This window comes from Acinetobacter sp. YH12102, assembly GCF_013419125.1.
GTDB lineage: Bacteria > Pseudomonadota > Gammaproteobacteria > Pseudomonadales > Moraxellaceae > Acinetobacter > Acinetobacter pseudolwoffii.
Map to the genome: position 1 here is coordinate 171,992 of NZ_VPAS01000001.1, position 230,686 is coordinate 402,677.

207 protein-coding genes, 10 tRNA genes and 1 pseudogene (2 of these 218 cut by a window edge) are annotated in these 230,686 nt (G+C 45.0%); 120 read left to right on the forward strand and 98 right to left on the reverse strand.

Annotated features, from left to right (window positions below; translation table 11 throughout):
• The 6 genes from FTU42_RS00810 to hisB form a co-directional block, all read right to left on the reverse strand.
• Window positions 1–781, reverse strand: partial view of a DMT family transporter gene (locus FTU42_RS00810; RefSeq protein ID WP_180082906.1) — the 5' portion only. 131 nt of this gene lie to the left of the window's left edge; 781 of the gene's 912 nt are visible here — the first part of the coding sequence; its start codon is at window positions 779–781; the stop codon falls past the left edge of the window.
• Window positions 782–846: 65 nt separating this feature from the next.
• Complete coding sequence (hisA, locus tag FTU42_RS00815) at window positions 847–1,581, reverse strand: 1-(5-phosphoribosyl)-5-[(5-phosphoribosylamino)methylideneamino]imidazole-4-carboxamide isomerase (protein ID WP_074383906.1); 735 nt, start codon at window positions 1,579–1,581, stop codon at window positions 847–849.
• Window positions 1,582–1,780: 199 nt separating this feature from the next.
• Window positions 1,781–2,551 carry a hypothetical protein gene (locus FTU42_RS00820; RefSeq protein WP_180082907.1) on the reverse strand — a complete coding sequence of 257 codons (771 nt, stop codon included), beginning with the start codon at window positions 2,549–2,551 and terminating at the stop codon, window positions 1,781–1,783.
• 406 nt (window positions 2,552–2,957) lie between these two features.
• Window positions 2,958–3,620: a 3'-5' exonuclease gene (locus FTU42_RS00825; protein WP_180074962.1), complete on the reverse strand. Its 663-nt coding sequence runs from the start codon at window positions 3,618–3,620 to the stop codon at window positions 2,958–2,960.
• A gap of 359 nt (window positions 3,621–3,979) precedes the next feature.
• Complete coding sequence (gene hisH, locus FTU42_RS00830) at window positions 3,980–4,597, reverse strand: imidazole glycerol phosphate synthase subunit HisH (protein WP_074383909.1); 618 nt, start codon at window positions 4,595–4,597, stop codon at window positions 3,980–3,982.
• Complete coding sequence (gene hisB, locus FTU42_RS00835; protein ID WP_005095198.1) at window positions 4,597–5,190, reverse strand: imidazoleglycerol-phosphate dehydratase HisB; 594 nt, start codon at window positions 5,188–5,190, stop codon at window positions 4,597–4,599. Before hisB ends, hisH begins: the two co-directional genes overlap by 1 nt.
• Before the next feature lie 96 nt (window positions 5,191–5,286).
• Between hisB and FTU42_RS00840 the strand changes: the two genes are divergently transcribed.
• The 8 genes from FTU42_RS00840 to tehB all read left to right on the forward strand — a co-directional run bounded on the left by FTU42_RS00840 (window position 5,287) and on the right by tehB (window position 10,078).
• Entirely contained in the window at window positions 5,287–5,664 is a 378-nt protein-coding gene (locus FTU42_RS00840) for a GNAT family N-acetyltransferase (RefSeq protein WP_005095200.1), read from the forward strand.
• A 202-nt stretch (window positions 5,665–5,866) separates the two neighbouring features.
• Window positions 5,867–5,942, forward strand: a tRNA-Phe gene (locus FTU42_RS00845).
• Between the two features lie 136 nt (window positions 5,943–6,078).
• Window positions 6,079–6,154 (forward strand) — tRNA-Phe (locus FTU42_RS00850).
• Window positions 6,155–6,439: 285 nt separating this feature from the next.
• Window positions 6,440–6,952 (forward strand): hypothetical protein, encoded by a 513-nt coding sequence (locus tag FTU42_RS00855; RefSeq protein ID WP_257224394.1) that lies wholly within the window; start codon window positions 6,440–6,442, stop codon window positions 6,950–6,952.
• Between the two features lie 238 nt (window positions 6,953–7,190).
• Complete coding sequence (locus FTU42_RS00860) at window positions 7,191–7,694, forward strand: hypothetical protein (RefSeq protein WP_100354900.1); 504 nt, start codon at window positions 7,191–7,193, stop codon at window positions 7,692–7,694.
• A gap of 172 nt (window positions 7,695–7,866) precedes the next feature.
• Window positions 7,867–8,616, forward strand: a complete 750-nt coding sequence (locus tag FTU42_RS00865) for a hypothetical protein (RefSeq protein WP_180071867.1) — start codon at window positions 7,867–7,869, stop codon at window positions 8,614–8,616.
• Between the two features lie 109 nt (window positions 8,617–8,725).
• Window positions 8,726–8,998 (forward strand): hypothetical protein, encoded by a 273-nt coding sequence (locus FTU42_RS00870; protein ID WP_180071868.1) that lies wholly within the window; start codon window positions 8,726–8,728, stop codon window positions 8,996–8,998.
• Between the two features lie 213 nt (window positions 8,999–9,211).
• Window positions 9,212–10,078, forward strand: a complete 867-nt coding sequence (tehB, locus tag FTU42_RS00875) for an SAM-dependent methyltransferase TehB (RefSeq protein WP_180071869.1) — start codon at window positions 9,212–9,214, stop codon at window positions 10,076–10,078.
• Between the two features lie 95 nt (window positions 10,079–10,173).
• Here tehB and FTU42_RS00880 read toward each other — a convergent pair whose 3' ends face one another.
• From FTU42_RS00880 to fadB, 4 genes and pseudogenes are all read right to left on the reverse strand, one after another.
• A complete protein-coding gene (locus tag FTU42_RS00880) occupies window positions 10,174–10,599 on the reverse strand; it encodes a hypothetical protein (RefSeq protein ID WP_180071870.1) in 426 nt (141 codons plus the stop codon).
• Between the two features lie 150 nt (window positions 10,600–10,749).
• A pseudogene (locus FTU42_RS00885) lies at window positions 10,750–11,349 on the reverse strand (ImmA/IrrE family metallo-endopeptidase); the annotation flags it as partial.
• Window positions 11,350–11,408: 59 nt separating this feature from the next.
• Complete coding sequence (gene fadA / locus FTU42_RS00890) at window positions 11,409–12,581, reverse strand: acetyl-CoA C-acyltransferase FadA (RefSeq protein WP_005095215.1); 1,173 nt, start codon at window positions 12,579–12,581, stop codon at window positions 11,409–11,411.
• 12 nt (window positions 12,582–12,593) lie between these two features.
• Entirely contained in the window at window positions 12,594–14,744 is a 2,151-nt protein-coding gene (gene fadB / locus FTU42_RS00895; protein WP_180071872.1) for a fatty acid oxidation complex subunit alpha FadB, read from the reverse strand.
• A gap of 583 nt (window positions 14,745–15,327) precedes the next feature.
• Between fadB and FTU42_RS00900 the strand changes: the two genes are divergently transcribed.
• Window positions 15,328–15,756, forward strand: a complete 429-nt coding sequence (locus tag FTU42_RS00900; protein WP_035337533.1) for a PH domain-containing protein — start codon at window positions 15,328–15,330, stop codon at window positions 15,754–15,756.
• A 1-nt stretch (window position 15,757) separates the two neighbouring features.
• Here FTU42_RS00900 and FTU42_RS00905 read toward each other — a convergent pair whose 3' ends face one another.
• Window positions 15,758–16,819, reverse strand: coding sequence for an AAA family ATPase (locus FTU42_RS00905; protein WP_005095222.1), 1,062 nt, complete (start codon window positions 16,817–16,819; stop codon window positions 15,758–15,760).
• 224 nt (window positions 16,820–17,043) lie between these two features.
• On the opposite strand from FTU42_RS00905, the gene uvrC reads away from it, so the two are divergent.
• From uvrC to pgsA, 3 genes are all read left to right on the forward strand, one after another.
• The gene (gene uvrC, locus FTU42_RS00910; protein ID WP_180082908.1) at window positions 17,044–18,843 is read left to right on the forward strand and encodes an excinuclease ABC subunit UvrC; all 1,800 of its coding nucleotides are present in this window, start codon (window positions 17,044–17,046) and stop codon (window positions 18,841–18,843) included.
• 115 nt (window positions 18,844–18,958) lie between these two features.
• Window positions 18,959–19,753: a thioesterase family protein gene (locus FTU42_RS00915; RefSeq protein WP_180074964.1), complete on the forward strand. Its 795-nt coding sequence runs from the start codon at window positions 18,959–18,961 to the stop codon at window positions 19,751–19,753.
• Window positions 19,754–19,860: 107 nt separating this feature from the next.
• Window positions 19,861–20,448, forward strand: coding sequence for a CDP-diacylglycerol--glycerol-3-phosphate 3-phosphatidyltransferase (gene pgsA, locus FTU42_RS00920; protein ID WP_005095228.1), 588 nt, complete (start codon window positions 19,861–19,863; stop codon window positions 20,446–20,448).
• Between the two features lie 688 nt (window positions 20,449–21,136).
• Here pgsA and FTU42_RS00925 read toward each other — a convergent pair.
• Both FTU42_RS00925 and argH read right to left on the reverse strand, forming a co-directional pair.
• Entirely contained in the window at window positions 21,137–21,406 is a 270-nt protein-coding gene (locus FTU42_RS00925; protein WP_005095230.1) for an oxidative damage protection protein, read from the reverse strand.
• Window positions 21,407–21,435: 29 nt separating this feature from the next.
• Window positions 21,436–22,866 carry an argininosuccinate lyase gene (gene argH / locus FTU42_RS00930; RefSeq protein WP_171294103.1) on the reverse strand — a complete coding sequence of 477 codons (1,431 nt, stop codon included), beginning with the start codon at window positions 22,864–22,866 and terminating at the stop codon, window positions 21,436–21,438.
• On the opposite strand from argH, the gene FTU42_RS00935 reads away from it, so the two are divergent.
• The 26 genes from FTU42_RS00935 (at window position 22,857) to rplL (ending at window position 42,231) form a co-directional block, all read left to right on the forward strand.
• Window positions 22,857–24,011 (forward strand): sensor histidine kinase, encoded by a 1,155-nt coding sequence (locus FTU42_RS00935; RefSeq protein WP_074383921.1) that lies wholly within the window; start codon window positions 22,857–22,859, stop codon window positions 24,009–24,011. The two genes, argH and FTU42_RS00935, sit on opposite strands and share 10 nt — an antisense overlap.
• Window positions 24,012–24,080: 69 nt before the next feature.
• The gene (locus tag FTU42_RS00940; protein ID WP_005095238.1) at window positions 24,081–24,821 is read left to right on the forward strand and encodes a LytTR family DNA-binding domain-containing protein; all 741 of its coding nucleotides are present in this window, start codon (window positions 24,081–24,083) and stop codon (window positions 24,819–24,821) included.
• 107 nt (window positions 24,822–24,928) lie between these two features.
• Window positions 24,929–25,852, forward strand: a complete 924-nt coding sequence (gene hemC, locus FTU42_RS00945) for a hydroxymethylbilane synthase (protein WP_180074965.1) — start codon at window positions 24,929–24,931, stop codon at window positions 25,850–25,852.
• Window positions 25,852–26,631 (forward strand): uroporphyrinogen-III synthase, encoded by a 780-nt coding sequence (locus FTU42_RS00950; RefSeq protein ID WP_180074966.1) that lies wholly within the window; start codon window positions 25,852–25,854, stop codon window positions 26,629–26,631. Before hemC ends, FTU42_RS00950 begins: the two co-directional genes overlap by 1 nt.
• Window positions 26,628–27,464 carry a hypothetical protein gene (locus FTU42_RS00955; RefSeq protein WP_005173060.1) on the forward strand — a complete coding sequence of 279 codons (837 nt, stop codon included), beginning with the start codon at window positions 26,628–26,630 and terminating at the stop codon, window positions 27,462–27,464. Before FTU42_RS00950 ends, FTU42_RS00955 begins: the two co-directional genes overlap by 4 nt.
• Window positions 27,465–27,470: 6 nt before the next feature.
• Window positions 27,471–28,664: a heme biosynthesis protein HemY gene (locus FTU42_RS00960; protein WP_180074967.1), complete on the forward strand. Its 1,194-nt coding sequence runs from the start codon at window positions 27,471–27,473 to the stop codon at window positions 28,662–28,664.
• Window positions 28,665–28,672: 8 nt separating this feature from the next.
• Entirely contained in the window at window positions 28,673–29,101 is a 429-nt protein-coding gene (locus FTU42_RS00965) for a thioesterase family protein (protein WP_180074968.1), read from the forward strand.
• Between the two features lie 142 nt (window positions 29,102–29,243).
• Entirely contained in the window at window positions 29,244–29,570 is a 327-nt protein-coding gene (locus FTU42_RS00970; RefSeq protein WP_167381258.1) for an H-NS family nucleoid-associated regulatory protein, read from the forward strand.
• 181 nt (window positions 29,571–29,751) lie between these two features.
• On the forward strand, window positions 29,752–30,495 hold the full coding sequence (gene gspN / locus FTU42_RS00975) for a type II secretion system protein N (RefSeq protein ID WP_100354887.1): 744 nt from the start codon (window positions 29,752–29,754) through the stop codon (window positions 30,493–30,495).
• On the forward strand, window positions 30,495–31,358 hold the full coding sequence (locus tag FTU42_RS00980) for a type II secretion system protein N (RefSeq protein WP_180074969.1): 864 nt from the start codon (window positions 30,495–30,497) through the stop codon (window positions 31,356–31,358). Before gspN ends, FTU42_RS00980 begins: the two co-directional genes overlap by 1 nt.
• A gap of 38 nt (window positions 31,359–31,396) precedes the next feature.
• Window positions 31,397–33,649 (forward strand): type II secretion system secretin GspD, encoded by a 2,253-nt coding sequence (gene gspD, locus FTU42_RS00985; protein ID WP_005173053.1) that lies wholly within the window; start codon window positions 31,397–31,399, stop codon window positions 33,647–33,649.
• 62 nt (window positions 33,650–33,711) lie between these two features.
• Window positions 33,712–34,371, forward strand: coding sequence for an FHA domain-containing protein (locus FTU42_RS00990; protein WP_005095259.1), 660 nt, complete (start codon window positions 33,712–33,714; stop codon window positions 34,369–34,371).
• Between the two features lie 78 nt (window positions 34,372–34,449).
• On the forward strand, window positions 34,450–35,118 hold the full coding sequence (gph, locus tag FTU42_RS00995) for a phosphoglycolate phosphatase (protein ID WP_100329455.1): 669 nt from the start codon (window positions 34,450–34,452) through the stop codon (window positions 35,116–35,118).
• 108 nt (window positions 35,119–35,226) lie between these two features.
• Window positions 35,227–36,720 (forward strand): anthranilate synthase component I, encoded by a 1,494-nt coding sequence (trpE, locus tag FTU42_RS01000; RefSeq protein WP_005095263.1) that lies wholly within the window; start codon window positions 35,227–35,229, stop codon window positions 36,718–36,720.
• Between the two features lie 98 nt (window positions 36,721–36,818).
• Window positions 36,819–36,894: transfer RNA gene (locus FTU42_RS01005), tRNA-Thr, on the forward strand.
• Between the two features lie 54 nt (window positions 36,895–36,948).
• Window positions 36,949–37,032 (forward strand) — tRNA-Tyr (locus FTU42_RS01010).
• A gap of 38 nt (window positions 37,033–37,070) precedes the next feature.
• Window positions 37,071–37,146, forward strand: a tRNA-Gly gene (locus FTU42_RS01015).
• 17 nt (window positions 37,147–37,163) lie between these two features.
• A tRNA-Thr gene (locus FTU42_RS01020) sits at window positions 37,164–37,238 on the forward strand.
• A 150-nt stretch (window positions 37,239–37,388) separates the two neighbouring features.
• The gene (gene tuf / locus FTU42_RS01025; RefSeq protein ID WP_005095265.1) at window positions 37,389–38,579 is read left to right on the forward strand and encodes an elongation factor Tu; all 1,191 of its coding nucleotides are present in this window, start codon (window positions 37,389–37,391) and stop codon (window positions 38,577–38,579) included.
• Between the two features lie 52 nt (window positions 38,580–38,631).
• Window positions 38,632–38,707 (forward strand) — tRNA-Trp (locus tag FTU42_RS01030).
• Window positions 38,708–38,781: 74 nt separating this feature from the next.
• Window positions 38,782–39,222: a preprotein translocase subunit SecE gene (gene secE / locus FTU42_RS01035; protein WP_005095267.1), complete on the forward strand. Its 441-nt coding sequence runs from the start codon at window positions 38,782–38,784 to the stop codon at window positions 39,220–39,222.
• A 7-nt stretch (window positions 39,223–39,229) separates the two neighbouring features.
• Window positions 39,230–39,763, forward strand: coding sequence for a transcription termination/antitermination protein NusG (nusG, locus tag FTU42_RS01040; protein WP_004278615.1), 534 nt, complete (start codon window positions 39,230–39,232; stop codon window positions 39,761–39,763).
• Window positions 39,764–39,882: 119 nt separating this feature from the next.
• Window positions 39,883–40,311: a 50S ribosomal protein L11 gene (rplK, locus tag FTU42_RS01045; RefSeq protein WP_004278614.1), complete on the forward strand. Its 429-nt coding sequence runs from the start codon at window positions 39,883–39,885 to the stop codon at window positions 40,309–40,311.
• Window positions 40,312–40,314: 3 nt separating this feature from the next.
• Window positions 40,315–41,010, forward strand: coding sequence for a 50S ribosomal protein L1 (gene rplA / locus FTU42_RS01050; protein WP_005095271.1), 696 nt, complete (start codon window positions 40,315–40,317; stop codon window positions 41,008–41,010).
• Between the two features lie 300 nt (window positions 41,011–41,310).
• Window positions 41,311–41,817 (forward strand): 50S ribosomal protein L10, encoded by a 507-nt coding sequence (rplJ, locus tag FTU42_RS01055; RefSeq protein ID WP_005095272.1) that lies wholly within the window; start codon window positions 41,311–41,313, stop codon window positions 41,815–41,817.
• Window positions 41,818–41,865: 48 nt separating this feature from the next.
• A complete protein-coding gene (rplL, locus tag FTU42_RS01060; RefSeq protein ID WP_005095274.1) occupies window positions 41,866–42,231 on the forward strand; it encodes a 50S ribosomal protein L7/L12 in 366 nt (121 codons plus the stop codon).
• Between the two features lie 63 nt (window positions 42,232–42,294).
• Here the strand turns inward: rplL and FTU42_RS01065 are convergent, their stop codons facing one another.
• The gene (locus tag FTU42_RS01065) at window positions 42,295–42,546 is read right to left on the reverse strand and encodes a hypothetical protein (protein WP_034608820.1); all 252 of its coding nucleotides are present in this window, start codon (window positions 42,544–42,546) and stop codon (window positions 42,295–42,297) included.
• Between FTU42_RS01065 and rpoB the strand changes: the two genes are divergently transcribed.
• The 3 genes from rpoB (at window position 42,540) to FTU42_RS01080 (ending at window position 51,574) form a co-directional block, all read left to right on the forward strand.
• Window positions 42,540–46,628, forward strand: coding sequence for a DNA-directed RNA polymerase subunit beta (rpoB, locus tag FTU42_RS01070; RefSeq protein WP_005095277.1), 4,089 nt, complete (start codon window positions 42,540–42,542; stop codon window positions 46,626–46,628). The genes FTU42_RS01065 and rpoB overlap by 7 nt on opposite strands.
• 177 nt (window positions 46,629–46,805) lie before the next feature.
• Window positions 46,806–50,996 (forward strand): DNA-directed RNA polymerase subunit beta', encoded by a 4,191-nt coding sequence (gene rpoC, locus FTU42_RS01075; RefSeq protein ID WP_005173031.1) that lies wholly within the window; start codon window positions 46,806–46,808, stop codon window positions 50,994–50,996.
• Between the two features lie 212 nt (window positions 50,997–51,208).
• Window positions 51,209–51,574, forward strand: a complete 366-nt coding sequence (locus tag FTU42_RS01080; protein WP_005095281.1) for a hypothetical protein — start codon at window positions 51,209–51,211, stop codon at window positions 51,572–51,574.
• A 57-nt stretch (window positions 51,575–51,631) separates the two neighbouring features.
• On the opposite strand, the gene FTU42_RS01085 is transcribed toward FTU42_RS01080, so the two are convergent.
• Window positions 51,632–52,126, reverse strand: a complete 495-nt coding sequence (locus FTU42_RS01085; protein WP_218208693.1) for a DUF4442 domain-containing protein — start codon at window positions 52,124–52,126, stop codon at window positions 51,632–51,634.
• Window positions 52,127–52,243: 117 nt separating this feature from the next.
• On the opposite strand from FTU42_RS01085, the gene FTU42_RS01090 reads away from it, so the two are divergent.
• From FTU42_RS01090 to htpG, 5 genes are all read left to right on the forward strand, one after another.
• Window positions 52,244–53,125: an alpha/beta fold hydrolase gene (locus FTU42_RS01090; protein ID WP_180071883.1), complete on the forward strand. Its 882-nt coding sequence runs from the start codon at window positions 52,244–52,246 to the stop codon at window positions 53,123–53,125.
• Window positions 53,126–53,225: 100 nt separating this feature from the next.
• Window positions 53,226–54,590 (forward strand): Na+/H+ antiporter family protein, encoded by a 1,365-nt coding sequence (locus FTU42_RS01095; RefSeq protein WP_005173021.1) that lies wholly within the window; start codon window positions 53,226–53,228, stop codon window positions 54,588–54,590.
• Between the two features lie 331 nt (window positions 54,591–54,921).
• Window positions 54,922–55,545 carry an OmpW family protein gene (locus tag FTU42_RS01100; RefSeq protein WP_180071884.1) on the forward strand — a complete coding sequence of 208 codons (624 nt, stop codon included), beginning with the start codon at window positions 54,922–54,924 and terminating at the stop codon, window positions 55,543–55,545.
• A 182-nt stretch (window positions 55,546–55,727) separates the two neighbouring features.
• Window positions 55,728–56,072 (forward strand): lysozyme inhibitor LprI family protein, encoded by a 345-nt coding sequence (locus FTU42_RS01105; protein ID WP_005095291.1) that lies wholly within the window; start codon window positions 55,728–55,730, stop codon window positions 56,070–56,072.
• 158 nt (window positions 56,073–56,230) lie between these two features.
• A complete protein-coding gene (htpG, locus tag FTU42_RS01110; protein ID WP_100329325.1) occupies window positions 56,231–58,150 on the forward strand; it encodes a molecular chaperone HtpG in 1,920 nt (639 codons plus the stop codon).
• A gap of 427 nt (window positions 58,151–58,577) precedes the next feature.
• On the opposite strand, the gene FTU42_RS01115 is transcribed toward htpG, so the two are convergent.
• From FTU42_RS01115 to FTU42_RS01130, 4 genes are all read right to left on the reverse strand, one after another.
• Window positions 58,578–59,699: a hypothetical protein gene (locus FTU42_RS01115; RefSeq protein WP_180082909.1), complete on the reverse strand. Its 1,122-nt coding sequence runs from the start codon at window positions 59,697–59,699 to the stop codon at window positions 58,578–58,580.
• A 92-nt stretch (window positions 59,700–59,791) separates the two neighbouring features.
• Window positions 59,792–61,186: a hypothetical protein gene (locus FTU42_RS01120; RefSeq protein WP_005095298.1), complete on the reverse strand. Its 1,395-nt coding sequence runs from the start codon at window positions 61,184–61,186 to the stop codon at window positions 59,792–59,794.
• Window positions 61,187–61,195: 9 nt separating this feature from the next.
• Window positions 61,196–61,375, reverse strand: a complete 180-nt coding sequence (locus FTU42_RS01125) for a hypothetical protein (protein WP_005095300.1) — start codon at window positions 61,373–61,375, stop codon at window positions 61,196–61,198.
• 267 nt (window positions 61,376–61,642) lie between these two features.
• Window positions 61,643–61,810, reverse strand: coding sequence for a hypothetical protein (locus FTU42_RS01130; RefSeq protein WP_171063334.1), 168 nt, complete (start codon window positions 61,808–61,810; stop codon window positions 61,643–61,645).
• Window positions 61,811–62,210: 400 nt separating this feature from the next.
• On the opposite strand from FTU42_RS01130, the gene FTU42_RS01135 reads away from it, so the two are divergent.
• Window positions 62,211–62,411, forward strand: a complete 201-nt coding sequence (locus FTU42_RS01135; protein ID WP_005095303.1) for a dodecin family protein — start codon at window positions 62,211–62,213, stop codon at window positions 62,409–62,411.
• A gap of 109 nt (window positions 62,412–62,520) precedes the next feature.
• Here the strand turns inward: FTU42_RS01135 and FTU42_RS01140 are convergent, their stop codons facing one another.
• From FTU42_RS01140 to ompR, 4 genes are all read right to left on the reverse strand, one after another.
• Window positions 62,521–63,171: a DsbA family oxidoreductase gene (locus FTU42_RS01140; RefSeq protein ID WP_005095305.1), complete on the reverse strand. Its 651-nt coding sequence runs from the start codon at window positions 63,169–63,171 to the stop codon at window positions 62,521–62,523.
• Window positions 63,172–63,400: 229 nt separating this feature from the next.
• Window positions 63,401–64,918 (reverse strand): acetyl-CoA hydrolase/transferase family protein, encoded by a 1,518-nt coding sequence (locus tag FTU42_RS01145; protein ID WP_005095307.1) that lies wholly within the window; start codon window positions 64,916–64,918, stop codon window positions 63,401–63,403.
• 205 nt (window positions 64,919–65,123) lie between these two features.
• Window positions 65,124–66,584, reverse strand: a complete 1,461-nt coding sequence (locus tag FTU42_RS01150) for an ATP-binding protein (protein WP_180074971.1) — start codon at window positions 66,582–66,584, stop codon at window positions 65,124–65,126.
• Between the two features lie 260 nt (window positions 66,585–66,844).
• Entirely contained in the window at window positions 66,845–67,609 is a 765-nt protein-coding gene (gene ompR / locus FTU42_RS01155) for a two-component system response regulator OmpR (RefSeq protein ID WP_004278590.1), read from the reverse strand.
• Between the two features lie 336 nt (window positions 67,610–67,945).
• Here ompR and FTU42_RS01160 point away from each other — a divergent pair, with 336 nt between their 5' ends.
• Window positions 67,946–70,300, forward strand: coding sequence for a Tex family protein (locus FTU42_RS01160; protein WP_180082910.1), 2,355 nt, complete (start codon window positions 67,946–67,948; stop codon window positions 70,298–70,300).
• Window positions 70,301–70,354: 54 nt separating this feature from the next.
• On the opposite strand, the gene FTU42_RS01165 is transcribed toward FTU42_RS01160, so the two are convergent.
• The 6 genes from FTU42_RS01165 to FTU42_RS01190 all read right to left on the reverse strand — a co-directional run bounded on the left by FTU42_RS01165 (window position 70,355) and on the right by FTU42_RS01190 (window position 76,515).
• On the reverse strand, window positions 70,355–70,672 hold the full coding sequence (locus tag FTU42_RS01165; RefSeq protein WP_180078716.1) for a hypothetical protein: 318 nt from the start codon (window positions 70,670–70,672) through the stop codon (window positions 70,355–70,357).
• A gap of 60 nt (window positions 70,673–70,732) precedes the next feature.
• Window positions 70,733–71,812 (reverse strand): patatin-like phospholipase family protein, encoded by a 1,080-nt coding sequence (locus FTU42_RS01170; RefSeq protein WP_180082911.1) that lies wholly within the window; start codon window positions 71,810–71,812, stop codon window positions 70,733–70,735.
• A gap of 585 nt (window positions 71,813–72,397) precedes the next feature.
• Entirely contained in the window at window positions 72,398–74,017 is a 1,620-nt protein-coding gene (locus FTU42_RS01175; protein ID WP_005095319.1) for an AarF/ABC1/UbiB kinase family protein, read from the reverse strand.
• A 12-nt stretch (window positions 74,018–74,029) separates the two neighbouring features.
• Window positions 74,030–74,707 carry an SCP2 domain-containing protein gene (locus FTU42_RS01180; RefSeq protein ID WP_159138685.1) on the reverse strand — a complete coding sequence of 226 codons (678 nt, stop codon included), beginning with the start codon at window positions 74,705–74,707 and terminating at the stop codon, window positions 74,030–74,032.
• Between the two features lie 12 nt (window positions 74,708–74,719).
• Entirely contained in the window at window positions 74,720–75,664 is a 945-nt protein-coding gene (ubiE, locus tag FTU42_RS01185) for a bifunctional demethylmenaquinone methyltransferase/2-methoxy-6-polyprenyl-1,4-benzoquinol methylase UbiE (RefSeq protein WP_005095322.1), read from the reverse strand.
• A gap of 146 nt (window positions 75,665–75,810) precedes the next feature.
• Window positions 75,811–76,515, reverse strand: a complete 705-nt coding sequence (locus tag FTU42_RS01190; RefSeq protein WP_100329316.1) for a hypothetical protein — start codon at window positions 76,513–76,515, stop codon at window positions 75,811–75,813.
• Between the two features lie 205 nt (window positions 76,516–76,720).
• Between FTU42_RS01190 and FTU42_RS01195 the strand changes: the two genes are divergently transcribed.
• Window positions 76,721–78,139, forward strand: a complete 1,419-nt coding sequence (locus FTU42_RS01195; RefSeq protein WP_159138701.1) for a phosphate--AMP phosphotransferase — start codon at window positions 76,721–76,723, stop codon at window positions 78,137–78,139.
• A gap of 53 nt (window positions 78,140–78,192) precedes the next feature.
• On the opposite strand, the gene FTU42_RS01200 is transcribed toward FTU42_RS01195, so the two are convergent.
• Window positions 78,193–78,693, reverse strand: a complete 501-nt coding sequence (locus FTU42_RS01200; protein ID WP_005095328.1) for a hypothetical protein — start codon at window positions 78,691–78,693, stop codon at window positions 78,193–78,195.
• Window positions 78,694–78,868: 175 nt separating this feature from the next.
• Between FTU42_RS01200 and FTU42_RS01205 the strand changes: the two genes are divergently transcribed.
• The 5 genes from FTU42_RS01205 to pnp all read left to right on the forward strand — a co-directional run bounded on the left by FTU42_RS01205 (window position 78,869) and on the right by pnp (window position 92,067).
• Window positions 78,869–82,573, forward strand: coding sequence for an exodeoxyribonuclease V subunit gamma (locus tag FTU42_RS01205; RefSeq protein ID WP_159138686.1), 3,705 nt, complete (start codon window positions 78,869–78,871; stop codon window positions 82,571–82,573).
• 4 nt (window positions 82,574–82,577) lie between these two features.
• A complete protein-coding gene (locus tag FTU42_RS01210) occupies window positions 82,578–86,699 on the forward strand; it encodes a UvrD-helicase domain-containing protein (RefSeq protein ID WP_180082912.1) in 4,122 nt (1,373 codons plus the stop codon).
• A 71-nt stretch (window positions 86,700–86,770) separates the two neighbouring features.
• The gene (recD, locus tag FTU42_RS01215) at window positions 86,771–88,552 is read left to right on the forward strand and encodes an exodeoxyribonuclease V subunit alpha (protein WP_159138688.1); all 1,782 of its coding nucleotides are present in this window, start codon (window positions 86,771–86,773) and stop codon (window positions 88,550–88,552) included.
• Window positions 88,553–89,450: 898 nt separating this feature from the next.
• Window positions 89,451–89,720, forward strand: coding sequence for a 30S ribosomal protein S15 (rpsO, locus tag FTU42_RS01220; RefSeq protein WP_004637724.1), 270 nt, complete (start codon window positions 89,451–89,453; stop codon window positions 89,718–89,720).
• A 259-nt stretch (window positions 89,721–89,979) separates the two neighbouring features.
• A complete protein-coding gene (pnp, locus tag FTU42_RS01225) occupies window positions 89,980–92,067 on the forward strand; it encodes a polyribonucleotide nucleotidyltransferase (protein WP_171063368.1) in 2,088 nt (695 codons plus the stop codon).
• 197 nt (window positions 92,068–92,264) lie between these two features.
• Here pnp and FTU42_RS01230 read toward each other — a convergent pair whose 3' ends face one another.
• The 6 genes from FTU42_RS01230 to FTU42_RS01255 all read right to left on the reverse strand — a co-directional run bounded on the left by FTU42_RS01230 (window position 92,265) and on the right by FTU42_RS01255 (window position 99,271).
• Window positions 92,265–92,528, reverse strand: coding sequence for a YdcH family protein (locus FTU42_RS01230; RefSeq protein ID WP_005095339.1), 264 nt, complete (start codon window positions 92,526–92,528; stop codon window positions 92,265–92,267).
• 88 nt (window positions 92,529–92,616) lie between these two features.
• Window positions 92,617–92,949, reverse strand: coding sequence for a chaperone modulator CbpM (locus FTU42_RS01235; RefSeq protein WP_005095341.1), 333 nt, complete (start codon window positions 92,947–92,949; stop codon window positions 92,617–92,619).
• A gap of 459 nt (window positions 92,950–93,408) precedes the next feature.
• Window positions 93,409–93,870 (reverse strand): DUF2147 domain-containing protein, encoded by a 462-nt coding sequence (locus tag FTU42_RS01240; protein WP_005095344.1) that lies wholly within the window; start codon window positions 93,868–93,870, stop codon window positions 93,409–93,411.
• 323 nt (window positions 93,871–94,193) lie between these two features.
• Window positions 94,194–95,069: an Hsp33 family molecular chaperone HslO gene (locus FTU42_RS01245; RefSeq protein WP_180082913.1), complete on the reverse strand. Its 876-nt coding sequence runs from the start codon at window positions 95,067–95,069 to the stop codon at window positions 94,194–94,196.
• Window positions 95,070–95,119: 50 nt separating this feature from the next.
• Window positions 95,120–96,973 carry a cation:proton antiporter gene (locus FTU42_RS01250; protein WP_180082914.1) on the reverse strand — a complete coding sequence of 618 codons (1,854 nt, stop codon included), beginning with the start codon at window positions 96,971–96,973 and terminating at the stop codon, window positions 95,120–95,122.
• 75 nt (window positions 96,974–97,048) lie between these two features.
• Window positions 97,049–99,271 (reverse strand): primosomal protein N', encoded by a 2,223-nt coding sequence (locus FTU42_RS01255; protein ID WP_159138690.1) that lies wholly within the window; start codon window positions 99,269–99,271, stop codon window positions 97,049–97,051.
• Window positions 99,272–99,421: 150 nt separating this feature from the next.
• On the opposite strand from FTU42_RS01255, the gene gspF reads away from it, so the two are divergent.
• The 3 genes from gspF to FTU42_RS01270 all read left to right on the forward strand — a co-directional run bounded on the left by gspF (window position 99,422) and on the right by FTU42_RS01270 (window position 101,761).
• Window positions 99,422–100,627, forward strand: coding sequence for a type II secretion system inner membrane protein GspF (gene gspF, locus FTU42_RS01260; protein ID WP_180082915.1), 1,206 nt, complete (start codon window positions 99,422–99,424; stop codon window positions 100,625–100,627).
• 79 nt (window positions 100,628–100,706) lie between these two features.
• Complete coding sequence (gene gspG / locus FTU42_RS01265) at window positions 100,707–101,141, forward strand: type II secretion system major pseudopilin GspG (protein WP_005095357.1); 435 nt, start codon at window positions 100,707–100,709, stop codon at window positions 101,139–101,141.
• Window positions 101,142–101,425: 284 nt separating this feature from the next.
• Window positions 101,426–101,761 carry a hypothetical protein gene (locus FTU42_RS01270; protein WP_005095358.1) on the forward strand — a complete coding sequence of 112 codons (336 nt, stop codon included), beginning with the start codon at window positions 101,426–101,428 and terminating at the stop codon, window positions 101,759–101,761.
• A gap of 153 nt (window positions 101,762–101,914) precedes the next feature.
• Here FTU42_RS01270 and lnt read toward each other — a convergent pair whose 3' ends face one another.
• The gene (gene lnt, locus FTU42_RS01275; RefSeq protein WP_159138691.1) at window positions 101,915–103,474 is read right to left on the reverse strand and encodes an apolipoprotein N-acyltransferase; all 1,560 of its coding nucleotides are present in this window, start codon (window positions 103,472–103,474) and stop codon (window positions 101,915–101,917) included.
• Entirely contained in the window at window positions 103,471–104,310 is an 840-nt protein-coding gene (locus FTU42_RS01280; RefSeq protein WP_218949790.1) for an HlyC/CorC family transporter, read from the reverse strand. Before FTU42_RS01280 ends, lnt begins: the two co-directional genes overlap by 4 nt.
• Before the next feature lie 202 nt (window positions 104,311–104,512).
• On the opposite strand from FTU42_RS01280, the gene tusA reads away from it, so the two are divergent.
• Entirely contained in the window at window positions 104,513–104,773 is a 261-nt protein-coding gene (gene tusA, locus FTU42_RS01285) for a sulfurtransferase TusA (RefSeq protein WP_100329307.1), read from the forward strand.
• 248 nt (window positions 104,774–105,021) lie between these two features.
• Here the strand turns inward: tusA and FTU42_RS01290 are convergent, their stop codons facing one another.
• A complete protein-coding gene (locus tag FTU42_RS01290) occupies window positions 105,022–106,734 on the reverse strand; it encodes an electron transfer flavoprotein-ubiquinone oxidoreductase (protein WP_005095364.1) in 1,713 nt (570 codons plus the stop codon).
• A 186-nt stretch (window positions 106,735–106,920) separates the two neighbouring features.
• On the opposite strand from FTU42_RS01290, the gene FTU42_RS01295 reads away from it, so the two are divergent.
• The 5 genes from FTU42_RS01295 to FTU42_RS01315 all read left to right on the forward strand — a co-directional run bounded on the left by FTU42_RS01295 (window position 106,921) and on the right by FTU42_RS01315 (window position 111,346).
• On the forward strand, window positions 106,921–107,532 hold the full coding sequence (locus FTU42_RS01295; RefSeq protein ID WP_005095365.1) for a DUF1285 domain-containing protein: 612 nt from the start codon (window positions 106,921–106,923) through the stop codon (window positions 107,530–107,532).
• 48 nt (window positions 107,533–107,580) lie between these two features.
• A complete protein-coding gene (murI, locus tag FTU42_RS01300; protein WP_180074974.1) occupies window positions 107,581–108,453 on the forward strand; it encodes a glutamate racemase in 873 nt (290 codons plus the stop codon).
• Between the two features lie 118 nt (window positions 108,454–108,571).
• The gene (locus tag FTU42_RS01305) at window positions 108,572–109,600 is read left to right on the forward strand and encodes a DUF4062 domain-containing protein (RefSeq protein WP_005095369.1); all 1,029 of its coding nucleotides are present in this window, start codon (window positions 108,572–108,574) and stop codon (window positions 109,598–109,600) included.
• Window positions 109,601–109,665: 65 nt separating this feature from the next.
• The gene (hemH, locus tag FTU42_RS01310; protein WP_180074975.1) at window positions 109,666–110,679 is read left to right on the forward strand and encodes a ferrochelatase; all 1,014 of its coding nucleotides are present in this window, start codon (window positions 109,666–109,668) and stop codon (window positions 110,677–110,679) included.
• A gap of 22 nt (window positions 110,680–110,701) precedes the next feature.
• On the forward strand, window positions 110,702–111,346 hold the full coding sequence (locus FTU42_RS01315; protein WP_180001392.1) for an MBL fold metallo-hydrolase: 645 nt from the start codon (window positions 110,702–110,704) through the stop codon (window positions 111,344–111,346).
• Window positions 111,347–111,384: 38 nt separating this feature from the next.
• Here the strand turns inward: FTU42_RS01315 and FTU42_RS01320 are convergent, their stop codons facing one another.
• Entirely contained in the window at window positions 111,385–111,567 is a 183-nt protein-coding gene (locus FTU42_RS01320) for a hypothetical protein (protein ID WP_005095373.1), read from the reverse strand.
• 174 nt (window positions 111,568–111,741) lie between these two features.
• Window positions 111,742–111,915, reverse strand: a complete 174-nt coding sequence (locus FTU42_RS01325; RefSeq protein WP_005095374.1) for a DNA gyrase inhibitor YacG — start codon at window positions 111,913–111,915, stop codon at window positions 111,742–111,744.
• 85 nt (window positions 111,916–112,000) lie between these two features.
• Here FTU42_RS01325 and FTU42_RS01330 point away from each other — a divergent pair, with 85 nt between their 5' ends.
• Both FTU42_RS01330 and FTU42_RS01335 read left to right on the forward strand, forming a co-directional pair.
• Window positions 112,001–112,645, forward strand: a complete 645-nt coding sequence (locus FTU42_RS01330) for an SAM-dependent methyltransferase (protein ID WP_171063366.1) — start codon at window positions 112,001–112,003, stop codon at window positions 112,643–112,645.
• Window positions 112,646–112,649: 4 nt separating this feature from the next.
• Window positions 112,650–113,849, forward strand: a complete 1,200-nt coding sequence (locus FTU42_RS01335) for a TIGR03862 family flavoprotein (RefSeq protein WP_159138694.1) — start codon at window positions 112,650–112,652, stop codon at window positions 113,847–113,849.
• A gap of 157 nt (window positions 113,850–114,006) precedes the next feature.
• On the opposite strand, the gene FTU42_RS01340 is transcribed toward FTU42_RS01335, so the two are convergent.
• Both FTU42_RS01340 and FTU42_RS01345 read right to left on the reverse strand, forming a co-directional pair.
• Complete coding sequence (locus FTU42_RS01340; protein WP_159138695.1) at window positions 114,007–114,588, reverse strand: hypothetical protein; 582 nt, start codon at window positions 114,586–114,588, stop codon at window positions 114,007–114,009.
• Between the two features lie 15 nt (window positions 114,589–114,603).
• Window positions 114,604–115,380, reverse strand: coding sequence for a class I SAM-dependent methyltransferase (locus tag FTU42_RS01345; protein ID WP_074383957.1), 777 nt, complete (start codon window positions 115,378–115,380; stop codon window positions 114,604–114,606).
• Window positions 115,381–115,493: 113 nt separating this feature from the next.
• Here FTU42_RS01345 and FTU42_RS01350 point away from each other — a divergent pair, with 113 nt between their 5' ends.
• The 3 genes from FTU42_RS01350 (at window position 115,494) to FTU42_RS01360 (ending at window position 118,132) form a co-directional block, all read left to right on the forward strand.
• Window positions 115,494–116,765, forward strand: a complete 1,272-nt coding sequence (locus FTU42_RS01350) for a hypothetical protein (RefSeq protein WP_159138696.1) — start codon at window positions 115,494–115,496, stop codon at window positions 116,763–116,765.
• A 126-nt stretch (window positions 116,766–116,891) separates the two neighbouring features.
• Window positions 116,892–117,089 (forward strand): hypothetical protein, encoded by a 198-nt coding sequence (locus tag FTU42_RS01355; RefSeq protein WP_005172920.1) that lies wholly within the window; start codon window positions 116,892–116,894, stop codon window positions 117,087–117,089.
• An 89-nt stretch (window positions 117,090–117,178) separates the two neighbouring features.
• Window positions 117,179–118,132 (forward strand): 2-hydroxyacid dehydrogenase, encoded by a 954-nt coding sequence (locus FTU42_RS01360; protein WP_159138697.1) that lies wholly within the window; start codon window positions 117,179–117,181, stop codon window positions 118,130–118,132.
• A gap of 70 nt (window positions 118,133–118,202) precedes the next feature.
• On the opposite strand, the gene FTU42_RS01365 is transcribed toward FTU42_RS01360, so the two are convergent.
• Together FTU42_RS01365 and FTU42_RS01370 are read right to left on the reverse strand one after the other, a co-directional pair.
• Window positions 118,203–118,697 (reverse strand): hypothetical protein, encoded by a 495-nt coding sequence (locus FTU42_RS01365; RefSeq protein ID WP_159138698.1) that lies wholly within the window; start codon window positions 118,695–118,697, stop codon window positions 118,203–118,205.
• Between the two features lie 226 nt (window positions 118,698–118,923).
• On the reverse strand, window positions 118,924–119,313 hold the full coding sequence (locus FTU42_RS01370; RefSeq protein ID WP_005095392.1) for a hypothetical protein: 390 nt from the start codon (window positions 119,311–119,313) through the stop codon (window positions 118,924–118,926).
• A gap of 240 nt (window positions 119,314–119,553) precedes the next feature.
• On the opposite strand from FTU42_RS01370, the gene FTU42_RS01375 reads away from it, so the two are divergent.
• The gene (locus FTU42_RS01375; RefSeq protein WP_180074976.1) at window positions 119,554–120,387 is read left to right on the forward strand and encodes a hypothetical protein; all 834 of its coding nucleotides are present in this window, start codon (window positions 119,554–119,556) and stop codon (window positions 120,385–120,387) included.
• A gap of 25 nt (window positions 120,388–120,412) precedes the next feature.
• Here FTU42_RS01375 and glyS read toward each other — a convergent pair whose 3' ends face one another.
• Together glyS and glyQ are read right to left on the reverse strand one after the other, a co-directional pair.
• Window positions 120,413–122,482: a glycine--tRNA ligase subunit beta gene (gene glyS / locus FTU42_RS01380; RefSeq protein ID WP_159138793.1), complete on the reverse strand. Its 2,070-nt coding sequence runs from the start codon at window positions 122,480–122,482 to the stop codon at window positions 120,413–120,415.
• On the reverse strand, window positions 122,482–123,465 hold the full coding sequence (glyQ, locus tag FTU42_RS01385; RefSeq protein ID WP_005095400.1) for a glycine--tRNA ligase subunit alpha: 984 nt from the start codon (window positions 123,463–123,465) through the stop codon (window positions 122,482–122,484). Before glyQ ends, glyS begins: the two co-directional genes overlap by 1 nt.
• Window positions 123,466–123,778: 313 nt before the next feature.
• Between glyQ and FTU42_RS01390 the strand changes: the two genes are divergently transcribed.
• Window positions 123,779–124,621, forward strand: coding sequence for a transglutaminase family protein (locus FTU42_RS01390; RefSeq protein WP_005172908.1), 843 nt, complete (start codon window positions 123,779–123,781; stop codon window positions 124,619–124,621).
• A gap of 233 nt (window positions 124,622–124,854) precedes the next feature.
• On the forward strand, window positions 124,855–125,973 hold the full coding sequence (locus FTU42_RS01395; RefSeq protein ID WP_005095404.1) for an HPP family protein: 1,119 nt from the start codon (window positions 124,855–124,857) through the stop codon (window positions 125,971–125,973).
• Window positions 125,974–126,095: 122 nt separating this feature from the next.
• Here FTU42_RS01395 and FTU42_RS01400 read toward each other — a convergent pair whose 3' ends face one another.
• The 3 genes from FTU42_RS01400 to FTU42_RS01410 form a co-directional block, all read right to left on the reverse strand.
• Entirely contained in the window at window positions 126,096–127,508 is a 1,413-nt protein-coding gene (locus FTU42_RS01400; protein ID WP_005172903.1) for a DASS family sodium-coupled anion symporter, read from the reverse strand.
• Between the two features lie 83 nt (window positions 127,509–127,591).
• Window positions 127,592–128,377, reverse strand: coding sequence for a sulfite exporter TauE/SafE family protein (locus FTU42_RS01405; RefSeq protein WP_159138791.1), 786 nt, complete (start codon window positions 128,375–128,377; stop codon window positions 127,592–127,594).
• Window positions 128,378–128,593: 216 nt separating this feature from the next.
• Window positions 128,594–128,869 (reverse strand): PspC domain-containing protein, encoded by a 276-nt coding sequence (locus FTU42_RS01410; protein ID WP_005095409.1) that lies wholly within the window; start codon window positions 128,867–128,869, stop codon window positions 128,594–128,596.
• 243 nt (window positions 128,870–129,112) lie between these two features.
• On the opposite strand from FTU42_RS01410, the gene FTU42_RS01415 reads away from it, so the two are divergent.
• Entirely contained in the window at window positions 129,113–129,805 is a 693-nt protein-coding gene (locus FTU42_RS01415) for a hypothetical protein (RefSeq protein WP_005172899.1), read from the forward strand.
• A gap of 191 nt (window positions 129,806–129,996) precedes the next feature.
• On the opposite strand, the gene FTU42_RS01420 is transcribed toward FTU42_RS01415, so the two are convergent.
• The 5 genes from FTU42_RS01420 to FTU42_RS01440 all read right to left on the reverse strand — a co-directional run bounded on the left by FTU42_RS01420 (window position 129,997) and on the right by FTU42_RS01440 (window position 135,995).
• Window positions 129,997–130,072, reverse strand: a tRNA-Lys gene (locus FTU42_RS01420).
• A gap of 58 nt (window positions 130,073–130,130) precedes the next feature.
• Window positions 130,131–130,206: transfer RNA gene (locus tag FTU42_RS01425), tRNA-Lys, on the reverse strand.
• A 20-nt stretch (window positions 130,207–130,226) separates the two neighbouring features.
• Window positions 130,227–130,302 (reverse strand) — tRNA-Lys (locus tag FTU42_RS01430).
• A 195-nt stretch (window positions 130,303–130,497) separates the two neighbouring features.
• Entirely contained in the window at window positions 130,498–132,339 is a 1,842-nt protein-coding gene (locus tag FTU42_RS01435; protein ID WP_180082916.1) for a long-chain-acyl-CoA synthetase, read from the reverse strand.
• A 173-nt stretch (window positions 132,340–132,512) separates the two neighbouring features.
• Window positions 132,513–135,995 carry an Rne/Rng family ribonuclease gene (locus tag FTU42_RS01440; protein ID WP_180082917.1) on the reverse strand — a complete coding sequence of 1,161 codons (3,483 nt, stop codon included), beginning with the start codon at window positions 135,993–135,995 and terminating at the stop codon, window positions 132,513–132,515.
• 766 nt (window positions 135,996–136,761) lie between these two features.
• On the opposite strand from FTU42_RS01440, the gene FTU42_RS01445 reads away from it, so the two are divergent.
• The 7 genes from FTU42_RS01445 to FTU42_RS01475 all read left to right on the forward strand — a co-directional run bounded on the left by FTU42_RS01445 (window position 136,762) and on the right by FTU42_RS01475 (window position 144,539).
• Window positions 136,762–137,718: an RluA family pseudouridine synthase gene (locus FTU42_RS01445; RefSeq protein WP_180082918.1), complete on the forward strand. Its 957-nt coding sequence runs from the start codon at window positions 136,762–136,764 to the stop codon at window positions 137,716–137,718.
• Between the two features lie 165 nt (window positions 137,719–137,883).
• Complete coding sequence (locus FTU42_RS01450) at window positions 137,884–138,552, forward strand: HAD-IA family hydrolase (protein ID WP_100534661.1); 669 nt, start codon at window positions 137,884–137,886, stop codon at window positions 138,550–138,552.
• A gap of 406 nt (window positions 138,553–138,958) precedes the next feature.
• Window positions 138,959–139,756, forward strand: coding sequence for a 2-keto-4-pentenoate hydratase (locus FTU42_RS01455; RefSeq protein WP_005095421.1), 798 nt, complete (start codon window positions 138,959–138,961; stop codon window positions 139,754–139,756).
• Window positions 139,757–139,780: 24 nt separating this feature from the next.
• Entirely contained in the window at window positions 139,781–140,674 is an 894-nt protein-coding gene (locus tag FTU42_RS01460; RefSeq protein ID WP_004278526.1) for an acetaldehyde dehydrogenase (acetylating), read from the forward strand.
• 11 nt (window positions 140,675–140,685) lie between these two features.
• On the forward strand, window positions 140,686–141,705 hold the full coding sequence (gene dmpG, locus FTU42_RS01465; RefSeq protein ID WP_004278525.1) for a 4-hydroxy-2-oxovalerate aldolase: 1,020 nt from the start codon (window positions 140,686–140,688) through the stop codon (window positions 141,703–141,705).
• Between the two features lie 429 nt (window positions 141,706–142,134).
• Window positions 142,135–143,394: an OprD family outer membrane porin gene (locus tag FTU42_RS01470; protein WP_180082949.1), complete on the forward strand. Its 1,260-nt coding sequence runs from the start codon at window positions 142,135–142,137 to the stop codon at window positions 143,392–143,394.
• A 284-nt stretch (window positions 143,395–143,678) separates the two neighbouring features.
• Window positions 143,679–144,539, forward strand: a complete 861-nt coding sequence (locus FTU42_RS01475; RefSeq protein ID WP_005095425.1) for an alpha/beta fold hydrolase — start codon at window positions 143,679–143,681, stop codon at window positions 144,537–144,539.
• A 379-nt stretch (window positions 144,540–144,918) separates the two neighbouring features.
• Here the strand turns inward: FTU42_RS01475 and hcaR are convergent, their stop codons facing one another.
• Window positions 144,919–145,827 carry a DNA-binding transcriptional regulator HcaR gene (gene hcaR / locus FTU42_RS01480; protein WP_005172878.1) on the reverse strand — a complete coding sequence of 303 codons (909 nt, stop codon included), beginning with the start codon at window positions 145,825–145,827 and terminating at the stop codon, window positions 144,919–144,921.
• A gap of 280 nt (window positions 145,828–146,107) precedes the next feature.
• Here hcaR and hcaE point away from each other — a divergent pair, with 280 nt between their 5' ends.
• The 9 genes from hcaE to FTU42_RS01525 all read left to right on the forward strand — a co-directional run bounded on the left by hcaE (window position 146,108) and on the right by FTU42_RS01525 (window position 155,052).
• Window positions 146,108–147,475 (forward strand): 3-phenylpropionate/cinnamic acid dioxygenase subunit alpha, encoded by a 1,368-nt coding sequence (gene hcaE / locus FTU42_RS01485; protein ID WP_005095430.1) that lies wholly within the window; start codon window positions 146,108–146,110, stop codon window positions 147,473–147,475.
• Window positions 147,472–147,990, forward strand: a complete 519-nt coding sequence (gene hcaF, locus FTU42_RS01490; RefSeq protein WP_005095432.1) for a 3-phenylpropionate/cinnamic acid dioxygenase subunit beta — start codon at window positions 147,472–147,474, stop codon at window positions 147,988–147,990. The genes hcaE and hcaF overlap by 4 nt, the downstream gene beginning before the upstream one ends.
• Window positions 147,990–148,316, forward strand: a complete 327-nt coding sequence (gene hcaC, locus FTU42_RS01495; RefSeq protein ID WP_005095433.1) for a 3-phenylpropionate/cinnamic acid dioxygenase ferredoxin subunit — start codon at window positions 147,990–147,992, stop codon at window positions 148,314–148,316. Before hcaF ends, hcaC begins: the two co-directional genes overlap by 1 nt.
• Window positions 148,317–148,318: 2 nt before the next feature.
• Complete coding sequence (hcaB, locus tag FTU42_RS01500) at window positions 148,319–149,134, forward strand: 3-phenylpropionate-dihydrodiol/cinnamic acid-dihydrodiol dehydrogenase (RefSeq protein ID WP_005172874.1); 816 nt, start codon at window positions 148,319–148,321, stop codon at window positions 149,132–149,134.
• A 113-nt stretch (window positions 149,135–149,247) separates the two neighbouring features.
• Window positions 149,248–150,213: a 3-carboxyethylcatechol 2,3-dioxygenase gene (locus FTU42_RS01505; protein WP_074383973.1), complete on the forward strand. Its 966-nt coding sequence runs from the start codon at window positions 149,248–149,250 to the stop codon at window positions 150,211–150,213.
• Window positions 150,214–150,218: 5 nt separating this feature from the next.
• Complete coding sequence (gene hcaD / locus FTU42_RS01510; RefSeq protein ID WP_159138786.1) at window positions 150,219–151,445, forward strand: 3-phenylpropionate/cinnamic acid dioxygenase ferredoxin--NAD(+) reductase subunit; 1,227 nt, start codon at window positions 150,219–150,221, stop codon at window positions 151,443–151,445.
• A 311-nt stretch (window positions 151,446–151,756) separates the two neighbouring features.
• Window positions 151,757–152,665, forward strand: coding sequence for a DMT family transporter (locus FTU42_RS01515; protein ID WP_100534656.1), 909 nt, complete (start codon window positions 151,757–151,759; stop codon window positions 152,663–152,665).
• Between the two features lie 499 nt (window positions 152,666–153,164).
• On the forward strand, window positions 153,165–154,220 hold the full coding sequence (locus FTU42_RS01520) for an MBL fold metallo-hydrolase (RefSeq protein ID WP_100329288.1): 1,056 nt from the start codon (window positions 153,165–153,167) through the stop codon (window positions 154,218–154,220).
• Between the two features lie 130 nt (window positions 154,221–154,350).
• Window positions 154,351–155,052 carry a DUF542 domain-containing protein gene (locus FTU42_RS01525; protein WP_180001567.1) on the forward strand — a complete coding sequence of 234 codons (702 nt, stop codon included), beginning with the start codon at window positions 154,351–154,353 and terminating at the stop codon, window positions 155,050–155,052.
• An 89-nt stretch (window positions 155,053–155,141) separates the two neighbouring features.
• Here the strand turns inward: FTU42_RS01525 and FTU42_RS01530 are convergent, their stop codons facing one another.
• On the reverse strand, window positions 155,142–156,662 hold the full coding sequence (locus FTU42_RS01530) for a catalase (protein WP_180082919.1): 1,521 nt from the start codon (window positions 156,660–156,662) through the stop codon (window positions 155,142–155,144).
• Window positions 156,663–157,304: 642 nt separating this feature from the next.
• Here FTU42_RS01530 and FTU42_RS01535 point away from each other — a divergent pair.
• A complete protein-coding gene (locus tag FTU42_RS01535; RefSeq protein ID WP_005095450.1) occupies window positions 157,305–157,484 on the forward strand; it encodes a hypothetical protein in 180 nt (59 codons plus the stop codon).
• On the opposite strand, the gene FTU42_RS01540 is transcribed toward FTU42_RS01535, so the two are convergent.
• The 3 genes from FTU42_RS01540 to FTU42_RS01550 form a co-directional block, all read right to left on the reverse strand.
• On the reverse strand, window positions 157,481–157,969 hold the full coding sequence (locus tag FTU42_RS01540) for a hypothetical protein (protein ID WP_005095451.1): 489 nt from the start codon (window positions 157,967–157,969) through the stop codon (window positions 157,481–157,483). The two genes, FTU42_RS01535 and FTU42_RS01540, sit on opposite strands and share 4 nt — an antisense overlap.
• A 41-nt stretch (window positions 157,970–158,010) precedes the next feature.
• The gene (ptsP, locus tag FTU42_RS01545) at window positions 158,011–160,308 is read right to left on the reverse strand and encodes a phosphoenolpyruvate--protein phosphotransferase (RefSeq protein ID WP_005172856.1); all 2,298 of its coding nucleotides are present in this window, start codon (window positions 160,306–160,308) and stop codon (window positions 158,011–158,013) included.
• An 88-nt stretch (window positions 160,309–160,396) separates the two neighbouring features.
• On the reverse strand, window positions 160,397–160,879 hold the full coding sequence (locus tag FTU42_RS01550) for an RNA pyrophosphohydrolase (protein ID WP_005095455.1): 483 nt from the start codon (window positions 160,877–160,879) through the stop codon (window positions 160,397–160,399).
• Window positions 160,880–161,061: 182 nt separating this feature from the next.
• On the opposite strand from FTU42_RS01550, the gene FTU42_RS01555 reads away from it, so the two are divergent.
• Entirely contained in the window at window positions 161,062–161,712 is a 651-nt protein-coding gene (locus tag FTU42_RS01555; RefSeq protein ID WP_100355812.1) for an HAD family phosphatase, read from the forward strand.
• Between the two features lie 169 nt (window positions 161,713–161,881).
• A complete protein-coding gene (locus FTU42_RS01560) occupies window positions 161,882–162,130 on the forward strand; it encodes a DUF2789 family protein (RefSeq protein WP_005095458.1) in 249 nt (82 codons plus the stop codon).
• Between the two features lie 43 nt (window positions 162,131–162,173).
• Here the strand turns inward: FTU42_RS01560 and ovoA are convergent, their stop codons facing one another.
• From ovoA to FTU42_RS01575, 3 genes are all read right to left on the reverse strand, one after another.
• On the reverse strand, window positions 162,174–164,348 hold the full coding sequence (ovoA, locus tag FTU42_RS01565; RefSeq protein ID WP_180082920.1) for a 5-histidylcysteine sulfoxide synthase: 2,175 nt from the start codon (window positions 164,346–164,348) through the stop codon (window positions 162,174–162,176).
• 149 nt (window positions 164,349–164,497) lie between these two features.
• Window positions 164,498–165,373 (reverse strand): LysR family transcriptional regulator, encoded by an 876-nt coding sequence (locus FTU42_RS01570; RefSeq protein ID WP_180082921.1) that lies wholly within the window; start codon window positions 165,371–165,373, stop codon window positions 164,498–164,500.
• 195 nt (window positions 165,374–165,568) lie between these two features.
• The gene (locus FTU42_RS01575) at window positions 165,569–165,805 is read right to left on the reverse strand and encodes a DUF2061 domain-containing protein (RefSeq protein ID WP_005172852.1); all 237 of its coding nucleotides are present in this window, start codon (window positions 165,803–165,805) and stop codon (window positions 165,569–165,571) included.
• A gap of 261 nt (window positions 165,806–166,066) precedes the next feature.
• On the opposite strand from FTU42_RS01575, the gene leuC reads away from it, so the two are divergent.
• The 4 genes from leuC to leuB all read left to right on the forward strand — a co-directional run bounded on the left by leuC (window position 166,067) and on the right by leuB (window position 170,043).
• Complete coding sequence (gene leuC, locus FTU42_RS01580) at window positions 166,067–167,500, forward strand: 3-isopropylmalate dehydratase large subunit (RefSeq protein ID WP_100329282.1); 1,434 nt, start codon at window positions 166,067–166,069, stop codon at window positions 167,498–167,500.
• 119 nt (window positions 167,501–167,619) lie between these two features.
• The gene (gene leuD, locus FTU42_RS01585; RefSeq protein ID WP_100329281.1) at window positions 167,620–168,270 is read left to right on the forward strand and encodes a 3-isopropylmalate dehydratase small subunit; all 651 of its coding nucleotides are present in this window, start codon (window positions 167,620–167,622) and stop codon (window positions 168,268–168,270) included.
• Between the two features lie 87 nt (window positions 168,271–168,357).
• Window positions 168,358–168,921 (forward strand): hypothetical protein, encoded by a 564-nt coding sequence (locus tag FTU42_RS01590; RefSeq protein ID WP_180082922.1) that lies wholly within the window; start codon window positions 168,358–168,360, stop codon window positions 168,919–168,921.
• Window positions 168,922–168,963: 42 nt separating this feature from the next.
• A complete protein-coding gene (leuB, locus tag FTU42_RS01595) occupies window positions 168,964–170,043 on the forward strand; it encodes a 3-isopropylmalate dehydrogenase (RefSeq protein WP_180001571.1) in 1,080 nt (359 codons plus the stop codon).
• An 83-nt stretch (window positions 170,044–170,126) separates the two neighbouring features.
• On the opposite strand, the gene FTU42_RS01600 is transcribed toward leuB, so the two are convergent.
• The 3 genes from FTU42_RS01600 to infA form a co-directional block, all read right to left on the reverse strand.
• Window positions 170,127–170,531 carry a hypothetical protein gene (locus FTU42_RS01600; protein ID WP_180039685.1) on the reverse strand — a complete coding sequence of 135 codons (405 nt, stop codon included), beginning with the start codon at window positions 170,529–170,531 and terminating at the stop codon, window positions 170,127–170,129.
• Between the two features lie 146 nt (window positions 170,532–170,677).
• Entirely contained in the window at window positions 170,678–171,058 is a 381-nt protein-coding gene (locus FTU42_RS01605) for a hypothetical protein (protein ID WP_159138782.1), read from the reverse strand.
• A gap of 133 nt (window positions 171,059–171,191) precedes the next feature.
• A complete protein-coding gene (gene infA, locus FTU42_RS01610; protein ID WP_001284370.1) occupies window positions 171,192–171,413 on the reverse strand; it encodes a translation initiation factor IF-1 in 222 nt (73 codons plus the stop codon).
• A gap of 231 nt (window positions 171,414–171,644) precedes the next feature.
• Here infA and FTU42_RS01615 point away from each other — a divergent pair, with 231 nt between their 5' ends.
• Window positions 171,645–172,652: an AraC family transcriptional regulator gene (locus tag FTU42_RS01615; RefSeq protein WP_005172840.1), complete on the forward strand. Its 1,008-nt coding sequence runs from the start codon at window positions 171,645–171,647 to the stop codon at window positions 172,650–172,652.
• A 113-nt stretch (window positions 172,653–172,765) separates the two neighbouring features.
• Here the strand turns inward: FTU42_RS01615 and truA are convergent, their stop codons facing one another.
• The 5 genes from truA to asd form a co-directional block, all read right to left on the reverse strand.
• The gene (truA, locus tag FTU42_RS01620; RefSeq protein WP_159138781.1) at window positions 172,766–173,563 is read right to left on the reverse strand and encodes a tRNA pseudouridine(38-40) synthase TruA; all 798 of its coding nucleotides are present in this window, start codon (window positions 173,561–173,563) and stop codon (window positions 172,766–172,768) included.
• A 15-nt stretch (window positions 173,564–173,578) separates the two neighbouring features.
• Window positions 173,579–174,547 carry an asparaginase gene (locus FTU42_RS01625; protein ID WP_180082923.1) on the reverse strand — a complete coding sequence of 323 codons (969 nt, stop codon included), beginning with the start codon at window positions 174,545–174,547 and terminating at the stop codon, window positions 173,579–173,581.
• Window positions 174,548–174,594: 47 nt separating this feature from the next.
• The gene (locus FTU42_RS01630; protein ID WP_159138779.1) at window positions 174,595–175,905 is read right to left on the reverse strand and encodes a fimbrial protein FimV; all 1,311 of its coding nucleotides are present in this window, start codon (window positions 175,903–175,905) and stop codon (window positions 174,595–174,597) included.
• 67 nt (window positions 175,906–175,972) lie between these two features.
• The gene (locus FTU42_RS01635; protein WP_180082924.1) at window positions 175,973–177,568 is read right to left on the reverse strand and encodes a hypothetical protein; all 1,596 of its coding nucleotides are present in this window, start codon (window positions 177,566–177,568) and stop codon (window positions 175,973–175,975) included.
• Window positions 177,569–177,691: 123 nt separating this feature from the next.
• Window positions 177,692–178,810 (reverse strand): aspartate-semialdehyde dehydrogenase, encoded by a 1,119-nt coding sequence (asd, locus tag FTU42_RS01640; RefSeq protein ID WP_180082925.1) that lies wholly within the window; start codon window positions 178,808–178,810, stop codon window positions 177,692–177,694.
• A gap of 188 nt (window positions 178,811–178,998) precedes the next feature.
• Between asd and FTU42_RS01645 the strand changes: the two genes are divergently transcribed.
• The gene (locus tag FTU42_RS01645) at window positions 178,999–180,129 is read left to right on the forward strand and encodes an endonuclease/exonuclease/phosphatase family protein (RefSeq protein ID WP_100357555.1); all 1,131 of its coding nucleotides are present in this window, start codon (window positions 178,999–179,001) and stop codon (window positions 180,127–180,129) included.
• Window positions 180,130–180,543: 414 nt separating this feature from the next.
• Window positions 180,544–180,711 carry a hypothetical protein gene (locus FTU42_RS14820; protein ID WP_257225537.1) on the forward strand — a complete coding sequence of 56 codons (168 nt, stop codon included), beginning with the start codon at window positions 180,544–180,546 and terminating at the stop codon, window positions 180,709–180,711.
• A 223-nt stretch (window positions 180,712–180,934) separates the two neighbouring features.
• On the opposite strand, the gene FTU42_RS01655 is transcribed toward FTU42_RS14820, so the two are convergent.
• Complete coding sequence (locus FTU42_RS01655) at window positions 180,935–181,870, reverse strand: lauroyl acyltransferase (protein WP_180082926.1); 936 nt, start codon at window positions 181,868–181,870, stop codon at window positions 180,935–180,937.
• Between the two features lie 108 nt (window positions 181,871–181,978).
• A complete protein-coding gene (locus FTU42_RS01660; RefSeq protein WP_005095500.1) occupies window positions 181,979–183,877 on the reverse strand; it encodes an ATP-binding cassette domain-containing protein in 1,899 nt (632 codons plus the stop codon).
• A gap of 33 nt (window positions 183,878–183,910) precedes the next feature.
• Here FTU42_RS01660 and FTU42_RS01665 point away from each other — a divergent pair, with 33 nt between their 5' ends.
• The 10 genes from FTU42_RS01665 to FTU42_RS01710 all read left to right on the forward strand — a co-directional run bounded on the left by FTU42_RS01665 (window position 183,911) and on the right by FTU42_RS01710 (window position 194,394).
• On the forward strand, window positions 183,911–184,156 hold the full coding sequence (locus tag FTU42_RS01665) for a SlyX family protein (RefSeq protein WP_005095502.1): 246 nt from the start codon (window positions 183,911–183,913) through the stop codon (window positions 184,154–184,156).
• 273 nt (window positions 184,157–184,429) lie between these two features.
• Window positions 184,430–185,428 carry a hypothetical protein gene (locus FTU42_RS01670; protein WP_180082927.1) on the forward strand — a complete coding sequence of 333 codons (999 nt, stop codon included), beginning with the start codon at window positions 184,430–184,432 and terminating at the stop codon, window positions 185,426–185,428.
• A gap of 70 nt (window positions 185,429–185,498) precedes the next feature.
• On the forward strand, window positions 185,499–185,948 hold the full coding sequence (locus tag FTU42_RS01675) for an ammonium transporter (protein WP_180082928.1): 450 nt from the start codon (window positions 185,499–185,501) through the stop codon (window positions 185,946–185,948).
• Window positions 185,949–185,978: 30 nt separating this feature from the next.
• Window positions 185,979–188,621 carry a type I DNA topoisomerase gene (gene topA / locus FTU42_RS01680; RefSeq protein ID WP_180082929.1) on the forward strand — a complete coding sequence of 881 codons (2,643 nt, stop codon included), beginning with the start codon at window positions 185,979–185,981 and terminating at the stop codon, window positions 188,619–188,621.
• Window positions 188,622–188,718: 97 nt separating this feature from the next.
• Window positions 188,719–189,474 carry a hypothetical protein gene (locus tag FTU42_RS01685; protein ID WP_180082930.1) on the forward strand — a complete coding sequence of 252 codons (756 nt, stop codon included), beginning with the start codon at window positions 188,719–188,721 and terminating at the stop codon, window positions 189,472–189,474.
• A 64-nt stretch (window positions 189,475–189,538) separates the two neighbouring features.
• On the forward strand, window positions 189,539–190,684 hold the full coding sequence (locus tag FTU42_RS01690) for a glycerate kinase (protein WP_180082931.1): 1,146 nt from the start codon (window positions 189,539–189,541) through the stop codon (window positions 190,682–190,684).
• A gap of 294 nt (window positions 190,685–190,978) precedes the next feature.
• Window positions 190,979–192,967: an ATP-dependent helicase gene (locus FTU42_RS01695; RefSeq protein WP_180082932.1), complete on the forward strand. Its 1,989-nt coding sequence runs from the start codon at window positions 190,979–190,981 to the stop codon at window positions 192,965–192,967.
• An 83-nt stretch (window positions 192,968–193,050) separates the two neighbouring features.
• Window positions 193,051–193,302: an RNA-binding protein gene (locus FTU42_RS01700; RefSeq protein WP_005095517.1), complete on the forward strand. Its 252-nt coding sequence runs from the start codon at window positions 193,051–193,053 to the stop codon at window positions 193,300–193,302.
• Between the two features lie 204 nt (window positions 193,303–193,506).
• Window positions 193,507–194,010 (forward strand): DUF6586 family protein, encoded by a 504-nt coding sequence (locus FTU42_RS01705; protein ID WP_005172799.1) that lies wholly within the window; start codon window positions 193,507–193,509, stop codon window positions 194,008–194,010.
• A 105-nt stretch (window positions 194,011–194,115) separates the two neighbouring features.
• The gene (locus FTU42_RS01710) at window positions 194,116–194,394 is read left to right on the forward strand and encodes a hypothetical protein (RefSeq protein WP_004278462.1); all 279 of its coding nucleotides are present in this window, start codon (window positions 194,116–194,118) and stop codon (window positions 194,392–194,394) included.
• A gap of 222 nt (window positions 194,395–194,616) precedes the next feature.
• Here FTU42_RS01710 and FTU42_RS01715 read toward each other — a convergent pair whose 3' ends face one another.
• The 4 genes from FTU42_RS01715 to FTU42_RS01730 all read right to left on the reverse strand — a co-directional run bounded on the left by FTU42_RS01715 (window position 194,617) and on the right by FTU42_RS01730 (window position 198,486).
• Window positions 194,617–196,332 (reverse strand): cation:proton antiporter, encoded by a 1,716-nt coding sequence (locus FTU42_RS01715; RefSeq protein ID WP_005172795.1) that lies wholly within the window; start codon window positions 196,330–196,332, stop codon window positions 194,617–194,619.
• Between the two features lie 135 nt (window positions 196,333–196,467).
• Window positions 196,468–196,623, reverse strand: a complete 156-nt coding sequence (rpmG, locus tag FTU42_RS01720) for a 50S ribosomal protein L33 (RefSeq protein WP_001205031.1) — start codon at window positions 196,621–196,623, stop codon at window positions 196,468–196,470.
• Between the two features lie 12 nt (window positions 196,624–196,635).
• Entirely contained in the window at window positions 196,636–196,872 is a 237-nt protein-coding gene (gene rpmB / locus FTU42_RS01725) for a 50S ribosomal protein L28 (RefSeq protein WP_000048256.1), read from the reverse strand.
• A gap of 165 nt (window positions 196,873–197,037) precedes the next feature.
• Window positions 197,038–198,486: a coniferyl aldehyde dehydrogenase gene (locus tag FTU42_RS01730; RefSeq protein WP_180082933.1), complete on the reverse strand. Its 1,449-nt coding sequence runs from the start codon at window positions 198,484–198,486 to the stop codon at window positions 197,038–197,040.
• A gap of 115 nt (window positions 198,487–198,601) precedes the next feature.
• On the opposite strand from FTU42_RS01730, the gene FTU42_RS01735 reads away from it, so the two are divergent.
• From FTU42_RS01735 to FTU42_RS01755, 5 genes are all read left to right on the forward strand, one after another.
• Window positions 198,602–199,333, forward strand: a complete 732-nt coding sequence (locus FTU42_RS01735) for a TetR/AcrR family transcriptional regulator (RefSeq protein WP_180082934.1) — start codon at window positions 198,602–198,604, stop codon at window positions 199,331–199,333.
• A 48-nt stretch (window positions 199,334–199,381) separates the two neighbouring features.
• A complete protein-coding gene (purU, locus tag FTU42_RS01740) occupies window positions 199,382–200,248 on the forward strand; it encodes a formyltetrahydrofolate deformylase (RefSeq protein WP_180082935.1) in 867 nt (288 codons plus the stop codon).
• 193 nt (window positions 200,249–200,441) lie between these two features.
• A complete protein-coding gene (locus FTU42_RS01745; RefSeq protein ID WP_180078112.1) occupies window positions 200,442–201,212 on the forward strand; it encodes a TonB-dependent receptor in 771 nt (256 codons plus the stop codon).
• Window positions 201,213–201,237: 25 nt separating this feature from the next.
• Window positions 201,238–201,861, forward strand: coding sequence for a MotA/TolQ/ExbB proton channel family protein (locus FTU42_RS01750; RefSeq protein WP_100534638.1), 624 nt, complete (start codon window positions 201,238–201,240; stop codon window positions 201,859–201,861).
• Window positions 201,861–202,265 carry a biopolymer transporter ExbD gene (locus tag FTU42_RS01755; RefSeq protein WP_005172785.1) on the forward strand — a complete coding sequence of 135 codons (405 nt, stop codon included), beginning with the start codon at window positions 201,861–201,863 and terminating at the stop codon, window positions 202,263–202,265. The genes FTU42_RS01750 and FTU42_RS01755 overlap by 1 nt, the downstream gene beginning before the upstream one ends.
• 65 nt (window positions 202,266–202,330) lie before the next feature.
• On the opposite strand, the gene msrA is transcribed toward FTU42_RS01755, so the two are convergent.
• The 6 genes from msrA to FTU42_RS01785 form a co-directional block, all read right to left on the reverse strand.
• Window positions 202,331–202,855, reverse strand: coding sequence for a peptide-methionine (S)-S-oxide reductase MsrA (msrA, locus tag FTU42_RS01760; protein WP_005095533.1), 525 nt, complete (start codon window positions 202,853–202,855; stop codon window positions 202,331–202,333).
• Between the two features lie 102 nt (window positions 202,856–202,957).
• Window positions 202,958–203,419 (reverse strand): META domain-containing protein, encoded by a 462-nt coding sequence (locus FTU42_RS01765; protein ID WP_180071914.1) that lies wholly within the window; start codon window positions 203,417–203,419, stop codon window positions 202,958–202,960.
• Window positions 203,420–203,520: 101 nt separating this feature from the next.
• The gene (locus tag FTU42_RS01770) at window positions 203,521–204,567 is read right to left on the reverse strand and encodes a DUF4105 domain-containing protein (protein WP_180082936.1); all 1,047 of its coding nucleotides are present in this window, start codon (window positions 204,565–204,567) and stop codon (window positions 203,521–203,523) included.
• Between the two features lie 26 nt (window positions 204,568–204,593).
• Window positions 204,594–205,106 (reverse strand): dihydrofolate reductase, encoded by a 513-nt coding sequence (locus tag FTU42_RS01775; RefSeq protein ID WP_180082950.1) that lies wholly within the window; start codon window positions 205,104–205,106, stop codon window positions 204,594–204,596.
• 97 nt (window positions 205,107–205,203) lie between these two features.
• Complete coding sequence (gene thyA / locus FTU42_RS01780) at window positions 205,204–206,046, reverse strand: thymidylate synthase (protein ID WP_180071915.1); 843 nt, start codon at window positions 206,044–206,046, stop codon at window positions 205,204–205,206.
• A 181-nt stretch (window positions 206,047–206,227) separates the two neighbouring features.
• Window positions 206,228–206,719, reverse strand: coding sequence for a lipocalin family protein (locus FTU42_RS01785; RefSeq protein WP_100329265.1), 492 nt, complete (start codon window positions 206,717–206,719; stop codon window positions 206,228–206,230).
• Window positions 206,720–207,119: 400 nt separating this feature from the next.
• On the opposite strand from FTU42_RS01785, the gene FTU42_RS01790 reads away from it, so the two are divergent.
• The gene (locus tag FTU42_RS01790) at window positions 207,120–207,635 is read left to right on the forward strand and encodes a hypothetical protein (protein ID WP_005103142.1); all 516 of its coding nucleotides are present in this window, start codon (window positions 207,120–207,122) and stop codon (window positions 207,633–207,635) included.
• A gap of 18 nt (window positions 207,636–207,653) precedes the next feature.
• On the opposite strand, the gene FTU42_RS01795 is transcribed toward FTU42_RS01790, so the two are convergent.
• The 3 genes from FTU42_RS01795 to lgt form a co-directional block, all read right to left on the reverse strand.
• Window positions 207,654–208,040, reverse strand: a complete 387-nt coding sequence (locus tag FTU42_RS01795; protein WP_180082937.1) for a hypothetical protein — start codon at window positions 208,038–208,040, stop codon at window positions 207,654–207,656.
• Window positions 208,033–208,425 carry a hypothetical protein gene (locus tag FTU42_RS01800; protein ID WP_005095547.1) on the reverse strand — a complete coding sequence of 131 codons (393 nt, stop codon included), beginning with the start codon at window positions 208,423–208,425 and terminating at the stop codon, window positions 208,033–208,035. Before FTU42_RS01800 ends, FTU42_RS01795 begins: the two co-directional genes overlap by 8 nt.
• 90 nt (window positions 208,426–208,515) lie before the next feature.
• The gene (lgt, locus tag FTU42_RS01805; protein ID WP_005095548.1) at window positions 208,516–209,325 is read right to left on the reverse strand and encodes a prolipoprotein diacylglyceryl transferase; all 810 of its coding nucleotides are present in this window, start codon (window positions 209,323–209,325) and stop codon (window positions 208,516–208,518) included.
• Window positions 209,326–209,418: 93 nt separating this feature from the next.
• On the opposite strand from lgt, the gene FTU42_RS01810 reads away from it, so the two are divergent.
• Window positions 209,419–210,198: an NRDE family protein gene (locus FTU42_RS01810; RefSeq protein WP_180082938.1), complete on the forward strand. Its 780-nt coding sequence runs from the start codon at window positions 209,419–209,421 to the stop codon at window positions 210,196–210,198.
• Between the two features lie 57 nt (window positions 210,199–210,255).
• Here FTU42_RS01810 and FTU42_RS01815 read toward each other — a convergent pair whose 3' ends face one another.
• The 4 genes from FTU42_RS01815 to FTU42_RS01830 form a co-directional block, all read right to left on the reverse strand.
• Entirely contained in the window at window positions 210,256–212,487 is a 2,232-nt protein-coding gene (locus FTU42_RS01815; RefSeq protein ID WP_180082939.1) for a PhoX family phosphatase, read from the reverse strand.
• 188 nt (window positions 212,488–212,675) lie between these two features.
• Window positions 212,676–213,452 (reverse strand): twin-arginine translocase subunit TatC, encoded by a 777-nt coding sequence (tatC, locus tag FTU42_RS01820; RefSeq protein WP_074383997.1) that lies wholly within the window; start codon window positions 213,450–213,452, stop codon window positions 212,676–212,678.
• Entirely contained in the window at window positions 213,449–213,871 is a 423-nt protein-coding gene (tatB, locus tag FTU42_RS01825; protein ID WP_005095555.1) for a Sec-independent protein translocase protein TatB, read from the reverse strand. The genes tatC and tatB overlap by 4 nt, the downstream gene beginning before the upstream one ends.
• Window positions 213,872–213,880: 9 nt before the next feature.
• Window positions 213,881–214,099: a Sec-independent protein translocase subunit TatA gene (locus FTU42_RS01830; protein WP_005095557.1), complete on the reverse strand. Its 219-nt coding sequence runs from the start codon at window positions 214,097–214,099 to the stop codon at window positions 213,881–213,883.
• A 185-nt stretch (window positions 214,100–214,284) separates the two neighbouring features.
• Between FTU42_RS01830 and FTU42_RS01835 the strand changes: the two genes are divergently transcribed.
• On the forward strand, window positions 214,285–215,166 hold the full coding sequence (locus FTU42_RS01835) for a hypothetical protein (protein WP_005095559.1): 882 nt from the start codon (window positions 214,285–214,287) through the stop codon (window positions 215,164–215,166).
• 141 nt (window positions 215,167–215,307) lie between these two features.
• On the opposite strand, the gene rdgB is transcribed toward FTU42_RS01835, so the two are convergent.
• The 8 genes from rdgB to FTU42_RS01875 form a co-directional block, all read right to left on the reverse strand.
• Window positions 215,308–215,946 carry an RdgB/HAM1 family non-canonical purine NTP pyrophosphatase gene (gene rdgB, locus FTU42_RS01840; RefSeq protein ID WP_180082940.1) on the reverse strand — a complete coding sequence of 213 codons (639 nt, stop codon included), beginning with the start codon at window positions 215,944–215,946 and terminating at the stop codon, window positions 215,308–215,310.
• A 102-nt stretch (window positions 215,947–216,048) separates the two neighbouring features.
• Window positions 216,049–216,639, reverse strand: a complete 591-nt coding sequence (locus FTU42_RS01845; RefSeq protein ID WP_100534625.1) for a tetratricopeptide repeat protein — start codon at window positions 216,637–216,639, stop codon at window positions 216,049–216,051.
• On the reverse strand, window positions 216,636–217,229 hold the full coding sequence (gene metW / locus FTU42_RS01850; RefSeq protein WP_005095565.1) for a methionine biosynthesis protein MetW: 594 nt from the start codon (window positions 217,227–217,229) through the stop codon (window positions 216,636–216,638). The genes FTU42_RS01845 and metW overlap by 4 nt, the downstream gene beginning before the upstream one ends.
• Window positions 217,229–218,389 (reverse strand): homoserine O-acetyltransferase, encoded by a 1,161-nt coding sequence (locus FTU42_RS01855; protein WP_180082941.1) that lies wholly within the window; start codon window positions 218,387–218,389, stop codon window positions 217,229–217,231. The genes metW and FTU42_RS01855 overlap by 1 nt, the downstream gene beginning before the upstream one ends.
• Before the next feature lie 112 nt (window positions 218,390–218,501).
• Window positions 218,502–220,199 carry a 2-isopropylmalate synthase gene (gene leuA, locus FTU42_RS01860; RefSeq protein ID WP_180082942.1) on the reverse strand — a complete coding sequence of 566 codons (1,698 nt, stop codon included), beginning with the start codon at window positions 220,197–220,199 and terminating at the stop codon, window positions 218,502–218,504.
• A gap of 428 nt (window positions 220,200–220,627) precedes the next feature.
• Window positions 220,628–221,311, reverse strand: a complete 684-nt coding sequence (locus tag FTU42_RS01865; protein ID WP_180082943.1) for a Fe2+-dependent dioxygenase — start codon at window positions 221,309–221,311, stop codon at window positions 220,628–220,630.
• Window positions 221,312–221,383: 72 nt separating this feature from the next.
• Window positions 221,384–223,714: a TonB-dependent siderophore receptor gene (locus FTU42_RS01870; RefSeq protein WP_180082944.1), complete on the reverse strand. Its 2,331-nt coding sequence runs from the start codon at window positions 223,712–223,714 to the stop codon at window positions 221,384–221,386.
• Window positions 223,715–224,024: 310 nt separating this feature from the next.
• Complete coding sequence (locus FTU42_RS01875; RefSeq protein WP_180082945.1) at window positions 224,025–226,289, reverse strand: TonB-dependent receptor domain-containing protein; 2,265 nt, start codon at window positions 226,287–226,289, stop codon at window positions 224,025–224,027.
• Between the two features lie 261 nt (window positions 226,290–226,550).
• Here FTU42_RS01875 and tig point away from each other — a divergent pair, with 261 nt between their 5' ends.
• From tig to FTU42_RS01895, 4 genes are all read left to right on the forward strand, one after another.
• Window positions 226,551–227,882 (forward strand): trigger factor, encoded by a 1,332-nt coding sequence (gene tig, locus FTU42_RS01880; protein WP_005095580.1) that lies wholly within the window; start codon window positions 226,551–226,553, stop codon window positions 227,880–227,882.
• 195 nt (window positions 227,883–228,077) lie between these two features.
• Window positions 228,078–228,683, forward strand: coding sequence for an ATP-dependent Clp endopeptidase proteolytic subunit ClpP (gene clpP / locus FTU42_RS01885; protein ID WP_005095582.1), 606 nt, complete (start codon window positions 228,078–228,080; stop codon window positions 228,681–228,683).
• Window positions 228,684–228,712: 29 nt separating this feature from the next.
• On the forward strand, window positions 228,713–230,023 hold the full coding sequence (gene clpX, locus FTU42_RS01890; protein WP_005095585.1) for an ATP-dependent protease ATP-binding subunit ClpX: 1,311 nt from the start codon (window positions 228,713–228,715) through the stop codon (window positions 230,021–230,023).
• A gap of 170 nt (window positions 230,024–230,193) precedes the next feature.
• On the forward strand, window positions 230,194–230,686 hold the 5' portion of the coding sequence (locus tag FTU42_RS01895) for a DUF2846 domain-containing protein (RefSeq protein WP_159138500.1). The gene runs 224 nt beyond the window's last position; only the first 493 of its 717 coding nucleotides appear in the window; it begins with the start codon at window positions 230,194–230,196; its stop codon lies beyond the right edge, outside the window.

Here is a 230,686-nt window from a genome sequence, read left to right on the forward strand (position 1 = left end):
CCCATACCGGTTCACCGGCATAGATAATCGCTGCCTGTGATGCATCTACCCTACGTTGTGCCCAGTTCATGACCAGTTGAATCATCGCACTGGCAATGCCTAAACCGACTAAAATGCCTGCCAGATGCCAGTGAAATTCAGGTAGCTGAGATTCACCTAAAACAGGTGCAATCATAAAGCAGAACAAGGACGCAAAAATCAGTTGCAGCACTGTGACCCGGCGTACATTCACCTGCTCAGCAAAATAACTGATCAAAATAATCTCCAGGGCAATGGCAATGGAGCCAAGTAAAGTCAAAGTTTGTCCAAAACTGAGCTGAATTGCTGCAAAGCCATTACCAGTCAAAAACACTAACCCGATAAAGGCAAACAATGCCCCGATCCAGGTCATCACCTGTGGTTTTTGACCAAACAGCAGCCAGAGCAGGATTGGTACCAGTGGAACATACAAGGCGGTTAAAAAAGCAGACTCGCTGCTGCTAATCGTTTGCAATCCCACGGTTTGGGTGCCGTAACCGATGGCGATCATGAGCCCAATCACCGCGCCGGCAATAATCTCCTTGAGGGTCATACCTTTTAAAGATTTTAATGAGATCAGGGTCACGGCAATGGCGGCTGCAGCAAAACGCAGCCCAACAAACATAATCGGACTGCTAAAATTCAGCCCGTATTGTACAGTAATAAAACTGCCGCCCCAGATCAGGGTAATCAGAATTAAAGCAAGCTGCGGAAGTTTGGCTGCCAGAGCGGGAGAGCGAAAGCTGGAAATGAGGGTCGGCATGTCAGGAGATCGGAAAATAACAAATAAAAAAAGAGGTCCGAAGACCTCTTGTGCAGCAGGCTTAATTATAGCGCTTGTTGTTCATCTAACAATAACTGCGCTTCACGCAGGCTTAATGTACCTTCGTAAATGGCACGACCAGTAATAGCACCTAGAATGCCCGGCTGATCTTTCAGGTTACGGACGTCATCCATATTGGTTACGCCGCCTGAAGCAATCACAGGTAAACCTGAATATTGTGCCAGATTTACGGTTTGCTCAATATTCACACCCTGCATCATGCCATCACGGGCAATGTCAGTATAGACAATGCTGGATACGCCCGCATCGGCAAAACGCTTGGCCAGATCTGTCGCTTTGACATCCGTCACATTGGCCCAGCCATCGGTTGCCACCATGCCATTCATGGCATCAATGCCGACAATGATATGACCCGCGAATTTTTTGCATGCTTCTTCCACAAATTCAGGATCCTGAACTGCTTTGGTACCAATAATCACAAAAGATACGCCTGCTTGCAGATAATGCTCGATGGTTTCCATCGAACGGATACCGCCACCAATCTGGATCGGTAAATCTGGCTGCGCTCTGGCAATGGCTTCAACCACTGGCTTATGGATAGGCGTACCTGCGAAAGCACCGTTTAAATCCACTAAATGCAAGCGGCGAGCGCCTTCATTTACCCAATGCTGTGCTGTTGCGACCGGATCGTCAGAAAATACGGTATCGTCTTCCATACGACCTTGTTTTAAACGGACACATTTGCCATCTTTCAGGTCAATTGCAGGGATGATCAGCATGCTTTCGCTCCTTGCTTAATCTTTAGAATGAATTTGAGTGAGTTCATCTTAGCAAATAAAGTCGAAATTTCTAACTCTTAAACAGTATCAATAAAGAAAACCTGTCCGAAGACAGGTAGCAGTCAGGTAATTTATTTTTATCCTTTTAATGATTCAGCGACTGCGCATACGATCTGCTGTATTTTCACTGTCACACTGATTAGACATAGCTATAAGTTTGAGACAGATGGTCTAGTGAATTGACTTGGCCCAGCTGCGCTCCCAACTCATAAAGTCCCTGATTGACTGTACTGACAGTTTCACCCACTAAACCGACCACCGCACCTGCAACTGGCAGGCTGGTCGCGACGTCCGTGACCGGAACCAGGTCATTGAGCAGGGCATCCAGTGTGCCCGATACATCCTGAATTACGCCGCCGACACTGGCGACCGGATTTTCTAGGGTATTGTTAATCAGCTCGAGTGGAGTGATTGCTGCCACATATTGTCCGGTTTCATCAACCAGACCACTTAGATTGCTGCCAGTCTGCCCAACCGCGGTCACCACATCACCCAGGATCGGTAAGTTAGCCAATGGAGCAGTCAATGGAGCCGTAGCGGCAAGCACACTGTCCAGAATGTCAGATACACCCCCTAGACCCTGACCCAGCAGATCAGTCGTACCATTCAAGGCAGTATTAACACCGCCTGCTAAGTCTCCTGCAATCCACTGGTCCGAGATGGCATGTACACCTGCGCTGACGCCACTGACCAGACCAGTGCTGACATTCAGGATGGTCGATAGCAGATCTCCGACAACGGGCAGTGCACCGAGCTGAGCGCTAAGAGGCGTAGTCAGATCCGATACAGTTGATACCACTTCATCTACCACGGTGATCACCGTTTTAGTCAGCACACCCAGTGCTGTCGTAATCCCTTGCAGTGCCAGACTCAGCACGCCACTGATTTTTTCATTCAATAAACTGAACATGTGTATTAACCCTCTAGAACATGCACATCCTGATCGGATGATGAATAAGATGGCTCATGTTTTAGCAAATTTTTTAATAAAAAACAGAACGGAGAAACTGCAAATAGATCATGAAAAATAAAGAAATTATAAAAAGTTGAATATATTCAAATTGCTAAGTTTGAAAATGGTTATTGTTTTAAAATGTAAATAAAATCAGTAAATTAATTTGAATTTTATGGTGCTTTTTGAGATTTTATGCCTCAAGATTGGGCATGATTCTATCTGAAGTTAAGTTTCAAGTTAAAGAGACGCTGAAAGTTGCTAAATTCACTTGGGATGGGCATTTAAGCAGTCTTAATATTGCCAACTTTTGGGGCAGAATCTGATTTACACAAAGTTACATTGTTGCGGTGTGCTGAAGACATTAAAGCCTTGACGAAGGGCGTAGACGTAATTTCAGTGATGTATTCGGAATTTCTTTAGGGAGTAGATTTCGGCGCAGCAATTCTTCAAATACCAACACTGGCGCATAGGCATCTGCAGCTGCATAGTCAATCTGGGCTGCACTTAAGTTTTTACTGGCCCAATTGGAAGTGCTAATCCGTTTCGATTTAGGGAAATTTAGTCCAAATAACAGGGCGATGGCATTTTTCAGTCCGACCGGATTTTTTAGACCAAAATGACCGAAGCATTTCGACAGCTCAATCACGCTATTCAGTTCTATGCCTCGTTTACGAAACAGATGCGCATCATTTTTCAGGCCAAAACCAACCTTGATCTGATCACGATTGGCAAAAATTGGTGCAAGAAAAGCCCAGATGGCCGGGTTCATTTGAAATAAATAGGCTTTGTCTAGAGTGGCCAGCTGAATTAGATGTGGCCCGGTAGAGATTTCATCGACTTTAAAGGTCGGTTTGGATTCAGAATCAAAGCCAAATAGTGCACAGCTTTTCAGCTCCTGTTCAACAGCCAGACATTGTTCTAGACTATGAATAAGTTGAATCTGCTGCATGGGAAGATTTTGAAATACAGGAAAGGCCTGAATCTGTTCTTTGCTCGGCAGTATTGTCGGCTGGAGCGCTTCCATAATTATCAATAGTTCACTGGGCTTGGGCACTCAGCTTAATTACTTTTCTACGTTTAAGCAAAAATAAAGCCTAGATTGACCAGCGGAATGAGGATCAGGAGCGACAAGGTCATCAGCATGTTCCAGCCAGATAAGACAGGCGGTCAAAACATCCATTTGGGTTTAAGGCTGATTCACGAGTGTGAGAGTATTGATACATTATTTTATTCCCATATGCTTTAATTATTGTTTAAATATAAGGGCTTGACTAAGCAGAATAATAATTCTAGTGACTAAAAAATAGTCATGATTCTGGTGGTAGATTAATCTGAACGAATAAAAAAGCCCGCAATCTGCGAGCTTTTTAAGTGAAAGGAAAATCAGATTTTCCAGTCCACAAAGTTTTTCAGTAATTGCAAACCTGCGGTATGGCTCTTTTCCGGATGGAACTGGGTCGCGAACAGGTTTTCTTGATGAATCGCGGTACAGAACTCGATGCCATAGGTACAGCTGGCAGCCACCAGCTCTGAATCTTGTGGCTCGACATAGTAGCTATGTACAAAGTAGAACCGCGCATCCTGTTCAATATTGTTCCACATCGGATGGTCTGGATTGGCCTGATGTACCTGATTCCAGCCCATATGTGGCACTTTTAGACCGGCCATTTCCGGGAAATGCTTGACCGCACCTTTGAAAATACCCAGCGCATTTGTGCCACCATTCTCTTCAGAATGCTGCATCAAGGCCTGCATACCGACACAGATTGCCAGTACCGGTTTGTTAAACACGGCATTGCGTACCACTTCATCGATACCTGCTTCATGCATACCTTGCATACAGTCACGCATGGCGCCTACACCCGGAAAGACAATTTTGTCTGCTTGCGCAATCAGTTTGGGATCATTGGTCACATCAACCGTGGCACCGACATGTTCGAGTGCTTTTGCTGCAGAGTGCAAATTTCCCATGCCATAATCAAGAAGGGCAATACGGGTCATTACAGCGTTCCTTTGGTTGAAGCGACCGTGTTCGCAGCACGCGGATCCACTTCACAGGCCATACGCAGCGCACGCGCAAAAGCTTTAAATACGCTTTCGATCTGGTGATGGCTGTTTTTGCCTTTCAGGTTATCGATATGCACGGTCATCAATGAATGGTTCACAAAGCCCTGGAAGAATTCAGAGAATAAATCCACATCAAAACGGCCGATCATGGCACGGGTAAATGGAATATCCATAAACAGGCCTGGACGACCAGACAGATCCACCACAACACGGCTTAAAGATTCATCGAGTGGTGCATAAAAGTGACCGTAGCGTTTCAGGCCTTTTTTATCGCCCAGCGCTTGTGCAAAAGCCTGACCCAAGGTAATACCACAGTCTTCTACGGTATGATGGTCATCAATTTCCAGATCACCTTCACAATGAATATCAATATCAAACAAACCATGACGCTTGATTTGATCAATCATATGGTCTAAAAATGGAATACCCGTGTTTAAGGTGCCTTGACCAGTACCGTCGAGATTCAAACGAACTCGAATTTTGGTTTCGTTGGTATTTCTTACCACTTCACTGATACGATCTGTCATAGACACGTTCCTCAAATACGTCAAAATGATTGATGTAGAAAATATTTTCGCCGTGACGACGTCACCGCATATTAGATTGCTCAGGAGGGTTTATCAATGCCTATTACCGTACATGCTTATACTTCTTTAGAAAATGATGAAGTGCGCAGCCAGCTTGAGCGACTGTATGACACTAGCCCTGAATTTAGTGATGGGGCAGATGCCATGGAACAACTAGAGCAAAACCTTACACAGTATACCTCAGTTTATAGTGCAGAATTTAATACCAAGATTATCGGGGCAATCTGGTGCACCGGACAGGGAGAAAGCCGGATTCTGGAAAATATCGTGGTGCATCCGGCCAACCGCGGGCGTGGCGTTGCAGAAAGGCTGGTCAGTGAAGTCTGCCGCATGGAAGAAGAAAAAGGGGTGAAGAATTTTGTGCCGGGGTGTGGTGCCATCCATCGTTGTCTGGCCAATCTGGAAAAAATCTAAAAATAGATCAAGCAGTCGCAGCCTTCGGGCTGCTTTTTTTGTAACTAAGACCGCAGATTTGTTTTATTAGTGAAGTCTTTGGTAAAAACTGTTTAATTTATGACTCAAATTGATGCGATTTGATGGAAAAGTAAACATTTGATGAAAATTATTCTCTGCGCTCTTGACGATTTAAAGCTGAAACTGTTTAATACGCGACATCGGCGTGATAGCTCAGTAGGTAGAGCAACGGATTGAAAATCCGTGTGTCCCCAGTTCGATCCTGGGTCTCGCCACCATATTTTAAAACATTTTAAAGTTTTCAATCCCTGATCCCATCAGGGATTTTTTTTAGACCAAAATTCAGTCATTCAATTATTTTTTTTATAATTTTGATTGACTAATGCAGCCAGATACGGCTTAATACACCGCATCGGCGTGATAGCTCAGTAGGTAGAGCAACGGATTGAAAATCCGTGTGTCCCCAGTTCGATCCTGGGTCTCGCCACCATATTCGAAAAAACCTCAAACATTGTTTGAGGTTTTTTTTCGCCTGTCATTTTGTCTTTCAGCTGAAAACAGTGGTTTTGCCTCACTATTCGGCTTTCAGACGATGAGTCCATGCTTTGCTGACTTTCAGGATAATTCACATGAGTTGCCATTCATCTGAGCAAGCATGAGTTATCCAATTAATCAATGTAATCTAGTAGATAAGAATATTGAAAATAGACTGGATCATCGTCAGTTGCAGTATTTGGGCCATCAATAATAGGGGAAAGGCAAACCAATGAATATCATGAAAATGTCTATATTCGGACTCATGCTCGGTGTTTACAGCATCGGAGCACAAGCCGAGGACAAGCAAGCGGTCGTGACGCTACCGACCCTGACCGTGATGGCCGAACCTGAAATGAGTAATGAAACCGGCTATGTGCCTTTTGTACAGGAAGAAAAGAATCTGCGCGCCTTACAGCATCAGGTGATTCGTGGTACCCGGGATGCAGAGAATTTCATGGTCAATCCTGATGTGGTGGCAAACCTCGAGATCCAGCCCATAGAAGCCCCTGATCTAGATTCACTGTCACCGGCACTACAGCAGTATGTGCTGACCATTGCCAAGGGACTGCAATCCAGTGATCCAACCCAAGGGTTATATACCATTCTGGAAAATTTTGGCATTGATCGAAGTAACAGCCTACAGCCAGATCGCAATATGAAGATCCAGATCAATCTGGACAAGGTGAATATCGACCTGCTTGAAAATCACCTTAATGTACCTGCTGTCATACAATTACCGAAACAGCCCTGAAATACTGTCCAATGCTACCTATCCATCCCCGCCAGTCGGGGATTTTTTATTGCTAAAATTTACGGTAAAAGGAGCATGAATTTCTAATCGCCCGCTTAAAACCAGCATCGAAAGATACGCCAGTAATCATGCTGAAATGACCGTGTATCAATACTCACAGTAATACTGATCATGTTTACACAAGTTTAAGGAACAATAGGGTCTCTCCCCCTGAAATGATGATGCGGAGGTTTTCCTTATGCGTCCCCTTAGCACAACTTTCCTGATGTTACTGAGCCTGTTTACTGCACTGCGCATGGTCGATGCACATGCCGCACCAGATTCAGTCACTTTACCGACACTGACCGTGATGGCAGATCGTGAATTGCGTGAAGAAACAGAGTTCATGCTTCCCCTGCAACAACAATCCAGCCAGAAAAAGGCGTTAAAGATGCGGATGATGAAGATTGAACGCGAATTGCAGGACTACACGGTCAATACTGATTTCGCGGGTGATCTCGACATTCTACCTAGCAGCAATCCGGCACGACTGGATAGCCTGCCACCGGGGCTGCAACAGTATGTGCAGGCGATTGCGGATGGTTTGCGCTCTGCTGACCCACGTGATGGTATTTATCTGATGCTGGTGCCATTTGGCATTAACCGTAATGCAACTTCAGTTCAGACTGCCCGAGAACAGTTCAACCTGAATAATATTGACCGGGCGCTGCTGAATGAATGGTGTTCGGCAAACGCTTGCTAGATAAAGTCAAACGATACAGCGTGAGTTTAAAACAGGATTTCGATCTGATTTCCTTTTGGAACAGTCCGTGCCTTTGCAGAGGTTTTGTATAGAAGAATTGATTTATGCTTAAAAAATAAGCATATTGATAAAAAGGAAATCTATACATAACTTGCAGCAGGGGAGCATGTGCATGCCGCGTGTTTTTATGATTTTAGCCGCTGTGACACTGGCAATTTTTATCGGACTGTTTTATCAAAACTCTGCCCAGAAAAAACATCAGGCTGATTTGCTCGAATATGAAACTGTGCTTGAAGAAAAGACCGAGAGCATTGCGCAGCAAGCGCAGGACTGGTCTAAGCCGATTGAGCTTGAGCTTGAAGATGACCGGTTGGATGGAGACTATGCCATCATGGCTGAATTCATGCTGGGTCAATTGCGTGACAGTGCCGAGGAGCGGAATCAGTACCTGCGTGATTTAAAAGCGGCCAACTGGCAGAATTTTCTGGATATCGACCGCCTGGCCAAGGATCAGGCACAAGACTATAAAGAAACTGAAGCCATGCTCAAGCAGGTTCATCATATCGTCAACAGCTATGAGCAGAAAATTCAGCAGCGAGATGCCGAACTGATCAATAAGGCACAGCAACTGGATATTAAAAACCGTTATCGCCAGCAACTGAGCCAGACCCTGAAAGATAGTCAACAAAATAGTAATGCGCATGTCATTTTTGAAATTGAAAAACAGACTTTGGCCAAGGCCGATGCCTTGTTTGCCGTATTGAAAAAGCATAAATGGCAAAAGAAAAATAAAACCTTCATGTTCTATGAAGATCAAGCAGTGCAAGAATTTAATGCACTGTATAAAGAAATATTAAATCTGAATAAGCAGATGGAACACATTGCGAGTGCCAACCAGAAAGCGGTGGAAAACAAGTTATAACTTGGCAGAGATAACCGGATTGCCATAGGACTGTCATCTGCTGTTCAAACTCGCTTGCTAAGTTGGAGGGGTCGCACAGATCACGACATAACATTCAGGCAGGTGAGTCATGCAAACAATTCAGGTTTTTGCTGATATTCAGCAGATGTACGGTGAGTTTGTCGCAAATAAAACATGTCCAAAATTACAAAGTCTGAATAATGAGGGCAGGAGCCGATTTTTCTTGAATCAATATTTCAAGCTGATAGAAGACTGGCACTATACCGAACAGATTGTCATCCAGTTTAATCAGCAGTATTTCAGTCTGGATCTGGGAGGCGCGCCGGATTTTATGGATCAGGAAAATTATATGCGCTGGCTACAATCAGAACTACTGCATTAATCCAGTCACCCTATTCATTCTCTGGCTAAACTCAAGCTGTCGATCGAGGCAGCTTTTTTATTTTCCAGATTTGGTCTGCATCTTGCTGCTGTATTGGCACAGCGTAAATAAGCGCTGATTCCAATTCCGGCCTGAACCAGCTATGCTGAAATGAATAAAACCGTCGCTATAAGCATGACAGGCGGCGCATGCATGAGATGGAGGGCGATATTGATGCAAGAACTGATTTGTTATAAGCAACTTCCGGTCTGGACAGAAAAGAGTATTCCTCAGGGCTTCAAGAATCAGCACAATACCAAAGCAGGGACTTGGGCCAAACTGACGTTACTTAAAGGTGAGTTGCATTTTGCCATGCTGGAAGCATCCGGTGCGGTGCAATCTGAACATGTGTTTACACCAGCGCAGCAACCGCCATTTATTGAACCTGAGGCTTGGCACAAGATTGTTTCTGCCAGCGAGGATATCGAATGCCAGCTGCGTTTTTATTGCCGGCCTGAAGATTACTTCATCAAAAAATATCAGTTGAATCCTACCCATTCTGAAGTACTGGCTGCCATGCCCTATTTAAAGGGTGGCCGTGCGCTGGATGTCGGTTGCGGTACAGGACGTAATGCGCTGTATTTAAGTCAGAATGGTTTTAATGTCGATGCCTGGGATGTCAATGAAAACAGTTTGCAGACCTTAAGACAGATTGTGCAGACGGAGCACATTGATCACGTGCAGATCCAGCGCCGTGATCTCAACACAGATACCAGCATTACAGGCCAGTATGACTTCATTTGCTGCACCGTGGTGATGATGTTCCTCGAGGCGAAAACCATTGCACCCTTGATTGCGCAGATGCAGCAGGCCACCGTGCCGGGTGGTTATAACCTGATTGTCTGTGCGATGGATACGCCAGAGATTCCGGTACAGCCCGATTTTCCATTTAGCTTTAAGCCGGGCGAGTTACGGGCTTATTATGAGGACTGGAAGATTGTGAAATACAATGAAGATATTGGTGAGCTGCATCGGGTGGATGCGCAGGGCCAACGGATTAAACAGCATTTTGCGACCATGCTGGCGCAAAAGGTCGAATAAGTGCTTTAAGCTGCTGTTAAACTCTTGAATTAAAATGAGAGTGTTCAAAACAAAAAAAGATGTCGTAATGACATCTTTTTTATGCTCAAAAAATCTTAAGCAGCTTTTTTGAACCAAGAGAACCAGCCTTTTTTCTCAGCTTTTACGTCTGCTTGAGCAGCTTCGGCTTTCTCAGTAGTCGCTTCTTTTACTTCAGCAGCAGTTTCAACAGTTGCTTCTTTTGCTTCTGCTACTTCTGTTTTTGCAGCTTCAACTTTTTGTTCTGCGGTTGCTTGTGCAGTTTCTACTTGAGCAGTTGTTTCAGCTTTCACTGTTTCAACTTTCGCTTCAGTTACTTGTTTTGCATCTGTAGCAGTGGCTTGAGCAGCTTCAACTTTTGCTTGCACAGGCGCAACCGCTTCTGTAGCAACAGTTTGAACTGTAGTGGTTGTAGCAGCAGGTGCTACTTGAGCTTCAGTTGCCATTGCAGATGCAGAAGTTGCTACGATTGCAGTCGCAAGCATTGTTTTAAGCATGTTCATATAAACCCCTTAAGGAAGTAGGAAAAAAGAGGCTTGATCATACACAGATAAAATTTAAGCGATTCATAATTAAGATTTTAATGGTGGAAAAATAAACCAATTTTACAAAGGGATAACATTCTAGTTTAAATAAAAAAGCTCCGAAGAGCTTTAACTAATGACATAAAGCTTTGGTCGAGATTTAGATTCTTCATATTTAATTAAAGAATCAAATGTTAGTTCATTAAAGTCTTTTTCAGATATACGAATTTCATCGAGCATTTTCTGCTTACTAAATTTTGGATCTGAAGCTAATGTTAAAATTAATTTAGGAAGCATTACGCTTTCATCACGGTGAGTTTCGTTAGGCTCATTAATGTGATAACCTAAGGTATTAATTTTCATAGAGTTACTTCGATAAAACCAATCTGTTATACGTTGCAATTTATGCGATTTATAATTTATAGCCTTTAAACATGTTCGCCATACTTTCTTATAGTCGATCATATTTTCAATCGTTAAATAAGAAGGAACTGTACTTAAAAAACCTTCAGTAGGCATTAAAAATTCTGAAGCAAACTTATCTGCTTCAGTTTCTAAAATGCGATTGTCTACTTCATTGCGGACATATTTATTATGTGTGTGCATAACGGTGTGGCCTAATTCATGCGCACAATCGAATCTTACCCGTTCGGCAGATTTTGTATCATTCAAAAAAATAAACGGTGAGCCTGATTCATCATCAAAAAAAGAAAGGGCATCAATTTCTTTTTTTTGTATAAAAAAACCCCGCACTAAGCGGGGTTTATTTTTATCTGAGTATTTAAGAATTAAACACGTTCGATAATTGTCGCAATACCTTGACCCAAACCAATACACATGGTCGCAAGACCAATTTGCGTATCTTGCTGTTCCATCACGTTAAGCAAAGACGTGGTAATACGCGCACCAGAACAACCGAGTGGGTGACCCAACGCAATCGCACCACCGTTATGGTTTACGATGTCCTGTTTGTCATAAATGCCTAAGCCTTTAAGAACAGACAGACCTTGTGCAGCAAAGGCTTCGTTCAATTCAAAAGTCTGAATATCAGAAATGGCAAGGCCAGCACGTTTCAAGGCTTTTTGCGTTGCCGGAACCGGGCCATAACCCATGATCGCAGCATCACAACCTGCAACTGCCATAGAGCGGATCACGGCACGTGGCTTAAGACCTAAGGCTTGTGCACGCTCATAAGACATGAGCAACATTGCAGAAGCACCATCAGACAAGGCTGAAGAGGTTGCCGCAGTCACTGTACCGCCTTTCGGATCGAACACTGGACGTAAAGCACGGAATGATTCGATGTTGGCATCCGGACGGATCACTTCATCGATATCACATAGAACTTTATAACCATCAGCGTTGTGACCTTCAATGCCCACAATCTCGTTCTGGAACAGACCATTTTCAGTCGCAGCCCAGGCACGACGATGTGATTCCACACCAAAGGCATCCTGTTCCTCACGGCTAATGCCATTCATGCGACCCAGCATTTCCGCAGTCAAGCCCATCATGTTGGACGCTTTGGCATAATGCTTAGACGCTTCCGGGTTCAGGTCGATACCGTGCATCATGCCAACGTGACCCATGTGCTCGACACCACCAATGATGAAGATATCACCCTGATTGGTGGCAATTTGCGCAGCCGCAGTATGAATCGCCTGCATAGACGAACCACACAAACGGTTCACGGTTTGACCAGCCACAGTTTTCGGCAAGTCTGCCAGTAATGCGATATTACGGGCAATGTTCATCCCTTGTTCCAGAGTCTGGTTGACACAGCCCCAGATCACGTCTTCAACTTCATTCGGGTCGAATTCGTTACGTACCATCAGGGCACGGACAAGTTCAGCAGACAGGCTGTCCGCACGTACATTGCGGAACATACCGTTTTTGGTTTTACCCATTGCTGAACGTACGCCATCGACGATGACAACGTCACGTGGATTTAAAGTAGCCATTCACGTTGCTCCTTAACCGTAGAATTTTTTGTTGTTAGCAGCCATTTCACGCAACATTTCTGGCGCTTCATAAGCTTTACCAAGGTGCGCATACTTATTGCAAAGCGCAACATACTCAGCTACACCGGTTTGATCGATGTAACGGCATGGACCACCACGGAATGGAGGGAAACCGACACCCATGATCATTGCCATATCTGCTTCAGAAGCAGTCGCGACAATGTTGTCTTCCAGGCAACGAACCGTTTCGTTACAGAAAGCCAGCATCATACGGTCAATGATTTCCTGAGCGTCAAATTCACGTTTTTCCACAGTTGCAACAGAGGCCACAAGCTCATATGCAGTTGGATCAACCACTTTGGCTTTTTTGCCTTTACGGTCAAGTTCATACTTGTAGAAACCCACGTCGTTCTTTTGACCCAGACGTTTGTTCTCATACATGGTTTGAATCGAACCTTTGAAGTCCGGTTTCATACGATCCGGGAAGCCTTCAGCCATCACTTCTGCACCATGCACGCCAGTATCAATACCGACAACGTCCATCAGGTAAGCAGGGCCCATCGGCCAGCCGAATTTTTCCATCACTTTATCGATTTGCTGGAAATCAGCACCATCTTTAAGCAATAGGTCAAATGCACCGAAGTAAGGGAACAATACGCGGTTGACCAGGAAGCCCGGGCAGTCATTCACCACGATTGGTGTTTTACCCATTTTCTGAGCAAGTACCACAGTCGTTGCAATGGCTTCGTCAGAGGTCTTCGCGCCACGGATCACTTCAACCAAAGGCATCATATGTACCGGGTTAAAGAAGTGCATCCCCACGAAGTTCTCAGGACGTTGCAGGCTTTCAGCCAGACGCGTGATCGAAATCGTAGACGTATTTGAAGCAATGATGGTGTTCTCACGTACTGATTTTTCAGTATCAGCAAGTACAGCAGCTTTGATTTTAGGGTTTTCAGTTACCGCTTCAATCACGATATCCACTTCTTTAAACTCTTCCAGGCTTAAAGTCGGACGGATACGTGCAAGCGTTTCACCCATTTTCGCTGGTGTCATTTTTTTGCGTTCAACCTGTTTGGTCAACAGTTTGTTCGCTTCAGACATACCCAATGCAAGCTGTGGATTACCAATATCTTTCATGATGATTGGTGTGCCTTTGCTCGCCGCCTGATAAGCAATACCACCACCCATGATCCCAGCGCCAAGTACCGCCGCCTGGTTCACCGGATGCGCACCTTTTTCATAGCGCTTCGAGGTTTTTTTCACGATCTGGTCGTTCAGGAACAAACCGATCAATGCACCTGCTTGTGGCGTAACTGCAGCTTTGGCAAAGCCTTCAGCTTCAACTTTTAACGCGTCATCACGATGCAAGCTTGCACCGGCCTGTAATGAATCAAGCAGTAATTTTGGCGCCGGATATTGAGCCGGATTGGCCTTGGCCAGAACCATGCCTTTCGATGAATTAAACGCCATCATCTGTTCGATCGGGCTGAGTTTAACCGGATCCAGTTTTTCCTGACGCTTGGTTCTCCAGTCTAAACGGCCATGAATCGCCTGTTTGACCAGATCAAGTGCAGCATCTTTAAGTTTTTCAGCAGCAACCACCGCATCTACAGCACCGTCTTTTAGTGCAGCAGCAGGCTTTTTCGGGTTGGCCATGGCCATCCATTCTACAGCATTGTCGATACCGATCAGACGGCTTAAACGTACTGTACCACCGAAGCCCGGGAAGATACCCAGCTTGATTTCAGGCAGGCCTACTTGCGCTTGTTCTGACATGACACGGTAGTCACATACCAGGCACATTTCGAAACCGCCACCCAGTGCCATGCCGTTAATGGCCGCCACTTTAGGAATGTCGAGGTCTTCGAAGCTGTTAAAAATTTCATGTACTGGCATTGCCCAGTCAACAATCGCTTGTTCACCCTGAGCAAAGTTGTCGCCGAATTCAGTGATATCAGCACCTACAATAAATGTAGATTTACCTGAAGTAACGATTAAACCCTGAATGTCTGCTGCGGAAACTGCGTCAATCGCAGCCTTGAAATCTTCAATCGTTGCACGGTTGAATTTGTTAACGGACTCACCTTGTAAGTCAAAGCGGAATTCTGCAATCCCGTCCTCAAGCATTTGGACGGTAATGGCATTGCCAGCGTGGATCATGCCCTGATCTCCTTTATTTTGGAGGACTTCTAAGTTGATGTTGTGAAGCAAGTGCGCATGTCCCGCGCACTTTTTGACTTCGCTAATCTTACGATAACTATATCCAAAAAGAACATAACAAGTTGTATCAAGCCGTGACGCAATGGTCATCAATTTCTGCCGGCTTGATCCGACCGGTTATAATTTTTCCTTTCAGTTTCTTATAGCCCGATGAACCAAAGATTCTGTTTCAATTCATTATTTTTCATTGATCAGCCTGACTGATATGGAGCAGGGTGGACAATATTCAAGGGCAGGCTTTACCGCTATTTGGTCAATTCAGTCAATTATCGGCCTGTGGAACAAGGGAAATCAGGGCTGAATCTCGCTCAGTACAGGGCGTGCAGGCATGTATAGATATTTTCGGATCAGCCGCAATAAAACTGCAGTTGATTGTTTTAGTCGAGGGTTTTCTGAGGATTTCAGCCCCAGCATGCCTATGTTGATGCTAGGCCTGAAATAACAGTGCTTCTGTTGGATATGACCTCTGTCATCTGGCACAGAATTGTTTATGATGATTAGGCACATAGATATGGGGATCTCGATGCAGGTATTTCGTTCCAAAAAAGACTGGTGGCTGGTCGCTTTTCTGATCTGTATGAGTGGCCTGTTACTGCAACTGCTGCTGACCATGCAGGCCAAAGGCACCCTGCAGCAATATCCACTGCACACTGCCATCTACATTCTGACCATTATTATTCTGTGGTGGCCGCTGTGGAGTACGCGCTATGTGCTGGAAAATGGGGTGTTGAGCATTAAAAGCCTGTGGTTGAGCTGGCAGATTCCGTTGAGCGCCATCCAGTCCATTCAGCCGACGGATCATTCCATTATTGCACCGGCCTTGTCCTTAAAGCGTCTGCGGATTGACTATACGGAAGACGGCGTGCAGAAATTTGTATTGGTTTCACCTAAAGATCCGACCACTTTTAGACAAGCGATTCAAGCAAATAAACCGGATATTGAGTCTGCATGATTTAAGCTTTTGCTTGCTCAGGCAGAACCACAAATTGTCCATCGACACAGTCCAGATGCAGACTGAACTGCTCGGGCTGGCTTAAAAAATACAGCGCCAGAACCGGTTCCAGTTCGGTACGCAGCTTGCGGCCCAAATGCCGGGCGCCGTAACGAATATCATAGCCCTGATAGAAATAGGCTTTGGCTGCATCCGATAAATGTACCTGTCGGTTTTGATGTTGCAGGCGTTTATTGAGTTTTTCCAGTTCAATTTCGACCAGACGCGGCAGGGCATCATGCTGTACCGCCTGATAATGCAGGCTGCGGTCAATCCGGTTTAGAAATTCAGGATCGAATTTACGCTGCATGACTTTTTCAATAATGCGCTGGGTGGGTACATGTTTCAGGCACAGTGCCTGCATTTGCTGTGGCAGGTAGCTGAGTTTATCCAGATATTGCTGTGCCGCCTGTGCGCCGACATTGCTGGTCATAAAAATCATGCAGTTACGAAAATCAATAGTTTTGGTTCCGGCTGTCAGGGTCAATCGGCCAGTATCCAGCACATTCATCAAACCGCGAATCACCTCGTTACTGGCTTTTTCCAGCTCATCAAACAGCATGATGCCGGGACGGGTATGACTGCCGGCAATCGCCGTTTCATCAAACAGGCTGTGACCTTCTTTAGAACCGACATAACCTGGCGGCGCACCGGTGAGTGCCGCGGCATAATGTTCCTGTGCCAGGGTATTCATGTCAATCCGGCAGAAAGCATCCGGACGACCATAAATCGCTTCGGCAATCAGACGCACGGTTTCAGTTTTACCCACGCCGGTTGGGCCGAGCATCAAGGTGACCGAGAGTGGACGCTCCGGACTGGAGAAATCGGCCTTGACCACATGCAGCATTTTTTCAATTTCATTCAGTGCGGCATCCTGTCCAATCATCCGTTCACGCAGCAATTGCATCACGTGATTCGGCTCGAAATGAAAACGCGGTTTGCCAATCCGGCGATCACGCTCAGATGGGTGATGGGTGGAGCTGGATGGTTGAACAATATGGATGCCCGATTGCTGCATGGTCATGCGAATCATCTCAAAACTAGACCCTTCGAGCATAGCAAAGTTAAAGGTTGAAATTTAGAGCTTTTAGCAATCAGATCATGCGGAGAAAGCTATAGATTGCAAAGATGGCTGAGCTATAGTTTTAAATTGGGTGTCAAGTTGAGGGGAATTTTGTGTTTTCGCTTGAAAATAACCGAATAATCATCACATATATCTGCAGATTGCATGTAAAAAATAGGCTTTAGGTGAACGAAAACGCACGTCCTCATATCGAGAAAATTCTGGCCAATATGACCAGCCTGCCCGGGGTCTACCGGATGTATGGCAAAGACGGCGAACTGTTGTATGTGGGGAAAGCCAAAAATCTAAAAAACCGGGTCTCCAGCTATTTTGTCAAAACGCTGGATCATCCCAAAACCCAGGCCTTGGTGGCGCGGATTTATGATATTCAGACCTTGGTGGTGCGCTCTGAAACCGAAGCCTTGTTGCTGGAACAGAACCTGATCAAGCTGCATCATCCGCCGTATAACATTATGCTGCGCGATGATAAATCTTATGTCTATATCTTTGTTTCCGCAGATAAACCTTATCCACGACTGGCCAGTGGGCGCGGCAAGGGCAAGCATCAGGTCGGCAAGTTTTTTGGGCCTTATCCGAGTGCCTATACCGCCCGGGATACCTTGGTGGTGCTGCAAAAATTGTTTAATGTGCGTTCCTGTGAAAACAGCTTTTTTGCCAACCAAACCCGTCCTTGTCTGCAATACCAGATCAAGCGCTGTTCTGCGCCCTGTGTCGGATTTATCTCTCCGGAAGACTACAAAGCAGATGTGGATAACTCGATTCGCTTTTTGCAGGGCGATACCAAGGAGCTGAATCAGGAACTGATCGCAAAAATGGAAGCGGCAGCCGAAGCTCTGGAATTTGAAAAAGCCGTGTTCTATCGCGATCGGATGGCACTGTTAAGAGATGTGCAGTCACAGCAGGCGATTTATAAGCTCAAAGGCGAAGCCGATATCCTGTCGATTGCTTATCAGGCCGGGGTGACCTGTGTGCAGATCATGCATGTGCGCAACGGTAAAATGCTCGGCGGAAAAAGCTATTTCCCGGATATGCTCAGTGATGATCTGGGGCAGATGCTTGCCGATTTTATTGCCAATTTCTATTTTCAGGTGGCGGATGAAATTCCGGCCGAGCTGATTGTCAATGTCGAAGTGGCCGATCACAAGGAACTGGAAGCTGCCTTGTCGCAGCATTTTGACAAGAAAATCCAGATCAAGTCCAAGGTACGAGAAACCCGCGCGGAATGGCTGGAACTGGCACAAATGAATGTACAGCATGCGATTCAGGGCAAGCTGGCCAATCATTTTGAGCTGAATGACCGTTTCCATCAGCTGGAACAGGTGGTCGGCCGCCCGGTGGACCGGATCGAATGTTTTGATATTTCGCATACCATGGGTGAAGACACTATCGCGTCTTGTGTGGTATTTGATAGTGGTGGGGTACGTAAACGTGATTATCGTCAGTTTTCCATCCATGACATTCAGGCGGGCGATGACTATGCCGCCATGCGTCAGGCTTTGACCCGTCGTTATAAAAAAGCCATGCTGCCAGATTTACTCCTGATTGATGGCGGCAAGGGGCAACTGCATATGGCGATGGAAGTGATGCAGGAACTGGGGCTGGAGGCCTTTATGGTCGGTGTGTCCAAAGGCGAGGGGCGTAAACCCGGTCTGGAAACCCTGCACTTTACCGATGGTCGCAAGATTCAGTTGCCAGAAGATCATAAGGCACTCCATTTGATTCAGCAGGTGCGGGATGAAGCGCATCGCTTTGCGATTACCAAGCACCGCGCCAAACGCGATAAAAAACGCGGTTCATCGGTACTAGAAGTCATTCCGGGCCTTGGGCCAAAACGCCGTCGTGACCTGTTGACCCATTTTGGCGGGATTCAGGGGGTACTGAAAGCCTCAGAAAGAGATCTGCAACTGGTGCCGGGATTGGGTTCAGTCATGGCACGGATGATCTATAAAGTGCTGCATGAATAATTATCAAGCCCAATGCAAGGGCAAAAGAGCACATTGACGCACGGGTCATTGATCATTCACAGCAGAGCAAGCTTGACTCAATATACTGAGGATCAAGACTCACTGAGGGATCAACATGTCTTTGCAGGCGCTTTATGCACAAATTTCCGAACAGGAATGGGTGGAATTTCCATCAGGGTGGTTACAGGGGCGCACCCTGTATGGTGGTCTGGCTGCAGCAATGATGATGCAAAAAGCGGTTATTCAGATCAATGATCCGGCCAAACATCTGCTCAGTTGCAGCGTCACCTTTGTTGGGCCGATCCAACAGGCGAAAGTGCGACTGAGTGCTGAAATTTTGCGGGAAGGTAAGTCGGTCACCACCATCGAAGTACGTCTATGGCAAGACGAGGTAGTACAAAGTATTCTGATTGCCAGTTTTGGTATCTCGCGTGACTCGGAAATTCAGGTGCAGCAAGAAGAACAGGCACCTGACTATGCTGCACCAGAGCAGCTGTTGCAGATTCCTGCGGGTTATGGCCTGCCAGAATGTTATGACCATTTTGAAATCGCCTGGGCGGACGTCAATCTGCCTTGTAGTGCCAGCTCACGTCCGGACTTTGGCGGCTGGTGCCGTTTTCATCCTGAAAAGCATAGCAATCGTGAATTCCTGATCGCTGACCTGATGGCAATTTTCGACATCTGGCCACCTGGTGTACTACCGATGTTTAAAAGTATGACACCCGCGAGTAGTCTGACCTGGAGCGTGACCTATGTGCATCCGCTTCAGCATCAACTGCATGATTGGTTTAAATATAAAGTATTTACGGATCATGCTGCGGATGGTTATGCAACCGAGCATGCCTATCTCTGGGATGCAGAAAATCGCCTGATTGCGATGGCAAGACAAACAGTGACGGTGTTTGCCTAGTGACACTGACAGCCAATTCGTATAAAGTGAAGCCTATTAATGATGGATCAAACCTCTAAAAAAGTGTGCATTTTCATCGTACATGAGGGGAACAATTGGCGGTGTCTATGACTACAGGTCGTATCCTGAATATTCCAAATATCTTGACCTTGGCGCGTATCGCTCTTATTCCGGTATTTTTATTGGTGGCTTACTGGCCGCCTGCAATGGGCTTTGAAGCCAACCATTCCGACATGACACGGCATATTATTTTGACCACGATTTTTGTAGTGGCTGCAGTGACGGACTGGTTTGATGGCTATCTGGCTCGAACTTTAAACCAGACCTCTGCTTTTGGCCGTTTTCTCGATCCGGTCGCAGATAAATTGATGGTCGCAGCTGCGCTGATTGTATTGGTGCAATGGCAACCTTCAATGTCGATGGCTTTTGCTGCGATTGTGATTATTTCACGTGAAATTACTGTTTCAGCATTACGTGAATGGATGGCAGAACTGGGTGCACGAACCAATGTTGCAGTATCAACCGTGGGTAAATACAAAACGGCTTTTCAGATGATTGCGATTACCGTGTTTTTGCTGAACTGGCCACCACTGGAAATGCTGGCCTATGCGTTATTGTACACAGCAGTCATCCTGACTTTATGGTCGATGTTTATTTATCTGAAAGCGGCTTGGCCCTATTTGAAACAGCCTTAAGCAAAATTAAAAAATAAGCTCCTTGAAAGGGGCTTTTTTTATGCTCCGAAATTATCAAAATTTGATAAATCACAGGCAAAAAAATACCCAGCCTTTGGGGGAAGAACTGGGATGAAATCGGGGTATTTGTTGCTTATTGTTATAGTTATTCAAAGATATCTCATCTTCTTAGAGCTCATTATAGAGAGACCGTTTTGCAAAATCATATGACTTCTTGTAGCAGATTGTTGTGTTTTGTGATCAGTCTGTATGTAGGATTTACAATCTATAATTTTGATACAAATATGAATGTTTTTCAGCAGGATAGTGGCTGACTATTGGCGGGGGATAGGCTAGGTAAAAATGCTTTTTAATCCTTCAGCTTTTGTCTAAAAAGTACAGAATACCGGCCGCCGCCCAATCAAAACCCTGAATCCAACACATCAATGTTTCAGCATACTGCTATTACTCTGTTCTTGAAATTCGAAAGCGCTATTGGAAAGAAAGATTTATAATTTCAGAAATGAAAAAGAGCCTCAAAAAAGAGACTCTTTTAGATTAAAGCCTACGCGCAGTATAGCTGCTTGTCTTGCGTTCGGGTGGAGCAGTATTAGAGATACTAAAAAGGAGCCTTTTCAGACCCCTTTATCACATTTGAAACTACGTGCTTCGCTTGTCTTGCGTAATGTTTAGAGCAGCGCTCTAAACATTACTCAGGCTTTAGCCCTTCAGCTTTTTCCAAAGTTTCGTCATTGCTAAAGAACTTTTCACGTTGTTCTTCTAGAAACTTTTTCGCGTCCGGTTCAAATACGTTTAAACGCTTTTCATTAATCAGCGTAGTCTGGTGTTTGAGCCATTCCTGCCAAGCCTGTTTAGACACATGGTCAAACAGTTCCTGACCCTTGGGGCCTGGGAAGGGTGCAAAGTCCAGGCCTTCCATTTCTTGTTGATACTTACGGCAAAATACTTGTCGAGACATATCAATACTCCGAATTTAAGCTAAAAAAGTTAAGCGTAAAGATTTTCTAAGCGAGTATAAGCACGGGCAATAGCAGCTTCGACTTGCGCAGGTGCAGTTCCACCAATATGGTTACGTGCATTCACAGATGCTTCAAGTGTTAACGCTTTTTCAAATACATCGGCCTGAATCAGGTCAGAGAACTGTTGAAGTTGTTCAAGTGTCAGCTCAGACAAATCTTTCGACTCTGCAACACCCAGTGCTACAGCTTTGCCGACAATTTCGTGCGCATCACGGAATGCAACGCCATTTTTCACCAAGTAATCTGCCAGATCAGTCGCAGTAGAGAAACCACGTAGCGCTGCTTCGCGCATTTCAGCAATGTTTGGAACCAGTGCAGGAATCATGTCGGCAAATGCCATCAATGAACCACGTACCGTATCGATCGCATCAAACAAGGGTTCTTTGTCTTCCTGATTGTCTTTGTTGTACGCCAGCGGCTGGCCTTTCATCAGGGTCAGCAGACTCATCAGGTCGCCATAGACACGGCCGGTTTTACCACGTACCAGTTCAGGCACATCCGGGTTTTTCTTCTGTGGCATGATTGAAGAGCCCGTACAGAAACGATCCGGAATATTCACGAATTTGAACTGCGCTGAAGTCCATAGAATCAGTTCTTCAGACATACGAGACAAGTGCATCATAATTAACGAGGCAGCAGCATTAAATTCAATTGCAAAGTCACGATCCGATACTGCGTCTAAAGAGTTTTCAGCAACGGCTTCAAAACCTAACAGCTCAGCGGTGTAAGCACGCTCGATCGGATAGGTGGTTCCTGCAAGTGCAGCAGAACCCAGTGGCATACGGTTGACACGTTTACGGCAATCAATCAGACGCTCAGAGTCGCGTACCAGCATTTCAAACCAGGCCATTAAGTGGTGACCAAAAGTCACCGGCTGAGCGGTTTGTAAATGGGTGAAGCCCGGCATGATGGTATCGGTGTTTTTAGCCGCCAGGCTTAAAATACCTTTTTGTAATTTTTCGAGTAATTTTAAAATCGCATCAATTTCATCACGTACATAAAGACGAATGTCAGTTGCGACCTGGTCATTACGGCTACGGCCAGTGTGTAATTTCTTGCCTGTGATGCCAATACGCTGAGTCAGGCGCGACTCAATGTTCATGTGCACATCTTCTAGGTCAATGCGCCATTCGAACTTACCTGCTTCAATATCGGCTTGAATGGCAGTCAGACCTTCGATGATGTCATCGCGTTCCTGTGCCGTCAGTACGCCTACTTTGGCCAGCATGGTTGCATGGGCAATCGAGCCTGCAATATCCTGTTTATAAAAACGTTGGTCAAATTGAACAGATGCTGTAAATTCAGCAACAAAAGCATCAGTCGCTTCAGAGAAACGACCACCCCACATACCCGAAGTCTGGGCTTGTGATGGATTAGAGGAATTAGAAGATGTGGTCATGTCGGCTCAATCAGATTAAAAGCAGTAGAACGAAAAAGAGTATAACAAATTCAAAGCCTATTGCCGAAGTCACATCTGCTCAATCTTTCGCATCGATAAATGGGCAAACACAAAGTTCCTATTTTTTTAGCCAGATTGGCAATCTTCGCTATTTGCTGGAACTGTTTGTCGGCGGCAATATTCTGGCCATGATTCTAGCGCTCGCAGAAGCACAGTCGTGGCAAGCTTTAAATGCGATGCATCTGCTGCAATATATGCTGTATATCAACTGGGTACTGTTATGTTTTGCAGCACTGGTGGAATTATTCCATCAGGCCTTTCAGCATATGGGGATTAAGCTGGCGCTCATTTCCGGTTTTTTGCTACTACAGGCCATTGTGGTGCTGACCACCATCAGTCTGAATGTTGTGATACATTTTGGAATGAATTTTAATTTTCAGGGCTTAAACCTGGCAATTGCCCTGGATCAGGTTGGGTTACATCTCAGTTTGGGTGTTTTGCTCGGTATGTTTTGTTTTCGCTACCTGTATTTGCGTGAACAATGGGAACAGCAGCAGCATAGTGAACTGAATGCCCGGATTCAGGCCATGCAAGCGCGGATTCAACCGCATTTTCTGTTCAATAGTATGAACAGTGTGATTAGCCTGATCAGCATCGATCCGGATAAAGCCGAACAGATGCTGCTGAATCTGTCCCGCTTATTTCGTGCCAGTTTTCAGGAGTTGAAACTGGTCAGTCTGCAAGAGGAAATTGATCTGTGCCAGCGCTATCTGGAGATTGAGCAGATCCGTTTGGGTGAACGCCTGCAAATCGAATGGAAGTTAGAAAACAAAGACTTATACTCACAAGTACAAATCCCATTATTAACTTTACAACCCTTGTTAGAAAATAGTATTTTCCATGGAGTTGAAAAAATTCTCACAAAGAGTACGATAAGCATATTGGTTGAAATATTGCAAAATCAAATTAATATCATTATTACTAACCCTTATACGCAGGATAATAAAACTTTAAAAAAGGGGCATGGTATTGCAATAGAAAATGTCAGACAGCGTCTGCAAGCTTATTACGGACCCAGTATGACCTTTCAAACCTTTGCCGGCGAAGGGATGTTTACGACGGTAGTGCGATATCAATATAAATAAAAATAAATCAAAGAAATCGCAGTTAGCTTTATCATGTATTTGATCATGTTAACTGGGTAAGGAGGAGCAATGGACATCCTGATTTGTGATGATGAGCCTTTGGCTGTCGAGCGATTATCACGTTTAGTCTCTCAGCTGGGGCATGATGTGGTGGCGACTGCAAGTCATGGTCGTCAAGCGATTGATCTGGCTCACCAATACGAACCCGATGTCATACTATTAGATATTCAAATGCCTGAAATGAATGGCCTTGCTTGTGCGCAGTATTTGCGTCAGCTGGACCCGATGCCGGCAATTATCTTTTGTACGGCCTATGACCAACATGCGCTGGATGCATTTAAATCAAATGCCGAAGGCTACTTGCTTAAACCCGTGATGCAACAGGAATTGGCACAGGTTTTGGAGCACTTAACTAAACTTACCCAAGCTCAGATGAGCCAACTAAAACAAAAAGAAAATATGGACGAAATCAATATCAGCCGCCAGCAGATTGCGGCAAAGACCTATCGTGGTGTCGAATTGGTGCCAGTTGAAAATATCTATTATTTTCTGGCGGATCAGAAATATGTCACTGTACGTCATAAAAACGGCAGTGTACTGATTGATGAAACCTTAAAGGAGCTAGAGCAGGAGTTTGGGAACCAGTTTATCCGGATTCATCGTAATGCCTTGATCTCTGTGAATTATCTGGATGGTCTGGAAGTGGTCAGTTCAGGTCAGTATCAGGTGCGTTGTCGTGAGCTGGACGACCGTTTAGCGGTCAGTCGGCGACATTTGCCCTTTTTAAGGGATCGGATTCAAAAGCTATAGCAGGAATCAATGAGAGCATTCAGTTGAAACTTGTATAAATTCACTTGCATTTTAAAGTGAGCAGGTTAAGTTTAGACTATTGTTCTCATTTACTGTTATTGAAATTTATGAAGACCCTAAAAATTGCAACTCGACAAAGTCCACTTGCGCTTTGGCAAGCGGAACATATCCGTGCGCGCCTACAAGATTTGCACGCTGGTTTGCAGGTCGAGTTAGTCACTTTTGTTACACAGGGCGATAAAATCCTAGATACGCCGCTGGCCAAAATTGGTGGTAAAGGTCTATTTGTAAAAGAATTAGAAGCTGCTTTACTCGATGGCCGTGCCGATCTGGCCGTACATTCCATGAAAGATGTACCGATGGCCTTGCCGGAAGGTTTAAGTCTTGCGGTGATCTGTGAGCGTGAAGATCCACTGGATGCCTTTGTCTCGAATACCTATGCCAGCTTTGATGAATTGCCACAGGGCGCCAAAGTGGGCACTTCCAGTTTGCGCCGTAAAACCCAGATTTTAAAACAGCGCCCTGATCTCGAAATCATTGATTTGCGCGGGAATGTCGGTACACGTTTGTCCAAGCTGGATGCCGGTCAGTATGATGCGATTATTCTGGCCAGTGCCGGTTTGAAACGTTTAGGTCTGGCAGAACGTATTCGTCATGCTCTGACTCCTGAAATCAGTCTACCGGCCGTAGGTCAAGGTGCACTGGGGCTGGAATGCCGTACCCATGATCAGGCGGTACTGCACTTGATTCAGCCATTATTACACCCAGAAACGGATGCCTGCGTACGTGCTGAGCGTGCCTTTAATGCCTATCTGGAAGGTGGATGTCAGGTGCCGATTGCCGGCTATGCCACGCTCCAGAATGATGTGATTTCAATCGAAGGTCGTGTCGGCAGTGTTGATGGAACGGTTTTGCTGCGTGCACAGCACACTGGAAAAATTGCAGAAGCTGAACAGTTAGGGGTGGAATTGGCCAAAAATTTACTCGATCAAGGTGCAGGCGAGTTGCTGAAAGCACTTTATTCAAACTGATGTTACTGATTAATACCCGTCCGAGTGAGCGTGCTGCGAGTTTGACTCAGCAGTTACAGGCAGCGCAGATTTCTGTACTAGAATTGCCTTTGCTGGAATTGCACGCACAGCCTTATTCCGACGAGCTGTTACGCTTGTATCGCCAGCTGGATCAGGCCAAAATCATTGTGGTGGTCAGTCCGACTGCCGCCCAGATTGGCATGCAATATTTGCAGCAGGCGGAAATTACCTTATCGCGCTTGGCAGATGTGCAATGGGTGGCGGTGGGTAAAGCCACTGAGCAGACGCTAGCTGGTTATGGTATTCAAAGTCATGTGCCTGAACTTGAAACTTCGGAAGGCATGTTGCAATTACCCGTGTTAAGGCAACTGCCTGCTGGCTCAGCTGTGGCCTTCTGGCGCGGAGAAGGTGGTCGTCAATTTATGATGGATCATCTGCGTGCAAATAATATCAAAATTTTGAATTTTATTTTATATCGGCGGCAATGCCCCGCAAGCACAGCAATAATTTTGGCAGAAAACCTGGCATTGCTTGAAGCGCAGCAGCGCTTTGCCGTGCTAATCAGCAGTGAAGCAAGCTGGTTAAACTGGCTGACATTAATGCAGGATAACTCGGATTTAATGCATCAGGCCCGTTATTTGGTTTTGGGGCCGCGTTTGGCCACTCTTCTTGGGGAATATCAACAGCAGCATCAGGCAGGGTTTGAATTTGTGCAAATTGATGATTTAGAGGCGAATACGATCTTGCAAAAAATGAGGCTGATACTAGGGAACGCATGAAGAAACTATTTATTGTATTTTTCATTTTGAGTGTGGTGTGGCTCATCAAACTCAGCTATGACCTTTATGTTCTCAATGCAGCGCAGACTGAACTTCATCAAGGTGTTAAACAGTTGCACCAGCAAAATGCCAATCTCAATGATCAGTTTGTGGCATTAAAACGCCAGTTTACCGCCCAGCAGCAAAATGCAGGCGCTCCCTCAGCTCAGGCAGCAGCTGCAGTGCTAACTGCTGACACGCAGAATGATATTGCTCTCGTACAACAGCAGCTGGATCTGATTGAATTTGCACTACAACAGCAACAATATGCCACCGCCATTGAAAAACTAAACCACCTGCAGAATGAGTTGGATGAGTATGTCTTGGCGCCCGCCTTGGTCAGTAGTCTGCAGCAAGTGATTGCGAAAGATCAGGACATGCTGAAAAAATTCGTCAATAGTCGCTTGGTGCAGCAAAATAAATTAAAAGAAGTATTGATGCAGATGGATGCTGAAATTGAAAAAGAAATTCAGGCTCCGCATCTTCAAAGTTTGGAAACTCAACGCTCTTTCTGGCAGCGCTGGATACAGATCGAAGCTGCAGAGCAGCCGAGTACCGTATTAATGCAACGGCATCTGGTATTGAAAGAAGCTCAGTTGCGCTTGCTCATTGCACAAAATACGTTGCAGCAAGATCAATCTGTCGCCTTTCAGCAAGCGTTGAATGCGGTGATTGATGTCTTGGAGCAATTACCGGATGCACGTAGTCAGTACTGGATTCAGCAGTTGCATCAAATCAAGGCCACACCGGTCACTCCAACGCCTTTATTAAATACACGCACCTTAGTTGGCTAATTGCTTATGAAACAGATTTTGCTGGCCTATTTATTTATCTGCCTACTGGGTATAGCGGGGCTGAGCATCCTGAGTTATGGGCATGGGGCCGGCTATGTCTATTTATATTGGCGTGAGTGGCAGTTACAAACCACATTGTGGTTTTTGGCAGCCTCACTGGTCACGTTCAGTTTTCTGATCCATTGCCTCTGGTACGCGATCAAACAGTATCGCAGCCGTGAACAGCGTAAAAATGAAACCGTATTTAGTTTTGCCCATTTACATCCTTATGAACAACTGGCTGTGATCTGGTTATTAAATGCGGCTCAGGATCAACGGGATTTTATTCAGCAGTCTTTTAGCAAGTCGGGCTTACTCAAACATATTATTGATGCACGATTATCTTGGGGGCAACAGCAATATACAGATGCCTTGACTGCTTTAAATCAGTCTAACCCGATGGCATTTGAGTTGGCAGAATTGCAGCGAATTGAAATTTATTTATCGCAACAGCACGGTGAGCAAGCACTGACCCATTTAGAATTTTTAAATCAGCATGAATTATCACCATGGTTAATACAGGTGAAACCAGCCTATGAACAGCGACTCACCACATTATGGGGCGTATTTGCCATACAGTTTCCCTGGTTATATTTACGCTCGACTAAATATGGACATTTAGAACAAGAAGTAAAAAAAATATGGCTTGAACAATTATTATTGGCCTATGATCAAGCCACACAAGATGATTTAATTTATTTACAACAGCGTTATTTAGATTTAAAAAAGCAAGTATTTGATCGTGACTATACAGTCAAGTTATTATGGTTGAAATTATTATTCAGAATACCTGAAATGAGTGCCGAACATGAAACAATGGCAATTCATTTATTAGAGCAACAATTTAATCAGGACGTATTTTATTTGTGGTTTCAACAGCAATTGTTACGGCAGAACCCGGATTATGATCATATTGCACAGCAGATTTCGCATTGGGAAACCAAGTATCCGGCATTACCGATTTTGAGTTTTGCAAAATGGCATGTGTTACAGGCCACCGGTTATACAGAGGAAGCCCAGCATTTGCTTGACTTATATCCTGATGATATTCGTATGAGTTATTTGAGAATTAAAGCGGCCTTACAAGACCGTGAAGACTTGCTCCAGCAGTTAAATGCAGTATTTGAATCCAATGTAAACTTTATCGAAATTAAAATTTGAGAATCATCATGTCAGAATTACAAAAATATCCAGTGGTTTATGCACAGAGCGTGGCATGGGGAGACATGGATGCATTGGGCCATGTGAATAATGCCATGTATTATCGTTACATAGAAAATGCACGTCTGGCTTATCTGAATGCATTGGATTTACTGAATGAATCGGTCTCTACGGTGGTCTCTTCAAATCAGTGCCGTTATTTAAAACCGGTGGTTTTTCCAGATCATTTAAAAATTGCAGCACGTATTGAAGAGATTCGAAATAGTGCATTCCGCATGCATTATTTATTATGGAGTGAAAAACAGCAAAGTATAGTAGCAACTTCTGAAGCGGTTATTGTTTGTATTGATCAAAAAACCCTGCAGAAAACTCAAATTCCAGAACATATCCGAAAGAAAATCGAAGCACTTGAATTAACAGCCGGACATGAAATCTAAAAAATGAATTGATTATTTAATTTTGTCATTATTTCTAAACTTTATTGTTATTGATTTAAATATTTATATTGAATGTTTTATTTAATATAAATATGATGGGGTATTATTTAACAAAACAAATAATATTATTTAATCGGAGAGCATTATGCCAGATATTACTCATTTATCAGTAGAAGAGTTAAAGCGTTTACAAGCCGAAGCAGAATCACTGATTGCTTCAAAAAAAGACCAAGAGATCGAAGATGCTTATCAGCAAATCTTGGCCGTTGCTGACAAAGTAGGTATGACGGTTGAACAGTTACTTGAATTTGGCGCGTCTAAACGCAAGAAATCATCACGTAAATCGGTAGAGCCACGTTATCGTAGCAAAAGCAACCCAGATGATACCTGGACGGGTCGTGGCAAGCAGCCGCGCTGGTTGGTGGCAGAGCTGGACAAAGGTGCCAAGCTTGAAGATTTCTTGATCTAAGCCTCGATTTGATCTCGTCATTAGGCTGTCATACAGACAGTCTAAGATTGCTGAACCAAGCATGATTGCTTGGTTTTTTTATATCTATGAATTGGCGTTGGGAAAAAAGTGTGCATAATGTGTCTGTATAAGGAAAACATTATAAATGGGGATTTAGACTTGAGATATTGGTCGTGGTGGGATGAGCAATAAACCTAAAACTTTAAAATGGTTCATCCTTGCGCTTGTGGCGTTTTTTGTCTTTGTGATCCTGCAAGTGCCAGCTGCCTGGTTGATTTCAAAATTTTATAAAAATAATCAGGCCTTGCACAATGTAAACGGGAATATCTGGCAGGGCAGTGCTGACTGGAAAAAAGGTAATTTGCGGGGCAGCCTGAACTGGAAAGTACGGCCATTGGACTTGCTGTTGCTGCGAGTTGGGGCAGATGTTGAATTGCATAGCGGCAATACTCAGCTTTCAGGGATCATGGGCTATGGGCTGAATAAAGCCTTGATCGTCAAAAATCTTGAGGGTCAGCTCGCGCCGGAAACCTTAAAAAAAGTGGCAGACTGGCAATGGCCAGCGACTGCTATTCAGTTTAAAGAGCTGGATTTTAAATATAAACAGGAACAAGGCTTCAGTCAGGTGACCGGGCAAATGCAATGGGCGGGTGGTGAGCTGATTTATAGCTTTGCCCAGCGTCAGGAACGTATGAATGTACCGGCCATGACCGGACAACTGGCAGATGAGAGCGGACAGCTCTTACTCGACGTTCGGGATAACCGAGAGCAACGTATGCTGAATATCAAGCTTGATCCCAGTCTGATGCTCGATATCCAGCTCACCCAGCGCTTTTTAATGAATGCACCCTCCTATGAAGGTAAAGCTGGCCTGGATACTTATGTGATTAGTACCCGCCAACCCCTAATGGGAGGCTTGAACTAATGGCCATTTCTCTTGGCGATCTAAAAAATATCGATCTGAAACAGGCCAATCGTGTTGCGCCTGTCGTGTTGCTGTTGTTGATTCTATATTTATGCTGGAAACTGGCGGCCATGTTCTGGTTGCTGATTGCGCCACCTCAAGCTATGCAGCTGGATCGGGTGGAACTGGGTTCACAACAGGCGCAAATCCCCAATATCAGTGCATTTTCGCTGTTTCAGGAAAGTGGACAAACAGCAGCAGGAGCAGAAGCTGCCAATATTCTTTTGCAAGGCGTGGTGGTTGCCAGTCCAAGCTATAACTCTTCTGCGGTGCTGAAAGTCAATGATCAGGTGGATCGTTATCGCGTTGGAGAAATGCTGGGCAATAGTGGTTTTGAGCTGGCCGAGGTCTATTGGGATCGGGTCATTCTGCGCAGAGCAACCGGTGCCACTCAAGAAGTGTTATTTAAGGGTCTGGAAAATGGCTTGAATCAGCCGATCGTGCCGGCAACCCCAGCATCTAATATGATGTCTGCTCCATCTTCGACTATGAATAGCGCAGCTGAAGCACAAAATCTGCCTTCAGCGCAAAATGAAATCGGTCGGGCAATCCAGCAGATGCAGGAAAATAAGGATCAGTATTTACAGCATATGGGGGTCAGTGCGTCGGATGGAGGCTTTGAAATCACTTCCCGGACACCAGCTGCACTGCGTAATCGACTCGGTTTAAGACCGGGAGACCGGATTTTATCTTTAAACGGTCAGACGCTATCGCAGGGGCAAACCGAGGCGCAATTACTGGAACAGGCTCGACGTGAAGGTCAGGTCAAACTCGAAATAAAACGTGGTGATCAGACGATGACCATACAACAAGATTTGAAGTGATGTGTCATCACGCATAGGGTTAGGAAACACAAAAGTTTATGGCTTTATTTAATAATAATCGATCAGCATGGGCATGTTGTGTGGCCGCCCCGCTCGTAGCAATGATCAGTACGGCGGGTTATGCGCAAACCTGGAAAATCAACCTGCGGGATGCTGACCTCACCGCATTCATTAATGAAGTGGCTGACATTACCGGCAAGAACTTCGCAGTCGATCCGCGGGTGCGTGGTAATGTTACCGTTATTTCCAATAAAGCACTGAATAAAAATGAAGTCTATGACCTGTTTTTAGGTGTGCTCAATGTCAATGGTGTGGTGGCGATTCCTTCGGGCAATACCATCAAGCTGGTACCGGACAGCAATGTCAAAAGCTCGGGCATTCCCTATGATGCCAGAAGCCGTGCCAGTGGTGACCAGATCGTGACTCGGGTATTGTGGCTGGAAAATACCAATCCGAATGATCTGATTCCAGCACTGCGCCCTTTGATGCCGCAATTTGCCCATCTGGCAGCAGTGCCGGGCACCAATGCGCTGATCGTATCAGATCGGGCCAATAATATTTATCAGCTGGAAACCATCATTCGTAATCTGGATGGCACCGGTCAAAATGATATGGAAGCGGTCAGTCTACAATCGAGTCAGGCCGAGGAAATGATCGAGCTGATCGAGTCCATGACAGCCACGGGTGCAGCCAAAGATGTTCGTGGTTCGCGGGTACGTGTCATCGCAGATACCCGCACCAACCGGATTATCATTAAAGGTGATCCGACGACGCGTAAGCGGCTGCGTCAAATGATTGAAACCCTGGATGTGCCGGCGGCAGACCGTCTGGGCGGCTTGAAAGTCTTTCGTTTGAAATATGCCAGTGCCAAGAATCTGGCAGAGATCTTGCAGGGACTGGTGACAGGGCAGGCGGTGAACAGTAGTTCAAATTCCACTGGCACGTCTTCGGGTTCATCTTCCCTGAGTTCGAATAACAGTTTAAACAATAACAACAGTAGCAACACCAGCGGAAATAATACTTCCTCCGCTATTCAGTTGAATACCGGCATGAACGCCGAGCAGGGTGGAATTAGCAGCTTTAGCGCAAACGGGGTGAGTATTATTGCCGATGCCACGCAAAACTCTTTGGTGGTTAAGGCCGATCCGCAATTGATGCGGGAAATCGAATCAGCAATTAATCAGCTGGATATTCGCCGTCAACAGGTACTGATTGAAGCTGCCATTATCGAAGTAGAAGGTACAGATGCCGATCAGCTTGGGGTGCAATGGGCCTTGGGAGATATCAGTAGCGGTATTGGGCTGATTAACTTTGATAATTTTGGTACCAGTCTAAAAAATGTGGCAGCCGGTTATCTCACCGGCGGTGGTGCAGGTGCTGCAAGTACCGTGGGAGCTGGGACTTCGTTGGTGCTTGGTGATTATCGTGAAGGCAGTGATGGTTCACGCCGTCTGTATGGTGCGCTGATTCAGGCCTTAAAAGAAAGCACCAAGTCCAATCTGTTGTCTACGCCATCCATTGTGACCATGGACAACGAAGAAGCCTATATTGTGGTCGGTGAAAACGTACCCTTTGTGACAGGCTCGGTTTCAACTGGCGCTGCTGGGGTGGCCAATCCCTATACCACGATTGAACGTAAAGATGTCGGGGTCACTTTAAAAGTGGTGCCGCATATTGGTGAAGATGGTACGGTGCGTCTGGAAGTGGAGCAGGAAGTATCGGCTGTTAATCGGGATCGTGGACAAGCGCAGGATCTGGTGACCAGCAAGCGTGCGATTAAAACTTCGATTCTGGCTGAAAATGGGCAAACCATTGTGCTGGGTGGTCTGATTTCGGATAACACCAGTTATGGCCGTCAGGCAGTTCCGGGTCTGGGCGCAATCCCTGGTCTTGGGCGTTTATTCCGTTCTGAAGGTAAATCTAATCAGAAACGTAATCTGCTGATCTTCATCCATCCAACGATTGTGGGGGATAAAAATGAAGTCAGTAAACTGACCCAGCAACGTTATAGCCAACTGTATAGTCTGCAACTGGCCCTGGATGCTGATGGTAATTTTGCCAAGCTGCCTGAACAGGTCGGTGATGTCTATCAACAGCGTATTCCGGTTTCGAAAACACCTTTACAAAATTCGTCTTATCAAACTGTGCCGACGGCTCCAGTGCCGACTCAGCCAGCTGCTGTGGTAGTCACGCCTGTCGCGATTGAGCCTGTGTTGCAGTCACAACCCGGACAACACGTCGAAAAGCGTAAAAATACCGTGACCACCACAACACTTAGACCGAAAAGCTAAGTGATGTAGCATGAACAAACAGCATGTTATGATAATGTCAAAGAGAAAAGAGAAGTAAATTCATGACTTGGAAAATACACGCGATTACAGGTGACTTGACAGGGCAAGAGATTAGCATTGACCGTGATATGCTGGTGGGACGTCATCAGGCCGCAGACATTGTGTTGCAGGCCGCAGAGATCTCGCGCAAACATGCTGCTTTCTTGCTCAAAGATGATGCGCTCTGGGTACAGGACTTAGGATCATCGAATGGCACTTTCGTCAATGATGTGCAGATTGCACAGGAAACCTTATTAAAACAGGATGATATCGTTCAGTTTGCCAGCCTGAAATTTTCCGTGTTGGCGCCTGTGGCTGCGGTAGAAGTTCCAGCAGAAATAGAAGCCACGGCAGAAAAAGTCGTGGCACAGGTTGAAGTGACTGAACCAACGCCAGCACAACAAATGAATGAGCAGGGTATACCGGAACTGACACAGCGAGATGCCTCAGTCCAGCTGACCCGAGATGGCATGCCAACCCATGTCGGGATTCCAAAACCAGCGCCGATTCCTGAAGGCGTCGATCTTGCTGCAGTGAAACCAGAACCTACGCCAATGCCGGTTGAGCAGCCTGTGTCACGGGTAGAGCAGGAAAAAGAAACCCAGAAAAATGTGTCTGTTGGTTTGATTTCAGTGATTGTATTGATTATTTTGGCAATTATGGCTTGGGTAATGTTCAAATAAGCCGATGATTGGTTACAATCAAGGCATGCACAGCGCATGCCTTTTTTGTGGCTGCGAATAATATAAAAGAGGGTCGGGATGTCTATTGCACAATTAGAACAGCGTGAACTGATCTTGTTTGATCTGGATGGTACTTTGGTTGATTCGGCGCATGACCTGTATCGTGCCATGAATATGAGCCTGAATGTGTTGCAATTGCCTTTGGTCACGGAAGAGCAGGTTCGTACCTGGGTGGGCAAGGGCACCTCGATATTTTGTGAAAGTGTATTGCTACATCTGGTCGGTGAAGTTACACCCGCACAGCATCAGGAGCTGCTGAATACTTTTCTGGATATTTATAATGTCGATCCTTGTGTCGACACCGTTCCATTTCCCGGGATTCTGAAGTTTCTCGACTGGGCCAAAGCGCAGGGCAAAACCCTGATCTGCGTCACCAATAAGCCGGAGCTTCCTGCTTGTGCTATTTTAGAGACATTGGATATGGCACATTATTTTGCCGAGACCATTGGTGGCGACCGTTTTAGCGAACGTAAACCGCATCCGCGTCAATTATTGCACTGTGTCGAACAGTATGGTGTAACGAAAGAACAGGTATTACTGATCGGGGATTCTTCCAATGATGTGGAGGCTGCACGTCGCGCCGGGATTGATTGTATTGTGGTGAGCTACGGCTATAATCACGGTGAAAATATAGCAGACTGTCATCCTCAAGAAATTGTAGATGATCTACGTGAATTGCTTGCTTAATTAGGGTGTTAGGAAAATAAAATGAATAGTGATCAGGTTTTTCGATGGCGTCGCTCAGTTCAAGTCTATTTATACACTGAGTAAACCCAATTTAAAGAGAAAAACCGCATGACCACACAAGCACAATTCCAGCAACTTGCTGCACAAGGCTATAACCTGATTCCAGTGTACCGTCAGCGTCTGGCCGATACGGATACCCCACTTTCTATTTTCGCGCGTCTTAAGCAGCATCAGCAGGCTTATCTGTTTGAATCTGTCGAAGGTGGAGAAAACTGGGCACGCTATTCGATTATTGGGCTGGGCGAATCTACGGTATTTTCCTGTAATGCCGGTGAACTGACGGTACAGCATGCGGACGGCTCGATTGAAAAGCAGCACTGTGCAGATCCTTTTCACTATATTCGTGACTTTCAGGCTCAGTTTAAAGTGCCGACCCAACAGGACTTGCCTGCATTGCCAAGCTTCACTGGCGGTCTGGTGGGCTACTTTGGTTATGATGCCGTGCGTTATATTGAACCAAAACTCAAAAATGTGCCTGAAGCAGATCCGGTTGGCTTGCCTGATATCTGGATGATGTTGTCTAAAACCGTCATTGTCTTTGACAATTTAAAAGATACCTTATTTCTGATTGTGCATGCCGATGCAGCTGACCCGATTGCTTATGAAAAAGCACATGAACAATTGAATGAATTGGAAAATATTCTGGCAACACCGATTAGCCTGAAAGCTGAAAAACATAGTCCGCCACATTTTGAATCTCTAACCGGACATGACAACTTTATTGCCTCGGTTGAAAAGGTCAAAGAATATATTCGTGCCGGCGATGTGATGCAGGTGGTGCCCGGGCATCGTATGGTGTCAGATTTCGATGGTGATCCTTTGCAGGTCTATCGTGCGCTACGTCATCTGAATCCTTCGCCGTATCTGTTTCTGGTACAAGGGCAAACCTTGGAAAACAATACACCGTTCCATATTGTCGGTTCTTCGCCAGAGATTCTGTCACGTCTGGAAAATGGCATTGCCACAGTGCGTCCTTTAGCAGGCACACGACCACGTGGCAAAACCAAGGAAGAAGATCTGGCCCTTGAGCAAGACTTGCTCTCTGATGAAAAAGAAATTGCCGAACATGTCATGCTGATTGACTTGGGTCGCAATGACGTCGGACGCATTGCAAAAATTGGTAAAGTTCAAGTGACTGATCAAATGGTGATCGAACGTTATTCGCATGTCATGCATATTGTCTCGAATGTACAGGGTGAAGTGCGTGACGATGTCGATGCCTTGGATGTTTTTAAGGCAACTTTCCCTGCCGGTACGCTTTCAGGTGCACCAAAAATTCGTGCCATGGAAATTATTGACGAAGTTGAGCCGGTAAAACGCGGAATTTTTGGAGGCGCTGTCGGTTATTTAGGCTGGCACGGCGAAATGGACATGTCGATTGCGATTCGTACCTGTGTGATCCGTGAAAATAAAGTCTATGTTCAGGCCGGAGCAGGACTGGTTGCCGACTCAAATCCCGAATCTGAATGGAATGAAACCCAAATAAAAGCTCGCGCAGTGATCAAAGCGGTTGAATTATCATCAAATGGTTTGATTTTATGAGTTTTTGAGGTTTTTTTTGAAAAAAACACTTGCATGGTTTGTGAGTTTTGCTAAACTGCACACCGTTCCGATACGAAACGTACGAAACACTAAGAAACGCCGGCATAGCTCAGTTGGTAGAGCAACTGACTTGTAATCAGTAGGTCCACAGTTCGAATCCGTGTGCCGGCACCATCTTGGAGAGTTTCAAGGGTTGAGTAAAGAACAGCACTGATGTAAGTGTAAAATGGTGAGGTTCCCGAGCGGTCAAAGGGGGCGGACTGTAACTCCGCTACGAAAGTTTCGAAGGTTCGAATCCTTCCCTCACCACCAATTTTAATACTTCAATAAGTGGTTTGTACCAACATCGTGCGGGAGTAGCTCAGTTGGTAGAGCGGTAGCCTTCCAAGCTGCATGTCGCGAGTTCGACCCTCGTCTCCCGCTCCATTGAAGTGCTAATATTTGCTCTTATAGCTCAGTGGTAGAGCACTCCCTTGGTAAGGGAGAGGTCTCGAGTTCAAATCTCGATAAGAGCTCCAGATTACAGTTTAGCAATTTTTATTGCACAATATTTCAGAAGCAGGCTATTTAGTCTGCTTTTCAAGTATTTGGTATTTGGTTTTTTAAAACGACATGTCGGAACTGGGTTTTACTCAGAATTGTGTTCGACGTAAACGAGGAGTATTAACATGGCTAAGGCTAAGTTTGAACGTAATAAGCCACACGTTAACGTGGGCACAATTGGTCACGTCGACCATGGTAAAACAACTTTAACAGCTGCGATTGCAACTGTATGTGCGAAGAAATTCGGTGGCGAAGCGCGTGATTACGCTGCAATCGACTCTGCACCAGAAGAAAAAGCACGTGGTATTACAATTAATACTTCACACGTAGAATACGATTCTCCAACTCGTCACTACGCTCACGTAGACTGCCCGGGCCACGCCGATTATGTTAAAAACATGATTACTGGTGCTGCTCAGATGGACGGCGCGATCCTTGTATGTGCTGCGACTGATGGTCCTATGCCACAGACTCGTGAACACATCCTGCTTTCTCGTCAGGTAGGTGTACCTTACATCGTTGTATTCTTGAACAAATGCGACCTTGTAGACGACGAAGAGCTTCTTGAACTGGTTGAAATGGAAGTTCGTGAACTTCTTTCTACTTATGACTTCCCGGGCGATGACACTCCAGTAATCCGCGGTTCTGCACTTGCTGCACTTAACGGTGAAGCTGGTCAGTATGGCGAAGACGCTGTTGTTGCACTGGTTGAAGCACTTGACTCTTACATTCCAGAGCCAGAACGTGCAATCGACCTTCCATTCCTTATGCCAATTGAAGACGTATTCTCAATCTCTGGTCGTGGTACAGTAGTAACTGGCCGTGTAGAGACTGGTATTGTTAAAGTAGGCGAATCAGTTGAAATCGTTGGTATCCGTGATACTCAAGTAACTACAGTTACTGGCGTTGAAATGTTCCGTAAATTGCTTGACGAAGGTCGTGCAGGCGAGAACTGTGGTGTTCTTCTACGTGGTACTAAGCGTGAAGACGTACAACGTGGTCAAGTATTGACTAAACCAGGTGCGATCAAGCCACATACTAAATTCGATGCGGAAGTATACGTACTTTCTAAAGAAGAAGGTGGTCGTCACACTCCATTCCTTAACGGTTACCGTCCACAGTTCTACTTCCGTACTACGGACGTAACTGGTGCGATCGCGCTTAAAGAAGGCGTGGAAATGGTTATGCCTGGTGACAACGTTGAGATGTCAGTAGAGCTAATCCACCCAATCGCAATGGACCCAGGTCTACGTTTTGCGATCCGTGAAGGCGGTCGTACAGTGGGTGCTGGTGTAGTTGCTAAAGTAACTGCATAATCATAGAATAAGATAAACGGGTTGGGGTTTCGGCTCCAACTTGTTATTTTGCAGGTCAGTAGTTCAATTGGTAGAGCGTCGGTCTCCAAAACCGAATGTTGGGGGTTCGAGTCCCTCCTGACCTGCCAAGTTTTGAAAAAGACGCTTGATGTCGGCAAAATTGGTCATATAATAAGTCGCGAAACCTACGACGAGTACAAAAATGTCGAATGAAAAATCACGCGACGCATTAGGCGAAGCGGCAATTCCTCAAAGAAATAATCCTGCAGTAGATGTAAGTTCTGGTTCTCCATTAGACATGGTTCTATGGGTTATCGCCTTGATTTTATTGGTTGGTGCAATGATGGTAAACCAATATTTACCAGCATACTGGGCCCCTGCGAATGATATTTGGGTGCGTGTTGGGGTGATTTTGGCTTGTATCGTTGCAGCATTCGGTTTATTATACGCCACCCATCAAGGCAAAGGCTTTATTCGTCTGCTGAAAGATGCACGAATCGAGCTCCGTCGAGTGACCTGGCCTACCAAGCAAGAGACTGTGTCCACATCTTGGCAAGTTCTTGTTGTAGTCGTAATTACCTCCATTGTTTTATGGTGTTTCGATTATATTTTAGGCTGGTTAATCAAGTTTATTATCGGGTAAGAGAGCTATGAAACGTTGGTACATTATTCATGCCTATTCAGGTTATGAAAAACAAGTAATGCGTTCGCTTAATGATCGAATCCAGCGTAGCGCTGTTGCCGATAGCTTTGGTGAAGTCCTGGTTCCTACCGAAGAAGTGGTAGAAATGAAGGATGGCAAGAAACGTAAATCAGAGCGCAAGTTCTTTCCTGGCTATGTTCTAGTCGAAATGGAAATGAATGACGACACTTGGCACATTGTTAAAGAATGTCCGAAAGTTTTAGGCTTTATTGGTGGTACGGCGGAAAAACCGGCGCCAATTACGCAAAAAGAAGCCGATGCGATTCTTGCGCGTGTACGCAATACTGGTGAAGCACCTCGTCCTAAGACGATGTTTGAACCAGGCGAAGAATTACTCGTAGTTGACGGTCCATTCACAGACTTTAAAGGTGTGGTGGAAGAAGTTCAGTACGAAAAGTCACGTTTAACGCTGACCATTAATGTATTTAACCGTCCAACTCAAGTTGAACTGGAATTTCGTCAAGTCGAAAAATCAGTTTAATTGGTTTGGGTTGAAAACGCCTGATTTGCGTGCAAATCAGGCATTGTTGTTGTAACGGTATCGTTACTTGAAATCATTGGGGAGCCTTCACCGGCGTTTGCACCCAGAGGTAATTTGAAATGGCTAAGAAGATTGACGGCTATATCAAGCTGCAAGTTCCAGCTGGTAAAGCGAATCCATCTCCACCGATTGGTCCTGCACTAGGTCAACGTGGTGTGAACATCATGGCATTCTGTAAAGAATTCAATGCTGCGACACAAAAAGTTGAAGCTGGTCTACCAATTCCAGTCGTGATCACTGTGTACAACGACAAGTCGTTCACATTCATCATGAAAACTCCACCTGCTGCTGTTCTTCTTAAGAAAGCTGCTGGTATCCAGAAGGGTTCAGCTGTACCTAACAAAACTAAAGTTGGTAAGTTGACTCGTGCTCAAATCGAAGAAATCGCGACTACTAAAGAACCAGATTTGACTGGTGCTGATTTAGACGCACGTGTACGTACCATTGCTGGTTCTGCGCGTTCTATGGGCTTGGAAGTGGAGCTTTAAGACATGGCTAAATTAACTAAACGTCAAAAAGCGATCGTAGCTGCTGTAGAAGCGCACAAAGTTTACACGCTAGAAGAAGCTGTTGCAGTTTTAGAGAGCCTTCCAGCTCCTAAATTCAAAGAATCTTTGGATATCGCGGTAAACCTAGGTGTTGATCCTCGTAAATCTGACCAAGTTGTTCGTGGCGCGACTACACTTCCTGCAGGTACGGGTAAAACTGTACGTGTAGCTGTATTCGCTCAAGGCGCTGCTGCTGAAGCTGCTAAAGCTGAAGGCGCAGACGTTGTTGGTTTCGATGATCTTGCTGAAAGCATCCAAGCGGGTAACCTTGACTTTGACGTTGTAATTGCTGCTCCAGATGCAATGCGCGTTGTAGGTAAACTTGGTACGATCCTTGGTCCACGTGGCTTAATGCCAAACCCTAAAGTGGGTACGGTAACTCCTGACGTAGCAACTGCAGTTAAAAATGCAAAAGCTGGTCAAGCACGTTACCGCGTAGACAAGGCGGGTATTATCCACGCTGCGATCGGTCAAGTAGGTTTCACTGCTGAAGCTGTTCGTTCAAACGTTGAAGCACTCGTTGCTGACTTGAAACGTTTAAAGCCTGCGACTTCTAAAGGCGTATACATTCAAAAGATCACTTTGAGCTCAACTATGGGTCCTGGTTTGATCGTTGATGTAGCAAACGTTTCTAAATAAGTCTCGACTTATACAGAATTTTAAAGCCCTGAGTAAGTTTTAAAGCACTGCTTTAAAACTTACGCAAGAAACGCTCCGTCGTATTTTGCAAACTTAGGCAAACTTTGAATTGATAAATGAAAATTTATCAGCGTCAAAGACCGCGGGCGAGGGGAGTTTTATGCTTCGCTCTTAATCGTCCAGCCTGCGTAGACGCGGTGGTGTGATTTGTTCATCCTCCGCGTGTTAGTCCAGTGATGGATTAACGAATTGGGAGTGTACTTCGCGTAAGTACATAAATCACCGTTAGGAGGTTTTACAATGGCTCTTCTTATCGAAGGCAAAAAACAGATCGTAGCTGAAGTAACTGAAGTTGCTTCTACTGCATTTGCCGCTGTTGTTGCTGACTATCAAGGTTTAACTGTTGAGCAATTAACTGCTCTTCGCGTTGAAGCTCGTAAACTAGGTGTTCACACACGTATCGTGCGTAACACTTTGGCTAAACGCGCTCTTCAAGATACTCAATTCAATATCTTGAACGACAACCTTGTTGGCCCAACAATCTTAGCTTTCTCGACTTCTGAAGACGACATGGGTGCTGCTGCACGTTTGTTCGAAGAATTCGCTAAAACTAATAAAGCATTTGAACTTAAAGCTGCTGCATTTGATGGCAAACTTTATCAAGGCGAAGAAGTTAGCGTTATCGCGAATCTTCCGAACCAAGAGAAAGCGCTTACTATGCTTGCAAACGTTCTTCAAGCTCCTATTTCGAAATTGGGCCGCTTACTTACAGCGCTTCAAGAGAAAAACGAGTCAGAAGCTGCTTAAGCTCAAACTTACACACACATCATTCAATACCCATTTGGAGTTAATCTCATGGCTTTAACAAACGAAGAAATCCTAAACGCAGTTGCTGAAAAAACTGTTCTTGAACTTGTTGAACTTATTTCTGCTTTCGAAGAGAAATTCAACGTTTCTGCTGCTGCTGTAGCTGTTGCTGCTGGTCCTGCTGCTGCTGCTGCTGAAGAGCAATCTGAATTCAATGTTGAATTGACTTCTTTTGGCGCAAACAAAGTTGCTGTAATTAAAGCAGTTCGTGAAGCAACTGGCCTTGGCTTGAAAGAAGCTAAAGACATGGTTGAAAGCGCTCCTACAGTTCTTAAAGAAGGCGTTTCTAAAGAAGAAGGCGAAGAACTTAAGAAGAAACTTGAAGAAGCTGGTGCTACAGTTACTCTTAAGTAATAGCTTAAGGGAGCCGGTTTTTTTATAATCAGCTCCAAAAATTGGCTGATGGCTCTTGGGTCATCAGCCTTTTTGCGTTACAATAATCGGCTCGATTTTTGTTTGCATGATATAAAAATCATACAAATTAAAAATAAACATAATGAACAAACGTTTACCAATATTTTTCAGTAAAAAAATATTGATAAGCGTTTTAATACCACTAAAAATTGCAGCATTTGTAAAGAGTGGTGGCCATATCGGCCAGCGTAATTCCTTCTGAGCCCGTTCTGCAGGCGGGCTTGGTTTACACTTTCCGAGGACTCCAGATGGCATACTCATATACCGAAAAGAAACGGATCCGTAAGAATTTTGGTAAATTGCCTAGCGTTATGGATGCTCCGTACCTGCTCGCGATTCAAGTCGACTCGTACAGAACGTTCTTACAAGATGGCAAATCACCAAAAAACCGCGAAGATATCGGTCTCCAAGCCGCATTTCGTTCAGTTTTTCCTATAGAAAGTTATTCTGGCAATGCTGCTTTAGAATTTGTTGAGTATAGTCTTGGTAAGCCTGAGTTTGATGTACGCGAATGTATTCTTCGTGGCTCAACTTATGCAGCACCAATGCGTGTAAAAATTCGTTTGATCCTGAAAGATCGTGAAACGAAGTCAATTAAAGACGTACGTGAACAAGAAGTCTATATGGGCGAAATGCCATTGATGACGGATAACGGGACCTTTGTAATTAATGGTACCGAGCGTGTAATCGTATCTCAATTACACCGTTCACCAGGCGTATTCTTTGACCACGATAAAGGTAAGACTCACTCAAGTGGTAAAGTCCTTTATTCAGCGCGTATCATTCCTTACCGTGGTTCATGGTTAGATTTTGAATTCGATGCCAAAGACCTGGTCTATGTACGTATTGACCGTCGTCGTAAATTACTTGCGACTGTGGTGCTGCGTGCGCTGGGTTATAGCAACGAAAACATTCTCAACATGTTCTACGAGAAAGTCCCTGTATATCTTGACATGGGTAGCTATCAAATTGACTTGGTGCCGGAACGTCTGCGCGGCGAAATGGCACAATTTGACATCTTGGATAAAGATGGCAAGGCAATCGTTGAACAAGGTAAACGTATTAACGCGCGTCATGTACGTCAGATGGAAGCTTCAGGTCTTGAAAAACTTGCAGTGCCTGATGAGTATTTGTATGAGCGTATCACGGCTGAAGACATCGCATTAAAAGATGGCGACGTGATTGCTGCAAATACCGTATTGAGCCATGAAGTCATGGTGAAAATTGCAGAAGGCGGCGTGAAGCAGTTTAATGTTCTGTTCACCAATGATATCGACCGTGGTTCATTCGTTGCAGATTCTCTACGTGCAGATACTACGACCACTCGTGAAGAAGCATTGGTCGAAATCTACAAAGTCATGCGTCCGGGCGAGCCACCAACCAAAGAAGCAGCTGAGAACCTGTTCAATAACCTGTTCTTCTCTTCTGAGCGTTATGACTTGTCTCCAGTCGGTCGTATGAAGTTCAACCGTCGTTTGGGTCGTCCTTATGAAGTGGGTACAGACCAGAAGTCGCGTGAAGTTGAAGGTATTCTCTCGAACGAAGATATCACTGATGTATTGAAAACATTAGTTGAAATCCGTAACGGTAAAGGTGAAGTCGACGATATCGATCACTTGGGTAACCGTCGTGTTCGTTCTGTGGGCGAAATGACAGAAAACCAATTCCGTGTCGGTCTGGTTCGTGTAGAACGTGCTGTTAAAGAACGTTTATCTCAAGCTGAAACAGACAACCTGTCTCCGCAAGATCTAATCAATGCGAAGCCTGTTGCTGCTGCAATCAAAGAATTCTTTGGTTCAAGCCAGTTGTCTCAGTTCATGGATCAAAACAACCCGTTGTCTGAAATCACGCACAAGCGTCGTGTATCAGCACTTGGTCCCGGTGGTTTGACGCGTGAACGTGCGGGCTTTGAAGTACGTGACGTACATCAAACGCATTACGGTCGTGTATGTCCAATTGAAACGCCGGAAGGTCCAAACATTGGTTTGATCAACTCGCTTTCTGTATATGCTAAAGCGAACAACTTCGGTTTCCTGGAAACGCCTTACCGTAAAGTAGTTGATGGCCGTGTAACCATGGACATTGAATACCTGTCTGCGATTGAAGAAGTGGGTACTGTGATTGCACAGGCCGATTCTGCAGTAGATGCTGATGGTAATTTATTAGAAGAAGTTGTATCTGTACGTCACCAAGGTGACTTCGTACGCATGCCGCCGGAAAAAGTAACGCATATGGATGTATCTGCTCAGCAGGTTGTATCTGTGGCTGCGTCACTGATTCCGTTCCTTGAACACGATGATGCCAACCGTGCATTGATGGGTTCAAACATGCAACGTCAGGCTGTTCCTACGTTAATCGCTGACAAACCACTCGTAGGTACGGGTATGGAAGCGAACGTAGCACATGACTCTGGTGTATGTGTGATCGCTCAGCGTGGTGGTCGTATCGAGTTTGTTGATGCATCTCGTGTAGTCATTCGTGTGAACGAAGAAGAGATGATCGCAGGTGAGGCAGGTGTAGATATCTATAACCTGATCAAATACACCCGTTCAAACCAAAACACCTGTATCAACCAGAAAGTTCTGGTGAACCTGGGTGATAAAGTGGGTCGTGGTGACGTATTAGCTGATGGTCCATCGACTGATGGCGGTGAGCTAGCGCTTGGTCAAAACATGCGCGTCGCATTCATGACCTGGAACGGTTACAACTACGAAGACTCGATCTTACTTTCAGAGCGTGTACTTCAAGAAGACCGTTTAACCTCGATTCATATCCAGGAATTGTCATGTGTCGCACGTGATACTAAGCTTGGTGCTGAAGAAATCACGGCCGATATCCCGAATGTGGGTGAAGCAGCGCTTTCTAAACTTGATGAATCAGGTATTGTTTACATCGGTGCTGAAGTAACAGCAGGTGATATTCTTGTTGGTAAAGTGACGCCTAAAGGTGAAACGCAGCTAACGCCGGAAGAAAAATTGCTTCGTGCAATCTTCGGTGAAAAAGCAGCTGACGTTAAAGATTCATCTTTACGCGTTCCATCTGGTACCAAAGGTACTGTGATTGATGTTCAAGTGTTTACACGTGATGGTCTTGAAAAAGACGAACGTGCTCAAGCAATTGAAAAAGCTCAGCTTGATGCTTACCGTAAAGACTTGAAAGAAGAGTTCAAGATCTTTGAAGAAGCAGCACGTGAACGTGTAATTCGTTTGTTGAACGGTCAAGAGTCGAATGGTGGCGGTACCACTAAACGTGGCGACAAACTGTCTGAAGACGTGTTGTCTGGTTTAGAGCTTGTTGATCTTCTTGAAATTCAACCGGTTGATGAAGCAATCGCTGAACGTCTAACGCAAATTCAAGTGTTCTTGAAAGAGAAGAGCTTCGAAATTGACGAGAAATTTGCTGAGAAAAAACGCAAACTTTCTACAGGCGATGAGCTGACCACTGGCGTATTGAAAGTAGTTAAAGTTTATCTTGCGGTAAAACGTCGCATCCAGCCGGGTGATAAGATGGCCGGTCGTCACGGTAACAAGGGTGTTGTATCAAACATCTTGCCGGTAGAAGACATGCCACACGATGCCAATGGTGTACCTGTTGATATCGTACTGAACCCGCTGGGCGTACCATCGCGTATGAACGTGGGTCAGATTCTTGAAACTCACTTAGGTATGGCTGCCAAAGGTCTTGGCGATCAAATCGACAAGATGATGAAAGAACAGCGTACTGTACTTGAGCTTCGTGATTTCCTGGACAAGATTTATAACAAAGTTGGTGGCGAGCAAGAAGATCTTGACAGTTTGACTGATGAAGAAATCTTGAAACTTTCTGGTAACTTGCGTGCTGGTGTGCCTTTGGCAACACCTGTATTCGATGGTGCTGAAGAAGGTCAGATCAAAGAATTGTTACAACTTGCAGGTCTATCAAGTACTGGTCAGACAGTATTATATGATGGTCGTACTGGTGAGCGTTTCGACCGTCCAGTAACTGTAGGTTATATGTACATGCTGAAACTGAACCACTTAGTTGATGACAAGATGCATGCGCGTTCAACTGGTTCTTATTCTCTAGTCACGCAACAGCCGCTGGGTGGTAAAGCACAATTCGGTGGTCAGCGTTTCGGTGAGATGGAAGTCTGGGCACTAGAAGCTTACGGTGCAGCATATACGCTACAAGAAATGCTGACTGTGAAATCGGATGACGTTGAAGGCCGTACCCGTATCTACAAGAATATTGTAGATGGTAACCATTATATGGACCCGGGTATGCCTGAATCGTTCAACGTATTGACCAAAGAGATCCGTTCTTTAGGTATCAACATTGAACTGAAAAATGGTGACTAATTAGTTCCATTGAATCTCCCTTGCGAAGCAATGCTTCTCACCTCTTTAAGAAAGAGGGGAAAGTCCCTCTTTATAAAGGGGGATTTAGGGGGATTCTTGGGATTCCCAATTCAGTTAAAAACAATATTTGTGACCCAGTCGAGAAGTGAAAATCTCCTCGACACACGGAGAAAAAAATTGAAAGACTTGCTCGATATCATGCGCAAAAAGACGGATTCAGACGGTCATGCTCCTGTAGAGTTTGACCGCATCCGTATTGGTCTTGCGTCACCAGAAATGATTAAGTCATGGTCTCACGGTGAAGTTAAAAAGCCAGAAACCATTAACTATCGTACGTTCAAACCTGAACGTGATGGTTTATTCTGTGCCAAAATCTTTGGTCCAGTAAAAGATTACGAATGCTTGTGTGGTAAATACAAGCGTATGAAATACAAAGGCGTCATTTGTGAAAAATGTGGCGTTGAAGTAACAACTGCGAAAGTTCGTCGTGAACGTATGGGTCACATCGAGCTAGCTTCTCCAGTTGCACACATCTGGTTCTTGAAATCATTGCCGAGCCGTATCGGTCTATTATTAGACATGACGCTACGTGATATCGAACGCGTATTGTATTTCGAATCTTATGTGGTTACCGATCCCGGTATGACGCCATTTGAGAAATACCAGCTTCTGAACGATGAAGAATACTTCAATGCGTTGGAAGAGCATGGTGATGAATTCACAGCGAAAATGGGTGCAGAAGCGGTTCAAGACTTGTTGAAAGACATCGATCTTGAAGCTGAAATTGCGCGTCTTCGTGAAGAAATTCCTGTGACAACTTCAGAAACCAAGCTGAAAAAAGCCTCTAAGCGTTTGAAGTTGATGGAAGCATTCAACGATTCGAACAACAAGCCAGAATGGATGGTGTTGACTGTACTTCCAGTTCTGCCACCAGACCTTCGTCCGTTGGTACCACTTGAAGGTGGTCGTTTCGCGACTTCTGACTTGAACGATCTTTACCGTCGTGTGATTAACCGTAACAACCGTTTAAAACGTCTTCTTGACCTTGCAGCGCCAGACATCATCGTACGTAACGAAAAACGTATGTTGCAAGAGTCTGTCGATGCATTGTTGGACAACGGTCGTCGTGGTCGTGCAATTACCGGTTCGAACAAGCGTCCGCTTAAATCTTTGGCAGATATGATCAAAGGTAAGCAAGGTCGTTTCCGTCAGAACTTATTGGGTAAACGTGTCGATTACTCAGGTCGTTCGGTCATTACCGTTGGTCCAAACCTGCGTTTGCACCAATGTGGTCTTCCGAAGAAAATGGCACTTGAACTGTTCAAGCCATTCATTTTCGCGAAACTACAGGCATCTGGTCAAGCAACCACCATTAAAGCTGCGAAGAAAATGGTTGAGCGCGAGACGCCAGAAGTTTGGGACGTTCTTGCTCACGTGATCCGTCAACATCCAGTGATGTTGAACCGTGCGCCAACACTTCACCGTCTAGGTCTTCAAGCATTTGAACCGATCCTGATTGAAGGTAAGGCGATCCGTCTACACCCACTCGTGTGTGCTGCGTTTAACGCCGACTTCGATGGTGACCAAATGGCGGTACACGTACCATTAACACTTGAAGCGCAGTTAGAAGCGCGTGCGTTAATGATGTCGACCAACAACATCTTGTCTCCAGCGAACGGTGAGCCAATCATCGTGCCGTCTCAGGACGTTGTCTTGGGCTTGTATTACATCACGCGTGATGCAATCAATGCCAAAGGTGAGGGCATGGTGTTCGCGGATACTCACGAAGTAAACCGTGCACTGGCAACAGGTCAGGTTGATCTACACGCTCGCGTTAAAGCACGTGTACACCAGACTGTCATCGATGAAGATGGCAACCGTGAACATCAAACCATTATTGTAGATACCACACCTGGTCGCTGCCTACTTTGGGAAGTTGTGCCTGAAGGTATGGATTTCCAGCAAATTAACGTTGAGATGACCAAGAAAAACATCTCTAAGTTAATTAACTCTTGCTACCGTAAATTGGGTCTGAAAGATACTGTTATCTTCGCTGACCAATTGATGTACCTAGGCTTCCGTCAGGCGACGCGTTCAGGTGTATCTGTCGGTATGGAAGACATGGTTATTCCACCACAAAAACAAGTCATTATTGGTAAAGCGGAAGCTGAAGTTCGTGAAATCGAACAACAGTTCGAACAAGGTTTCGTAACTGCCGGCGAACGTTATAACAAAGTGGTCGATATTTGGGCGCGTACCAATGACCAGGTTGCTAAAGCGATGATGGACAACTTGTCTTTCACGACTGTTAAAAACAAACAGGGTGAAGACGAGAAGCAAAAATCATTCAACTCGATCTACATGATGTCTGACTCGGGTGCCCGTGGTTCGGCAGCTCAGATTCGTCAGTTGGCGGGTATGCGTGGTTTGATGGCGAAGCCGGATGGCTCGATCATTGAAACGCCTATTAAAGCGAACTTCCGTGAAGGTTTGACTGTACTACAGTACTTCATCTCGACACACGGTGCGCGTAAAGGTTTGGCCGATACAGCACTGAAAACTGCGAACTCTGGTTACTTGACGCGTCGTCTGGTAGACGTTGCGCAAGACTTGGTGATTACCGAGCCAGATTGTGGCACCTTCGACGGTCTAGTAATGACACCATTCATTCAAGGTGGCGATGTCATCGAGAACTTGGGTGCACGAGTATTGGGTCGTGTGGTTGCTGAAGATGTGAAACGTGTCGGTACAGACGAAGTTCTGCTTCCACGTAATACTTTAATTGACGAGAAACTGGCAACGTTTATCGAAAGCCAAGGTGTCGACGAAATTAAAGTACGTTCGGTTGTAAACTGTGCGTCTACTTTCGGTGTATGTGCGAAATGTTACGGCCGTGACTTAGCGCGTGGTCATCAGGTGAACCCGGGTGAGTCTGTTGGTGTCATGGCAGCTCAATCGATTGGTGAACCAGGTACACAGTTAACTATGCGTACCTTCCACGTGGGTGGTGCTGCAAGCCGAACGTCTGCTGCAAACAGCGTACAAGTTCGTAACCAGGGTACAGTGCGTTTCCACAACGTGAAAACAGTACAACATGCCAAAGGTCACTTGGTATCGACTTCACGTTCAGGTGAAATCGGTATCGCGGATGATTTAGGTCGTGAGCGTGAGCGCTATAAACTGCCTTACGGTGCGTCTATCTTGCTAAAAGATGGCGAAGCTGTAGAAGCAGGCGGTATCGTGGCGACTTGGGATCCGCATACACATCCATTGGTAACAGAAGTTGCAGGTAAAGTGCGTTTCAGCCAGATCGCTGATGGCGTGACCGTGACTTCGAAAACTGATGATGCAACAGGTATGTCAACCATCGAAATCTTGCCAGTGACTTCACGTCCTGCGTCAGGTAAAGATTTGCGTCCTGCTGTAGTGTTAGACACAGTTGAAGGCACTGAACAGTTCTACTTCTTGCCACAAAACACCATTCTTTCTGTCCGTGATGGCGAAACGATTGGTGTCGGTGATGTCATCGGTCGTGTACCACAAGAATCTTCACGTACCCGTGATATTACCGGTGGTCTACCGCGTGTAGCTGACTTGTTCGAAGCACGTAAGCCGAAAGAGCATGCAATCCTTGCAGAAGTATCGGGCGTTGTGAGCTTCGGTAAAGAAACCAAAGGTAAGAACCGTCTGGTGATTACACCGGATGATGGCTCTGAGATTTACGAAGAGCTGATTCCGAAATGGCGTACCATTAACGTGTTCGAAGGCGAACATGTGAACCGTGGTGAAACCATTTCTGACGGCCCACAGAACCCGCATGACATTTTACGTCTGAAAGGTGAAGTGGCGCTGACCAACTACATCGTGAACGAAGTTCAGGACGTATACCGTCTGCAAGGTGTAAAAATCAACGACAAGCACATTGAAGTCATCGTACGTCAAATGCTGCGTAAAGTGGATATCACTGATGGTGGCGATACCAGCTTCATCAAAGGCGAACAAGTGGATTACATCCGTGTTGTACAGGAAAACCAAGCAGTTCTTGCACAAAACAAGTTCCCTGCGAAGTTTGAACGTCTGTTGATGGGTATTACCAAAGCGTCGCTTTCGACTGACTCGTTCATCTCTGCTGCATCGTTCCAGGAAACCACACGTGTGTTAACTGAAGCGGCTGTAACAGGTAAAGAAGATGACTTACGCGGTCTGAAAGAAAACGTGGTTGTAGGTCGTCTGATCCCAGCGGGTACAGGTTTGGCTTACCATCTCGAGCGTCGTCGTCAAGAAGCAGAAGCTGCAGAATTTGAACTGCACAATGACTTCTCTGATGTTGATCAAGCTTTAAGTCAAGCATTTAACGAAGAATTCTAATTCAAGTTAAAGCTAAAAAAGAGACGCCTTCGGGCGTCTTTTTTTGTCTTAAATACATAAAAATTAAAAGCTAATTAAAGGCTAAACAGCGGAATAATCCATTGATACTTACAAAACTCAGCAGGAATACCGAGAGAAGTAACACGCTCCATGTTTTAGTTTTATAAAATGAAGATAAGCTGAATTAAAGTATGAAAAGGAAGGCCAAAGTCATGAAAAAATTAATGGGTGTGATGGCAGTTGCAACTCTCTCCACCTTTATGCTGGCAGGTTGTGAAAGTATGTCTGCCAATGAGCAGCGTATCGGTGCTGCCGCCTTAGGTGGTGCAGTCGGTGGTGGTGTAGGTAATAGTGTCGGGGGTGGTCTTGGTTCTGCAGTCGGTGGTGGTGCAGGCGCAGCCGTGGGAAGTAAGTCCCAAGGTGGCTCAAACCGTAATGCGACCTATAGTGGTGTCGGCGGTGCTGTAGGCTCAGCTGTAGGTAAAAGCATATTCGGTGGGAATGCTGGTGCTGCGATTGGTGGTGCAATCGGTGGTGGCGCAGGTGCTGCGATCGAACAGGATAACCGCCGTCGTTAAGTCTACACTGACTTTAAATCGATTCAGATCTAAAAGCGCCCATGTGGCGCTTTTACCTTATCCAGTTTTTTGAATTTTTCCTTTGCTTTGTTTGCGCCGGATATAAACCGTTTTTTGTACTTCGGCAATTCGAACGCCAGCCTCATCATAGATATTGAGCTGGTAATGGCGATACACTGGCGCATTATCGGCTGCCAGATTGATAATCGTGGCAATTTCTTCAGCAGAAATCCGAATGTCCGCCACCACTGTGCCGCGACCCGGTGCCAAAAACTGAATGCTGGCGCCTTTATCCCAGACCAGATATTTCGGCCCCAAATGATGCATCAGCAATAACATGTAAAAGGGATCGACCATCGAATACAGGCTGCCACCAAAATGCACACCGACAATATTCTGGTTTTTACGGGTCAGCGGCATTTTGACCCGAACGTGATAATGATTAAAATCAATCTTATTAATTTCAATGCCTGCACCACGATAAGGGGCATAGCGGTTCAGAATAAATTTTGAAACCAGAGGCAGTTTTTGAATTTTCTGGAATAGGCTCATACTGACATTCTTTTTGCGGCTGTGATTATGCATACTAGAGCAACAAAAATGCGCTGGCATTGATCAATCATGCCGATTTATAAACTAAGTGGTCAATAATAAAAACAGGATCAAAAGATGGAAATGCACATGCAATGGGTCGATACCACGGATCAGCAGCGTCTCTGTGTCAAAACTTATGGACAACCAGAACAGCCGGCCTTGGTACTGGTTCATGGCTATCCTGATCATCAAGCGGTTTGGGAGCCAGTCATTGCTTATTTGAGTCAGGATTATTTTGTTGTGAGCTATGATGTACGTGGCGCAGGTGAGTCCAGTATTCCTCAAAAAATTTCGGATTACCGCCTGGCACGCTTAAGTCAGGATCTGGAAGAGGTAGTGAGTAAGGTATTGCCGAATCGTGGTTTTCATCTGGCAGCGCATGACTGGGGTTCAATTCAGTCTTGGGAATCTGTCACAGATTTAAGATTCAAAGGCCGAATTCTGTCTTATAGCACGCTGTCTGGCCCTTGTCTGGATCATGCTGCTTTCTGGATGCGCGAGCAGTTCAATCAAGACAAAGCAAAATTTTTAAAGCAAATGAGCAAGTCCTGGTATATCGCGGTATTTCAGTTGCCTTTACTAGCCCCCTTGGCCTGGAATTTTTTTAATCCGCAGCGCTGGGCCAAGATTGTCCGGCAATTAGAAAGACGGGACGATCTGCCGCTGAACCCGAAGATCGTCAAAGATGGCAAGTATGGGGTAAACCTGTATCGGGCCAATTTTTTACCGCGTTTGGCCCGACCACGGCAGCGCTTTGCCATCTGTCCGGTACAAGCGATTGTACTGAAATATGACCAGTTTGTCGGGCCTGATCTGGTCGATGAGATGGCAAAATGGGTCGATAATTTCTCTAAAGTGGAACTGGACGCCAATCACTGGGCAATTCTGAGCCAGCCAGAACAAGTGGCTCAATTAATTGATCACTTTATTCAGCGTCAATCTGCTGAAGTCGTCTAATCAGCCTCAGCACTGAACATGACTGCTGAAAGGAAAAGTGGCGGAATTTTTATCCGAATTTTCTGATAAAATAGCCGCTTTCTCTCTATTCCGATTCATTATGTTCGCAATTCTTGCTGCTATTGGAGTCATGTTCGGACTCTCATTGGCACGTGTACCTGTGGTTTTTGCCCTGGTCATTGGTGCTGTTACGGGTGGTTTACTGGCAGGTCTTGGCCTTCAGGGAACCTTGGACGCGTTTAACAATGGCTTGGGCGGCGGTGCCAAAATTGCCTTGGCTTACGGTATTTTAGGTGCATTTGCTTTGGCGTTGGCACGTTCAGGTTTGCCGGATTTGTTGGCGTATAAAATGATCAACACCTTAAAAGGTGAGGCTGATTTTAAAGCACAAAACCGGGTGAAATATCTGATCTTTTTTACAGTAGCCATTGCTGCGGTATTTTCCCAGAACGTGATTCCGGTACATATCGCCTTTATTCCAGTCCTGATTCCACCATTATTGACTGTATTTAACCATTTAAAGCTCGACCGTCGTTTGATTGCCTGTTTGCTGACATTTGGTCTGGTGGGAACCTATATGCTGATTCCAGTCGGTTTTGGTGCAATCTTCCTGAATGACATTCTGGGTCATAACATCAATACCTTTGGTAAGCCATACGGATTTGAAATTAGCTATGACCAGATTCCATCTGCGATGGCAATTCCAGTATTCGGGATGTTTGTAGGCTTATTGGTGGCGATCTTTATTAGCTATCGCAAACCACGTCAATATCAAGATATTCATGTCCAGGAACAGCAAAGTATTTCCGCTGAATTGGGTGTGGCTGAGCAGGTTAAACCGCAGATTGCCAAATTTACCATCTGGATGGCAGGTCTTGCAGTTATTGCCACATTGGCGGTACAGCTTTATTCAGACTCGATGATTCTGGCTGGTCTGGTCGGTGTCGCGATCCTGAGTTGTGCCGGGATCTTTAAATGGAAAGAAGCGGATGATGTGATCATTACCGGTATGCGCATGATGGCGCTAGTTGGCTTTATCATGATTGCGGCACAAGGCTTTGCCGCGGTGATTGAAGCGACTAATCAGGTACCAACCTTGGTTGAAGCATCAGTAAACTGGATTGGTAATAGTCAGGCACTGGCCGCATTTCTGATGCTGTTGATTGGTTTGCTGATCACATTGGGCATTGGTTCGTCTTTCTCGACTATTCCTATTCTGGCGATTATTTATGTTCCGCTGTGTATCCAGTTTGGTTTCAGCCCGGCTGCGACCATTGCCATTATCGGGACTGCGGCGGCTTTAGGCGATGCCGGCTCTCCAGCGTCAGATTCAACTCTAGGCCCAACATCCGGTCTGAATATGGATGGTCAGCATGACCATATGAAAGACAGTGTGGTTCCAACTTTCATTCATTTTAATATCCCGCTGATGATTTTTGGCTGGATTGCGGCGATGGTGCTGTAATTTAATTATACGGACTTGAGTGAATATTAAATTCACTCAAGGAGTATTTTAAATAGCTTTATAATATATATTTAAAATACATGTTTTAATAGTTTTAAATATAAAAATGAGTTTATTTCTTTAAATAACCTTATTTAAATCTGATTAGATTAGTTGGTATTAAAACCAACCAATTTAGTATATTTAAAATAAATAATATATAAAAACAATAACTTAAATAATATTTGTAATTTAGTTTTATAATCTCTATTGCATATTAAATCCCTCCACGTTTATCATTAAATTAATATTTAAATTCTTAATAAATAATCTTCCAGTGGGGTATTTTAAAATGTTAAAACAAGTTGCTATAATTGCATTAATGGGTCTTTCTGCATCTGCGATGGCAGGTCAATGGCAAGTGAAAGTCGGTGGTTCTGTATTGGCGCCACAGAATGACGACAACGGGACATTGAATATTGCTGGAAAAGCAGAAGTAAGTAATGAAATTGGTTTTACTCCATCTGTTGAGTATTTTTTTGAAAATTCACCTCTGTCAGTAGAAGTTCTTTTAGCAACGCCATTTACGCATGATGTTGCAACTGAAGCTTTTGGTGAGAAAACAGCTGAGTTTAAGCACTTACCACCAACGATTACTGCTAAATACAACTTTAAAAATTCAACTCGCTTTACTCCTTATGTCGGTATTGGTGCAACCGTAGTGGTTCCTTGGGATGAGGAAATTGCATTACCAGGTCATAAGCTTGATGCAGATGTCGCTTATGGTGTAGCCGGTCAGGTTGGTTTTAACTTCCAGCCAGCCGATGCTAAAAACTGGGGTGTATTTGCAGATGTTCGCTACGCTCAAGTTGAAACAGATCTTACTTTGACAACGCCTGATGGTACAAAAGTCGACTTGGGTGAATTAAAGGTAAATCCTTGGGTATATACAGTCGGCTATAGCTATAAATTCTAAGCTTTCATATTTCTGGATTGATTTTCCAAAGGCCTCATCTTGTATGAGGCTTTTTTTTCAAAATAACAACGATTTATAACCTATTGAAATTGAGCAGATTGGCAATGTTCAAATATATTAAAACGAATAAAGTAAATATTAATTGAATACGACTTAATAATTGAATAATAAGGAAGATCAGCATGAGATTTTTAATGAAGAGTATTGTGATCTTCTGCGGCCTGTTGGTCGCACCTGCCTATGCCGCAAGTTTTGATTGTCAGAAAGCTGAAACCGTGACCGAAAAAGCCATTTGTGAACATCGTCTGCTTAATGATGCCGATGTCAAAATGAGTACCAGCTATCATATCTTACGGCGTATGGTTCCCATGGGCACGCGTTCAGTGATACAGCGCGATCAGGTCAAATGGTTGCAGTTTCGCGACCAGTGTCTGGAATCGGTCTCTTGCCTGAACCAAGTCTATAATATGCGTCAACAGCAACTGGACTTGCAGTTTCAGCGCATTTATAAGCTTGGGCCTTATTAAGTCTGACAGTCGGTCTGGCAAAGATTAAAACCCTGCCAGATCAAGTGCTCAAAAATATCTTGTGAAAAAATATACCACTGACTATTGAAAATTGAGGAACTCACTCCATTCATATAGGCAACAGTATTGACCTGTATTTAAAATAAAAGGAGTGATTAATGAGTGAGTCTAACGCACAAAAACATAGTTTCCAGGCTGAAGTGGCTCAGTTACTACATCTCGTGACCCATTCGCTTTATTCAAACCCTGAAATTTTTCTGCGCGAACTGATTTCGAATGCCTCGGATGCTTGTGACAAATTGCGTTTTGAAGGGATCAATCATCCCGAATTTTATGAAAATGATCCGGATTTACGTGTTCGTGTCAGCCTTGATGCAGAGAATAAGACCATTACCATTTCAGATAACGGAATTGGTCTAAGCGAACAGGAAGCTATTGATAATTTAGGCACCATTGCCAAATCGGGCACCAAAGACTTTATGTCTAAACTGACCGGTGACCAGAAGGCCGATGCCCAGCTGATTGGCCAGTTTGGGGTCGGTTTCTATTCAGGTTTTATTGTGGCAGACAAGATCACGGTAGAATCACGTCGTGCCGGTGCAGATGCATCTGAAGGTGTACGCTGGATTAGTGGCGGTACTGGTGAATTTGAAGTTGAACAAATTCAAAAAGCAGGTCGTGGTACCGATATTATTCTGCATCTGCGTGACGATGCGCTGGACTATTTGCAAAGCCATAAGGTTAAGCAAATTATTAATAAATACTCAGACCACATCAGCCTGCCAATCCAGATGCAAAAAGAAGTCTGGCAGGAGGAAGAAGCGGCTGAAGGTGAAACACCGAAAGGTGGCCAGTATGTCAAGACTGATGAGTGGGAAGCGATTAACTCGGCCAGCGCACTCTGGACACGGAGCAAGTCTGAAATTACTGAAGAACAATATGTCGAGTTCTATAAAAACTTAAGCCATGATTTCACGGCGCCATTGGCTTGGGCGCATAACCGGGTGGAAGGCAGTACTGAATATACCCAGTTATTGTATATTCCAAGCAAAGCCCCACATGACATTTTCACCCGTGAATCAAAAGCCGGCATCAAGCTGTATGTGAAACGCGTCTTTATTATGGATGATGCGGATAATCTGATTCCGAATTACCTGCGCTTTGTACAAGGCGTGGTAGACAGTGCCGATTTACCACTGAACGTCAGCCGTGAGTTACTGCAAGAAAGCCGCGATGTGAAAACCATCCGTGACGGGAATGCCCGCCGTATCCTGACGATTCTGGATCATCTGGCCAAATCTGAAGATGAAAAAGATCAGGAAAAATTCAAGACTTTCCATCAGGAATTTGCTTCAGTGTTGAAAGAAGGCCTGGGTGAAGATTTTGCCAACCGTGAACGTATTTTGAAACTGCTGCGTTATGCAACCTCGAACAATGATGAAGTCAGCACGTCATTGGCAGACTATAAAGCACGCATGAAAGACGGTCAGAAAGCCATCTATTATGTGACTGCAGACAGCCTGAATGCTGCAAAGAATTCACCGCAGTTAGAACTGTTCAAGAAAAAAGGCATTGAAGTTCTGCTCATGACCGAACGCGTAGATGAATGGGCGATGAACTTTGTGAATGAGTTCGATGGCACGCCGTTGCAAAACGTGTCTAAGGGTGCAGTTGATTTGGGCGATCTTCAGGATGCTGAAGAGAAAAAAGCACTTGAAGAAGCCGCAGCCCAGTTTAAACCGGTGGTCGAGAAGCTGACTGATTCACTCAAAGACAAGACCAAAGAAGTGCGCGTGACTACGCGTCTGGTCGATTCACCGGCCTGTCTGGTGACTGGAGAAGGGGAACTATCTCCACAATTAATCCGTATGCTAAAAGATGCAGGTCAGCCTGTACCGGATATGAAGCCGATTCTGGAAATCAACCCGGAACATCCTTTGGTGAAAAAACTGGATGGCTCAGCGCAGTTTGACGATCTGGCCAATGTGATCTTTGATCAGGCGGTGATTGCAGAAGGTGGATTACCAGAAAATCCTGCTGAGTATGTGAAGCGTATCAATAGCTTGTTGCTTGCTTAACACATGATGCTCTAAGCTAAAAAATCCCTCTACGGAGTAATGCCAGTCAGTTAAGGAATTGACTGGCATTTTCTTTTTCAAATTCATGATTATATCTGATAGATAGAAAAGTCATCCGCAACTGTTTGAGGCATGAGGTGTATTGCACTGCAAGATTTAAAAATGATTGTTTCTGCGACAAATTTACTAATCGATGGTGGTTGACGAGTTTTGCGGTGAGGAGTGTTGCTCCGCAAGATGCCTTCCTTGCGAAGCTTCGCTTCTCATTTGGGCGAAACCAAAGTAACAAATAATTTACAAGACTTTGATTTATGACATTAATACTCCGCCGTGAATGACTAAAAATTAAAGAGTCTATTTCTAAACTCTTTAACTGGTCAGCATTACCTCTACGGAGGGATTTTTTAGCTTTGCACCGCGCTTGAGTTTAAAACAATGCCTCTAAACGCACCAAAGCACCAACATAGTGATCACGATCTTCGCGATGATCATTCAGATAGTTGAGGTCGGTCTGGACAAAAAACCATTCACGTAAAAAAGGCTGTCTCCAAGACACATATGGTCCCCAGCGATTCAGACGTAGATCTTTGTCATTTAGATAACCGCCGGTATAAATACCATAGCTAAAACGGTTGTCCTGAAAAAACTGATGTTGCCTAAAGGTATAGTTGTCCCAGGTCAGATCATCATCTTGATCATCTGCATAGGTCAGACTGAGCTGATTGGAAAAAAATGCCTGATTGGGACGGGTATGGATCAGTTCCAGATTGGTACGCAAATAGTTTTCACTTTGAATCCCGTAGCGATAAATCTGTTCGGCATGAAAAAAGTAGTCATTTTCCAGTGTCCAATCTTTACTGGCTTTGACGCGCAGGTAAATATCATCTCCGGAGCGTAAACCCAGATCCAGATCGGTTTCAAAAGGAATCCGGTCTGACCATTCCGACCAGCGTAAGGCGAATGAGCTGTTATCCTGGCGTGCGCGCTTGGTATCGAGACGCTTATCTCCAGATGTTGCCGGATTTTCATTGGTAATCGCGACATTACTGTCTAATTCATTGTCCAGACTGTCATCACCGAAGACCAGACTCAGCTTTTGCTCTAAAGTGGGAAGTTTGATTCTGCCACGGATACGGGGCTTAATCTCATAACCCTCATATTCATCCCAGCGATTATCCAAAATGACACGCAGTGTGGCGGCAGCCGGCTGATCCGGATCAGTTTCACCAAACCAGTTATCAATTTTATGCGCAGTACGATTTGCCCATTCTCGGATGCCTTTCTGTTTCTGATCGGCCCATGAATGATTTTCCGTTTCTAACGTTGGCGGGACGATGGCGGTATTCGACTGCTCTGGAAGAATGGTTGGTGTTGCATCAATCAAACGCGGAATTTGATCCAGAAGTCCTGAACGTGCCGGCTCAACACTCTCCGATTTTTTTTCTTGGTCTGAAGAAGCATCTTTTACTGAATTTGCCCAAGACATGCTACTGCTGATTCCCACGCCAAGAGAGAGCAGGAATATCTGAGTAATTCGATTTATTTGCATGAGATATTTATTACTCTTGTATTCTTTTATTCAGCTGTAGTTTTCTTAAATATAGCGATAAAAAGCAAGTTAAAGCTACAAAATAACAGCAATTATTCAATGATTTGAGTCTGAATTGCCTGATAAAGCTCCATGACCTGAATGGGTTGCGACATCATTAAAATAATCGTGTGAATTTTTTGCCAGTTTAGCTGTTGATCACGTTGCAGCAAGATAGATGGATAGGCCAGTTCATCCTCTGCGAGAGACAGGCGTTTTTCACCATGAATCACGCGTATTCGCTGATGTTCTTGCAATAAGAGTATCGGTGTAGAGAAATCCGCAAGGGCTTCCTCAAATGAGATAAATTTTTGTTTCTGAATCGAATCTGCCGGAATATAAGGATAATAATCGGGTTGTGTCCAGACTATTTCTGCTTGTTGCAAATAGGCTTTTGACAACAGATGCAATTGCGTGAAACCTGTACTTAATTGAGGCCACGACAGCGATTTAATCGCAGCAGCCTGATACTGATGCTGACTCAACCAATGCTCAATACAATAGTGCGCCTGTAATTGACTTGATGCACCCAAAAGCATCAGATATTTAATAAACTGGCCTTGCAGATTCAGCTGCTCCACCAAATAAACTTGGCGTGCCTGCCAGTGATCTTCTGCGGCATAATACAGCACAATATCCAGATAGGCTGGATGCCCGACATCAGGTTCCAATTCTAAAGCACAAAGCCGCTGGAGATTGGTATCTTCCGGAGTCAAAGGCTGAACCTGCGCAATCACGTCTCCCAGTTGAATCTCGGTGGGAAAATCGATCACTTCTGGGACAATAATTTTTTCCTGCACAATCGCAGTTTCAGTGGGTAATGGATGATCTAGATACTCAGACGTGGCCTGTATCTGAATGTGTGGTTCATCTGAATGATTTAAGCTTAATGAGTTGATTTTTGCTTTTTGTCGGCCACGATGATATCGAGTCGTTGCCGCCGCTTTTAAGCTGGCTTCTGCTTCATTCAGGGATAAGGCCGGTACAGTCAATGGAGGAGCCGCTTGCAGACCGGTTGTCAATTGTTGCTGTGACAGCCAGATAGAACATTGTTGTAACTCATTCCATTCACTGTTTAGTGCAGGATGCTTCGGTGCCGGAATTAGCCAGACCTGCCAGCCACGCTCAGGATGATGTAGAATTGCCCAGCCTATATCTGGCTGGGTATACAGTGCCTTTTCCAGAGCTGGAATTTCAGTGAAATAACCACAAAAACTTAGATGATAGGGGGTACTGGCGGAAAATTGATAGGCAGCAAGTTCAGGCTGGGTCTGGGCTTTAAACGCTAAAATCTGATTTTTAAAAATAGGTTCATCACAAAGATTAAAGATATCACGAATTCTTTTTTTGAAACGGGCCACGTCGTACAGAGGTAGAGCCTGATGCTCCAGTTGCTGGATCAATTCATGTAATTCCTTGACTAAGTGTGCTTTTTTTAAAGCATTCATTTTATATCTCTAGATATGTTTTAGCGCTTTATCCAAAGTTTGGGCCAGCACCATATTCAGCGCCAACTCGATTAATTTGTATTCAGCAGAATGAGGATCTGTATGGCGTTCTGCCATTTCAATCAGAAAATCAATAGAAATGGACTGAGGTGAAATTTTGCCCTGCACCAATGCCTGAAGTCTGTTCATAACAATGCTTTTGTATTATCAGTATTTTTATATTGCTACAATTATATGCGTAGATCACATGAAATAGTGATTTATTTTAACTGTTTTATATTTATAAACTAGTAAATTTAATGACAAAAAAGCGATCAATATCAATGGAAAATAACAAAATATGAAATGATCGATAATTTTTAAAATACAGATTTTCTTCAGAGAGCAGCTAAATTAAATCGATATAAAAAAACAGGCTGAATCAATCAGCCTGTTTGCATAAAAACTTGTTGGGTATTAAGCAGTTTTTTCAGTTGCCGGCGTTGCAGTTTCTGTATTTACAGTTTCAGCAGGTGCTTTGCTTGCCGGAAAGTCTGGCAGATAAACCACTTGTGCCATTTGCGCTGATGCTTGAACAGAAAAAGCCATAACAGTTGCTGCGAAAGCAAATTTAAGAGCATTCATGGGACGACCTTTAATATCAGGGTGTTCAACAACTTGAACAGAGGGGAGAGTATTTAAACTTGATTCGGGTGAAATCATAGCAAATAAGGCTGAATAGAAAATGATAGATTCGGCAAAAGCAGCACCTAAAAATTAGAAAAATTATTCTACAAAACAATATATTAGTGTATTTGCTCTAGTCTGGGTTTCGGCTGTTTACGGGGCTTTTATGGTTGTTAGTCACAATGGAAATTTGAATATCATGAACTGCCAAAATAAGGTCAACAGATTTTCATCTGCTCAGATGAAAGCTTTGTTCAATCCATGTAAGTTTTTGCTGTCGCTTGTTTACGCGCTGCTGCAATCCTGTGGGAATGAACTAAGATGGATTTTCATTCATGTTTACAATGAGAGTTTCATTATGGCAATTGCAAAAGTGGTGGAAGTTAATTCAAGCAGTACGAAAAGCTTTGAAGATGCGATTCAAACCGGTATTCAAAAAGTCACAGAAACCATCAAAAATGTACAAGGTGCCTGGATCAATGAACAGAAGGTGGTCATCAAAGAAAATAAAATCACGGAATATCGTGTAAATTTAAAAATTAGTTTTCTGGTCGACTAAGTCAATGAGTGTAAATGACATGCAAAAAACATCCCCATCTGAAATGGGGATGTTTTTATAAATTTTCTGAGTTCGATTGCCTAGGCGTATTGCAACTCTCTGTTGAGTATTATTCAGCCGGATTTTCTGCTGCAGTCTCCAGCGCTTTCTCAAAAACCTGCAAGAACACGTCTTTAGGCTGCGCGCCTGCCAAGGCCACACGTTGATCAAAAACAAAGAAAGGTACACCAGTCACTTTGAGCTGATCCTGTGCCACTTCCTGATCAAATTTGACAAAATCGGAAAATTCATCAGAGTCCAGTAAGTCATCGACCTCGACCGGATTCAGGCCAATACGTGCTGCGACATCTTCCAGTGTTTCACGCTCTCCAATGGCCAAGCCTTGCGTCATATAGCTATAGAAGAAAGCTTCCTGTGCATCAGTACCCAAACCTTTGCTTTGCGCCAGATGAATAATACGATGCGCATTGAAAGTATTGCCTGAGTTGGCACCTTCCCAGTTAAATTCAATGCCTTCAGCTTTGGCCATCTCGGCAATATTACGCTGCATTTCTTCGACTTCAGCTACGCTACGACCATATTTTTGTGCCAGACGCTCAGAATTGGACACTTCCTGGCGCACTGGTGCTTCAGGGTCGAGCTGGTAACTGTGCCAATGCACTTCAAGTTCAATGCCTGCTTCTTGTGCAGCTGCTTCTAAACGTTTTTTACCAATATAGCAGAAGGGGCAAACCACATCTGACCAGATATCTACGCGCATGTCATGTCTCTAATTTACTCTTGTGTTTAAGTATGAGGGTGAAGAATCAGAATTTAAAGTCCTTGAGCATCAGAAGGGGATTTCTACAGCATATTGGCAGCATGAAGATTGGACGAGAATATGAATGATAGCCTGATGATTTTGTCCAGAGAGTCTGCTTATGGCTATTCAAGAAAGATAAAAATCCCATAAAAAAACGCCCCGTAGGGCGTTTTTCGAATGCAGTCAATTATGCAGTTTTTACTGCAGCTTCAACAGCCAGCATGTGACCATTTTCTTCGAAGTTTGAATGCCAAGACAGCGCTTCACGAAGCAGATGAGGCGTATGGCCGCCTTTTGCAGAAGCACGGTCAAAGTAATCATTCAGGGCATCACGATACATGGGGTGTGCACAGTGATCAATCACTGCACGGGCACGCTCACGTGGCGCTAAACCACGAAGATCTGCCAAACCTTGTTCAGTTACCAGAATATCTACATCGTGTTCCGCATGGTCGATATGTGAAGCAAAAGGCACTACAGAAGAGATGTCGCCACCTTTCGCAATAGATTTGGTCACGAAGATCGCCAGGTGCGCATTACGTGCGAAGTCACCTGAACCACCAATACCGTTCATCATTTTGGTACCGCAGACGTGAGTCGAGTTCACGTTACCGTAAATATCAAACTCAAGTGCCGTGTTGATACCGATAATACCTAAACGACGTACCAGTTCAGGATGGTTCGAAATTTCCTGTGGACGTAATACCAGTTTGTCTTTGTATTGTTCCAGGTTGTTAAATACTTTCTCGCCATATTTAGCAGACAGGGTAATCGAAGAACCTGAAGCAAACTTCATTTTGCCTGCATCAATCAACTCAAAGGTACAGTCTTGTAGTACTTCTGAGTACATGATCAAGTCTTCGAAGTTCGAATCTTTCAGACCGGTCAATACTGCGTTGGCAATTGAGCCAATCCCCGCCTGTAATGGACCTAAGTTTTTCGGTAGACGCTCTTCAGCCACTTCTTTTTCAAAGAAAGCGATCAAATGATTGGCGATGCTTTGCGTCTCATCATCTGGTGCAGTCACTGTAGATGGTGAGTCGTGCAAGTCATTGTTGAATACGATACCGACAATTTTTGCTGGATCAATATTGATCGCATGTGTCCCGATACGCTCATCCACTTGAGTCAAAGGAATCGCTTGACGCGTTGGACGGTATGACGGGATATAGATATCGTGTAAGCCTTCAAATGCCGGGCTTAAGTTGGTATTGATTTCTACAATTACTTTTTCAGCAAAGATTGCAAAGCTTGCAGAGTTACCTACAGATGTGGTTGGAATGATGCCGCCATCTTCAGTGATTGCAACCGCTTCAATGATCGCAACATCTGGTTTTTTCAGCTGTTGGTTACGCATTTGTTCAACAGTTTCAGACAAATGTTGGTCGATGAACATCACTTCGCCGTTGTTGATCGCCTTACGTAAAGTGTTGTCGACCTGGAACGGTAAACGACGTGCCAGTACGCCAGCTTCAGTCAGTTGTTTGTCTAGATCGTTTCCTAGTGATGCACCAGTAATTAACGTGATCTTTAATGGATTTGCTTTTGCTTGTTGAACTAAAGCTAAAGGAACCGCCTTCGCTTCACCCGCGCGAGTAAAGCCACTCATACCCACAGTCATGCCATCTTTGATGAATTCAGCCGCTTGTTCTGGACTGATGACTTTGTTGTGTAGGGAGGCTAAACGGATACGATCTAAAGACATTTTAACTCTCATTAATTCTTAAACTATGAGACGGATTGTACCGCTCAAAAAATGTATTGTGCATAGGTGTTAGGCTAAGGTCTAATTTTTTAGCTAAATGTAGGTATAATAAAAAATGATGATTTTTAAATTGTTGATTTAATGAAATATAAAATGAATTGTATAGAAAAACTAAAAAGTTGTTTGTTGGATTATTGATCACTTCTTAAAAGTGATCAGTCAAGGTTTGTCGGATTTTATCGAGTGTGGTGGCAGGGGGAGGCGTCTCTGTGCCAGCCTGATTTAAGGGCAATGAAATGATGGCTTCAAGTCCGCCTTCAGGACGATTATGAATACGCAACTGACCATGGTGAATATCGACAATCCGTTTGGCAATTGCCAGTCCCAAGCCGCTGCCTTGTACAGTCCGTGCAGAATTACCCCGTACAAAAGGCTGCATCAGGGCTTCAATCTGATCTTCCGGGATGCCTTCTCCATGGTCTGCAACACAAATCAACAGGTGCCCGTCTTCTACATGAGCAGACAGTTCAATCGGTTCTGAACCATAACGTTTCGAATTATTGATCAGATTACCAATCAGCCTTTTTAGCGACATGCTGCGTGCCTGAATGGTAGGGATGTCTTGTGGCGTAAAGCGGATATCGAGCGGTTTAAACTGCTTGACCAGTTCCTGGAGCAGCACATTGACATTGGTATCCTGCGGCTCTTCATCAGAACCATCACGCATATAGGAGATGAACTGATTCAGGATGGCATCCATATCTTCGACATCATAAATCAGGCCTTCTTTGAGAAAGTCTTCATCCGGCATCATTTCGGCACTCAGGCGAATCCGTGTTAGAGGCGTGCGCAAGTCATGTGAAATACCGGCCAGCATGATGCGGCGTTCGCGTTCAGTCTGATCTAGCGTATAAATCATCTGGTTAAAAGCATGATTGACCTGACGGATTTCCAGTGGACCATGATTGGTATCCAGATAGGGCGCCGAACCGATACGACTATAACTGTTGGCAGCATCCTGCAAACGGCGTAAAGGCCGGTTCAGCTGACGCACCAAGGTCAGGATAATAATGCCGACAATAATCGGCGTGCCCAGTAACCAGCCCAGAATCAGCTCATTACTATAATTGGCATAGGTTTTTAAAGGCTCTTGCACCCAGTGACCATTCATTTCAGGGGTCTGGATCCAGATGCGCGGGCTTGGTTTAAACTGGAAATAGACCGTGGCCTCTTCAATACGTAGTTCTTTGGCCAGCTTGGTTTCGATCTGCCGGGTAAAAAATTCTGCAATCACTTTTTCCCGGACAGTGGGATACTCTGCCGGATTGGTCACATATTCAATACCAACGCGGTTTTTTAACCAGGTATCAATATCGACTTCCTGCTGTTTATGATACAGGCGCAGATCGGGATTATTGAGAATTTCCAGTTCCATGGCCAGATAGCGCGCATGTTGCTGGATTTCAGGTAAAAATAAGGTACGCCAGAAGAACCACAAAGACATGAACAGGCTGAAACAGACCACAAAGACCACCAGAACTGTGGTACGCATGGCGGCAGAACGCGGTTTGATCTTGTCTAGAAAGCGTTCCCCACGGGTGCGTTTTTTTTCTGAGTAGGTAACAAAATCGGTAAATTTTTGTGGGTCGATGGGGTCGAGTTTCACACTGCGTCCTTTTGCTCAAAAGGGGAGGCTTCCCCTCGTAGTTGGATACACGTTAAGGTCATCCGCAACTGTTTGAGGCAGGACTCAAGATGGTCAATGATGTTTCTGCGAGAGAATTGCTTGAATGACGGAGGTTGTCGAGTTTTGCGGATGACAATGGTTTTGCTTACTTTTGTCGAAACAAAAGTAAGGCGAACCGCAGGTTAAACCCTATAAATGAGCTTAAACCATAAGACTCCGTCATGAATCAAGGTATTAATTTACTCCGCACCATCTGGAACAAACACATAACCCACACCCCAAACGGTCTGAATATAACGCGCACGCGCCGGATTTTCTTCAACCAGACGGCGTAAACGTGACACCTGAACATCAATCGAACGTTCCATGGCACCCCATTCACGACCACGTGCCAGATTCATCAGCTTGTCACGGGTGAGCGGTTCGCGTGGATGCTGAACCAGAGCTTTCAATACCGCAAACTCACCTGTGGTTAAAGTCACGACTTGACCTTCACGGGTCAATGTACGGGTTGATAAATCCAGTGACCAGGGGCCAAATGAGACCACTTCCATTTGCTGGCTCGGTGCACCCGGTACTTCACGCACTTGACGACGCAATACCGCACGAATACGCGCCAGCAATTCATTCGGATTAAACGGTTTAGGCAGGTAATCGTCCGCACCGGCTTCAAGCCCTGCAATACGGTCAGAATCGCTGCCGCGCGCGGTCAGCATAATAATGGGCGTATCGATATTGGATTGGCGTAAACGACGACAGATACTTAAACCGTCTTCGACCGGAAGCATAAAGTCGAGCACGATCAGAGAAAACAGTTCCCGCTGTAAAAGTCGATCCATCTGCGTGGCATCGTGTGCAGTTTTCACCACAAAGCCTTTATCTTCGAGAAAACGTTGCAATAGGGTACGCAGACGAACATCATCATCAACAACCAAGATGCGTTCGACTCGGTCTGTTTCGGTATGTACGGCATCGGCTTTTTCAGCAGGTACAACTAAACTCATGAGATGCTCCTTTATTCTTTATTGTCGTCATAAACAAAAAATGAAATATGCTTTGAGTATACGATTCATTGATATTAATTGACTATGCTCTAAAGCACCAAATATTGCAGTTAAAATCAAGACATAGATACCAAATATATACATCTAAATGGACAAAAAATATGATTTGGAGCAACATAAAAAGCAAAGTTCATGCAAACTATATTCAGAAAAGCTGAAAACTGTCGCACTTCATAATATAAAGTTGAGACAAATTAATAAAAACAATGGTGGATTTTATAGGCCCGGTCTTTATAATCATGCCATTTAGTACTTATCCTTGTGGGATCAAACACGATGACTGACTTAGTTCAGCAGTTGGCAAAAGAACTTGCCGTACGTCCAAACCAAGTTGAAGCTGCCATCAAGCTTATTGATGAAGGTGCCAGTGTTCCTTTTATTGCACGTTACCGTAAAGAAGTAACGCAAGGCTTAGACGATACGCAATTACGTCAACTCGATACGCGTCTATCATACTTGCGTGATTTGTATGAGCGCCGTGACAAGGTGATTGAATCACTCAAAGAACAAGATAAATTGTCTGATGATTTGTTGGCGCGTGTGAATGCAGCTGAAACCAAAAATGCATTAGAAGAAATTTACGCACCGTACCGTCCAAAACGTACCAGTAAATCATTTAAGGCCAAGGAAGCCGGTTTAGGCCCAATCGCTGAGAAAATTTTTGCTGAAGCGGTAGATCCAAGCGACGCATTGGCCGGTTTTAGCCATGACGATTATCCAGATACTGAAAGCCAGCTTGATGCGATCCAGCACATCCTGATTGATGACTGGGCACAAAATATCGCGCTGACCACTGAACTGAAAGCCACTTTTGCCAAAACTGCAGTGCTGAGAAGTTTGGTTGCTTCTGAAGAAAAGAAAGAAGTCGGTAAAAAATTCCGTGATTATTTCGATTTCTCTGAAAACCTGAACAAAGTGCCTTCACATCGTTTATTGGCGATGCTACGTGGCCGTCAAGAAAACGTTCTGGGCCTGAAAGTGGATGGCGAAGATGCTGCACCATTGGCACGCATTGAGACTGAATACAATTTAGAAACGATTCAGCCGCAAGCACGTCAGGACTTCTTGAAGCAAACTGCAAAACTGTTCTGGCTTGGCAAAGTGCGTCCAAGCATTGAACACTCATTGCTGACTGAAAAACGTCTGGCTGCTGAAACAGAAGCCATGAACGTATTTGCTGAAAACTTGCGTCATTTACTGCTTTCTGCTCCTGCAGGCGCGCGCACCACTCTGGGCGTTGACCCGGGTATCCGTACCGGTGTGAAACTGGCTGTGGTGAATGCATCGGGTGATGTGCTGGCACACAGCACGATTTATCCATTTGCACCCAAAGATGATAAAGCAGGTTCATTGGCTGAACTGGCACGTTTATGCCGCGAGTTCAATGTTGACCTGATTGCAGTGGGTAATGGAACGGCAAGCCGTGAAACTGAAGCTTTAGTGGCTGAAATGATGGCGGCGAATAGCGATCTTAAACTGACGCGTGTATCTGTGTCTGAAGCAGGTGCGTCGGTGTATTCAGCATCAGAACTGGCTTCTCAAGAACTGCCAGAGCTGGATGTGTCGATTCGTGGTGCAGTGTCAATTGCACGCCGTTTACAGGATCCATTGGCTGAACTGGTAAAAATCGATCCGAAATCGATAGGTGTGGGTCAGTATCAACATGATGTGAATCAGACTGGTCTGGCGAAAACCCTTGAAGCAGTGGTAGAGGACTGTGTGAACTCGGTGGGTGTCGATGTCAACACGGCATCTGCGGCGATTTTGGGTTATATCGCAGGTCTGAATAAATCGATTGCACAGCAAATTGTGGAATTCCGTAAGGAAAATGGCCGTTTTGATAATCGCCAGTCCTTGAAGAAAGTGCCACGTTTAGGCGAGCGTACTTTTGAGCAGGCAGCAGGCTTCTTGCGTATTCAAGATGGTTCTGAGCCATTAGATGCATCTGCAGTGCATCCAGAATCTTATGCACTTGTATCTAAAATTGTTGAAGCGAAAGCGACGACAGTGAAAGATATCATTGGCAATACTGAAATCATTCGTCAGGTCAATGCTGAAGAATTTGCAGATGAGAAGTTCGGTCTGCCAACTATCAAAGATGTTTTAAGCGAACTGGAAAAACCGGGTCGTGACCCGCGTCCAGAATTCCGTACGGCGAAGTTCCGTGATGACATTACTGAAGTTGCGCAATTGTCTGAAGGCATGCAGCTTGAAGGTGTGGTGACCAATGTCACTAACTTCGGTGCATTTGTCGATGTCGGTGTGCATCAAGACGGTTTGGTACATATTTCTGAACTTGCCAATGAATTTGTCGCGGATCCGCATAAAGTGGTGAAACCGGGTCAAATCGTGCAAGTGCGGGTCTTGAATGTGGATGCTGAACGTAATCGTGTGAACTTATCGATGCGTCCTGAAGGTTCTGAAGCGCCGGCAAAAGCACCACGTCAGCCACGTCGTGAAAACAATGAACAGCGCGGTGAGCGTAAGCCTCAAGGCAAACGTCCACAGCAAGCGCGTCCGCAAGGTGAGCGTCCTCAGGGCAAGAAACCGCAAGTGGCTAAACCACAAGAGCAAAAAATTGGTGGTTTAGGCGCATTGTTATTACAAGCAGGGATTAAAGGTTCAAAGTAATCTTTAATTGCTAAAAGAAAACCTCCCATCGGGAGGTTTTTTTATATCTGATTTTTATGAATTGATCATCGGTACAATCCAGCTGGTAATAATCAGCAAAATACCCAGATGCCCCATTTTTCGTGTCACATAAACCAGTTTCGACGGTGGCTGTTCCAGTCGTTTGGCATATTCTTCCATGCTAATGCCTGCTTTGGTTTTACTGCTAAATAAAAACACGCCCAAGTCAATACAGATCAGAATCGTACCAATATCAGCGACCAGCTCCATCAGGACAAAATCTTGGTTATACAGCGAGATGCTCACGCTATAAGTCAGATAGACGGCAAAGGCCAGACACAGGTATTGCAGGACCACTAAAAACTTCTGCATAAATCTCAACAGTTCACAAAATGAAAGCAATTATACAAATAATCGGGCACTCTCGGTCAATTACAAGCTTTTCATGACCTCAGCAAAATTCTGCTTCTCGACCAGCTCCAGAAACTCATCGCCTAAACGCTGACTTTCAGCAATACAGGCTTTCCATAATTTGATCCGTTCTGCCTGATCTAGGCCCTTCAGGGTAAAATCCTTACGATCCGGTAAGCGGCCTAAAGGCAAACTTTGCAGATAGTCCTGCGATGGAGAAAGCAACAAGGTGCGTGCCTGATTTTCCGGATTTGAGGTGCGTTTAAATAACTTGTCAAACCAGCCGGGGGTAATGCTGTCAGTAAAATGTGGATAGAGCACAATGCCTTTGCTCTGAAAGGGCAGGTCAATGTGATAGTCAATCAGGCCACCATCGCGGTAATAACCCTGCGGTGCATCCGGAATATTGTTCACCGCTGCCATTACCCCGGGAATCGACGCCGAGGCCATCAGCCAGGACAATACACTCTGCTCGGTCAGGGCATGATAATGTGTAGTAAATCCATCTTCCGCGATTTGAAATTGTTCCCCCATATTCGGCTGGCTAATCACACGCTGCATAAAATGACGGCTGTGTTTACGTGCAACAGCAGTCGTTCCGACGATTCCGGCTACAGAAGCCAGTAAAGGCAGCGCTTTGTCACTCTGGAAAATGTGCTTGGCTTTAATTGAAATCACAGCGAGATGATAATCCGGATGATTGACCAGATCATTTTCCTTGCCTTGTACCAGGTCGAGTAGCATGCCGCGGCAAACTTCGCTGACCTCCTGGCGGGTCATTTTTTTATGGAAATAAAGGTTGGTATACAGCTCAGCTAAACGCTCGGTTCCCTGTTGAGCCCCATGTGCAGCCATACTGGCAAAACGCCAGCTACCAATCGAGGAACCAACGAGAGTACGCCGTTGTGGGGCACGTGGGAAAAACTCGCCAAAAATTGCCTGATCCAGACCCTGAATCCCGATTCCTTTTGGGCCACCTGCAGCACCGGGGATAATATCGACCTGTTCAGGTTGTAATCCTTGTTGCAGAATCAGCTCACGTGCCAGATGGCCAGCACGAATCGTCAGCGCAGGCGCCCGTTTTTGTAAAATCTGTACCATGATTCAACCCATACCAGCCAAGTGTGTGCTTATTTTAATCGATGCGTCTTTAGACCCAATGGCAAGATATGTCCTAAGGTGACTTGAGAGTCATGGCATCGGGTTGATGTAAGTGTGCATGAGTTCTTTATTGCGTAAATTAAAAAAAGGTAGATTAAATGAAATAATCAAAAGCGTGGTTATAGGATAGCTTGGCCAGTAAAAAGCATGAATTAGAAACAAACTACCTGCAAGACCTATCCATATTTTTAAAGCTAGTATTAGCTGTGTTTGTCGTAGACAGAATGGAAATAACAACGGAAGCAGGTTAAAGCTGACAATGAGCCAGAAATAGTCACTATGAATCAGGAGGTAGAATGTGGTATTGGCAGCAGGGGACCATGCAAGCCAATGGGCTGTTTGGTTGATATAGAAAAAAATATCTATCCATGTTGGGAAGCTGTAAAGTAGTGCAGTGAGAAAGGTTTTTTGTCTATTCTGGCGATACAGTGCGCATAAAAAACTATATTTCATTTGGATATTCTTGTTTTATTTTTTCAATAATTTAAGCATAAAAAAGCCTGACGAATCAGGCTATTTAAAAAATTATTTCGCAATTCGCCAGACGGCAAGAACACTCGCTAGCACAATCAGAAGCACCGACACAAACCATGGTGAAATAATCGCAATCGACAGCAGAATGGCCATGATACTGCCAAACATCCAGCTACGTTTTTGCTGAAGTTCCATTTGCAGGCGCATGCTTTGCAGTTCATTGAGCTGTTTGGCATGCCAGGCTGACTGGTTTTTCAGACCGTTCAGGCTATCAATCATCAAGGTTGGTAGATCCTGTGCCCCTAATAGCAAATCCGGAATTTTTTGTCCCAGTTCTTTCAGGTTTTTCTGCGGATTCATTTGTGCCTTGATCCAGTCCGTCAGGATCGGTTTGGCCAGACTCCAGATATCCAGTTCCGGATACAGGTCGGTTCCCAAGCCTTCGACATGGACTAATGTTTTTAGTAACAACATTAATTGAGGTGGAATTTCCAGATGGAAACGACGGGCAATGTCCATCACTTCAATCAGAATACCGGCGAAATCCAGTTCATGCATTGGTTTAGAGACCATCGGCCCGACACTGCGGCGCATTTCACGAGCCAAAGCATCCTGATCGGTACCCGGTGGAATCCAGCCAGCTTGATGCACCACCTGAATCAGTTGCATGAAGTCGCTGTTCATGACAGCCAGCAGCATGCGTGCTACGGTCATCTGGTCATGCTTAGACAGCTCGCCCATAATCGCGCAGTCCAGCGCAATAAAACGCGGATTACTCGGATTGATGGTTTCGACAAAAACATTGCCCGGATGCATGTCGGCATGGAAAAAGTTATCGCGAAAGACCTGGGTAAAGAAAATAGTCAGGCCTTTACGTGCCAGATCAGCACGATCCATGCCGAGTCGGTCAAAGGTCGCGATATCTGAAATTGGCACTCCGGTAATGCGCTCGGCCACCAGCACATCTTTGCTGTCCATATACACTTCCGGCACGTACATCATGCTGGAGCCGGTAAAGTGGTGGCGCATGCGGCGGGTATTGTCCGCTTCCAGGGTCAGGTCCAGCTCATTTAAAATGATCTGGCGGTAATCCTGAATGATTTCAGATAAATGTAAGGCACGCGCTGCTTCGAGACGTTTTTCCAGAAAGTCCCCCAGCCATTGCAGAATTTCAAAATCCTGCAAAATCTGCTGGCGAATATTCGGACGGGTCACCTTGACCACCACTTCACGGCCATCATGCAGGGCAGCGGTATGAACCTGTGCAATCGAGGCAGCAGCCAGAGGCTGGGTGTCAAAACGGGCAAACAGGGTATTCACATCGGCTTTCAGTGATTCCTGGATGCGCATCTTGGCCACGTCATTGTCAAAGGGCTTGACCTGATCTTGGAGCAAGACCAGTTGCTGTAAAAGTTCAGGTGCAATCAGGTCGCGACGTGTAGAGAGTAACTGACCCATTTTAATGGCCAGCGGACCCATTTCCTCTAAAGCCAGTTTTAGCTTGAGCGGGTTTTTACGTTCACGACTGGACCAGGCGGCCGGATGCATACGGATCAGAGACAGAATATGCCGGGCTTTTTCTGGTAATTCTTCCGCAGGAAACAACGTGTCGAGTCGATAGTGCGCGGCGATGCGCCAAAGTTCGAGTAAACGTGAAACATGCGGAATCATAAAGCGGCGTACCTAGTCTTGAGTAGAGTGATTTGAAGCATCGATCTGGGTATGAAGCTGCTGGATTTTCGCTTCAACCCGATCTAGATTTTGATTCAGGATCCGGGTGTCCTGATTCAGGTCATCCATTTGCCAGCGTGGGGCAAACAGACCGCTGTCTTCTTTTAGGGCATCTTCGGCAAAGAACAGCTGGCTTTGCAACGTGCGTTTCAGTTGCTGAGGGAGCAGTTGCAATTTGCCAATTTCATGTGCCAGTGCAGGGCCAATCCAGGGGCTTAAATGCGCCGCCAGATCCAGCTCGGCCTGTTGCATGATGCGCTGGATTTCCTGCAATAACTTGTAGTCACCTTGCAGTGGAATATTGCCGACTTCATCGGACAGCAGCAGCTTGAGTAATTCCACCACATTGCTGACCTGCAAGGTTGCAGTCGCTTCGGTGACTGTAGATGAGCCAGCATCAAATGGACGCTGTTCAAAGATTGAAGATGCTTCACTATGACCAGTCGCGGTCGGCTCCAGACGAAGCTTGTCTTTATCAAAAAACACATCGACCGAAAGCTGCGGCGAAGCAATCACCACCCGCAGCATTTTACCAGACAAGGCATTTAACTGGATGCGGGTAATCGCATCCAGATCAATGACATGGTGAATCACGCGTTCAACAGCACCGAGTGCCAGAATTGACCACATAGGGAATGAACCTTAAAGTTTAAAACCGCGGTGAACTGCAACAATCCCGCCAGTCAGGTTGTGATAGTCACAATTCTGGAAGCCGGCATTTTCCATCATGCCTTTTAAGGTGCGCTGGTCTGGATGCATACGAATCGATTCAGCCAGATATTTATAGCTTTCAGAATCATTGGCAATGATTTTACCCATGATTGGCAAGGCTGTGAATGAGTACAGATCGTAAAGCTTAGAGAATGGCTCAAATACCGGTTTAGAGAATTCCAGCACCAGTAAACGACCACCTGGCTTGAGTACGCGATACATCGATGCAAGTGCGGCATCTTTATCAGTCACGTTACGCAGACCGAAAGAAATCGTCAAAAGATCAAAACTGTTGTCTGCAAATGGTTCTAAGGTTTCAGCATTGGCCAGTACGAAATCGACATTGGTACAGCCGGCATCGATCAGACGGTCACGACCGACATTCAGCATCGATTCGTTAATATCAGACAGCACCACATGACCGGTCGGGCCCACTTCACGGCTAAACACTTTGGCCAGGTCACCGGTACCGCCGGCAATATCCAGCACCTGCTGGCCACGGCGTACACCGGACATATTGATTGCAAAACGTTTCCACAGACGGTGAATCCCGAAAGACATCAGGTCATTCATGATGTCGTATTTGCTGGCCACCGAATGGAACACTTCAGCCACTTTCTGGGCCTTTTCTTCGCTGTTTACGGTTTGATAACCAAAATGTGTGGTTGAACCCACGTTGCCGGTATTGGCACCGCGTGGCAGGTTATATTTCGGCACCGAGCCTGTGACTGGCGTATCAGTCAGGCGTTGTTCGAGGGATTGTTGCTGACCTTGCGGCGTACCTTGTGGAAGAGGTTCAGTTAAGAATGGGCTCACTTTGTCTGTCTGTTGTGCCGACTCAGGGGTAGGGGTAGGCGTTGTATTTTCATTCGACATTGGAGTCACTCCTAACATATCAATCGGGTTAATCTTGCATTGTCTGCATCATGACAGATTCTAAAGGCTTATTCAGCAATCATGATGCAATTGTTATGAATAATATACAGAAAAATGTGTGCTTGGCAGAAATACTGCGCTGCTATTTATTGAAATGGCAACGCATCGCCAGAATGCACTTTCTCAATAATCTGGCGTTCGGTTGCGGTAAATTCACGGACAAATTTTTCTGCCGATTTCAGCGGCTTCATGGCCAGGAAACCATCCTGCATAAACGCATACATCACTTGAAAGTTATATTTATTGGCCGCGCCTTTACACATCTTGAAGGCCGCATAGACCACGAAGGAGCGCATGTATTTATCCAGACTCATACCGAGCTGATCCAGCAAGGCCAGTTGTTTTAACCGTGCCTGACCCTGATCCAGTTTGAGATAGGTCAGGCGCATCATCTCATCGGTCAGTGTTTCATGCGGATGATAATCCTGTAATAACTGAATCGCGACCTGCTCATCCAGCTGTACCGCTAGAATCGCCAGTTCTACACCCAATGTCCCGGTTTTGATGGCATTTTCAGGAATCACTTTTTCTGCTTTATGGGCATATTTCATCAGCCGGGCAATCTGTGCTGCCAGTGCATCAAATTCGGCACCACCATAGAGACGGTTCAGGAAATATTCGGCCATCAACTGATTGGGTTTTTCCGCAAAATGCGCGCGATGAGTTCGCTGCATGCGAACTTTCTGCCAGGCCTGTACATCCTGTAAACGGCTCAGAATGTCCGGTTGGGTATGATAGCTCAGCTGATAATAATGCGCTAACAGATCATCGAGAACGGCAAGTTTGGACATGAGATTTCAATTATAGTTTGAGAATGCAAGAATCTTAGAGGCTGCCGGGCAATCCTGCTATGACAAATTGAACAGAGATCGGGCATTTGTCTGTCAATCTGTTGTTTAAATAGCCAATTTAATCGTGTGAAAAACGTTGCCAGAGCTATTTTTGCGCCAAAACTCATCGTTATACTGCAAACAGAATAAAACATCAGGGTTGAAGATACGCATGGAACAACCACAATTTCAGTTAATGGATGAAGATCAGTTATCGGTCGAGCTGATTGATGCTCAATATGATTTAAAAAAAACACGCGGCCAGAAAAATGCCAAAAGCCTGTTGATTCTGGTCAACGGGATTGAGCTGGCCGGTAAGGGTGAAGCGGTCAAGCAACTGCGTGAATGGGTCGATCCGCGCTATTTGCGCGTGAAAGCAGATGCACCGCAAGTGGCCGGGCCTAAACAGACTTTGTGGCAGCCTTATGCGCGCTTTATTCCGGCCGAAGGACAGATCATGGTCTTGTTTGGCAACTGGTACAGCGACCTGCTGAGCAGGGCTATGCAAGCTTCAGATCCGATCACTAATGCACAGTTCAATCATTATCTGCAAGAGATGCAAGCCTTTGAACAGGACCTGAAAAATAATCATGTCGATGTGGTCAAGGTCTGGTTTGACCTGTCCTGGAAAGCCCTGCAAAAACGGCTGGATGCCATGGATCCGAGTGAAGCGCACTGGCATCAGCTGCATGGTCTGGACTGGCGCGACAGAAAACAGTACGACACCTTGCAGCGCTTGCGTCAGCATTTTACCGAAGACTGGTTCATTATTGAGGGTGAAGATGAACAGCAGCGTGACCAGCAATTTGCCCAGCATATTCTGGGTGCTCTCAAGCATTGCCCCAATCATCCGGCCAGAGCCAGTGGACGATGGAAACAGGCCAAGATTCCCGAACTGTTAAAACATCCTGCCGAAACTCGAGCCAAGGCAGAGGATTACAAGCCGGAGCTGAAAAAATTAACAGCTAAGGTGGCCAAGGCGATGCGGTCCGATCCGCGGAATGTGGTGATTCTGTTTGAGGGCATGGATGCTGCTGGAAAGGGCGGCGCGATCAAGCGCATTGTGAAAAAACTGGATCCGCGTGAATATGAAATTCATACCATTGCCGCACCAGAAAAATATGAGCTGAGCCGTCCCTATTTATGGCGCTTCTGGACCAAACTGCAAAGCGATGATGATATCTGTATTTTTGACCGTTCCTGGTATGGGCGGGTGCTGGTAGAGCGGATAGAAGGTTTTGCCAGTGCCGCAGAATGGCAACGTGCGTATGCGGAAATTAACCGTTTTGAGCAAAGTCTGGTCAAGCATCAAACCGTGGTGATCAAACTGTGGCTGGCCATTTCCAAAGATGAACAGGCCGCACGTTTCAAGGCACGCGAAGATACACCGCATAAGCGTTTTAAAATTACTGAGGATGACTGGCGTAACCGGGAACGTTGGGAGGATTATCTGAAAGCGGCAGCCGACATGTTTGAACGTAGCTCGACCGATTATGCGCCTTGGCATATTATTGCGACCGATGATAAAAATACCGCACGGGTCGAGGTGTTAAAGGCCATTTTAAAACAGCTTCAGGCAGAATAATCTGCCTGAAGTAGCACGGGCTCAGCTGTTTAAAATATTGAGCTCAAATGTGCTTAACCTTGAGCGACCTGTTTTTGCTGGATATTTTTAGCCGCACGGTAGCATTCCTCGACATGGGCTTCGGCAATTTTTTTCATGACAAAATAGCCCAGACTGGCGGCAATCAATTGACCACCCAGGGGAATGAATTTTGTCACTTGCTTTGTGATCACTTTCGCTGCAACATTGTTCAAAGATTTTTTGACAGCAGTTCGCGCGACCACCAGACCAGAAAATTCTACGCCGCGTTTACGCAGCTCATTCCAGTGCACCTGACGGGTTTTGGGATCATAGACACTGATCTGATCAGGCGCCAGTCCGAAGCGGGCATTGATCTCGGGAATCAATTGCGACAAGATGCCGATGTCAATGACGACATCCATAAACGGCACTGGAATAATGGCGGCACCCGCAGAATAGTAGGCACGTTTTTTGGTGAGTTCCAGGCACTCGGCACGAATTTGTTCCAAATCTAAGCTTGGATCGATACGTTCAGGAATTTTATCTAATTTCATGGGCACTACCTAAGCTCTATGTTGTTTTTTTCTATGAAAGCATCATTAAGATGCTTTTTTCAAAGAAATTTTTCGACTGAAGTGTGATTTTAAAGTGTCATACAGCGCTCGAGATGTATAGTAACTAATCTTTATCATTTTGTAGTAAAACTAGTTCAGCAGTTCAGGGGAAACGATGGCAATCCATGTTATTCAGAGTCAACGCATTGATGTGCTTTTGGATAGTATGCTGCGTATTGTCAATCAAACTGCCCGGCATCCGTTTGAAGTGTTACAGCCCCGGCATTTTATTGTGCCGTCTCCGGCCGTAGAAAGCTGGTTGACTCAAAAAATTGCCGAGAAGAAAGGCATCAGTGCCAATAGCCAGTTCCATCACCGGATTCGTGCCTTTCAGTGGACGTCTTATCAGTGGGTGCTGAATGCGCCTAAAGAAGTCGAACAGGTTCGAGAAGCCAATATTCCGCGTATTATCATCAAATGGCGCGTGTTTCAGGCACTGCGTAAATGTATTCTGCCAGAACATATTCCCTTAGACGTCGATCATCCGCTGTATTCAATTGTAAAGCGGATTTACGACAGTGCCGACCGGCTGGAGCAGGGCACGGAAAAACAGCTGAAAAAACAGAGCATGCTGTACTGGGTGGCCGAGCAGGTATCGCGCCTGTTCAGCCATTATATGGATTATCGCGGTTATTGTGCACGTAACTGTCCACCGCAAAGCTGCAGCTGCCCGACCAACTGGCTAGAGGCCTGGGGACAGGATATTGCGCTGGATATCGAGCAGATGATTTATAGTCCCAAAGATGAAAATGGTCACGAAATGCAGGTGGCCGATTTCGTCAAAATTCAGGCGCGTGAGCTGGAAGCCTGGCAACGCTGGTTGTGGCAGCATGTATTTCAGGATGATTATGCCAAAATTCTGGAGATTGAGCGCCTGTATTGGGAACGGCTGGAGAATCCGGAAACCCGAAGCGAAGCCCTGAAACGCTTGCCGGCACAGATAGTGGTATTTAGCCTGCTGGAACTTCCGCCCAGCCAGCTGGATTTTTTACGCCGTCTAGGGCAATACATAGACATTTATATCTTTCATTTTAACCCCTCGCAGGAATACTGGGCCGACAGTGTCGATCCGGACTGGAAAGCCAGATTTGATTTACAGCGCGAAGAGCGCTTTATTCAGCGCTTTGAAAAAACTCGCCAACGTAAACCGAATGATGCTGAACTGAAAGAATTTCGAATCAAGCAGCTTAACTTTAATGCCGAAGATCGTGAATCGCGGCATCCGCTGTTGACCCGATTTGGCAAGCAGGCGCGGGATCATTTCTCTTTACTCTCCAAACTGTCTTCGGGAGAAGAAGGTCTCTGGGCCGATGTTTTTGTCGATGACTATCAGGACAAGCTGCTGGCAAAAATCCAGTCAGATATTTTATATTTACTCGAACCTGAACAGCATCAATATGCTTTAAGTCCGGCCGATGATTCGGTGCAGATTCATGTCTGTCATTCCTCGTTGCGTCAGCTGGAAGTACTCAAAGAACAGCTCATTCACTGGCTGGCACAAGGCACGGAACAGCAGCCACGGCAACCGAGCGACATTCTGGTGCTGAGTCCGAATCTGAAAGAACTGGAACCGGCGATTCGCAGTGTCTTTGCCCCGCCACCACGTGAGCGTGAGATCGGCAGCCAACGGTTGCAGAAAGATAACCTGTATTTACCGATCCAGATTGCCGGGGTGTCGCGTCTGGATGTTAGCAATGCCTGGCGCGCGGTACTGGGCCGGATCCAGTGGGTACGTCGCCGTTTCAGTATTGAGGACTTTGCCGACTGGCTCAGCCTGAATGCCACCCAGCAACGTTATGCTCTGGACTATAGTCAGGTAGAACGGATGTTGCAGTTGCTGACGGAGGCTGGCTTCAAGCGCGGTCTGGACCAGCAGCATTTACAGCAAAGCCTGAGCGTAGGCGATGATGATTACCGTTTTAGTTTTAAATTCGCGCTAGACCGTCTGGCTTTGGGCCTGGCCATTCCTGAACATACAATGTTTGAGGATACCTTGAGTTATGCCAAGGTTCTGACCAGTGATTTCCCGTTGATTTCAACCCTGATCCAGATTTATCAGGATCTGGTGCAGCGCCGTGACTGGCTGACTTTGCATGAGACCGGACAGCGCACGCCGGTGAAAACCTGGCTGAAATATTTGCGCGCCGATCTGAATGAATTTCGTGATGCCGGGGTGGAATCGCTCAAAACTGTGGCCGAGATTATCGACAAGCAGATGCGGATGCTGACCCTGGCCGATTATCATGAGCAGGATGATTCACATGCCAGTCAGGAGCTGGTGGCACTGAGTTTGCCTTTGCCTTATGTGCTGGAAGAAATTCAGAATACGCTAGAAATGCAGCTGGATCAGGCTGAACCAACCGGACAGATCACTTTTAGCCAGATTGGCCAGATCCGGCCGCTCCCTTATCAGCTGGTGGTGATGCTAAATCTGGATAGTGGTAAGTTTCCGAGCCGGAATCAGCAGGTGCCGTTTGATTTGATGCGCAGCCTGAAGCCGCAACTCGGTGATCGTTCGCGTCTGGATGATGAGCAGGGTGCTTTTCTGGATGCCTTGCTATTGGCGCAGGATAATTTATGGCTGTTTTATAATGGCTTTGATCTGGACGATGGCGAGGCTCGCGATCCATCCACTGCCTTGCAGGAACTGATTCAGCATATCGCATTCATCTGTCAGTCGGAACAGCCGGATGCCGAGGTCGATTCTGTGGTGGAAATCAATGGTCTGTCAGTGGCTAAACATATCCAGCAGCTTTATCATGTACATCCCTTGCAGCCTTTTGATCCAGCCGGATTTGCAGATGTGCAAACACCGCGTTATCGGGATCAGTGGTTTGCGGTGGCAGAATATATCCGCAGCGCCGAAGGCAAGCGCAGCAGCTGGATCAATGCGCATTATCCGGCAGTTGAACAAAAAGAACTGCGGGTGCTAAAAGGCGATGAGTGGATTCGGGACATGATTTTCCCGGCGCGTTTATTTCTGAAAAGTGTCGGAATTTCCACAATTCGCTATGCAGATTTGCCGAGTTCCCGTGAGCCCTTGTTATTAAACAAGCTGGAACAATATCAGGTGCGGGATTTTCTATTACAACAAGATCAGCAGATTGAGCCGAGCTTGATGCTAGACCGTTTGCCAGTAGGCAAAACCCAGCAAGCCACCTGGCTCAGCAGTCAGCAGGAACAGCAGTTGTTGCAAGAACGTTTGCTACAGCTCGGCAAAGAACTGACGCCGGTGACCCAGCAATCCTTGCAATTTAGTCCTGAACTGATCATTCATATCAGCGTACCACAAGCCTCGCACAGCAGTTACTGGTTAAGTCTGCAATCCTCTTCGGCCTCGGAAAAACGCCGTGCCCAGATCTGGCTGGAATATCTGTTATGGCTGGCTTACTTAAATGATGATGCACGCTCACCAGAACTGGAACGTATTGTGATTTTCAGTAATAAGACCCTGAAATTTTCCGGCTTGAGTTCAACTAAAGCGCGAGAATATTTACAGTTCTGGTTCAAAGCCTGGGAAATTGGTCAACAGCAGCCGCTGGTGTTGCCAGCGGAATTGTTGATGAAAAAAGAGTGGCAGTGGGCCGAAAATGAACAGGGCAAAATGACCATTGTGGAAATGCCGGAACTGCTAAAAGCCTGGAATAATAGCTATGAAAGTGCCAAGCCTTTGGCTTCGGATGAATCCAGCCTGTTGCATCAGGACTGGCAGTTTATTTTGCAGGATCAGGACCCGGATCTGGCCTTGCAGCGCTGCTGTCATGATTTCGCCCATGCTCTGTATGCGCCGATTCACCAACATCTGGAATGGGTGAAATAGCAATATGACCGTGTTAAAGCAGCAGATGCAAAAAGCCATTTCTACCAATCCGATTCAGGACATGACGTTCCGGGGCTTACACTGGATTGAGGCCTCGGCAGGCACCGGCAAGACCTATACTTTATCCAGTTTGATGGTGCGGATTTTTCTGGATCAGTATTATCCGCATCAGGTGATTGCAACCACCTTCACCCGCAAGGCAACGGCCGAACTGAAAAACCGGGTACGGCTGCGGGTCGAAGAAACTTTGGCCTATATCCAGCGTCATCAGCAGCTCAATTCTGTGGAAATTGCAGCGAAGATTCAGAGCGAAACTGATCCTTTATTTCAGCAGGTATTGAAAGATTATGGCACACGGATGGACTATGCCCGTCGCCGCTTGCGTCTGGTACTGAACCAGCTGGATGAACTGTTTGTCGGGACGCTGGACAGCTTTAGCCAGAAACTGTTACGTGAATTTGCTTTTGAAAGTGGCAAGATTGAACGTGCAGAACTGACCGAAGATCAGGATTTATATATCCAGCAACTGATTCATGATGTGCTGCGTGACTGGATTCAGCAGCAGCCCCAATATATGGTCAATCATTTGTATGTGCAGAATCTGCTGAAACCGGTCGAGCATTATACCGGGCTGGTTCGGGATGCCCTGAATTTTAGCAAGCAGCAATTCCAGAAGGTCGAGCCGGCTGAATGTGATTTAGGTAAATTAGAAGCCTGTATTACCCAATTATTGAATATTCATGAGCATGATCTCGAAGTCATGCGGCGCTATTGTCAGGAAAGTCCGAAGTATTTTCACAAGAGTTTTTTGACCAAGTTAACCGACGTTTGTGAAAACTTTATGACCTGGAGTGCAGCCCTGCAAACTCAGGGTGGCATGAGTTTCTTTGATGCAGAATTGCAACCGATTTTACTGAATCTGTGCCATTTACGCCGTAAAAAAACTGATTTCCAGCCGACCACTCAGGTTTTTAACAAGAGCTGTCCGGAAGCGGAGCAGCAGCTGATTTTGCAACACAGCCTGATCGTGGCAATTGATGTACTGTGTGAGGTCAAACAGGATCTGGATGAGCAGTTGAAGCAGCTCACGACCTATCTGGAATTTCATATTATTCAAAGTGTGCAGACTCGTTTGCCACAAACCCTGCAACAGCAGGGTGAAACGACTTTTTCCCAGCAAATCCGCACACTGGCGGAAGCACTGCAAGGACAGCAGGGTCAGCGCTTTGCCCAGTTTGTACAGGCACGTTATCCGCTGATTCTGGTGGATGAATTTCAGGACACCAATCAGGATCAGGATGACCTGCTGGCCAAGATCTGGCGGGATGCCAGCCGGGTTCAATCCGGCTGCATGATTATGGTCGGCGATCCGAAACAGGCGATTTATGGTTTCCGTGGTGGCGACATGCTGACCTATAACAAGGCACATGCTGACGTGCGGCAGAAGCAGGGCCGCGAATATACCCTGATGCAGAACCATCGTTCGGTCAAAGCGCTGGTCGAAGTGGTCGATGCTTTATTTCAATGCCAGATGGATTTTGGTGAACAGGTGCAGTACACCCTGATTCAGGCCGGTAGTCGGCCACATCCGGATCTCATCGATAGCGCTGTCTGCAATCCGCAGCCCTTACGCTGGATTCAGTTAGGTGAGTCGGATGTAGAAGCCGATCAGGTGGCCTGGAAAATCCGTGCACTCCTCAATCAGTCTGCTCAACAGCAGTTATATTTTCAGCAGCAGAACAGTATTCAAAGCCTGAAAGCCGATGATATTGCAGTACTGGGGTTTGGACATTTTGTCCTGGAACAGGTCAAGCAGCGCCTACAGCGTATGGGTATTCCTTGTTATAAAGAGTCCAAACAAAGTGTTTTTGCCAGTGCTATTGCGCAGGATGTCGCGGCCGTCTTGACTGCAATCATGGATCCTTTTAATGAATCCAAGGTCAAACGTGCCTTACTGACCCGCCTGCTGGGCTTCAACCTGAAAAAACTGATTGAGTTACAGGCGCAGAGTGAAGGGCTCAGTCGCTATATTGCCGATCTGGATGCAATTCGGGAAATGTGGTTCGAAAAAGGTTTTCTCACGGCATGGAATTATGCCTTAAACCTGTTTCAGGTCTGGACTCATCTGGTGGCCAGTCAAAGTCTGGATAATGAACGGGTGGTTGTGAATTTGCGTCATCTGACTGAAATTCTGAGCCAGCAAAGTGAATATTATCAGGGTGCCCAAAAACTCTATCACTGGTATTTGCGTCAGTTACAGTCCCCTTCAGGCAAAGACAGTGAAAAAGAACGCAAGCTGTCTGGTGATCATGGGGTACAGCTGATGACCATCCATGCCTCTAAAGGGCTGGAATTTAAAGTGGTATTTTTATTGGGCGCAGATGCTGCTTTTGATGTAAATAAAGGCAACTTGAACTTTTCATTAAGTGGCACACTGTCTGAAAGTATTTTAGAACAATCCCGGGTGATTGCAGTCAATCATAAGCATTTGCACGAGCAGGCGATTTTACAGAATGCAGCGCGTAATGCAGCGGAAAATCACCGGCTTTGGTATGTGGCGCTGACCCGTGCCAGTCATCGGGTGTATGCCATGTTACAAGACCACGCTGCACAATCCGATTCGGGCTTGGCGTTCTGGCGTGGCCAGGGCGATGCCATCTTCGAACATGCTTTATCTCTGGTCGAGCAGCCGCTGTCTCAGGAACCGGCACGTCTGGTCGAGCAGTCACACCATCATAAGATCGACATGCTGGCGCAACCTTTGCCAGAGCGACAGTTCTATCCACGCACCAAAACCAGTTTTACCGCATTGTCGCAACACCAGTCACATGCGCCAGTTTTGCAGGATGATCTGGTCAATGCACAGGAACACCCGGATAGTGCAGCGGATGAAATCAATCTGAATGCTTTAGCAGATCAGCCGGCTGTCACACCGTTGGACTGGATCAAGCTGAATTTCCCCAAAGGTACGGTGGCCGGGACTTTCTTGCACAGTATTTTTGAACATATCAATTTTCAGGACAGCAGTTACTGGAATCTGGAAATTCGCCGTCGTTTTAAAAATACTGCACCGCAAATCTGGCAAGAACTGAAAGAAAAATTTGAACAGGCCTTCCAGTTGCGTACTGTGCTGGAGCAGACCTTTGCGCCGCATTATCAGGCCGCAGCGGTGAATCTGCGTACCCTGTTTCAAGCCGCAGCGCAGGCAAATTTCAAAGCAGATGAGTTGCAACAGAGTATACAACGCGTTTTGTCCAGCCTGAACTATAAATTGCTGAGTGGCATTCGCCTGCATGATCAGAGCGAAGCTTATCGTCAACAATGGCGACAGTTATTTCAATCGGCACAGCAAGACCGATCAGCCTTGGTGGTTTTTTTAAGCCAGTTTGAGCGTTATTTCACCGAGCTGGATGATGACAGCTTTATCCAGTTTTTTGAACAGGAAGTAGCCCAACTCGCACGCTCTACAAGCACTGAATCGCTGGATGTGGACAGTCTTTTCCAGACTGCTTTTGAGGGATTGCTGGACGAAATTACAGAAGATATTTTGCTGAACCTGATGCATGACTGGGTACATGAAATTCTGGCCACTCCGATCCAGGCAGATTTTGCGTTGGCACAGCTGGAGGCTAAACAGTATCTGTCAGAATTCCCTTTTTATCTGTCTTTGACCGATGCCCCTTTGCAGATTCGGCAAATCCATCAGCTTTTTCTCGAACATGACATGGTCATGAGCGATTTTAATGAGGCCAAATCGGCGCGATATCTGACCGGTTCCATCGATCTGGTGTATTTCGATGGCCAGCGCTACCATATTGCCGATTATAAAAGTAACTTCCTCGGACCTGATCAGCAGCACTATAGTGCTGAGGCGATTCAGCAGAATATGAGCCAGTCCAGTTACTGGTTGCAGGCCGCTCTGTATCTGGTGGCGCTGCATCGGTACCTGAGTGCCAATATGCAGACTTATTCGATCACACAGCATCTGGGCGGCGCAACCTATCTGTATTTGCGCGGGATGAATGGACAGGCGCAGCAAGGAGCTTATCATTGGCAACCGGACTCTGAATTCATAGAAAAACTGGATCAAATATTGGGCTATTTTGAGCAGAAAAAATCAGCATGATTTTACTGTTTTATAAAATATGTATAGATTAAACATGAAATTATCCTGTGGATAACTTTGAGGATAACTGTGTGGAAAATGAGCAGAATCACGTGTCACAGCAACATTCCGATTTAATGGCCTGGATTGACTATCTGTGTCAGCTTCCATTCAGTACAGCTGCATTTGATCCGGCAGCAAAATTATTGATCGAGCAACTGCTTGAAGCGATGCAAGCGGGAGATAGCTGTATCGAAGTTAATCCTCAGCAGGTTGCCTTATTGCATAATCTGGTTTTAGACCGCCGTCAACAGAGTGCAGGAATTGCACCATTTATTTGTGCAGATCAGCATTTATATCTGTACCGCTACTGGCAACTGGAACAGGCGGTAGCCTCACATATTGCTCGGATTAAAGCCCAACCGGTGGCCGCTATTGATTTATCCGAACGTGATCGCAATTTATTGTCAGATCCACAGCAGAAACTGGCACTGGAAATGGTTGCGCGGCAGGCGCTGAATATTATTACCGGCGGTCCGGGTACCGGTAAAACCTATACCTTGGCGCATATGATTGCGGTCCTGCATGAAGCCTTGCCAAATATCCGGATTGCCATGGCAGCACCTACCGGAAAGGCCGCACAGCGCATGAAAGAAGCACTGCAAAAAGCCTTGCACAGTGAAGCGTTACAACAGTTTGAGCTAGAAGCATTAAAACAGTTGCAACCGGTGACCCTGCATCGCTTATTGGGTCTAGGTACTCGCGGACAGCCACGCTTTCATGCCAAACAGCCTTTGCCCTATGATGTGATCGTGGTCGATGAAGCCTCGATGCTGGATTTAAACCTATCCCAGATGTTGCTAGCCGCCGTACCGCCTCATGCACGGCTGATTTTACTCGGTGATGCAGACCAGCTGGCCTCTGTGGATGTCGGAACGGTACTGGCAGATTTACAGCAAGTGGTGACTCTGGAGGATAACCGGGTCAATTTAATCACCACGCGACGTTTTGCGACTGGAGCCAGGATTGGTGCAATGGCGGAGTTTATCCAGCAGAATCATGAGTCTTCTCACGTCTTGCAGAAATTTGAGCAGCAGATTGTGCCGGCTAGTGAGTTACAGGCGATCGATTTGAATCAGGTTGAAATCGACCAGTTGCAGCTGCAATACCTGCTCGCTGGCGCCGAACAGACCGCGCATAGTTTGAATCAGTATTATGATCAGCTGATGTATGGTTATCAGGCTTATGTACAGGCCATAAAAACAGAACGAAACTCAGCTGATTTTGAGCAGTACGTACAACAGGTGGTCAAAACTTTTGATGATTACCGGATTTTAACCGCAATCCGTTCTGGTGATCTGGGTCTGCTCAAGATCAACCTGCAGATTGAGCAACGCTTTTTAGCAGCGCAAGGCCAATTGAAACAGGGCGACTGGTATGTTGGACGCCCTGTCATGATGAGCTATAACGACTATCAGTTGGGTCTGTCCAATGGTGATATTGGCATTTGTTTTTTACGTGAGCAGTCTGGTCAGCGTCAGTTTGAAGTGTATTTCCCAAGTCTGGAAAAATGGGTATTGGCGACCCGTTTACCTAAAAGTATTGAAACCGCTTTTGCGCTGACTATTCACAAATCTCAAGGTTCAGAATTTTCCCATACGGCAGTGGTGCTGGATCAATATGCAAAAAATCTATTGAGCAAAGAGTTGATTTATACCGCGATTACTCGAGCCAAAAAAGTGGTCAGTTTATTGGTGGATTGTGATGCTTTTATACAAGCACTTTGTGTCAGAACCACCCGAAAAAGTGGTTTGAGCCAAAAAATCATTGAACAATCCAGTAATTTAATTGGCAAAAATAATCAAATCTTGTAGGTAAAAGCTTACAAGGATTCAGGAAATTGACGCATAGAGCTTTTGCTCAGTTTTTGAGAAGATTGGTTCTACAAAATAACTCAACACGGAAAGTTGAGCATAATCGTATAATTATAAAAAGAATGTCAGTAGACAGCGAACTTACAGTGAGGTAAGTAAAAAGAGGAAACTTACAGCCGCTAAGCCTTGTAGTTTTGGGAGAGACTACAAGGCTTTTTTATATTTAATTAATTTATATTTCAAAATACTAGATATTTACCTTAATTCTAAAGTTGGATATTGTTGTGGAATGGCTGGATTTAAGCGAATTAGGTTAAATAAAGTGGTATTAATGTAATATTATGCAACTTTTAGGCTAGTTATTGTACGAAATAGCTTACAGCAAGATACGCTAAATGCCTCTACTTGTCTTTGTAGAATATGGCAAAATCTACCACACAAGGAAGGTGATTTTTCAACAGGATGTTTGAAAATAATAACAAGCGTAAAACGCTATAAAAAACACAATAAATAATAATGATAAGAGAAAGAACTACAGCGCCAAAAAGCCCGACTAAACTCGGGCTTTTTTTTATCTATTTTTTATTCAGACAGACGACGGTACATTAAAACAATAGAAAAAGCGTTCTAATTGCTTAGGTCGATTTCTCTATTTAAGTGGTCTAGATGATCTCGCTTAAAACAGTACAGATCTTGAATAACTCAGGATCAATGGACAACAGCTTCGCTTTAAATAAATCACCGATTGAAAACATTTAAAAGTGCTGATCTATTTTTGCAATTTGGCGCATTTTCCCTTAAAATATGCAACTTGCTGTAGTGATGCACGGCAGTCAAAGTTTTGAATTCTCATTACATTGATTTTTATCAAAATATATAAGCATCTCGGAGAAATCGAATGGCTTTAACTAACGCAGATCGCGCAGAGATCATTGCTAAATTCGCACGCGCTGAAAACGACACTGGTTCACCAGAAGTTCAAGTAGCTCTTTTGACTGCTCAAATCAATGACTTACAAGGTCACTTCAAAGAGCACAAACACGACCACCATAGCCGTCGCGGTCTAATCCGTATGGTTAACCAACGTCGTAAGCTGCTTGACTACCTAAATGGTAAAGACCACGGTCGTTATGTAGCATTGATCGGTGCTTTAGGTTTACGTCGTTAATTCGATTTAAACTTTATTTTCGGGTTATTGCATGCTTTGTGCTTTATTGCTGAAAACTAAAGTCGGTTTAGCTTTTGGCTAGGCCAGTGGAAGGGGCGAATGTTTCGCTCCTTCTTTGTGTTTAAAAATAGTATTTAATCTGGTGAGGTCGGCTTCTAAGCTTTGTCATTTGTTCGTCTATATGGTCGTGAATGCCAAACCTTAGGGGTCTCCACTAGAATAATTGTTCACAAGAACTAGGAAAAAATAAAACATGTCGATGTTTAATATTATTCGTAAAGAATTCCAATTCGGTCAACACAACGTGATTCTTGAAACAGGTCGCGTTGCACGTCAAGCAAACACTGTTGTGATTACCATGGGCGGCGTACAGGTTCTTGTTGCTGTTGTAGCGCAACCTAAAGCAAAAGCCGGTCAAGACTTCTTCCCATTGACTGTTAACTACCAAGAAAAGCAATATGCTGCAGGCCGTATCCCGGGTGGTTATGGTAAGCGTGAAGGCCGTCAGTCTGAAGCTGAAACTTTAATTTCACGTCTGATCGACCGTCCAATTCGTCCATTGTTCCCAGAAGGTTACTTCAACGAAATTCAAGTGACTGCAACAGTAATTTCATCTGACAAAACCATGGATGCTGACATTGCTGCAATGCTGGGTACTTCTGCTGCATTGTCGATTGCAGGTACGCCTTTCCGTGGTCCAATCGGCGGCGCTCGCGTTGGTTTGATCAACGGTGAATACATCCTGAACCCGAACCACGAACAGTTAAAAGAGTCTGATCTTGATCTGGTTGTTGCAGGTACTGAAGCTGCAGTATTGATGGTTGAATCTGAAGCGAAAGAACTTTCAGAAGACCAAATGCTGGGCGCTGTATTGTTCGGTCATGACGAAATGCAAATCGCGATTCAAGCGATCAAAGAATTTGCTGCAGCAGCTGGCGCAGTTGAGTCAACTTGGGTTGCTCCAAGCAAAAATGAAGCGCTTCTTGGTCAATTAAAAGATGCATTCGAAGCGAAAATCTCTGAAGCCTACACAATTGCTGTGAAACAAGACCGTTATGCGGCGCTTGATGCACTTCACGCAGAAGCAGTGGCACAGTTCGTTCCTGAAGAAGATGAAACAGGTATTGCTGACGAAGTAAACGAACTCTTCGAAGATCTTAAATACCGCACGGTTCGTGACAACATCTTGTCTGGTAAGCCACGTATTGATGGTCGTGATACTAAAACTGTTCGTGCAATCGATGTACAAGTGGGCGTATTAGGTCGTGCTCATGGTTCTGCATTGTTCACACGTGGTGAAACTCAGGCATTGGTTACAACAACTTTGGGTAATACCCGTGATGCGTTGATGGTTGATACTCTTGCAGGTACTAAAACTGACAACTTCATGCTTCACTACAACTTCCCTGCATACTCTGTAGGTGAAACTGGTCGTGAATCTGGTCCTAAGCGTCGTGAAATCGGTCACGGTCGTCTAGCGCGCCGTGGTGTTCAAGCGGTTCTTCCTGCAGCTGACCGCTTCCCGTACGTGATCCGTATCGTATCTGACATCACAGAATCGAACGGTTCATCTTCAATGGCTTCTGTATGTGGTGCTTCTCTATCACTTATGGATGCAGGTGTGCCACTTAAAGCACCAGTTGCGGGTATTGCAATGGGTCTAGTGAAAGAAGGCGAGCGTTTCGCAGTTCTTTCTGACATCCTGGGTGATGAAGATCATCTTGGCGACATGGACTTTAAAGTCGCAGGTTCTGCAAACGGTATTACTGCACTGCAAATGGACATCAAGATCGAAGGGATTACTGAAGAGATCATGGAGTCTGCATTGAACCAGGCTTATGCCGGTCGTATGCACATTCTTAATGAGATGAACCAAGTAATTTCACGCGCTCGTCCTGAAATTTCGATGCATGCACCAACATTCCAAGTGATCAACATCAACCCGGACAAAATCCGTGATGTAATCGGTAAAGGCGGCGCGACGATTCGTGCGATTACTGAAGAAACGAAAGCTGCAATCGATATCGAAGATAACGGTACAGTTCGCGTATTCGGTGAAACTAAAGCGGCAGCAGCTGCTGCAGTTGCGAAGATTCAAGCATTAACTGCTGAGATCGAACCAGGTACAATTTACGTGGGTAAAGTGATTCGTATCGTTGAATTCGGTGCGTTCGTGAATATTCTTCCGGGTACTGATGGTTTACTTCATATCTCTCAAATCTCGAACGAACGCATTGCGAACGTTGCAGATGTATTGAAAGAAGGTCAAGAAGTGAAGGTACAGGTTGCAGACGTTGACAACCGTGGCCGTATCAAATTGACCATGAAAGACATCGAACAAGTTTAATCATCTGAATATTCCCATGAGTTAGCTCATGGGAATGAAATATCAAAAGCCCTGAGCTTGATCAAAGTGCTTACTTTGGCTGTTCAGGGCTTTTTTTATGCTTCGGAAAATCTCCGCACATCTGGCCAAAATGTTTGAATCGCCCACAGGCTGTCAACGATTGTCGCACGATCTGAGTCTGTATTAAGCAGTTGATCTTAGGTCAGGGGATCGGCTTCAGAACTTTTTAGCAGACGATAAATTTCATCTTTCAATTTTAGCTTTTTACGCTTGATCGCTTCAATATCATTGTTGATATGATTGACCGGGTCGAGTTCAAGCTGACTAATTTTCCTGTCCAGCTCATTATGTTCCTCAAATAATTTGGCAAAGTATGGATTTTCCTCGCGAAGTTGCACAATCAAGTCGCGGTATTCGGGAAACATGTATTTCATTTTTTTATTACAATCTTTGGTTTTCATAGCGCTTTTTATACTCTAATCATCAAATTAAAAATAAATATGCCCTGACCTGCAGCGAAAGATGCAGATAGACAGAGCATCAAAGGACTTACTTAAAATGCAAATGTTTGACCTCGCGGCGTAACTCCTGCACTTCATCGATGAGGTCCAGCATCATCGCGACTGCGGTAAATGACGCATCAAAATCGCGTTGCAGGCGATAGGCGCGTTGTGCACGCGAAATATCCTCACCGAGGAAAGTGCTGGCTGGCGTGACAGGAGAACGATCGGGCAGAATTCCATGTTCAATCAATTGCATGACCCATTCCGGACTTTGTCCGCATGCTTCTGCGAAGTGGATGAGGTCAAATGAGTGATCGTCCATAATTTCTGACGGGGTATAGTCCTGTGAAAAGCTTTCTTGGTACTGAATTGTAGTCATGGCTCTACTCCTTAAACAGCCAAGTGTGCAAAATTGAGAGAATGAAAAGGTACTGAAGTAAAACGCTTTCTATTCTTCGGATATGCAGACTCAGAGTGATGACTCAAATGATCACGAGAAAAAAATCGGTATGTTCCGGTATTCAATGCATCAGGAACGCGCGAATAAGAGAAGGTGAAAGTGAACGCTGTTTTTATAGTTTTATGTTTTATTGACCGAGTGTGTTCAAACACTTTCCTGTGTTGAATATACGCTGCCCTATGAGGACAGCAAAGCAGACCTGATGACAGAATTAAACAAGGCTGAAGATTGATCATCATAAATGGATAAAAAATAACCGTCTTCGATCCATTATTATGACTTTAGCTGCGCCAAAACAGTTTTTATTTGTACCTTATTGTTTCAAAACATGACAAAGAAAAAGCCCCTGATACAGAGGCTTTGAAAATCTTTCTGAAATTAATGTTTTATCCAGGTTACACTGCGGCCAATTACTGAGACACCGACATAACCACGCAAGGTTAGACGTTTGCCATTGGCACTTAGGCGTGCTTTGCCTTTGTAAATTTTGCCACTGATCGGATCAAGCACTTTGCCGTCATGGTATTCACGTGGCTTTTTCGGATCTGCTTTAAAATCCCAGATAAACGGCAGGCCTATAAACGGTTTGTCTTTGAGCTGACCTGGACATTTATGACAGATGCCCATTTTCTCTGCGCCAGGCAAGCTACGTGTTGCGACAATTATTCCTTCATAGCTACCATCCGCTTTCTTACGAACTTCTACATCCGCACGAGAATAGCCTGATTGATCATCAATGGTTTTCCATTTACCCACTAACGGATCTTCATAGGCAAAGGCCAAGCTAGAAACCGCAGCCAAACTTATCCCCATCACTAGAGTGTTCAATAATTTTTTCATAACATACCTGTTAAATTTGATACTGTATTCATTTTAGAATTATTACTCTAATTTATTTTAAAAGCATAATTAAATCAATACTATAAAATGTGATTGTATTCTCATAATTTTTTTAAAACGATGATTATTTGGTCTTTGTTAATGTGAATAGTCTTATAATTTAAATGGGATTTTGAGGTGGGGTTTATCTGAGGATCTGATTCAGTGAATAGGCAGGTTTTCTACTGGAGGTAAATATGCTCTGTTGAGCTTCGTCATGTAAATTTTAAAACATAAAAAAGCACTCCTGAGGAATGCTTTTTTAAACTCATGCTTAGCACCGTTTAGCTTAGATGTTCACCACATAGACCTAAGGCCTCTTCGGCTGTAAAGGTATATTGGCTATTACAGAACTGACAATCCATTTTGATCGGATTCTGGAATTCCAGTGTTTCACGTATTGATTCTACGCCAATCTGTTGTAAGGCCACTGCACAGCGCTCTTTAGAGCAGGTACAGCCAAATTTCAAGGCTTCAGTTTCTGGCAAGCGCACTTCTTCTTCATTATATAAACGGTAAAGAATGTCAGTGGCTTGCAGGCCGATTAGTTCTTCAGTTTTCAAGGTTTCAGTGAGCATGGTCAGACGCGGCCATAAATCTTCATCAACACGGCGCTGTTCTTCTTCACTATTCCGTGGCAATAGCTGAATCAGTAAACCACCGGCGCGCTGATAGTCGCTTGCCAGTACAATGCGCGTTGGAATCTGTGCAGACAGGTCATAATACTGCATCAGACAGCCAGCCAGATTTTCTTTGTCCAGCGGCACAATACCTTGATAACGCTCACCAAATTCTGGTTCGATATTGATAAACAGCACTGGAGAAACCAGTGACTTTAAGATGGTGCTGCTATCTTCACCCACCAGAAAGTGCGGATCTTCTTCATAGTCCGCCAAAGCGCGAACTTCACCCAAGTGGTTGCATTCAGCCATTGCCCATTTAAATGTGCCCGATGCCTGAATTTGCAGGCTGATACGCCCTTTAATCTTCAAGGTGCTGGCAAGCAGTGCAGTCGCAGTGAGCATTTCACCCAACAGAATCTTGACCGCAGGTGCATAGTCACGTTGCGCTAAAATGGTTTGTAAAGCTTCTTCAAGATGCACCACTTCACCACGAACAGGGCTATCTTCAATAAAAAAGCGTTGGCGTAAATCAGACATAAAATTCTCCATAACCCTGCTTTAATGGTGTCATTATTGTAAAACACAAGTTATGACAGATCATCTCTTAACGCATCAATTCCTGCGCCGTTTGTATCCTGTTGCGGCTGTGTATCTGTTTTTTGAACTTTGTTGCGTTGATCCTCGGCAAACAGATGCTCCAGTTCAGCCAAACTGCTCCGCTGATGTTCATAACTTGCGTGTTGATCCGAATCCAGATGGTATTGACTGTTGAGTAATTTTTCATCATGTGCGCGGAAGTATTCAACCTGTTGCCGACTTTCTTCCGGAGCAGTATTCAACTGGCTTAACAAAGCCTCACTCATTTCCAGTGCTGAAAAGTAGTTTTCACGCCAGATTTTCTCTACACCTAAATCCTGTAACAGATGCACATGATGACGATCACGCGCGCGTACCCATAAACAAGTTTCAGGATAATTCAGCCGGATATACCGCACGATCAGCATCGAATCTTCAATATCATCAATGGCAATAATCACTTGCTGGGCCATCGCAATTCCTGCATGTGCCAAAGTTTCTGGCTCTGTCGCATCGGCCTGATAGAAAGGAATTTGATACTGCGCAAGCAGTTCAGTGGCTGGCACATTGCTGTCCATGACACTAAATGCATGCTGTTGTTGCAGTAAAATCCGGGCAATAATTTGTCCAAAGCGGCCAAATCCAATCAGCAAAATAGGGGGGCTGGCTTGAGGACTGGAATCGGTTTCGAAGGTGGCTGCCAGATGATTGTTTTGATCCAGACGCGGTAAAACCTGACTGTGTAATAACCAGTAAAATGCCGGGCTAAGTAATAATGAGAAACTCACCATCCAGAGCAAGGGAGACAGCAGATTGGCTGCGATGATCTGGTCGGATACCGCAATCACCAGCGCCAGCAAGGCAAACTCGCCACCTTGTGCCAGACTGGCTGCCAGCAGGGTACTATTGCGCCAGCTATTTTGATGATAACGCGCCAATGCCAAACTGATTGCAAACTTGACCAAGATCAAAGTAAAAGTGCCACCTAAAATGATCCAGAGGAAATTCAACAGATCGGGCAGTTGCAGTGACATACCCAGACTCATAAAAGCTAAGCCAATCAATAAGCCCTGAAAAGGCCGAATGGTGCTTTCTACCGCGGGCCGGAAATCTGAATCTGCCAGTAAAATCCCGGCAAATAAAGCGCCAAGAAACAGATTCAGTCCAAGCGTATTCATCAAGAGCAGCAGTGCCAAAGTTACCGCAATCGCCACAATCGTGTGCAGTTCGTGACTGCCACTTTTAGCAATCCAGCGATATAGTGGCTGCATCAGATAGCGATTACACAGGAACAAGCCGGTAAAAGTGGTGATCATTGCGGCAAAATAAGCCACTCCGTGTTCGGTCGAGGGAATTCCGCTAAATAAAGGAATGGCGGCAATCACAGGAATGGCCAGCAGGGCATGCAGCAGCAGGATTGAATAGGTCTGTTGACCATAGCTGGTGGCAAACTGTTCCTGATTGTGGAGTTGTTGAATCACCAAGGTCATGGCTGATAGACTGCCAGCAAGTCCAATCACAATACTGGCCAGCAGGCTTTGTTGTAGAAAAATCCAGGCCAGCAGGCTAAAAATCAAGGTGCTCATTAGTACCTGCAAAGCAGCCGTCATCCACAGAGATTGACTGATCTGGGCGATGCGTTGTGGTCTGAGTTGCAGCCCGATCCAGAACAGCAGTGCCAACAGGCTGACGTTCATGAAACTGTTCATCAGGTCTGGAGTCTGAATCAGATGCAAAATACCGGGACTTAAGATCAGTCCTGTTAACAGATAGCCCAGTACGCTTGGTAGTCTGAGCCTTTTACTCAGTGGCACTATTAAAAGTGCGACCACCAAAACCAGTGTTATTTGTAACAGTATCGACATTTTCCTGTCCTAAATTTTATGCTTGATCCAGACGTTGATGCGTATGTCCCGGACATGGACTCAGATGCAATTCTCTTAGCTGAGTTCTTGCGGGTCAATGTCCAGCGTCAGCTTCATGCTGGAAGGTTTGTCCTGCAGCATATTCTGCCACCAGCTGCGCACATAGTAATGCAAACGTGGACGATCTGCTGACAAAAGCACCATATGCGACTGATAGCGCCCAGCCTTACGTTCCATCGGCGCAGGAATGGGCCCCCAGATGTCCAGCGCCAGATCAGGATATTGCCTGAGGAATGCCGCATGTTTCTGTAAGAATTCGGTGTTTTGTGCCTGATCCTTGGATTCGCAGCGAATCAGGATGGCATAACGATAAGGCGGCATCTGGGCAATTTGCCGTTCCTTTAAGGTCTGCTGGGCAAACACACGATAATTTTCATTGACCAAGGTATTCAGCAGGGCATGATCCGGTCTGAGCGTCTGCAAATAGACATCGCCTTTGTGTTCACCACGTCCAGCCCGGCCTGCGACCTGAACGATCAGTTGTGCGGTACGTTCGGTGGCACGGAAATCCACACTGAGCAGACCGGAATCAATATCCAGAATCGCCACCAGCGTCACATAAGGAAAATGATGCCCTTTGGCCAGCATCTGGGTGCCGAGCAGAATCGCGGGTTCACTTTTTTGAATCTTGTCATAGATTTTTTGCCAGCTACCCACCCGGCTGGTGGAATCGCGATCGACCCGAATCACTTCATGATCTGGAAAAAGTTCATTCAGATGTTCTTCGACCTTGCCAGTGCCCATACCCAGTGTGACCAGTTCCTGATGCTGACACTGCGGACAGTGCTCCGGCATTCGGTGAATGGTGCCACAGTGATGGCAATGCAGATGCTGATAAGGCTGGCGATGCACAGTAAAATTGGCATCGCAGTGCGGACATTGTGCCTGCCAGCCACAACTGCCACAAAGCAGGACGGGGGCATAGCCACGGCGGTTTAAAAAGATCAGTACCTGTTCTTTTTTCTCCAGACGCTTTTTGATGTCCTGAATCAGTTGCAGACTGATGCCATGCTTTTTCTGTGCCACCTTTAAATCCAGAATATGGATTTTCGGCATTAAGGCTGTGCCGGCACGTTGATTCAGCTCCAGCACCTGCATTTTGCCATGTTCAACCAGCGCATAACTGTCGATACTTGGTGTCGCTGATCCCAGCAGCACTGGACATTGCTGTAAATGGCCGCGGTACAGCGCCACATCGCGGGCATGATAGCGGAAACCTTCCTGCTGCTTAAAAGACAAATCATGTTCTTCATCCAGAATGATCAGACCCAAATTCGGTATGGGGGTATAGATGGCGGAACGTGTGCCGAGGATGATTGAAGCTTTGCCAGTCTCTGCTGCCTGCCAGGCTTGCAGACGTTTTGTATCATTTAGGCCTGAATGCAATAGCGCGATATGACACTGAAAACGCGACTGGAAACGGCTAATCGTTTGCGGGGTCAGACCAATTTCCGGCACCAGCACCAAAACCTGCTTGCCCTGTTTCAGCACCTGTTGCATGATTTGTAGATAGACTTCGGTTTTACCACTGCCGGTCAGACCATCCAGTAAAAAAGCCTGATATTGATTGCGATACTTTAATACCTGATCAATGGCATGTTTCTGTTCAGGATTAGCGGTCAGCGGCATTTGCGCCAATTGCATCGGCTGTGGACTGAAATCTTGTGGCTCCAGCACACAGATACAAATCTCTTTTTTCTCCAGTGCTTTTAAGGTCGCAGTTTCAATTCCGGCCAAATTCAATACATTTTCAGTGGTGCCAACCGGATGCAGTTTTAAAATCCGGTAGGCTTCCTGCTGCTTTTCCGAACGGCGTATTTTAGCTTCAGCATCAGGGTTCAGAAGTTTCCAGGTGCGAGCCAGCAGGTTATAAGGCTTACCTTGGCGTAACAGCGTTGGCAGGGCACTGTGCACCACTTCACCCATCGGAAACTGATAATACTGTGCCGACCATGTCAACAAACTTAAAGCTTTAGGGTCTATGATGGCACGTTCATCCAGCAATTCAGTGACAGGCTTGAGTTTAAAACGTGGGTCGACCGGAGTATCTGCGGAGAGCTTTTCGATAATCACCCCTACCAGATTCTGTCGTCCAAAAGACACCAATACGCGTGCGCCGACCTGGGCCTGCTCAAATTGTTCTGCATTCATACTGTAATCAAAACAATCGAATACATGCACAGGTACAGCAACGCGTACGCGATAAAGTGGACTAGAATCGGTATGAGAATTTTGCATATCTGGCGCTGGATATCCTGAAGAAATTTCGTCGTGCTTAAAGTTCGATTATGGTAGAGTGAGCAGATAATTTATATCAAAGAATATGAATGATTTCGGTGGTCTGACGCAACAGCGTTAAGCAAAATTTTGGAAAATTAGAGCATTACAATGCCTGTATATCAGTTTATTGCGCTTGATGCTTCAGGAAAGCAGCAAAAAGGCGTGCTGGAGGGGGATTCTGCACGTCAGATCCGGCAACAGTTAAGGGATAAAGCACTTATTCCGGTCTCTGTTGATCCTGTCGAGAAAAAAGACAAACATGATCGGCGGAAATGGTTTGAAAAAAGCATTACCGCTTATGATCTGGCCTTAATGACCCGGCAATTATCTGTCCTGGTCGCCGCCGCGATTCCGCTGGAAGAAGCCATCCGCGCCGTCGGCAAGCAAAGCGAAAAAGTACATGTACAAAATCTGCTGATGTCGGTGCGTTCCAAGGTTCTGGAGGGGCATAGTCTGGCGCAGGGTCTGCAACAGTCCGGGCGGTTTCCAGAATTGTATATTGCCACCATTGCGGCCGGTGAACGTTCCGGGCATCTGGATCTGATTCTGGATCAATTGGCTGACTATACCGAAAACCGTTTTGCCATGCAGAAAAAAATTCAAGGCGCGATGGTCTATCCAATTATTTTGATGCTGATGTCTTTTGCCATCGTGATGGGGCTGATGACTTATGTGGTGCCAGATATCGTCAAGACTTTTGATCAAAGCAAAGATGCCTTACCGTGGATTACGGTCGCCTTGATGAAAGCCAGTGATTTTATTCGTATTGCGTGGCCATTTCTCTTGGTTGGCGGTTTCTTGGGCATCTCCCTGCTGATACGATTCTTAAGAACCACAGCCGGGCATTATGCCTTCGACCGTTTAACCCTGAAACTGCCTTTATTTGGAAAATTATCACGCGGGATTAATGCCGCACGTTTTGCCAGTACCTTATCCATTTTGACCCAGTCAGGCGTGCCTCTGGTCGATGCCCTACGGATTGGCGCTGCAGTCAGTAATAACTGGGTGATTCGTGATGCGGTCAATCTGGCAGCGGAAAAAGTCACCGAAGGCGGCAACCTGGCAACCCAGCTGGAGCGCAGTGGTTATTTTCCGCCGATGATGGTACAAATGATCAAAAGTGGCGAAGCCTCGGGCGAACTGGATCGCATGCTGGAGCGTGCATCACAGATGCAGGATCGGGAAGTCACCACGCTGATTTCGACTTTACTGGCCTTATTGGAACCTTTAATGCTGGTGCTAATGGCCAGTATTGTTTTGGTCATTGTGATTGCGGTGATGCTGCCAATTGTGAATATGAATAATATGATTTAAACAGAATCAAGTTAAAATTCCTGTGGTATTAAAATTAAATTGAATGTTGTGAATGATGCAAATGAATGAGAGAGATTGAATGAAAAGGAATCAATTAAATAAACAGACGGGCTTTACCTTAATCGAAGTGATGGTGGTGATTGTGATTCTCGGTGTGCTTGCTGCACTGATTGTACCGAACGTGATGGGACGCGGTGAAAAGGCCAAAGTGGATACCACTGTGATCAAGTTACAGAGTATTGCTGGTTCACTGGACCAATATAAGCTGGACAATGGCAAATATCCAAGCATGCAGGAAGGTGGTCTGGATGCACTGGTGAACCAGCCTGCGACTGCGAAAAACTGGTTGCCGGGCGGCTATGTCAAGGGCGGCTATCCTAAAGACAGTTGGGATAATGATCTGCAATATGTGATGCCGGGCACCAATGGTCGTACTTTTGATCTGTATTCATTCGGTGCAGATGGTCAGTCGGGTGGTGAAGGCACCGATGCTGATATTTATTATCAGCCTTGATTGAGAATCAATATAAACTCTCAATAGATGGAATATATCACTTCACTTAATAGATGTTTTCAATACTAAGTGAAGTGATAATAACGCTTAATTATAAATTATAATCTAAGTTTTTGATATTTATTGTAATTAATTAATGAGTTGTATATGCGAGTTATAATAAGAATTATTCCCATATTTATCTATTACAATTATCATAAAATATGAATAAATATAGACTTTCTATTTACCCAAAAAGGCTCATAATGATCTGAACGGCACTTGACGAGCCAACGGAGAAGAATATGAAAGCATTAATCTTAGGGGATGAAATAAACCAATTTCATTGGTCGATGCTGAAATCTGTTCTTTTGGTTTTAAGCATGTTACCGATTAGTCAGGGCATTCTGCATTTATGGCAGACTACCGAGGGTAGCAGCCAGATTATGGTAGGTTTTTTTGCCATCAGTTTGATGAGTTCATTATTTGCATTGTGCTTCTGGTCGGCATTGAAAGCCTCGGTATTGCAATTAAAACAACGGCAGATGTCTGTATTCGAAAATATGATGGTGCAAACTTACCGCTATCTTCCAATGTTATCCCTCGCCAGTATGATTTCTTATCTAGCAGTTCAGTTCTAAAATTTGAAATATAAAAAACCGAGGCATTGACCTCGGTTTTTTATTGCCTTGAGTGTCCGTCCCTTTCGTAAAGGGAGCTTAGGAGAGATTGATAAGATGTTATATCTAGTAATCCCCCTAAATCCCCTTTTGTAAAAGAGGGACTTGAAGAAATTATCTTCTCGACTTAAAGCTGACATCCACTTTACGGGGACGGAAGCGCCATCCCAAGAGCAAAAGTAAAACTGAAAAGATCATCACCGGCCAATCACTCAGTTTCATATAAGGTGTTTCGCCTTGCATGGCTGGAAGTTCACCCCGCAGTACCGCTTCCTGATCCATCGGGGCTTTTTTCACAATATGGCCATTGTGGTCAATAAAGGCGGTCACGCCGGTATTGGTGGCACGGATAAACCAGCGGCCATTTTCCTTGGCGCGCATTTGTACCATTTGTAGATGCTGCAAAGGTCCTGCCGTGCCGGTAAACCAGGCATCGTTCGAGACCGTAACTAAAAAGTCACTTTGACTGGCATTGCGGCGTGTCAGGTTTGGATAAGCAACCTCATAACAAATTGCGGAACCTAAAGGATGGTTTTTCACATTCAAGGGCTTTTGATTGTCCGCCCCACGGGTAAAGCCGCTCATAGAGGGATCATTCTGTAGACCTGGCAATACCCAGCTTAACCAGCCTGACAGCGGAATATATTCACCAAAGGGCACCAGGCGCTGCTTTTTATACAAACCCTCCGACTCATCACCCGTGGCCATAATGCTGTTGTAATATTTCGGATAACCCGCAGCTTGTGATTCTGGTAAGTCCCAATACGGAATGCCGGTGACCCATGCAGTACCGGATTTTTCAGCCTGTACTTTCATCGCTTCGAGAAAAGCTTCAATATCGGTCTGGAACATCGGAATCGAGGACTCTGGCCAGACAATCAGGTCACGGCCCCATTCGGTCTTGCTCAGATTGGCATAAATCAATAAAGTTTTTACCTGATATTCAGTCAGCCATTTCAGATCTTGCGGAATATTGCCCTGAATCAGAGAAACCGTAAGCGGCTTTTCATTCTTTGGTTGCACAAAACTCAATTGAGCCGCGCCCCAGGCACCGAATAGTAAAATTGCAGCAGGAACCGCCCAGAACAGACGTCGGTTCAGAATTTCGACCAGTGTACAGGCCAGAATAATCACGACAAAAGATACCCCAAACACCCCAAACAGAGGTGCATAGGCATCTAGGTAGCGTTCGGTAAAGGCATAGCCGGCAAACAACCACGGGAAACCGGTAAAGACCCAGGTTTTAGACCATTCAAACAGAACCCAAAGCGGGGCAAAGGTCAGAGGGGTTTCCGGGAAAAAGCGGCGATAGACAAAGGTTTGAACGGCGCTAAACAGGCCCATCACCAGTGCCATGATCAAGATCATTACAACACTGAGAAATGCACTGGTATCGCCGTAGACATGAATTGAGGTATACAGCCAGAATGCGCCCACAAACCATAGGCCAATTCCATAGGCCCAGCCAATTCCAAAGGCCTGTTTGGCACTACGTCCACGCAGGCAGGCATAGAGTAGTGCCGGAGACAGGATGGCCAGCCACCAGTAATGATAGGGAGCCAATGCCAAACTGAAGATAGCACCTGCAAATAAGGCAATTAAAACAGGATAGATCAGCGGCAACGGTTTTTGCTGTTGATCAGAACTCAACAGCTTGTCGAAATACGCTCTCATTGGCGCACGGCTCGAATTAGGTGAATAGAGCGTGAATCTGCTTCAAGAATGGTAAATTGCCAGTTTTCCAGTTCAATGGTCTGGCCTTCAAGATCGTTCACCAGACCAATTTCCTGTAATAACAAGCCACCCATGGTTTCCACTTCATCGTCAGAAAAATTCGCATCCAGCATATTATTGAAATGCTCAATCGGGGTCAGAGCTTGTACTATCCAGGTATTGGCGGTGTTTGGATCGTTATCCGGAACAATGAATTGTGCCTCTTCATCGGCATTGTCATGTTCATCTTCAATTTCACCAACAATTTCTTCCAGAATATCTTCCAGCGTGACCAGACCCGAGGTGGTGCCGTATTCATCAATCACCACGGCAATATGGGTCTGGGTGTTTTTCAGCATCCGCAGCACCTGATCGGAACGGGCGCTCTCTGGTACAAATAAGGGTTGACGCATCAGTGCGCGAATATCGACTTTGGAGGTTGGTTCGGTCAGAAAAGGCAATAAATCCTTGGCCAATAGAATGCCGACCACATTATCGGTTTGATCGGAGGAAAAGACCAGAAAACGCGAATGCGCAGATTCGACCAACACATGCAGGATATCCAGCAGTTGGTCATCTTCCTGTAAGCTGATCATCGACGTGCGAGGCGTCATGACTTCGCGAATTTTGGTTGCCGGAAGGTCAAGTACACCTTCAAGCATGGCAACAGTATCGGGTTCTAAAAATCGACGTGAATCTTGTACTAATTTTAGCAGTTCGTCGCGAGTTTCGGGTGCAGTTCCCAGCCATTTACGTAAGCCGCGCATACCCCACGACGGGCCTGATTCCTCGTGCATGATTTTTCCTGAAGACTCTTAATATCTAAAAAAACGTGGTTTTATCATACCGCAGAAAATACGCTTGTCTATTGTAAATATGATGTGCAGGCATGATCGTATCAGTCAGGGCTGCGTTTAGTCGTGTGTACTTTGGCAAAGCCGCAATGCCCGAGCGGGATTATGCTAAAATATTTTCAGTCTTCCACTCTTGAGTCTATCGATGCCCCCAACTGAAATTATCCCAAGCCTGCAATTAAATACCCGAGGTTTACGCTGTCCTGAGCCAGTCATGATGTTGCATCAGGCCATTCGTAAATCTAAAGCCGGTGATGTGGTTGAGGTGTTTGCTACCGATAATTCAACCTCTTGGGATATTCCAAAATTTTGCATGCACTTGGGACATGAATTGCTGTTGCAGGAAGAGTGTCTGGATGAAAACGGCAATAAAGAATTTCATTATCTGGTGAAAAAGGGCGGCTAAATTGGCCGAATTTTTTTTGAAATTTATGATCTGATAAGAGTTCCTATTCGATCTTAAAAATAATATTATCGCCATTCTCCAGAAAATAAACCCGCTTTCGAGCGGGTTTATTTTGTTCTCATGAGAGCTTAAATATTCGGATATGAGAACTTGCGGAATATATTCCTCATTCGCAAGATTACCCTAACATTACATGTTAGGGTATGAGCTCGCGCAAGGACTAGCCGAATTACATATTCGGATACTAATTACATGTTAGGGTAATTAGGACCACCGCCACCTTCCGGTGTTACCCAGGTGATGTTCTGAGATGGGTCTTTAATGTCACAGGTCTTGCAGTGTACACAGTTGGCTGCATTGATCTGGAAACGTTTTGAACCGTCATTATTTTCCATGATTTCATAGACACCCGCCGGGCAGTAACGCTGCGCCGGTTCATCCCATTTAGGCAGGTTTACTTCAACCGGAATAGAGGCATCGGTCAGCTTTAAATGCGCAGGCTGGTTTTCTTCATGCACGGTATTCGATACAAATACAGAAGATAAACGGTCAAAAGTCAGCTTGCCATCCGGTTTTGGATAGTTTGGCTTGAAGCTTTCAGCGGCTTGGGTTTTCAGTGCAGCATGGTCTTGCACCAGATCATGCAGGGTAAATGGTACTTTGAACACGTTCTGGTCGATAAAGTTAAATGCACCACCCATCCATTGACCGAACTTGTGCATCGCCGGGCCAAAGTTACGTGAATTGTATAACTCTTCTTTGAGCCAGCTGTTGTTGAACTTGTCGGTATAAGCGGTGAGTTCCTTAACAAAGAAATCGTCACCCTCAACCACACGTGCAATAGCCAGATCACCGCCTTTTTCCACACCAGCCGCAATCGCTTCAAATACCGCTTCACCGCAGAGCATGCCGGATTTCATTGCGGTATGTGAGCCTTTGATTTTGGCAAAGTTCAGGAAGCCGGCATCATCACCAATGAGTGAGCCACCCGGGAAAGTGAACTTCGGTAACGAGTTAAAGCCACCTTTGGTCACGGCACGGGCGCCATAAGAAATACGCTTGCCGCCTTCTAAATACTGCTTGATTAAAGGGTGGGTTTTCCAGCGCTGCATTTCCATGAATGGATACATATGCGGGTTGGTGTAGGACAGATCCACGATCATACCCAAAGTCACCTGATTGTTTTCAGCGTGATACAGCCACCAGCCGCCTGAAGAACCGGTTTCATTCAATGGCCAGCCGGCGCCGTGCATCACCAGACCCGGTTTGTGCTTGGCAGGATCAATCTCCCAGAGTTCTTTAATGCCGATCCCGTAATGCTGTGGATCTGCATCTTTGGCCAGATTGAATTGTTCAATCAGACGTTTACCGAGGTGACCACGACAGCCTTCAGCAAAAATCGTATATTTGGCATGCAGTTCATAACCCGGAGTAAAGTTATGCGTCGGTTCGCCATCTTTACCAATGCCCATGTCACCGGTCTGGATGCCTTTTACCGTACCATCTGCATGATACAGAATGTCTGAGGCGGCAAAGCCCGGGAAGATTGAAACTTCCAGTTCTTCTGCTTTTTGGCCTAACCAGCGCACCACATTGCCGAGCGAGATGACGTAGTTGCCATCATTGTGCATGGTTTTTGGCACCATCCAGTGTGGTGCTTCTTGTGATTTTTCATCTGAAAGCAGGAAGAAGGTTTTATCTTCAGTCACCGGCACATTGAGCGGCGCGCCTTGTTCTTTCCAGTCCGGGAACAATTCATTGATGGCACGCGGTTCTAGCACAGCACCAGACAGAATATGTGCGCCAACTTCGGAGCCTTTTTCTACGACACAAACGGACAAATCATTTAAGTTGTTTTCAATTGCAAGTTGACGGATTTTGATCGCAGCAGATAGACCCGCAGGGCCTGCGCCGACGATGACGACGTCAAACTCCATCGATTCACGTTCGATGTGTTCCATGTAGGACTCCTCATATTACTATTCGGTGGCAACCATAATCGGATGATTGGGTGCTGCCATAAGTGTTCTTGGTTCCTAGACACAAAAATACTGGTGTCTTTGATAATCTGGGCTAGTATAGTTTTAAACCGAGTTTTAGCCAATTGGCTGAAACATATTATTTTTCCGTCATTAAGGTCTTCTTTTATGGATAAGCCAGTACCCAGCAAACATCTGACGAAAAAAGTAACTTCTCCTGATGATAAAAATTTAATGGATATCGCGCAATACTTAAAAGATGCACAGGGCGGTCACAAAAGGTCAATTCCTCCTTTGGAGCAATGGCAGCCAAAGCATTGTGGCACAATGGATCTGAAGGTTTTGGCCAATGGAGAATGGTGGCACGAAGGTCAATTGATCAAACGCCAAGCCATGATTGACCTGTTTGCAACCGTCCTTTGGAAAGAGCAGGGAAAATTCTACCTAAAAACACCGGTAGAAATGATTGAAATTGAAGTGGAAGATGAACCTTTATTGGTCAATCAGGTCGATCAGGTCGAGATTAATGGACTGAGCTATTTGCAACTGGGCACCACAACCCAAGACCTGATTATTGTGGATGCTGAACATCCGATCTTTATGCGTGAATATAAAGATGAGTTGCGACCTTATGTGCATGTACGTTTTGGAATCAATGCCCTGATCCAGCGTGCCGCATTTTTGCATCTGGTCGAGATGGGAGAGCTTGATGAAAATCCGGCAGGTGAAGCCGTTTTAAGTTTGAAAAGTGGCGATTTAGACTTGCATTTGAGCACCTGAGGTTTAAGCTTGGTCGCTAGAGTTTTTGACACCGCAATTCAGACCGTTATGAGCGCCATTCAACCCATTTCCCCGCTATTAGACCCGATGCCCAACGCAACAGCAGATGCACCGATTGGTATTTTTGACTCGGGCGTAGGCGGCTTGTCGGTGGCTCTGGAAATTGCCCGCCATCTGCCGAATGAACGCTTTGTCTATTATGCCGATACTGCACATGTGCCTTATGGCCCGAGAGATGATCAGGAAATCCGTAGCCTGACTGCTCAGGCGATTGAATGGCTGTATCGTCAGGGCTGTAAAGTGGCAGTCGTGGCTTGTAATACGGCCTCTGCCTTTAGTCTGGATTATTTGCGTGACTATTATGGCGAGAACTTTCCAATTATCGGTTTGGTGCCAGCACTTAAACCTGCAGTCTTGAATACCCAGTCGAAAACAGTTGCGGTCTTGGCAACACCGGCCACTTTTCGCGGGCAACTGATTAAAGATGTGATCTCCCGTTTTGCCGAACCCGCTCAGGTTAAAGTCCTGCCTGTGACCAGTCTAGAACTGGTACCTTTTGTTGAGGCTGGAGAGCAGATGAGTGAAGCCTGTTTACAGATATTAATAGGGATTTTACAACCAGTTGTGGATCAAGGCGCTGATTATTTAGTACTGGGATGTACGCATTACCCCTTCCTAAAAGCGTCAATTCAGTATATTTTTGGTCAAAAGCTGACATTAATTGACTCAGGATTCGCAGTTGCGAGACAAACGGCCCGAATTTTAATTAAAAATGAGTTATTATTTGAGCATGAGCGTAAAGAAAGCGTGAAAATTGAATTGGTGGTGAGTGGGCAGAATGCTGAACAGCTCCGGCCGGTTTTGCAGCACCTGATTCCTGCCGGTTTAAAATGGCAGATCAGTAATATGAGTGCAGTTTAAAACTCATTTTTATAATTTTAAAAGAACGATATTTTTTCATTTTGGGGTGGTCATATTGTGTCAAAATGCATGAATTCATGCATTTTTTATGCAAATGTACAGGAGAAGAGGATAGCCCATGCTGGATAAACGATACCAAGTGTTCATCTCAACCTCTGGGGCAGAAATGCAGCCGGAACGTATCATTTTGTCTCAAACATTAGTGGGTATGGGGTTCTTCTCTTGGGGACTGGAACAGCGTACGCCGCTGAATACTGCTTTTTCACGCCGCCAGATTGATGATTGTGACTATGTAGTGATTTTGCTAGGTAGTCAGTATGGGGAACAGTCTGTCTCGGGTGTCGGTTATATGCACCTCGAATACATCTATGCAGTGACCAAGCAAAAACCGATTATTGTGTTTATGCATGACGATCCGGCATCACGTGAAAGCTCATTACATGATACCAAGCCGGAATTACGGGAAAAGTTTAAGGAATTTCGTCAATTACTGCAGCAGGAAGTAGACCAGGTCTTTACTTATCGCAGCTTGCGCGATCTGGAAATGGCAGTACGTTTTAATATGCCGCAAATGCTGGAGCGTTATCCGGTGACCGGATGGGTGCGTCCGCAAAATACCCAGGCGCTGCATGACGAGATTGATCAGCTCAAGGCTAAAGTGAGCCAACTGGAGCGTGATGGTGGAACGGCGGAAATAGATCCGTTCCTGAGCCTGCCTAAAGTATCCATGCATGAAGTCTTTTCTTTTGAATACCGGATGCAGGCTTATCAGGATGGAAACTTTAAGGAAATTAAAGTTCAGAAGAAGCTGACTTGGGCGCAATTATTGGCCCTGCTGGGCTCTACCTTTGTGAACCCGACACCGGAAGAGTTTTTCTCCAAGCGGATGAATGAATATTTAAATGAAAACGGTCTGGAAGATGCACGGGCAGAAATGCCACGTGCACATGCCGTGGCTCGTGCCCAGATGAATATTCGTGCCTTGCATAGCTTGAAAATTCAGATGCGCCAGAATGACTGGATTGTGCCATCAGGTCGGGATGACCGCCAGCGCATGCTCTGGCAGATTACGCCGAAAGCTCAAAAATTACTGGACAGCAGTTTGCTGGATTTAGATCGTACTTTTCAATCTAAGTCAGTGTATTAATCCATATAGAGAATCAATCAAAAACTGTTAAAGTACAGGGGTTGATACCATGACGGATAAACTGAATGTCTTCTCCTGCTAAAGCTAAAGTGACGATTATATTGGCCAACTTGGGTACGCCAGATGCGCCCACGATTCCAGCAGTACGCCGTTTCCTGAAGCAGTTTTTGTCTGATCAGCGGGTGATTGAAATTCCGAAACCCATTTGGCAAATAATCCTGCGTTTATTCATTTTGCCATTTCGGCCTAAGCGGGTTTCACAGGCCTATGCACAGGTCTGGGGAGAGGATTCACCGATGCGTGAAATCCTGTTGCAGCAGGTCAATGCAGTCAAAACCCATTTGACCCCGCTCTATCCGCAGTTTGAGTTGAATGTGGTGCCAGCAATGACTTATGGCAATCCGAATATTCAGCAGGTTTTGGCCAGAGTGTCTGAACAGCCGCAGGACCATGTGATCTTATTTCCACTATTTCCCCAATATTCTGCTACTTCGACTGCACCTCTCTATGATGCCCTGGCAAAATGGGTGGTGAAGCAACGCAATTTGCCTGGTTTGAGCATCATTCGGGATTATTATCAACATCCTTTATTTATTCAGGCTCTGGCGCAAAGCGTGCGTGACTATCAGGTAGTGCATGGTCAGCCGGAAAAACTGTTAATGTCTTTTCATGGTATTCCGCAGCCTTATGCCGACAAAGGCGATCCTTATGCCGATCGTTGTCGTATTACCGGACAACTGGTTGCACAGGCGTTAGGTCTGAGTGCAGAGCAATATGCGATTAGCTTTCAGTCACGTTTTGGCAAACAGGAATGGATTAAGCCCTATACCGATGTTGTGCTGGAAGACTGGGCCAAACAGGGGGTGAAATCCGTGCAGGTGATGAGCCCGGCATTCTCGGCTGACTGTCTGGAAACGCTTGAGGAACTGGCCATAGAAAATGCCGAAACTTTTAAATCTCTGGGGGGAGGCAGTTATCGTTATATTCCTGCTTTAAATAGCCGTGAAGATCATTTGCGATTGCTGAACAGTTTGCTACAGGCTAATCTGGATGCATTGACACAAACGCTTGCTCATTAATTTTTCCGAGGTTTTTTGCCCTATGTTACAAGTCAAAATTGTTCCGGTTACTGCTTTTCAGCAAAACTGTTCGATCATTTGGGATACGGACACGAAAGAAGCCATTTTGATTGATGCAGGGGGCGAAGCTGAAAAACTCAAAGCTGAGGTCGAAGCTCTGGGCTTAACCGTGAAAGCTTTATGGCTGACCCATGGACATCTGGATCATGCAGGTGCAGTAGGCGCCTTGAAAAAGGCCTGGAATGTACCAGTAATTGGGCCACATAAGGAAGATGCTTTCTGGCTGGACATGATTCAAGAGGTTTCAGCGCGTTATGGTTTTCCGATTCCAGAAAAAGTTGAAGTGACACAATGGCTGGAAGGGGGGGAAATACTGAAGCTCGGTAATGAAGAATTTGAAGTGCGTTTCGCGCCAGGGCATACCCCGGGCCATGTGATGTTTTATAATAGCAATCATGCCCTGTTATGGACGGGCGATGTGCTGTTTAAAGGCTCGATTGGCCGTACGGATTTCCCGCGTGGCGATCATCAGCAGCTCTTGGATTCAATTCAGCGTGAATGTTTTAGCCTGCCGGATGAAACCCAGTTTATTTCAGGACATGGACCGATCAGCACCATTGGTTTTGAAAAGCAGCATAATCCCTTTGTTGCAGGCAAAGCGGGTTAAATATCGACGTGAATAAAAGACCAAGTATCCTTGGTCTTTTATTTTGAAAATGGATCACTGCTAAATTGACGAGTTTGCATGTGAATTAGCCAGGCCATAAAAGCAAAAAGTACACCCAGTACAATAAATAAGCTATCTTGTTGGAAAATACCGACTCCCAGAGAGAGAAGTGCCAGTAGACCCACCCCAACTAATATGACTTTTAAAATAATATAGCTCATATTATTGCTCTAAAAATAATGTGAAGATTTAGAGTAGAACAATAATGCTAAGGCACGATGAATGGTGTTAATTCGTGTTGGCTTTTCAGGGTGATTTTATAAACTTTATGTGATTTTTGGCTAATTTTCTACATAGTCTTCAGTTCAGAAATGTTTTTTTACTGTACAGAACTTCTAATCCTCAGAAGTGTCCGCCTGCGGTGCATCTTGAGTGGGCAAGCTATATTCTTCATTGGCCCATGCGCCCAGGTCAATCATCTTGCAGCGTTCTGAACAGAAAGGACGGAAATCATTCTCTTCCCAGGTCGTCAGTTTGCCACAGCGCGGACAGTTTAAAGTAGTGGGCATGAGATCAACTCCAAAGAAAAATAAAGCTTCGATTAGGCAAATATAGCCGCACTTGGTAGACTTATGCGGTTTTTATTAGTTTGATCTGATTATGCCGATTCGTCAATTTCAAGCACAGCGTATGCATGCACCCCGTGATTTTCAAAGCATCAGTCCTGAAGCGGTCTGCATCGAAGTCGGGGCGGGTAAAGGCAAACATGCTTTGTTATTTACCAAAACCCACCCCGATACTCAACTGATTGCGATTGAACGTACCCGCGAAAAATTCCTGGCCATGCAAAAACAGCACGGGATTGAAGGTCAGGCCAATTTACAGACCGTTCATGCCGATGCTTTGCCGTGGATCGTGCATGCATTGTATCCAGAGCAGGTAGAACAATTCTTTATTTTGTATCCAAATCCGGAACCGCATAATCCGGCGCAGCGCTGGGTCAATATGCCATTTTTTGAGTTTTTACTTTCCCGTTTAAAGACGGGTGGAACCATTACACTGGCCAGTAATATTCCTGCCTATATCGAAGAAGCAGAACAGCAGGCAGAACAACTGTGGAAATTACCTTTTATTAAAGAAGTTATTGCCCAGGATTCAGCACGCACCCATTTTGAAATTAAATATCTGGAACGTGGGGAATTGTGTCAGCAACTTATTATTACTAAACCTGAAGCTTATGTGACACGGTTTGATGATTTCCAGCCTTTGCAAGGGCAGAATGCTAGCATCGCGGAATAATCAGATGAGCAAACGTATTGCCATTGTTGGCGCTGGCCCTGCCGGGTTAATGGCCGCAGAAGTCCTTAGTCAGTTTGATTATGAGCTGCACGTCTATGAGCAAAAACCGTCTGCTGCACGTAAATTTTTGATGGCAGGCAAAACCGGCCTGAATATCTCTCATGCGGAACCGGTTGAGCAATTTGTGCAGCGTTATGATCAGGTGGACTGGTTGTCGCCATGGGTCAAACAGTGGGATGCTGTCTGGATTCAAAACTGGATGCAGGAACTCGGCATTGAGCCTTATATTGGTTCATCCGGTCGGGTATTTCCCACAGAGATGAAAGCTGCTCCCTTGCTGCGTGCCTGGCTCAAGCGCTTGGCCAGTCATGGCATCCAGTTTCATTACCGGCATAAAGTCAGCCGCCTGCATCAACAACAGCTTGAGCTGCACGATCTAAAAAATAATGAACTTCGCACTGAAAAATTTGATGCGATTATTTTGGCCTGTGGCGCAATATCCTGGTCAGAACTGGGCAGTGACGGCGCATGGCAAGCCTGGTTAAAACCCGATGAGATTGAAGTTTTTCAGGCCAGTAATGCCGGGGTGGAATATCCATGGTCCAAGTTCATGCAGCCAGTCTTTGGTCAGCCTTTAAAGCGTGTAGAAGCCTGGGTCGGGCAAGGTGAAAAAACCATGGGTGACATTGTGATCAGTCATTATGGGCTAGAAAGTGGTTTGATTTATAAGCAGGGAAGAGGTTTAGGCGAACAGCTAAAACAAAGTCAGCAAATGCAACTGAGTCTGGATTTATTTCCTGACCAAAGTGTGGGGCAATTGGCGAAAAAATTACAGCCGACTAAGAAGCAGTCTTTAAGCAATGTTTGGCGTAAAGCCGGATTGGATGGTGCCAAAGCGGCTTTGGTGCGTGAACTGGTGGCCAAGACTTGGTGGCAAGATGCTGCTGAATTAGCCAAGCAGATAAAACATTTGACCATTCCACTTACAGGCTTTCGTCCGATTGAAGAAGCGATTAGCTGTGCAGGTGGGGTCAAGCGTGAAGTGCTGTCGGAACAGCTCCAACTTAAATCCAATCCGTATGTATTTCTTTGTGGGGAAATGCTGGACTGGGATGCACCGACTGGAGGTTATCTGCTGACAGCCTGTTTTGCTACAGGCCGGGCGGCAGGTCAAGGGGTGCATCAGTTCCTAGAGGCCAGCTAAGTCATTTTATGCTGAGGGAGAAAAAGCCCTTATTCTGAAATGCAGACCAAGCCTGGACAGTATCATGCTTATTCAAGGTGCCTGTATGCACCCGTTGAGCTTAGATGTTCGCTGTGTATTTTAGTCAAGCTGGGTGCAAGCAATGAGCTCCATGGAATTAATTGGCTGGGCGGGCAGGTGCTGTGTTGGCATTCAGATCCGGATATTGCGAACGCCAGCGTTCTAGTTGCTCTTGCGCATGCAGATATTTCCCTAAACCTTTGACACTTTCACTGGCCTCATTCACTGTTTTGGTTTGAGTCTCAGGACTATTTACCAATTTGTCCTGATGTTGCCAATATTGATACATCATGCCCTGAATATAACGGCCCTGTTCGGTTTTCAGTTCTAAATCCTTCAGCATATTCAGGGCTGACTGTACATGATCGCGCTGGCGTTGCTGAATAAACTCCGGACTCAAGCTATCTTCATCACGCATGCTGTTTAATTCTTTTTCCAGCTCCGCACTCATTTCCTGAAAACGTTGCTCATAATCGGTCAGTACTGCAATATCATGTGGATCCTCAGTGGTTTTGGGGAAGTCTTTCAGCGGCTCGGTTTTCAGTTCCTGCATCACCTGATCTGAAGCCGTACTGTCTGCAGCCGGTTCGGTACTTTCTGATGTTTTCTGGTCACATGCCATGAGCAGCATGACTGCTGCAAACAGGGCAGTGCGTGTCATTCCTGATATTTTATGCATGATTGACTCCTGTTTTTAATTAGTTTTTTTAAATACGTATATATGAGTAATATAAGGAAAATCAATCATTTCCTCTATACCTTTGGCTGTATAGTCCCAGATAATCTGTTCAAACTGTTGTTTGAGCTGTGCTTGCCGGGATGCTGGCATGGCTGCAATAAAGCTGGTCGAGAGTAGCCGTTTTGATACCACCTGCTCCACACTGCCCTGTTGTTGCCGAGTCATGCTGATTTCTGCATACGGCTGAAACAGGGTTTGTTGTTCAAATACCTTGCGCCACGCTCCGCTATGATAACGCGGGGTATCACCTTCTAATGGGGCGATACACTCTGCCAGTGCCTGAACCCAGGCTACCCGGGTATCCCGCTGATTCCAGACCAGAACCAGATAAGCATCGGGTTTGAGGACTCGGTTGAGTTCCTGTAAGGTCTCTGCATTCGCAAACCAGTGAAATGACTGTGCACAAAATACCGCATTCAGGCTATGATCAGGCAAGGGGAGTTGATGGCTCAGGCCTTCAACAGCCTCAATGTCCGGATGGGCCAGTTTTAATTGTGCCAGCATTTCCGCAACCGGATCGACAGCGATGATGTTTTTACTGAGCGGGCGTAAATAAGGAATAAACTTGCCGGTCCCACTGCCCAAATCCAAAAGACGCGCATCGACAGGCAAAGTCAAAGTATCGGCCAGCCACTGACTGATCTCTGCCGGATAATCGGGACGCACTTGCTGATACAGCTCGGCAGATGCACTAAAACCCCGTTTTGCTGCCGGATGTAATGATTGTGTCATATTTTGCGCTTTTTAATCTTTTTGATCGATATAAAATAGCATATTCACTTTTTTGACAGCATTCATTGATTGAATTGTTGTGGAAGGGTTCGATTTACCAGCACGGGAAAGTTATGGACAAGCAGATTGTTTTTGAAGATGAGCATATACGCGCGATTTTTATGCCGGGGTCATCTTCAGAATTGATTTTTTCATTTGGCGATTTGATTACCCGTGCCAAGGGCCTCAACATCAATGCAGAAAAGTCGCTACAGAAATTTGAATTCAATGTTCTGGGTATTATGCCCAAGCACAAATCCTGGTTCCCGCAAGGTTCCATGTGGAACATGTTAGAGGCAGTGGCTGAACTGATTGCGCCGTTTCAGCAGCGGGTTGCCTATGGCGGCTCGATGGGTGGCTATGCCGCGATCAAGTATTCCTGCGCCTTAGGCGTGCAGCGCGTGGTGGCGATGGTGCCGCAATATTCGATCAATCCGGATGATGTACACGATGCCCGCTACAATATGTTCTATCAACCAGAGCTGAATGCAGGAATGCGGGTTGAAGCCGAAGATATCGATAGCACGTGCGAATATATTATTGTTTATGATCCGTATTGTGCCGAAGACCGTGCGCATTATCTGAAATTACAGGCCCTGATTCCGCAGCATCATGTGCTGCATTTGCCATTTACCGGACATGATGCCATTGCCGTTCTGGCCAGTTCCGAATTGCTGTATGACTTTTTGGTACATGATTACGAACCGAGTTATTTTTACCAGAAAATGCGTCGGGTCAAGAAAAACAGCAAGTTCTATTATCGCAAAGTCATTGAAAATGTCTTGCCACGCCATCGTATGGCCTTGGGGCGTATCCTGAAAAATAATGATCTGCAACTGGATAATCAGTTTTTTGATGCCAGCCAGAAACAGGTGATCTTAAGAGAATTATTGCGAAATAAACAGGTCGATCAGCATGACCTGCTCAAGCTCGGCATTCATGTCAATTTGCCGCAGGAAAATCGTCAGTTGCTTCTGGATCAATATGGACATGGTCTGGTATTTAATGTCATCAGTCATAAAATCGAAAGTTATGCAGAAGGCGCGATTGCCCTGAACCATAAATTCCTGATTCCGATTTATGCCAAAGGCAATGGCCTATTGAGCATCAGCTTGAATGATGAGCGTTATCTGGTGGTGATGAATGACCGGCATGTCATGAAACTGATCAAGGAGCAGGATGAACTCAGTCTGGGCATGCACCCGATTCTCATGAAACGTTATAGCGATTATTATATGTTCAGCTATAAGCACTTGAATTTAAGTACCAATGAGTATGGCGCTGCGGCCTTTATCGATGAAAGTGACAAAAATACGCAGTTTGTGACGCACAATGAGATAAACTAGCTTTATTTTTTAATAAAAAACAATTACTTGACATGTGATTGGCTAGGCATAATATAGAGATAGGCGGTACAAATAATATCCACCCGTACTGCTCCCGATAGTTGAAACGAACCAGGGGGTCTCTATATGATGCAATCTGCCCAGATGATACAAGTCTGTTTCATGGTCGGTTTAGCGCTGCCCAATCTGGCACATGCAGAAAGTGTACATCCAGCCGTGATTATGATGAGTGCATCGATTATTTTCATGATCATTCTGGCGGTGTATGTGATCTATAAAATCCGGCGTTCATTGCGCAATCATCTCGATAAACCGCTAGATTAAGATTGGCAGAGCGGAAACTGCTTGAAAAGCCTCAATGACTTGTTTTAAATGATAAAGATCAATGGTTCAACAGGATTGAGGGAACAGCCATGAAAGCCGTTTATTTAGACTATGCTTCTCTAGACCAACAGGATTTGGACTTTCAGGCACTGCATGCAGCCTTTGATCCGCTTGTGTTGTATCCAACGACTTCGGCTGCCGAGATTGCTTCCCGCGTGGCCGAGGTTGAGGTCATTATTAGCAATAAAGTACTGATTGATGCTGCGACCATTCAGCAATCTCCTGAACTGAAACTGATCCTGATTTCTGCGACCGGCAGCAATAATGTCGATCTGGCTGCGGCCAAAGCACGCGGCATTGTGGTCTGTAACTGTCAGGCCTATGGTACTTCTGCGGTTGCGCAACATACTTTAATGTTAATGCTCAATCTGGCCACTTCATTTCTGTCTTATCAACGTGCGCTACAACAAGGCCAGTGGCAAAAATCTTCACAATTCTGTTTGCTGGATGCGCCAATTGTCGAGCTGGCCGGAAAAACACTGGGCATTGTCGGTTATGGTGAACTGGGCCATGCGGTGGCGAAACTGGCTGAAGCTTTTGGCATGAAAGTTCTCATTGCGGCGCTGCCAAACCGTCCAGCAGATGCATCCCGTGTACCATTTACCGAGTTGCTTGCTCAAGTTGATTTTCTCAGTCTGCATTGTCCACTTACTGAAGACACTCGACATTTGATCAGTCATGCTGAACTCGAAGCGATGAAGCCAAGCGCATTTTTAATTAACTGTGCGCGTGGTGGTATTGTCGATGAAGCAGCCTTGGCGCAGGCGCTGCGTGAGGGTCAGATTGCTGGTGCAGCGACTGATGTCTTAACGGTGGAGCCACCGAAAGAAGGCAATGTCCTACTCGATGCAACAATCCCAAACCTGATTGTGACGCCGCATAATGCATGGGGCAGTGTTGATGCACGGCAGCGCATTGTGAATCAGATGGTCGAAAATATTGAAGCTTTTAAAAATGGCCAGCCGATACGGCAGGTGAATTGATTTTTAACCCTTCTCTTGAAGTGAATATTTTTTGCTGAAAGATAAATAAAAAGCCCATGACGGGCTTTTCTTATAAATCAGTCACTGCATAACTGGTGGCAGTGCCGGAACCGGATTGAGGCTGCATCTGCGGTGTTGTGGTTTGCTGAGGCGCAGAGGATTCACTCAAAGGCTGTTGCACAATCGGTGCTGCTTGTTGAGGGTTGGCGCGCCACACTTCTTTGGTTTGCTGGATTTTCTGATTGGTTTGTTGGGCTGCTTGCGTAGCTCCCTGATCGACTTTTTGTGCGGTTTCTGAAGCCGCTGCCTTGGTATTTCCCCAAGCACGATCTACACCTGGTTTGACTTTGGCAATGCCTTTTTCAGTCACTTCACCGACTTTTTCTGCGGTATTGATGACGCCTTCCTGAGCTTTATAGGCAAAGACATGCAAAAGATTTGGATTGGTGCCATATGGCGCAATAGGTTTGCTGGTTTGTGCTTCTGATTCGGTTGCAGCTTGTGTCAATACCGGAATGCAGATTAAAAATGCAGTGCCGAGAATAATAGATTTTTTCATCATCATAATGTGATCGACCTCGAAGTAGTCAAATAGCGATCTTTTGTTTGATTTTGAGTGTAGCGGATAATTTCACGAAAACAATGAAGAACTGATGGATTCGCTAGCGCTTCCAAGAAGTACAATTTAGCTTTTTTGTAATGAAAGACGGCGCGGTGAGATATGAAACCGGTTTTTATTTATTTTAGATAAAGAATTGCCCCATTTTCTGAATAAAAACAGGGCAGGATGCTTAGTCACATTGAGTTAATGCATCTTTGGCAAAGTGATGGCGGAGTGAAATAAAGTTTTTTTGTACATTTTTGGCATGTAGATCAAACTTTTGTGCAGTGCTGGTGCCGTCGCGCTGGAAAGTTGCTGAACCTGCATCCATCAGGGTAAGGCCTTTAAATGACCATTGTTCAACGACACGGTTATTGCCAAGATCGCCGGTAAATTCAATCACGCATTTGTCGAGGAACTTGGTCAGTTTTGCCTTGTTGTTGGTGGTTTCTGGAGATACTTCGAGGTTTTGTACTTCCTGTAAGACGCCAACTTCAAGCTGCGGGATTTTTGGTGCAGATGTACAAGCTGTAACTGCGATACTCGCAAGACCCGTCAAAATAAGAGCTTTAAATTTCATATGATTCTTTCTTGTTGAGTGTTGTTAGGTTGAGTATAGGCAATTCAGATGAAATTGCCTATGATTTGAAAACTAATTTTAAAGAATACTCTACCCGTATAGATATAAGTATGGATCATCTACTAGACTCATCTACTAGACTCTTTAGATCAAATAGAAAATTTAGAAAATCAGCTGCGTAATTATATTAATTGTGGAGTTCTTCATTACCAATTATTAAATGATAAGCACAGATGGTGGATGCTATGCAGTGCTTTAGATGTGTTAGGAGACACATCCTTAGCCTTTAAGGATTATCTGCAAACGGAGTTTCCTAAAGAAACAGGGCTTAAATACATTCATTGCTATGGAATTTTACAATGTTTCATTCTTCAACAAGATAGCTTGAAGCATCTATATGAAGTATTCAAAGTTCAATGGGAAGCAAATAGTGAGTTGAAAAAGATCCGTAAGGTTCGGAATGCTTCGATTGGGCACACAATCCTAAATAATGAAGGAGGAAGAAGCGAAAAAGATAAGGATGAATTTAATAATTTTATTTCTCGTATCACAATTAATAAATCTGGTTTTGACTTGTTGAGATATTCTAAAAAGAAAGAAGATACAGTTTATGAAGAAATTTCTATTTATGAGTTACTCAAGAAGCAATTAGATGAAGCAATTGTTCTCTTGAGAAGACTGAATAAAGAAATAATTATTATGGAAAATGAAGTTAAAAAGAAATTTGAAAATGAAAAATTAGTTGGCTTGTTGCCAATTTCTTATTGGTTTGAAAAAATTCATAGTATTTATGATGAGCAGAATAAACTATTTGCTTATACAGCTTTAGATAATATCCAGAGAGAATATTTAGCGTTAAAACAATCTTTAGAAAATCGATTATTACATGGTGAATATTGGTTTAATGAAATTGAAGATTATCTAGTTGCAATCGAGTTAATGAGAAAAGCAATGCGGAGCAATGATGAACGAGCTGGACGAATATATAATTTTTATCTTAATGAAAAAAATGACTATTTCAAAAGCTTAATGGCTGAAATTGATGAAAAGTATGAAATAAAAAACCCGCTTTAAAGCGGGTTTTTTATTAAATCGGAACTTAGTGCTGTAACACTGAAATATCAGCGACTTTCGTAAACAAATCACGCAGCTGAGCAAGCATACGTAAACGGTTTGCTTTAAGGTCTGCATCATCAGCCATCACCATTACACCGTCAAAGAACGCATCGACTGGCGCACGAAGTGCAGCTAAAGCTGAAAGTGCAGCAGTGTAGTCTTTGGCAGCAAATAACGGCTCAACCACAGGTGTAATTTTCGCAAGTTCAGCGAACAATGCTTTTTCAGCATCTTCAACCAGGTTTGCTTCAACAATTTCACCTTCAGGTGCAGCTTCTTTTGCAAGAATATTGGCAACACGCTTGTTGGCAGCAGCAAGGGCAGCAGCTTCAGGCAAGGCACGGAAGTGATTTACTGCATTGACACGCTTGTCAAAATCAAGTGGTGACTTTGGCGACAAGGCTTGAACAGCTTGAATCACATCAACTGCAACGCCTTGGTCTTCGTATTTGGCACGGTAACGACCTTCTAAGAATGCAACAGCATCATTTAAAGTCTTGTCGTGATCTTTCAATACATCGCCATAAGCAGCTAAAGCAAGTTTGATCAAATCTTCAATTGATACATCAAGTTCATTTTCAGTGACTAGACGTAAAATACCAATCGCAGAACGACGCAGTGCAAACGGGTCTTTAGAGCCTGTAGGCGCTTGACCAATACCAAAAATACCCGTCAAAGTATCTAAACGATCCGCAAGGGCAATGGTTGTACCTGTTTTGGTTTTCGGTAAAACGTCACCCGCGAATTTAGGTAAATACTGCTCGCCTAAAGACTCAGCAACTTCATCATTTTCGCCTTCAAGACGTGCGTAGTAAGTCCCCGCGATCCCTTGAAGTTCAGGGAACTCACCCACAAGTTCAGAGGTTAAATCACATTTTGCAAGAAGCGCTGCTTTTTCAGCATCGGCAGCATTTGCATCTGTAATTGGCGCTAAAGCCACAGCCAATTTTGCAATACGTTCAGACTTGTTCCAAAGCGTGCCCAATTCTGCTTGGAACACCATGTTCGCCAATTTCTCTTTACGCGATGCAAGCGGTTGCTTTTGATCTTGCAGGAAGAAGAATTCAGCATCCGACAAACGTGGACGAACCACTTTCTCGTTACCTTCAATAATTTGTGTTGGGTCTTTCGACTCAATGTTCGACACCGTAATGAAGTACGGTTGCAGTTTATTGTCAGCATTCACTAAACAGAAGTACTTTTGGTTGTCCTGCATGGTGGTAATTAATGCTTCTTGCGGAACAGCAAGGAAGCGTTCTTCAAAGCTGGCACGAAGCGCAACAGGCCATTCAACCAATGCTGTTACTTCGTCACGAAGGTCACTTGGTACAATTGCAATGGCATTGACTTCATCAGCCAACGCTTTCACTTGTTGGTCGATAATGGCTTGACGTTCTTCAAAAGAAGCCACAACATGCGCTGCTTTTAATTTCGCTAAGTATTCGTCAGCATGCGTTAAAGTGATTGCTTCAGGTGCATGGAAACGATGACCGAAAGTCACGTTAGCTGCTTTGTGATCTTGAATGGTTGCATCAACAATGTCGTTGTCTTTAAGCAATACCACCCATTTCACAGGACGTACAAATTCAGTACGGCTCGCCGCAGAACGCATGCGTTTTGCAATTGGCAGGTTGTCTAATGCATTTTGTAAAATTTGTGGTAAAAGTGCATCAAGGCTTTGGCCTTTGACATCTTTTAGGTAGCACACTTTTTCAACTTTACCGGCTTGGAAAGTCGATACTTGATCAACCGTGATGCCTTGACCACGCATAAAGCCTTCAAGCGCTTTAGTCGGGTTGCCTTCCGCATCAAATGCTGCTTGCTTTGCAGGGCCGTCGAAACGCTTTTGTGTATCTGCTTGCGCGCCGTCAACATTTGTAATTTTTAATGCCAAACGACGTGGTGCTGCATAGGCTTCGATAGAATCAAAAGCAAGACCAGCATCTTTTAAGCCTTTTACGGTTTCTGCTTGCAATGCATCACGTAATTTTTTAAGGCTTTTCGGTGGAAGTTCTTCACAGCCTAATTCGAACAAAACGGTATGTTTAGACATTATTTGCTCTCCTTAGATTCAACTTTTGCTTCCGCTTCAACTTGTGCTTTTAACTGCGCTAACACTTCATCACGAAGCTCAGGTTCTGCCATAGGGAAGCCCAATTTCGCACGCGCTGCTACATAGCTATTTGCAATGGCACGTGCCAAAGTACGCACACGTAAAATATAACGTTGACGTTCAGTCACCGAAATCGCGCCACGCGCGTCTAATAAGTTAAAGCAGTGTGATGCTTTAATCACTTGCTCATAAGCAGGCAATGGCAGTTCAGCTTCGATTAAACGTGTTGCTTCAGCTTCGTAGAAATCGAACAACTCAAACATTTTTTCAACGTTTGCATATTCAAAGTTATAAGTTGACTGCTCAACTTCATTTTGATGGAACACATCGCCATAGGTCACAGTACCGAACTGACCTTTGGTCCAAACTAAATCGTAAACCGAGTCTACACCTTGCAAGTACATGGCAAGACGCTCAAGACCGTAGGTGATTTCGCCTGTTACCGGGTAGCATTCAACACCGCCCACTTGCTGGAAATAAGTAAACTGCGTCACTTCCATACCGTTGAGCCAGACTTCCCAGCCTAGACCCCAAGCGCCGAGTGTTGGAGATTCCCAGTTGTCTTCGACAAAACGAATGTCGTGTACCAGTGGGTCGATCCCAATCGCTTTAAGCGAGTCAAGGTAGAGCTGTTGGATGTTGTCCGGGTTTGGCTTCAGTACCACCTGGAATTGGTAATAATGTTGCAGACGGTTGGGGTTTTCGCCATAACGGCCATCTTTCGGACGACGTGACGGCTGAACGTAGGCTGCGTTCCAGGTTTCAGGCCCTAAAGCACGAAGGAAAGTCGCTGTATGGAATGTTCCTGCGCCCATTTCCATGTCGTAAGGCTGTAAAATTACACAGCCTTGCTCCGCCCAGTAAGTTTGTAAGGCAAGAATTAAGCCTTGGAAGGTATCAATATGCGATATGGCGCGACTCATGGTCATCCACTTAAAATTAGAGAAAAATTGTGCTCAATTATAAGGACTTTGCAGGGGAGTGGCAAAGGGTTAATGTGTGGAACCTTTTTTGAAAAAATCCAGAATACCTTTAAACAAGAAGAGTCATCTATGCATCTGTCGTGATTTCAGCTTTACTGGCCGATTGAGGCTAACTTAAAAATCAAGAATAAATCAGATATATGGCATCCGATTAACCGGAGCATTATAAAGCTCAACTGATCTTATACGATTAGCATCCTAAAATTAGTTTAATATTCACACAATATAATAATGCTTAAAAATAAGGAAATTCATGACCACTTATCAAATTCAATGTCATTTAAAATATAAGGTTGTCCAGACCACAGAATTTGTTTTTCTGATTCAGGCGGCACATCATTCCGATCAAACTATTCTTGAACAACAACTGACATTTAATATGCCTGTCGTATGGCGTGAATTCCAGGATTTAAATCATCAAAATCGTTATATACGTCTGCATGTCCAACCTTGTGATGTCTTTGAAGTGCATTATAACGCGACAGTTGAACGTCATCCGGTGATCAATGCAGATGCGCAGCATAATCTGAATGAAGTGCTGATTCCGGATTTGCCTGATGCGGTGCTGCCTTATTTGCTGGCCAGCCGTTACTGTAATTCGGATTTATTTGCAGAAATGGCCAATCGGTCCTTTGGCTGGATGACGCCGGGTTATGCGCGGGTCAAAGCGATTGAACAATGGATTTATAACAATATATTTTATGTTTCTGGCAGCACGGATCAGTTTAGTACTGCAACAGATGTGCTCATCCATCGGGCGGGCGTCTGTCGTGACTTTGCTCATTTAGGTATTGCGCTGTGTCGTGCTTTAGGCATTCCAGCACGCATGGTGGTCGGTTATGTCGAAATCGAAAAGTTTTTACCCGATTTTCACGCCATTTTTGAAGCTTATTTAGAGGGTGGGTGGGTACTGTTTGATCCGACCCGTTTGGCGCCTGTAGAAAATTTAATTCGGATTGGCACTGGCATCGATGCCGGAGATGTGGCATTTTCGACCTTCTATGGTGAGGTCGAGCTGATTAAAATCGAGCCGATTATTCGATCTGAATCAGATGAAAATCCGCTATCAAAGCCCACTGAAATTACTGCAAAATAACATGATTTTAAACAGTTTTATCAGCTTCATTGTAAGTCACGATGTTGTTGGAATATGCATGAAGTATAAAGCCTCAGCCCTTCAAAACCATTTTGATGATGAGCAATCATGCCGACATTTTTTTTCTAAAAAGTAGGCATACCTGCAGCATTAAAAGATATAAAACAAATATACCTTTAAGGCTGCTTGGTTCTATAATGCGGAAAATCGATAAAAAGTAAATCAGGTAGACTGTGTTTCACTCAAATCTAGACTGGCTCAATACCTTAAAACCAAACTTCAAAGTCCTTCCGCTCAAAGACCGTCTGTTATGCGGCATCGGTGCCCTGATCGGCTTGGCCGTATCCTCATTGCTGAGTTTGTGGATTCTGGGTGATTTTAAGGCCTGGTATATTGCACCGATGGGGGCGTCTTCGGTGTTGCTGTTTGCAGTGCCGGCCAGTCCTCTGGCACAGCCCTGGAATATTATGGTGGGGAATACCATTGCGGCTGTGGTCGGCGTAACCTGCGCATTATTCATGGCCAATCCGACTGAAGCTTTTAGTGTCGCCGTCGCTCTGTCGATTATGCTGATGATGACCACAGATTCCTTGCATCCCCCGAGTGGTGCGGTCGCGATTACTGCGGTCTTGGGCGGAAATGCGGTACATGATCTGGGCTATGCCTTTGTGTTTTATCCGGTGCTCTTAAATTCACTGCTGCTGATGATCATCGCCATTGTATTTAACCGCATGATTGGCAAGAGCTATCCGCAGCAGGCGCAACTGAATACCCGTTCTAAAGATCCAACCCCGACCCAGAAAGTTACCATTCAGCCGCAGGATATTCAGGACGTGCTAGACCAGCAAACAGAATTGCTGGATATCAGTGAATATGACCTGCAAAAGATTATTCTGGAAGCACAGGATATTGCCAATGCGCGGGCGGTGCATGAATTTACTTGTCAGGATATTATGACCAAAGATGTGGTCACGCTGCATGAAAATGACAATATTCATCATGCGCTGGACAAGTTTAAACAGATGAACCTGATGAGCCTGCCCGTGGTCAATGCAGAAGAAAAACTGGTCGGCACTTTGGCCATGTATGACGTGGTGGAATGGTTTAAGCGTGCTTCGGATATTCGCAGCAGTTGGGAAGATCAGGTCAGGCATATTATGAGCTTAAAAGTCGTCACGGTGCAGCCGACCCAGCCGATTCAGGATCTGGTGCCTTATTTTGTTGAACGTTCTTTTAATTATATTCCGGTGGTCAGTCAACAACAGCTGGTGGGAATTATCAGTCGTGCCGATATCATTGCTGCACTGAATCAGGAACTCAATCAACTTAAGATCAAAAGCAGAACTGAATAAGATGATTTTAGAGAAATTATCTGAGTTTAATGCATCTGCTTTGAGCAAGGATTTTGCTTAAAAAGCAGCGATACTTGCCAATAAAAAAGCACGCCAAAACGTGCTTTTTTATTGGACTTGGTTTAGAGGAAGAACCAGTAAATAAACAGTGAAATAATAAAGATACACATAATATTCAGTACAAAACCGACTTTCATCATTTCGCTTTGCTGGATATGACCGGTTCCAAAAACAATCGCATTGGGCGGGGTAGCTACCGGCAGCATAAAGGCACATGAGGCACCAATACCAATGACAATCACCAGAATTTCTTTGGGCATGCCCATCTGATCCGCAATTGCGGCAAATACTGGTACCAGCAGGGCAGCCGAAGCGGTATTACTGGTAAATTCAGTCAGGAAGATAATAAAAGTGGCGACTACAAAAATAATCATCAGCGGGGAGGCATCACCAAAGGCATTGGCCAGAGTTTGCCCCAGTACCAGCGAACTGCCTGAATCCTTCAGAATGGCACTCAAGGTCAGACCACCACCAAATAGGTACAAGACCCCCCAGTCGGTATTTTCTGCAATCTGTTTCCAGCTTGCGGTACCTAGAATTACCACCATACAGGCAGCCGAAATTGCAATCCAGGTATCCGGCTGAGAAATACCAAAAATTTCGGTGAATTTTTTACTGAAAATCCAGGCAATTGCAGTACAGAGAAAGAGGATCATGGTGGCTATACGGGTGCCGGTCCAGGGAATATCTTCGGTCACAAATTGTACTTTGTGATTTAGTTTTGGACGTAGTACCAGATATAAACTGACTAGCATGGCGGGGAGAATAATGAACATCATCGGCAAGCCGATTTTCATCCAGTCGGCAAAATCATAGCCGAGTGCCTTGGCGGCAATGGCATTCGGAGGGGAACCGACCATGGTGCCCAGCCCGCCAATACTGGCCGAATAGGCAATGCCGAGCAGGATAAAGACAAAAGTTTTACGATCCTTGCTGACATCCAGATGTGAAAGCAAGCCTAAGGCCAAAGGCAGCATCATGGCAGCAGTGGCCGTATTGGAAATCCACATGGACAGCAGCGCCGTCACCACAAAAATCGCCAGTACAGAAATACCCAAATGCCCACCAGACATGGAGATAATCCACATGGCAATTTTCCGGTCCAGCTTCTGGATATGCAATGCCGTTGCCAGCGCAAAACCACCAAAAAACAGGAAAATGACAGGATCGGCAAAAGTGGCCAAAGCGGCTTGTGTGGTGATGGGAACCAGTCCCCCGTCAGAGGCCATTGGCATGGCGAGTAACACCGCCATCACTGGAACTAAAAGTGCGGTAATGGTGATATGAATCGCTTCAGTCAGCCAGAGAATACCGATAAAAGCCAGCAGAGCCAGACCCTTATTGGCATTCTGGTCATAGGGCAGATAAAGATAGAGGCTATAGGCCACAATAGCTGCAACAACAATAAGGATCCAGCCTTTGAGCAGCCCTTTAGGCATCGCATTGGTTGGGGTGGCTAGATTGGTCTGAGTCATATGCTCTCCTTGCAAGGTTTTTATTTACGTCATTTTTTTATATCAGCTTTGAATTTGTAATTTTGCTTTGTTTAAAAAATACCCTATTTAAAGATACTATAACCAGATTGTTGCAATAATCCAGCACTTTGCCAAAGTGCATAGAGGCCAAGAAGTAAAAGCAGGCCAAGTACCATACGTTTAAAATGCTGCTGAGATAAACGGTGGCGTATTTTTCCTCCAATCCAGACGCCAGCAAGTGCAAATAAGCTTATCCCGATCAGAATATGCTGTTGGGGGACTTCAAATGCAATCAGAAGGGGAAAGAGCCAAACCAGCTGAATCAGTTTACTGGCAATAAAATTGAGATTGCTGATAATGACGATGTCGGTTTTAGACAGCTGGCAGCTCATCAGATACATCATCAGAAAAGGTGCCATGGCATTGGTGGCGCCTCCAATGATGCCGGCCAGCAAACCAAAATACAGCATACTGGAAACATGAGAACTGACTTGCAGCGGCCGTGTTCTTAGCTGGTCGAGTACATAGAACACCATCACCAGACCCAGCAATAATTTTAGAATCCCTTCATTCAACCAGAATAATAACTGAACTCCGAGCATGCTTCCCAGCAGGCTACTCAGGATTAAGGGCCAATAACGTTTGAGATAATAGCCCATACTGCTGAACAGGCCATGCTGTGGATCGGCATTGAGCATAATCAGGTTAAGCAGCAGGCAGGGCAGAATCACAAGCGTCACTGCCATACTCAGCGGATATTCACTGGACAGAACGGCTGTACTCATCATGGGAAAGCCGAATCCGCTTAAACCATGCAGCAGTGCAGCTAAGGCACAGAGCCAGAGCATCATCCATTCTGCCTGAGTCATCTGACATCCATTTCAAACATTGGAATATTGAATTTATCGCTAATTGAGCTAAAAGATAAAGTAAAAAGCTGTCATACAGCATAGAAATAACAAAAATATAGGCAAAAAAAAGCCACGATAATCTAGGGGAATTATCGTGGCATCAAAATCTCACCCCATTAGACTGGGTGAAGGAGGAAGCACTTCAATACATCTTGCTATAAATTAGGATGCAGATTAATAGCGTTTATCCTGATTGACGGTGCGCACAGGATTTTGATAGCCCTGAACTTGCTGAACCTTGTCCTGTTCAATGCTGTACTGCTTTTTTGGCATGATTAACCACAGAACCAGATAGACCAGAATACCCGGAAATGCAGCACTCATGACCGAAATCACCACAAAGATAAGGCGTAATAAATTTGCGTTCCAACCAAAACGTTCAGCAATACCACCCATCACACCTGCAATCATGTTTGAGCGGTTAGAGCGATATAAACCAACATTGGCCATTAAAATCTCCTGATTAAAAATAGGGTTGAATCCTAAAACAGATCCATACTTCAAAAATGGAGTTGGATCAAAATTTTTAAAGTGCTGATTGCAAATAAATTCGTTAAGTAATGTTAATAAAGATTAAATCCAGCTCTAAGAGCCACTAACATAGTGAAAATTCTATTGAACTCTTGTGTAAAGTTCATTGGCTTGCAATGTGCTCTGTACGTGCTGTGTTTCCTAATTTAGGTATGCTTTAAAATGAAATTGGATGTATCAAGTTGTACATTAAGCAGTTTTTTTAAATTCGGCCTAATGTTGGGGGGGATGGGTATACTACAGGCTTGTGATCGCCATCAAGTCAAGCCTGAGCAGGAGCTTCAGGCAGAATCAGGACAGGAGGGGGTGAAAATTTCCGCTGCGAATGCACAGCCTGATGTCGTGCCGGTGAGTGCAAAATCTTTAACTCAGGTAGCAGGGCAAGCTACCCTTCGGGCAGAAACCGAGTCAAATCTGGCCGTCGTACCAGATTATGCCAAAGATTTTATCGGCCGCTATTATACCGAGATCGACTGTGATGGTAACTTTGCGCCCTGCAATGAGGGTAAGGCAGAATTTATTTTGACCTTAATGCCGGATGGTACGGTGCATCGCAGCATTTTGCAGTATGGCAAAGTGTTTATTGATAATGCCAAAAGTAGCACTGCCAGCAATATCACCTATCGCAAAGACCGTTGGTTTATCAATCCGGAGCGTACCGAGGTGGTGGTGAGTCGCAAAGAAGGGGCGAGCTTTTATTATACGATTAAGGATTCGAACCATCTGGTGATGAATCTGGACAAAATCTATAGTGAAAAGGAAAGAATCAATCGTGAATTATTTGATCGCGGCTATCCTGCACCCTCTAAAGCTTATGAACTGGTAAAAGACACCACATTTGATATTAGAAAATAATGCGATAAGAAACGGCGCTGCTCTTTTTTTTAGAATTGGATTAAAGAAAACTATTTATAACTGTTTAAAAATCAAAACAAGTTTTGAAGACAAATCAGCCTAAAATCCAAGCGTGAACATATAATAGCAGCTGATAGAAAGCAAATGAAAATAGTGTAGGGGATGTTTCAGAAAACATTCTAAGCAAAGAATGGTGGGCCGTCCGCGACTCGAACGCGGGACCAATGGATTAAAAGTCCACTGCTCTACCAACTGAGCTAACGGCCCATTCTGGGTAATCAAAATGAATTTGATTGAGATTTCTAAAACTGATGTTTTAGAATGATGGTGGGCCGTCCGCGACTCGAACGCGGGACCAATGGATTAAAAGTCCACTGCTCTACCAACTGAGCTAACGGCCCATCAAGGGATATCAAAGAAATGGTGGGCCGTCCGCGACTCGAACGCGGGACCAATGGATTAAAAGTCCACTGCTCTACCAACTGAGCTAACGGCCCTGAACCGGCATTCAAACTAGGTTTGAATGTATAGTGCAAGTCAAGCTAAATAGCTTAAAGCACCACTTTGTTTGATGGAGCGTATTGTAGCAAGATCTCATTTCAGCGCAAGCAAAAAATAACAAAGTTGCCCATGTTTGATTATAAATAGAACAATTGTGCTTTATCTAAACAAAAAATAGGCAACTTCAGTACTTAGAAGCGATATTGGTAGGCCTGAATGTTGGCAAAAATCTCTGCTGTGAGCTCAGAATAGGCCGTTGCACCTGGTAAGAGAACCAACAGGCGTTCATCGGTTTTATTCGGATCGAATGCTTGCTCTTTCAACCTGTTTTTCTGGTATTTAAAGGTGCCTGTCGTTTCGACTTGCTGCTGGATACGTAAAAACACCGGAACGGCATAAGCAGGCAAGCACTGTTTAAAGGTGCTGACCATCTGTTGCAGGTCTTCTTGATCCAGTTGCATGTCTGGTTTTAAGGTCAGCGCTGCCATCCCGGCACGACCATTGGTATTTGGAATTTCAACGCCATAGACCACGGCTTCAACAATTTTGTCATACTCGGTGAGCATATTTTCGACTTCGGTGGTCGAGACATTTTCACCTTTCCAGCGGAAAGTATCACCTAAGCGGTCGACAAACTGGGCATGACGAAAGCCGATATTACGTACCAGATCGCCCGTATTGAAATAAGCATCACCTTTGCCAAATACATCCTGCATGATCACGGACTTGTTTTTTTCTGGGTCGGTATAACCATCAAAGGGTGAGCGACGGGTAATTTTACCAATCAGTAAACCAGTTTCACCTTTTTTCACCCGTTTGCAGTGACCCTTGTTATCCCGAACCGGTTCATTTTTATCTTTATCAAAGGCAATAATGGCATAGGGTGTCGGGGAGAAACCGACGGTATTATCAAAATTGAAAATATTGCTAAAACCGACATTGCCTTCACTGGACGCATACAATTCCAGCACTTCCTGAATCCCAAAACGGGATTTGAACTTGTCCCAGATATTCGGGCGCATGCCATTTCCAATCATTCGGGTGACCCGATGGTCTTTTTCCAGTTCAGAGGGAGGGGCATCCATCAGATAGCGGCACAACTCACCGACATAGCCAATTGCAGATGCATCAAATTTCTTTACATCTTTCCAGAAGGAGGAGGTCGAGAATTTACGTCGAATCGCAAGCGTTCCTGCACCTGCAATCACACCACACCAGCACACCACCATGCCTGTGGCATGATAAAGCGGCAGGGTGCAGTACATCACATCATCTTTCTTCAGGTTTAGCACATGGCCATAGGTGCCATAAGCCAGCGTCCAGCGCCCGTTGGTAAAGATGACTGCCTTAGGCAGGCCGGTGGTGCCCGACGTATAAATGTAGAACAGCCCATCTTTGCCTTGCACCGAATGGGTGGTCGGTGGATTGAATTTCGGGGAGAGATCGATTTTTTCAGCCAGATTGATAAAGCCTGCAGGCGCCTGACCCGGATCGGCTTGAGTATTTTGGTCGGCAAACCAATGCAGGCGATCACTGCTAATATTGAGGTCATCGCGAATCTCGTTGACCGCGTTCTGGCACTCTTCACCGACAATCACCGCAATTGGTTTGACCAGGTTGATACTGTGGGTCAGCACCTTACCCACTTGCGAGGTATTGACCAGTGCCGTGGTGACACCAAGTTTGGCCAGACCGAGTACGCTGGCAATCAGTTCAGGGCGGTTCTCGACCATCAGCGCCACGACATCACCTTTTTTGGCACCCAAGGAAAGATAAAAATGTGCAATCTGGTTGGCCCAGGCATTAAGAGCGGTATAACTATAGCTTTGATCTTCAAAACGCAAAGCGATACCTTCAGGATTGCGCTGTGAAGCTTTTTCAAAAGCCAGACCCAGACCGGCCGGTGTATTCGGAGTACGTAAATAAGCCTGTCTTAGCCCAGTCAGCAAATTAGGCACTTTGATTAAGAAGGCCGGGATTTTGGCAGCGACATCTGCAATACCAATAAGATCGTGCGGTTTCATTTGGGTCATGAGAATCCTATTTGTTTTTCGTATCCGATAGGTTTAATTTATATACAGTAGACAAGCTATCCATCTTTTAACGTTAAAAAGCTAGTGCAATCTACCTATTTTGACCAAATCTAGCAAAAAAAACCTAGTCATCGAAATGACTAGGTTTTTTTATGTGACTGCAATTGGGCAAATTATGACTCAGTTGCAGTATTGGCTTTTTTCGGTGGACGGCCACGTGGACGACGCGGGCGAGCAGCTTGCTTCTCGGCTTTTTCCGCTTCGCTGGCTTCAGCTTCCTCTACGGTCGCTTCTGCCACATCTTTGCTTTTTGCCACAGGCGCTTCTGTTTCAGCACTTGCTTCAGCTGGAGCAGCTTCTTCGACCTGAACTTCAGCTGGTGCAACTTCAGTGGTCACTTCTACTGGTGCTGCGGTTTCAGTTGCTGGTTCCGTCGGTTGAGTATTTTCCGTCGTTTCAACCACTGCTTCCGATGCTACAGGTGCTTCAGTTACAGCTGCTTCAACAGGTTCAGCTGGTGCTTCTACTGCTACAGGTTCTGGCGCAGCTTCAACTGACGGCGCGGCTTCCACCTTTGCCTGCTGTTTGGCTTGTTGCAAAGCCTGCTCCGCAGCCTGTTTGGCCAAACGGCGACGCTCACGTGGATCGTTGGCAACACGCTTGTCTGAGACCGGTTTTGGTGGGTTCAGGTCCAGGACTGGAGCAGGCTCTGCTTCAACCTTGGCTACCGTTACTTCAACATCACGGGTGACCGGTTTTTTCTCTGCAGCAGCAGGCGCTGCGGCAGCCACCAGACTCGCGTTGTACTCTTTCGTGAACTTTTCTAAAGCACGGTTGAAGGTTGGTAATAAACCAAACTGTTCGATCAGCACTGAGCAGTCTTCACCATAGACATGACGAATCAGGCTACCAATGGTGAACTGGCCCAAAGTTGGCACTTGTGACGGTGTTAACTGCTGAGCTGCAGGTTGTTGCGACTGTGCTGCACGCTGCTGGCGACGACGCTGACGCGGATCGTTGCTGGCCCGGGTTTTTTCAGACGTTGCTTCAGTCGCTACAATTTCTTCCACAGGAGCTGTCAATGTGGCTTCAACCACATTTTCAGCTGCAGCCGCTTCAACTGGCGCATCTGCCGGTGCAGTGACTTCAACTGCTGGCGTTGCAACTGTAGCATTGTCATTCAATGCCACGATTTCGCTTTTTGCCTGGTCAATATTTACGACCATTGCTGTTGGCATCACATCCGGACGGGGTGCATCGACCAATTCAACACGAAGCTGCTTGTCATTGACGGCCGGCGCTTCAACAACTGCAGGAGCTGCCTGAGGCGCTTGTTCGTTCAGAACACTTGGATCGCGGTGGCGATTTGGGCGTTCCGGACGTTGCTGGTTGCGGCGGTCACGGCGCGGCATTGCCTGTTGTGGCTGTTGTTCATTGTTCTGAACATCATTTTGCTGCGCTGGCTCGTTGTGATGCTGACGGCGAGAATGACGCTTGTTTTCACGTGCTTCATGGCGTTGTTCTTGACGAGACACCTGAACCACTTCTTCATGCACTTGATGTTGCTGAGGTGCAGGAGCTTCAGACTGAACCTGCTCGCGCGGTTCTTTGTGCTTCGGGTTCGGGTTGCGCGGTTTCTTGTTGTGACGTGGTGCTCTTTCTTCACGCTCTGCCGGTTTTTCTGCCGCATCACGTTCCTGTTTTTGTGCAACAGTCGATGGTGCCAGGTAAGCATTATTGTTGCTTGATACAGCAGCAGGTTGTGCTACGTGCTGTGGTGCTGGCTGTGCAACCGGTGCAGCCACCTGACCGAACTGGCCACGACTTACCGCACCGCCATTGATCATTTGTTCAATCGCTGCTGCAGCATTATTGGCAGTACGTGATGGATCAACAGTCGCTGCCTGTTTTTGTACAAACAGGTTTTCTAACCATGCACATGGGCTGCTTGAAGCCACTGGAGCTGCTGCCTGTACAGGTGCTTGCTGTGCCACTTGCGGTTGAGCCGGCTGGTTTTGTGGATTGCGGCGTTTATTGTTATTACGGCCGTTGTTTTGTTGCGGCTGTGAAGGCGCTGGTGCTGCGTGTTGCGCATGCTGCTCTTCTTCTAGATGCCATTCAGAAGACTCATAGCCCAATTCTTTTTCACTTGAACGGGTCGCTTCGGTACGTTCATAGCTGGTTGGGGCAAAGCCTTCGGCATTATAGGTAATTTCATAATGCGGTGTTTCTAGATGTGGATGCGGCAATACTGTCACACGTACATTCGAGGTCTGTTCCAGATATACCAGGGTATGACGCTTTTCATTCAACATGAATGCAGCAATTTCGACCGGAACTTCGACCTGAACTTCACCTTGACGTTCACGCAGCGCAATCTCTTCCACTTTACGCATGATTGAAAGTGAAAGTGAACGCAAGTCACGTACCATGCCGGTACCATGACAGCGTGGGCAGACATAGCCAGTCGCTTCTTCAAGAGAAGGACGTAGACGCTGACGGCTCATTTCCATCAGGCCAAAACGTGACAATTGACCGAATTGAATACGGGCACGGTCACTCTGGGTCGCTTCACGAAGTTTCGCTTCCACCATACGCTGGTTGCGATCTTTGGTCATGTCGATAAAGTCGATCACCACCAGGCCGCCGATATCGCGTAAACGCAATTGACGCGCAATTTCTTCTGCAGCTTCAATATTGGTGTTCAGCGCAGTATCTTCAACATCACTACCGCGGGTCGATTTTGCTGAGTTGATATCGATCGACACCAAAGCTTCAGTTTGATCGATGACGATCGAACCGCCAGAAGGCAGTTTTACTTCACGTTCATAGGCAGTCTGAATCTGGCTTTCAATCGCGAAATGAGCAAATAAAGGCTCATTTAAGGTATAGGTTTTTAGTTTGTCGAGTTGACGTGGCATCACTGCTTTTACGAAGTTATAAGCTTCGTTATAGGCTTGCTCAGAGTCAATCAGAATTTCCGCAACATCATCACGCAGGTAGTCACGAATGGCACGTGTCACCACACCCGCTTCCTGATGCACCAACATTGGAGATGGGCCAGAACTTGCTGTTTTCTGGATTTGTGCCCAAAGGTCAAGCAGATGTTGCAGATCAAGTTGCAGCTCTTCTTGTGAACGGCCGATGCCGGCAGTACGCACAATCACGCTCATGCCACGTGGTACGTTAAGCGTCGCCAGCATTTCTTTCAGTTCTTCACGCACAGCACCAGAAATTTGACGGCTGATACCACCACCTTTCGGGTTGTTTGGCATTAAAACCAGGTAACGGCCAGCAAGTGAAATAAACGTAGACAGGGCAGCGCCTTTATTGCCACGCTCTTCTTTTTCCACCTGAACCAAAAGCTCGGTGCCTTCCGTGATCAGTTCACGGATATTTGAGGTCTGGCGTGGATCGGCTTTGTAATATGAGTTTGCGATTTCACGCATCGACAGGAAGCCTTGACGACCTGCACCATATTCGACGAATACAGCTTCTAAAGAAGGCTCAACGCGAGTCACGTGACCTTTATAGATATTGGATTTTTTTTGTTCACGGGTACGATTCTCTAAATCAAAATCGTAAAGACGCTGACCAGTGACAAGTGCAACGCGAATTTCTTCGGCATGTGTTGCATTAATCAACATACGTTTCATGGGTGTAACACCTTATAGTGATACACAGCAAAAAATCGCTATACACGTAGCGAACATCACACATCACGGATCAATGGCTCAAATCTGCAATGAATTTCATTGTGGTCTGAGTCTTTTCTTACCGGCTTCTACTTGTATAGATAGGCTTCGGTTTTGATTCACGTATTGATGATGGCAATACGGCTTCAATCTTTAAACGGATTAAAGTCACCTGAACGCTTCACTGGCGGACGAGCGGTGCATTGGATGTATGTAACTTTCACTGTCACATTGCTCGAAGATCATCCCTTCTTTATAGAAAGTGTCTTGATACGGAATTGTCGTCGTATCTTTACAAACTGTGCAGATCCAATGCATCGACGCTGTAGCCTGAAGTCGTCTTCAGGGTGCGACTAATCTGATGTGTATCAGTTTACGTTTAAAAACCAACGAAAGTTGGCGACATATTTTTTAAGACAAACTGATTTATGTACCTGAGGTACAATTAAACGCAACAGTTTGCTTTGTTTGCCGATATAATAAGCCTTCGGCGTCGGCATAATTCTTTGGGGACCTTCCCGTATCATGTGAGTCTTTAATTGAACAATCAAGTTCAGAAAAATCTGAAATGATTCAACTTTTACCCACAAACGATGGTTTCCGTGCGCTGACTATATCAAACCTTGCATCATCTGCCTATGGGCTAAGCTTATGTTTCTTGTGTAAAGCATAACCTAAGTGATCAGTTTTTAATCAATTTTAGTATTTTTTGGGTCATAGTAACTGTATGAATTCTACGCAACAATGGCAAAACGTCACTTGGTTTGAAGTGGATGAACATCAAGATGGACAACGCATCGATAATTTCCTGTTTAGTCGTCTGAAAGGTGTACCAAAAAGCCGTATCTATCGCCTGATTCGTGAAGGCCAGGTGCGCGTCAATAAAAAACGCATCAAGGCGGAAACCAAACTGGCGATTGCTGATCAGATTCGTGTTGCACCGATCCGTTATGAGCAAAAAGATGAATCTGCTGCGCCCATTTCTGACAAGGTTGCCAATGGTTTGTTGACCCGCGTGATCTATGAAGATGAAGGTCTGATGGTGGTGAATAAACCTTCGGGCATCGCAGTACATGGCGGTAGTGGTGTCGCATATGGTCTGATCGAAGGCTTACGTGCAGCGACTGGGAAAAAATATCTGGAACTGATTCATCGTATTGACCGTGACACGTCTGGTCTGGTGATGATCTCGAAAAAACGTAGCGTACTGAAAAGCTTACAGGACATGCTGCGTGAACATAAAATTAAAAAAACCTATGCTGCTGTGGTCAAAGGTAACGTAGCACTTGACCGTCAGTTGATTGATGCGCCTTTACATCGGTATGAGCTGGCCAATGGCGAGCGTCGTGTCTGTGTATCGCCGAAAGAAGGTAAAGAGTCGAAGACGCAGTGGAATGTGCAGGAACGCTTTATGCATGCCACACTGGTCTATGCCTCTCCGCTTTCGGGTCGTACCCATCAGATTCGTGTGCATGGTCTCAGTATCGGTCATCCGCTGGTTGGTGATGAAAAGTATGGTCATGAAACTGGCTATAACGGCCCTAAACCACGCCGTCTTTGCCTGCATGCCATGCGTCTGGAAATTCCGGGTTATGCCATGATTGAAGCACCTTTGCCGGAAGATATGCAGAGTCTGGTGGCACAGTTAAGAGCACAGAAAGCGGATAAGCCGACGGCTCAGTAAAGACTTATTTTTTCTTTTAATAAATTCAATCCACCCTAACCCTCTTTCTTAAAGAGGGTTAGGGGAGATTTTAGGCATTAAACCTCTCTCTACCCTCTTCTACAAGGAGAGGGCTAGAGAGAGGTGGTAAAGCTACCTAACCTTGAATCAAATTTAGGAAACCTTATGAACACACCTGTAAAACTGGTCATTTTTGATTGGGATGGCACGTTATTTGATTCGGTCAGTCAAATCGTGGCGAGTTTGCAGTTTGCAGCACAACAGTTTCAGCAGCCTTTAAGCGATGAAGACGCGAAAAGCATTATCGGCTTAGGTTTGCCTGAAGTGGCACAGCGTTTATTTCCGAATGTGCCTGAATTGCATGCCAATATTTTACAAAGCTATTCAGAACACTATGTGGCAAACTCTTCCGGAGATTCCTGGTTTGAAGGGGTGGCACATATGCTTGCGGATTTGCAGCAACACGGTGTGAAGCTGGCAGTGGCGACGGGTAAAAGCCGTAAAGGTCTGGATCGTGTCTTGAAGCAGACCAACAGTGAGCAGCTGTTTGTGACCACGCGTGCTGCCAGTGAAACCCGTTCCAAACCAGATCCACTCATGTTAGAAGAAATACTGGCAGAAACGGGTGTACAGGCCGAACATGCGCTTATGGTCGGTGACACTTCTTATGATCTGGAAATGGCACAAAATATGGCCATGCCAAGTATTGGTGTCAGCTATGGCGTGCATGAACCTGAGCTTTTGGCGCAATTTAATCCGATCTGTATCGTAGATGATGTGACCGCTTTACATGCGGCATTGTTGGCTAAAGTCCAATGGAAACAAGCGATTTAATCTATTATCTTGGTTACAGTAAAAAATGGTATTTCCCCGGTTTAAAACTGCCGGGGAGCGCCACAGATTTAAGCGTTTGCTCTTATCTTTTAGTCTAAAGTCGCAATTATGTTGATTTTATTCGGTCAGATTAGCGGAGTTTTTCTGCTAAATGATGATGCATTTTAAATACTAAGATTTTGTTTTGTCTTGGTTTTTATGGATTTTCTTTATAGATAATAGCTATAGCAAAAAATAAAATAACTATTGGCATAAAAGCCGTATTTTTCCCATTCTAAAACTGTTTATTCCTATGCTCGCTCTGAGAAAGGTAATCCTGACGGATTATCGGCCTGATCATGTCCATATTTTCTGTCCATCTTAGATCTCAGCATAAGCCTAATTTTTGCAGTTTAAGGAAACATTGATGTCGAATTCTGCTGTTGTTGAATCAGTTGCACAAGCCCTTCGTAGCGCTGAATTATCACAAACTGCGATCGCGCCGATTCGCCCAGAACTGGGTGGTGAAAGTGCTGACGTAGATATTGCCTATGCCGTTCAAGAAGTGAATACCGAGCGCGCTTTGTCTGAAGGTCGCCGTCTGGTAGGCCGTAAAATTGGTTTAACCTCTAAAGTGGTTCAAGCGCAACTCGGCGTAGATCAGCCTGACTTCGGCATGTTGTTTGCTGACATGGCCTATGGCGATGGTGAAGTAATTCCTGCAGGTCTGCTGATTCAACCTAAGGTTGAAGCGGAAATCGCATTGGTAATTAACCAGGATTTGACCAAAGAAAAACATACCTATGCAGACATTATCAGCGCGACTGAGTATGCCCTGCCTGCAGTTGAAGTGGTCGATAGCCGGATCGAAAACTGGAAAATCAGTTTAATTGATACAGTTGCAGATAACGCATCTTCCGCAGCATTCGTTTTAGGTTCTCAACCTGTAAAACTTGAAAACCTTGATCTGGTGAACTGCAAAATGGTCATGACGCGTGGTGACGAAGTTGTGTCTCAAGGTGTGGGTAAAGCATGTCTGGCCAATCCACTCAATGCTGCAGTTTGGCTGGCAGATGAAATGGTACGCCGTGGTCGTCCATTACTTGCAGGCGACATTATCTTAACAGGTGCCTTAGGGCCTATGGTTGTGGCTCAACCAGGCGATGAATTCAAAGTTGAAATTGAAGGCTTCGGTTCTGTTACAGCTGCATTTGCTGCTGAATAATCGAGATTCCAAGAGAGTACATTCATGAAAAAGATTAAATGTGCAATGATCGGTCCAGGTAATATTGGTACGGATTTGCTTTACAAGTTACAACGCAGCGAATGGTTAGAGCCAGTGTGGATGGTGGGGATTGACCCGACCTCTGAAGGTCTGGCACGTGCTGCAAAAATGGGTTTAAAAACCACCGCTGAAGGTGTGGATGGTCTTCTGCCTCACGTGATTGCAGATGATATTAAAATTGCATTCGATGCAACGTCTGCTTATGTACATGCTGAAAACAGTCGCAAGCTCAATGAACTTGGCGTACTGATGATTGACTTGACGCCTGCTGCGATCGGTCCATTCTGCGTACCACCGGTCAACCTGGAAGCATTGCTTGCGGGTGGCGAAGTACCAAACGTAAACATGGTCACCTGTGGTGGTCAGGCAACGATTCCGATGGTTGCTGCAGTTTCTCGCGTTCAACCGGTTGAATATGGTGAGATCATTGCAACGGTATCGACTAAATCAGTAGGTCCAGGTACACGTAAAAACATTGATGAATTTACCCGTACCACTGCCGGTGCCATTGAGAAAGTGGGCGGCGCGAAACAGGGTAAAGCGATTATCATCATCAACCCGGCTGAGCCACCACTGATGATGCGTGACACAGTTCACTGTCTGGTAGAAGGTGAACCGGATCAAGCAGCGATCACTGAATCTGTACACGCAATGATTAAAGAAGTTCAAAAATATGTACCGGGTTACAAGCTTGTCAATGGTCCAGTTTTTGATGGCAACCGCGTGTCAATTTACTTAGAAGTTGAAGGGCTTGGTGATTTCCTGCCGAAATATGCGGGTAACCTTGACATCATGACTGCTGCTGCAGCACGTACTGCAGAGATGTTTGCAGAACACGTATTCAATAAAGACGCTTAAGGAGCAACCACATGTCTAAGATTATTGTTCATGATATGACTTTGCGTGATGGTATGCACCCACAGCGCCATCAAACCACTGTTGAGCAAATGATTGCGATTTCAACAGCACTTGATGATGCAGGCGTACCTTTAATTGAAGTCACGCACGGTGACGGCCTTGGCGGTTCATCCGTCAACTACGGTTTTGCTGCTGCGACTGACGAAGAATATTTAACAGCTGTTGTACCACGTATGAAGAATGCAAAAATTTCTGCATTACTTCTACCTGGTATCGGTACGGTTGACCATTTAAAAATGGCGCATGAAATTGGTGTTTCTACTATTCGTGTTGCAACGCACTGTACAGAAGCGGATTGCTCAGAACAGCACATCACTGCTGCGCGTAAGTTAGACATGGACACAGTGGGCTTCCTAATGCTTGCTCACATGGCGACTCCTGAAAAACTGCTTGAAGAAGCAAACAAGATGGTGTCTTACGGTGCAAACTGTATCTATGTCACTGACTCAGCAGGCTATATGCTTCCTCAAGATGTCATCGATCGTGTTGGTCATTTACGTCAACACTTGGACCCAAGCATTGAGCTCGGTTTCCACGGTCACCATAACTTGGGTATGGGTGTATCGAATACGGTTGCTGCGGTACAAGCCGGTGCAGTACGTGTTGACTTGGCATCTGCAGGTTTGGGTGCGGGTGCGGGTAATACACCACTTGAGTTGTTCATTGCGGTTGCAAACCGTATGGGCATGGACACTGGCGTTGACTTGTTCAAAGTACAAGACGTTGCTGAAGATCTGGTCATTCCAATGATGCACAACCCGATCCGTGCCGATCGTGATGCAGCAACTTTGGGTTATGCGGGTGTGTATTCTTCATTCCTGCTGTTTGCTAAACGCGCTGAAGCAAAATATGGCGTTTCTGCACGTGAAATCCTGATGGAGCTTGGTCGTCGTGGTACGGTCGGTGGTCAGGAAGACATGATTGAAGATTTAGCATTAACCATGTCTAAAGCGCGTGAGTTACAAGCTTAACTTTTAATCGCTCAGTATTAAAATAAGTTTGATAAAAAAGCATCCAAATTGGGTGCTTTTTTATTTTAAATGAGACTGATTAATATATTAAAACTCTGGGGTGAGATGTTTTAGTGATAATATTGTAGGGCGATTATTTTGGCTTTATATTTTCCTTAAACATAAAAACGATAAATAAAAAATGGCTGCTGAAAGATTTTAAAAAATTTACTCTTATTAATAGAAGAAACAAAAGTTTGAATTAAATATCTGGTCAATTTTTTATTTTAATTAATCGTTTTAAAATCTAAGCGATTGGTTGCTTGAGGAGAGGTCTGAAATATCGGCCGATGAAAGCAGAAAATCTTAATACTGTGGTCGGATTTTTTATTTAAATCGACTTGCGCATGATGGCGACATAGATTTTATCTGTTAAATGGGGAACTCATGATGCGTCGTCAAAACTTATGGATAGCAATGTTTGCTGCGATAGCAACTTTAGGAACAACTGCAGCGAATGCAGATTTTATTGACGACAGTAATGTGCAATTAAAATTTAAAAATTTCTATTTAGATCGCCAGTATCAAGATGATGCTTCATCACGTAACTGGGGTTCTTGGTCACAAGGGGTGACTCTGGATGCCAAGTCGGGTTATCACGATATTGGCGGTGGGATAAAGGTCGGTGCTGATGTGCTAGTTCAACATGCAGTTAAACTCAAAGGTCGTGATAAGAATCCGGATTGGGTTTTACCGCATGATGGCAAGCAATCAAAAGACCATTTCGGTAAAGTCGGTGCAACCTTAAAAGCCAAGGTTTCAGAAACCGAATTAAAAGTTGGTGAATTACGCCCAGTGTCGCCAGTTTTAGTGTTTGATCCATCGCGTCAGTTGTTAACAACTTATAGCGGTGCATGGTTAGAGTCGAAAGAGCTTAAAGATACTAAGCTTACACTGGCTTATATTGACGGGATTAACAACCGTTATGACAACCAGTTCCGTGATTTAACCAAATTTAATCCACCACAATTTGATAATGGTGCAGAAGCGGATGGGATGTGGATTGCCGGTATAGATCACCAGCTGACAAAAGAGTTGGGTGCAAGTTATTGGTATGCCGATGTTCAAGACATTTACCAGCAGCATTATCTGGGTGTGAGTTACAAAATCGGGTTAGGTGAAAAAACCAAATTAGATAGTCATGTGCGTTATTTCAATAACTCCGAATCTGGCGATAAATTGTATGGTGAGATTGACAACCAGGCATTATCGGTAGCTGCAAAAATCAATCATGGTGCACATACGGTCGGTGTGGGTTATCAGCAAATGTTTGGTGACAGTGCATTCCCGACATTGGGAGGCTGGGTGCCACAGCCTTATTTGGCAAACTGGGGAGTCGCAACTTTCACAGCGCCGGAAGAAAAGTCATGGCATGTGTCTTATGGTTATGACTTTTCTGAAGTCGGCTTGAAGGGACTAAATGCAACAGCGATTTATTTCAAAGGCTATGATCAGCAAGGTACCGGAGCATATCAAGGTCAGAACTTCAATACGGATGAAGTGAATGCAATCGTCAATTACACTGTGCCAGAAGGTAAATTAAAAGGTTTAGGCGTACAGGGCATGTATATTGATGTGAATTTTGCAAATCCAGCAAAACCAGACCTTCAGGAATACCGTGTAGCAACCACTTATACCTATAAATTCTAATTCTGCTGCCTTGATCAAGAGCGCTATCCGGTGTAGCGCTGTTTTTCTATCTGCACATAAACTAAATCCTGAAAATAAATAAGGGTTTTGATATTAAAATAACCATATAAAACATAAACTTAAATTATATTTATTTTGTAGTGTGCAATCGTAATTTTGTATCAGTTGATCCGTCTTGAGCGGTTAAGATAAGGATGTAAAAAAGTCATTTTAATGAGTCAACTTGACGTCGAATTCTTGAAAAGAGAGGGACACGCAAGCGAAAGACTGTAAGAGGAAGTAATATGAGCACTGTTCAAATCCCTGACTATCAAACAGATCCGTTCTTTGGCTTGGAAGACAAATGGATTGAAACTGCTGAAGGTGAGTTGACCCATTACCACGAAATTGGTGAAGGTACGCCTATTCTATTTTTACACGGTTCAGGCACAGGTGTATCTGCTGCGGCAAACTGGTGGTTAAACCTGCCACAAATTGGTGAGCAAGCACGTTGTATCGCGATTGATACCATTGGTTATGGCCAAACTGTGGTTGCGCCAAACACTGAATATGGTATTCGTGCCTGGGTAGACCATGCGATCCGTACGCTAGATGCTTTGGGTATCGAAAAAACCTGGTTAGTGGGTAACTCTTTAGGTGGCTGGTTGGCATTCCAGTTGGCACTGGATTATCCAGAGCGCGTTTTGGGTATCGTGTCTATGGGGACAGGCGGTGCGAAACAAACTGCTGCACTCAAAGCGCATGCAAACCCGGTGTTGACTGAAGAAGGCATCAAGAAAACCTTGTCAATGTTTGTGGTAAATAAAGACTTGATCACGGATGAACTGGTTAAAGTTCGCTTTGCTTCTGCTGCAAATGACTATGCATCAAATCGTTTGATGGATGTAGTTGGCGCACGTGACCGTGACCGTTTCGAATTCCCGCTTGATTTCGAAAAAATGAAAGATATTACTGTGCCAGTGTTACTGATTCATGGTACGCAAGACGTGGTCATTCCAGTATCACGTACTTGGGACATCCTGAATGTGGTTCCAAATGCTGATGCGCACATCTTCAGCCAATGTGGTCACTGGTCTCAAGTTGAGAAAGCAGACGAATTCAATACTGTGATCAAAAACTATCTTGCTGTTCACGGCGTAAAATAATTTTACCGTGTTTTAAAAAGGGATGGCTTCGGTCATCCTTTTTTTGTGGGCAAAATATTGAACAGAATGTACTTAAGTGCATATGATTCTCATTTGTATAGGTTCATGTAAAAATCTAATTATTTTTAGCAAGTTATTAAATTTAAGCCGAGAAAAAACTGACTTAACTTTTATTAGACTTAAGTTGTAAATGAAGGGAGTTTAGGGTGAAAAACAGGCAGTATTAGCCTAGATCAGGCGACCAATTAAGGAGCTACAGATTGATCCTTTATCAAAAAATAGAATTTAAAATAAATTTTTTAGCAAAAAATGATAAAACAAAAAAGCACATGCTACTCAAAAGTTGAATGGCATATGCTTGATCGGGGATGGAGCGGGATTAGTCCTGTTCGTCGCGGTTAATGTCCAGATAAAACACCCGAGTTAATAGCTCAAGAAATTTGGTTACCGCATAGGATTTGTTGTTTTTGTGGTAACTGACATACAGATCCAGATATGGCAGTTCCACGTCCAGAGGGCGAATTACGGTATTGTCCATGGTCAGCGGTACAATATAGCCTGGTAATATGGTGCAGCCCAAGCCGATACCAATCGAGTTGATATTGAACAGGATATTATCCGCTTTCTGTACGATGTTGAGCTCAACGTTATTGGCTTTGGCAAAGTCCAGAATGGCATGATGCAAAGTATGTGACTGCTCTGCTGATGGAATAATAAAATCAATACCATTCAATGCTTTAACTGGAATTCTCTCGTATTTTGCCAGAGGGTGATCTTTAGGTAATATAAAAATCAAAGGCTCACGAATTACAAACTGGCTTTCAATTTCATCACTATTGAAGTTATGACGGGTAAAAGTCAGATCCAGATCACCTTTTTTCAACAGACGCATTTGTTCATTATTGTTCAGGCTGAGCAATTCAATTTTTAAATCCGGATTTTGCACACGCAGATTTGGCAAGATATACGGGAAGATTTTCATCTCGGCCACTGGAACAAAACCAATCCGTAGCATTTGCTGCTTGGCTTGTGACACCTGACGTGCCATGGCAACGGCCTTGTCTGCTTGTGCCAGGGTCAGGCGCGCCTGTTCCAGAAATACGGCACCTTCTTCGGTCAGCTCCACTTTACGTTTGGTTCGGTTGAGTAGCTTGACGCCGACATCTTCTTCCAGGTCTTTGATTTGCTGGCTAAGTGAGGGTTGAGCCGTATAAAGTTTAAGTGCTGCCTTACTAAAGTTCAGTTCTTCAGCAACGGTGATAAAGTAGCGAAGGTGTCGTAATTCCATGTCATCAGCCCGAAGAGTAATCCAAAAAATGTCTTACTATAATTTCATAGAAGTATAATCTATAAACAACTATGTCGTGAAGGTTATTTTGATATTTAGAAAGTAAATACTCTTGAGATATTTATTAATGTTTTAATATCAGAACAAGCACGTGGAATAATTGCTTAAAGCTATTAATTGAAACAAAAAAAATATTTCCCCAAAATCAATCCAAAATCCATTATCCATTCGAATTGAGTCTATTTACTTTGTGCCTTGATGGGTCACAGGAGAGCTTTTCATGAGTGGAAAAATTGATGTGCGTGAAATCGACGCTTTAGTCGATGCACAAAATGGGCGTATCACTCCATCTATCTATACAGATCCAGATATTTACGAATTAGAACTTGAACGCGTTTTTGGCCGTACTTGGTTGTTCCTTTGTCATGAAAGCCAGATTCCAAAGGCGGGTGACTTCTTCAATACCTATATGGGTGAAGATCCGATCATCGTGGCACGTCAAAAAGATGGCTCAATCAAAGCATTCTTAAACCAGTGCCGTCACCGTTCTATGCGTGTGAGTTTCGCAGACTGTGGTAATACCCGTGCATTCACTTGCCCATACCACGGCTGGTCTTATGGCATTGACGGTTCTTTAAAAGACATTCCGCTTGAAGAACGTGCTTACCCACAAGGTGCATGTAAAGAGCAATGGGGCTTGGTCGAAGTGAATCGTGTCAAGTCTTACAAAGGCCTGGTATTTGCTTGTTGGGATGAAACCACACCTGATCTTGAAGAATACATGGGCGATATCGCCTGGTATCTAGATGGTGTACTTGACCGTCGTCCAGGTGGTACAGAAATTATCGGTGGTGTACACAAATGGGAAATCGAGTGTAACTGGAAATTTGCAGCGGAACAGTTTGCATCTGACCAGTATCATGCCTTGTTCTCTCATGCATCTGCGATCCAAGTCCTTGGCGCAAAACCAGATGATGAAGCATCGAAAAAACTTGGTGCTGCACAAACGGCTCGTCCAGTTTGGGAAACGGCTAAAGATGCACTTCAGTACGGTTCACGTGGTCACGGTTCAGGTTTCTTCTTTACAGAGAAACCAGATGCAAACGTATGGGTCGACGGTGAAGTAGCCAACTACTTCCGCGAAACTTATGAAGAAGTGAAAGAGCGTTTAGGTGAAGTCCGTGCCCTGCGTCTTGCAGGTCATAACACCATGTTCCCGACCTTGTCTTGGTTGAACGGTACGGCAACGCTTCGTGTATGGCACCCACGTGGTCCAAACAAAACTGAAGTATGGGCATTCTGTATTGCGGATGCTGAAGCATCACAAGAAGTGAAAGAAGCATTTGAACGTTCTGCAACGCGTGCTTTCGGTCCTGCTGGTTTCCTAGAGCAAGATGACTCTGAAAACTGGATCGAAATCCAGAAAGTTTTACGTGGTTATAAAGCCCGTCAAAACAAACTCATTATGGAAATGGGTAAAGGTAACGAGAAAATCCGTGAAGACGGTATTCCGGGGATCACCAACTATATTTTCTCTGAAACTGCAGCACGTGGCATGTACCGCCGCTGGGCAGATTTATTGATCCATGAAAAATGGGAAGACGTTGAAGCAGCAGCTGACGCATACGAGAAGGAGCTTATGAAATGAGTCAAGTGAGTTTAGAACTTCATCATCAAATCAGTCAGTTCCTGTATCGCGAAGCAAAATTGCTGGACGACTGGAAATTCCGCGATTGGTTGGATACCTTGGCTGAAGATATTTCTTATACGCTACGTACCACACCAAACGCGCAAACCCGTGACCGTCGCCGTTCAGTTGAGCCACCGACGACTTGGGTATTCAACGATACCAAAGACCTTTTAGAGCGTCGTGTCGCACGTCTTGAAACCGGTATGGCTTGGGCTGAAGAGCCTCCATCACGTACCACTCACATGGTGAGCAACGTGATCGTAGAGCCAGCTGAAGTTGAAGGCGAATACGACGTATATGTAACCTATTTGCTATATCGTACGCAAAAAGAGAAAGACATTGTCATTTACTGCGGTAAACGCCATGACAAGATCCGTAAAGTTGAAGGCGGCCTCGGCTTCCAGATCTTCAACCGTAAGATCATGCTGGATCAAGCGACCTATAGCTCACATAACCTGAGTGTATTCTTCTAATGAATAAGATTTTTGTTTGCCAAGTTGACGAATTAGACGAAGGCGAAGCGCTAAAAGTAGATTGCGGCGTGAATGGTATTGATGCATTGGCAGTATTCAATAACGGTGGTGAGTTCTTCGCAATGAACGACCGCTGTTCACACGGCAATGCGTCTATGTCTGAAGGTTATCTGGAAGACGACGGTACAGTGGAATGTCCACTTCATGCTGCACGTTTCTGTTTGAAAACAGGTGAGGCACTTTGCTTGCCAGCAACTGATCCAATTCAAACATTCCCAGTAGTGGTTGAAGACGGCGCATTATATGTAGAGATGGCAGGAGAGTAATCATGGGTTGGCTACAAGGCGAAGTTGCACTTATTACCGGTGGTGGTTCAGGCTTAGGCTGGGCGCTAGTGGAACGTTTCCTGGAAGAGGGTGCACAAGTTGCCGTTCTTCAACGTTCAAAAGCAAAAGTGGAGGCATTAAACGAACACTTTGGCGGTAAAGTTCTTGCGATTGAAGGCGATGTAGCCAGCTATGCAGACAACGTTCGTGCAGTGAATGCCACTGTAGAGCGTTTCGGCAAACTCGACTGTTTCGTCGGCAATGCCGGGATCTGGGATCATTATGCCGATATCGTCAACACCTCTGGTGAGCAGCTGGAAAAAGCCTTTGACGAGATTATGGGGATTAATACCAAGTCACTCATTCTCGGCGCGAAGGCTGCACTGGAGGCATTGATCGCTTCTGAAGGTTCTATCATATTTACTTTGTCTAATTCGGCACTGTACTCCGCTGGCGGAGGCCCTGTATATACTGCATCTAAGCATGCAGGGGTGGGTATTATGAAAGAATTGGCCTATGAGCTTGCGCCTAAAGTACGAGTGAATGCGGTTGCACCGTCAGGTATGAATGTGAATATCAAAGGCGCAGCGTCGCTCGGTCAGGAAAATGTTGGCCTGCTCGATGCACGTGATCCTGAGAAAATTGCACGTGGTATGCCACTGAATTTCTTGCCTGAACCGGAAGATATGACAGGTTCATACGTACTCTTGGCATCTCGTCAAAATAACCGTCCTTTGACTGGCGTTCTGATCAATGCAGAATGCGGTCTGGGAATTCGTGGCTTACGTCAGCCCCGTGCCGGTTTCTTTGACGAATAAAAATCTGCTTTTAAAAATCTCCCCTTACCCCTCTTTATAAAAGAGGGGGAAAATCTCCCTCCTTTTTAAAGGAGGGTTGGGGAGGATTTAAGTCTTCCTTTTTGGAGTCTCTCATGGCCGTTAAACTTATTTGTGCATCGCACAGTCCTTTAATGGAATTTGCTTCACCACAGGAAAAGCGTAAAGAACAAGCCGTTCGTGATGCTTTTGAAAAACTCTCTGCTGAAGTAAAAGCTTACGACCCAACTCTGATCATCACCTTTGGTCCTGACCATTTTAATGGTTTCTTCTATGACCTGATGCCAAGTTTCTGTGTCGGTATTCGTGCCAAAGCTGCGGGTGACTGGGATTATGGTAAAGACAATGATCACATTGATGTACCTGAAGACAAAGCATTAGGTTTGGTTCGACGTGTACTAGATGAAGGTGTAGACGTTGCATATTCTTACCGTATGCAGGCGGATCATGGGGTGACTCAGCCATTACACTTCCTGTGTGACGGCAAACTCGATCGTTATCCAACGATTCCAATTTTTATTAATGGCGCTGCAGCACCGATGCCAACCCCCAAGCGTACCATTGCTTTAGGTCGTGCGGTCGGTCAGTTTATCAAGTCACTGAATCTTGAAAACGAACGCGTACTGGTTCTGGGTACGGGCGGTCTGTCGCATGATCCACCCACACCGCAAATGGGTTCGGTTCCACCACAAGTAGAAGAATTCCTGATTGCAGGTCGTAATCCAACGCCTGAAGCACGTGAAGCACGTCAGGGCAAAGTCATTGCAGTCGGTCAGAAACTGGCAGCAGGCGATACTTCGGTTGCAGTTCCTTTAAATGCTGAATGGGATCGTGCACTACTTGAAACCTTCAAGAACGCTGATTTCGCGACCTTAGAAGCCATGACAGAAGATGAAATTCGTCGTGACGGCGGTCGTGGTGGTCAGGAAGTCCGTTCCTGGATGGCGGCATTTGCAGCCTTAAGCGAAATGGGCGAATACGACATGACAACACACTGCTATGAAGATATCAGTGAATGGATTGCGGGCTTCGGCATCGTATCTGCAGAGTTAAAAGGTTAATTGACATGAGCAACATCGAAACCATCGTAATTGTAGGGGCTGGCCAGGCAGGTGCAAGCGCGATTTTAGAACTTCGTGGCAACAAGTACGCAGGTAAAATCATTCTGATTGGTGATGAAACGCATCTTCCTTATGAGCGTCCGCCACTGTCGAAAGACGTGATTCTAAAACCTGAGGACACCAAGATTGAAATTCTGTCAGCAGAAAAACTGGCTGAACTTGGCGTGACCACCATTCGTGGCAATGGCGTGAGTCAAATCAACGCGACCGCGAAAACGGTTGAACTTCAAAATGGTGATGTTGTTGCTTATGACAAATTGCTTCTCGCAACAGGCGGTGCCGCGCGCCGTCTGCCAAACTTCGATGCTTTGGGCAAACATGTTTATACGCTTCGTAACCTTGAAGATTCACAAGCCTTGGTTCCTGTATTGCAAGCAGGTCAACGTATTCTGCTGATCGGTGGCGGTGTGATCGGTCTTGAACTGGCATCCTCTGCGCGTTACAAAGACTGTCAGGTGACTGTGCTTGAGCAGGGACCAATGGTAATGGGTCGTTGTTCACCGCGTATTTTAAGTGAATTTCTGCTTGAACAACATCGTCTGGCAGGCGTAGATGTTCGCTTAAATACTCAAGTTGCAGCTTGCCGTTTAGATGGTGAAGAAATTGTGGTGACTTTAGCTGATGGCGAAGAGTTACGTGCTGATGCTGTGGTTTATGGAATCGGAATTGTGCCAAACGCACAGCTTGCCATTGCAGCCGGTTTAGATGCTGATCTTGCGATCAAGGTCAATGAAAATTGCCAGACTTCAAATGCCGATATTTATGCAGCAGGTGATGTCGCGACACAACTTCGTGAAGACGGCGAATTCCGCCGTGTCGAGACTTGGGAAAATGCCAATCTTCAGGCAGGCATTTTTGCGCGTCATGTCATGGGTGTCGAACATCCAAAAGCCAATCCGGCCTGGTTCTGGACCGATCAGCTCAATATCAACTTCCAGTTTGTCGGTGATATGGCAGCGACCCAATGGCTGGTTCGTGGTGACATGGATGCAGCCAAAGGCGCAGACAATTCATTCGTGATGTATGGTGTGACCGATGGTCAAATCGTTGCCGGTATTACCGTGAATGCGGCCAAAGAAATGCGTCATCTGAAAAAAATGATCAGCAAGAATACGGCTTTTGAAGCTGAAAAACATTTGGATCTGACACAAGACTTACGCAAAATTGCTTAAGTTGTATTGAGATATCTTGGAACAGACCTATGTTTTGCATAGGTCTGTTTTTTTATGTTGATCGAATACTCTCTATATGATCACTACCTCAAGTTTCAGTTTTGGTTTGTATTACTTTGCGTAGGTAATGCCTCACTTTTGAGAGATGAGCCATACATGGCGCAAGGTGACAAAAATCTTTTTCTAAACTGAGGATATGTCCATATATCCCAGTTTAGCGGCGGCATCCATGCCGCAATCAGTATTGTCGATTGTGGATTTGAACGAGAAGTTAGTTCAACTCTTTCTGATTAACTTTAATTGAGTCTTTTATGAATTCAAATTCATCTCCCATGCTGGTGACGGCAAGTATTTATGCTTTACTGGTGCTGATTTGGGCCGCAACGCCTTTGGCGATTGTCTGGAGCGTGGCCGAGATTCACCCGATGTGGGTACTGATCATTCGCTATTTTGGCGCATCGATTATTGCGCTATTCCTGCTAAAAATCATGCGTGATCCTTTGCCTTTTGACAGCACCTCAATGAAAAGCTATCTGGCCGGCAGTCTGAATTTAATCGGTGCACAGCTGTTTATTTATCTGGCAGCCAATTATCTGACCTCAGGTCTGATGGCCCTGATTTTTGGTTTTTCGCCGCTGATTGCCGGTCTGATCGGGCATGTGATCTTAAAAACTCATCAGTTAGTGTGGCTGCAATGGTCGGGTATGGCTGTTGCCATTGCCGGACTGAGTTTTGTATTTTTAGATTCGGCAGACAGCAAGGTGAATCCTTGGGGTGTGGTGCTGATGCTGATCAGTATGGTGTCCTATATCAGTTCAATCTTCTGGGTCAAACAGATCAACGCACCTTTAAGCCCAATGTCACAAGCGACAGGTTCATTGCTGCTATCAGCAGCCGGTTCACTGCTCTTGATTCCATTTATCTGGCAGCATATGCCGACCCAGTTGCCTGGCACACAGGCGCTGATCGGGTTTGTATTTACCATGATCATGTCCTCGATTGTGGCGATGCTGTGTTATTTCTGGCTGATTCGGCGTTTAAATGCTTCAACAGTATCTTTGAGTAATGTCATGACGCCAGTCATCGCACTGGTACTTGGTGCGACTCTGAATCATGAAATCATCAGCAGTCATGCCTTTGCAGGAATTGCCGTGGTGATGTTCGGCATCATTATGTACTTTTGGAAAGAGTGGCGTGAGCAATACTTTTCCAAGCGCTAAATCTGTAGCAAATCAAAAGGGCGAAAGCCCTTTTTTATGCTTTAAATTTTTTAGATGAAAGAAGTCTATGGCTACATCCGTTCACAAGAGTTTAAGCAAGTTTATTTAGCAGATTGGCCAAATGTTAAAAATAGTAGATTTCATCGTCCGCACTCTCAATCGTTGCATAACTCAGGCATGCACGATCAAATCAGCACATTATGAGGATAAAATTTTGGCTGGAATCAGCAGAGTAGGGCTTGGTATGATTTTGTATTTTTTAAAAAACTGTATGCATCATGTTTTTCTCGACAGTACCCATAGTCCGGCCAGCCAGCAGGCTATCAGAGCGCTATTTTTTTGCTAAAATAACAAAAACATACATGATTGTCTGTGATGGATTTCATACTATACTCAAGTGCGCCTGTTTTTAGTTTGTATGCTCATTAAAAGATGCGTCGCCTGACCATTTCAAGCGGTTGCTGTCTTGCATATAGCGAATAATAAATAGTGGATGTTTATGCAAGATCTTCTCAAAACTAAAAAATTTCAGTTAACCACGGAGTCCAGCTGGAAACATCTCTGGTCTAAGCCGGTATTTGAGTATCTGCATTCAGATCATTTCAATGGACAACAGTTTCGTAATCTCGAGCATCCTGCTCGGGCGCACAGTCGTTTTGACTTATATAAATGGCTCATTACCCGAAAATCCAAAACCTGGAATATCAATCTCGACGCAGAACGTGCCGAGTTTTTTGCGCGACCGCGTGCATTGCCACAGCAGCGTCCCGATGCGCCTTTAGATGACTGGCAAATCTGGTTTATTGGTCACGCCACTGTGCTCATTCAAATCGGGCCTTATAATTTCCTGACCGATCCGGTCTGGGCTGAATATGCCAGTCCTTCTGCATCCACTGGTCCGCAGCGGGTCATTCCTGCCGGTATTGCGCTAGATGAACTGCCACATATTGATGCTGTGCTGCTCAGCCATAACCACTATGATCATATGGATCTGGCCACGCTGGAATGGTTGCATAGCACATTTGAAATGCCAATTTATACCGGACTGGGCAATGCCTGGTATTTGCCAAAGCACTATACGGTGCATGAGATGGACTGGTGGGAAAATGCATTTTTTGAAGAAATCCGCATTGTCTATACGCCGGCACAGCATGCCTCGGGGCGCGGTATGCGTGATCAGAATTGTGCTTTGTGGGGTGGCTTTTCCTTATTGCATGGTCAGGAACATTGTTTCTTTGCCGGAGATAGTGGTTATGCCTCGCATTTTAAAGAGGTTCGTAAACGTCTGGGTGCACCGCGAATTGCCTTGCTGCCGATTGGCGCTTATGAGCCGCGTGAACTGATGCGCGCCATCCATATGAATCCGGAAGATGCCTTTCATGCCCATCATGACTTGCAGGCCAAATGTTCCCTGGCGATTCATTACCGGACTTTCCAGCTGACGGATGAAGACCGGGATGCACCGGAACACGAATTGCATGAGCTCATCAAGCATTCTTCCAAGCTGATCAATCCATTTTACTGCATACGTGAAGGCAAACGGATTATTGTCTAATGTTGAATAGGCAGAGGGTTAGGTTTAGACCTGTTTAGCAGATCACCGCATCGCGGGTATGGTAGGGTTTAAAGAGGCTTCGCGTCAGGTTCAGATTCCACCATGTTGCACAGATGAGAAGGATAATAAAATGACCAGAACATTAGAGATTACTGAACAGACCACACTGGGCGAGTTGGTCACTTTCTTTCCCGCCATTACCCCGCGACTGAATGCGTTACAGATAGATTACTGCTGTCAGGGCGATCGGAGTTTACAAACCGCGATGCAGGAAACCGGACTTGCTGCCGATTTTTTAAATGAAATCCAGCAGGCCTATCAACAGTATTTAACTCAGGAACAGACCGATGTACCAGTCAGTGAATCATCTGATCAGGAATTAATTGATTTAATTCTCTCTGTTCATCATGTGCCGGAACGAGCGCTCTGGAAAGAGCTGGATGAACTGGTCAATAAAATTTTACTGGTGCACTTTAAGCATGATCCAGAACGTTTATTGGCACTGCATCGTTGTTTTAGCTTGCTTAAAATGGAACTTGAACAGCACTTTGCCAAAGAAGAGAAAATTTTGTTTCCAGCTTTGCGGCTTGAAACAAAGTCTGCAGCAGATTTAGACAAAATTAAAAGTTTAATTGCAGAACTTGAAGATGAGCATGATGCCGCAGGCCAGTTGATTAAACAGATCATTGAACTGACCGGGCATTTTACCCCGCCGGATTATGCCTGCCCAACGGTCAAAGTGGTCTATGCCAAACTGCATGAACTGGTCGATGATGTGTTTTTACACATTGCTAAAGAAAATAGCGTGTTGTTTAAGCGCTATACTAGCTAAATTCTCAAGGCTCTAAACTAAAAAAAGCCCCTATCGAAATAGGGGTATTTTATTGCTTTATATTTTTAGTGAATCTTTAAGGGCAAAGATTACAGCACACCTGGCTGACCCAGTGCAGGATCAGTTGCACGAGCAGCTTGGGCATCAGCAACCGTCATGCCTAATGCAGTAGCAACGCCTTCACCATAAGCTGGGTCACATGCATAACAGTTACGGATATGACGGTACTTAATGAAGTCTAGAGCATCGCCCATCGCACGTGCGGTGTTATCAAACAGGGCCTGTTTTTGCTCAGGGTTCATCAGGTTGAACAATGCGCGTGGCTGGCTGAAATAGTTGCTATCATCTGCAAGGTAATCCCAGAAATCTGCATCACCGCGAATTTTCAATGCCGGTTCGCGGTATTGTGGCTGTTCTTGCCATTGGTGGAAGCTGTTTGGCTCATAGTGTGGCAAGCTGCCATAGTTGCCATCCATACGACCTTGGCCATCACGACGGTTTGAGTGCACCGGACAACGTGCTGCGTTCACTGGAATTTGTGAATGATTCACGCCTACACGGTAACGTGCAGCATCGGCATAGTTAACTAAACGCGCTTGTAGCATGCGGTCTGGTGAGTAGCTAATCCCCGGAACAAGGTTACTTGGTGCAAAGGCGGCTTGTTCAACATCCTGGAAGTAGTTTTCTGGGTTGCGGTTCAGTTCAAATTCACCCACTTCAATCAGTGGATATTCACCCTTCGGCCAGACTTTAGTCAGGTCAAATGGATGATATGGTACTTGTTCTGCCTCAAGTTCTGGCATGATTTGTACGAACAGGGTCCATTTCGGGAAGTCCCCACGTTCAATCGCATTGTACAGGTCAGTCTGGCTGCTTTCGCGGTCACGACCAACCAGTTCTGCTGCCTCGGCATCGGTCAGGTTTTGAATGCCTTGTTGCGTGCGGAAATGGAATTTCACCCAGAAACGTTCATTGTTGGCATTGATGAAGCTGTAGGTATGGCTACCAAAACCATGCATGTGACGATAACCGACTGGAATACCACGATCTGACATCACAATGGTGACTTGGTGCAATGCTTCCGGCAGCAATGTCCAGAAATCCCAGTTATTGGTCGCATTACGCAAGTTGGTGCGTGGGTCGCGTTTTACTGCTTTATTCAGGTCAGGGAACTGGCGAGGGTCGCGGAAGAAGAATACTGGTGTGTTGTTACCAACCAAATCCCAGTTACCTTCTTCGGTATAGAATTTCAGGGCAAAACCACGAATATCACGTTCTGCATCGGCAGCACCACGTTCACCGGCAACGGTAGAGAAACGCGCAAACATTTCAGTTTTTTTGCCCACTTCAGAGAAGATTTTAGCGCGGGTATATTGGCTAATGTCATGGGTCACGGTAAATGTACCAAAAGCACCTGAACCTTTGGCATGCATACGGCGCTCAGGAATCACTTCGCGAACAAAGTTAGCCAGTTTTTCATTCAGCCATAAATCCTGAGCAAGTAATGGACCACGTGCACCTGCGGTCATACTGTTCTGGTTGTCGACCACAGGCGCACCCGCTTCAGTGGTCAGGTGGGTAACAGGGCATTTTTTAAAATCTTGGCTCATTTTTCCTCTCCAAGTTTTGAATATCTTGTAGCGTTTATCCAGTATTTATAAAATATTGAGTTATCTGCGAAGGGCATCAGGTTTTACTCTATTTTCAATATCTTGATATAAATACTGTTAGCGCACAAAGTGGAATTCACAGGATATAATTGAGTGATGTCACTCAAAAAATATTTTTAAAGTTAATAAAGTCTAAAATATTTAAAATTAAATGGTTACTTTTTAAAAGTAGCCGGTTTTCTACTCTTTGACAATATCAAATTCTCTATATTTTGGATAACTCAAATAATGAATCGGATTAAACGAAAATAACAATCTTTAAGTCCCTTATATGTTTTTATCAAAGGATCAAACTAATAGATGAATCGTGCTGTTTAAAATAAATCTTATAACTGATTTATTTTAAATGCTTTTTTTGATTAGGTTTTGTCTGTGTGAAAAACATCATAAAGTGCTGAATGTAATCAGCATGTTTTCCGGCTATAGTGCTCATTTTTGTATACAGAATATCCTGCTTAAATGGTCTTTATTTTTAAAAAAAGCATTGGCAAATATGCTTGAAAATTGTCCAAAATGGCGTATCATTATTTTCCCACTCGCGTGGAAACTCACTAAAATCTAGTTAAAAGGCGAAAGTACAACATGGCCAAGAAGAAAACAGTCGAGCATGTGGTGATCCATAATTTTGTGGCAAAACACATGCATGAAGTCAACAAAAGTCAGGTTTTTGTAGACCGAAAGAAAAATGCAAAACGTGGCTACAACAAGCACAGACAAGGGCGATATTCTATGGAAGATCGCCCTTTTTTAATGGCAGCTTAAGATCTGTAAGGTGGTTGAGGATGACGCGTTGGCTGTTTGGGGTTGGTTCCAAGTGGAGAGAGCGGGGCAACGGGGCGGTTGCTACGATTTTGTGTATTTTGAGTGGAGCGCCGCGATGAATTTGTTGGCTCATCTCGTATAAAATCATTAAATAATTTATTCAGTCTTCCCTGATTTGGCTGTCCATAATGTGCAGGGTGAGGTTCAGTTCTGGCCTGCTGAAAACTGGCAAATTGATCTTTTTGCTGACGATAGAGTTTGGCCGCTATCACAGAGGGATCATTTCGGCCTAAACGCCGTCGCTGGGATGCTGAAATTTCGATGCCCAATAGAGGGGACATTTTAGGCCGATCGGCATAGCCGCTGGCAGGACGTGTATAAGATGAACCGGAATAATCCGCATTTTTCCGGGCCCGCAAGGCAGGTGCAATAATAACAATATAGAACACCGCAATGAGCATGAACAGGATAACCAGAAATTCCATAACCACCTCTACACTCGTCGAGGGACTGGAAAAGTCCCGGATTAGGCACTCACCATACGCGTGGCTGATTTCACCATATCACCCAAACCATGGGTTCTGAAATAATATTCCAGCCAGCTTTTTACCATCAGTGGATTGTCCATTTTTAACACATGCTGTAGCAATTCCTGTGCATCACTCATCGGCACGTGACAAATGGTTTTACGTACCTTCAGGATATTACTCGAACTCATTGACAGGGTATTAAAGCCCATGGCCATGAGCAAAACCGCAGACAGCGGATCACCTGCCATTTCACCGCAGATACTGACCGGTTTTTCATTACGATGACAGTCCTGCACCAGACGGGTCAGGGCACGCAGTACGGCAGGATGTAAATGTGAATAGACATTGGCAACCCGCGGATTATTGCGATCGACTGCCAAAAGATATTGAGTCAAATCGTTAGAGCCAACCGAGAAGAAATCGACCAGTTCGGAAAACTCATCAATCTGATGCAGCACACTCGGCACTTCCACCATGATGCCGAGTTTTGGCTTGTTCACTTTGACCTGTTCTTCTTCCTGAATCGCCGCATGATCACGTTCCAGTAAATAGAGGGCTTCTTCAACCTCACTGACACTGGTCACCATCGGCAACAGAATATGCAGGTTATTCAGTCCGATACTGGCTTTAAGCATGGCGCGAATTTGTGAAGAAAAAATTTCCGGATGATCCAGGGTAAAACGAATGCCACGCCAGCCCAGTGCCGAATTTTCTTCTTCAATCGAAAAATACGGCAGGTCTTTGTCTGCCCCAATGTCCAGGGTACGCATCACTACCGGTTTATTGGCAAAATGAGTGAGTTGCTGGCGATAAATCGCGCGCTGTTCTTCTTCGCCCGGGAAGCGGTCGCGTAGCATAAATGGAATTTCAGAACGGTATAAACCAACGCCTTTGGCACCACGTTGCACGCCACGGACCACATCGATCATCAGGCCGGTGTTGACGTACAGTTTTACCGCTACCCCATCCGGGGTAATCGCATCTTTGGTTTCGTACTGACGCAGATCTTTGGCGATCTGTTCTTCTTCTTTTTGAATTTCTTTATAGCGACTGCGCAAACGCCGTGGCGGATTGATGAAGACCCGGCCTTGATGCGCATCAACAATCATTTCTACATCATCCAGGGTATTAATTGGCAGTTCAGTCACACCGACCACAGTCGGAATGCCGAGGGCACGTGCCACAATTACCATATGCGAGTTCATGGCACCTTCAGTGGTGACAATCGCAGCAATTTTATCCACTGGCAGTTCAACCAGAGCTGCAGTGGAAATCTCTTCCCCTATCAGAATACTCTCATCGGTCAGCTCACGATGACTGGCATCAGCTTCCTGTAAACGCGCCAGAATACGGCGGCCCAAGTCTTTTAAGTCTGCCACCCGTTCACGTAAATAATCATCCTGCATCTGGGCAAACTGTGCCACATGACTATCAATCACGATGCGCACTGCACCCTGTGCCCAATGGCCTTCGCGAATGAGCGCCTTGATTTCTGCCGGCAGGGCATTTTCATCCAGCATCCGCAAGAATACGCTAAAGAGGGCGCGTTCTTCGGCCATCAGCGCATCCTGCATCTTGTCATCGAGCGACTGGATTTCTTCACGGACGGAGTTGAGGGCGCTGTCTAATAATTGTAGTTCTTCGCTGATGTCATCGGCTTCACGATCGGGAACGGCGGCCAGATCTGCTGGCGGGTAGAGAATCACGGCACGACCCAGAGCAATCCCGCCTGAACCGGACACACCCTGAAAGGTTTTATAGGCAGGCAGGTTATTTGGCTTGCGGAAGACATCAATATTGCCCACCGCATGGGCATGGGCAATCACGCCAGAGAGCTGCGCGCACAGTGTGACCAGAAATGATTCGGCGGCTTCAGAGAAATCCTGAGATTCTTTATTCTGAACCACCAGCACACCCATTACCTTACGGCGGTACATCACCGGGACGCCCAGAAAAGAGTTATACAGCTCTTCACCGGTTTCAGGCAGGAACAGGAAGCGTTCATGTTTGGGTGCATTGTCCAGATTGACAATTTCTTCACGCTGGCCGACCAGACCCACCAAACCTTCGCCAGTCTGTAACGATACGTGACCTACAGACTCAGCCTTCAGGCCCTTGGAAGCCATCAGCAGATAACGCTGGTTACGTTCATCCAGAAGGTAAATAGAGCAGACATCGACATGCATGGCGTCCGCGACATGCTTGACCATGATATCGAGGGATTCATGCAAACTGGCAGATGCATTGATCTCTTGAACAATACGTCTCAACGTGTCCAGTTGCATATTCGACATAAGGTCTGCTCCGTCTATTCAGAATTTCAGTGATACGTTTATTTATAACAATAGCCGACCAAAAAATCTGCATGATTTATGCGATTTTTTAAGGTTTTTGCTGGGGCAGCTGCTGACACAACTCCACCAGGGCTTTGCGATAAACATCACGTTTGAAATTCACGACTTGACCTAATGGATACCAGTAACTGACCCATTGCCATTGATCAAATTCCGGCGGATCAGACAGATTCAACTGAATATGCTGAACGGGGGCCGTGAGTTTGAGTAAAAACCACTTTTGTTTTTGACCGATGCACACCGGATCGGAGTCCGGTCGTATGTATCGATGCGGCAAACGATAGCGCAACCAGCCTTTGGTTTGCGCGATGATCTGGACGTGTTCGGGCAATAAGCCAACTTCTTCTCTCAGCTCACGATAGAGTGCCTGCTCAGGGGTTTCTCCATATTGGATACCTCCTTGTGGAAATTGCCATGCATTATGACCAATGCGTTTTGCCCATAAAACTTGTCCAGCATCGTTTGCCAAAATGATCCCGACATTTGGTCGGAAACCCTCAGAGTCGATCATTTGGCTACCTAAAAATTGTTTAATTTATACCTTTGCCATCGGGGAGCGTTATTTCTTTATCCAACTCGAAAAAAGCAAAGTTTAAAAATGTTAAAATTGCTATGATCTTAACGAATTTCTATCGACTAGCGGAGATAGATTTACAATTTTTTTCTTAAATTTCAGTTTTTACGAGTATTTTCATGAAATTGGCGCTATTTGATCTCGATCACACCTTGTTAAACACGGATTCGGATCATTCTTGGGGAGAGTTTCTGGTCAGCGAGGGCCTGGTCGATCCGGTGCAGCATCGTGCCATGAATGACAAGTTCTATGACGACTATAAAAAAGGTCAGTTAGACCCCTATGCCTATAATGAATTTGTGTTCCAGTTTCTGACCCAACATGAGCATGCTTATTTAACCGAGTTGCACCAGCTGTTTATGCAAAAGGTGATTCGCCCGCAAATGCGTCCAGAAGGTTTTAAGGCCATTCAACGGCATAAAGACGCCGGTCATGCTCTGGTCGGAATTACCGCGACTTCGGATTTTATTACTGCACCAATTTTTCGTGAATTCGGCATTACTGAAATTATTGCCACCAATGCTGAAGTACTCGATGGCAAATATACCGGAAAAGTGATCAATACCGCGTGTTATCAACAAGGCAAGCTGGTGCGTCTGGAACAGTGGCTGCAAGGTCGCGATGTGACCGAGTCTTGGGCCTATTCAGATTCGATTAATGACCGTTTCTTGCTGGAATATGCCGATCATGCCATTGCGGTGAATCCGGATGACCGCCTTGAAGCTTTAGCCAAAGCGCAGGGCTGGAACATACAGGACTGGTCGATTTAACTGATTGCCTTTTATCCATCTGATTGATCCAGCACAACTTCGGTTGTGCTTTTTTATCTGCCCGAATTCAATGTAAGTGTTAATGTTTTTTCACAGTCCGCTTGCCTCGGACATGTTATGCTCAAAAAACAGGACATGAAAATAATGGAAAAGTTTGAGGTGTAATGCTATGACTCACGTTCGACCGCGTATGACACATCTGTTTCAGCAGCTTGGCTTGGATGCCACTCAGGAAGGCATTGAAAAGTTTATTCACGAACATCAACTGCATAAAGATCTGACTTTACTCGATGCACCGTACTGGTCAGAAGCACAACGTCAGTTTCTAACCGAAAAAATTGCATCTGATGGTTCATGGGCCATTGTGGTGGATCAACTCAATGAATCCCTGCATGAAAACTCAACCAGTGAAGGATGAAATAAAAGCCAATCGAATGATTGGCTTTTTTAGCTTGAAGGCTTTAGTGAGTGCGTCGCCAGATGCTGACTTGCGACAAGCTATGTTGATATTTTCTGGCGGTTTCACGAATAACAAAAGGCACATCCTGAGGCTGGGTCACCAGCTCAAAATGAGCCTTTAATATTTCCGAGATACCCTCTAGCGTAGTGACCTCTCTGTCTGCCTGCTTGAACCCGCCCAGCCATTCATCACGTGCAGTATGTTCTTCCAGCCAGGTATAAGGCGAACTGAGCAGTAGAATTCCACCCATATTTATCCGTTGATGGATCTGCATCAAAAAGTCTTTGGGATGATGCAGCCGGTCAATTAGATTGGCCGCCAGAATAAAATCATAGCCAATAAAATGTGCTTTCAGATTACAGGCATCGGCCTGAAAAAATTCCACTTTAGAGGCAAGCCGATCCAAAGCGAAATCCTTAAGCGAGCAGATTTTCTCTTCGCTTAATTCACCTTCTACGGGGAGCTGATAACGGATTCGGTGACCTTGGGCCAGAAAGACGGCTTGCTGAATAAAGCGTGCAGAAAAATCCAGACCGGTGACCTGATCAAAATAGTGTGTCAGTTCAAAGCTGGCGCGGCCAGTAGCACAGCCAATATCCAGAGCACTTTTACATGCAGTTTCCCGGAAATACGGCTGTGCCAGCTGCACCAATGTTTTGGCAAAATTGGCGATGCCAAAGTATTCGGCGCCGTACTGAAACTCCAGATATTGAGACACCAACTGGTCACTTTCATACTGTGAAGGAAACTGTTGCAAGGCTTGATCAGAGGCGACATAGCGGAAGCCAGCGTGTTGAAAGAAATGCCGTCTAAAAGCATAACGTGAACTGTGCAGGGCTTCATTGCCTGCTGAAATCCAGGAGCCACCTTTAATAATATTATGCCGTCCATCAAAGGTCGGGGTGCTAAAATCATCATAAAGAGGATGCACCTGAAAGCCATGAAACGGATAGATTGGCGTTTCAGTCCATTGCCAGACATTGCCCTGAATATCATAGAAATCGCCCTGCTGAAAATGATCGACCGGGCAGGAACTGGTGCCATATTTCAATTCGATATTGGCCTGTTCAGGACTGGGTAAATCTGGATCCAGGTCTGAAACCGCATACAGGCGATACCATTCATCTTCGGTGGGCAGGCGGATGGTTTTTTCAAGCTGTTGCGATTTCCACTGACAAAAGGCTTTGGCTTCATGATAATTTACTTCTACCGGCCAATCCCAGGGCATGGGGACTTCTTCCAGCATCAGGCGCAGTGACCAGCCGAGTTCAGTCTTGCACCAAAAACACGGATGAGTCGCTTGTGAAAATTGTAGCCAGCCTAAGCCTTCTTCACTCCAGTAGTGTCCGGTCTGGTAGCCATCTGCTTCGACAAAGGCCAGAAACTCCTGATTCGACACCAGATATTTTGCAGCTTCAAAGGCTGCAACTTCGGCTTCATGCTGGCCGTATTCATTGTCCCAGCCATAAAAAGGATGGTTAAAATCTTTCTGTAGATGTATCTGGCCTTCAGGCACAGCAATCAAACTATTTTCCGGGGCAATGCCGGTAATGATATTGGCACGCCACTGCGGATGCTGGTGTACATGTTCTAAAGCATGCTGACGAATCAGCACCGATGACGTTTCCAGATGAATCCGTTCATGCTCGATGCCCATAATCAGCGTCCACCACGGATTGTGCCAGTTTAAGGGCAGATTCAGCGGGGCATGCTCAACAATGTTCAAGATCAGGGCGCGCACTTGATGCCGATAATCCCGGACTGCCTGCACAGTCGGCCAGTCATAATGCACTTCATCCAGATCATCCCAACTCATTTCATCGACTCCGATCGCAAAAATACTTTCAAAATGCGGATTCAGACGTTCAGTAATGAGTTTGCTCAGCAGCAGTTTATTGACAAAAAAAGTCGCGGTATGACCAAAATAAAAAATCAGCGGATGACGCAAGTTAATCGGCTTGATAAAAAAAGCATCTTCATGCTTGAGGCATTCAAATAACTGCTCATAGGTATCAAAGGTATTCAGGAAGTAGTCACGCAGGCTGTGTCGCGCTGTTTGTTCGTCGGCAAAATCAAGCGCAGGGGTAGGCAACAGCATCGGTTTGGCCGAAAGCCATAGGCTGCTGGTATTTGTTTTATCTTGAGAGAGGGATTTTAGGGGAGAATCGAGCTGCATCCGTCAGGCTCCATCGAATAATTTTAAGTATTTCTCTGCATCGCAAAAGAATAGATTTATCTTAAAAATACGCGAAAGAAATCCCCAGATGGGTGTATTTAGGTAACAAAATGCTGCACTGTTTTGAATGCAGCATTTTTAGAAATGAATTAAAGAGGCAGGGAACTACTTTGCATAAGTTGAACCAGAGCTTGCGCCGCTTTGGACTGAGTACGACCCGGATGCCAGACCATGCCTAGCCGGCGGTTCATTTCCAGATTGATATCCAGCTGATGCAGATCGTGATTGACCAGAGTTTTTGGCAGCACAGACCAGCCGAGACCAATGGATACCAGCATGCGGATTGATTCCAGCGGATTATTGCTCATGCTGACTTTTGGTTTAATGCCCTGTTTTTCAAACTCGGCCAAAGTAATCTGTGAGGTATAGGTTTGTGAAGACGGTAGCAGGCTCGGGTAATTCAGCAAATCTTCCAGGCACAGATTTTTTTGCTGGGCCAGTGGATGAAAGGGTGCAATTACAAAGACCAGAGGATCATTCCAGATGGTGACATAATTCAGACGTGCATCGCCCCGTGGCGGCAAGGTTAAAAATGCCAGTTCCAGATCGCCGGCAATGACTTGTTCGTGCGCCTGCTCGGAATCGACAAAATGTACATCCAGCCTTACATCCGGATATTCTTGTACATAGCGGCGCAAATGACTTGGAAGATGATGCAGGCCAATATGATGGCTGGTGCCGATTTTCAATTTGCCCTGTACCTGACCCTGTTCATGGCTCAAGGTATAATGAATATCACCGAGTTCATTCAGCCAGTTTTTCACTTTTGGCAACAGCGAATGCGCGGCATGGGTGGCTTGTACACCCCGTCCGGCGGATTCAAACAGTTTGACCCCAAAATATTCTTCCAGACTGTGAATACGTTTGGTGACGGCAGGCTGGGTAATAAAAAGCTGATCTGCGGCCAGAGAAATCGAACCAGTTTCCATGACTTTTACGAAGGCTTCAAAAGCTGCGAGATTCATCTTAATCACCTATAAAGAATTTTTATGTGTAATTATATTATTGTTATTTTTTAAGAATAAATCAAAGCATAATTCGCTTGTTTCTATTGCATTGCTGCATTACTAAACATTTTCAAAGCCTTGGGATTTAAATAGCGCCAAAAAAAGACCCTCTTGGATGAGATGGTCTTTGGTCAGGAACATCGACAGAAAAGATCAGGCGGTGATGTCCTCATTCTGCTGTTCGATATTGCGCTCCCAGATTTTTTCGTGGAAGAAGAACGCCACTGCCTGTACGGTGGGTTCCAGTAAACTTAAGGCAATTGCCATGGCCAAACTGCCAGTCACCAAATAACCGACAATCATCGCCACCGTGATGTGCATAATGTAATAGCTGAAGGTCTTTTTAAACATACGCTGGTTATTGTCTACAAAACGTTGGATATGTGCCATGCCGAAGTTCCTCAAAATATAAATCTCTGTCTATGCAGGAATAATAATAATTCTCATTTAATTTGTAAAAACGAATATTTTTAATAAATTGATCGGAAAAGTAGATTTATGGGAATGCAGCGAAAGCATGATTTTATTCAGCTTTTGAAGGATTCCAAAAAGTTTTTTAACTAATAAAAATGATAAATTAGATTTATGTGACAGCAGCGATATAATCAAAATCAGAGCAAGAATTTACCCAGTCCAGTGGAGTACATCGACATGGCAGGCGCAACCCAAACAGCAAAAACATTATATGATAAATTGTGGGATGACCATTTAGTAACACAACGTGATGATGGTTCTGCCTTACTGTACATCGACCGTCACTTATTACATGAAGTAACGTCGCCACAGGCATTTGAAGGTTTACAACTCGCCGGGCGCAAGCCATGGCGTTTAAGCGCAAACATTGCTACACCAGATCATAACGTACCCACCTCGAAAAAAGAGCGTGAACAGGGTGTTGCCGGCATTGAAGATGAAACTTCGCGCATCCAGGTACAAACCTTGGACGACAACTGCAAGACCTTTAATATTGTTGAATTTGATATTAATGATATCCGTCAGGGGATTGCGCATGTGGTTGGGCCTGAGCAAGGTTTAACCTTGCCGGGCATGACCGTGGTCTGTGGTGACTCACATACTGCGACCCATGGTGCTTTCGGTTGTTTAGCGCATGGTATCGGTACTTCAGAAGTTGAACATGTATTGGCGACCCAATGCCTGGTTCAAAAGAAGATGAAAAACATGTTGGTACGCGTTGACGGTCAGTTGGGTCAGGGCGTGACACCGAAAGATGTGGTCTTGGCGATTATCGGCAAGATTGGTACAGCAGGGGGTACTGGTCATGCGATTGAATTTGGCGGTCAGGTGTTCCGTGACATGTCGATTGAAGGTCGTATGACCGTGTGTAATATGGCAATCGAAGCCGGTGCACGCGTAGGTATGGTCGCTGTCGATGACAAAACCATCGAATATGTTAAAGGCCGTCCTTATGCACCGACTGCAGAACAGTGGGATCAGGCCGTAGTGTATTGGAATACCTTACATTCGGATGAAGATGCACACTTTGATACAGTTGTGGTCTTGCAAGGCGAAGAGATCGAGCCGCAAGTGTCTTGGGGAACCTCTCCTGAAATGGTGATTCCAGTGTCTCAGGCAGTACCAACTTTGCAACAAGCCAAAGACGAAGTACAACGCAATGACTGGAACCGTGCTTATCAATATATGGGTTTAAATGCCGGGCAGGCCTTGGCTGAAATTCAATTAGACCGTGTCTTTATTGGCTCATGCACCAACTCGCGTATTGAAGATATTCGTGCTGCGGCTGAAGTGATCAAAGGTCGTAAAGTCGCGGCAAGCATCAAGCAGGCGATGGTGGTTCCGGGTTCGGGTCTGGTCAAGGCCCAGGCAGAAGCTGAAGGCCTGGATAAAGTGTTTGTAGAAGCCGGCTTTGAATGGCGTGAACCAGGTTGTTCAATGTGTCTGGCAATGAATGCTGACAAGTTACAACCGGGCGAGCATTGTGCATCGACGTCTAACCGTAACTTTGAGGGTCGTCAGGGCAATGGCGGTCGTACGCATCTGGTCAGCCCTGCAATGGCAGCCGCCGCGGCAATTGCCGGTCACTTTGTTGACGTGCGTAGTTTCTAAAAATCCCCCTCTTGCGAAGCAATGCTTCTCACCTTTTAGAAAAGGAGGAAGTTCCCCTCTTTAATAAAGAGGGGGTTAGGGGAGATTTAAAGTGATGACATTCTTTAGGAATAAAGACAATGAAAAAATATACCGTTGAACAAGGTATCGTTGCACCATTAGACCGGGCCAATGTCGATACCGATTTAATTATTCCAAAACAGTTTTTGAAATCGATCAAACGTAGTGGTTTTGGTGCGAATTTATTTGATGAATTGCGTTATCTGGATGAAGGCTATTTGGGTCAAGACAACTCAAAACGACCTTTAAACAAGGATTTTGCATTAAACCAACCTCGCTATCAAGGCGCGAGCATTTTGATTTCACGCGCCAACTTTGGTTGTGGTTCTAGTCGTGAACATGCGCCATGGGCATTGGAAGAATACGGTTTCCGTACCGTGATTGCACCAAGCTATGCCGACATTTTCTATAACAACAGCTTTAAGAATGGCATGTTGCCTGTGATTTTGTCTGAAGAGATTGTTGATCAGTTATTCAAAGAATGCTTTGCAACTGAAGGTTATCAACTCACCATCGATTTGAACGCACAAGAAGTACGCACACCAAATGGTGAAAGCTTTCAATTTGAAGTCGATCCATTTCGTAAGCATTGCCTGTTAAATGGTCTGGATGATATTGGTTTAACTTTACAAGCTGCGGATGACATTCGTGCTTATGAGGAAAAAACCAAACAATCACGTCCATGGGTATTTGCCGAAATTCAGGGCTAAATCAGCGAAAATTGTCATAGCATGACTGCGATGCCCTTGCTAATATCGGAAGATTATTGGATTTTTTGATTGGGTAAGACAGACATTATGGCGAATTATTGGAAACAGTGGCTTGCTTTAAGTACGGTGTCGGTGCTGATGACTGCATGTCAAAGCATCGATACCATGAAGCTCAAACATGCCAAAGAAAATGCCGAAAGCAAAAACAATGCCCTGATTTACTGTAAAGGAACATCGGATTGCCAGTTCGAGCGCTTAAACCAGACCATCATTGTCAATAACGACAATGGCCGCCTCAGTAATGAGGCGCGAAAGCAAAAACTGGTACGTTTGCAGGCTAAGAATTTAAGTCAGGCCAATCCGATTTACTTGTCAGTACCCGCAGGACAGCATGAATTAGTCGTCCGTTTTTATCCAATAAGTAAGGATAAAGCGGAAATTTTACATGTGTTTCATCGCTTTCAGGCCAACAAAACTTATACCTTGAAAATGTTCCGCGACCGTAGTGCGCGTAGCAGCAGTTTATTAAATGCCTCTGCACCTGATCCGCTTTGCGTGGATTTATTGCAAGAGCAAAAAACCATTCGTCGTTTTTGCAAACCTTATAATGTGGTCAACGGCATTGCAGAGTTTGTAGAAAAGAAAATTTAACCTTTGTCAGGTCTGAATCTGACGCTTTAAACGGAAAATCTCATGTCTAAACAAATTTTGATTTTAGCTGGTGATGGCATCGGTCCTGAAATTGTCAAAGCGGCAGAGCAGGTACTGGATCGTGTAAATGAAAAATTTAATCTCGATTTGACATGGGAACAGGGTTTACTCGGTGGTGCGGCAATTGATGCCCACGGTTCACCATATCCTGAAGTGACCTCGGAACAGGCCAAAAAAGCCGATGCAATTTTATTGGGTGCCGTCGGCGGGCCAAAATGGGATACGATCGAGCGCTCAATCCGTCCGGAACGCGGTTTATTAAAATTACGTAGCGAACTGAACCTGTTTGCCAACTTGCGCCCAGCGATTCTCTATCCACAATTGGCTGATGCTTCAAGCCTGAAACCTGAAATCGTGGCAGGTCTGGATATCCTGATCGTGCGTGAATTGACGGGTGGTATTTATTTCGGTCAGCCACGTGGGATCCGTGAATTGGAAAATGGCGAGAAGCAAGGTTATAACACGGATGTGTATTCAGAATCTGAAATCAAACGCATTGCCAAAGTTGCCTTTGAAATGGCGAAGCTGCGCGGTGCTAAAGTCTGTTCAGTGGATAAAGCCAACGTACTTGAAGTAACAGAGCTGTGGAAACAGACGGTTACTGCGTTGAAAAAAGAACAGTATCCAGAAATTAACTTGTCACATATGTATGTCGACAATGCTGCGATGCAACTGGTGCGCGCGCCAAAACAGTTTGATGTGATTGTCACCTCTAACCTGTTCGGTGATATCTTGTCTGACGAAGCAGCGATGCTTACCGGTTCAATCGGCATGTTGCCATCAGCCTCGCTAGATGAAAATGCTAAAGGTATGTATGAGCCTTGTCATGGTTCAGCCCCTGATATTGCGGGCCAAAACCTGGCGAACCCATTGGCCACAATTTTGTCTGTTGCGATGATGCTACGCTACACCTTCCGTGAAGAAGCTGCGGCCAAAGCGATTGAAGATGCCGTAGGCAATGTTTTGGATCAAGGCTTGCGTACAGCAGATATTATGTCTGAAGGCATGCAGAAAGTCGGTACAGTTGAAATGGGTCAGGCAGTGGTTGCTGCATTAAACTAAGTTTGTTTCGATTTAAAAACTGATTAAAAAACGCAGCCTTGAGCTGCGTTTTTTTATGTCAGATTTCTCGTATCTAGCTCAGGTTAGCAGGTTCGACCTGTAGTACGAACTGCGGTTGCAATATTATCTTTGAGTAAGAAGGTGATCTTACATTGCAGATTGACGTCATAGCCACCTGAAGGACTCACAGGAACCGGAATAGGTACAGCACCGCCTGCTGCCGGAAACTGTGCTACAGGCAAAGGAATTGCAACAGGGCGCTGTACCACATAGCTTAATTGCTGGGCACTGAGTTCAGGCCCACTGACCTGCTGATAACCTAAACGTTTCAGATCCAGAGTTTGATCGATCAGCTGGCTGCTTTGTCCAATAAACTGCTGCAAATAGGCTTCGCGTTCAGATTGGCCCATATTGGGGGAATGTGCACAGCCCGCTATTAAAACACTGGCCAAAATACCGAGCGATAGTTGGGGATAGGAAAATCGCATCATTTCACTCCTTCAAAGGAACGACTCATCAATAGTGTAGGCAGGAAGTGTGATTGGTATTGTTGTAATTTGACACGCGGTACAGATGGGGGCGAGAGCTAGCTCAACATCAATCCATCAAAGAAATTGGACTACAGGATGACAGCTTAACAAGCCCTGCCGCTATAGCGAACGGATTGGATAATTTCATCTTTCAGCTCAAACCGGATTTGGCATTTCATCTCGATGCTATAACCGCCATTTGAGGGCGTAGGCATTGGTGCACCGATCGAGATACTCTGACTAATATTCGGTGTGCCCATCGGAATATTCATATCCCGAAAAATAGTATAGCTGAGAAACTCTGCTGTCTGAATCGGTTGCTGGGCGGTTTTAAATCCCATTGCACTCAGATCAAGCTGGCTGCGAACCTGTGCGGCAGTTTGACCGACATAGTGTTGTAGCGACTGATTTAGGTGATGTTTGCCGCCTGTGGCACAGGCGACGAGGATTAAGCTGCACAGCAGGACCAAGCACTTCATATTCATGGTTTTTAGACATGTTATTTTAATTAAATGAATAGTCGTGAGTTTATAGTTCAGTGTCAAATTATTTTATTGTTCAATAAAAAATTAAAGCAATAAAAAAGCCACTAAAAGTGGCTTTTGCTTGCGCTAAAACTTAGCGTGCACGATAGGTGATACGACCTTTGGTCAAATCATAAGGTGTCATTTCAACCTTCACACTGTCGCCAGTTAAAATACGGATATAGTGTTTACGCATTTTACCAGAGATGTGGGCAATCACTTCGTGACCGTTCTCTAAACGTACACGGAACATAGTATTAGGAAGCGTCTCGGTGACAACGCCTTCGAACTCGATGAGTTCCTCTTTATTGGCCATAGCCTACCTGAATGAATAAATTGGAAAGGCGCAAATTATAGTCAATTTTTTTGCAAAATACAAGGTGAAACGGGTGTTAGACTGATCATCTGTCAGTAAAATAAGCGAACGATCAGGATAAACTTTTTAACTAAAAAAATGTCGGTTTCTGTTGTCAGTTTGGTCAATCGCAGTTAATCTAAAATTAATCTTTTTAAGTATAAATGAAGTACATACAAGGAAGGCTTTTGAGTGAGTCAGCTAACGGATGCATCAGTCGTATTGCGTTTGGGCTATCAGGCGATTCGTCGTGCGGGTTTGCCGACAGAAGAACTTTTGACCAAAGCAGGAGTTGCTTTAAATCAGGTCGAGGCCAATGACCGTACGCCGCTGAGTGCCCAGTATGCCTTTTGGGTGGCAGCTGAAGAAGTCAGTAAGGACCCGGATATTGGTTTGCATCTGGGCGAACATTTACCACTGTATCGTGGTCAGGTGATTGAACACCTGTTTGTTTCATCTGAAAATTTTGGTGAGGGACTGAAACGTGCCTTGGCCTATCAACGACTGATCAGCGATGCCTTTGCTGCCAAGTTGGTGATTGAAGATGATCGCTGCTATTTAACCAATGGCGAGCAGCCTTTTGCTGAAAGTCTGGTCAATCGTCATTTTACCGAGTGTGCCATGTCGGGTGTACTGCGTTTCTTTAAATTTATTACCGAAGGACGTTTTGAACCGATTTATATCGATTTTAATTTTTCCAAAGGTGCTCCTGATGAGGAATATTTCCGGGTTTATGAGTGTCCGGTCAGCTTAGGTCAAAAAGAAACCCGACTTTATTTCGATCCAAGTATTCTAGAGTTTCCGCTGTGGCAGGCTGAACCAGAGCTTTTACAATTACATGAGCAGCTTGCAATTGAAAAACTGCAGGAACTGGCGCGTTATGATCTGGTCGGTGAAGTTCGTCGTGCGATTGGCTCTACTTTGGAAAGTGGCGAAACCACACTGGAAACTGTAGCTGCACAGCTAAACATCACGCCACGCCGCCTAAGAACACAACTGAGTGAAGCACATACCAGCTTTCAACAGATTCTGTCGGATTATCGCTGTCGTCTGGCCAAGCGTTTGCTGGCGAGTACCACTGAAAGTGTTGAAAGAATTGTCTATCTGACCGGATTCTCGGAACCAAGTACGTTTTATCGTGCCTTTAAACGCTGGACCAATGAAACGCCAGTGGAATATAGGAAACGCAAGCAGCGTTAAATGACCTCCCTGAGTCCCTCCTAAAAGGAGGGATTTTTCATTACGGCATTTGCGTAGGTTGTCGTTCCTCCCTTTAGCAAAGGGAGGTTAGGAGGGATTCAAAAATTAAGCTTTTAATTCGGCAGATTCAGCCAATGCGGCCCCAACGGTAATTTAGGCAATTCAAACTGCTCCGGATAGTCGGCATGAATAAAATATAAACCATCGGCAGGCGCAGTCACGCCAGCAGCTTTGCGGTCTTCGGCCGCGAAAATACTATCAATATGATCGGCAGCATACATGCCCTGACCAATTTCCAGTAGGCAGCCCATGATATTACGCACCATATGATGCAGAAAGCCATCGGCCTGAATATCCAGTACCAGATACTGACCATGCTGAATCAGACGGCAATGGCTGACATGGCGTACCGGTTGATTGGATTGGCAGGCAGCAGCACGGAAGCTTTCAAAATTATGTGTACCTTCAAACTTTTTCGCAGCCAGCATCATCTGTTCAATATCGAGTGGAGCATAGACATGGGTGACCTGTTTATGCAGCAAGGCAGGTCGCACAGGATGATTATAGACCACATAGCGGTAACGGCGTGCCTGAGCCTTAAAGCGGGCATGGAAGCTGTGATCCATCTCTTTGATCCACTGAATCGAGATATCTTTGGGCAACTGGCTATTGCAACCCATCAGCCAGCCACGTTCAGAACGAATGGCATCGCTATCAAAATGTGCCACCATATTGGTCGCATGTACCCCCGCATCGGTACGTCCGGCACCATGTAGGCTAATCGGTTGATCGGCAACCCGGCTCAGTACCTTTTCAATGGTTTCCTGCACACTTGCAACACCCGGCTGTTGAGTCTGCCATCCTCGATAATGCATCCCACAAAACTCAATTCCCACCGCAAAACGCTGCATAATGACCTCAAAACCTTATTGATCGTACCAATGACGATGCCATTGCTCTACAGTGTCGTATTGTAAATACATTTTCAGGGCTTTTGCATACAGATCCGCATGGCCATAACTTTCATTCAGCAGAATTTTGCAGTGATTGACCCATTCTGCAATGGCATAGCGCTGATCTGTCGCGCCAAAAGGCACTTGGGTGGTCAGTACAGAGAGACAGCCTTGATCATACAGTTGATCAATGAGTGCGATCAGGGCCTCATTGACAGCGAGATTACCCGTGCCAAAACCTTGCAGAAATAAAAAATGCGGTGGTCTGGCTAATAAGCTGTGCAGGTTGTTCAGTTGCTGGGCCAGATCAATCGGTTGCATCATGATACTCATGCAGTTAAATCCAGCGGCTTTCCTAATATCTTCAGCTTTGACTTGATAACACTGCTGACTGGCCTGGATTGTAATATTGGCCTCAAGACCTGAGAAGGCATTTAACTCGGTGGTATGCTGTTTGAGTGCCGTCTGGGCATGCATTAGTTGATGATGAAAAGCCAGATAGACCCCTGCGGTACACATGCTGACAGAATCTAGGGCGAACCTCAGATTATCCAGCGCATCACTAAATTCGCGCTGCTCATTGCCCTGAGCATTCAGCAGCGGATATTGACTACCAGTCAGTACCACATGTGCCGAGTTGCCGAAAAAATGTGCCAGGACTGCACTCGCATAACTCAGCGTATCTGTACCGTGAATAATCACAAAATATTGGATCTTTCGAGATTGCAGTTCTTGAATAAACTGCACCAATTGCAGCCAGTCCGCGGCTGTACAGGCACTACTGTCTTTAATGGTTGGTGCGCGGTGGCATTCAACGAAATATTGGTCTGCGAGTATCTGTTCGAGCTTGGGAATAAATAAATCCGCAGACATCGGGGCAAGTGGATCGCCGACACAGCCGAATGTGCCACCCATATAAATTAATGCAATATTTTTCATCATAAAAAAAGCAGCCAACCCTTGACTGCTTTAGTGTAAATCGAAATGCATCAAGATGCGATTTGATTCAGTAATTGCTCTGCGCGTTGCTGTTGCTCGGCCGTATATTCAGCTTCTCGCTCTGCAATGATCTCACGTGCGGCAACATAGGCACCGAGCTGAATATATTGCTGCGCAAGATCCAGATTCAGACTGGCCTCATTGATGTCCAGTAATTCCGGGAAAGATTGTACCAGTGGATCATGCTGGTCTGTGGCTGTTTGAACTGATGTAGCAGGAATGTCGAAAGTAACACCTGTTGCAGCAGGTTTAGTTTCTGCATGATCTAATTTAAAGTCTAGGCCTGATGAAAGGTCTGTCTGTGTCGCAGATTCACTCACAGGTGCAGCAGCAGAAAGACTAGACAGATCAAACTCAATTGCTGGTTCTGAGGTTTTTTCGGCGACAGGCGCTGGAGTTCCTATAGAAAATGAGAAATCCAGAGGCTTGATCTCTTCAGATACAGCAGCCGCTGTTTCTACTGGAGCAGCCTGCTGCAATTCCAGTTTAAAATCTAAAACAGGTGCAGTTTCTGTTGCTGCCGTAGGTGTAGTTTGCACAACAGCAGATGAAGTATCTTGAAATTCAAAATCTACAGCAGGTACCGGAGTTTCTTCAGATTTTGGCGCTACGACCGGCGTAGTTGTCGGTTCAAAATTAAATTCAAGTGGCTGAATATCCGCAACAGGCTCAATTGCTGGAGCTGGCTTGCTTGGTTGAAACTCTTGTTGCAACTGTTCAAATGCCTGCTCATTTGAAGGAGCGGGAGCGACCAGATCAGCAAAGGCATCGGAAGATGCCGAGGTTTCCTGTACAGATGAAGTTTTAAGCTGTGCACTTGGGAAATCAATCGTATCTTGAACAGCAGATAAAGATTGATCAAATTCACGCTGTTTGGCTTCAGCTTGCGCCAGAATCTCATCTAAATTTAAAGAACGGATATGGTTGAGCAGTTGTGAAATCGCAAACTCATCTTTCTGTAAGATATGAATATCTAACAACAGCAGATAGAGCTCATGCTGGGAATTGTCGCGATTCAATGCCTGGTTAATCTGAGCTTCGGCCGCAAAAAAATTACGTTCCTGAATCAGGCCTTCAATTTTTTTACGCGTTTCTGCGGATAATGGCGTTGCTGATTTTTTTGCGACCCCGACTGGCTCAACTACTTTGGTTTTTTGTGGGGCAGTTTTTGAAGCAGAGCCAGGTTTTTTCGCTTTTACAGTTTTAGTTTTTGCTTTATCTGATTCTTGAGCATCTTGTCGTTTTTTGACGACAATTAATACGATGATCAATATCACTAATGGAATCACATAAATCAGCATGTTTTACCCCTTGAGGATAGAGTGTATTCAATGTTCACTCATCCCAATAAATCGTCATGTGTAACTTTTAATTAATTGGCTTCTTATCTGCTTGTTGGGCTTTAAGCTGTTGTTGCAGCTGGGCCAGACGCGCATTTAATAATTGAATTCTGTGATCCTTCTGATTGAGTGCCAATTCTAATTCGGTTACGTTTCTCTGTAATTTAACGGTTTTTTCTCGGGCTGTCATAACTTTTAATGACAATTCCTTCGATGTTTGATTGTGTTCTGTGTTCTGGTTTGCAGAAAGCTGTCCGGAATCGTGCTGGTTCTCAGCAACCAGACTCATTTCAGCCTGATTCAGACGGTATTTAGTTTTGGTAGCAGGCTGAGAAGGTGCCTGTGTCTGCTTGGCGGCGGTGACTTTGATCGGAGCAGTTACACTACTCATCATAGCTAAATTCAGTGCTGCACCTTTGCGTAAACGATTGGCATTTCCTCCGATAAAGGCATGTTCATTGTTTTGCTTGATTTGCTGCATCACTTCATTAACCGGACGTTGCTGTTCTGCTGCAATTCGTGATGCGATTCCCCACAGCGACTCATTGGACTGAACCATATAAGTGGGTTGAGCTTGGGCTGAGGCACTCTTGGCTGGTGTAACTTTTGTTGTAATTGGAGCTGGGGTCTGTACAGGAGGAGTTGAGCCAGCCGATTTTCTGGCCTGTTCCTCGGCAAATTTCTTGACCAATGGATCGCTGGAAGCGCTTTGATGTTCAGAACCAGTCTCAGCCGGTTTTTGCATAGATACTTTATTTTGCTCTGGAGAAACATGATCTGCTGATAACTTGCTCGCTGGCGTATTTGCAGATACAGACTGTGCCGGCGTTGGTTTTACTGTAACAACAGGCGAGGATGGAATCGGCTGCGAAGTATGATGCGTTGAATCTGAAGTGGCCGATGCTGGAGTTTTAACCGTAGTTTGAGTATTGGCAGCAGTTACAGACTCGCTTTTAATTGTAGGAGCGATAGATTGCGCCGGAATCGATGGTGCTGCTGGCGCGAGTGTAGCTTGAGGAATTGAACTGCTAGACAATGTCGGCGGACTAACATGTTGCACAGCCAGCGGCTTTTCTAAAACCGGTTGCTTATTTGAAGTGGCTGGAGAGCTGTTGTAATGGGTAGTCACTGGCAGGTTTAAAGCAATATCTTTTTCACTGACCATGACAACTGGCGCAAGTGGGCGTTCATTCTGTTTTAGACTAGCTTTTAATAAATCGGTTTTCGCTTGCAAAGGCGTGCGGATATGTTGCAAACGTGCAGCATTGCCTTCCTTAATTTTGACAATGATATTCAGTTCCCGATCGGTTATTGGTCGAGACGATGTAATGGTAATGACTCCGGTGCCATTACTACTACGCCGGGTGAAAAAGTTCAGATGACCAGGCGGTTGATGTGATGCACCCATCGAGATTAAATCTTCAGGCGAAGCCAGACTCACCTCAATCGGTAAATTCATATCAGATTGTCGAAAGGTCATTTCAGCATAGAGTAACTCTCCAGGTGCAGACTGGATCTGAACCGGATCTACGTTAATCGCATAAATATTCTGTGAAGCAACAATGGCTAAAATGGCAAGCTTTAATTTGTTATATACAGTCATCTTAATTGTGAGCTCAGTCATTATCGCATAGCGAAAATTATAGATTAACGGGATGTTTCTTTTTTGTAAAATACTTACGCAATAGTTACATAAAAAAGCCGATCAATAAAGATCGGCTTTTTGTTTTATATCCATCTCGGGATATTAAACGTTTTTATAATCAATCAGGATGCGCAGCATACGGCGTAATGGTTCAGCAGCGCCCCAAAGCAATTGGTCACCGACAGTGAATGCACCCAAGTATTCTTTACCCATGTTGAGCTTGCGCAGACGACCCACTGGAACCGATAACGTACCTGTCACTGCAACTGGAGTCAGGTTAGTCATCGAGGCTTCACGGGTATTCGGAACCACTTTAGACCAGTCATTGGCACGTGCAATGATGTCTTCGATTTCATCCAGAGGCACGTCTTTACGCAGTTTTAGCGTCAATGCCTGAGAGTGGCAACGCATGGCACCAATACGCACACAGTGACCATCAATCGGCACGATCTGCTGGTTGCCCAGAATCTTGTTGGTTTCAACCTGGCCTTTCCACTCTTCTTTCGACTGGCCGCTTTCCAGTTGCTTGTCGATATAAGGAATCAGTGAACCGGCCAAAGGCACACCGAAGTTGCTGGATGGGAAGCCTTCACCGCGTTGTAATTCAGCAATTCTCGAATCGATATCCAGAATTGGAGAGCGTGGATCATCGAGTAATTCTTTGGTGTTATTGTATAAATAACCCATACCGCTGATCAGTTCACGCATGTTTTGCGCACCCGCACCAGACGCTGCCTGATAGGTCATAGACGTTGCCCATTCCACCAGATTGTTCTGGAACAGACCACCTAGACCCATCAACATCAAGGAAACCGTACAGTTACCGCCAACAAAAGTTTTGGTGCCTTTTACCAAACCGTCTTTGATCACATGCATATTGACCGGATCAAGTACGATGATGGCTTCATCATCCATACGTAAGGTCGATGCTGCATCAATCCAGTAACCATTCCAGCCTTCAGCTTTCAGTTTCGGGAAAACCTCAGAGGTATAGTCGCCACCTTGACAGGTAATAATGACATCCATCTGCTTCAGACTGTTAATATCTGATGCATCCATAAGTGCTGGGGCAGTCTTACCACCAAATGCTGGCGCTTCACCGCCTGCATTACTGGTAGAGAAATAAAATGGCTCAAAATGAGCAAAATCATTCTCTTCAACCATACGTTGCATTAGGACGGAACCGACCATCCCGCGCCAACCGACCAGACCTACTCTCATGTCACTTTGCCTCGGTGCGTTAAAAATTCTAAAGGGATTCGAGTGTATCAAAAAGGGACTCAACTGCAAGTGCTACACAATCAAAACATCAATATTCTTGAGCGAAATATCTGCTTTATGATACATACAAAATTGATAACGTCATTTTTCTTTCAGAAAAAATAATAACTTAATTAAGAGCACGCTTTATGATATGGGTTATCCAAATTGTGGCAATCATTGTCATTTGGTTAAGTTTCTGGTCACTGATCCCACGCGATGAATGGTGGATTCGAGGTGCGGATTTTCCACGCTTACAAATTCTGGTCTTGGGCTTTATTGCCTTTGTGCTGTTTTTGGTGGTGGAGCATCCCTGGACTGTCTTGAATCAGCTGATTTTTGTGGCCCTGATTGCGGCTTTGGCTTATCAGCTAAAAATGGTATTGCCCTATACCTTTATCTGGAAAAAACAGGTCAAGCAGGTCAAACAGGATCAACTGGATCCGCAGCGGCAAATCTCCCTGATTGTTTCGAACGTACTGACCACCAATACTCAATATCATCGACTGATTGAACAGATCCAGACCCATCAGCCAGACTTGGTGTTAACGCTGGAAACGGATCAAACCTGGCAAAATGAACTGTCGGTGATTGAAGCAGATTATCCTTATCGTGTGCCTGTGCCTTTGGATAACCTGTATGGCATGCACCTGTATAGTAAACTGGAACTTCGCAATACCCAGGTCAAGTTTATTTTAAGCGACGAGATTCCGTCCATTCATACCACAGTGATTTTAGGCTCAGGACAGCCGGTGCAGCTGTACTGCCTGCACCCGAAACCACCGAGCCCAACTGAAGCCAAGGATTCTACTTTACGTGATGCGGAATTGTTAATTGTCGGGGATCAGATCAAAGATTTAGATGAAAGTTGCATCGTCATGGGGGATCTGAATGATGTGGCCTGGTCTCGTACTACGCGGCTGTTTCAGCGCATTAGCGGACTGCTGGATCCACGCGTCGGACGTCATTATGTAAACACCTTTCATGCAGATTATCCTTTTTTTCGCTGGTCGCTCGATCACGTATTTCACAGTACCGATTTTGCTCTGGTCCATATGGAGCGTCTGCCCCATATCGGTTCTGATCATTTTCCGGTTTTTCTGGTTTTACAAACCGGTCGGGTCTTTGAGCATATTCAGGAAGAATTGGAGCAAACCGATGAAGATGAGCAGGAAGCACAAGAGGCCATAGAAGAGGGGATTCAGAAAGCAGAGAAAGAGGAAAAAATAGTGACCGATGAAATTGCCATGGCTTATAAAGATGGCGGCAAAATCTCTTAACTTTTTAAGAGAAAAGTGTAAGAGATTGCTTACATCAGTTTGCGCTTCTTGCGGATGGGCAATCATGAGCAATCCAGGTATTCTAGGTTTATCAGCACAGGGAGTCGAGAAAGGATATTCTCATAAGGAAGACGAAGCTGAATGAAAACATCATGGATATGATGCTGAAAGGGAAATCACAAAAAATAGAACCAATTATAATAGATGAAAGCACAACCTCATTAACCCGGGTTTTACAGGATGTAGAACTCGGGTTAAATTATTTTTAGGATGAATTTTTTTAAATATTTAATTGATTATTAAAGATAATTTTAGGTTTAAAGCTATATTTTTACAGTGCAGAATGGAAAATGTTATTGCCAGTGATGACTCAGTGAATGGATCAGAAATACTTCAGCTCTATCGTGCCAATCCATGGTCTACTGCCGAAAACCACAACATTTATTACAGGCTTTACAACATTCGCATGGTCTGGTCACTGCACGTATAAATGGTCAGCTGGTCGGACTGGCGAATGCGATTTCAGATGGCTCTCTGGGGATGTATTTCCCCCATTTATTGGTTGGTCTAGACTGGCAATGACAAGGCATTGGTCGGCGGATCATGCAAAGTATGCTGCAATATTATTCAGGATTTCATCAGCAGATTTTAGTGGCCGATCAGCAGACAATAGGAATTTTATCAGGCTTTAGGCTTCACACGTGCGGGACTAACGGAAGCTATGTAGATCTATCAAGGTACAGATCATGAGCAGGATTTTAAACTATAGGAGCTGTAGCGATTTAAAGTCCGGGATCAAACAGATTTAGTAAATTTCCTTATAACCCTCCGGGCGAGTTTTAAAACGGCGGTGGAACCACATATATTGGGTCGGTGCGATGCGTAGCTGCTGTTCAATTATCAGATTCACGCGAGTAGCATCTTCGACTTCATTCTCACTAGGAAAATTCTCCAGTGCCGGTTCAATCAGTACATGGTAGCGTGGATTTTTGATATCGCCATGACGATAGAAATATAAAGGAATCGCGGCAGCTTTGGTCATTTTTAACAAACGACGGTGCGCGGTGACGGTTGCCGCCGGTACACTAAAGAAAGGTGCCATCACCCCTTGTTTTAAACCATAATCCTGATCCGGACTGTACCAGATTGCATGGCCTTTTTTCAGATTACGTACCAGACCGCGCATATCATCATGATCAATCTGATGGGCATAAATCGTGGCGCGACAACGGTAAATCAGCATGTCCAAAAGTGGATTATTCTGTGGGCGATACACCACATCCGGTTCAAAATATTGTGCACACAGATATCCACCAGCATCCAGTAAGGTCGAATGCGTGCCTAGTAACAGCATACCCCGGCCTTCGGCTTGAGCATTCTGAATATGTTCCAGTCCTTCAATACTGACGCGATCCTGAAACCATTTCGGACTGTACCAGGCATTTAAGGTTTCAAAAACCCCCAGCATTTGATCGATAAAAACCTGACGCGCATTGTCCTGTATTTGCTCGGCAGACCATTCAGGAAAACAGACTTCCAGATTGCGCAGTGTGGTGTCGCGACGTGAGGGCAGATACTTAAAAGACAGATGGCCCAGCAGATAGGCCAGACGATACTGAATGGCCCATGGTAAAATCGCCAAAATCATCAGGAAAATAATACCCAGCCAATTGCCCCAGTATCGAGGTAACAGGAATGACCATTGAAATTCGCCGGGTTGATATGCAGGCTGGGTACTCATAGAACAATATAGGGCTAAAAGATTAAGTGCAGTCTAACAGAGAAGATTCTTGAAATAAAAAAAGCATCTGTACGAATACAGATGCTTGAGCAAATACTCGTGGAATATTTAGCCGTTGCTAAGGTTATCCAGCTCTTCCCAACGTTCTAATTTTTCCAGTAACAGTTCATCAATTTCTGATAAACGCTGAGACAGTTGCATGGCTTTATCGGAATCACTGACAAATAAAGAGCCATCAGCCAGTTGTGTATTGATCTCGGCTTGCTCTTTTTCCAGCGCTTCCATTTCAGCCGGAAGTTGCTCGAGCGCGCGTTGATCTTTGTAGCTGAGTTTGACTTTTTTGGCAGCAACGGGTGCGGCTTCAGCTTTGGCCATGGCTTTTTTCACGGCACTTTTTTGATCGACCACGGTTTGATCCGGACGCTGTTCAAGATAATCCTGATAACCACCGACATATTCGTCGATATTGCCTTTACCATCAAAGACCCAAGTTGAGGTCACCACGTTGTCCATAAAGGCACGGTCATGCGAGATCAATAACAAGGTGCCTTTGTAGCCACCGAGCATTTCTTCCAGTAACTCTAGGGTCACCATATCCAGATCGTTGGTTGGTTCATCCATCACAATCAGATTCGATGGTTTGAGTAACAGTTTCGCCAGCAAGATACGGTTGCGTTCACCACCAGACAACGCTTTGACTGGGGTACGTGCACGTTCTGGCGAGAACAGGAAGTCTTGTAAATAGCTATAGATATGACGACGGTTACCATTCACATCCACGTGGTCAGAGCCTTCAGAAACGTTATCTTTGACCGACTTTTCCAGATCCAGTGCATTACGCAGTTGGTCGAAATAGGCTACTTCCAGCTGTGTACCGGTTTTCACCGTGCCGCCATGCTCCAGCTCGCCCAGAATGGCTTTAATCAGTGTGGTTTTACCGACACCGTTATCACCGACCAGACCGATACGGTCACCGCGTAAAACCAGTGCCGAGAAGTTGTTAATGATCGGTGCATTGTCACCGAATTTCACACTCAGGTTCTCAATCTCAAAGACCAGTTTGCCGGAACGGTTGGCATCCTGAGTCGCCATCGCCACTTTACCTTGTTGCGAACGGCGCGCTTTGGATTCTTCACGCAGTGCTTTTAGAGCGCGAACACGACCTTCGTTACGGGTACGGCGTGCTTTGATGCCCTGACGGATCCAGACTTCTTCTTCAGCCAGCTTTTTATCAAACAGCGCATTCTGCTTTTCTTCAGCTTCCATTTGCATGGCTTTGAGTTCTAAGTAACGTGAATAGTTACCTTCATAACTGCGCAATTGACCACGATCCAGTTCCACAATACGGGTGGCGATGCTATCAACAAAGGCACGGTCATGCGAAATGAATAACAGAGTTAAATTGTTTTGATCGAGCAGGAATTTTTCCAGCCACTCGATACTTTCAACATCTAAATGGTTGGTCGGTTCATCCAGTAATAAGACATCTGGCTGAGTCAGCAAGGCACGTGCCAATAGGACACGACGCTTACGACCACCCGACAAATCGGCAAGATCTGCATCTGGGTCCAGCCCCATTTTGCTTAAAATCGAATTGACCTTGGTTTCCAGCGCCCAGCCATCGAGCTGGTCCATTTTGTGTTGCAGATTGCCCATGCGGTCACAAGCGTCCATATCGCCCAGCACACAGGCTTCACTGGCTGCATGGTAGGCACGCAAAACTTCCGACGCTTCACCGGCACCGTCAGCCACGATATCCGCCACTCGGCCTGAGTCCATCGGTACATCTTGCGCCAGCATCGAAATCGTGATGCCATTTTGTAATGAAACTTCGCCGCTATCCGGCAGTAAACTTCCTTCAATCAGCTTAAGTAAGGTAGACTTACCCTCACCATTACGGCCAATCAAACACACTCGTTCGCCGCGCTCCAAGTTAAAATTCGCGCCGTTGAGCAGGGCGGGTCCACCAAACGCAAGTTGGACATCCCTAAGGGTAATATAGGCCATAATGTTTCCTGAAATCCCCAATGAGGACTTTAAATGACTAAACAACAAAATCTAAATGATCAGGCGTCATTTTCCGCACCCATTGAAGATTTGCAAGTGCGAATTGCATTTTTAGACGATTTAGTTGAACAGTTGAATGATCAGGTGGCTAAACAGACTCTGGAAATTGCCGATCTGAAAAAGCAAATGAGCCTGTTATATCAACGTGTTGAGTCCTCAGACCGCTCTGAAGGAATTGCGGATTTTGATCCAGTTGCTGATCGTCCGCCACATTATTAATTTGCAAGCAATCATTTAATAAAACCCTTATATTTGATAAGGGTTTTTTATTGCAGCTGCTATTTCACCGATGATTCGATTCATTTAATCAGCTCTCAGCCTGGAATCTAGCGATTTCTGACCTGCTTGCAGCAAGATCAAATATGTAATCTTCCACTCGGTTGGAATCTGGTAAATCCGCTGCAACCCGAATATTCACCATGAAATTATTTGACCTTTCACTCACTTCCTACTCTAATACTGGCTTTCAGGTACATTTCAGAAGCTTGTCCCATGCATCCAAAAGTTGTTCTACTCGACCTCGAAAATAATTTTCCGACGGCCAAGTTACTGCGTGAAATTGTGACGCATTATTCCAGCCTGTATCTGTTTAATTGTGCCGGAACATTTGAATTTTCATTAGAAGATTTAACCGAGCTGGCCGGCTGGATTGCGAGTGGACAGATCATCATTCTGGATACACCTGAATCGCCCCAGAAAGAATATGAATATGCGGTCATTGTCGGTCAGCTGATGGCGTTGTTGGAGCCGGAAACCGAAGTCGAGTTGATCTCGGCGATGGACAGCAGCGAGATGTTGCAGCAGATGCTGCAAGCCTCTGATATTAAATGTAGCCTGATTCAGATTCAGCCCGATGAAGTCTCTATTCCAGCAGAGCATGTTAAAAATTACCTGCCTAGTCTGGAGGCGATCCGCAACAAACCGGCCTTGCAACTGGTGAAAAAGTACTGTGATGCTCTAGGGAAAATGAGTGGTAAGCCAAATACCTTGGAAACCTTAAAAAATTCAGTTGCCAATATTCTGCACGTCATGCCCGTGAAGGCCCAGCATGTGGTCGGCATGCTGATTAACCTGAAAATCGTCAAACGCTATGATGAGCAGATCAGCTTCCGTAAAAAAGTCCTGAAACAGTGGCTACAGCTCAATCTGGATGAACAAGATCCGCTTGAAAATCCAAAACTGGATCAGGTCCTGTCCCGGCTCAAAGTGGATGATGCTCCAGTTGAAGCATTGCAAACTCCAATCCAGTCAGCCCAGCAAGACCTGTTTAAAAACTTTAACCGGATTGATCCAGTGCAACTGGAAGTCGCACGTAAACTGCGCGAACTTCAGGGCGACAAACCCAAGGATATTTATGAATTACGTGATTTGCTAGAGCAGCTCTTTCCTCAATCGGATATCCGTCTGCTGCTGAAAGAGCTAATTGAGAAGGGTTATATTTACTGGAATGGTCACGAAGTTTTATATAGTCATGAAATGTTCTTGAATTAATTTTATCGTGCAAACTTGCGTTTTATATTGTGCTTATGCAACTCTAATAATAGAACATAAAGGTTGAACTATGGAAAACACTGGAATTTGGGTAGCGGTGATCATCATCATTTTTGTCATGGGGTCAATTTTTGGCTTACGTGTCAGCCCAAGAGAAAAAGCGCTTGGCATCATGCGTGACAAAGCCCGCAAAATGGGTCTGCATCCACGTTTGGTGGTTGCACCCGACTGGACCAAAATTCCAAAGGCCACTGAAAGTCGTGCCAGTATGGTTGCGTACTACAGCGTACTCATGCCAGATGCGCGTTTACCCTTGATGCGTGCCCGTGTTGTCGATAATAAATTCGAAATTGTGCAGGGTGATGAGAAATTTAAAGATTTTCCCATTGCATTAAAAGGCATTTATGCTATTGATATGCAGGCCAACTGTGTCGGATTGTATTGGGATGAACATGCTGATTTAAGAGCAGCCCAACTCAACGATATCAAAGCACTATTACACGCTTTGGCTGAACTTTAATTTAGAAATAAACAGGATTAACGGTTAATTATGGCGAACGCTCCTCGGTCCACATCAAAAAGCAGCACAGCAAAGTCTCCCGACGCTGGAAGTAAGCGTGCCTTAGTGATTGTGGAGTCGCCTGCAAAAGCGAAAACAATCAATAAGTACCTTGGTCCAAACTACATCGTAAAATCATCGGTGGGTCATGTCCGTGACTTGCCAACAGGCGGCTCTGCCAAATCGACAGAGAAAAAGCCGGCGACACGCACCAAACTGACAGATGAACAGAAAGCTGAAAAATCACAGAATGCGTTGATTAACCGCATGGGTGTCGATCCGGAACATGACTGGAAAGCCAAATACGAAGTGCTTCCTGGCAAAGAACATGTGGTTGCCGAACTGAAAAAACTGGCAGCGCAAGTCGATGAAGTCTATCTGGCAACGGATATGGACAGGGAAGGGGAAGCGATTGCCTGGCATTTAAAAGAAGTGATTGGCGGCGATGAGTCACGTTATCAACGTGTGGTCTTCAACGAAATTACCAAAAATGCCATTCAGGAAGCCTTTAAGCATCCTTCACGTCTGGACACCAATAAAGTCAATGCCCAGCAGGCACGCCGTTTTCTGGACCGCGTGGTCGGCTTCATGATTTCACCACTCTTGTGGGAAAAGATTGCCCGTGGCCTGTCAGCCGGCCGTGTACAGTCGGTTGCGGTGAAACTGGTGGTTGAACGCGAACGTGAAATTCGGGCCTTTATTCCTGAAGAATACTGGCAAGTGTTTGCTGATACCAAATCGAAAAAAGATGACATCCGTCTGGAAGCAGTCAAGCAAAATGGCAAGACTTTAAAGCTTCGTAATAAAGACGAAACGGATGCACTGTTAAACCTGATTAAAGATGCGGATTATACCGTTTCTGCCCGTGAAGATAAGCCAACCAAAGTCAATCCAAGCGCGCCCTATATCACATCGACGCTGCAACAGGCGGCCAGTACCCGTCTCGGTTTTTCTGTGAAGAAAACCATGATGCTGGCACAGCGCCTGTATGAAGCCGGTTTCATTACCTATATGCGTACCGACTCGACCTTCTTGAGTGATGACGCGGTAAGCATGGTCCGTGGCCATATCGAATCAGAATTTGGTGAGAAGTACCTGCCGGCCAAACCCAACCGCTATGGCAATAAAGCCGGCGCGCAAGAAGCGCATGAGGCAATCCGTCCATCTACTGTGAGTCTCAAAGGTGACAGTCTGATCGGTGTGGAGCGTGATGCACAGCGTCTCTATGACTTGATCTGGCGCCAGTTTGTGGCCTGTCAGATGACACCGGCTGAATACCTGTCTTCAACGATTTTAGTCAATGCCAATGGCGTAGAACTGAAAGCCAAAGGCCGGACGCTGGTCTTTGATGGTTTTACCCGGGTGCGTGGTGCCAACAAAGCGGATGACGATATTCTGTTACCGGCAGTGAAAGTCGGTGAAGTGCTGAAACTTGAGAAGCTTGATCCATCTCAACATTTCACCAAGCCACCAGCTCGTTTTACTGAAGCCTCACTGGTCAAAGAACTCGAGAAAAAAGGCATTGGCCGTCCATCGACCTATGCTGCAATTATCTCGACCATTCAGGATCGTGGTTATGTGAAGCTCGATAACCGTCGTCTCTTTGCCGAGAAGATGGGTGAGATCGTCACCGACCGTCTGGATGAAAACTTCAATAACCTGATGAACTACGCCTTTACTGCAGATCTTGAAGGTCAGCTGGATAAGGTGGCAGATGGTGAACGTAACTGGAAAGAGCTGTTAGACAGCTTCTACGGCGATTTCAAGCAGCGTTTGACTACGGCACAAGGCGAGAACGGTATGCGCCGTAATCAGCCAGTGGAAGTGGATGCGGTACATTGTAAAGAATGTGAGCGTCCAATGCAGATTCGTACCGGAACCACAGGCGTTTTCCTGGGCTGTTCTGGTTATAACCTGCCACCGAAAGAACGTTGCAAGGGAACCTTGAACCTGACCCCAGTCGAGTCTCTGGCTGCACTGTCTGATGATGATGCGGCCGAAACCGCTGACCTGATGTCGAAGAAACGTTGTCCGGTGTGTGAAACGGCAATGGACAGCTATGTGATTGATGGCGGTCGTAAACTGCATGTTTGTGGCAATAACCCGGACTGTGATGGTTATGAACTCGAAGAAGGAGAGTTCAAGATCAAAGGTTATGATGGCCCAACCATTCCATGCGACAAATGTGATGGCGAAATGCAGCTTAAAACGGGTCGTTTTGGTCCATACTTCGCCTGCAACAGTTGTGACAATACCCGTAAAGTATTAAAGAGTGGTCAGCCGGCACCTCCGCGTGTCGATCCGATCAAGATGGAACATTTGCGCTCGACCAAGCACGATGACTTCTTTGTGCTGCGTGATGGTGCGGCCGGTTTATTCTTGGCGGCCAGCAAGTTCCCGAAAGTGCGTGAAACACGGGCACCGAAAGTTGCCGAGATTCGCTCTGTGGCTGAACAGCTGGATCCGAAATATCAGTTTATCTTGCAAGCGCCTGATACAGATCCGGAAGGTAACCCAACTTTGGTGAAATTCAGTCGCAAGAACCAGTCGCAATATATTGGCTCTGAAAATGCGGAAGGCAAGCAAACTAAATGGTCTCTGGTTTACCAGGATGGAAAATGGGTTGAAGCCTAAATAAAGTTTAAACTTGAAAAAAATGCTGACGAAAGTCGGCATTTTTTATTTATGATGTGTCGATATTTTAAAAAAATAAATAAGGTTGCTTGGGGATATGTGGAAAAAGATTCGGATTCTGATTTTATTAAGTATTTTATTAATCGTTGCTGTAAATGCCTATCGTGATCAAAATCAGAACTGGTCAAAGCCGGTCATGGTTCTGTTGCATCCGATTAATGCAGATGGATTACCGACCACACAGCAATACATCCAGCAACTGTCAGTTCAGGATATAGAAACGGCAAGAGACTTTCTACAAAAATCAGCACAGCAATATCGTAATCAACCCACTTATTTTTATTTTAATTTGGGTCGTGAGCTTAAAGTTTTACCGCCTAAAGTCCCTGAGCAGGCCTCAATTTTCGATACTGTTGTATGGAGTTTAAAGTTTCGATTTTATGCCTGGAAACAGCAACAAAGTTCGGACCCTTCTGCCAGTCTGACCCTGTTTTTAAATTATTATGATCCGGCACAAACCCGGCAATTAAAGCATTCAACTGCCTTGCAAAAAGGCCGGATTGGTTCGGTCAACCTGTTTGCCTCTCAAAAGCAGTCTGAACAAAATAAAATTGTTTTGGTACATGAGTTACTGCATGCCTTTGGTGCCAGTGATAAATATGATCTGGCCACAGGTCAGCCGATTTATCCAATAGGTTATGCATTTCCAGATCAGCAACCTGTGTTCCCACAAGCCAAGGCAGAACTGATGGCAGGACATATCCCGCTGTCCGAAACCACGAGTAAAATGCCGGGATCTCTGGATCAGACCCTGATTAATGAGATCACAGCAATTGAGTTGGGCTGGAAATAAAGACTTGTAGATTCTCTTGGATTTATCCAGAATCTAGACTTTATTGATAGATAAAAATAACCATATGCCGCTTACTTTTGTTCTTGCTCCAGATTCCTTTAAAGAAAGTATGCGTGCTGAACAAGCCTGTCAGGCCATGCAGCGTGGCATTCAAAACGTGTTGCCTGATGCTTTGTGCATTCATGTTCCTATGGCGGATGGAGGGGAAGGCACGGTCGATACACTGATCTCAAGTTCAAAAGGACAGCGCATTCCCTGTGAAGTGACCGGGCCATTGCCTGATCAGCGCATCCAGACGTATTTTGGCGTAATTGATGCAGGAAAAACCGCAATCATTGAAATGGCCAAAGCCAATGGCATAGATCTGCTGGAAGCTGCAAGGCGTAATCCTCTGCTGACCTCAACCTGTGGCACAGGAGAAATGATCAAGTCTGCGCTCGATTTAGAGGCCAGTAAAATCATCATTGGCTTGGGTGGCAGTGTGACGAACGATGCCGGTGCGGGAATGGCACAGGCTTTAGGCGCTCGGTTTTTAGATGCCCAAGGATTAGAAATACAGGCTTGCGGTGGAAACCTGGATCAAATCATAGCAATTGATTTATCCGAACTGGATTCACGGCTGGCGGATATTGAAATTATCATTGCATCGGATGTGAATAATCCGCTGTGTGGACCCAATGGTGCTTCAGCGATCTTTGGCCCACAAAAAGGTGCGACACCGGAAATGGTCAAGCAACTGGATCAAAACCTCAGTCATTTTGCCGATCTGGTTGCTCGGCACATTGGACGTGATCATCGTCATGTTGCAGGTGCGGGTGCGGCAGGTGGACTCGGTTTTGGCTTAATGGCATTCACAGCTGCTTCTATTCGATCAGGTGTGGAACTCATCATTCAGCAGACAGATTTAGCCAATAAAATAGCTCAAGCCGATTATGTTCTGACCGGTGAAGGCAAGCTTGATCATCAAACTAAGTTAGGAAAAACACCATTTGGCGTGGCACAAGTAGCGCAAAAATTCAATAAACCGGTGCTTGCATTTGCTGGACTGGTGGGCGATGGGATTGAGTCACTATATGAGTCTGGATTTAGTCAGATTATCGGGATTAATCCACCAGATTGTAGCCGGGAAGAAGCCTTAAAAAATGCGGAAGTGAATCTGGAAAAAGCAGTGTCCAAAACAATTAAAAATATTGAGGAACAGCGTATTTAGTTTTCTTTTACAAGATCGTCATTGCTGCACAAGCTTTACGTAATAGCAGATAATAACGCATAAGCAGATCTTGCTTTTCATGGATGAGAAGCACTGCTTCGCAAGGTAACAGAAATCCTTTGCTGGATTGAGGGTATGTTCCTATATCTCAATCCAGCAGACGGCATCTATGCTGTCGACCCTATAGCAAACAAATCAAGAGATAAAATTTGCTGCTGTTTCAGGGCGGATGAAAAGCCATAATTATAAGAGCGATCTGCTAAACTACAGCCATCCACAAAACGATGAGTGAAAATGAGTTTAGCCAACCTGATTGATGAATTAAATCCCCAACAAAAGCAAGCAGCGACCACAGAAACAAAACATAGTCTGGTGCTGGCCGGGGCAGGTTGTGGCAAAACCAAGACCATCGTGGCACGTGCAGCTTACCTGATTGAGCAGGGTGTACCCGCCAACCAGATTCAGATTCTGACCTTTACCCGCCGTGCAGCCAGTGAAATTGTAGCGCGGGTGGAATTAGCCTTGGGGGATCAAGCCAAAGGTTTGCGTGCCTCGACTTTTCATACTTTCTGTATGTATCTGTTGCGCCGTATTCCGAAGGCCTTTGGTCTGGAACAGTTCTCGATTATTGATCGTGATGATCAGTTGATGATGTTCCGTCTGATTCGTGGCCGTGATGACAAAAAAAATCCCAATCATCTGCCCAAGCCACAAGAACTCTGCGATTTATATTCCTTTGCACGTAATACTCGGCAGAAGCTCAGTCTCGCGCTGGAAAAGCAGATGCCGGAATATCTGGCCTTAAAAGACCAGATTGCCGAGATTATGAAAGAGTACGAAGCACGTAAGCAGGCACGCAGCTTTCTGGATTATGACGATATTCTGGCAGTGGTGGCGACAGCTTTGGCACAATCAGAAGGTTTGGTCGATTATGTGGCGTCAATCTGTCGACATATGCTGGTCGATGAAATGCAGGATACCAATCCATTGCAATGGGCTTTGTTGGAGCCACTGAAAGACCGGATCAGCCTGTTTTGTGTCGGCGATGATGCCCAGTCGATTTATGGTTTCCGTGGCGCAGACTTTGAAAATATTCATCATTTCAAAGAACGGGTACCAGATGCGCAGATTTTTAAACTGGAAAAAAACTACCGCTCGACCCAGGAAATTCTGGATCTGTCCAACTGGCTGCTGGATCAGTCTGAAATCAAATATGACAAACGTCTGGAAGCTTATCGTGGCGAGGGCCTAAAGCCGCGCATGCATATATTTCCGAATGAGTTTGATGAAGCCAAATGGATCGCAATTGATATTAAAGAGCGTCATTATTTACAGGGCAGCAAATGGGGCGAACATATGGTACTGGTGCGTTCCAGTTTTGCCGCGCGGCATATTGAAGCAGCCTGTATCGCGGCCAATGTACCGTATCGATTTATTGGCGGTATGAAGCTGCTGGAAACGGCACATGTCAAAGATTTGCTCAGCATGCTGCGTGTGGTCGCCAATCCATTGGATGATATCGCCTGGATGCGTTTCTTAACCCTGTGGAATGGTGTCGGTGATGTCGGTGCCAGCAAGCTGTCACAGCAGCTATTGGCTGAACCAGAAATGGATCAGATTGCAAAGAAATTAGAACAGTTTGGCAAGATACCGCTAGAAACCATTCTGATCATGCAGCAGATGAATGTGCTCAAAGGGGAGGTACAAGCCTGTGTCAGTCTTGCGATTCAGGCGATTGAATCTCAACTGGCGGAAAACTATAAAAAGGACTGGCCACGTCGCCAAAGTGATTTTGAACTGGTTAAACAATTGGCCTCGAAGCATTCGCAGCTGAGTGAATTTTTAGAGGAATATGTACTGGATCCGGTGTCAATCTCGGAAATTGAACGTCAGTCGGATCATGATGTAGTGACCTTAATCACCATTCACTCGGCCAAAGGCACCGAACAGAATGTCTGTTATGTGGCCAATGTCACGCCGGGAAATTATCCGCATGCACGCGCCCAAGGCGACTTTGATGATGTTGAAGAAGAACGTCGTGTGCTGTATGTGGCGCTGACCCGAGCCAAAAATGAATTGATTCTAACCAAACAAAATCTGAATCACTGGGCGCGGGAAACGGTCGATGCGCAGGGACGTAAAGTCGCAAGTTATTTCTTGAATGATCTCACCCGGCATTTATGCACCACGGAAACCCATTACAAAACCCGGCAGCAGACCGTGAAAAGTGCCTTAATTGAACGTCAATCGATTAATTTAGATTTTGGCATTGATCTCGATTAAACTATAGCAAAGTTGTTGCATACAAAAAGTAGAGTAGGCGCGTGCTTTTTGATATTTTTTGCCTATCTTCTTAAGGTTATCAGATGAAAATTTTAGTTCGTAATTTAGAACGTACGGTCACAGAAGCCGAGTTGCTGAAGTTGTTCCAGGAATATGGCACAGTGAATACTTGTACTTTGGTGCTCGATGCGGCAACCGGGAAATCAAAAGGTTTTGCCTTTGTAGAAATGCCGCATGCACGTGAAGCCATCAAAGCCATTAAAGGCCTGAATACTTTGCGCTTGCACGGACATGGAATCCGGGTAAAACAAGCAGAAGATAAGCCCGAGGCTTAAACTGGAAAAGGAGCACTTGATATGCTCCTTTTTTATGGCTGAAATTTAACCTTGTTGTGCTCATGGTTGTACTCGTGCAGGCAGTTAGATTTTCTGGATTTCAGTACTGGATGGATTCAGTTTAAACATGTTTTGATTGCGAAATGAAAGCGAACCTTTTACTTTATAAAAGCCAAAATTTGTTTAAAACCTTAGGAAATATCAATGACCCGTGTTGCTCGCTATCATGCGGACCGTACCAATCAAAAACTGTATTTTGCCCGTCTTGCCTGCCAGCAGGCAGAGCAAACCCAGCATGTGCAACAGGCTCAGGCACAACGTGAGGCGACTGTATTTCATTTACATGGCGCTTTATTGGCATTTTTGCAGGAACTGGTGCGTTACTATCGCCTTAATGATGCCAATCCGACGCTGAAATCGATCGAAGAACTAATGGCAGCCAAAGGCCAGATTTCACCCGAAGTAGCCGTATTACAACACTTATCCAAGAGCGGTTTCATTGCTGAACTGAAACGTGCCTATCGTCTGTGCCAGTATGCGCCTGAACCGAGTACACCGGAACCCGAAGACGAAACCTCCTCAAATCTCATCATTAAAGTCACACAGTCTCCACAAGCATGGTTACCTGATCCTGCTATATTAAGAGAATGGCATCGTGACTTAACACAACTCATCGATGGTTTTCGCAATGAGATGATTGAATTTTAATCGGATCGACCGTACTTGAAATTAGAATTTTTAACCCTATATCAATTACTCTAATGATGCAAAGTGCACCCGGCTCTTTGCCACCATGTTGAACATGGAGGATATATGTCTATAGAACAGTTGAAAGACTTATTTGGTAATCAAGACGCGATTTTAGAACTCGTTCAACTTGAAGGTGGTGCCTTGGCTTTACGCAATGCAGGTTCGCATAAACAGCCTTTGGTCATGATTCAGTTTAATGACGAGGTGAAGGCTCTACTCGGAGAGCAGACGCCTGTGATTGCGCAGCAGATGATTCAGGCGGCCCTGTATGGCTTGCTGGAACAGCAGGTCAATGAATGGCAGGCTGAAGTCGTAGATGAAGAGCCGAAGTATATGAGTTAAGATTACAATGTATTCAAAAGCACACTATCGGTGTGCTTTTGATTTTAAAGGGTTGGGGAATAAGTTAGATTTTAAGTACGAGCTCAAGGTGAGTTTCAAGAAATGAAAACCTCGTTTCTTTGATTTTACTCCTGATGATTTGAAGTCAGCTTATTACAAAAAATCTTGTGATTATGCATAAAAAAAGTTGCCACATTGGGCAACTTTTTTTATGCAGAGAGATTAATGAGAAGGGGGATGCTGATGCGCAATTTCGATCTGGTTTAAAATATGATTACTCATATTTTTCGCCATTTCTTCTTTGGCATAATACACCGCGCCGATATTATCACGACGGATCGCTTCAGCTTCTTCCTTGCTTTCGGCACAGACCAATACCTGAATTTTCGGATTCAAGGTCTTGGCAATATCTACAATTTTATGAATATCGATGATATCCATAGGGGAAATGACCAGTAAGCGCGCATGTTGAATATGCGCCTGGATCAAAACACCGGCTTCAGTCGCAGCGCCTGAAACCGCGGCAATACCTTTTTCACGCAGATTTTCGACAATATCGCGGTTTTCTTCTGCAATAACCACCTTGATATTTTCTTCCATTAATGAGCGGGTAATACGACGACCCACTTCACCATGACCAATCAGCACCACCTGATCACGCAAGTAATCCTGTGAAACTTCATCGGGTAACATTGCCAATGGATCACCACTGCGTTCCAGTAAGCGTGCCAGGGTCGAGCGTTCCCGAATCCATTTTTGTACCGGTTCAATCGCGGAGAAGATAAAGGAATTAAGAGTGATCGAGATCAATGCACCCGCCAGAATCAGGTTTTGACCTTCTAGTGAAAGCAGATTCAGTGACACCCCAAGTGCTGCCAAAATAAATGAAAATTCACCAATCTGTGCCAGCGAAGCGCCAACAGTCAGCGCGGTATTGATTGGATAGCGGAAGAACAATACCAGTGCCATTGCTGCAAGAGTTTTACCAATCAGAATAATGCCGACGACTGTCAGCACATGGAGTGGCTGTTCCAGTAAAATACGCGGATCAAACAGCATGCCGACAGAAACAAAGAATAAGATTGAGAAGATTTCACGCAGCGGCAAGGTTTCTTGTTCCGCGCGATGACTGAAATCTGACTCTTTCACCACCATCCCGGCAAAGAAAGCCCCCAGCGCCATAGATACCCCAAAAACCTTATAGGCCCCAAAGGCAATCGAGATGGCCGCAGCGACCACAGTCAGGGTAAACAGCTCACGAGAACCCAGACGTGCCACGACTTGGATGATCATCGGCACCAGACGTTTACCAATAATCAGCATAAAGGCAATAAAGCCTGCGACTTTCAGCAGGGTAATGCCTAAAGTGGCCCAGATATTTTCATCGCTCGCACCTTCAAGTGCTTGTCCGCCTAGAAGTAAGGCAGTGGCCGGCAATAATACCAAGGCCAAGACCATGACCAGATCTTCGACCAAAAGCCAACCGACGGCAATCCGGCCATTAATTGAATCGAGCAGACCACGATCACCGAGTGCTTTGAGTAGAACCACCGTACTGGCACAGGATAGGCTTAAACCGAATACGAGCGCAGAGCCAAAGCTCCAGCCCCATAACATCGAGACTCCCACTCCGAGCAGAGTGGCGACTGCAATTTGCAAAATTGCACCGGGCAATGCAATCCGCCGCACCTGCATCAGATCACTTAGCGAGAAATGCATCCCGACCCCGAACATCAGGAACATGACACCTAATTCTGCCAGCTGGTTGGCCAGATGAATATCGCCGACCACACCGGGTGTATTGGGACTAATCAGAATGCCGGCCACCAGATAGCCGATAAGTGGAGGGAGGCGCAGACGTGCAGCGATATAGCCAAAAACCAGGGCTAAGCCAAAACCAACAGCCAATAATATAATGAGTTCTACGTCATGTGGCACTAAATACTCCTTTAGTTAGGTTTGCTGGGAAATAAGCACAAAAAGTGCCAAAACATGTAGAAAGTTTATCAAGTGGGGTAAAAAAAATGCAAAAAAAAACGACCTGAAAGGGTCGTTTTTTTTAAAAAGCCAAAATTATTTGATTTTAGCTTCTTTGAAGATTACGTGTTGACGGATTTTTGGATCAAATTTTTTGATTTCCATTTTTTCCGGCATAGTACGTTTGTTCTTAGTCGTGGTATAGAAATAACCTGTACCAGCTGAAGAAACTAAGCGAATTTTATCACGCATGGTTCAGACTCCTTAGATCTTTTGACCTTGAGCACGTAGGTCAGCAACAACCTTTTCAATGCCCAATTTGTCGATAATACGCATACCTTTAGTGGTTAAACGAAGACGTACAAAACGTTTTTCGCTTTCTAACCAGAAACGGTGGTGGTGCAGGTTCGGCTCGAACCGGCGTTTAGTTTTGTTGTTGGCGTGTGAGACGTTGTTACCAACGACTGGACGCTTGCCGGTAACTTGGCAAACCTTAGACATGGTGTAACTCCATTGATTTAGCCAACAGCAAATCTGTATGGCCAGTCAAAAATAAACGGATTGAAATCATTCAAGGGGCGTTTTATATCAAAAATGCGCTTAAAAGACAAGCGATTTTCGTCAAAACGCAGCACGAGCTATATCGATAGCTCATGCCTTGATCATTTAACGGAGAAGTGTCTTCGAAATCAGCTTGTGAATCGGTTTATTGAACGGCGGCAGAATGTATTTCAAGCTATACAGCTTTGGATTCGACATTACCGAGCGTTCATGCGACAAACTGAAGAAGCCTTCTGGACCGTGATATTTCCCCATACCTGATGCACCGACACCCCCAAATGGTAGATCGTCTTGTGCAACATGGGTTAATACCGTATTTTGCCCGAAATGCCCTGAATGGGTACGCTGTGCGACATAATCAGCACGCGCTTGATCAAAGTCGAAGTAGTATAAAGCAAGTGGGCGTGGACGGCTATTAATAAAGTCGATAACTTCATCAATTTGATCATATTCCATGATTGGCAGCAGTGGACCAAAGATTTCATGCTGCATGATCTGCATGCTTGGTGTGACATTGGTCACAATGGTGGGGGAAATTTTACGCAGATCAGCGGAATTTTCATGGCGCGGATTGATTTCAATAACATGAGCACCCTGTTCACGTGCATCATCCAGATAGCCTTGCAGACGGTTATATTGTTTGTCATTAATAATCGAGGTGTAATCCTGATTATGGGTGATATCCGGATACATGCTTTCGACACAGGCTTTAAAATGATCAATAAATTCTGCCGTCTTGCCACGAGGCAGGAACATATAGTCCGGTGCGACACAGGTTTGACCGGCATTCCAGAGTTTGCCCACCGCAATCCGCTGTGCGACATCACGCAGATCAATTGATGGATGTACCAGGACTGGAGACTTGCCCCCGAGTTCCAGAATCACCGGAACCAGATTTTCTGCTGCGGCTGCCATCACGGTTTTACCCACAGCAGTCGAGCCGGTAAAAATCATTTTGTCGAAGGCTAGACGACAGAAAGCATCTGAGATCACACCGCCACCATTGACCACTGCGACCAGCTCTTTCGGAAAGGCTTCTGCCAAGGCTTTTTCAAGCACTTCACCAAACGCAGCCGATGCACTAGAAATCTTGATCATGGCGTGGTTGCCGGCAGCCAATGCACAAATGAGCGGGCCAATGGACAGCAACAATGGATAGTTCCACGGTGCAATAATCCCAATCACGCCCAAAGGCTGATATTGCACCCAAGCTTTGGCCGGTTGATGAATAATGCCGACATGACGCTTGGAGGGTTTCATCCATCGGGTCAAGTTTTTGCTATAATATTTGATATGTTCCAGACAGGTGAGTAGTTCACCAATTTTGGTTTCCCCAATCGAGCGGTTACCATAATCCTGATTAATTGCCTCTGCAAATTGATCTTGATACTTAACTAAGATACGCTTAAGTCGAGCTAAACGATCGATACGTTCCTTTGCAGTCGGCAGAGGGTAGTGTAAGTAAGCGTGTTTTTGTTGCGCCAAGACTTCATTCAGATATTGGCTATCAAAAAAATGTGGTGTCATTGATGTTGTTTTTGTGTGACTGTTCATGCCGCACTACCATTATTCAAAAATCGATTAATTAATTTTTAGAGCAAATACTCTAATTAGTCAAGTGACTTTGTGTGTTAGCCTGCTAATGCATGAACTGAATGGTTATTTTAGGATGTCCCAAACCAAAACCTTAAAAACTAAAGAGCGTATCTTGCAGCTCAGTTTGCAGCTGTTTAACGAGCGTGGCGAACGATCGGTGACCACCAATCACATTGCGGCTGAACTCGGCATGAGCCCGGGTAACCTGTATTATCATTTCCGCAATAAAAATGAAATTATTAAAGAATTGATGGAACAGTACCAGCACCAGACCTTGGAAATGCTGGCACTGCCGGATGACCGTGCGCTGGATGCCAATGACAAGGTGCATTATTTTCAGGTACTGAGCAGCCAGTTATGGGCTTATCGTTTCCTGCATCGTGATGTCTATCATCTGGTGGAAAATAACGAAGATTTTCGCAAGATGTATCCACGCTTTGCCGGGCAGGTAATGCAACAGGGCCAGAAAATCTATAAGGGCTTTGTTAATGCAGGCCTGATGGACATGACCGATTCAGAGATTGAAGCACTGATTATTAACCTGTGGATTGTACTGACCAACTGGACCAACTTCCTGTATATGTCAGGTCATCTGACTGATTCCAATACTCTGGAAGAAAAATGGGTCTGGCAGGCACTCCGTCAAATGGTATTCCTGGAAGGGGCGTATTTACGTGGTGAAAGTCGTCAAACTTATGAAGGTTTATTGAATAGTTTGGGCTCTTCGGAACTTTTTGCCAGCCTGTCGTCGTCTAAAGATTCTGAATCTGAACAAACTATTCAGAATATCCAAGAAACGCGCTAGAATACTCGGCTTATTTTTTAATTTAACTGATTAGTGACTTAAACCAACATGAATATGACGACTGCTAACACCGCACGTTTATTGATTACTTGTGAAGACAAGCCGGGCATCGTGCAGGCTGTTTCGAGCTTCTTGTATCATCAAGGTGCCAACATTACTGCGCTTGACCAATATGCGACAGCAGCGCAGGGCGGACGTTACTTCATGCGCGTTGAATTTGAATTAGATAATCTTCAAAGTCGTAAAGAAAGTATTACCCAGACTTTTGCAGCGAATGTGGCGGAACGCTATGGCATGCAATGGCGTCTAGCTCTGGTCAGTGACGTGAAGAAAGTCGGTATTCTGGTGTCTAAAGTCGATCATGCCTTGCTTGAGCTGTTATGGCGTCATGCGCGTGGTGGTCTGCCTTGTGAAATTACCAAAGTAGTATCGAATCACGAGACTTTACGCGAAGCAGTTGAAAACTTTGGCATTCCATTCGAAGTCGTGCCGGTGACCAAAGACAACAAGCCTGAAGCTTATGCAGAAATCGACCAGTTGATGCAGGGCAATGACTTACTGGTGCTGGCGCGTTATATGCAGATTCTGGATGAAGAATTTGTCAGCAAGTGGGAAATGAAAGTGATCAATATTCACCATTCATTCCTGCCCGCATTTGTCGGTGCAAATCCGTATAAGCAGGCGCATGAAAAAGGTGTCAAGCTGATCGGTGCGACTGCACACTATGTTACTGCCGATCTGGATCAGGGTCCGATCATCGAGCAGGACGTAGAACGTGTCAATCATGACTTTACCGTTGAACAGTTGCGTGAACTCGGTCAGGATGTAGAACGTAATGTACTGGCACGTGCAGTGAAATGGCATCTGGAAGACCGTATTATTGTCGATGGCAATAAAACTGTAGTGTTCCAATAAAACTTGCATCCCTATTTAAAAAGGCATACTTTTAGTGTGCCTTTTTTTGTTTTGATGCAAAAAAAATCAGTGAAAGGTATGATTAGTAGTTGCAAATGAAAACACTTCTCATTTATTATTGGCGTACTTTAATTGTGCTAACCGATGAGCTTGATTGTTTGTTTCACATCATCTCCTCAAGGTAATAGATTTAATGAGTCAAGTTGCTGCTCCCATGCCACCTACACCGCCCAACAAGATGAAAAAGAAAGTCATCTCGATTCTGGCGGCCGTGTTCGTTGGACATGTGGGCCTATTGTGGGCAGTGAGCCAGATGGACGCACCAGAGCTTAAGCCTATAGAGAAAGAGCCGCTCAAAGTGCGCTTTGTGAAATTGCAGGAAGCACCAAAACCTTTACCGCCAAAGCCGAAGGCCGAGCCACAAAAAGAGCCGCCTAAGCCCAAAGAAGTCAAAATTGTAGATAAACCGCTGCCACCACCACCGAAAAAAGTTGAAAAAATAGAACAGGTGAAGAAGGCAGAAGCACCTAAAGTCGTGAAAGCACCACCCGTTGAAGCTAAACCAACCCCAAGTCCGGTGGTACCGACAGTGGTCACCGAAACCAAAGTGCAACCGGCACCAGCTCCAGTCGCGCCACCTGCGCCTGTAGCACCGCCAGCACCTGCTGCGCCGCCATCACCAAAAAGTGTCTCGATTGGGGGGGGGGTGAGCTGGCAGCGCGCACCGAAAGTTTCCTTGTCTTCAGGTGAGTTAAGAGCGACTTGTTCGATGGTAGTCGATGTGGCGGCAAATGAGCAGGGTAAAGTGGTTTCTGCGACTGCACGTAATTCGGATTGTAGCTCGGCAGTGAACCGTAAAGTTGAAGCAGCGGTACGCCGCGCGCAACTAACCAAATATGTGGAAAATGGTGTGGCTTATCCAACCCGGGTTGAGCAGCCTTTCGATTTTCAAATTACCAAATAACGGCTAACCCATTAGGAGTTCGAAGATGAACTTTTCAGTTTATTGGCAACACGCTGATGCAGTCAGTAAAACGCTGTACTTCGTGTTATTGGCAATGTCGATTGCGACATGGACCATTTTTGTGCTGCGTTTAATGGGCACTCGCCAGCTTAAACAAGTTGCTTATACCCAGCTGTCTCAAGCATTGGAGCAACTGAAAACCAAATTGGCTCCTTTGGGCTTTGAACAGCGTAAGGCAGTGGCAGAACAGGCGTTGTTACGTCAGATTTCAGCCGAAAAAGCCAATGCTGAAAAAGGGGTATCCGTCCTCGGTACGATTGCTTCGATTTCACCATTTGTCGGTTTGTTTGGTACCGTGTGGGGTATTTTCCATGCGCTGGTTGCAGTGGGTAAAAGCGGTCAGGCTGGTCTGGCACAAGTGGCAACCCCAGTCGGTGAAGCCTTGATCATGACGGGTCTAGGCTTGGCCGTCGCGATTCCTGCGGTACTGGCTTATAACATCTGTGTGCGTTTCAATCGTGGTTTGGCGCATGAGTTACAAGATCAGGCACATGGCTTGTTGATTGACACCATGTTGCAACAGGAATCTGCTACAAAAAAGTCTGATGAAAAAGTAACACAACAGAGTTTAGTGGGAGGTCAAGCTTAATGGCTTTTCAACTGGGTGAAGACAACGATGTAGGTATGAATGAGATGAACCTCATTCCCCTCATCGACATTATGTTGGTATTGATGATCATCTTCTTGGTGACAGCGACCGTTGCGAACCCATCAATTCCATTAACCTTGCCACAAACCACTGCGGAGATTATTGATCTGCCGCCTGAAAATGTCACAATCAGCATCAATGCGGAAGGTGAGATTGCCTGGAATGGCAATGTCCTGACCCTAGACGAATTGCAGACCCGTTTTAATGAAGCAGGTCAGACTGAACGTCAGCCGACGATTGTGCTGAAAGCAGATAAAGAATCCCGTTATGACACGGTAGCTCAAGTCATGTCGCGTGCGAGTGGAGCCGGACTCAGCGATATTGCCTTTGCAACCGATAACTAAGATTCAGCTAACAAAAAAAAGCGACTGATTTCAGTCGCTTTTTTTATCCCCATTTTTTATGCAAATTAATGGGTTTTTAACAAAGTCATAAATTTACTGCGTAATTTATTCAGTTTTGGCGGAATGGCAAAATTGCAGTAACCTTGGTTTGGGTTTTTCGCAAAGAAATTTTGGTGATATTCCTCAGCAGGATAGAAGGTCGGCATCGGGCTGAGTTCAGTCACAATATTCAGGCCTTCATTTTTTAAAGCATCCATGGCTGCTTCTGCCTGAGTTTTTTGTTCAGCATTCAGATAATAAATCACGGAACGATATTGGGTGCCGACGTCATTGCCCTGACGGTTCAAAGTGGTTGGATCATGCGTCGCAAAAAACACCTCAAGGAGCTGGGCATAGCTGATCTGGTTTTCGTCGAAATCAACCAGAATAACTTCAGCATGGCCGGTTTCACCGCCGCACACGGCCTCATAATTTGGCTCAGGGGTATGACCGCCGGCATAGCCACTCAGGACTTGCTGAACGCCCTGAATTTGTAAAAATACCGCTTCGGTACACCAAAAGCATCCACCACCAAAAAGTGCTTGTTGCATGGCTGATTCCTCATTCGATTGAACTGGGCTGATGGTTGAATCCTGGCCCATCAGTATGAAAGATAAAAAAGCCCGCCAATACAGGCTTTTTGTAGGGAAGTCTTAACGTGGCTGAACTGCACTTTCCAGCTGAATTAACACATTACCATGACGATCCAATAGTTTTAGGGTTTTACCAAATACCTGATAATGCGTCACCTTGGCTAAAGCTTCATTAAATTTCTGATCAAGCTGATCATTATGCATACAGGCCATGCGTGTTGTTGCCATCTGGCTTAAATGCAGGCTGTCTTTGCCTGCGGTATAGCTGCCCATAACCCGGTTACAGCCATCTGAACCGGAAACACGCTGGGTACTGGCATCAAATTGCAGACTTGGAAGATGAGGTGCAGTAGCTGCGGTCTTGATTTCAGTATTGCCAATCTGTGTGGCAATCCAGGTACGATTTTGCAAAAGTTGTAAATGATTCGTGGTTTGTGTGGTGGCGGTATTCGGTACGGTTTCGCAGCCCATTACAGCCAATACTGAACCCAATAGGGCGATTGCAGTTAATTTTTTTAGCATGAAAGATACTCTGATTATTGACTAGCTATTTGTATATAAACAAAAAAATGATCCGGGTTCCAGTCGGTTTTGTATCTTTATTTACAGTAATAAAACGCCAGTTAATGCGTCTGAGGTGCAGGCAGGCCTTGACGAAGTCGCTGCGAATATTCCTGGCTGGACAGATCGGCGCTCTGTTTGACTCGTGGATTCACATGCGCCCGTTGGTACCAGGTGTGCATATCCCAGGATTGATCCAGCACTTTCAGATCATAGAGATAATTCGGTAAATAGCCGGACGCTAACAGTCGATAATCTGAAGGCAATTGTTGTTGCGATACTGCCTGAACCATATCAAAGACCAGAGTGGTGCAATTACTGGTCAGGGTGTTATACCACTTGGGTTCTCTGGCCAATTCATCGGCCTGGGCCAGATATTCTTTGAATAAGGCTTTAGCCTGAGCTTGCGGCATTTTGACTGGGAAAAAATAGACCTGTTCACCACGGACATTGCTACGGGTATAGACAATATCCTTTTCATCCGATGCGACCAGACTCAGTTCATATTTTCGGAAAAAGCCACCAATCGCTGAAAACTCTTCATTCTTTTCCTTGCGGATTTCAATCGAGAAGGTGAGTGGCTTTTGATTGGCAAAATCGAAGCTGACCAGGGTATGGGCAATTTTAGGCCCCATCCAGTAGGAAGTAATGATGTTCACGCCAGTAATCTGATTCAGATCAAAACTGCGGCTTTCCCAGCGTTCGATATAGCGACCATCGGCCTGCCAGTCAAAGTTGCGGATATTGTGTAAGGTAACCTGATCGCCTTGCTGCTCATAATGCAGAAGCTGGGAAACCTCAGGATTCCACTCTCGATCCTGACGCGCTTCCAGACTAAAATAGCCCAGCAGACAAAACAGAAAGACCAGAAGATATAGAATGCTATCGACTTTACGCGAGATCAGGTGCCGGGTGAAGTAGATCCCGAGTACCAGCAGGGAAAACGTTAACCAAACACCAATCAGGATCAAGCTGCCAATCTTGCCGAGAGGTTGCTGAACCCAGAGCATCAGGCTGAGCCACAGGCTCGACAGAATGACAAAGAGGATAAACAGGCTACCCAGCAGCCACAGAATCCAGTGCTTGGAAATATATTCGCGTCCCTGCATAGTCACTTTTTCATGAGAAATAGACTTTATTTTCTGTAGGTTGCAAACTCAAAAGCAATCCCGGTTTTGTCGTCAATATGTTGCTCGGTCGCGACTTTTTTGAATTCTGCCGGAATTTCAGGATAATAGGCATGACCTTGTACATCCAGGTCAACATGGGTCAGTTCCAGACGGTCGGCAATGTCCATGGTCTGTTTAAAGATTTCACCGCCACCAATAATGAAAATAGACGTCGGTTTTTCTGAGTTTTGCACATCAGTAACTGCCTGAATAAGCGCATCTTCAATGTTATGAGCAACTTTAGTGCCTTGAAAAGACCAGTCAGGATCACGGGTAATGACCAAGTTCACGCGTTTAGGGAGCACACGCCCCATCGACTCAAGGGTCTTGCGGCCCATGACAATTACACCGCCCTGAGTGATTTCTTTAAAATGCTTGAGATCGGCTGAGATATGCCAAGGCAGGTCATTGTCCTTACCAATACAGCGCTGCTGATCCATTGCAACGACATGAACGACTTCTAAATCCTGAAATGCCATACCTACACTCAAAAACAAATAAAAATTTGCTCCTATTAAAATGCAAAATCCCACTTTAAGCAAAGTGGGATTTTGATTTTCTTTGGTTTGGGAACATTTACACTGCAACGGGTGCCTTAATCCCCGGATGTGATTCATAACCAATAATTTCAATATCTTCAAATTTGAAGTCGAACAGGTTTTTGATTTCAGGATTCAATTTAAGTTGGCACAGGCCCAAGGGCTCACGGCTGAGTTGTAATTGCGCTTGCTCGAAGTGATTACTATACAGGTGTGTATCGCCACCGGTCCAGACAAAATCACCGACCTCCAGCTCACAGACTTGCGCGATCATATGTGTCAACAGGGCATAGCTGGCGATATTAAATGGAACACCGAGAAAAACATCGGCGCTACGCTGATACAGCTGACAAGACAATTTGCCATTGTGGACAAAGAACTGGAACAGGGTATGGCAAGGCGGTAATGCCACTTGGCCCGCTTCATTCGGATTCCAGCCAGATACAATCAGACGGCGCGAATTCGGATTGGTTTTAATTTCATTAATCAACCATTTGATCTGGTCAAAACCATCCTGATTATAGCTATTATCTGCATTTTTGCTGGCACCAAAATTACGCCACTGGTGACCGTAAACTGGCCCCAGTTCACCTTCAGGGCGGCCAAAACGTGCGGTCTGTTCGGCGGTTGCCCACTCATCCCAAATCGAAACTTTATGATCTTTTAAATATTGAACGTTGGTGTCGCCTTTTAAAAACCATAATAATTCAATCACGATAGAACGGAAATGAACTTTTTTGGTGGTGAGTAAAGGGAAACCTTGGGAAAGATCAAAGCGCATCTGATGACCAAATACCGAACGTGTCCCTGTACCGGTACGGTCGCCTTTATCGCCGCCGTTGTCGAGAATGTGTTGTAAAAGGTCAAGATATTGGCGCATAGGTCTCTCTATTTAAATCTGTTGAAAATCGCCGTTTTAACAGCAGTATAGATTATTTCAAAAATAATTTGCTGTCGAAAGGGACAATTTAAATTGCGCATATCATAGCATTTTTTGATGAGCTTTCATCGCTCAAACCAGAATAAAAAAGACCTCCTGATAGAGGTCTTTGTACAGTAAATTAAGCCGTTTTATGGCCAGTATGCACGGTGTGAATCAGATCGGACAGATCATAACCTAAGGATTCTGCATAGCTTAAATATTCACGTTGAGTGGCTTCATCTAAAGTCGTCCCGCGATGTAGCAGCCATAAGTATTCTTTACCAGGTTCGCCCACAAGGGCCGTCTGATAATCCGGATCGATTTTTAATACCCAATAATCGCCCTTGGTAAACGGAATCCAACGCAGGCCTTCAGGTAAAAAACTGACTTCGAGCTTGGCATGTTCTGCATCGACAATGGTCGCTTCAGCAATGGCTTCATCCAGCTTACCCTCACCATCCAGACAGCGGTTCTGAACCCGAACCTTGCCATTTTCATTTAAGCTATATACCGCAGAAATATCGGTGCTGTTCTCGGGTTGGTGTTTCATCGGCAAACGTGCAATTTCATACCAGGTGCCTAAATATTGTTCTAAATTAAAATTTGAAACGGTACTTAAAGTCTGACTCATTTTTCTTCTCCGTTTAGTTCAATATTTAAAAATGCCGAATCAGTGTAATACAGGGTGCAAAGCTCAAAATGATGTAATCATGTAGTGAAATGTTGTCTGAAAATGGCCGAGCTACAGCTTAAAGTCACACGTTTGAGTAGAAAAAAAATAAGGACTCATTTTGTGTATTTCAGGCTGAAAAGACTTTGCAAGGCGTCGGAGTTGGCTTTGCTTTACATTTTTTTTGCAAAGATGATGGGTTTTGTAACTGTATTAGAAAGAACGGCTTAATTTGAATGCCGCAAAAATAGACAAATTTATTTACATTTTTAATGTGAAAGATAACATTTAAACGACTAGTATTCTCGGCTTGTTAACAATATGAAAGCCTAAATTACAGGCGAGGAGCGGTTGGTAAGGCATGATCTATGATCATCAAGTAAACATGAGCGAAGTATATGCTCCTGTCCAAGCGAATATCATTGTGCGTTCCCAATCGGAGCAAAGACCTAAAAAGTCATCCCACAAAGCCACTGTCCGTAATGCTTCAGGCGTAAGCAATGGCCATCGTATCAATATCGAGAAATTTACCAGTTATCTGCAAGGCATTACCCGAAATACCAGTACACAGAAATGTGCGCGCAGTATTCGTGTCGGTCTGCAATCCTCTGGTGCGAAAATTGTGAACCATCCAGTCGCAGCGGCAGATTGGGGAAGTACCCTGATGCAGCTGGGCTATAAGAAAATTAATGCTTCTTTTGATCGGCCGAAAAAAGGCGATATCTATATTATTGACCGTACTCAGGGACATAAATATGGACATATCGCGGCTTATTCAGGTAGTGCCTGGGTATCGGATTTCAAACAGCGAGATCATGCGGTTTATCGCAATAAAAACGTGACTTATAGTTACTATCGTCTGGAAACTTACTTCTAAGAAAATACTGCGAAGTGATCAGTCCTCAAAACGCTTCGCACGGCTTTCATAGATTGAAACGATAAATAATCCAATCGCGGCAAAGCCAAGACATTGCAGACCCCAGGCAAATTTGCCCCATTGTTGGTGCTGTTCAGGCAAATAGCCAAACAGGGTAATTAAGGCAATGATGGGAATCACCCGGCTCAAGGCGCTAAAGCCATTTGCATAGGGATTGGATTTCGAAATTTTCAAGCGGAAATGATGCAGTAAATGCACGACAATTCCAATACCCAGACTGACTGCGATCAACGCCGGACCTAACTGGGCCACAGTTGATGCTGCGTAAATGACAATACAGGTCGCAATAATCACCATCAGTTTGATTTGACGGTGACAGCGTTCGGAATACCAAAATTCAAGCATGTGGCGGCTCTGGATCGTGAGAGTTCTGATTGAGCAGCGATAGCGGTGAAAACAGGCAAATCGCCAGTGCCATAAAAGCAATGCCTTGTGCACCCGGAATCAGGATTTCACCCTGCTGCATGTTCATAAAAACTAAAGCAATCAATAAGGCAATTGGAATCCAGGTTAGTAGTCTATACAGTAAACCGGTCGGATTTTTGCTGGCAAAGTGGATTTTGCAGTAACGACAAATCAGAAAAATCACACCCGTACCGACAAACATCAGAATTGCATCTAAGGGCAGCGGTTCCATCCAGTACAACACTGCAGCTGTCACGGCAATCACAATAAAGATCAACAGTTTTTTTAGAACAGACACCTGTGGATTGAACCAGAACTCAAGCATAGTGATGAAGAAATCGAAAAGATAATCGGCACTTTAGCATATTTTGGCTATAAAAAAGCGAGGCCTGTGCCTCGCTCAATTAAGCTGGTTTTAACTGTTTTTCTGTGGACCCCAATCATAGATTTTCTTTTGGTAGGCATACCACATCATCCACAAGCCAATCAGGATCATTGGCAGGCTCAGGAACTGGCCCTTGCTCATCCAGCCAATAAACAGCTGACCATTGTCCGGCTCACGGAAGAACTCGACCACGAAGCGTGCCAGACCATAACCGATCAGGAACAGTGCAGAGACCGCCATACGTGGACGCGGCTTGGAACTGAACCACCACAATACAATAAACAGAATCAGGCCTTCACACAGCGCCTGATACAATTGTGATGGATGACGCACCAGCTGCAAAGGATCGGTCGGGAAAATCATGCCCCAGGCAAAGTTGGGATCGGTCACCTGACGGCCATACAATTCACCGCCAATAAAATTACCAATCCGGCCAAACATCAGCCCCGTTGGTACGCAGGGTGCGATAAAATCCAGGGTCTGGAACCAGGTCATCTTGTATTTCCGGCACCACCACAGCATGGCCAGAATGACACCGAGGAAACCACCGTGGAAGCTCATACCACCGGTCCAGATCTGGAATAACCATAAAGGATCTGCGAGGAACTGAGAAAAGCCATAGAACAAGACATAACCGACACGGCCACCGATGATGACACCAAGCGCACCGAAGAAAATCAGGTCAGAGACCATATCTGGCGTCCAGCCACGTTGTTTGGCACGAAACGTTGCCAATCCCCAGGCAAATAAAAATGCCAGTAAGTACATCAGTCCATACCAGTGGACTTGCAGGGGCCCGAGCGAAATCGCGACGGGATCAATATTGGGATAGGTGAGCATTCCTGTTCCTTGTGATTCTGTTTTGCACAGATTTTAGCTGAAAGCAAAGAAAAATGTTGTACATTCAATGTGTAAAGATCGAGAGCGTAAATTATGTGTATCGTGGCACTGGCTTGGTGGGTTGTGGATGAGACCCCATTATGTCTGATTTCAAATCGGGATGAATTCTATCAGCGGCCTACACAGGCATTACATGAATGGGAAAATAGTCCGATTATTGCCGGGCAGGATTTACAGTCGGGCGGTACTTGGATGGGTATTACCGCTTCCGGTCGCTGGGCAGTAATTACCAATTTTCGTGATGGACAGGATAAAGGGCATTATCCGACTTCACGTGGACATATCATCCAGAACTTTTTAGATTCTGACTTAACACCGATCCGATTTGCTCAAGATCTGGAACAACGTCAATGTGACTATGCCGGCTTTAATCTTTTTATTGGAAATCAAGATCAGGCCGTATATATGAGCAATCGCGGTGAAGCACCACAAGTACTGGCGCATGGCGTCTATGTGGTTTCCAATGGTCTGATGAGTGAAGACTGGTACAAGACCCGACATTTGCGCAAACGCTTTACCCAGGAATTTTTACCGATGCTGCAACAACAGTCAGTTTCGGAAGCTGATCTGTATCATGCAGTCTGGGATATTCTGGAAGATGAACGTAAAGTGATTCCTGAACTGCTGCCAGATACCGGCATTTCGGTTGAAATGGAACAGCTGCTATCGTCGACATTTATTCAAAGTCTAGCCTATGGAACCCGCTGTTCCAATTTTTTGAGAATGACCAACGATAAATGGCACTGGATCGAAAAGTCACAACAAGGTGCAACCGCAGGTCATACTATTGAGAAAATAATTAGCCTGAAATAATCACCGGATATGAAAAATGCCGACAGATGTCGGCATTTTTTTAAATCACTTCAGAGTTTAAGCTTTAGGGGTTTCTAACGATTCACCTGCAATGACACCACCATCTTTACGGGTAATCACGACTGTTGCTGAGCGTGGACGTGAATATGCACGACCAGTACTGATTAAATTTTCAGCTTGGTTGGCAGGCCAAGTACCACCCGGATGTTGCACGTTTACAAAAATGGCTTTGTAGTCAGGTGTCATGGTAACCCCTGTAATTTCACAGCCAGCAGGACCAACCAAGAAACGGCGTAGCTTCGAGTCATCTAGCTTCGCACCCATAGGTGTTTTTTGTGTGCCTGTGCCCGCTGTTGCGGTTTGTACAGAACCATCGCTCACTGAACCAGGAAGTGCTGCAAGCATCATGCAGTTGGTTGTATCCGTATATGCACCATCGTCAGTTTGTAACCATAATACGCCACGGTCATCAAACCACATACCATCTGGGCTAGAGAAATCATTTGCATCCGTCAAGCCAGAAAGATTTACACCTGGGATTGAATCTGCTTCGGCACCGAATAGGAAAATATCCCATGTAAATGATGTTGCAGTAACATCGTCACCTGTTTCACGGAAGCGAATGATATGGCCGTTGATGTTACCGCTCAGACGGTTCGTTGCATCATCATCGTCCGAGTACTGACGTGGGTTAGCTGCATCAATGGCATGACCGGTACCACGTTGTGAGTTATTGGTTAAAGTCACATAAACTTCACCATTTTCAGGATTTACGGCAACCCATTCAGGACGATCCATTTTGGTCGCGCCCGCTGCATCGGCAGCTAGGCGTGCATGCACCAAGATATCGGCCTGGTCTTTAAACTGATATTTGTCATAACTCGTAATTTTCGGGTTATTCATGGACAGTTCAAGCCATTCACCACGCGCTTCACCGGTAGCTTCATTAAAATCAAACTTGGCGACATAGAACTTACCTTTGTCCATGTATTTGTCACCAGCTGCATAGCCACCATTGATATCACTTGGATTCCAATTGGTTGCTGACACAAACTTATAAATGTATTCGCCCTGAGAGTCATCGCCCATATAAAATGCAAGTGGCTTACCTTCGATGGCACGGCTAACACGACAGTCTTCATGAGCAAAGCGACCTAAAGCGGTACGTTTTACTGGGCGACTACGGTTATCGAATGGATCAATTTCCACGATCCAACCGAAAGTATTAATCGAGTTGCGATAATCTTCTTGAGCTGTGTTCGCTAAAGCGGCAGTGTTCCAACGGCTGAACATATCTACAGATGAAAGTGTTGGAGCTGTAATACTCTGCCAGTTATAACCGCTTGCCTTATTGTTCACTTTATAGCGAGAGATGGCATGTTCAGTCATGGCATCACGTATATCTCCAGCGTCACCTTCTTTTTTACGTGCGATGTATTGGTTAAAGTTTTCTTCAGTGGTGAGATAGGTTCCCCACGGAGTATAGCCATTACCACAATTATTGATCGTACCGCGTGTAATCAAGCCAGTTGGGCTGAATGCTGTCTGTACCAAGGCATGACCTTTTACAGGGCCTCTAAATTCAATTTCACTTGCTGCAGTAATACGACGGTTAAATGGTGAGTCCAGATTCACGCTAACAGCTTGAGTGGCTGGATCTTTTTTCAAGTGAACAATTGAAACACCATGTGCATATATTTCACGGAGCGCTTCATCTTCAGTAATATCTTTTGGATCAAAAGCATTACCGCGAGGGTGTAGATCACCACGTTGCAGATATTCATGGTTCATGACCAACAGACCTTGATCAGATACTGTTGCATCATAATTTTGCTTAGCGGCATTCATACCGAAAAAGGTCATGCCGTCATGGTTATCGCCAACACGACGCTCATATGAAATACCACTTGGAATATTGTTTTCATCCCAAACTGGCAGGCTTGAATTCAGAGGATCGCCTACAGCGTGCAAGATTTTGAAATCGTAGCCTTCAGGCACCGAAAATTGTTCTAAAGTATTTTTCTCGACTGCCTTAAATTTTAGCGAGCTTGGTTTCGCTGTTAAATCTGGTTCAGTTGATGGTGGAGTAGGATTGTCTGAGTTATTTGGTTCATCATCGTCATCACTACAACCGGTTAAAGAAGCTGCCAAAGTTAAGGCAACTGCACCACCAGCTGTTTTTTTGATCAATTCGCGGCGGTTAATATTTTTTTGCAAAATTTGAGTGAATTCTGCATTCCCCGAGTTGTTGCTGTCATAATCGTCATTGAAATCTAAATAATCTGTCATTTTTTAGTTCCTGGCAAAAAAGGCTTGGTTATAAAGTTATGAACAAAATAGACTTAAAGTATGACAATCTGGTTAAGTCAATATTTCAATAAAGTTAAATAAATCAATGTCTTTATTTGTATAAAACAAAAAGACAGCCTTGGCTGCCTGAGTTAAATATGATTCTTTTTGTTTTTGGGTTGTAGTTATTATTGATCGGTTAAACGCCGTTTTTCGATCAGTTTTCCGGCCAGCAAACCCAGTTCAAACAGCAACCACATCGGTACAGCCAACATGATCATCGACAGTGCATCTGGTGGGGTCACGAACATCGCGACAAAGAAACAGCCGACAATAATAAAGCGCCGTTTCTCCACCAGGGTTTGTGTTGAAACTGCCCCAATCAGGATTAAAACCAAGGTAATAATCGGGATTTCAAAGGTAAAACCAAAGACCAGAAACAGCTTTAAACAGAAGCTAAGATAACTGTTAATGTCGGTCATCGGTGCCACAGTTTCCGGCGAGACACTGATAAAAAAATGCAGGATCGAAGGTAAGGCCACAAAGTAGGCAAAGCTGATCCCGGTATAAAACAGCACAATACTGCCGATCAAAAGCGGCAGTGCCAGACTCTTTTCTTTGGCATATAACGCCGGTTTAACAAATGTCCAGAGCTGATACAGAATAAACGGCATTGTGATCATCAGCGCCACAAAGAAATTCAGCTTAAACGGTGCCATGAATGTTGCCGTCACATCCGTGGCAATCATGGTCGAGCTGGCAGGCAATTGTGCCCGTAAAGGTTCAGATAACCATTGATAGGTCTGATTGGCAAAGGGCAGCAAACAGAAAAACAGGCCAATCAGGACAGCAACCACTTTAAACAGATGTTTTCTTAACACCACCAAATGCTGGGTAATCGGCATCTCTTCAAGGTTCAGCGCTGCAGCATCATTTGAAGCAGGTGTGGTCGGTGAAGACGTCATACGGCCACCTTCATTTCTGTATAGCGTTGTTGGGAAATCACTGCTTGAGTTTGTGCAGGCTGAGGTAAATACACCACTGATACGGGCTGTACTACAGGCTGATAGCGAAGCACGGGCTGGGCAGCCTGAGGCTTTACTTTTAATTCATCAGTTGCAATCGGCTGCTGCAAATCTGCCATTTGTGCCTGCATCTTGGCTTCGAGTTGCTGGATCCGCTGCATTTCGGCCTGCATCTGTTCTCGCAGTTCGGACAAGCGTAATTCACGATCCAGATCGTTCTGAACATTGCTGACCATGCGCTTGATCTTGCCATACCATGTTCCGACAAAACGGACTGCCTCAGGTAACTTGTCTGGCCCAAGCACCAGAAGTGCAATAATCCCAAAAATCAGCAGCTCGGTCATTCCGATATTGAGCATAGCGGACTCTTAACTCTTGATTGAGGTTTCAGGGGTTTTGACTTGTGCATCAATCGTTCGCGGTTCTTGCAGCTTGGCCATTTCTACTTCTTCATCTTTGACTGATTTTTTAAAGTCTTTAATTGCACCGCCGACATCTTTACCCAGGTTTTTCAGCTTCGATGTACCAAACAATAAAATCACCACAATTGCAAAAATCAGCACATGCCAAATTGATAATCCTGCCATTATTTTATCCTCTATATTTCATGCCCCTATCTCAGCAGGCTTGTATGACAATGCAGTGACGCTTTAATGACAGTTTGCCGACACGGCAGCAGGGTAATGAGTAATTCATATGAAAAATCTATCATTAGATGAAAAGGATGCTGTGCTAGCATATAACCTGATATGGAAATCTCAGCAGCACTGTCATGGCCTTGATTCTTCCCCTGCTGTCTTTTTTGATTGGTTATTGGGGCGTGCAATATTTAAAGCCAATTCGACCTGTCTTGGCGGCTTTATTGGCACGTGTCCTGATTCCTGTGCTGATTATTTACAATATGGTGTTTTATAAAGCGGGCAGTCTGTGGCTGATGGGCTTTAGTATTTTTAGTTCAATTGTGCTGTTTAGCCTGTTTTATTATTTTGCCAAAGATAAATTGCGTGCGCTGTGTTTTAGCTATTTGAATGGCGTATGGCTCGGTCTGCCGTTTGCCTTAGCAGTGTTTGGCACTGACGCAATGTCGACCATGATTGCACTTTATATTGGTGGCTCATTATTTGGGAATGTCAGTGCTGTCATTGCCGTGAGCCAAACTCGCCAAGATTGGACATTTATTCTGAAAAATGTCCTGCAATCACCACCGGTGATCGCACTCAGTATTGCAGGGGTTTTATCATTTTGGGACTTTAGTCATTATGAGTTTCATCCCACCCTTCAATGGGCATATGCAGCCAATAAATTTTTAGTCACTTTTGCAGGAATGTGCATTTTGGGCATGTGGCTTCGTCATGTCCGTATTCAGCTGAGGGATTTAAAGCGCAGTCTGGTGCTGATCAGCGGGCGCTTTATTTTTGCATTAGGCTTGGCTGGTATTGCCTATATATTCTTGCCGATTCCACATCAGCTCCTGACTTATAGTGTAATGATGATGTATTTCTTATTGCCACCGGCAGCGAACATCGTGGCTTTAGAAACCCATTATCAGGGCACAGGGCATTCTGCTAAATATATTGCTTCGGGGACGATTGCGAGTGCAATTTTGATTGGGATCTATGGGCTGGTGTTGCATGCGGTGATGCCTACGCTATAAAGTTTCCTTTTTTGGAGAGAAGGCTAGAAAGAGTTATAAAGTCCCCCCCCTTTGAAAAATGGGGATTTAGGGGGATTCTTGATAAGAGGTAAATTTGAATCCCTCCCGACCTCCCTTTGGAAAAGGGAGGGGTAAAACAAATTATTTCGCCAAACTGGCTTTAAACAGCTGCATGGCCTGACCACGATGACTGATTTTATTCTTTTCTTCTTTGCTCATTTCTGCACTGGAAATACCGAGTTCCGGCAACCAGAACAGCGGGTCATAACCGAAGCCATTTTCACCGCGTGCTGCTTCTAAAATTTCACCCGTCCAGATGCCCTGGAAAATTTGTGGCAGTGGATCTTCAGCATGTTGAACCAGTGCCAGTACACAGACAAACATGCCTTCAATCGCTTCGCTATCTTTACGCAATGGTTTCAAATCTGCCAGCAGTTTCTTATTGTTGGCGGCATCATTGCCATGTTCACCGGCATAACGTGCTGAGTAGATCCCAGGAGCTCCGCCAAGAACTGGCACACAAATGCCTGAATCATCGGCAATCGCAGGTTTACCTGAGATTTTAGAGGCATGACGTGCCTTGATAATGGCATTTTCAACAAAGCTTAAGCCATCTTCGATGGCATCTTCGATGGCATCTTCGATATTCAATTTACCTTGCGCCACGACTTCAACAGGTAATTGTAATTCAGCAAACATTTTCTCAAACTCGGCAATTTTACCTTTGTTATTACTTGCCAATACCAGTGTGCCTTGGGATAACCAATCTGTAGAAGCCATGTGTCACTCATTCTCTAAATATCAATCGTGCTATTTTAACTGCCATTGCGGGTTTGTAGGCAATAAAAAAGCACCCGAAGGTGCTATTTATACCATTCAGCTTTATTGTGCCTGAATCCATCTGTCGGCACGGTCACGCGCCTGACGGATCTGTTCCTGGGTCAAGTTTGCCGCCAATGCTGTTTTCTTGCCTTCAGAAAGGGTAATCACTTTATTGTCGAGCATGCCATCACGGGTAGACAGTTCATACCACTGATAAGCACCCATGTAGTTTTTCTTTTTCTCTTCCATCATGGCCAGGTTAAAGCTGGCACGGTTATCACCACGGCTGGCTGCTTTTTCAAAATACTGACGTGCCAGCGCTTCATCTTTTCGGGTGCCCATGCCATCTGCCAGCATACGGCCGACATTTAACTGCGCCACGGCTAAACCTTGATCGGCAGCAGCTTTGTACCAGGCAAAGGCCTGTCGTTCATCTTTTTGAATGTCTTTGCCATACTGGTATTTGGTGGCCAGATAAAACTGTGCACCGGCCTGACCTGCTTTAGCTGCTTTGATCAGACTGTTGATATCCATTACTGAATACTGAGCCGCTTGACTGGCAACAGAAGGACTTGGAGCAACATAGTCGGCATGGGCTTGCATGCCAAAAAGTCCAGCCAGTAGCGTCGTACCTAATAATAATTTTTTCATAGCGCGCTCACTCGATAAATTGCGACTTCACCAAATAGATTAGGGAGATGTTTGCTCAGCAAACTATCTTCTTGATTCCCGTTCACAGCGAGTCGATTAATAATTTTGATGTTATTTTCCGCACAGAGTGCTTCAAAGTCACGGAATGTACATAAGTGGATATTCGGGGTGTTATACCACATATAAGGCAAGGCTTCAGAAACCGGCATTTTTCCTTTGATCGCCAAGAAAGAACGGGTCTTCCAGTGGGCAAAGTTTGGAAACGTAATAATGGCCTGTTTCCCTACACGCACCATATCACGCAATAATACGTCAGGTGCATCTACAGCCTGCAAAGCTTGTGCCATGACCACATTGTCAAAAGACTGGTCGGCAAAGCGGCTTAAACCGAGGTTTAAGTCTTGTTGGATGATATTTAACCCGCGACTGACCGCAATTGCAATCTTTTCCTGATCAATTTCTAATCCGTATGCACGAATATCGTGTTTTTTACTCATTTGTGCCAGCAGTTCACCATCGCCACAACCGAGGTCGAGTACGCTAGAACCGGGCTTAATCCACTTTTCAGCGAGTTGTTGATCGATACGCATTATACGGCCTCCTTCGGTGTGGCTTTCAGGTGTTCTTCACCACCCAGGAATGCACGCAAAGATTTTACATACAGGGGAATCGGGAACAGGAAGGAATCGTGACCCTGTTCGGCATCAATATCCAGATAGCTCACCGGTTTATGGTTGCTAATTAAGGCATCCACAATTTCCTGCGAGCGGGCAGGGGTAAAACGCCAGTCAGTGGTGAAGGACACCACCAAAAATTTGCACCGGGTATGGGCCATGGCTTTTTTCAGTGACTGCTCATATTCACGTGACGGATCAAAATAATCCAGTGCTTTGGTCATGATCAGATAGGTATTGGCATCAAAGTTACGGCTGAACTGTTCACCTTGATAACGCAAATAACTTTCGACCTGGAATTCGACATCAAAACCATACATAAATTTGCCAGATTTCAGATCACGGCCAAATTTCTGCTTCATGGCTTCTTCGGACAGGTAGGTAATATGACCGACCATACGTGCCAGAATTAGACCACGTTTGGGATAGCTGTCATTTTCCAGATAACGGCCGTTGTGGAAGTCAGGATCAGACAAAATTGACTGACGTGCTACTTCATTAAAGGCAATATTCTGTGCTGAAAGTTTTGGCGCACTGGCAATAATCACACATTTTCTTAAACGGTTCGGGTAATCCACTGACCATTGCAAGGCCTGCATGCCACCCAGAGAACCGCCAATGATGGCATCCCAGGTATCAATTCCTAAACGATCAGAGAGCAGGGCTTGGGTTTTGACCCAGTCACGCACGGTGACCAGTGGAAAATCCGGACCATAAGGACGGTTTTCATTTTCAGGATTGGGTGAAGTCGGGCCGGTAGAGCCGTTACAACCCCCAATATTATTTAAAGACACCACAAAGAATTTTGAGGTATCGATGGCTTTGCCGGGCCCGATACATGCGTCCCACCAGCCGGCTTTTTTGTCATCTTCATGATGATAACCTGCGGCATGGTGATGGCCAGAAAGGGCATGACAAATCAGGATGGCATTCGACTTATCGGCATTTAAACTGCCGTAAGTTTCAAGCATCAGTTCAAAACGTGGGAGGATGCGACCGCATTCAAGCTCTAACGGCTCTTCAAATTGGAACTTTTGTGGGACAACAATGCCCACTGAGTCAGCTGAAAAAGACACGGGGAGGATTCGCCTTAAATCTTGAGTATGAATAATAAAAGGATACCACTAGCGGATATCCTTCTAAAGTCATTTTAGTGCTATGAATTATTGCTAATTCTAATAGCGCTTTTTAGACTGCTGCAGCAATCACTTGATCGGTGCTCAAGACACCCTGATCAATCAGACGGTTGGTACATGCAATAATCGCTTCAATTGAAGAGGTCACGATGTTGTCATGTACCCCTGCACCAAAGGCCGATTTACCGGTACCTTTGACTTGAAGCTCAATCAAGGCCAAGGCTTTGGCATGCGCGCCAGAACTGATGCTGCGCTCTTCATAGTTCACCACATCAATCGGCAACTGAAGTGCATCCAGGATTGCAGAAATTGGACCATTGCCTTCACCGCGAACACGACGGGACTGACCCTCAACTTCAAGATCCAGCTCAATCACCTGATTGCCATTGTCATCCGACAATTTGTAGTTTTTGGTCGAGTAATGGGCATGTTTAATATCGACATAGGTCTCTTTAAACAATTTCCAGATCTCGGTTGCAGAAATCTCAGTACCTTGTTCATCGGTACGTTTCTGTACAATTTGCGAGAATTCGATTTGTAAACGACGTGGTAAAGTCACGTTGTAATTCGATTCCAACAAGTAGGCAATCCCGCCTTTACCTGACTGTGAGTTGACGCGAATCACGGCATCATAGTCACGACCCAAGTCTTTCGGATCGATTGGTAAATATGGCATATCCCACATTTCCTGGTCTTTCTGGAATTCGAAACCTTTTTTGATGGCATCCTGATGCGAACCCGAGAATGCAGTGAAGACCAAATCACCGGCATATGGGTGACGTGGATGTACTGGCAAACCGGTACATTCTTCAACAGTCGCGATGATTTCGTTAATGTTGGAGAAATCCAGATTTGGTGCAACACCCTGGGTATACATGTTCAATGCAATCGCCGCCACATCGACGTTACCGGTACGCTCACCATTTCCGAAGACACAGCCTTCCACACGGTCAGCACCAGCCATGATCGCCAATTCAGATGCTGCGATGCCACAACCACGGTCGTTATGACAATGTACAGAAATGATCACGCCGTCGCGGCGCTGGATATTGCGGTGCATCCATTCAATCTGATCGGCATAGACGTGTGGACCTGACACTTCCACTGTTGCTGGCAAGTTCAAGATCACTTTATTGGTCGGTGATGCTTCCCAGATTTCAGTCACAGCATCACAGACATCTTTTGCGACTTCTAATTCAGTCGCAGTGAAACATTCCGGACTGTACTGGAAGACAAATTCAGTTTCAGGCTGTTTTGCGGCATATTCTTTGACTTTTTGTGCTGCATTGACGGCTAATTGTTTTGCGCCCGCTACATCTACATTCAAGACTTTCTCGCGGAAAGTCGGTGAATTGGAGTTGTAGATATGCACAATGGCACGTTTTGCACCCTGTAAAGATTCAAAGGTACGAGCAATTAAATGATCACGGGCTTGAACCAAAACTTCGATATAAACATCTTCAGGAATATGATCTTCTTCAATCAATTTACGAGTGAAATCAAAGTCAATTTGCGATGCTGAAGGGAAACCAATTTCAATATGCTTGAAACCGATTTTCACCAACATCTGGAACATCTTGAATTTTTGCTCCATGTTCATTGGCTCGAAGATCGCCTGGTTACCATCACGCAGGTCAGTACTCATCCAGATTGGCGCTTTGTTGATTTCATTGTTCGGCCATTGACGGTCTGGTAAGTCCACACGTTGATACATGCGACGGTATTTTTTACTTGGATCAGCCAACATCATGAGAGAGCTCCTTGTGTAACCTGATAGAGTCTGCGCTTGGTTGAAGCACTGGCAAAGGTTACCGAATAGATTGTGTCTATAATCGTCTACATACAGATTGGAACCAGCATTAAAACTAAAAATCTTCTGGAATATTTGGGATTTAGTTTTAATCACAAAACCTGCATGATCAACTTATAACTTTAAGTTTAATCCAGTTAAACCGAAAAGTTTTTGCTTTTTTAATAGATTTTAGTCGTATCTTAATAAAGATTTTCTTATAAGCTTTAAGTTTTGAAAAATATTCCCATGTATTTTAAGTATAGTGTTTTATATTTTCTTAATTTTGAAATAAGCCGTTATTTTTTACACCCAATCATGCCATATCAGCCTCTGTTTTTAGAAAAGATAGCCCTAGATGGCTAAAGACATTTAATCCGGGCAAGCTTTTAAAGCTCGGCCCATTTGCGCATGAGGTTGTGATACAAATTGGTCAGTTTCATAACTTCGGCATGCTGATCACCCAGCTGCATTCTCAGGTTTTGAATACTCTGATCCAGATTAAACAGCATATGCCGTTCTGCATCATCCCGGATCATGCTTTGTACCCAGAAAAATGAGGCAATTCGGCAACCTGAGGTGATTGGGGTGACTTCATGCAAACTGGTGGATGGATACAGAATCATATCGCCGGCAGGCAGTTTCACTTCGTGATAGCCATAGGTGTCTTCAACCACCAGTTCACCACCGGCATATTCTTCAGGTTCACTCAAAAAAACCGTACAGGATAAGTCGGTTCTGAGACGTTCATTCGTGCCGCGAATACGGCGAATGGAGTTGTCGACATGGAAACCGAAGGCTTCGTTATTTTCATAACGGTTGAACAGAGGGGGAATGATATCGAGTGGAATCGCAGCCGATAGAAATAGCGGATGTTGACCCAATGATTCAAGAATAATATTACTTAAATGATGGGTCAGGGGATAATCTTCAGGCAATTGCTGATTCTGTTTCACCGTTGCAGAGAGCGTACCAGCCGTAACCTTGCCATTCACCCACTCGATTTTATTCATCTCCTCACGGAAATATTGTACTTGTTCTTTGCTCAGTACGTTTGGAATATGATGCAGCACGAAGACTTTTCCTGAATATTTTATATTGAAAATAGCATAGCCCCCATAAGGAGGCTATGCGCTTACATTGAATTAATATTTAAAGTTGATTGCCAATACTGCGCTACGACCTTCTGCTTCAGTGGCATAGTGAGATGCATAAGCTTTAGTGAAGTAACGTTCATCAGACAGGTTGTTGACGTTTAATTGCAAATCAACATTTTCATTCACGTTATAACGCGCCATGGCATCATAACGGACATAACCTGGAACCCACTTGGTATTGGCTGCATCACCATAAACTTTATCCATTGCCACAGCACCCGCACCTAAAGTTAAAGCTGGAGTTATTGCATAAGTTGTCCACAGGGTTGCAGAGTTTTTAGGCACATTCTGCATTTGTTTACCTTTGGCAGGGTTATCCGGTGTACACACGCCTTGACGGTTACAAGATGGGCCTGGATTCACAGTTTCGCTGTCTAGATAAGTATAGCCAGCTGAAACTGCCCATTTATCGGTAATGTTACCGTTTAAGCCCAATTCGATACCATCAACTTGGGTTTCACCGCCATTAGTATATGTACTAGCATCCAGTTGAATCCGCGTATTTTGTTTTTCTGTTCGGAAAATGGCAGCAGTTAAATTCAGTTTTTCATCTAATAAGTCCCATTTTGTTCCGATTTCAAAAGTACGAGCTTCTTCAGGGTCAAGGTCTTTATTGTTGGCATTGACTGTTGCTTCAGAGCCATCACCTGCATCAATCCCTACTGGGTTTGCAGAAGTCGAATAACTCGCATAGATCGAACCATTTTCTACAGGTTTAAATGTTAAGCCTGCTTGATATGAGAAAAAGTCCGTATTGTTTTCAATTTTTACACCGGTTGCATTGGTTTTAAGTTCCGTATCGAATTTATCCCAACGTGCACCTAGATCGACTATCCATTGAGGATTGATTTCGATGCTGTCTAATAAATAGATAGATGTTGTTTCTGCAGTTGTTGTGGTGACGGCTTTATTTACAGTAATACTGCCTAACCATGGATCTCGTGAATTAGGGTTAAGAGCAGAAGTACACCAGTATTCAGATGCAGCACCTTGTCCATAACCGTAATTTGTAGAACATGCACCAGATGCAGGGTTACCTCCAATTGGGTTGGTCATTACAGGTTTACCATCTTTATCAAAGACTGGGTTGCCAGCAGCATCAACTGTTTGAACAGGTTTAACATTGCCAGAATTGTTAACTGTATAATTGCCTTTATCTGATTCTAGATAACTATATTCAGCACCGATGTTAAAGCTATGTTGTAAAGCACCTGTATTAAACTTGCCGCGTAAGCTTAGCTGATCGCTATAGCCTTCTGTGTCGGTAATACGCGTATTGGCACGGCGCCAAACTTCATCATTGGCAATATTTTTTTGACTATCGTCAGGTTGAGTCCATACATAATCATTTTTTGATCGGGTATAACTTGCAATGTTAGAAAGTGTTAAATTTTCATTTAAATCATGTTCTAACTTAAATGTACCAATTTGATTTTCTTGTTTTTGGAAGTCACGATTAAGCCATCCGTAGTAAATGCCTTGTTTTACATCAATGGGTTTACCAGTAGTATCAGCAGTTCCAAGTGTCCCGTAAGGTACACCAGCATCAGGCGTATCATCAGACTTTAAGTAGTAATAGCCCAAAGTCGCGCGAGTAGGGGTGTCCAGACCAAAGCTAATACTTGGCGCAATACCGGCACGTTTATATTCCGCACCATCTTTCTGGCCAGCTTTTTCATTATGATGGCCCATTACCGCAACACGTGCTGCGATACCATTTCCGAAATCTTTATTGCCATCTAAAGTAATACGTTGATAGTTATCTGTGCCGCCAGCGACCGAGCCTTCTAAAAAGTCACCTTTCTTCGCAACTTTAGAAATCATGTTGATGCTACCACCGGTCGCTCCTGCGCCGCCCATGGCAGACGCAGAACCTTTAGTCACTTCGACCTGTTCGACAGCAAACATTTCACGGTTTTGTGAAGTGGCATTACGAACGCCGTCTACATACATGGAGCTTTCAGAGTTATAACCACGAATAAACGGACGATCGCCGTTTGGATTGCCCCCTTCACCTGCACCTAGGGTAATACCCGGCACAGTACGTAAAGCATCACTTAAAGTCGTCACTTGCGTATCTGCAATTAGCTGTTTTGAAATGACGGATACTGATTTTGGTGTGTCGAGTAAAGGCGCAACAAATTTGCTATTCGCAGATTGATCTACTTTTAAGCTGGGTGCTTGTTCAGCTTTGACTTCTTGATGAATAGTTTCTAACTGGATCACCTGTTCTTCTGCCATCGCAGATCCAGCTACTATTGATAAAGATGAAACAATTGCAGAGGAAACGATTTTTTTACGTGTTTTAATGAAGGTCATGTTAAACCTAATAGATGAATGCTGAAAATGTATGCGAATAATAATGATTCTTGTTTTTATTTTTATCTTTTTATTATGGGAATTCATGATCTTTAAGAAAATATTAAATGAGTTTATAAATGTAATGATGTAACAATCATTATTTAAGTTTATGTTTTTGATGGATATTGATTAAGCAAACTGATTGTTAATTTTTTATTGAGAATAATGATGTTTATAAAAGGGTAGATATAGGCATTATTGGGGGAAGTATGGGTCTAGACATAAGAAAAACCCTGCCGAAGCAGGGTTTTTTTAAGAAATGTATTTCTTAGAATTTAAAAGTAGTGCTTAACTGAACGCGACGACCTTCTTGAGTGTTAGTATAACGATTGTGGTAATCATCGATACTACCACCCACATATTGGTAATCTACAAAGTTTTTATCGAAGATATTATAAAGCGCAACACCGATATCTACATTATCATTCACTGTGTAATTAGTACCAAGATGCCACTGTGTATAACCCTCATAGTCACCTAAAGCATCTTTTACTTCACCAGCAGTACGAATTTGACTGCTTCGGTATTCACCACGTAACCATAATGACATGTTATCAGCAGGAGTATAGTTAACTAAAAGGTTGGCAACATGCTCGGCATTATCAGCGTCTTCGGTTTTGATGCCTAAAGCATCTGTAAGTTCACCTTTTGTCCAAGTATAGTTACCAGAGAGTTTCCATTGGTCGTTTACTTGATAAGCAGCTCCAACTTCAATACCATGTGATTCAGCTTCATCTGCATTATATGGGCGAGCTAAAGTTAAATTACGGTTTGCTGCAGTATTCCAATCAATTCCCCATTCTTGGAATTTTGCATTACAGGCACTAATATTACCTGTACAGTCAAATCCGATTGGGTGACCGTTATAACTAACGCCAGGTACGTAAGTCCCTTTAGCAACTAAATCAGCAATATCTTTATCCTGAATATGAACTAAAGAGTAACCTGCACCTACTGTAGTGATTTTATTTTTAGTCTTGTTTTGGAAGAATGTTACATTGGCATTAAAACCAGCTTGGTTGTCAAAGTACATACCAATTTCGTAGTTTTCACTTGTTTCTGGCTCTAAGGTAGCGCTACCTAAAACAGGCGAACGACCTTGGCTAGCAACGTTGGATAAACCTTGTGTCAATTGCTCTAAACGTGGCACTTTATAGCCTTCAGAATAGCCACCTTTTGCAGTCCATTGGTCATTTACATTCCACACGACATAGGCACGTGGCGTAAAGAAGTCACCAAAGCTACTATGGTCATCAAAACGACCGCCTAATGTTAAGTTTAAATTAGGTAAAATTGTCCAAGTGTCTTCGATAAATAGACCATATTGGTCAAAAGAAAGCTCAGGATTGGTACGGCGGATACCATCTTTTACGCTTGATTCCCACCACTGTGCACCGACAGTTAAGCTATGATTTTCAAATTTTTGTGTACTAAATTTAGTATCGAAATAAGTATCTTCACTTGTCAGTTTGCGGTCATGGAAACTGGTTTTTTCAGCAGTATTTAACATGCCTGCAGGGATTAAACGACCAATAGTTTCAGTTTCAACATGTGAAATACTGCTTTCAAGTTTACCAAAATCAGCATTCCATTCATGTGAGATGTAGCCTTTAGTGCGCTCATATTCTTGGCTTGGACCATAACCTTGTGTTGCTGATGGTGCAATTGGTCGTCCTGTAGCATCTAAATAAGTACCTAACTGCCCACGACTGTTATCAAACCATTGCTGTGTGTTTTCAACATCTAAAGAAATGGTATGGTCGGCATGTGGGGTAACGGTAATACGTGCACCTAAAGTTTCAATATCAGACTTAGTCGGGCTGTTACCTTGAGTTAAAGCACCAGTAGGAGTTGTTAAGTAAGACTGTTGGCGTTCTGCTTTACGACCACGTAATTGCACGCCAACTAAATCTTTAATCACAGGACCAGATGTAAATACTTCAGCAGAGTATTGATTACCAAATTCAGAGCTTTTTGGTAATACTGTACCGCTTAATGTTACTGATCCGGACCATTCATCATTCACTTTTTTAGTGATGATGTTGATCACACCACCCATCGCATCAGAACCATACAGGGTAGACATTGGTCCACGGATGACTTCGATACGTTCAATCGCAGAAATAGGTGGAATAAAGTTGTTGTTTGACTCACCAAAGCCATTTGGTGTGATGCTACCAACTGAGTTTTGACGTTTTCCATCAATCAATACTAAAGTGTATTCAGCAGGCATGCCGCGCATACGAATATTGAGGGTGCCTGTTTTACCCGCAGAAGGGCTAATATCAACACCTTCAACACCTTTCAAAGCATCAGCTAAAGAAGTAATTCGTTTTGTTTTAAAGTCATCTTGAGAAAGTACAGTAATTGAAGCAGGTGCATCCGTAATCTTTTGTTCATAACCCGCTGCTGAAACCACAATTGTAGATAATTGTGTTACTGGTACATTGGTATTATTTGTTTCAGCATGTGCAGAAGCAGCTGTAACCCCAAGAATAGCCACTGCAAGTGGGCGAAGATTAAAATTACGCATAACCGAAATTCCGAGATGGAGAAAGTTAAAGATTCAAATCAAATTTCAGGAATATTAATGATAATATTTATCATTTGCAATAAAAATATACAATTCCTTCATTTCAATTTAATCGCCTGAATATTTGAAAAGATGCCAATTCAAGTAAAAAAAGGGTTTAAAAACTGGAACTCGCGCGTATTTTTTGTATATCCTTAAATGTTGTCATATAATGTGGCACATTTTTATAAACCTGTTATAACCTAATATATAGAGGAAGCCATGCAAGTAACTTCTGAAGCGGTTTCGGGCGTTGCCCGTCGTTTAAATGTTTCTGTACCGACGAGCCGTATTAATGAGCAATTTGAAGCTCGTTTAAAACGCACTGCTAAAACTGCGAAGATCAACGGCTTCCGTCCAGGTAAAGTGCCTGTAAACGTAGTTCGTCGTGAATACGGCGCGGGTATCTACCAAGAAGTGGTAAACGATATTATTCGTGACACAGTTTTCGAAGCAATCCAGCAAGAGAAAATCAATGCTGTGGGCATGCCAAACATCGAAAAAACTGAAATGAAAGACGACGCGCTGGTATATACAGCGACTGTTGAAGTTTATCCAGAAGTTGAAGTGAAATTCGAAGGTCTGGAAGTTGAACGTAAAGCAACTGAAGTCAACGATAAAGACGTTGAGAAGATGATCGAAAATCTTCAAAAACAACGTGCTGCTTGGGCTGAAACCAAAGGCATGGCTAAAAAAGACATGCAAGTGACTTTCGATTTTGAAGGTACGGTTGATGGCGAGAAATTTGAAGGCGGCGCTGCTGAAGACTTCAAACTTGTACTCGGTTCTGGCCGTATGATTCCTGGCTTCGAAGACGGCATCGTTGGTATGAAGAAAGGCGAAGAGAAAGTGATTGATGTAACTTTCCCTGAAGATTACCAAGCTGAAAACCTTGCGGGTAAACAAGCTCAATTCAAAATCACTGTGAAGCTTGTTGAAAAACAAAAACTTCCAGAAATTGATGCTGAATTCCTGGAAATCTTCGGTGTGTCTGAAGAAGAAGGCGTTGAGAAGTTGAAAGCTGACGTTCGTAAAAACATGGAACGTGAAGTGAAAAACGGCCTGCGTAACCAGGTAAAAGGTGCGACTTTTGATGCGCTTGTAGCTGCAAACGAAGTTGAACTTCCAGCGGCTATGCTTGCTCAAGAAATTGACCGTCAACGTCAACAAATGATTCAGCAGTTCACTCAACAGTTCGGTGCTCAAGGTGCGCAAGCATTTGATTCAAGCATGCTTCCAGACGAATTGTTCAAAGAACAAGCTGAAAAATCTGTAAAACTTGGTGTATTGGTTAGCCGTGTTTTAGCTGATGCGAAAATCGAAGTAGATGCTGCACGTGTTGAAGCGTATATCCAAGACATGGCGTCTTCTTATGAAGATCCAAACGAAGTGATCGAATACTTCAAAAACGATGCGCAACAACGTCAACAAATCGAAGCTGTTGTACTAGAAGACCAAGTTGTTGATTACATTTTGGCTTCTGCTAAAGTAACTGATGCGACTGTAAGCTATGAAGACTTATTGAAAGAGCAGCAAGCTCGTCAACAAGCTTAATTTTAGCTTTCCATAAAAAAGGCGCTTGATGCGCCTTTTTTTCATATTGATGCCTGAAAAAAGCATTTCTGATTTTCACAAAACTAATGCAAAAAATATGATGGATTTATTGGCGAATTTTTTGCAATTTCAGTGATTATCCCTCATATTGTGATTATGGGTTAGGTCACAAAAAATTTAGGAATAAATAAACGTATGTATGTTCCAACGATTGAAAACGCTTTAGTGCCAATGGTGGTAGAACAATCCTCTCGTGGTGAGCGTTCTTTTGATATTTATTCACGCCTTTTGCGTGAACGTGTAATTTTTATGACGGGCGAAGTTGAAGACAATATGGCGAACCTTATCGTTGCGCAAATGTTGTTTTTAGAGGCTGAAAATCCAGATAAAGATATTCATTTATATATCAACTCGCCAGGTGGTTCAGTGACTGCAGGTATGGCAATTTATGACACCATGCAGTTTATCAAACCTGACGTGGTGACCTATTGTATGGGGCAGGCAGCATCTATGGGTGCCTTCCTGCTCAATGCCGGAACTAAAGGTAAGCGTTACTGCTTAGAAAATGCCCGTGTTATGATTCATCAGCCACTCGGTGGTTTCCGTGGTCAGGCTTCGGATATTGAAATTCATGCCCGTGAAATTCTATTTATTAAAGAACGTTTAAATCGTTTAATGGCTGAACACAGCGGTCAGGAATACGAGAAAGTAGCACGCGATACAGACCGTGATAACTTTATGACTGCTCAGCAAGCGAAAGAATACGGTCTTGTGGACGAAGTTTTAACTAAACGTCCATAAGTTTTAAAGATTCAGATAGTGGAGTAAATATGTCCGAACATCCTCAAGGACAAAAGCATTGTTCATTTTGCGGTAAAACGCAGTCTGAAGTCGGGAAGCTGATTGCAGGCGAGGACGCATACATTTGTAACGAATGTGTGGACGTATGCTTAGATTTGGTTCAAACCAGTCAACAGGTGGAAACCAATGACTGGGCCAATCGTCCTTTGCCGAAACCACAGGAAATCCGTGCGGCCTTGGATCAATATGTCATTGGTCAGGATATCGCAAAAAAGACCTTGTCGGTTGCAGTGTATAACCATTACAAGCGCCTGAAAGTGCAGAATAATGGCAAAAAAGCTGACGATTCAGTTGAACTTTCAAAAAGTAATATCATGCTGGTCGGCCCGACGGGCTCAGGCAAAACCTTGCTTGCACAAACGCTTGCGCGCCTTCTTGATGTACCCTTTGCCATGGCAGATGCAACCACACTGACCGAAGCAGGTTATGTGGGTGAAGATGTAGAAAACATTGTACAGAAGCTTTTGCAAAAAGCCGATTATGATGTCGAGAAAGCACAGAAGGGCATTATCTATATCGACGAGATCGACAAGATTACCCGCAAGTCTGAAAATCCATCGATTACGCGTGATGTATCGGGTGAAGGCGTACAGCAGGCTTTATTGAAAATGATCGAAGGTACGGTTGCTTCGATTCCGCCCCAAGGTGGCCGTAAGCATCCGCAGCAAGAATTCATTCAGATTGATACATCCAACATTCTGTTTATCTGTGGTGGTGCATTCTCTGGACTTGAGAAAATTGTGCAGCAGCGTCAGGAAAAAGGTGGCATCGGATTTACCGCAGAAGTGCGTAAAAAAGATGAAACCAAGAAGCTGTCTGATCTGTTCCGTCAAGTTGAAGCAACTGACCTGGTAAAATTTGGTTTGATTCCAGAATTTATTGGTCGTTTGCCGGTGATTGCCACTTTGGATGAGTTAGATGAAGAAGCATTGATGCAGATTCTGACTGAACCGAAGAATGCATTAACCCGTCAGTATCAACATCTGTTTGATATGGAAGACGTGGATCTGGTCTTTGAAGAATCCGCATTACGTGCCGTGGCGAAAAAAGCGGTTGAGCGTAATACTGGCGCGCGTGGTCTACGTTCGATCCTGGAAAATTCATTACTCGAAACCATGTATGACCTGCCAAGCCGTAGCGATGTCGGCACGGTGGTCGTCAATGAAGCGGTGATTAAAGGTGAAGCAGAGCCAGAATATCGTGCCGAGCGTCAACCGCATGAGCAGCAAGAGACAGCGACAAAAATAGATTTAAAAGTGGTGAATAGCAAATCTGCTTAACTGCTATTCATCCGAAACCTGCGAAAACTCCGTGTTTTCGCAGGTTTTTTATTTCCAAAAATAAAGCTGGGTGTTAATCTGATTGACTAGGTGTGGATGCCTAAAACTTATAAAAAATAAATCGCAAAGCACTTGCATATAAAAGAATAAAGACGCAGTGAGGGATAAGCATGCGTGGAGTCGCAATTGTACTCATCAGCAGTTTGGCATTGCTGGGGTGTCATGGTAAGAAAGCCGTCGTTGAGCCTACACAGTCACTCAGCACTCTAAAAAATATTGATCTTGAAAAAAAACCGGGCTTTGTGGAACAGCATCGTATTGGTATGTTTACTATTGGTGGCTGGGTCAATCAAAAGCAGGGCAATCAGTTTCAAACGGTGAAACCACAACATGATCAAGCCGCCATCGTGTATTTATACCGTCCTGATTCCAGATGGAACCGTCAGGAAATTGTCGCTGCCAGCCTGTTTATCAATCAAGAACATATTCCAAGTCTTTTGCATAATCATTATTACTGGATTGAAGTTCCTACAGGAACATATCGTTTAAGTACCAGTCGACCGTTGGGTGCTTTGCATTTTCAGAAGCCTAAATATCTGGATTTTAGTGTGGAAGCAGGACAATCCTATTTTATTAAATATGATGAAGAAAATATCAGCACGC

Coding starts and splice junctions, on each gene's coding strand:
- hisA (WP_074383906.1), bottom strand. CDS start 1,581: ATGCTGATCATCCCTGCAATTGACCTGAAAGATGGCAAATGTGTCCGT.
- FTU42_RS00820 (WP_180082907.1), bottom strand. CDS start 2,551: ATGTTCAGTTTATTGAATGAAAAAATCAGTGGCGTGCTGAGTCTGGCA.
- FTU42_RS00825 (WP_180074962.1), bottom strand. CDS start 3,620: ATGGAAGCGCTCCAGCCGACAATACTGCCGAGCAAAGAACAGATTCAG.
- hisH (WP_074383909.1), bottom strand. CDS start 4,597: ATGACCCGTATTGCCCTTCTTGATTATGGCATGGGAAATTTGCACTCT.
- hisB (WP_005095198.1), bottom strand. CDS start 5,190: ATGACAGATCGTATCAGTGAAGTGGTAAGAAATACCAACGAAACCAAA.
- FTU42_RS00840 (WP_005095200.1), top strand. CDS start 5,287: ATGCCTATTACCGTACATGCTTATACTTCTTTAGAAAATGATGAAGTG.
- FTU42_RS00855 (WP_257224394.1), top strand. CDS start 6,440: ATGAAAATGTCTATATTCGGACTCATGCTCGGTGTTTACAGCATCGGA.
- FTU42_RS00860 (WP_100354900.1), top strand. CDS start 7,191: ATGCGTCCCCTTAGCACAACTTTCCTGATGTTACTGAGCCTGTTTACT.
- FTU42_RS00865 (WP_180071867.1), top strand. CDS start 7,867: ATGCCGCGTGTTTTTATGATTTTAGCCGCTGTGACACTGGCAATTTTT.
- FTU42_RS00870 (WP_180071868.1), top strand. CDS start 8,726: ATGCAAACAATTCAGGTTTTTGCTGATATTCAGCAGATGTACGGTGAG.
- tehB (WP_180071869.1), top strand. CDS start 9,212: ATGCAAGAACTGATTTGTTATAAGCAACTTCCGGTCTGGACAGAAAAG.
- FTU42_RS00880 (WP_180071870.1), bottom strand. CDS start 10,599: ATGAACATGCTTAAAACAATGCTTGCGACTGCAATCGTAGCAACTTCT.
- fadA (WP_005095215.1), bottom strand. CDS start 12,581: ATGGCTACTTTAAATCCACGTGACGTTGTCATCGTCGATGGCGTACGT.
- fadB (WP_180071872.1), bottom strand. CDS start 14,744: ATGATCCACGCTGGCAATGCCATTACCGTCCAAATGCTTGAGGACGGG.
- FTU42_RS00900 (WP_035337533.1), top strand. CDS start 15,328: ATGCAGGTATTTCGTTCCAAAAAAGACTGGTGGCTGGTCGCTTTTCTG.
- FTU42_RS00905 (WP_005095222.1), bottom strand. CDS start 16,819: ATGACCATGCAGCAATCGGGCATCCATATTGTTCAACCATCCAGCTCC.
- FTU42_RS00915 (WP_180074964.1), top strand. CDS start 18,959: ATGTCTTTGCAGGCGCTTTATGCACAAATTTCCGAACAGGAATGGGTG.
- pgsA (WP_005095228.1), top strand. CDS start 19,861: ATGACTACAGGTCGTATCCTGAATATTCCAAATATCTTGACCTTGGCG.
- FTU42_RS00925 (WP_005095230.1), bottom strand. CDS start 21,406: ATGTCTCGACAAGTATTTTGCCGTAAGTATCAACAAGAAATGGAAGGC.
- FTU42_RS00935 (WP_074383921.1), top strand. CDS start 22,857: ATGTGGTCATGTCGGCTCAATCAGATTAAAAGCAGTAGAACGAAAAAG.
- argH (WP_171294103.1), bottom strand. CDS start 22,866: ATGACCACATCTTCTAATTCCTCTAATCCATCACAAGCCCAGACTTCG.
- FTU42_RS00940 (WP_005095238.1), top strand. CDS start 24,081: ATGGACATCCTGATTTGTGATGATGAGCCTTTGGCTGTCGAGCGATTA.
- hemC (WP_180074965.1), top strand. CDS start 24,929: ATGAAGACCCTAAAAATTGCAACTCGACAAAGTCCACTTGCGCTTTGG.
- FTU42_RS00950 (WP_180074966.1), top strand. CDS start 25,852: ATGTTACTGATTAATACCCGTCCGAGTGAGCGTGCTGCGAGTTTGACT.
- FTU42_RS00955 (WP_005173060.1), top strand. CDS start 26,628: ATGAAGAAACTATTTATTGTATTTTTCATTTTGAGTGTGGTGTGGCTC.
- FTU42_RS00960 (WP_180074967.1), top strand. CDS start 27,471: ATGAAACAGATTTTGCTGGCCTATTTATTTATCTGCCTACTGGGTATA.
- FTU42_RS00965 (WP_180074968.1), top strand. CDS start 28,673: ATGTCAGAATTACAAAAATATCCAGTGGTTTATGCACAGAGCGTGGCA.
- gspN (WP_100354887.1), top strand. CDS start 29,752: ATGAGCAATAAACCTAAAACTTTAAAATGGTTCATCCTTGCGCTTGTG.
- FTU42_RS00980 (WP_180074969.1), top strand. CDS start 30,495: ATGGCCATTTCTCTTGGCGATCTAAAAAATATCGATCTGAAACAGGCC.
- gspD (WP_005173053.1), top strand. CDS start 31,397: ATGGCTTTATTTAATAATAATCGATCAGCATGGGCATGTTGTGTGGCC.
- FTU42_RS00990 (WP_005095259.1), top strand. CDS start 33,712: ATGACTTGGAAAATACACGCGATTACAGGTGACTTGACAGGGCAAGAG.
- gph (WP_100329455.1), top strand. CDS start 34,450: ATGTCTATTGCACAATTAGAACAGCGTGAACTGATCTTGTTTGATCTG.
- trpE (WP_005095263.1), top strand. CDS start 35,227: ATGACCACACAAGCACAATTCCAGCAACTTGCTGCACAAGGCTATAAC.
- tuf (WP_005095265.1), top strand. CDS start 37,389: ATGGCTAAGGCTAAGTTTGAACGTAATAAGCCACACGTTAACGTGGGC.
- secE (WP_005095267.1), top strand. CDS start 38,782: ATGTCGAATGAAAAATCACGCGACGCATTAGGCGAAGCGGCAATTCCT.
- nusG (WP_004278615.1), top strand. CDS start 39,230: ATGAAACGTTGGTACATTATTCATGCCTATTCAGGTTATGAAAAACAA.
- rplK (WP_004278614.1), top strand. CDS start 39,883: ATGGCTAAGAAGATTGACGGCTATATCAAGCTGCAAGTTCCAGCTGGT.
- rplA (WP_005095271.1), top strand. CDS start 40,315: ATGGCTAAATTAACTAAACGTCAAAAAGCGATCGTAGCTGCTGTAGAA.
- rplJ (WP_005095272.1), top strand. CDS start 41,311: ATGGCTCTTCTTATCGAAGGCAAAAAACAGATCGTAGCTGAAGTAACT.
- rplL (WP_005095274.1), top strand. CDS start 41,866: ATGGCTTTAACAAACGAAGAAATCCTAAACGCAGTTGCTGAAAAAACT.
- rpoB (WP_005095277.1), top strand. CDS start 42,540: ATGGCATACTCATATACCGAAAAGAAACGGATCCGTAAGAATTTTGGT.
- FTU42_RS01065 (WP_034608820.1), bottom strand. CDS start 42,546: ATGCCATCTGGAGTCCTCGGAAAGTGTAAACCAAGCCCGCCTGCAGAA.
- FTU42_RS01080 (WP_005095281.1), top strand. CDS start 51,209: ATGAAAAAATTAATGGGTGTGATGGCAGTTGCAACTCTCTCCACCTTT.
- FTU42_RS01085 (WP_218208693.1), bottom strand. CDS start 52,126: ATGAGCCTATTCCAGAAAATTCAAAAACTGCCTCTGGTTTCAAAATTT.
- FTU42_RS01090 (WP_180071883.1), top strand. CDS start 52,244: ATGGAAATGCACATGCAATGGGTCGATACCACGGATCAGCAGCGTCTC.
- FTU42_RS01095 (WP_005173021.1), top strand. CDS start 53,226: ATGTTCGCAATTCTTGCTGCTATTGGAGTCATGTTCGGACTCTCATTG.
- FTU42_RS01100 (WP_180071884.1), top strand. CDS start 54,922: ATGTTAAAACAAGTTGCTATAATTGCATTAATGGGTCTTTCTGCATCT.
- FTU42_RS01105 (WP_005095291.1), top strand. CDS start 55,728: ATGAGATTTTTAATGAAGAGTATTGTGATCTTCTGCGGCCTGTTGGTC.
- htpG (WP_100329325.1), top strand. CDS start 56,231: ATGAGTGAGTCTAACGCACAAAAACATAGTTTCCAGGCTGAAGTGGCT.
- FTU42_RS01115 (WP_180082909.1), bottom strand. CDS start 59,699: ATGCAAATAAATCGAATTACTCAGATATTCCTGCTCTCTCTTGGCGTG.
- FTU42_RS01120 (WP_005095298.1), bottom strand. CDS start 61,186: ATGAATGCTTTAAAAAAAGCACACTTAGTCAAGGAATTACATGAATTG.
- FTU42_RS01125 (WP_005095300.1), bottom strand. CDS start 61,375: ATGAACAGACTTCAGGCATTGGTGCAGGGCAAAATTTCACCTCAGTCC.
- FTU42_RS01130 (WP_171063334.1), bottom strand. CDS start 61,810: ATGAATGCTCTTAAATTTGCTTTCGCAGCAACTGTTATGGCTTTTTCT.
- FTU42_RS01135 (WP_005095303.1), top strand. CDS start 62,211: ATGGCAATTGCAAAAGTGGTGGAAGTTAATTCAAGCAGTACGAAAAGC.
- FTU42_RS01140 (WP_005095305.1), bottom strand. CDS start 63,171: ATGCGCGTAGATATCTGGTCAGATGTGGTTTGCCCCTTCTGCTATATT.
- FTU42_RS01145 (WP_005095307.1), bottom strand. CDS start 64,918: ATGTCTTTAGATCGTATCCGTTTAGCCTCCCTACACAACAAAGTCATC.
- ompR (WP_004278590.1), bottom strand. CDS start 67,609: ATGAGTTTAGTTGTACCTGCTGAAAAAGCCGATGCCGTACATACCGAA.
- FTU42_RS01160 (WP_180082910.1), top strand. CDS start 67,946: ATGACTGACTTAGTTCAGCAGTTGGCAAAAGAACTTGCCGTACGTCCA.
- FTU42_RS01165 (WP_180078716.1), bottom strand. CDS start 70,672: ATGCAGAAGTTTTTAGTGGTCCTGCAATACCTGTGTCTGGCCTTTGCC.
- FTU42_RS01170 (WP_180082911.1), bottom strand. CDS start 71,812: ATGGTACAGATTTTACAAAAACGGGCGCCTGCGCTGACGATTCGTGCT.
- FTU42_RS01175 (WP_005095319.1), bottom strand. CDS start 74,017: ATGATTCCGCATGTTTCACGTTTACTCGAACTTTGGCGCATCGCCGCG.
- FTU42_RS01180 (WP_159138685.1), bottom strand. CDS start 74,707: ATGTGGTCAATTCTGGCACTCGGTGCTGTTGAACGCGTGATTCACCAT.
- ubiE (WP_005095322.1), bottom strand. CDS start 75,664: ATGTCGAATGAAAATACAACGCCTACCCCTACCCCTGAGTCGGCACAA.
- FTU42_RS01190 (WP_100329316.1), bottom strand. CDS start 76,515: ATGTCCAAACTTGCCGTTCTCGATGATCTGTTAGCGCATTATTATCAG.
- FTU42_RS01200 (WP_005095328.1), bottom strand. CDS start 78,693: ATGAAATTAGATAAAATTCCTGAACGTATCGATCCAAGCTTAGATTTG.
- FTU42_RS01205 (WP_159138686.1), top strand. CDS start 78,869: ATGGCAATCCATGTTATTCAGAGTCAACGCATTGATGTGCTTTTGGAT.
- FTU42_RS01210 (WP_180082912.1), top strand. CDS start 82,578: ATGACCGTGTTAAAGCAGCAGATGCAAAAAGCCATTTCTACCAATCCG.
- rpsO (WP_004637724.1), top strand. CDS start 89,451: ATGGCTTTAACTAACGCAGATCGCGCAGAGATCATTGCTAAATTCGCA.
- pnp (WP_171063368.1), top strand. CDS start 89,980: ATGTTTAATATTATTCGTAAAGAATTCCAATTCGGTCAACACAACGTG.
- FTU42_RS01230 (WP_005095339.1), bottom strand. CDS start 92,528: ATGAAAACCAAAGATTGTAATAAAAAAATGAAATACATGTTTCCCGAA.
- FTU42_RS01235 (WP_005095341.1), bottom strand. CDS start 92,949: ATGACTACAATTCAGTACCAAGAAAGCTTTTCACAGGACTATACCCCG.
- FTU42_RS01240 (WP_005095344.1), bottom strand. CDS start 93,870: ATGAAAAAATTATTGAACACTCTAGTGATGGGGATAAGTTTGGCTGCG.
- FTU42_RS01245 (WP_180082913.1), bottom strand. CDS start 95,069: ATGTCTGATTTACGCCAACGCTTTTTTATTGAAGATAGCCCTGTTCGT.
- FTU42_RS01250 (WP_180082914.1), bottom strand. CDS start 96,973: ATGTCGATACTGTTACAAATAACACTGGTTTTGGTGGTCGCACTTTTA.
- FTU42_RS01255 (WP_159138690.1), bottom strand. CDS start 99,271: ATGCAAAATTCTCATACCGATTCTAGTCCACTTTATCGCGTACGCGTT.
- gspF (WP_180082915.1), top strand. CDS start 99,422: ATGCCTGTATATCAGTTTATTGCGCTTGATGCTTCAGGAAAGCAGCAA.
- gspG (WP_005095357.1), top strand. CDS start 100,707: ATGAAAAGGAATCAATTAAATAAACAGACGGGCTTTACCTTAATCGAA.
- FTU42_RS01270 (WP_005095358.1), top strand. CDS start 101,426: ATGAAAGCATTAATCTTAGGGGATGAAATAAACCAATTTCATTGGTCG.
- lnt (WP_159138691.1), bottom strand. CDS start 103,474: ATGAGAGCGTATTTCGACAAGCTGTTGAGTTCTGATCAACAGCAAAAA.
- FTU42_RS01280 (WP_218949790.1), bottom strand. CDS start 104,310: ATGCACGAGGAATCAGGCCCGTCGTGGGGTATGCGCGGCTTACGTAAA.
- tusA (WP_100329307.1), top strand. CDS start 104,513: ATGCCCCCAACTGAAATTATCCCAAGCCTGCAATTAAATACCCGAGGT.
- FTU42_RS01290 (WP_005095364.1), bottom strand. CDS start 106,734: ATGGAACACATCGAACGTGAATCGATGGAGTTTGACGTCGTCATCGTC.
- FTU42_RS01295 (WP_005095365.1), top strand. CDS start 106,921: ATGGATAAGCCAGTACCCAGCAAACATCTGACGAAAAAAGTAACTTCT.
- murI (WP_180074974.1), top strand. CDS start 107,581: ATGAGCGCCATTCAACCCATTTCCCCGCTATTAGACCCGATGCCCAAC.
- FTU42_RS01305 (WP_005095369.1), top strand. CDS start 108,572: ATGCTGGATAAACGATACCAAGTGTTCATCTCAACCTCTGGGGCAGAA.
- hemH (WP_180074975.1), top strand. CDS start 109,666: ATGTCTTCTCCTGCTAAAGCTAAAGTGACGATTATATTGGCCAACTTG.
- FTU42_RS01315 (WP_180001392.1), top strand. CDS start 110,702: ATGTTACAAGTCAAAATTGTTCCGGTTACTGCTTTTCAGCAAAACTGT.
- FTU42_RS01320 (WP_005095373.1), bottom strand. CDS start 111,567: ATGAGCTATATTATTTTAAAAGTCATATTAGTTGGGGTGGGTCTACTG.
- FTU42_RS01325 (WP_005095374.1), bottom strand. CDS start 111,915: ATGCCCACTACTTTAAACTGTCCGCGCTGTGGCAAACTGACGACCTGG.
- FTU42_RS01335 (WP_159138694.1), top strand. CDS start 112,650: ATGAGCAAACGTATTGCCATTGTTGGCGCTGGCCCTGCCGGGTTAATG.
- FTU42_RS01340 (WP_159138695.1), bottom strand. CDS start 114,588: ATGCATAAAATATCAGGAATGACACGCACTGCCCTGTTTGCAGCAGTC.
- FTU42_RS01345 (WP_074383957.1), bottom strand. CDS start 115,380: ATGACACAATCATTACATCCGGCAGCAAAACGGGGTTTTAGTGCATCT.
- FTU42_RS01350 (WP_159138696.1), top strand. CDS start 115,494: ATGGACAAGCAGATTGTTTTTGAAGATGAGCATATACGCGCGATTTTT.
- FTU42_RS01355 (WP_005172920.1), top strand. CDS start 116,892: ATGATGCAATCTGCCCAGATGATACAAGTCTGTTTCATGGTCGGTTTA.
- FTU42_RS01360 (WP_159138697.1), top strand. CDS start 117,179: ATGAAAGCCGTTTATTTAGACTATGCTTCTCTAGACCAACAGGATTTG.
- FTU42_RS01365 (WP_159138698.1), bottom strand. CDS start 118,697: ATGATGATGAAAAAATCTATTATTCTCGGCACTGCATTTTTAATCTGC.
- FTU42_RS01370 (WP_005095392.1), bottom strand. CDS start 119,313: ATGAAATTTAAAGCTCTTATTTTGACGGGTCTTGCGAGTATCGCAGTT.
- FTU42_RS01375 (WP_180074976.1), top strand. CDS start 119,554: ATGCTATGCAGTGCTTTAGATGTGTTAGGAGACACATCCTTAGCCTTT.
- glyS (WP_159138793.1), bottom strand. CDS start 122,482: ATGTCTAAACATACCGTTTTGTTCGAATTAGGCTGTGAAGAACTTCCA.
- glyQ (WP_005095400.1), bottom strand. CDS start 123,465: ATGAGTCGCGCCATATCGCATATTGATACCTTCCAAGGCTTAATTCTT.
- FTU42_RS01390 (WP_005172908.1), top strand. CDS start 123,779: ATGACCACTTATCAAATTCAATGTCATTTAAAATATAAGGTTGTCCAG.
- FTU42_RS01400 (WP_005172903.1), bottom strand. CDS start 127,508: ATGACTCAGACCAATCTAGCCACCCCAACCAATGCGATGCCTAAAGGG.
- FTU42_RS01405 (WP_159138791.1), bottom strand. CDS start 128,377: ATGACTCAGGCAGAATGGATGATGCTCTGGCTCTGTGCCTTAGCTGCA.
- FTU42_RS01410 (WP_005095409.1), bottom strand. CDS start 128,869: ATGGCCAATGTTGGTTTATATCGCTCTAACCGCTCAAACATGATTGCA.
- FTU42_RS01415 (WP_005172899.1), top strand. CDS start 129,113: ATGAAATTGGATGTATCAAGTTGTACATTAAGCAGTTTTTTTAAATTC.
- FTU42_RS01435 (WP_180082916.1), bottom strand. CDS start 132,339: ATGACCCAAATGAAACCGCACGATCTTATTGGTATTGCAGATGTCGCT.
- FTU42_RS01440 (WP_180082917.1), bottom strand. CDS start 135,995: ATGAAACGTATGTTGATTAATGCAACACATGCCGAAGAAATTCGCGTT.
- FTU42_RS01445 (WP_180082918.1), top strand. CDS start 136,762: ATGAATTCTACGCAACAATGGCAAAACGTCACTTGGTTTGAAGTGGAT.
- FTU42_RS01450 (WP_100534661.1), top strand. CDS start 137,884: ATGAACACACCTGTAAAACTGGTCATTTTTGATTGGGATGGCACGTTA.
- FTU42_RS01455 (WP_005095421.1), top strand. CDS start 138,959: ATGTCGAATTCTGCTGTTGTTGAATCAGTTGCACAAGCCCTTCGTAGC.
- FTU42_RS01460 (WP_004278526.1), top strand. CDS start 139,781: ATGAAAAAGATTAAATGTGCAATGATCGGTCCAGGTAATATTGGTACG.
- dmpG (WP_004278525.1), top strand. CDS start 140,686: ATGTCTAAGATTATTGTTCATGATATGACTTTGCGTGATGGTATGCAC.
- FTU42_RS01470 (WP_180082949.1), top strand. CDS start 142,135: ATGCGTCGTCAAAACTTATGGATAGCAATGTTTGCTGCGATAGCAACT.
- FTU42_RS01475 (WP_005095425.1), top strand. CDS start 143,679: ATGAGCACTGTTCAAATCCCTGACTATCAAACAGATCCGTTCTTTGGC.
- hcaR (WP_005172878.1), bottom strand. CDS start 145,827: ATGGAATTACGACACCTTCGCTACTTTATCACCGTTGCTGAAGAACTG.
- hcaE (WP_005095430.1), top strand. CDS start 146,108: ATGAGTGGAAAAATTGATGTGCGTGAAATCGACGCTTTAGTCGATGCA.
- hcaF (WP_005095432.1), top strand. CDS start 147,472: ATGAGTCAAGTGAGTTTAGAACTTCATCATCAAATCAGTCAGTTCCTG.
- hcaC (WP_005095433.1), top strand. CDS start 147,990: ATGAATAAGATTTTTGTTTGCCAAGTTGACGAATTAGACGAAGGCGAA.
- hcaB (WP_005172874.1), top strand. CDS start 148,319: ATGGGTTGGCTACAAGGCGAAGTTGCACTTATTACCGGTGGTGGTTCA.
- FTU42_RS01505 (WP_074383973.1), top strand. CDS start 149,248: ATGGCCGTTAAACTTATTTGTGCATCGCACAGTCCTTTAATGGAATTT.
- hcaD (WP_159138786.1), top strand. CDS start 150,219: ATGAGCAACATCGAAACCATCGTAATTGTAGGGGCTGGCCAGGCAGGT.
- FTU42_RS01515 (WP_100534656.1), top strand. CDS start 151,757: ATGAATTCAAATTCATCTCCCATGCTGGTGACGGCAAGTATTTATGCT.
- FTU42_RS01520 (WP_100329288.1), top strand. CDS start 153,165: ATGCAAGATCTTCTCAAAACTAAAAAATTTCAGTTAACCACGGAGTCC.
- FTU42_RS01525 (WP_180001567.1), top strand. CDS start 154,351: ATGACCAGAACATTAGAGATTACTGAACAGACCACACTGGGCGAGTTG.
- FTU42_RS01530 (WP_180082919.1), bottom strand. CDS start 156,662: ATGAGCCAAGATTTTAAAAAATGCCCTGTTACCCACCTGACCACTGAA.
- FTU42_RS01535 (WP_005095450.1), top strand. CDS start 157,305: ATGGCCAAGAAGAAAACAGTCGAGCATGTGGTGATCCATAATTTTGTG.
- FTU42_RS01540 (WP_005095451.1), bottom strand. CDS start 157,969: ATGGAATTTCTGGTTATCCTGTTCATGCTCATTGCGGTGTTCTATATT.
- ptsP (WP_005172856.1), bottom strand. CDS start 160,308: ATGTCGAATATGCAACTGGACACGTTGAGACGTATTGTTCAAGAGATC.
- FTU42_RS01550 (WP_005095455.1), bottom strand. CDS start 160,879: ATGATCGACTCTGAGGGTTTCCGACCAAATGTCGGGATCATTTTGGCA.
- FTU42_RS01555 (WP_100355812.1), top strand. CDS start 161,062: ATGAAATTGGCGCTATTTGATCTCGATCACACCTTGTTAAACACGGAT.
- FTU42_RS01560 (WP_005095458.1), top strand. CDS start 161,882: ATGACTCACGTTCGACCGCGTATGACACATCTGTTTCAGCAGCTTGGC.
- ovoA (WP_180082920.1), bottom strand. CDS start 164,348: ATGCAGCTCGATTCTCCCCTAAAATCCCTCTCTCAAGATAAAACAAAT.
- FTU42_RS01570 (WP_180082921.1), bottom strand. CDS start 165,373: ATGAATCTCGCAGCTTTTGAAGCCTTCGTAAAAGTCATGGAAACTGGT.
- FTU42_RS01575 (WP_005172852.1), bottom strand. CDS start 165,805: ATGGCACATATCCAACGTTTTGTAGACAATAACCAGCGTATGTTTAAA.
- leuC (WP_100329282.1), top strand. CDS start 166,067: ATGGCAGGCGCAACCCAAACAGCAAAAACATTATATGATAAATTGTGG.
- leuD (WP_100329281.1), top strand. CDS start 167,620: ATGAAAAAATATACCGTTGAACAAGGTATCGTTGCACCATTAGACCGG.
- FTU42_RS01590 (WP_180082922.1), top strand. CDS start 168,358: ATGGCGAATTATTGGAAACAGTGGCTTGCTTTAAGTACGGTGTCGGTG.
- leuB (WP_180001571.1), top strand. CDS start 168,964: ATGTCTAAACAAATTTTGATTTTAGCTGGTGATGGCATCGGTCCTGAA.
- FTU42_RS01600 (WP_180039685.1), bottom strand. CDS start 170,531: ATGCGATTTTCCTATCCCCAACTATCGCTCGGTATTTTGGCCAGTGTT.
- FTU42_RS01605 (WP_159138782.1), bottom strand. CDS start 171,058: ATGAATATGAAGTGCTTGGTCCTGCTGTGCAGCTTAATCCTCGTCGCC.
- infA (WP_001284370.1), bottom strand. CDS start 171,413: ATGGCCAATAAAGAGGAACTCATCGAGTTCGAAGGCGTTGTCACCGAG.
- truA (WP_159138781.1), bottom strand. CDS start 173,563: ATGCAGCGTTTTGCGGTGGGAATTGAGTTTTGTGGGATGCATTATCGA.
- FTU42_RS01625 (WP_180082923.1), bottom strand. CDS start 174,547: ATGATGAAAAATATTGCATTAATTTATATGGGTGGCACATTCGGCTGT.
- FTU42_RS01630 (WP_159138779.1), bottom strand. CDS start 175,905: ATGCTGATTTATGTGATTCCATTAGTGATATTGATCATCGTATTAATT.
- FTU42_RS01635 (WP_180082924.1), bottom strand. CDS start 177,568: ATGACTGAGCTCACAATTAAGATGACTGTATATAACAAATTAAAGCTT.
- asd (WP_180082925.1), bottom strand. CDS start 178,810: ATGAGAGTAGGTCTGGTCGGTTGGCGCGGGATGGTCGGTTCCGTCCTA.
- FTU42_RS01645 (WP_100357555.1), top strand. CDS start 178,999: ATGATATGGGTTATCCAAATTGTGGCAATCATTGTCATTTGGTTAAGT.
- FTU42_RS14820 (WP_257225537.1), top strand. CDS start 180,544: ATGGTCTACTGCCGAAAACCACAACATTTATTACAGGCTTTACAACAT.
- FTU42_RS01655 (WP_180082926.1), bottom strand. CDS start 181,870: ATGAGTACCCAGCCTGCATATCAACCCGGCGAATTTCAATGGTCATTC.
- FTU42_RS01660 (WP_005095500.1), bottom strand. CDS start 183,877: ATGGCCTATATTACCCTTAGGGATGTCCAACTTGCGTTTGGTGGACCC.
- FTU42_RS01665 (WP_005095502.1), top strand. CDS start 183,911: ATGACTAAACAACAAAATCTAAATGATCAGGCGTCATTTTCCGCACCC.
- FTU42_RS01670 (WP_180082927.1), top strand. CDS start 184,430: ATGCATCCAAAAGTTGTTCTACTCGACCTCGAAAATAATTTTCCGACG.
- FTU42_RS01675 (WP_180082928.1), top strand. CDS start 185,499: ATGGAAAACACTGGAATTTGGGTAGCGGTGATCATCATCATTTTTGTC.
- topA (WP_180082929.1), top strand. CDS start 185,979: ATGGCGAACGCTCCTCGGTCCACATCAAAAAGCAGCACAGCAAAGTCT.
- FTU42_RS01685 (WP_180082930.1), top strand. CDS start 188,719: ATGTGGAAAAAGATTCGGATTCTGATTTTATTAAGTATTTTATTAATC.
- FTU42_RS01690 (WP_180082931.1), top strand. CDS start 189,539: ATGCCGCTTACTTTTGTTCTTGCTCCAGATTCCTTTAAAGAAAGTATG.
- FTU42_RS01695 (WP_180082932.1), top strand. CDS start 190,979: ATGAGTTTAGCCAACCTGATTGATGAATTAAATCCCCAACAAAAGCAA.
- FTU42_RS01700 (WP_005095517.1), top strand. CDS start 193,051: ATGAAAATTTTAGTTCGTAATTTAGAACGTACGGTCACAGAAGCCGAG.
- FTU42_RS01705 (WP_005172799.1), top strand. CDS start 193,507: ATGACCCGTGTTGCTCGCTATCATGCGGACCGTACCAATCAAAAACTG.
- FTU42_RS01710 (WP_004278462.1), top strand. CDS start 194,116: ATGTCTATAGAACAGTTGAAAGACTTATTTGGTAATCAAGACGCGATT.
- rpmG (WP_001205031.1), bottom strand. CDS start 196,623: ATGCGTGATAAAATTCGCTTAGTTTCTTCAGCTGGTACAGGTTATTTC.
- rpmB (WP_000048256.1), bottom strand. CDS start 196,872: ATGTCTAAGGTTTGCCAAGTTACCGGCAAGCGTCCAGTCGTTGGTAAC.
- FTU42_RS01730 (WP_180082933.1), bottom strand. CDS start 198,486: ATGAACAGTCACACAAAAACAACATCAATGACACCACATTTTTTTGAT.
- FTU42_RS01735 (WP_180082934.1), top strand. CDS start 198,602: ATGTCCCAAACCAAAACCTTAAAAACTAAAGAGCGTATCTTGCAGCTC.
- purU (WP_180082935.1), top strand. CDS start 199,382: ATGAATATGACGACTGCTAACACCGCACGTTTATTGATTACTTGTGAA.
- FTU42_RS01745 (WP_180078112.1), top strand. CDS start 200,442: ATGAGTCAAGTTGCTGCTCCCATGCCACCTACACCGCCCAACAAGATG.
- FTU42_RS01750 (WP_100534638.1), top strand. CDS start 201,238: ATGAACTTTTCAGTTTATTGGCAACACGCTGATGCAGTCAGTAAAACG.
- FTU42_RS01755 (WP_005172785.1), top strand. CDS start 201,861: ATGGCTTTTCAACTGGGTGAAGACAACGATGTAGGTATGAATGAGATG.
- msrA (WP_005095533.1), bottom strand. CDS start 202,855: ATGCAACAAGCACTTTTTGGTGGTGGATGCTTTTGGTGTACCGAAGCG.
- FTU42_RS01765 (WP_180071914.1), bottom strand. CDS start 203,419: ATGCTAAAAAAATTAACTGCAATCGCCCTATTGGGTTCAGTATTGGCT.
- FTU42_RS01770 (WP_180082936.1), bottom strand. CDS start 204,567: ATGCAGGGACGCGAATATATTTCCAAGCACTGGATTCTGTGGCTGCTG.
- FTU42_RS01775 (WP_180082950.1), bottom strand. CDS start 205,106: ATGGCATTTCAGGATTTAGAAGTCGTTCATGTCGTTGCAATGGATCAG.
- thyA (WP_180071915.1), bottom strand. CDS start 206,046: ATGCGCCAATATCTTGACCTTTTACAACACATTCTCGACAACGGCGGC.
- FTU42_RS01785 (WP_100329265.1), bottom strand. CDS start 206,719: ATGAGTCAGACTTTAAGTACCGTTTCAAATTTTAATTTAGAACAATAT.
- FTU42_RS01790 (WP_005103142.1), top strand. CDS start 207,120: ATGATCTATGATCATCAAGTAAACATGAGCGAAGTATATGCTCCTGTC.
- FTU42_RS01795 (WP_180082937.1), bottom strand. CDS start 208,040: ATGCTTGAATTTTGGTATTCCGAACGCTGTCACCGTCAAATCAAACTG.
- FTU42_RS01800 (WP_005095547.1), bottom strand. CDS start 208,425: ATGCTTGAGTTCTGGTTCAATCCACAGGTGTCTGTTCTAAAAAAACTG.
- lgt (WP_005095548.1), bottom strand. CDS start 209,325: ATGCTCACCTATCCCAATATTGATCCCGTCGCGATTTCGCTCGGGCCC.
- FTU42_RS01810 (WP_180082938.1), top strand. CDS start 209,419: ATGTGTATCGTGGCACTGGCTTGGTGGGTTGTGGATGAGACCCCATTA.
- FTU42_RS01815 (WP_180082939.1), bottom strand. CDS start 212,487: ATGACAGATTATTTAGATTTCAATGACGATTATGACAGCAACAACTCG.
- tatC (WP_074383997.1), bottom strand. CDS start 213,452: ATGACGTCTTCACCGACCACACCTGCTTCAAATGATGCTGCAGCGCTG.
- tatB (WP_005095555.1), bottom strand. CDS start 213,871: ATGCTCAATATCGGAATGACCGAGCTGCTGATTTTTGGGATTATTGCA.
- FTU42_RS01830 (WP_005095557.1), bottom strand. CDS start 214,099: ATGGCAGGATTATCAATTTGGCATGTGCTGATTTTTGCAATTGTGGTG.
- FTU42_RS01835 (WP_005095559.1), top strand. CDS start 214,285: ATGGCCTTGATTCTTCCCCTGCTGTCTTTTTTGATTGGTTATTGGGGC.
- rdgB (WP_180082940.1), bottom strand. CDS start 215,946: ATGGCTTCTACAGATTGGTTATCCCAAGGCACACTGGTATTGGCAAGT.
- FTU42_RS01845 (WP_100534625.1), bottom strand. CDS start 216,639: ATGAAAAAATTATTATTAGGTACGACGCTACTGGCTGGACTTTTTGGC.
- metW (WP_005095565.1), bottom strand. CDS start 217,229: ATGCGTATCGATCAACAACTCGCTGAAAAGTGGATTAAGCCCGGTTCT.
- leuA (WP_180082942.1), bottom strand. CDS start 220,199: ATGATGTTGGCTGATCCAAGTAAAAAATACCGTCGCATGTATCAACGT.
- FTU42_RS01870 (WP_180082944.1), bottom strand. CDS start 223,714: ATGACCTTCATTAAAACACGTAAAAAAATCGTTTCCTCTGCAATTGTT.
- FTU42_RS01875 (WP_180082945.1), bottom strand. CDS start 226,289: ATGCGTAATTTTAATCTTCGCCCACTTGCAGTGGCTATTCTTGGGGTT.
- tig (WP_005095580.1), top strand. CDS start 226,551: ATGCAAGTAACTTCTGAAGCGGTTTCGGGCGTTGCCCGTCGTTTAAAT.
- clpP (WP_005095582.1), top strand. CDS start 228,078: ATGTATGTTCCAACGATTGAAAACGCTTTAGTGCCAATGGTGGTAGAA.
- clpX (WP_005095585.1), top strand. CDS start 228,713: ATGTCCGAACATCCTCAAGGACAAAAGCATTGTTCATTTTGCGGTAAA.